The sequence below is a fragment of the Streptomyces sp. TBY4 genome (assembly GCF_024213195.1).
GTDB lineage: Bacteria > Actinomycetota > Actinomycetes > Streptomycetales > Streptomycetaceae > Streptomyces.
The window spans coordinates 57450-286569 of sequence record NZ_JANAVF010000004.1 but is presented as its reverse complement, the minus strand read 5'-3'; the positions used below and the strand labels follow the sequence as shown (position 1 = coordinate 286569).

The 229120-nt window shown below is 71.8% G+C and carries 201 protein-coding genes and 2 pseudogenes (2 of these 203 only partly in view); 90 read left to right on the top strand and 113 right to left on the bottom strand.

Annotated elements, in window-relative coordinates; all coding sequences use genetic code 11:
- The 5 genes from NLX94_RS11975 to NLX94_RS11955 all read right to left on the bottom strand — a co-directional run.
- A protein-coding gene (locus NLX94_RS11975) for a glycosyltransferase family 2 protein (RefSeq protein ID WP_254382646.1) crosses the window boundary here: on the bottom strand, positions 1 to 1143 show its 5' portion. Its footprint begins 42 nt before the window's first position; 1143 of the gene's 1185 nt are visible here — the first part of the coding sequence; it begins with the start codon at positions 1141 to 1143; the stop codon falls past the left edge of the window.
- A 6-nt stretch (positions 1144 to 1149) separates the two neighbouring features.
- The gene (locus NLX94_RS11970) at positions 1150 to 2883 is read right to left on the bottom strand and encodes an ArnT family glycosyltransferase (RefSeq protein ID WP_374683942.1); all 1734 of its coding nucleotides are present in this window, start codon (positions 2881 to 2883) and stop codon (positions 1150 to 1152) included.
- An 8-nt stretch (positions 2884 to 2891) separates the two neighbouring features.
- Positions 2892 to 4187, bottom strand: coding sequence for a glycosyltransferase (locus tag NLX94_RS11965; protein ID WP_254382645.1), 1296 nt, complete (start codon positions 4185 to 4187; stop codon positions 2892 to 2894).
- Between the two features lie 291 nt (positions 4188 to 4478).
- Positions 4479 to 6539, bottom strand: a complete 2061-nt coding sequence (locus NLX94_RS11960; protein ID WP_254382644.1) for a thioredoxin domain-containing protein — start codon at positions 6537 to 6539, stop codon at positions 4479 to 4481.
- A gap of 68 nt (positions 6540 to 6607) precedes the next feature.
- Positions 6608 to 7843: an ATP-grasp domain-containing protein gene (locus NLX94_RS11955; RefSeq protein WP_254382643.1), complete on the bottom strand. Its 1236-nt coding sequence runs from the start codon at positions 7841 to 7843 to the stop codon at positions 6608 to 6610.
- Positions 7844 to 8157: 314 nt separating this feature from the next.
- Here NLX94_RS11955 and NLX94_RS11950 point away from each other — a divergent pair, with 314 nt between their 5' ends.
- The 9 genes from NLX94_RS11950 to NLX94_RS11910 all read left to right on the top strand — a co-directional run bounded on the left by NLX94_RS11950 (position 8158) and on the right by NLX94_RS11910 (position 18898).
- Positions 8158 to 9516 carry a hypothetical protein gene (locus NLX94_RS11950; protein WP_254382642.1) on the top strand — a complete coding sequence of 453 codons (1359 nt, stop codon included), beginning with the start codon at positions 8158 to 8160 and terminating at the stop codon, positions 9514 to 9516.
- Between the two features lie 364 nt (positions 9517 to 9880).
- Positions 9881 to 11032 carry an acyl-CoA dehydrogenase family protein gene (locus NLX94_RS11945; protein WP_254382641.1) on the top strand — a complete coding sequence of 384 codons (1152 nt, stop codon included), beginning with the start codon at positions 9881 to 9883 and terminating at the stop codon, positions 11030 to 11032.
- A 76-nt stretch (positions 11033 to 11108) separates the two neighbouring features.
- Positions 11109 to 12449, top strand: a complete 1341-nt coding sequence (locus NLX94_RS11940; RefSeq protein ID WP_254382640.1) for a lysine N(6)-hydroxylase/L-ornithine N(5)-oxygenase family protein — start codon at positions 11109 to 11111, stop codon at positions 12447 to 12449.
- Positions 12437 to 13504: an FAD-dependent oxidoreductase gene (locus NLX94_RS11935; protein WP_254382639.1), complete on the top strand. Its 1068-nt coding sequence runs from the start codon at positions 12437 to 12439 to the stop codon at positions 13502 to 13504. The genes NLX94_RS11940 and NLX94_RS11935 overlap by 13 nt, the downstream gene beginning before the upstream one ends.
- Entirely contained in the window at positions 13501 to 15486 is a 1986-nt protein-coding gene (locus NLX94_RS11930) for a class I tRNA ligase family protein (protein ID WP_254382638.1), read from the top strand. The genes NLX94_RS11935 and NLX94_RS11930 overlap by 4 nt, the downstream gene beginning before the upstream one ends.
- The gene (locus NLX94_RS11925) at positions 15483 to 17000 is read left to right on the top strand and encodes an AMP-binding protein (RefSeq protein ID WP_254382637.1); all 1518 of its coding nucleotides are present in this window, start codon (positions 15483 to 15485) and stop codon (positions 16998 to 17000) included. The genes NLX94_RS11930 and NLX94_RS11925 overlap by 4 nt, the downstream gene beginning before the upstream one ends.
- A complete protein-coding gene (locus NLX94_RS11920; RefSeq protein ID WP_254382636.1) occupies positions 16990 to 17253 on the top strand; it encodes an acyl carrier protein in 264 nt (87 codons plus the stop codon). Before NLX94_RS11925 ends, NLX94_RS11920 begins: the two co-directional genes overlap by 11 nt.
- A 5-nt stretch (positions 17254 to 17258) precedes the next feature.
- A complete protein-coding gene (locus NLX94_RS11915; RefSeq protein ID WP_374683936.1) occupies positions 17259 to 17876 on the top strand; it encodes a GNAT family N-acetyltransferase in 618 nt (205 codons plus the stop codon).
- On the top strand, positions 17873 to 18898 hold the full coding sequence (locus NLX94_RS11910) for a C45 family peptidase (protein WP_254382634.1): 1026 nt from the start codon (positions 17873 to 17875) through the stop codon (positions 18896 to 18898). The genes NLX94_RS11915 and NLX94_RS11910 overlap by 4 nt, the downstream gene beginning before the upstream one ends.
- A gap of 114 nt (positions 18899 to 19012) precedes the next feature.
- Here the strand turns inward: NLX94_RS11910 and NLX94_RS11900 are convergent, their stop codons facing one another.
- The 13 genes from NLX94_RS11900 to NLX94_RS11840 form a co-directional block, all read right to left on the bottom strand.
- Complete coding sequence (locus tag NLX94_RS11900; protein WP_308402414.1) at positions 19013 to 21523, bottom strand: amino acid adenylation domain-containing protein; 2511 nt, start codon at positions 21521 to 21523, stop codon at positions 19013 to 19015.
- A complete protein-coding gene (locus NLX94_RS11895; protein WP_254382633.1) occupies positions 21520 to 22260 on the bottom strand; it encodes a hypothetical protein in 741 nt (246 codons plus the stop codon). Before NLX94_RS11895 ends, NLX94_RS11900 begins: the two co-directional genes overlap by 4 nt.
- Positions 22253 to 22990: a thioesterase II family protein gene (locus tag NLX94_RS11890; protein WP_254382632.1), complete on the bottom strand. Its 738-nt coding sequence runs from the start codon at positions 22988 to 22990 to the stop codon at positions 22253 to 22255. Before NLX94_RS11890 ends, NLX94_RS11895 begins: the two co-directional genes overlap by 8 nt.
- Entirely contained in the window at positions 22987 to 24228 is a 1242-nt protein-coding gene (locus tag NLX94_RS11885) for a cytochrome P450 (RefSeq protein ID WP_254382631.1), read from the bottom strand. Before NLX94_RS11885 ends, NLX94_RS11890 begins: the two co-directional genes overlap by 4 nt.
- Positions 24225 to 25982: a non-ribosomal peptide synthetase gene (locus NLX94_RS11880; RefSeq protein WP_254382630.1), complete on the bottom strand. Its 1758-nt coding sequence runs from the start codon at positions 25980 to 25982 to the stop codon at positions 24225 to 24227. The genes NLX94_RS11885 and NLX94_RS11880 overlap by 4 nt, the downstream gene beginning before the upstream one ends.
- Position 25983: 1 nt before the next feature.
- Complete coding sequence (locus NLX94_RS11875; RefSeq protein WP_254382629.1) at positions 25984 to 26190, bottom strand: MbtH family NRPS accessory protein; 207 nt, start codon at positions 26188 to 26190, stop codon at positions 25984 to 25986.
- Positions 26191 to 26255: 65 nt separating this feature from the next.
- Positions 26256 to 27515 carry an ATP-grasp domain-containing protein gene (locus tag NLX94_RS11870; RefSeq protein WP_254382628.1) on the bottom strand — a complete coding sequence of 420 codons (1260 nt, stop codon included), beginning with the start codon at positions 27513 to 27515 and terminating at the stop codon, positions 26256 to 26258.
- Positions 27516 to 27520: 5 nt separating this feature from the next.
- On the bottom strand, positions 27521 to 28816 hold the full coding sequence (locus tag NLX94_RS11865) for an MFS transporter (RefSeq protein ID WP_254382627.1): 1296 nt from the start codon (positions 28814 to 28816) through the stop codon (positions 27521 to 27523).
- A gap of 62 nt (positions 28817 to 28878) precedes the next feature.
- Positions 28879 to 33705, bottom strand: coding sequence for a non-ribosomal peptide synthetase (locus tag NLX94_RS11860; RefSeq protein ID WP_254382626.1), 4827 nt, complete (start codon positions 33703 to 33705; stop codon positions 28879 to 28881).
- 91 nt (positions 33706 to 33796) lie between these two features.
- Complete coding sequence (locus tag NLX94_RS11855) at positions 33797 to 34993, bottom strand: cytochrome P450 (protein WP_254382625.1); 1197 nt, start codon at positions 34991 to 34993, stop codon at positions 33797 to 33799.
- A gap of 83 nt (positions 34994 to 35076) precedes the next feature.
- Complete coding sequence (locus tag NLX94_RS11850) at positions 35077 to 35763, bottom strand: TenA family transcriptional regulator (protein ID WP_254382624.1); 687 nt, start codon at positions 35761 to 35763, stop codon at positions 35077 to 35079.
- Between the two features lie 200 nt (positions 35764 to 35963).
- Entirely contained in the window at positions 35964 to 36737 is a 774-nt protein-coding gene (locus NLX94_RS11845) for an SDR family oxidoreductase (protein ID WP_254382623.1), read from the bottom strand.
- 28 nt (positions 36738 to 36765) lie between these two features.
- Positions 36766 to 38004 (bottom strand): MFS transporter, encoded by a 1239-nt coding sequence (locus NLX94_RS11840; RefSeq protein ID WP_254382905.1) that lies wholly within the window; start codon positions 38002 to 38004, stop codon positions 36766 to 36768.
- A gap of 237 nt (positions 38005 to 38241) precedes the next feature.
- Here NLX94_RS11840 and NLX94_RS11835 point away from each other — a divergent pair, with 237 nt between their 5' ends.
- The 3 genes from NLX94_RS11835 to NLX94_RS11825 are packed head-to-tail and all read left to right on the top strand — an operon-like array spanning position 38242 to position 40425.
- A complete protein-coding gene (locus NLX94_RS11835; RefSeq protein ID WP_254382622.1) occupies positions 38242 to 39186 on the top strand; it encodes an alpha/beta hydrolase in 945 nt (314 codons plus the stop codon).
- A 1-nt stretch (position 39187) separates the two neighbouring features.
- Positions 39188 to 40120, top strand: coding sequence for a ketoacyl-ACP synthase III family protein (locus tag NLX94_RS11830; RefSeq protein WP_254382621.1), 933 nt, complete (start codon positions 39188 to 39190; stop codon positions 40118 to 40120).
- Positions 40121 to 40161: 41 nt separating this feature from the next.
- Positions 40162 to 40425 carry a phosphopantetheine-binding protein gene (locus NLX94_RS11825; protein WP_254382620.1) on the top strand — a complete coding sequence of 88 codons (264 nt, stop codon included), beginning with the start codon at positions 40162 to 40164 and terminating at the stop codon, positions 40423 to 40425.
- A 150-nt stretch (positions 40426 to 40575) separates the two neighbouring features.
- Here NLX94_RS11825 and NLX94_RS11820 read toward each other — a convergent pair whose 3' ends face one another.
- The 6 genes from NLX94_RS11820 to NLX94_RS11795 form a co-directional block, all read right to left on the bottom strand.
- The gene (locus tag NLX94_RS11820; RefSeq protein WP_254382619.1) at positions 40576 to 41634 is read right to left on the bottom strand and encodes an aminotransferase class I/II-fold pyridoxal phosphate-dependent enzyme; all 1059 of its coding nucleotides are present in this window, start codon (positions 41632 to 41634) and stop codon (positions 40576 to 40578) included.
- Positions 41635 to 41690: 56 nt separating this feature from the next.
- On the bottom strand, positions 41691 to 42860 hold the full coding sequence (locus NLX94_RS11815) for a homoserine O-acetyltransferase (protein WP_254382618.1): 1170 nt from the start codon (positions 42858 to 42860) through the stop codon (positions 41691 to 41693).
- A gap of 20 nt (positions 42861 to 42880) precedes the next feature.
- Positions 42881 to 43609: a gamma-glutamyl-gamma-aminobutyrate hydrolase family protein gene (locus NLX94_RS11810; protein WP_254382617.1), complete on the bottom strand. Its 729-nt coding sequence runs from the start codon at positions 43607 to 43609 to the stop codon at positions 42881 to 42883.
- Positions 43606 to 44916: an O-acetylhomoserine aminocarboxypropyltransferase/cysteine synthase family protein gene (locus tag NLX94_RS11805; protein WP_254382616.1), complete on the bottom strand. Its 1311-nt coding sequence runs from the start codon at positions 44914 to 44916 to the stop codon at positions 43606 to 43608. Before NLX94_RS11805 ends, NLX94_RS11810 begins: the two co-directional genes overlap by 4 nt.
- A gap of 7 nt (positions 44917 to 44923) precedes the next feature.
- Positions 44924 to 45883: a fatty acid desaturase family protein gene (locus NLX94_RS11800; protein ID WP_254382615.1), complete on the bottom strand. Its 960-nt coding sequence runs from the start codon at positions 45881 to 45883 to the stop codon at positions 44924 to 44926.
- A 287-nt stretch (positions 45884 to 46170) separates the two neighbouring features.
- On the bottom strand, positions 46171 to 47373 hold the full coding sequence (locus NLX94_RS11795) for an ATP-grasp domain-containing protein (protein ID WP_254382614.1): 1203 nt from the start codon (positions 47371 to 47373) through the stop codon (positions 46171 to 46173).
- Between the two features lie 320 nt (positions 47374 to 47693).
- Between NLX94_RS11795 and argC the strand changes: the two genes are divergently transcribed.
- From argC to NLX94_RS11770, 5 genes are read left to right on the top strand one after another with little or no spacing between them, the layout of a single operon-like run.
- Positions 47694 to 48728, top strand: coding sequence for an N-acetyl-gamma-glutamyl-phosphate reductase (gene argC, locus NLX94_RS11790; protein WP_254382613.1), 1035 nt, complete (start codon positions 47694 to 47696; stop codon positions 48726 to 48728).
- Between the two features lie 29 nt (positions 48729 to 48757).
- Entirely contained in the window at positions 48758 to 49630 is an 873-nt protein-coding gene (locus NLX94_RS11785) for a [LysW]-aminoadipate kinase (protein WP_254382612.1), read from the top strand.
- Positions 49627 to 50190: an adenylyl-sulfate kinase gene (gene cysC / locus NLX94_RS11780; RefSeq protein WP_254382611.1), complete on the top strand. Its 564-nt coding sequence runs from the start codon at positions 49627 to 49629 to the stop codon at positions 50188 to 50190. The genes NLX94_RS11785 and cysC overlap by 4 nt, the downstream gene beginning before the upstream one ends.
- Positions 50187 to 51137, top strand: coding sequence for a sulfate adenylyltransferase subunit CysD (gene cysD, locus NLX94_RS11775; protein ID WP_254382610.1), 951 nt, complete (start codon positions 50187 to 50189; stop codon positions 51135 to 51137). The genes cysC and cysD overlap by 4 nt, the downstream gene beginning before the upstream one ends.
- Positions 51138 to 51139: 2 nt before the next feature.
- Positions 51140 to 52441: a sulfate adenylyltransferase subunit 1 gene (locus NLX94_RS11770; RefSeq protein WP_254382609.1), complete on the top strand. Its 1302-nt coding sequence runs from the start codon at positions 51140 to 51142 to the stop codon at positions 52439 to 52441.
- Between the two features lie 113 nt (positions 52442 to 52554).
- On the opposite strand, the gene NLX94_RS11765 is transcribed toward NLX94_RS11770, so the two are convergent.
- The 8 genes from NLX94_RS11765 to NLX94_RS11730 form a co-directional block, all read right to left on the bottom strand.
- Complete coding sequence (locus tag NLX94_RS11765; protein ID WP_254382608.1) at positions 52555 to 53952, bottom strand: glutamine synthetase family protein; 1398 nt, start codon at positions 53950 to 53952, stop codon at positions 52555 to 52557.
- Between the two features lie 210 nt (positions 53953 to 54162).
- Positions 54163 to 54348 (bottom strand): lysine biosynthesis protein LysW, encoded by a 186-nt coding sequence (locus NLX94_RS11760; protein WP_254382607.1) that lies wholly within the window; start codon positions 54346 to 54348, stop codon positions 54163 to 54165.
- Positions 54345 to 55313, bottom strand: coding sequence for a transketolase family protein (locus NLX94_RS11755; protein ID WP_254382606.1), 969 nt, complete (start codon positions 55311 to 55313; stop codon positions 54345 to 54347). The genes NLX94_RS11760 and NLX94_RS11755 overlap by 4 nt, the downstream gene beginning before the upstream one ends.
- Positions 55310 to 56152, bottom strand: coding sequence for a transketolase (locus NLX94_RS11750; protein WP_254382605.1), 843 nt, complete (start codon positions 56150 to 56152; stop codon positions 55310 to 55312). The genes NLX94_RS11755 and NLX94_RS11750 overlap by 4 nt, the downstream gene beginning before the upstream one ends.
- On the bottom strand, positions 56149 to 57444 hold the full coding sequence (locus tag NLX94_RS11745) for a DegT/DnrJ/EryC1/StrS aminotransferase family protein (protein WP_254382604.1): 1296 nt from the start codon (positions 57442 to 57444) through the stop codon (positions 56149 to 56151). The genes NLX94_RS11750 and NLX94_RS11745 overlap by 4 nt, the downstream gene beginning before the upstream one ends.
- 43 nt (positions 57445 to 57487) lie before the next feature.
- Entirely contained in the window at positions 57488 to 58525 is a 1038-nt protein-coding gene (locus NLX94_RS11740; protein WP_254382603.1) for a BtrH N-terminal domain-containing protein, read from the bottom strand.
- A 1-nt stretch (position 58526) separates the two neighbouring features.
- A complete protein-coding gene (locus tag NLX94_RS11735) occupies positions 58527 to 58937 on the bottom strand; it encodes a hypothetical protein (RefSeq protein ID WP_254382602.1) in 411 nt (136 codons plus the stop codon).
- 341 nt (positions 58938 to 59278) lie between these two features.
- Complete coding sequence (locus tag NLX94_RS11730) at positions 59279 to 60010, bottom strand: sulfotransferase family protein (protein WP_254382601.1); 732 nt, start codon at positions 60008 to 60010, stop codon at positions 59279 to 59281.
- 271 nt (positions 60011 to 60281) lie between these two features.
- Between NLX94_RS11730 and lysX the strand changes: the two genes are divergently transcribed.
- Genes lysX through NLX94_RS11705 form a run of 5 tightly spaced genes read left to right on the top strand, consistent with a single transcriptional unit; the run spans position 60282 to position 68573 of the window.
- Complete coding sequence (lysX, locus tag NLX94_RS11725; RefSeq protein ID WP_254382600.1) at positions 60282 to 61154, top strand: lysine biosynthesis protein LysX; 873 nt, start codon at positions 60282 to 60284, stop codon at positions 61152 to 61154.
- 2 nt (positions 61155 to 61156) lie between these two features.
- Positions 61157 to 62317: a M20/M25/M40 family metallo-hydrolase gene (locus tag NLX94_RS11720; protein WP_254382599.1), complete on the top strand. Its 1161-nt coding sequence runs from the start codon at positions 61157 to 61159 to the stop codon at positions 62315 to 62317.
- Positions 62318 to 62322: 5 nt separating this feature from the next.
- The gene (locus NLX94_RS11715; protein ID WP_254382904.1) at positions 62323 to 66369 is read left to right on the top strand and encodes an amino acid adenylation domain-containing protein; all 4047 of its coding nucleotides are present in this window, start codon (positions 62323 to 62325) and stop codon (positions 66367 to 66369) included.
- Positions 66370 to 66379: 10 nt separating this feature from the next.
- Positions 66380 to 67531 carry an acyl-CoA dehydrogenase family protein gene (locus tag NLX94_RS11710; RefSeq protein WP_254382598.1) on the top strand — a complete coding sequence of 384 codons (1152 nt, stop codon included), beginning with the start codon at positions 66380 to 66382 and terminating at the stop codon, positions 67529 to 67531.
- Between the two features lies 1 nt (position 67532).
- On the top strand, positions 67533 to 68573 hold the full coding sequence (locus NLX94_RS11705; protein ID WP_254382597.1) for an acyl-CoA dehydrogenase family protein: 1041 nt from the start codon (positions 67533 to 67535) through the stop codon (positions 68571 to 68573).
- A 39-nt stretch (positions 68574 to 68612) separates the two neighbouring features.
- On the opposite strand, the gene NLX94_RS11700 is transcribed toward NLX94_RS11705, so the two are convergent.
- From NLX94_RS11700 to NLX94_RS11690, 3 genes are all read right to left on the bottom strand, one after another.
- Positions 68613 to 69326: a response regulator transcription factor gene (locus tag NLX94_RS11700; protein WP_254382596.1), complete on the bottom strand. Its 714-nt coding sequence runs from the start codon at positions 69324 to 69326 to the stop codon at positions 68613 to 68615.
- 459 nt (positions 69327 to 69785) lie between these two features.
- On the bottom strand, positions 69786 to 72803 hold the full coding sequence (locus tag NLX94_RS11695; protein ID WP_254382595.1) for an AfsR/SARP family transcriptional regulator: 3018 nt from the start codon (positions 72801 to 72803) through the stop codon (positions 69786 to 69788).
- A 151-nt stretch (positions 72804 to 72954) separates the two neighbouring features.
- The gene (locus tag NLX94_RS11690) at positions 72955 to 73923 is read right to left on the bottom strand and encodes a phosphoribosylglycinamide synthetase (RefSeq protein WP_254382594.1); all 969 of its coding nucleotides are present in this window, start codon (positions 73921 to 73923) and stop codon (positions 72955 to 72957) included.
- A 284-nt stretch (positions 73924 to 74207) separates the two neighbouring features.
- Between NLX94_RS11690 and NLX94_RS11685 the strand changes: the two genes are divergently transcribed.
- Positions 74208 to 74756: a DUF1062 domain-containing protein gene (locus NLX94_RS11685; protein WP_254382593.1), complete on the top strand. Its 549-nt coding sequence runs from the start codon at positions 74208 to 74210 to the stop codon at positions 74754 to 74756.
- Positions 74757 to 74780: 24 nt separating this feature from the next.
- Here the strand turns inward: NLX94_RS11685 and NLX94_RS11680 are convergent, their stop codons facing one another.
- Positions 74781 to 75530 (bottom strand): DUF4344 domain-containing metallopeptidase, encoded by a 750-nt coding sequence (locus NLX94_RS11680; RefSeq protein WP_254382592.1) that lies wholly within the window; start codon positions 75528 to 75530, stop codon positions 74781 to 74783.
- A gap of 124 nt (positions 75531 to 75654) precedes the next feature.
- On the opposite strand from NLX94_RS11680, the gene NLX94_RS11675 reads away from it, so the two are divergent.
- Positions 75655 to 78999: a tetratricopeptide repeat protein gene (locus tag NLX94_RS11675; protein ID WP_254382591.1), complete on the top strand. Its 3345-nt coding sequence runs from the start codon at positions 75655 to 75657 to the stop codon at positions 78997 to 78999.
- A 94-nt stretch (positions 79000 to 79093) separates the two neighbouring features.
- Here NLX94_RS11675 and NLX94_RS11670 read toward each other — a convergent pair whose 3' ends face one another.
- Positions 79094 to 79312, bottom strand: a complete 219-nt coding sequence (locus NLX94_RS11670; protein WP_254382590.1) for a hypothetical protein — start codon at positions 79310 to 79312, stop codon at positions 79094 to 79096.
- Between the two features lie 2 nt (positions 79313 to 79314).
- Complete coding sequence (mca, locus tag NLX94_RS11665; protein ID WP_254382589.1) at positions 79315 to 80196, bottom strand: mycothiol conjugate amidase Mca; 882 nt, start codon at positions 80194 to 80196, stop codon at positions 79315 to 79317.
- A 121-nt stretch (positions 80197 to 80317) separates the two neighbouring features.
- Between mca and NLX94_RS11660 the strand changes: the two genes are divergently transcribed.
- Positions 80318 to 80731 carry a DUF4307 domain-containing protein gene (locus tag NLX94_RS11660; RefSeq protein WP_254382588.1) on the top strand — a complete coding sequence of 138 codons (414 nt, stop codon included), beginning with the start codon at positions 80318 to 80320 and terminating at the stop codon, positions 80729 to 80731.
- 16 nt (positions 80732 to 80747) lie between these two features.
- Here the strand turns inward: NLX94_RS11660 and NLX94_RS11655 are convergent, their stop codons facing one another.
- The gene (locus NLX94_RS11655) at positions 80748 to 81143 is read right to left on the bottom strand and encodes a PPOX class F420-dependent oxidoreductase (RefSeq protein ID WP_254382587.1); all 396 of its coding nucleotides are present in this window, start codon (positions 81141 to 81143) and stop codon (positions 80748 to 80750) included.
- Between the two features lie 225 nt (positions 81144 to 81368).
- Here NLX94_RS11655 and greA point away from each other — a divergent pair, with 225 nt between their 5' ends.
- Positions 81369 to 81866 (top strand): transcription elongation factor GreA, encoded by a 498-nt coding sequence (greA, locus tag NLX94_RS11650; protein WP_254382586.1) that lies wholly within the window; start codon positions 81369 to 81371, stop codon positions 81864 to 81866.
- A 73-nt stretch (positions 81867 to 81939) separates the two neighbouring features.
- Here the strand turns inward: greA and NLX94_RS11645 are convergent, their stop codons facing one another.
- The 3 genes from NLX94_RS11645 to ilvA all read right to left on the bottom strand — a co-directional run bounded on the left by NLX94_RS11645 (position 81940) and on the right by ilvA (position 85262).
- On the bottom strand, positions 81940 to 82797 hold the full coding sequence (locus NLX94_RS11645; protein ID WP_254382585.1) for an ABC transporter permease: 858 nt from the start codon (positions 82795 to 82797) through the stop codon (positions 81940 to 81942).
- Positions 82794 to 83825, bottom strand: a complete 1032-nt coding sequence (locus NLX94_RS11640) for an ATP-binding cassette domain-containing protein (RefSeq protein ID WP_254382584.1) — start codon at positions 83823 to 83825, stop codon at positions 82794 to 82796. The genes NLX94_RS11645 and NLX94_RS11640 overlap by 4 nt, the downstream gene beginning before the upstream one ends.
- A 204-nt stretch (positions 83826 to 84029) precedes the next feature.
- A complete protein-coding gene (gene ilvA, locus NLX94_RS11635; RefSeq protein ID WP_254382583.1) occupies positions 84030 to 85262 on the bottom strand; it encodes a threonine ammonia-lyase in 1233 nt (410 codons plus the stop codon).
- Positions 85263 to 85514: 252 nt separating this feature from the next.
- Between ilvA and NLX94_RS11630 the strand changes: the two genes are divergently transcribed.
- From NLX94_RS11630 to NLX94_RS11620, 3 genes are all read left to right on the top strand, one after another.
- A complete protein-coding gene (locus tag NLX94_RS11630; RefSeq protein WP_243340624.1) occupies positions 85515 to 86048 on the top strand; it encodes a MarR family winged helix-turn-helix transcriptional regulator in 534 nt (177 codons plus the stop codon).
- 89 nt (positions 86049 to 86137) lie between these two features.
- Positions 86138 to 86659, top strand: coding sequence for a sigma factor-like helix-turn-helix DNA-binding protein (locus NLX94_RS11625; RefSeq protein ID WP_254382582.1), 522 nt, complete (start codon positions 86138 to 86140; stop codon positions 86657 to 86659).
- Positions 86656 to 86898: a hypothetical protein gene (locus NLX94_RS11620; RefSeq protein ID WP_254382581.1), complete on the top strand. Its 243-nt coding sequence runs from the start codon at positions 86656 to 86658 to the stop codon at positions 86896 to 86898. Before NLX94_RS11625 ends, NLX94_RS11620 begins: the two co-directional genes overlap by 4 nt.
- 31 nt (positions 86899 to 86929) lie before the next feature.
- Here the strand turns inward: NLX94_RS11620 and NLX94_RS11615 are convergent, their stop codons facing one another.
- A complete protein-coding gene (locus tag NLX94_RS11615; protein WP_254382580.1) occupies positions 86930 to 88087 on the bottom strand; it encodes a cystathionine gamma-synthase in 1158 nt (385 codons plus the stop codon).
- A gap of 105 nt (positions 88088 to 88192) precedes the next feature.
- Here NLX94_RS11615 and NLX94_RS11610 point away from each other — a divergent pair, with 105 nt between their 5' ends.
- From NLX94_RS11610 to NLX94_RS11595, 5 genes are all read left to right on the top strand, one after another.
- A complete protein-coding gene (locus NLX94_RS11610; RefSeq protein ID WP_254382579.1) occupies positions 88193 to 89299 on the top strand; it encodes a hypothetical protein in 1107 nt (368 codons plus the stop codon).
- A 3-nt stretch (positions 89300 to 89302) separates the two neighbouring features.
- Positions 89303 to 89833, top strand: a complete 531-nt coding sequence (locus NLX94_RS39600) for an Imm50 family immunity protein (RefSeq protein WP_374683941.1) — start codon at positions 89303 to 89305, stop codon at positions 89831 to 89833.
- Positions 89820 to 90218, top strand: coding sequence for an Imm50 family immunity protein (locus NLX94_RS11605; RefSeq protein ID WP_254382578.1), 399 nt, complete (start codon positions 89820 to 89822; stop codon positions 90216 to 90218). Before NLX94_RS39600 ends, NLX94_RS11605 begins: the two co-directional genes overlap by 14 nt.
- 75 nt (positions 90219 to 90293) lie before the next feature.
- Positions 90294 to 90962 carry a peptide-methionine (S)-S-oxide reductase MsrA gene (gene msrA / locus NLX94_RS11600; protein ID WP_254382577.1) on the top strand — a complete coding sequence of 223 codons (669 nt, stop codon included), beginning with the start codon at positions 90294 to 90296 and terminating at the stop codon, positions 90960 to 90962.
- Positions 90959 to 91582 carry a hypothetical protein gene (locus NLX94_RS11595; protein WP_254382576.1) on the top strand — a complete coding sequence of 208 codons (624 nt, stop codon included), beginning with the start codon at positions 90959 to 90961 and terminating at the stop codon, positions 91580 to 91582. Before msrA ends, NLX94_RS11595 begins: the two co-directional genes overlap by 4 nt.
- A 25-nt stretch (positions 91583 to 91607) precedes the next feature.
- Here NLX94_RS11595 and NLX94_RS11590 read toward each other — a convergent pair whose 3' ends face one another.
- Positions 91608 to 93782, bottom strand: coding sequence for a sulfatase-like hydrolase/transferase (locus NLX94_RS11590; RefSeq protein WP_254382575.1), 2175 nt, complete (start codon positions 93780 to 93782; stop codon positions 91608 to 91610).
- A 136-nt stretch (positions 93783 to 93918) separates the two neighbouring features.
- Positions 93919 to 94965 (bottom strand): NAD(P)-dependent alcohol dehydrogenase, encoded by a 1047-nt coding sequence (locus NLX94_RS11585; RefSeq protein WP_254382574.1) that lies wholly within the window; start codon positions 94963 to 94965, stop codon positions 93919 to 93921.
- 184 nt (positions 94966 to 95149) lie between these two features.
- Here NLX94_RS11585 and NLX94_RS11580 point away from each other — a divergent pair, with 184 nt between their 5' ends.
- Positions 95150 to 96046 carry a helix-turn-helix transcriptional regulator gene (locus tag NLX94_RS11580; RefSeq protein WP_254382573.1) on the top strand — a complete coding sequence of 299 codons (897 nt, stop codon included), beginning with the start codon at positions 95150 to 95152 and terminating at the stop codon, positions 96044 to 96046.
- A gap of 6 nt (positions 96047 to 96052) precedes the next feature.
- On the opposite strand, the gene NLX94_RS11575 is transcribed toward NLX94_RS11580, so the two are convergent.
- From NLX94_RS11575 to NLX94_RS11555, 5 genes are all read right to left on the bottom strand, one after another.
- The gene (locus NLX94_RS11575) at positions 96053 to 97003 is read right to left on the bottom strand and encodes a GNAT family N-acetyltransferase (protein ID WP_254382572.1); all 951 of its coding nucleotides are present in this window, start codon (positions 97001 to 97003) and stop codon (positions 96053 to 96055) included.
- A 76-nt stretch (positions 97004 to 97079) separates the two neighbouring features.
- Positions 97080 to 97757, bottom strand: a complete 678-nt coding sequence (locus NLX94_RS11570) for an ABC transporter ATP-binding protein (protein ID WP_254382571.1) — start codon at positions 97755 to 97757, stop codon at positions 97080 to 97082.
- 123 nt (positions 97758 to 97880) lie between these two features.
- Positions 97881 to 99377, bottom strand: coding sequence for an ABC transporter permease (locus NLX94_RS11565; RefSeq protein ID WP_254382570.1), 1497 nt, complete (start codon positions 99375 to 99377; stop codon positions 97881 to 97883).
- 181 nt (positions 99378 to 99558) lie between these two features.
- On the bottom strand, positions 99559 to 100839 hold the full coding sequence (locus NLX94_RS11560) for an Ig-like domain-containing protein (protein ID WP_254382569.1): 1281 nt from the start codon (positions 100837 to 100839) through the stop codon (positions 99559 to 99561).
- Between the two features lie 115 nt (positions 100840 to 100954).
- Positions 100955 to 101239 carry a hypothetical protein gene (locus tag NLX94_RS11555; protein ID WP_254382568.1) on the bottom strand — a complete coding sequence of 95 codons (285 nt, stop codon included), beginning with the start codon at positions 101237 to 101239 and terminating at the stop codon, positions 100955 to 100957.
- Positions 101240 to 101403: 164 nt separating this feature from the next.
- Here NLX94_RS11555 and NLX94_RS11550 point away from each other — a divergent pair, with 164 nt between their 5' ends.
- On the top strand, positions 101404 to 101706 hold the full coding sequence (locus NLX94_RS11550) for a hypothetical protein (RefSeq protein ID WP_254382567.1): 303 nt from the start codon (positions 101404 to 101406) through the stop codon (positions 101704 to 101706).
- Between the two features lie 76 nt (positions 101707 to 101782).
- Here the strand turns inward: NLX94_RS11550 and hutH are convergent, their stop codons facing one another.
- The 3 genes from hutH to NLX94_RS11535 form a co-directional block, all read right to left on the bottom strand.
- Positions 101783 to 103324: a histidine ammonia-lyase gene (gene hutH, locus NLX94_RS11545; RefSeq protein ID WP_254382903.1), complete on the bottom strand. Its 1542-nt coding sequence runs from the start codon at positions 103322 to 103324 to the stop codon at positions 101783 to 101785.
- 782 nt (positions 103325 to 104106) lie between these two features.
- Positions 104107 to 105225 carry a sensor domain-containing diguanylate cyclase gene (locus NLX94_RS11540; RefSeq protein WP_254382566.1) on the bottom strand — a complete coding sequence of 373 codons (1119 nt, stop codon included), beginning with the start codon at positions 105223 to 105225 and terminating at the stop codon, positions 104107 to 104109.
- Between the two features lie 111 nt (positions 105226 to 105336).
- Positions 105337 to 106137: an enoyl-CoA hydratase/isomerase family protein gene (locus NLX94_RS11535; RefSeq protein WP_254382565.1), complete on the bottom strand. Its 801-nt coding sequence runs from the start codon at positions 106135 to 106137 to the stop codon at positions 105337 to 105339.
- A gap of 152 nt (positions 106138 to 106289) precedes the next feature.
- Here NLX94_RS11535 and NLX94_RS11530 point away from each other — a divergent pair, with 152 nt between their 5' ends.
- Positions 106290 to 107546 (top strand): transposase, encoded by a 1257-nt coding sequence (locus tag NLX94_RS11530; protein ID WP_254382564.1) that lies wholly within the window; start codon positions 106290 to 106292, stop codon positions 107544 to 107546.
- On the opposite strand, the gene NLX94_RS11525 is transcribed toward NLX94_RS11530, so the two are convergent.
- Positions 107530 to 108714 carry an adenylate/guanylate cyclase domain-containing protein gene (locus NLX94_RS11525; RefSeq protein WP_254382563.1) on the bottom strand — a complete coding sequence of 395 codons (1185 nt, stop codon included), beginning with the start codon at positions 108712 to 108714 and terminating at the stop codon, positions 107530 to 107532. The two genes, NLX94_RS11530 and NLX94_RS11525, sit on opposite strands and share 17 nt — an antisense overlap.
- A 136-nt stretch (positions 108715 to 108850) precedes the next feature.
- The gene (locus NLX94_RS11520) at positions 108851 to 109714 is read right to left on the bottom strand and encodes a biotin--[acetyl-CoA-carboxylase] ligase (protein ID WP_254382562.1); all 864 of its coding nucleotides are present in this window, start codon (positions 109712 to 109714) and stop codon (positions 108851 to 108853) included.
- A gap of 88 nt (positions 109715 to 109802) precedes the next feature.
- Between NLX94_RS11520 and NLX94_RS11515 the strand changes: the two are divergent.
- The 5 genes and pseudogenes from NLX94_RS11515 to NLX94_RS11500 form a co-directional block, all read left to right on the top strand.
- Positions 109803 to 110638 (top strand): annotated as a pseudogene (locus NLX94_RS11515) (RNA-guided endonuclease InsQ/TnpB family protein); the annotation flags it as partial.
- A 162-nt stretch (positions 110639 to 110800) separates the two neighbouring features.
- Entirely contained in the window at positions 110801 to 112396 is a 1596-nt protein-coding gene (locus tag NLX94_RS11510; RefSeq protein ID WP_254382561.1) for an acyl-CoA carboxylase subunit beta, read from the top strand.
- Between the two features lie 22 nt (positions 112397 to 112418).
- Positions 112419 to 112628, top strand: a complete 210-nt coding sequence (locus tag NLX94_RS11505) for an acyl-CoA carboxylase epsilon subunit (protein ID WP_254382560.1) — start codon at positions 112419 to 112421, stop codon at positions 112626 to 112628.
- Between the two features lie 98 nt (positions 112629 to 112726).
- Entirely contained in the window at positions 112727 to 112861 is a 135-nt protein-coding gene (mmpB, locus tag NLX94_RS38900; RefSeq protein WP_302169215.1) for a morphogenic membrane protein MmpB, read from the top strand.
- Between the two features lie 48 nt (positions 112862 to 112909).
- Entirely contained in the window at positions 112910 to 113518 is a 609-nt protein-coding gene (locus NLX94_RS11500; protein WP_254382559.1) for a nucleoside triphosphate pyrophosphatase, read from the top strand.
- On the opposite strand, the gene NLX94_RS11495 is transcribed toward NLX94_RS11500, so the two are convergent.
- Positions 113499 to 114065, bottom strand: a complete 567-nt coding sequence (locus NLX94_RS11495; protein WP_254382558.1) for a hypothetical protein — start codon at positions 114063 to 114065, stop codon at positions 113499 to 113501. The genes NLX94_RS11500 and NLX94_RS11495 overlap by 20 nt on opposite strands.
- A 423-nt stretch (positions 114066 to 114488) precedes the next feature.
- Between NLX94_RS11495 and NLX94_RS11490 the strand changes: the two genes are divergently transcribed.
- A complete protein-coding gene (locus NLX94_RS11490; protein WP_254382557.1) occupies positions 114489 to 116243 on the top strand; it encodes a biotin carboxylase N-terminal domain-containing protein in 1755 nt (584 codons plus the stop codon).
- 100 nt (positions 116244 to 116343) lie between these two features.
- On the opposite strand, the gene NLX94_RS11485 is transcribed toward NLX94_RS11490, so the two are convergent.
- Together NLX94_RS11485 and NLX94_RS11480 are read right to left on the bottom strand one after the other, a co-directional pair.
- Entirely contained in the window at positions 116344 to 117300 is a 957-nt protein-coding gene (locus tag NLX94_RS11485; protein WP_308402413.1) for a DeoR/GlpR family DNA-binding transcription regulator, read from the bottom strand.
- Between the two features lie 175 nt (positions 117301 to 117475).
- The gene (locus tag NLX94_RS11480; RefSeq protein WP_254382556.1) at positions 117476 to 118915 is read right to left on the bottom strand and encodes an NAD(P)H-quinone dehydrogenase; all 1440 of its coding nucleotides are present in this window, start codon (positions 118913 to 118915) and stop codon (positions 117476 to 117478) included.
- Between the two features lie 198 nt (positions 118916 to 119113).
- Here NLX94_RS11480 and NLX94_RS11475 point away from each other — a divergent pair, with 198 nt between their 5' ends.
- The 3 genes from NLX94_RS11475 (at position 119114) to NLX94_RS11465 (ending at position 122262) form a co-directional block, all read left to right on the top strand.
- Positions 119114 to 119551: a gamma-glutamylcyclotransferase gene (locus NLX94_RS11475; RefSeq protein ID WP_254382555.1), complete on the top strand. Its 438-nt coding sequence runs from the start codon at positions 119114 to 119116 to the stop codon at positions 119549 to 119551.
- Between the two features lie 215 nt (positions 119552 to 119766).
- Entirely contained in the window at positions 119767 to 120573 is an 807-nt protein-coding gene (locus NLX94_RS11470) for a purine-nucleoside phosphorylase (protein WP_254382554.1), read from the top strand.
- 39 nt (positions 120574 to 120612) lie between these two features.
- Positions 120613 to 122262 carry a phospho-sugar mutase gene (locus NLX94_RS11465; protein ID WP_254382553.1) on the top strand — a complete coding sequence of 550 codons (1650 nt, stop codon included), beginning with the start codon at positions 120613 to 120615 and terminating at the stop codon, positions 122260 to 122262.
- 77 nt (positions 122263 to 122339) lie between these two features.
- Here NLX94_RS11465 and NLX94_RS11460 read toward each other — a convergent pair whose 3' ends face one another.
- From NLX94_RS11460 to afsQ1, 3 genes are read right to left on the bottom strand one after another with little or no spacing between them, the layout of a single operon-like run.
- A complete protein-coding gene (locus NLX94_RS11460; RefSeq protein ID WP_254382552.1) occupies positions 122340 to 122996 on the bottom strand; it encodes a hypothetical protein in 657 nt (218 codons plus the stop codon).
- Entirely contained in the window at positions 122980 to 124464 is a 1485-nt protein-coding gene (locus NLX94_RS11455; RefSeq protein WP_254382551.1) for a HAMP domain-containing sensor histidine kinase, read from the bottom strand. Before NLX94_RS11455 ends, NLX94_RS11460 begins: the two co-directional genes overlap by 17 nt.
- The gene (gene afsQ1 / locus NLX94_RS11450; RefSeq protein WP_254382550.1) at positions 124461 to 125138 is read right to left on the bottom strand and encodes a two-component system response regulator AfsQ1; all 678 of its coding nucleotides are present in this window, start codon (positions 125136 to 125138) and stop codon (positions 124461 to 124463) included. The genes NLX94_RS11455 and afsQ1 overlap by 4 nt, the downstream gene beginning before the upstream one ends.
- 189 nt (positions 125139 to 125327) lie before the next feature.
- On the opposite strand from afsQ1, the gene NLX94_RS11445 reads away from it, so the two are divergent.
- Positions 125328 to 126047: a SigE family RNA polymerase sigma factor gene (locus NLX94_RS11445; protein ID WP_254382549.1), complete on the top strand. Its 720-nt coding sequence runs from the start codon at positions 125328 to 125330 to the stop codon at positions 126045 to 126047.
- Positions 126048 to 126179: 132 nt separating this feature from the next.
- Here NLX94_RS11445 and NLX94_RS11440 read toward each other — a convergent pair whose 3' ends face one another.
- Complete coding sequence (locus tag NLX94_RS11440; protein WP_374683935.1) at positions 126180 to 126887, bottom strand: uridine kinase; 708 nt, start codon at positions 126885 to 126887, stop codon at positions 126180 to 126182.
- Positions 126888 to 126937: 50 nt separating this feature from the next.
- Here NLX94_RS11440 and NLX94_RS11435 point away from each other — a divergent pair, with 50 nt between their 5' ends.
- On the top strand, positions 126938 to 127288 hold the full coding sequence (locus NLX94_RS11435; RefSeq protein ID WP_254382548.1) for a hypothetical protein: 351 nt from the start codon (positions 126938 to 126940) through the stop codon (positions 127286 to 127288).
- 69 nt (positions 127289 to 127357) lie between these two features.
- On the opposite strand, the gene NLX94_RS11430 is transcribed toward NLX94_RS11435, so the two are convergent.
- Genes NLX94_RS11430 through deoC form a run of 3 tightly spaced genes read right to left on the bottom strand, consistent with a single transcriptional unit; the run spans position 127358 to position 130654 of the window.
- Positions 127358 to 128257, bottom strand: coding sequence for an aldehyde dehydrogenase family protein (locus tag NLX94_RS11430; protein ID WP_254382547.1), 900 nt, complete (start codon positions 128255 to 128257; stop codon positions 127358 to 127360).
- Positions 128250 to 129686: an aldehyde dehydrogenase family protein gene (locus NLX94_RS11425; RefSeq protein ID WP_254382546.1), complete on the bottom strand. Its 1437-nt coding sequence runs from the start codon at positions 129684 to 129686 to the stop codon at positions 128250 to 128252. Before NLX94_RS11425 ends, NLX94_RS11430 begins: the two co-directional genes overlap by 8 nt.
- A gap of 5 nt (positions 129687 to 129691) precedes the next feature.
- Positions 129692 to 130654, bottom strand: coding sequence for a deoxyribose-phosphate aldolase (gene deoC / locus NLX94_RS11420; RefSeq protein ID WP_254382900.1), 963 nt, complete (start codon positions 130652 to 130654; stop codon positions 129692 to 129694).
- 243 nt (positions 130655 to 130897) lie between these two features.
- Between deoC and NLX94_RS11415 the strand changes: the two genes are divergently transcribed.
- The 5 genes from NLX94_RS11415 (at position 130898) to NLX94_RS11395 (ending at position 134106) form a co-directional block, all read left to right on the top strand.
- Positions 130898 to 131872 carry a hypothetical protein gene (locus tag NLX94_RS11415; RefSeq protein ID WP_254382545.1) on the top strand — a complete coding sequence of 325 codons (975 nt, stop codon included), beginning with the start codon at positions 130898 to 130900 and terminating at the stop codon, positions 131870 to 131872.
- 84 nt (positions 131873 to 131956) lie between these two features.
- Positions 131957 to 132580: a class F sortase gene (locus NLX94_RS11410; protein WP_254382544.1), complete on the top strand. Its 624-nt coding sequence runs from the start codon at positions 131957 to 131959 to the stop codon at positions 132578 to 132580.
- A 25-nt stretch (positions 132581 to 132605) separates the two neighbouring features.
- Positions 132606 to 133223, top strand: coding sequence for a PH domain-containing protein (locus NLX94_RS11405; protein ID WP_254382543.1), 618 nt, complete (start codon positions 132606 to 132608; stop codon positions 133221 to 133223).
- A 110-nt stretch (positions 133224 to 133333) separates the two neighbouring features.
- The gene (locus tag NLX94_RS11400; protein ID WP_308402424.1) at positions 133334 to 133843 is read left to right on the top strand and encodes a VanZ family protein; all 510 of its coding nucleotides are present in this window, start codon (positions 133334 to 133336) and stop codon (positions 133841 to 133843) included.
- A 50-nt stretch (positions 133844 to 133893) separates the two neighbouring features.
- Positions 133894 to 134106, top strand: coding sequence for a PspC domain-containing protein (locus NLX94_RS11395; RefSeq protein WP_254382542.1), 213 nt, complete (start codon positions 133894 to 133896; stop codon positions 134104 to 134106).
- A gap of 61 nt (positions 134107 to 134167) precedes the next feature.
- Here NLX94_RS11395 and NLX94_RS11390 read toward each other — a convergent pair whose 3' ends face one another.
- The 3 genes from NLX94_RS11390 to NLX94_RS11380 form a co-directional block, all read right to left on the bottom strand.
- Positions 134168 to 134980 (bottom strand): hypothetical protein, encoded by an 813-nt coding sequence (locus NLX94_RS11390; protein WP_254382541.1) that lies wholly within the window; start codon positions 134978 to 134980, stop codon positions 134168 to 134170.
- A 155-nt stretch (positions 134981 to 135135) separates the two neighbouring features.
- Positions 135136 to 135408 carry a hypothetical protein gene (locus NLX94_RS11385; protein WP_254382540.1) on the bottom strand — a complete coding sequence of 91 codons (273 nt, stop codon included), beginning with the start codon at positions 135406 to 135408 and terminating at the stop codon, positions 135136 to 135138.
- 139 nt (positions 135409 to 135547) lie between these two features.
- Positions 135548 to 136696, bottom strand: coding sequence for an adenosine deaminase (locus NLX94_RS11380; protein WP_254382539.1), 1149 nt, complete (start codon positions 136694 to 136696; stop codon positions 135548 to 135550).
- 114 nt (positions 136697 to 136810) lie between these two features.
- On the opposite strand from NLX94_RS11380, the gene NLX94_RS11375 reads away from it, so the two are divergent.
- The gene (locus NLX94_RS11375) at positions 136811 to 137530 is read left to right on the top strand and encodes an alpha/beta hydrolase (RefSeq protein ID WP_254382538.1); all 720 of its coding nucleotides are present in this window, start codon (positions 136811 to 136813) and stop codon (positions 137528 to 137530) included.
- Between the two features lie 323 nt (positions 137531 to 137853).
- Positions 137854 to 139038 (top strand): helix-turn-helix transcriptional regulator, encoded by a 1185-nt coding sequence (locus NLX94_RS11370; RefSeq protein ID WP_254382537.1) that lies wholly within the window; start codon positions 137854 to 137856, stop codon positions 139036 to 139038.
- Here the strand turns inward: NLX94_RS11370 and NLX94_RS11365 are convergent.
- Positions 138974 to 139915 carry a LysR family transcriptional regulator gene (locus NLX94_RS11365; RefSeq protein ID WP_254382536.1) on the bottom strand — a complete coding sequence of 314 codons (942 nt, stop codon included), beginning with the start codon at positions 139913 to 139915 and terminating at the stop codon, positions 138974 to 138976. The two genes, NLX94_RS11370 and NLX94_RS11365, sit on opposite strands and share 65 nt — an antisense overlap.
- Before the next feature lie 99 nt (positions 139916 to 140014).
- Here NLX94_RS11365 and NLX94_RS11360 point away from each other — a divergent pair, with 99 nt between their 5' ends.
- From NLX94_RS11360 to NLX94_RS11350, 3 genes are all read left to right on the top strand, one after another.
- Complete coding sequence (locus tag NLX94_RS11360; protein WP_254382535.1) at positions 140015 to 141295, top strand: MFS transporter; 1281 nt, start codon at positions 140015 to 140017, stop codon at positions 141293 to 141295.
- Positions 141296 to 141345: 50 nt separating this feature from the next.
- Positions 141346 to 142545, top strand: a complete 1200-nt coding sequence (locus tag NLX94_RS11355) for a DUF402 domain-containing protein (RefSeq protein ID WP_254382534.1) — start codon at positions 141346 to 141348, stop codon at positions 142543 to 142545.
- 92 nt (positions 142546 to 142637) lie between these two features.
- Positions 142638 to 143639: a sigma-70 family RNA polymerase sigma factor gene (locus tag NLX94_RS11350; protein ID WP_254382533.1), complete on the top strand. Its 1002-nt coding sequence runs from the start codon at positions 142638 to 142640 to the stop codon at positions 143637 to 143639.
- Here the strand turns inward: NLX94_RS11350 and NLX94_RS11345 are convergent.
- Positions 143535 to 143870 (bottom strand): STAS domain-containing protein, encoded by a 336-nt coding sequence (locus tag NLX94_RS11345; RefSeq protein ID WP_254382532.1) that lies wholly within the window; start codon positions 143868 to 143870, stop codon positions 143535 to 143537. The genes NLX94_RS11350 and NLX94_RS11345 overlap by 105 nt on opposite strands.
- 56 nt (positions 143871 to 143926) lie before the next feature.
- On the opposite strand from NLX94_RS11345, the gene NLX94_RS11340 reads away from it, so the two are divergent.
- Positions 143927 to 144541, top strand: a complete 615-nt coding sequence (locus NLX94_RS11340) for a hypothetical protein (RefSeq protein WP_254382531.1) — start codon at positions 143927 to 143929, stop codon at positions 144539 to 144541.
- Between the two features lie 72 nt (positions 144542 to 144613).
- On the opposite strand, the gene NLX94_RS11335 is transcribed toward NLX94_RS11340, so the two are convergent.
- The 11 genes and pseudogenes from NLX94_RS11335 to NLX94_RS11285 all read right to left on the bottom strand — a co-directional run bounded on the left by NLX94_RS11335 (position 144614) and on the right by NLX94_RS11285 (position 157832).
- Positions 144614 to 145891, bottom strand: a complete 1278-nt coding sequence (locus NLX94_RS11335) for a thymidine phosphorylase (RefSeq protein WP_254382530.1) — start codon at positions 145889 to 145891, stop codon at positions 144614 to 144616.
- Positions 145892 to 145991: 100 nt separating this feature from the next.
- A complete protein-coding gene (locus tag NLX94_RS11330; protein ID WP_243333749.1) occupies positions 145992 to 146384 on the bottom strand; it encodes a cytidine deaminase in 393 nt (130 codons plus the stop codon).
- Positions 146381 to 147646, bottom strand: a complete 1266-nt coding sequence (locus tag NLX94_RS11325) for an ABC transporter permease (RefSeq protein WP_254382529.1) — start codon at positions 147644 to 147646, stop codon at positions 146381 to 146383. Before NLX94_RS11325 ends, NLX94_RS11330 begins: the two co-directional genes overlap by 4 nt.
- Complete coding sequence (locus tag NLX94_RS11320; RefSeq protein ID WP_254382528.1) at positions 147643 to 148758, bottom strand: ABC transporter permease; 1116 nt, start codon at positions 148756 to 148758, stop codon at positions 147643 to 147645. The genes NLX94_RS11325 and NLX94_RS11320 overlap by 4 nt, the downstream gene beginning before the upstream one ends.
- Complete coding sequence (locus NLX94_RS11315; RefSeq protein WP_254382898.1) at positions 148755 to 150398, bottom strand: ABC transporter ATP-binding protein; 1644 nt, start codon at positions 150396 to 150398, stop codon at positions 148755 to 148757. Before NLX94_RS11315 ends, NLX94_RS11320 begins: the two co-directional genes overlap by 4 nt.
- 266 nt (positions 150399 to 150664) lie before the next feature.
- Complete coding sequence (locus tag NLX94_RS11310) at positions 150665 to 151723, bottom strand: BMP family protein (RefSeq protein ID WP_254382527.1); 1059 nt, start codon at positions 151721 to 151723, stop codon at positions 150665 to 150667.
- 219 nt (positions 151724 to 151942) lie between these two features.
- Positions 151943 to 153220, bottom strand: coding sequence for an amidohydrolase (locus NLX94_RS11305; RefSeq protein WP_254382897.1), 1278 nt, complete (start codon positions 153218 to 153220; stop codon positions 151943 to 151945).
- Positions 153221 to 153369: 149 nt separating this feature from the next.
- Entirely contained in the window at positions 153370 to 154515 is a 1146-nt protein-coding gene (locus tag NLX94_RS11300) for a hypothetical protein (RefSeq protein ID WP_254382526.1), read from the bottom strand.
- 81 nt (positions 154516 to 154596) lie between these two features.
- Positions 154597 to 155505, bottom strand: coding sequence for an N-acetylneuraminate synthase family protein (locus NLX94_RS11295; protein WP_254382896.1), 909 nt, complete (start codon positions 155503 to 155505; stop codon positions 154597 to 154599).
- A 426-nt stretch (positions 155506 to 155931) separates the two neighbouring features.
- Positions 155932 to 156303 (bottom strand): annotated as a pseudogene (locus NLX94_RS11290) (cytidylyltransferase domain-containing protein); the annotation flags it as partial.
- Positions 156304 to 156440: 137 nt separating this feature from the next.
- Positions 156441 to 157832, bottom strand: coding sequence for a DUF6716 putative glycosyltransferase (locus NLX94_RS11285; RefSeq protein WP_254382525.1), 1392 nt, complete (start codon positions 157830 to 157832; stop codon positions 156441 to 156443).
- A gap of 176 nt (positions 157833 to 158008) precedes the next feature.
- Here NLX94_RS11285 and NLX94_RS11280 point away from each other — a divergent pair, with 176 nt between their 5' ends.
- Positions 158009 to 158983 carry a glycosyltransferase family 2 protein gene (locus tag NLX94_RS11280; protein WP_254382524.1) on the top strand — a complete coding sequence of 325 codons (975 nt, stop codon included), beginning with the start codon at positions 158009 to 158011 and terminating at the stop codon, positions 158981 to 158983.
- Positions 158980 to 160344: an alpha-2,8-polysialyltransferase family protein gene (locus NLX94_RS11275; RefSeq protein WP_254382523.1), complete on the top strand. Its 1365-nt coding sequence runs from the start codon at positions 158980 to 158982 to the stop codon at positions 160342 to 160344. The genes NLX94_RS11280 and NLX94_RS11275 overlap by 4 nt, the downstream gene beginning before the upstream one ends.
- A 4-nt stretch (positions 160345 to 160348) precedes the next feature.
- Here the strand turns inward: NLX94_RS11275 and leuE are convergent, their stop codons facing one another.
- Positions 160349 to 161023, bottom strand: coding sequence for a leucine efflux protein LeuE (gene leuE, locus NLX94_RS11270; protein WP_254382522.1), 675 nt, complete (start codon positions 161021 to 161023; stop codon positions 160349 to 160351).
- Positions 161024 to 161113: 90 nt separating this feature from the next.
- Entirely contained in the window at positions 161114 to 162697 is a 1584-nt protein-coding gene (locus NLX94_RS11265) for a methylmalonyl-CoA mutase (RefSeq protein WP_254382521.1), read from the bottom strand.
- Positions 162698 to 162865: 168 nt separating this feature from the next.
- Between NLX94_RS11265 and NLX94_RS11260 the strand changes: the two genes are divergently transcribed.
- Positions 162866 to 163744 carry a L,D-transpeptidase family protein gene (locus tag NLX94_RS11260; protein ID WP_254382520.1) on the top strand — a complete coding sequence of 293 codons (879 nt, stop codon included), beginning with the start codon at positions 162866 to 162868 and terminating at the stop codon, positions 163742 to 163744.
- A 260-nt stretch (positions 163745 to 164004) separates the two neighbouring features.
- On the opposite strand, the gene NLX94_RS11255 is transcribed toward NLX94_RS11260, so the two are convergent.
- A complete protein-coding gene (locus NLX94_RS11255) occupies positions 164005 to 165117 on the bottom strand; it encodes a hypothetical protein (protein ID WP_254382519.1) in 1113 nt (370 codons plus the stop codon).
- Positions 165117 to 165902 carry an RNA polymerase sigma factor gene (locus NLX94_RS11250; RefSeq protein WP_254382895.1) on the bottom strand — a complete coding sequence of 262 codons (786 nt, stop codon included), beginning with the start codon at positions 165900 to 165902 and terminating at the stop codon, positions 165117 to 165119. Before NLX94_RS11250 ends, NLX94_RS11255 begins: the two co-directional genes overlap by 1 nt.
- A gap of 386 nt (positions 165903 to 166288) precedes the next feature.
- On the opposite strand from NLX94_RS11250, the gene NLX94_RS11245 reads away from it, so the two are divergent.
- From NLX94_RS11245 to NLX94_RS11200, 10 genes are all read left to right on the top strand, one after another.
- Positions 166289 to 166909: a 2-oxo-4-hydroxy-4-carboxy-5-ureidoimidazoline decarboxylase gene (locus tag NLX94_RS11245; RefSeq protein WP_254382518.1), complete on the top strand. Its 621-nt coding sequence runs from the start codon at positions 166289 to 166291 to the stop codon at positions 166907 to 166909.
- Positions 166910 to 167061: 152 nt separating this feature from the next.
- Entirely contained in the window at positions 167062 to 167442 is a 381-nt protein-coding gene (gene sdhC / locus NLX94_RS11240) for a succinate dehydrogenase, cytochrome b556 subunit (protein WP_266880720.1), read from the top strand.
- Positions 167443 to 167447: 5 nt separating this feature from the next.
- Positions 167448 to 167930 carry a succinate dehydrogenase hydrophobic membrane anchor subunit gene (locus tag NLX94_RS11235; protein ID WP_254382517.1) on the top strand — a complete coding sequence of 161 codons (483 nt, stop codon included), beginning with the start codon at positions 167448 to 167450 and terminating at the stop codon, positions 167928 to 167930.
- 23 nt (positions 167931 to 167953) lie between these two features.
- On the top strand, positions 167954 to 169708 hold the full coding sequence (gene sdhA, locus NLX94_RS11230) for a succinate dehydrogenase flavoprotein subunit (RefSeq protein WP_254382516.1): 1755 nt from the start codon (positions 167954 to 167956) through the stop codon (positions 169706 to 169708).
- Entirely contained in the window at positions 169708 to 170475 is a 768-nt protein-coding gene (locus NLX94_RS11225) for a succinate dehydrogenase iron-sulfur subunit (RefSeq protein ID WP_254382515.1), read from the top strand. The genes sdhA and NLX94_RS11225 overlap by 1 nt, the downstream gene beginning before the upstream one ends.
- 244 nt (positions 170476 to 170719) lie before the next feature.
- Positions 170720 to 171301, top strand: coding sequence for a hypothetical protein (locus NLX94_RS11220; RefSeq protein WP_254382514.1), 582 nt, complete (start codon positions 170720 to 170722; stop codon positions 171299 to 171301).
- A 60-nt stretch (positions 171302 to 171361) separates the two neighbouring features.
- The gene (locus tag NLX94_RS11215; RefSeq protein WP_254382513.1) at positions 171362 to 172114 is read left to right on the top strand and encodes an alpha/beta fold hydrolase; all 753 of its coding nucleotides are present in this window, start codon (positions 171362 to 171364) and stop codon (positions 172112 to 172114) included.
- Between the two features lie 68 nt (positions 172115 to 172182).
- Positions 172183 to 172587: a hypothetical protein gene (locus NLX94_RS11210; protein WP_254382512.1), complete on the top strand. Its 405-nt coding sequence runs from the start codon at positions 172183 to 172185 to the stop codon at positions 172585 to 172587.
- Positions 172563 to 173012, top strand: coding sequence for a DCC1-like thiol-disulfide oxidoreductase family protein (locus NLX94_RS11205; RefSeq protein ID WP_254382511.1), 450 nt, complete (start codon positions 172563 to 172565; stop codon positions 173010 to 173012). The genes NLX94_RS11210 and NLX94_RS11205 overlap by 25 nt, the downstream gene beginning before the upstream one ends.
- A gap of 9 nt (positions 173013 to 173021) precedes the next feature.
- Entirely contained in the window at positions 173022 to 173774 is a 753-nt protein-coding gene (locus NLX94_RS11200; RefSeq protein ID WP_254382510.1) for a TetR family transcriptional regulator, read from the top strand.
- A 45-nt stretch (positions 173775 to 173819) separates the two neighbouring features.
- Here NLX94_RS11200 and NLX94_RS11195 read toward each other — a convergent pair whose 3' ends face one another.
- From NLX94_RS11195 to NLX94_RS11185, 3 genes are all read right to left on the bottom strand, one after another.
- Positions 173820 to 175376, bottom strand: coding sequence for an ABC transporter substrate-binding protein (locus NLX94_RS11195; protein ID WP_254382894.1), 1557 nt, complete (start codon positions 175374 to 175376; stop codon positions 173820 to 173822).
- A 131-nt stretch (positions 175377 to 175507) separates the two neighbouring features.
- Positions 175508 to 176986: a metallophosphoesterase gene (locus NLX94_RS11190; protein WP_254382509.1), complete on the bottom strand. Its 1479-nt coding sequence runs from the start codon at positions 176984 to 176986 to the stop codon at positions 175508 to 175510.
- On the bottom strand, positions 176983 to 177243 hold the full coding sequence (locus NLX94_RS11185) for an SCO4848 family membrane protein (protein WP_254382508.1): 261 nt from the start codon (positions 177241 to 177243) through the stop codon (positions 176983 to 176985). The genes NLX94_RS11190 and NLX94_RS11185 overlap by 4 nt, the downstream gene beginning before the upstream one ends.
- A gap of 121 nt (positions 177244 to 177364) precedes the next feature.
- Here NLX94_RS11185 and NLX94_RS11180 point away from each other — a divergent pair, with 121 nt between their 5' ends.
- Positions 177365 to 178615: a D-alanyl-D-alanine carboxypeptidase gene (locus NLX94_RS11180; RefSeq protein ID WP_308402412.1), complete on the top strand. Its 1251-nt coding sequence runs from the start codon at positions 177365 to 177367 to the stop codon at positions 178613 to 178615.
- Here the strand turns inward: NLX94_RS11180 and NLX94_RS11175 are convergent.
- The 4 genes from NLX94_RS11175 to glyA form a co-directional block, all read right to left on the bottom strand.
- A complete protein-coding gene (locus NLX94_RS11175) occupies positions 178563 to 179549 on the bottom strand; it encodes a YihY/virulence factor BrkB family protein (protein ID WP_254382506.1) in 987 nt (328 codons plus the stop codon). The two genes, NLX94_RS11180 and NLX94_RS11175, sit on opposite strands and share 53 nt — an antisense overlap.
- 145 nt (positions 179550 to 179694) lie before the next feature.
- Positions 179695 to 180318 (bottom strand): 2'-5' RNA ligase family protein, encoded by a 624-nt coding sequence (locus NLX94_RS11170; RefSeq protein WP_254382505.1) that lies wholly within the window; start codon positions 180316 to 180318, stop codon positions 179695 to 179697.
- A gap of 128 nt (positions 180319 to 180446) precedes the next feature.
- Entirely contained in the window at positions 180447 to 181460 is a 1014-nt protein-coding gene (trpS, locus tag NLX94_RS11165; protein ID WP_254382504.1) for a tryptophan--tRNA ligase, read from the bottom strand.
- A gap of 532 nt (positions 181461 to 181992) precedes the next feature.
- The gene (glyA, locus tag NLX94_RS11160; protein ID WP_254382503.1) at positions 181993 to 183276 is read right to left on the bottom strand and encodes a serine hydroxymethyltransferase; all 1284 of its coding nucleotides are present in this window, start codon (positions 183274 to 183276) and stop codon (positions 181993 to 181995) included.
- A 235-nt stretch (positions 183277 to 183511) separates the two neighbouring features.
- Here glyA and rocD point away from each other — a divergent pair, with 235 nt between their 5' ends.
- Positions 183512 to 184717 carry an ornithine--oxo-acid transaminase gene (rocD, locus tag NLX94_RS11155; protein WP_254382502.1) on the top strand — a complete coding sequence of 402 codons (1206 nt, stop codon included), beginning with the start codon at positions 183512 to 183514 and terminating at the stop codon, positions 184715 to 184717.
- Positions 184718 to 184732: 15 nt separating this feature from the next.
- On the opposite strand, the gene NLX94_RS11150 is transcribed toward rocD, so the two are convergent.
- Entirely contained in the window at positions 184733 to 185923 is a 1191-nt protein-coding gene (locus NLX94_RS11150) for a glutathionylspermidine synthase family protein (protein WP_254382501.1), read from the bottom strand.
- Between the two features lie 6 nt (positions 185924 to 185929).
- Positions 185930 to 186262, bottom strand: a complete 333-nt coding sequence (locus NLX94_RS11145; protein ID WP_254382500.1) for a hypothetical protein — start codon at positions 186260 to 186262, stop codon at positions 185930 to 185932.
- A 115-nt stretch (positions 186263 to 186377) separates the two neighbouring features.
- Here NLX94_RS11145 and NLX94_RS11140 point away from each other — a divergent pair, with 115 nt between their 5' ends.
- The gene (locus tag NLX94_RS11140) at positions 186378 to 187208 is read left to right on the top strand and encodes a hypothetical protein (RefSeq protein ID WP_254382893.1); all 831 of its coding nucleotides are present in this window, start codon (positions 186378 to 186380) and stop codon (positions 187206 to 187208) included.
- 115 nt (positions 187209 to 187323) lie between these two features.
- Here NLX94_RS11140 and NLX94_RS11135 read toward each other — a convergent pair whose 3' ends face one another.
- Positions 187324 to 188754 carry a PLP-dependent aminotransferase family protein gene (locus NLX94_RS11135; RefSeq protein WP_254382499.1) on the bottom strand — a complete coding sequence of 477 codons (1431 nt, stop codon included), beginning with the start codon at positions 188752 to 188754 and terminating at the stop codon, positions 187324 to 187326.
- A 47-nt stretch (positions 188755 to 188801) separates the two neighbouring features.
- Between NLX94_RS11135 and NLX94_RS11130 the strand changes: the two genes are divergently transcribed.
- On the top strand, positions 188802 to 189293 hold the full coding sequence (locus NLX94_RS11130) for a carboxymuconolactone decarboxylase family protein (protein ID WP_254382498.1): 492 nt from the start codon (positions 188802 to 188804) through the stop codon (positions 189291 to 189293).
- A 19-nt stretch (positions 189294 to 189312) separates the two neighbouring features.
- On the opposite strand, the gene NLX94_RS11125 is transcribed toward NLX94_RS11130, so the two are convergent.
- From NLX94_RS11125 to NLX94_RS11100, 6 genes are all read right to left on the bottom strand, one after another.
- Positions 189313 to 190035, bottom strand: coding sequence for a hypothetical protein (locus tag NLX94_RS11125; RefSeq protein WP_254382497.1), 723 nt, complete (start codon positions 190033 to 190035; stop codon positions 189313 to 189315).
- 834 nt (positions 190036 to 190869) lie between these two features.
- The gene (locus NLX94_RS11120) at positions 190870 to 191274 is read right to left on the bottom strand and encodes a hypothetical protein (RefSeq protein WP_254382496.1); all 405 of its coding nucleotides are present in this window, start codon (positions 191272 to 191274) and stop codon (positions 190870 to 190872) included.
- Entirely contained in the window at positions 191264 to 192958 is a 1695-nt protein-coding gene (locus NLX94_RS11115) for a hypothetical protein (protein ID WP_254382495.1), read from the bottom strand. Before NLX94_RS11115 ends, NLX94_RS11120 begins: the two co-directional genes overlap by 11 nt.
- Before the next feature lie 135 nt (positions 192959 to 193093).
- The gene (locus tag NLX94_RS11110; RefSeq protein WP_254382494.1) at positions 193094 to 194083 is read right to left on the bottom strand and encodes a malate dehydrogenase; all 990 of its coding nucleotides are present in this window, start codon (positions 194081 to 194083) and stop codon (positions 193094 to 193096) included.
- A gap of 199 nt (positions 194084 to 194282) precedes the next feature.
- Complete coding sequence (locus tag NLX94_RS39320; protein WP_254382493.1) at positions 194283 to 194834, bottom strand: DUF3017 domain-containing protein; 552 nt, start codon at positions 194832 to 194834, stop codon at positions 194283 to 194285.
- Complete coding sequence (locus NLX94_RS11100) at positions 194824 to 195687, bottom strand: bifunctional methylenetetrahydrofolate dehydrogenase/methenyltetrahydrofolate cyclohydrolase (RefSeq protein ID WP_254382492.1); 864 nt, start codon at positions 195685 to 195687, stop codon at positions 194824 to 194826. The genes NLX94_RS39320 and NLX94_RS11100 overlap by 11 nt, the downstream gene beginning before the upstream one ends.
- Before the next feature lie 314 nt (positions 195688 to 196001).
- Here NLX94_RS11100 and NLX94_RS11095 point away from each other — a divergent pair, with 314 nt between their 5' ends.
- Positions 196002 to 196637: a hypothetical protein gene (locus tag NLX94_RS11095; RefSeq protein WP_254382491.1), complete on the top strand. Its 636-nt coding sequence runs from the start codon at positions 196002 to 196004 to the stop codon at positions 196635 to 196637.
- A gap of 110 nt (positions 196638 to 196747) precedes the next feature.
- Here NLX94_RS11095 and purH read toward each other — a convergent pair whose 3' ends face one another.
- On the bottom strand, positions 196748 to 198328 hold the full coding sequence (gene purH, locus NLX94_RS11090) for a bifunctional phosphoribosylaminoimidazolecarboxamide formyltransferase/IMP cyclohydrolase (protein WP_254382490.1): 1581 nt from the start codon (positions 198326 to 198328) through the stop codon (positions 196748 to 196750).
- 32 nt (positions 198329 to 198360) lie between these two features.
- Positions 198361 to 198984, bottom strand: coding sequence for a phosphoribosylglycinamide formyltransferase (gene purN / locus NLX94_RS11085; protein WP_243333506.1), 624 nt, complete (start codon positions 198982 to 198984; stop codon positions 198361 to 198363).
- A 262-nt stretch (positions 198985 to 199246) separates the two neighbouring features.
- Between purN and NLX94_RS11080 the strand changes: the two genes are divergently transcribed.
- Entirely contained in the window at positions 199247 to 199963 is a 717-nt protein-coding gene (locus NLX94_RS11080) for a hypothetical protein (RefSeq protein WP_254382489.1), read from the top strand.
- Here the strand turns inward: NLX94_RS11080 and NLX94_RS11075 are convergent, their stop codons facing one another.
- Positions 199964 to 201634 (bottom strand): DUF6350 family protein, encoded by a 1671-nt coding sequence (locus NLX94_RS11075; RefSeq protein ID WP_254382488.1) that lies wholly within the window; start codon positions 201632 to 201634, stop codon positions 199964 to 199966.
- Positions 201635 to 201940: 306 nt separating this feature from the next.
- Here NLX94_RS11075 and NLX94_RS39595 point away from each other — a divergent pair, with 306 nt between their 5' ends.
- Positions 201941 to 204466 carry a helix-turn-helix domain-containing protein gene (locus NLX94_RS39595; RefSeq protein ID WP_374683934.1) on the top strand — a complete coding sequence of 842 codons (2526 nt, stop codon included), beginning with the start codon at positions 201941 to 201943 and terminating at the stop codon, positions 204464 to 204466.
- Positions 204467 to 204554: 88 nt separating this feature from the next.
- On the opposite strand, the gene sucD is transcribed toward NLX94_RS39595, so the two are convergent.
- The 5 genes from sucD to NLX94_RS11045 form a co-directional block, all read right to left on the bottom strand.
- Complete coding sequence (sucD, locus tag NLX94_RS11065) at positions 204555 to 205445, bottom strand: succinate--CoA ligase subunit alpha (RefSeq protein WP_254382487.1); 891 nt, start codon at positions 205443 to 205445, stop codon at positions 204555 to 204557.
- Positions 205446 to 205466: 21 nt separating this feature from the next.
- Positions 205467 to 206645, bottom strand: a complete 1179-nt coding sequence (sucC, locus tag NLX94_RS11060) for an ADP-forming succinate--CoA ligase subunit beta (RefSeq protein ID WP_254382486.1) — start codon at positions 206643 to 206645, stop codon at positions 205467 to 205469.
- 261 nt (positions 206646 to 206906) lie between these two features.
- Entirely contained in the window at positions 206907 to 208085 is a 1179-nt protein-coding gene (locus NLX94_RS11055) for a VWA domain-containing protein (RefSeq protein ID WP_254382485.1), read from the bottom strand.
- A 71-nt stretch (positions 208086 to 208156) separates the two neighbouring features.
- A complete protein-coding gene (locus NLX94_RS11050; RefSeq protein WP_254382484.1) occupies positions 208157 to 210466 on the bottom strand; it encodes a DUF5682 family protein in 2310 nt (769 codons plus the stop codon).
- On the bottom strand, positions 210463 to 211569 hold the full coding sequence (locus NLX94_RS11045; protein ID WP_254382483.1) for an AAA family ATPase: 1107 nt from the start codon (positions 211567 to 211569) through the stop codon (positions 210463 to 210465). Before NLX94_RS11045 ends, NLX94_RS11050 begins: the two co-directional genes overlap by 4 nt.
- 134 nt (positions 211570 to 211703) lie before the next feature.
- Between NLX94_RS11045 and NLX94_RS11040 the strand changes: the two genes are divergently transcribed.
- The gene (locus NLX94_RS11040) at positions 211704 to 213125 is read left to right on the top strand and encodes an SWIM zinc finger family protein (protein WP_254382482.1); all 1422 of its coding nucleotides are present in this window, start codon (positions 211704 to 211706) and stop codon (positions 213123 to 213125) included.
- A 195-nt stretch (positions 213126 to 213320) separates the two neighbouring features.
- Positions 213321 to 214907 (top strand): DUF5691 domain-containing protein, encoded by a 1587-nt coding sequence (locus tag NLX94_RS11035; RefSeq protein WP_374683933.1) that lies wholly within the window; start codon positions 213321 to 213323, stop codon positions 214905 to 214907.
- A gap of 432 nt (positions 214908 to 215339) precedes the next feature.
- Here NLX94_RS11035 and NLX94_RS11030 read toward each other — a convergent pair whose 3' ends face one another.
- Positions 215340 to 215747 (bottom strand): cobalamin B12-binding domain-containing protein, encoded by a 408-nt coding sequence (locus tag NLX94_RS11030; protein ID WP_243333486.1) that lies wholly within the window; start codon positions 215745 to 215747, stop codon positions 215340 to 215342.
- A gap of 182 nt (positions 215748 to 215929) precedes the next feature.
- Between NLX94_RS11030 and NLX94_RS11025 the strand changes: the two genes are divergently transcribed.
- Positions 215930 to 216697 carry a triacylglycerol lipase gene (locus tag NLX94_RS11025; protein ID WP_254382481.1) on the top strand — a complete coding sequence of 256 codons (768 nt, stop codon included), beginning with the start codon at positions 215930 to 215932 and terminating at the stop codon, positions 216695 to 216697.
- A 71-nt stretch (positions 216698 to 216768) separates the two neighbouring features.
- Positions 216769 to 218439 carry a M23 family metallopeptidase gene (locus NLX94_RS11020; RefSeq protein ID WP_254382480.1) on the top strand — a complete coding sequence of 557 codons (1671 nt, stop codon included), beginning with the start codon at positions 216769 to 216771 and terminating at the stop codon, positions 218437 to 218439.
- 98 nt (positions 218440 to 218537) lie between these two features.
- Here the strand turns inward: NLX94_RS11020 and pcrA are convergent, their stop codons facing one another.
- Positions 218538 to 221066 (bottom strand): DNA helicase PcrA, encoded by a 2529-nt coding sequence (gene pcrA, locus NLX94_RS11015; protein ID WP_254382479.1) that lies wholly within the window; start codon positions 221064 to 221066, stop codon positions 218538 to 218540.
- Positions 221067 to 221225: 159 nt separating this feature from the next.
- On the opposite strand from pcrA, the gene NLX94_RS11010 reads away from it, so the two are divergent.
- The 5 genes from NLX94_RS11010 (at position 221226) to NLX94_RS10990 (ending at position 225498) form a co-directional block, all read left to right on the top strand.
- Positions 221226 to 222290, top strand: a complete 1065-nt coding sequence (locus NLX94_RS11010) for a C40 family peptidase (RefSeq protein ID WP_254382478.1) — start codon at positions 221226 to 221228, stop codon at positions 222288 to 222290.
- A 332-nt stretch (positions 222291 to 222622) separates the two neighbouring features.
- Positions 222623 to 223147: a hypothetical protein gene (locus tag NLX94_RS11005; RefSeq protein ID WP_254382477.1), complete on the top strand. Its 525-nt coding sequence runs from the start codon at positions 222623 to 222625 to the stop codon at positions 223145 to 223147.
- Positions 223148 to 223255: 108 nt separating this feature from the next.
- Positions 223256 to 223912 (top strand): class F sortase, encoded by a 657-nt coding sequence (locus tag NLX94_RS11000; RefSeq protein ID WP_254382476.1) that lies wholly within the window; start codon positions 223256 to 223258, stop codon positions 223910 to 223912.
- 24 nt (positions 223913 to 223936) lie between these two features.
- Positions 223937 to 224290, top strand: a complete 354-nt coding sequence (locus tag NLX94_RS10995; RefSeq protein WP_254382475.1) for a hypothetical protein — start codon at positions 223937 to 223939, stop codon at positions 224288 to 224290.
- A gap of 140 nt (positions 224291 to 224430) precedes the next feature.
- Complete coding sequence (locus NLX94_RS10990; protein ID WP_254382474.1) at positions 224431 to 225498, top strand: C40 family peptidase; 1068 nt, start codon at positions 224431 to 224433, stop codon at positions 225496 to 225498.
- A gap of 41 nt (positions 225499 to 225539) precedes the next feature.
- Here NLX94_RS10990 and NLX94_RS10985 read toward each other — a convergent pair whose 3' ends face one another.
- Positions 225540 to 226235: a response regulator transcription factor gene (locus NLX94_RS10985; RefSeq protein WP_243333471.1), complete on the bottom strand. Its 696-nt coding sequence runs from the start codon at positions 226233 to 226235 to the stop codon at positions 225540 to 225542.
- Entirely contained in the window at positions 226232 to 227527 is a 1296-nt protein-coding gene (locus NLX94_RS10980; RefSeq protein ID WP_254382473.1) for an ATP-binding protein, read from the bottom strand. Before NLX94_RS10980 ends, NLX94_RS10985 begins: the two co-directional genes overlap by 4 nt.
- Before the next feature lie 131 nt (positions 227528 to 227658).
- Here NLX94_RS10980 and NLX94_RS10975 point away from each other — a divergent pair, with 131 nt between their 5' ends.
- Together NLX94_RS10975 and NLX94_RS10970 are read left to right on the top strand one after the other, a co-directional pair.
- Positions 227659 to 229047 carry a PspC domain-containing protein gene (locus NLX94_RS10975; RefSeq protein ID WP_254382472.1) on the top strand — a complete coding sequence of 463 codons (1389 nt, stop codon included), beginning with the start codon at positions 227659 to 227661 and terminating at the stop codon, positions 229045 to 229047.
- Positions 229034 to 229120 carry the 5' end (the start) of a hypothetical protein gene (locus NLX94_RS10970; protein ID WP_254382471.1) on the top strand. Its footprint extends 138 nt past the window's final position, so 87 of the gene's 225 nt are visible here — the first part of the coding sequence; it begins with the start codon at positions 229034 to 229036; its stop codon lies off the right edge, out of view. The genes NLX94_RS10975 and NLX94_RS10970 overlap by 14 nt, the downstream gene beginning before the upstream one ends.

The following is a 229120-nucleotide window of genomic DNA, read 5'->3' as shown; positions in this document are numbered from 1 at the left end:
GAGTGCCTCCGTCGCCGCGAAGCGCAGGACGAAGGTGGTGACCAGCGCGAGCGCGGTCGCGGACAGGACGCCGAAGCCCCAAGTGCCGACGAAGACCGCGATCAGCGGGATCCGCAGCAGCAGATCGGCGTTGGCCAGCAGCGTGAAGCGCCCGAGCCGGTCGGCCCAGTGGCGGTGGCGGCGCCGGTCGCGGAAGAGCAGGGTCTCGATGAGGAGGAAGTTCCACAGCACCCCGGCCTGGTTCGCCACCACCTCGGCGACCAGGTAGTTCATCCCGGTCTGCGTGAGCATCCACAGTGCGGCCAGGTTCGGCACGAAGCCGGAGAGCCCGACCAGCCCGAAGCCGATCATGCGGGCCAGCGGGGTCGAGGAGCGCAGCGAGGCGAGGTGGGTGAGGAAGCGCAGCCCTTCGCGGGCGGTGGACTTGGACTCCCCCGAGAAGCGGTCCTGGAAGACGAAGGGCACCTCGGCGACCCTGGCCGGCCGGCAGCGCACGGCCAGCTCCAGCAGGATCTTGTAGCCCAGGGGCTTCAGCGCCTCCTCGGTGACCGCCGAACGGCGCATCGCGAAGAACCCGCTCATCGGGTCGCTGATCCCGCGCAGGGCGCGCGGGAAGAGCCCCCTGGTCAGCCAGGTCGCCCCGCGCGACACCGCGATCCGGTAGCTCCCGGCGAGCCCGGCCCGGCTGCCCCCGGCGATGTAGCGGGAGGCCACGACCAGGTCGGCGCCGGTGCGCGCGCCCTCCCCGACGAGCTCGGGGACCAGGTGGGGCGGGTGCTGGAGGTCGGCGTCCATGACGACGATCCAGTCGGTGTCCGCCCGGCCGATCCCCTCCACGACGGCCCCGCCGAGCCCGCCGTCGGGGCTCTCGCGGTGCAGGACCTCCACCGGGAAGGCGCATTCCAGGGCGGCCTTCTCGATGACGGCCGGGGTGTCGTCCGTGGAGTCGTCGACGAACAGCACCGACACGGGCAGGTGCGCGGGCAGCGCGGCGGCCAGCCGGCCCAGCAGCTCGGTGATGTTCCCGGACTCGTTGAAGGTCGGGATGATGAGGGTGACGCTGCCGGGGGCCGGCGCCTCGGCGGCGGCCTCCGGGAGGTGCGGAGCGAGGGGGGCGTGCGGAGCCCACAGGTCTTCGCTCATGCCGGATCAACTCCCCTTGACGGTGGCGGCCGTGGGGTCGTTGCTGCCCGCCGTGTCCGTGCGCCGGATCTCGATGCGGTCCTCGCCCGTGCCGAAGACGGCGACGGCCGTCGAGTTCTCCAGGGCCGCCTTCACGTTCGGCAGCTGCACCGCGTCGCGCCGGACGGTGGGCGAGGAGACCACGTAGTCGATGTCCCGCCAGCCGCCCGGCAGGGTCTTGGTGACCGCCGGGTCCAGGTCGGCCTTGTAGAACCAGATGGCCCCGAGCCCCGGGTCGAACCCGTGGTGGACGGCGTCCAGCCACAGCGCGTCGTCGACCAGCACGCGGGTCGTGGCGGGATCGCTCACCTCGCGCCCGAGCCAGGCCGCGGCCTGCCGGTACGGGGCGTTCGCGTCGACGGTGAGGGCCGTGCGGTTGCCGTCGTACCAGCGCGGGAGGAGGTACACGGCGGCCGAGGCGGCCAGTACGCCGATCAGCGCCCACCGCCCGTAGGCCAGTGCGCGGCGCTCCCCCGGCGCTCGGCGGCGGCGCAGCACGGCGTGGGTGACGCTGGCCGCGCCCCCGGCGAGGACCAGCGCCAGGAACGGCAGCGCCTGGATCACGTACATCGCCGGCAGGTAGCCGGAGGGGCGCATGGCGACGAGGGCGAGGATGACCACGGCCAGCGCCGGGCCGGCGAGCGCCCGGGCCGTGACCGACCAGCGGAAGGTGACCAGGAGCAGGACCGCGCCGGCCAGGCCGCCGAGCGGCAGCACGGTGTCGTAGTACAGCCAGGACTCGAAGACCCCGTGCGAGCCGGAGCCGGGGTCGAGGATGAAGCCGGAGCCTTCCCGGCCCATCTGGTAGACGATGCCGCCGATGAGGGAGACGTGGCCGGAGCCGGGCAGCAGCTCGCCGTTGAGCAGTGCGTAGAGCGGGTACGTCACGCCGATGAGCACGCAGGCGGTGACGGCTCCGGTGACGGCGAACTTGCGGGTGTCGCGGTGGCTGTGGCGCCACATCGTCACCAGCAGCGCCGGGAGCACCACCAGCATCGTCTCCTTGGTGAGGACGGCGGTGGCGGCCGCCAGTCCGGAGGCGAAGTGGTGCCACAGGTGGCGGCTGGGGGACGCGGCGAGGCAGAAGGCCAGCAGCATCCACATGACGGCGATGTTGTCGAGGAAGATCTCCCGCTGGAGCACGACGGAGAGCGGGGAGAGCCCGAACAGGCCCATGGCGAGACCGGCCGCCCAGCGCGGCAGCCAGAGCCGGCGCGCGAGCACGTACAGCAGGACCGCGCTGGCGGCGGAGACCGCGAGCATCGAGAACCGCATCGGCGCGACGGTCATCGACTCGGGGACGAACAGGGACGGCAGGTAGGTGAGGCCCGCTATCTGGATCCAGCCGAGCGGGGGGTGGTCGTACCAGAAGGTGTAGTGCGCCAGCCCCTTGCCCTGCTGGACGGCCCAGGCCTGGGCGAGGTAGGTGCCCTCGTCGTCGCTGAGCGTCGGGAAGTTGGTGATGTTCCAGCCCTGGACGAGGAGGATCGCGAGCAGCAGCGTCCCGCACAGGATCAGGTCGGGGCGCGAGGAGCGGAACCGGACGAGCGGGCGGGCCGAGGACGGGCGGACCCCGAGGCCGCCGGTCCGCTGGCGCGGGATGAGGGCGGCCTCGGTGGTGGCGGTCGCAGCGGTGGCGGTGGCAGTGGCGGCGGGCTCGACCGCGGTCGAGCCGGACTGGGGATCAGTGGCCGTGGGCAGGGTGGCGGTCACCGGTGGCTGTCCTCTCGGGTGAGGGTCTTCGGGCTGCTCGGGGCACCGGACGACGAGGCGAGGTGGGCTCCCGTGTGACTGGTGAGCTCCCACTCGTTGCGCCCGCGCTGCTCGCGCCAGACCGCACGGATCGCGGCACCGGCCAGCATCACCTGGTAGAACGGGCCGCCGACGACGAGCTTGACGTAGTGCAGGAAACGCACCCGCAGCCCGTACTGGCGGCCGAAGTCGTGCAGGCCGACCACTTCGAAGACGAAGGTCGCGATCGCGGTGATCATCGGCAGGAAGGTGACGATCGCGACGCCGACGGGCACGTCGAGGAAGACCGCCACGGCGAAGTTCACCGGGATGATGACCCCGGAGGCCGCCTGCATGAACGGGGACATGAGCGTGTAGCGGGCCAGCAGGCGCTGGCCGCGGCCGGGCAGCTGCTGCCAGTCCTTCTTGCGGTACACCTGGAGGAATCCCTGGTTCCAGCGGGTGCGCTGCTTGAGCAGGCTGAGCAGGGAGCCCGGGGTCTCCTCGCGGGTCACCATGTCGGAGTCGTAGGCGACGACCACCTTCTTGCCGACGGAGGACAGCCGTACGCCCAGGTCGCAGTCCTCGGCGAGGCAGTTCGGGTCCCAGCCGCCGGCCTCGCGCAGCACCTCGGTGCGCACGAAGACGGTGTTGCCGCCGAGCGGGATGAAGCCCTTCTCGGCGTGCAGGTGCAGCCGGGAGCGGAACCAGAAGAAGTACTCCAGGCAGTTGCGCAGGCTGTACCAGCTGGAGTGGAAGTTGATGAGCTGGACCCCGCCCTGGACCACGTCGGCGTCGGTGACGCGGAAGGCGTGGTCCACGTGGGACAGCAGCTCGGGGTGGACCTGGTCCTCGGCGTCGAAGACCCCGACGATGTCGCCGCGGCAGTGCGGGAGGGCGGTGTTGAGGGCCTTCGGCTTGTTCTTGGCCTCGTGGTGGTCGGTGATGACGCGTACGAGACCGGGCGCACGGGCGGCGGCCCGCTCGGCCACCTCCGCGGTCCCGGGGTCGTCGTGGCCGACGATCACGATGATCTCGTAGTCGTGGTGGCTCGATTCCAGGAGCCGTTCGATGGTGTGCTCCAGGACCGCCTGTTCGTGGCGGGCCGGCAGCAGCAGGGAGAAGGCCAGCCGGCCGCCGCCGTCGGGGCGGTCGAAGCGGGTCGAGGCGAGCGTCTCGGGCGTCCGCCAGGCATGCATCTGCCACCAGAGCGTGAACGCCGCCATCCAGAAGAGCGCGAGCGAGACGACACAGATGAATACGGATATGAGCAAAGCGTCCCCCAAGACATGCCGCAACCCCAGGCGGCGATCCTTCCAACCCCCCGGGGACAGGCACGCGCGGCAGGCTCCCCAGCCCGCCGCCCTCGTCCCGTCCCCGATTCCCCCCCGTGCGCAACCCCCGGTGCGCTGTGCGCCGGCGCCCCCTGGCGCCGACGGTGACTGATCGGTGACTCCGAAGTCATGAGACTAGGCAGTGGAGATGACGCTTAGGCCCCTTCGAGATAAAAACCACGTTTCCGAAATGACATTGAGACAAGCGGAATTGACGCCACTCCGCCTCTTTCAGGGACGAACTGCCCCCAACTGCCCGGCCAGTTCGACCGGATCGGTCGTAGGCCGCGCGCAGACGAAATGTCGACAGACATACGCCGTCGGGAGGTCGCGCACGAGTGTGCGCTCGGCCAGAAGGGGGAACTCCGCGCCGCTGCCGTCCGCCGCCCCCGGCAGCCCCGTCGCCACGACCGCCCCGGGAGCCGTGCCCAGCAGCGCGACCCGGTGCAGCTCGGCCCGCGCCGGGTCCTCCGGATGGCCGACCACGGCCACCTCGCGCGGCCCGTCGACCAGCGCCTCCGCGACCGCCAGCCCGTGCCCGATGAAGCGCGGAGCGCGCGGCCCGAGCGCGTGCACCACGGCGAGCGCCCGCTCGGCCGCCGTACGGTGCGCCTGCGAGCCGGTGTGCGCGGCGTACGAGAGCAGGGCGCCGGCGGCGGCGGTCCAGCCGGAGGGGGCCGCCGTGTCGGTCGGGTCCTGCGGCCGCCTGATCAGCTGCTCCGCGTCGTGCGCGGTGTCGTAGAGCGAGCCGTCCTCGGCGGTGAACCGGTCCAGGATCAGGTCGACGAGGAACCCGGCGAATTCCAGCCAGACCCCTTCTCCCGTGACGGACCCCAGCGCGAGGAACCCCTCGGCGACGTCCCCGTAGTCCTCCAGCACCCCGGCGTTGGCCCCGACGTGCCCGTCCTTGCTGGTCCGCGCGAGCCGGGCCCTCCCGGCCGCCGCGTCGAAGTGGACCCTGACCAGCAGGTCGGCGGCCTCGGTCGCCCGCTCGACCAGGTCGGGCCGGTCGAAGAAGGCCCCGCACTCGGCGAGGGCCGCGATGGCCAGCCCGTTCCAGGCGGCGACGATCTTGTCGTCCCGGCCGGGTGCGGGGCGCGCCTGCCGCGCCGCGAGCAGCCGCTCCTTGATGCCGGCGAGCCGCTCCTCGTCGATGTCGGGCCCCTGAGCGGGCAGTTGGAGCACGGACATGCCGTGCTCGAAGGTCCCCTCCTCCGTCACCCCGAAGCAGGCGGCGGCCAGGTCCCCGTCCTCCTCGCCCAGCACCTCGCGCAACTGGGCCGGAGTCCAGGCGTAGTAGACCCCCTCGACGTGCTTGCCCGTCTGCGGGTCCTCGCTGTCGGCGTCCAGCGCGGAGGCGAAGCCGCCCTCGCGGGTGCGCAGTTCGCGGACCATGAAGTCGGCGGTCTCCAGGGCGACCCGGCGCGCGAGCTCGTCCCCGGTGGTGCGCCACAGGTGGGCGTAGACCCGGCACAGCAGTGCGTTGTCGTAGAGCATCTTCTCGAAGTGGGGCACGACCCACTCCCGGTCCACGGAGTACCGCGCGAACCCGCCGCCGAGCTGGTCGTAGATCCCGCCCCGGGCCATGGCCTCACAGGTGTCGGCGGCCATCTGCAGCGCCCCCTCGGCCCCGGTCCGGGCATGGTGGCGCAGCAGGAACTCCAGCACCATGGACGGCGGGAACTTCGGCGCACCGCCGAACCCGCCGCGCGTGGCGTCGTACTCCCGCACCAGCCCGAGCAGCGCCTGGGCCAGCTCCTCCGGACCGGGCGTACCGGCCTTCCCGTAGTCCAGCTGCCGTCCCGCGAGGTCCCGTACGATCCGCTGCGCGACCTCCGCGACCTCCTCGGGCCGTCCGACCCACGCGGTGCGCACGCCTTCGAGCACCTGCATGAAGGAGGGCATCCCGTGCCGGGGCTCGGGCGGGAAGTAGGTCCCGAAGTAGAAGGGCTCGGCGTCGCCGGTCAGGAACACGGTCATCGGCCACCCGCCCTGCCCGGTGGCGGCCTGCACGGCCTCCATGTAGACGGCGTCGATGTCGGGGCGCTCTTCGCGGTCCACCTTGATGTTGACGAAGTGCTCGTTCATGTACGCGGCGGACAGCTCGTCCTCGAAGGACTCGTGCGCCATGACGTGGCACCAGTGGCACGAGGAGTAGCCGACCGACAGCAGTACGGGTACGTTGCGCTGCTTCGCCTCGTCGAACGCCTCCTGCCCCCAGGGCCACCAATCCACCGGATTGTCGGCGTGCTGGAGCAGGTACGGTGACTGCGAGCTGGCCAGGCGATTCATGTCGGCATCGTCCCACGACGGGAACCGCCCGGCCCGCACCGCCCCCCGGGAGACCCGGGGGCGGCCCCTCAGGCCGACGGTTCGGGGTCGTAGAGGTGGTCCCGTTCGATCTCCCGCAGCCGCTCGTAGTCGGCGACGACCTGAGCCGGATCGTCGGACATGAGGAAGACGAACCCCGGCTGGGTGGCGATGTCGACCGTCCGGGAGATCGGCTTCCTTTCCGGATGCCTCATGACGGTGAAGACGTGGGACGGCAGTGCGCGAATGGCGGCCATCGCCTCGTGGGACGGAACGATGCCGTGCTCCCTCGGATTGATGAGGTGCACGAAGCGGTGGTGTTCCAGGATCCGGTACGCGGTGGTGGGCAGGCGGTCGAACTCGTCCGGCTTGGCCACGGACAGGGCGAGGAGCTCCACCTGGTTGGTGCCGTAGCAGCGCGTGTTGATGTCGAGGACCTGGCCACCGCCCATGCGCGCGGCGCTCTCGACGAGCACCGGTCCCCTGGAGGTCAGCATGACCTCGGTGTGACCGGCCGCGTTGTGCACCTCCAGAGCGTCCAGCACCTGGTGGGTGTAGCACTCCAGCTCCTTGGCGACCGGGTCGTCCGGCTGCAGGGGCTCGTTGTAGTCGTTGATGATGCGGCCGCCGGGGAGGCGCATCTTGAAGTACCGGCAGATCTCCACGGTGTGGTGCGCGCCGCCACGGCTGACGGTATTGACGAAGTACTCGTCCCCTGCCAGGAACTCCTGGGCGAGCACCGTGGTGTTGGGCATCCCGTGGCGATCGGTGCTGCTCATGATCTTCTCGTGGACGGCGCGGATCTGCTCCGGGGACGAACACGCCACGACGTTGTCCGTGCTGGAGCTGGCGACCGGCTTCACGATGACCGGATAGCCCACGGTCTCCTCGACCCAGGCGATCATCTCGTCGGCATCGTCCGAGACCATGCTGGCCGCGTGTGCCAGGCCGGCGTCGCGCAACGCCAGCACCATCTCGTACTTGTTGCGGCGGGCGGTCGGCCGGGTCATCCCGTTGCCGGGAGTGCCGAGTGCGGCGGAGAGCTGGTCGGCCAGTTCGACACCCGCCTCCTGGCCGGCGATCACATGGCCGACCTCGTGCTCGCGCAGTACGGACGCCATGGCCGCCACGTCACCGTCGTGGCGGAAGTCGTAGACGAAACCCTCGGGGTCGCGCGACAGGATGACGTCGGGGTTGGGCGACCGGACGTGCACGCACTCGATGTCGTACTGCTCCAGTACGGCCGGCAGGAGGCTCCCTGTCGAGTAGGCGTCGACAATCGCCACTCGTTTCGTTCGCGTACCGAGGCTCGTCGGCATCGTCCACCGCTTCCCTTCTGATGATCTCGACCGCTCGAAGACCGAGGCGTCAGTGACAATGCAACCTACGGACCCACCCGGACTCCGCGCGTCCGCGGCAGGCTCATCCCCGTGATCCGTCCGGATTACGCGAGGACGGATCAGGTATGCACGGGGATTACTCGACGCGTTGACCCGCCGTCCCCTCAACTACCTATCTGGCTGAGGTGATACGGAACCCTCCCGTGCCACTCTTGACGCCGATCTGGATGCACATCCGGTCCTGAGGGGAGTTACGGAAGATGCCACGCGAGCACGCACTCACCGAGCGATACCTGGAGCGGTTCGGTCGCGTCCTGCGCCCGGTCCAGGAGAGCGAATTCATTCGCCTGCTCACGGGTGGGAATCACGCCCTTCGTCCGGTGTTCCTCACCGGGGACGAGGTCCAGCAGCTGACCCGGGATCTGGAAGTGCTGCGCGGAGCGCTCTACAGCCTGCCGCACCGGCTCTTCGACGGCGACATCGCCTCCTTCGCCCGTGCGAACGGAATGGAGAAGTCGCAGATACGCGCCATCGAACGCTCGGCCGCCGCTGCGGCCGGCTCGCCGACCAGCATGGGGCGGGCGGACCTCTACCTGGACCGCTCCGGTTTCCGGGTCATGGAGTTCAACCTGGGCAGCACGGTCGGATTCGAGGGCGGCGAGGCGTGCCGCGGCCTTCTCGCGGACCCCGAGTTCAGCCGGTTCGTCGCCGAGGAAGAGCTCGGCTACATCGACACGGTGGCGGAGCAGATCCGCACCATCCGCCAGGAGACGGGTCTTGAGCCCGACGCCCGGCCCGTCGTCGCGCTGACCGAATGGCCCAGCAACTACGAGGAGATGGAGGGCTACTTCAACGTCCTCATCAACGTGTGGGCTGAGCGCGGCCTGGAGGCGTACCCGTGTCACGTCGCGCAGCTGGAGCGGCGCGACGGAAGGCTCTGGCTCGGGGAGCGCCCGGTCGACGTCGTCTACCGCCAGTTCATGATCGAGGACCTGCTCGACGAGGACACCGACGCGCTCCTCGAGCCCCTGCTCGGCGCACTGGAGGCGGGCGAGGTCCGCGTCTTCACCCCGATCGACTCGGAACTGTACGGGAGCAAAGCCGCGCTGGCGATGCTCTCCGACCGCAGGAACCGCCATCTGTTCTCGGACGAGGAACGGGACGTCATCGACCGGCTCCTGCCCTGGACCTCCTCGGTGACCTCGGAGAACATCGTCCTGGAGGACGGCACCGAAACCCCGCTGCTGGATTACGCGGTGGCCCGTCAGCAGGAACTGATCCTCAAGCCGATGCTGTTGCACGGCGGCCAGGGAGTCGTCCCCGGCTGGGCCTCGGAGGTCACCCCGGAGGAATGGCGGAAGCTGCTCCACGACGCCCTCGACGGCCCGTACGTGGTGCAGCGGCGCGTCCGCCCGGAACCCGAGCTCTTCCCCGATTCCGAGGGCGGACTGAACCCCTGGATCGTCAATTGGGGCGTTCTTCTGATGGCGTCCGGATACGGCGGACTTCTGACCCGCTGCGCCCCCGCGGACGGCGACATCACGGTGCTCAATCTCGACCGCGGAGTACTTCTCGGAACCGGATTCCACTCCGGTCCGGGTAAACACCGTGCGCAGTAACACCGGAGTTCCGTACCTGCCATGCGCCCTGGCGGATGAACTTCTCGCGGACGTACCCGGAGACGCAATGGCCGTAGCTTCCCTTTGACGCGACGGATTTCGACGCTGCAGACGGCCTATTCGGAAGGAGCCCGCCCCATGACCCGTGACGCCCTGGAGAACAGCCTGCCCATTCGGCGTTCCCCGTCACGACGTGGGGGGCCGTCGCAGGGCGGACTGAGCACGGCAGCCATGGCGGCAGGCATCGCACGGCTGCGGCTGCGCCGCCTCATCCGCCGGAGCCGGCCGAACCGATCGGCTTGATTCCCCCCTTCCGTCCCCTTTCCGCGCCGGTCGCCGCATTGACCATCCGAGTGAGGATCACGTGAGTCCTTCTGAAGTGTTCGACCCCGATGTCCTCACCCTGCCGCTGTACGACGACGCCCACCGCGCACTCGCCGACGAGATCGGGCAGTGGTGCGCGGACCGGGCCGAGGCGTGGGCGACGCTGGACACCACCGATCCGGCCGCCGTCGGACGGTCGCTGCTCACCGAGCTCGGCCGGGCGGGCTGGCTGCGCCACCTCGACCCGGACCAGCCCGACTCCGACCTGAGGTCCCTGTGCCTGAGGCGCCAAGCCCTCGCGTACCACGAGGACTTGGCCGACTTCGCGTACTCCATCCAGGAGCTCACCGCCGCCGCGATAGCCCGCCACGGCACGGAGGAGCAGCGTCGCCGCGAACTGCCGGGCCTGGCCGACGGCACCCGTGCGGGGGCCCTGGCCCTCTCCGAGCCCGGCGCGGGCTCCGACCTCGCCGCCGCGGTGCTCACGGCGACCCCCGACGGGGACGGGTTCGTCCTCAACGGGACCAAGAGCTGGATCGCGCAGGGCGACATCGCCGATGTGTGCGTCGTCCTCGCCCGCACGGGCGACGGCCCGGGACCGCTGGGCCTGACCACCTTCGTGGTGGACGGCAACGCCCCCGGCCTCAAGGCCGAGCCCATCGGGGCGATCGCGCCCCGCTCCTGGGCCGAACTGACCTTCACCGATGTCCGCGTGGGCCCCGAGGCCGTACTCGGCGAGCGCGGCCAGGGCCTCGTGGTCGCGCTCGACATCCTCGAACAGGCCCGCGCGACCGTGGCAGCCGCCGCGCTCGGCTTCGCCCGGCGCTCCTTCCGGCTCGCCCGCGACCATGCCCGTACCCGCAAGGCGTACGGCCGCCGGCTCGCCGATCTCCAGCTCGTCAGGTCCTCGCTCGCGCAGATGGACGTCAAGCTCTCGGCCGCCGCGCTGCTGACCGCCCGCGCCGCCTGGGCCACGGACCTCGGCCACGATCACGCCAAGCACTCCTCCACGGCGAAGCTCTACGCCACCGAGGCCGCGGGCGAGATCGTCGACAGCTCCGTCCAGATCTTCGGTGCCGCCGGGCTCGTCGCCGGCAGCCCGATGGAACGGCTCTACCGCCAGATCCGGTCCCTCCGGATCTACGAAGGGTCCTCCGAAGTCATCGAGATGACCATCGCCGACGCTCTGTGAAGCGCGGCCACCCATGGCGCCCCACCAAGGCGTCGCCAAACGGGCTCAACAGCCACCACCAGAGGAAGGACTTGACGTGGGACCTGTACCGAAGCCACTGACGGCGTCCCGTGCCGCCGAGCAGACCAGTCACCTCCGGATCGTCGGTATCGGCGCAGGACCAGCCAACCTGAGTCTGGCCGCGCTGCTGCACGGCGATTCGGAGCAGCCGAACCTCTTCTTCGACCGCAAGCCGAGCTTCACCTGGCACGACAACCAGCTGATCACCGGCGCGACCCTCCAGGTCTCCATCTTCAAGGACCTGGTGAGCCTCTCCGACCCGACCAACCGGTTCTCCTTCCTTTCGTACCTGCACGAGCAGGGCCGGATCTACCACTTCCTCAACGCCCAGTTCGCCGAGGTGCCGCGCACCGAGTTCCGCAACTACCTGGCCTGGGCGGCCGAGAAGAACGAGAACGTGGTCTTCTCCGAGAGCGTCGAACGGATCGACTTCGACGGCGTCTTCCGCGTGACCACCGATCGCCGCCAGGTCACCGCCGACAACATCGCCGTGGGCGTCGGCACCGTGCCGTGGGTGCCCGAGTTCGCCGAGCCGCACCTGGGCTCCGGCCACTTCCACGTCAGCCAGTACCTGCGCAACGCGGAGAACCTGGCGGGCAAGCGGGTCGCCGTGGTCGGCGGCGGGCAGTCCGGGGCCGAGGCCTTCCTCGACCTCATCTCGCGGCCCGATTCCCAGCGCCCGGCCTGGGTCTCCTGGGTCTCCAGGCGCCGCAACTACTTCCCGATCGACGACTCGACCTTCACCAACGACTTCTACATGCCGGAGTACTCCGAGTACTTCTACCGGCTGTCCGAGTCCAAGCGCGCCGAGCTCAACTCGGCCCACCTGCTGAGCTCGGACGGGATCTCCGAGTCGACCCTCCGGGCGATCTATCAGCAGCTGTACCGGCTCCAGTTCATCGAGCGGGACGAGCACCGCTTCGGGCTCCTGCCCAACCGGACCGTCGAGTCCGCGGACCGCACGGCCGCCGGGACCTTCGAGGTGACGCTGCGCCACAACGACGAGTCGGGGCAGAGCCAGTGCCTTCCGGTCGACGCGGTGGTGTGGGCGACCGGTTTCCGCCCCGCACCCAAGAAGTTCCTGGATCCCCTGATGGACCGCATCGAGTCCGAGAACGGCGAGGTCCGCGTCGACGAGGACTTCGCGATCTCCTGGGACGGCCCGCCGGACCGGAAGATCTTCGTGCAGAACGCGGTGCGCGGCCAGCGCGGCCTGCCCGATGTGAACCTGAGCCTGAACGCCTGGCGGGCCCAGCGCATCGCCAACCGGCTGCGCGGCGCCAGCTCCCCCGAACTGGCGATGTCGTTCATCGACTGGTCGGCCAAGAGCGGACGGGGCACGCAGTGGACCGCGTAGACCTCGCCGTCGTCGGCGGCGGGGTCATCGGCGCGCTCATCGCCCGCGAAGCGGTCGCGGCGTTCCCCGGGGCGACCGTCGCCGTCCTGGAACGCGGCCTGATCGGCCAGGGCGCCTCCCGCCGCTCGGCCGGCGTCCACTTCCCGCGCGGTGCGAGCGAACGCGTCCGGTCCATGTCCGAGCACTCCGAGCGGGTCTGGGAGCGCCTGGGCGCCGAACTCGGGCTGCCGATCCGTGCGCTGGACGCGACGGTCGTCGCGTCCAGCGACGCCGAGGCGCTCTCCGCCACGTACCTGCGACTCGGTGACGAGACCGCCCCGGCCGATCCGGACCGCGGCTGGGCGGCCCCGCCGGGCGCCCGGGCCTGGGAACTGGACGGGTGCCACTACGCCGACGTCCAGGCGGTCGCCGGGCGCGTGCTGGCCGAGCTGCGCGACCGGGTGACCGTCCTGGAGGGGTGCGAGGTCACGGAGCTCTCCTCCGACGGCGAGTACCACCGCCTCGTCCTCGGCCAGGGGCAGGAGCTGCTCGCCCGCCGGGTGGTCCTGGCCCCCGGTCCGTGGATCGCGCACCCCGCCTGGGCCGACCTGGTCGCTCCGCTCGGGCTGCGCGTCAAGAAGGTCGTCGCCGCCCATGTCGAATCGGCTCCCGGGCCCGGCGATCCGCTGACGATCTTCCACGACGAGGACGCCTTCCTGCTGCCGCTCCACGAGCGCGGCCACCACCTGTTCAGCTACACCTGCGACCGGTGGGACGTCGCCCCCGACGACGCCGGCCTGGGCCTGGAGCCGTCCGACCTCGACGACGCCCGGGCCGTCCTGGGCCGGTTCGCACCCGGCCTGGTGGCCCGGTGCACCTCGGGCCGGGTGTTCTGCGACGCGTACAGCCCCCACCGCGAACCCGTCGTCGCCGAGCTGCTCCCCGGCCTGGTCTTCGCCGGAGCCGCGAACGGCGCCGGCTACCGCCTGGCCCCGGCCATCGCCGCCGAGACCGTTGCCGCCCTGGATCTCACACCGACCGGGGCCCTCTCCCATCTCCTGCAGAGGCAGTCATGATCCTCAACCAGTACAGCGAATCCGAACTGTCCGATGCCTTCGGCATCGAGATGTCCTCGGTCGAGGGGCTCGGCGTCGGTGCCGGCTGGGGCCGTGTCGCTCCGGGTGCCACCTCGCGCACCGACCGGCACGACGAGACCGAGTTCTTCGTCATCGTCGCCGGTACGGGCGAACTGACCGTCGACGGCCGCACCTACCCGGCGCGCCCCGGCACCGTGGTGCTGTTCGAGCCGTTCGAGTCGCACATCATCGCCAACAACGGTGAGACGGACCTGGTCTTCTTCACCCAGTACTGGCGCGACTCGGCCCGCACCCGGGCCTCGGCGACCTCGCGCGTCCGCGCGAACCACACCGACCGTCCCCAGTTCGTCTTCTCCACCCCGCCGACCCCCAACGGCGACCTCCACCTCGGCCACCTCTCCGGTCCCTACCTCGGCGCCGACGTCTACGTCCGCTACCAGCGCCTCGCCGGCAACCAGGCCTGGCACCTGACCGGCAGCGACGACTACCAGAGCTACGTCACGGCCGTCGCCGCCCGCGAGGGCACCACGAACGCCGAGGTCGCCGCGCACTTCTCGGCCGAGATCGCCGCGACGCTCAAGGCGATGGACATCAGCGTCGACGAGTACTACACGACGAGCGTGGAAGAGGGCTACGAAGAGGGCCTGCAGCGCTTCTTCACCCGGCTCGTCGACTCCGGGAAGGTCACCCCCAAGGCCACGCCCGCCCTGCTCGACGCCGAAACCGGCGACTACCTCTACGAGGTCAACGTCGGTGGCACCTGCCCCGGTTGCTCGCACGGCGCGGGCGGCAACATCTGCGAGGAGTGCGGCGAGCCCAACCTCGTCGCCGACCTCGTCGACCCGAGCTCCCGCCTGAGCAGCTCCGCGCCGAAGACCGCCGAGGTCGAGCGCTGGACCCTGCCGCTGCACGAGTTCGCCGACGCGGTCGCCGCCCACCACAAGCTGGGCCGGGTCCCGGTCCGGCTGCGCGAACTGGCCGACCGGGTCTTCGCCCGCAAGACGCTCGACCTGCCGGTCTCGCACCCCTCCGACTGGGGCGTGCGCCCCGCCGAGGGCGACCTCGACGACCAGGTCATCTGGGTGTGGCCGGAGATGAGCCACGGCTTCCTGCACGGCATCGAGGAGCTCGGCGCCGGGATCGGGGAGCAGTGGTCGAAGGAGGCGCCTTCCAAGGACTGGAAGATCGTCCACTTCTTCGGGTACGACAACAGCTTCTACCACGCGATCCTCTACCCGGTCCTGTACGGGCTCGCCCACCCCGAGTGGAACCCGGACATCGACTACCACGTCAACGAGTTCTACCTGCTGGAGGGCCAGAAGTTCTCCACCAGCCGCAGGCACGCGATCTGGGGCAAGGAGATCCTCACGCCCGACAGCGTCGACGCGGTGCGCTACTACCTCTCCCGCACCCGTCCCGAGGGCGAGCGCACCGACTTCCGCCGCGCCGAGTTCGACCGCGCCCACGCGGACACCCTCGTCGGCGAGTGGCAGGACTGGCTCACCGGCCTCGGCGAGCGCGTCGAGAAGCACTTCGACGGTGTCGCCCCCGACGCGGGCACCTGGACGACCGAGCACACCGCGTTCCTGGCCCGCCTGTCGCTGCGGCTCGACGAGGTCACGGCCGCCCTCAACCCCGAGGGGTTCTCGCTGACGGATGCCGCGGCCGTACTCGACGGCATCGTCGGCGACGTCCGCACCTTCTCCCGCCGGCAGTCGGCCCTCGCGCACGACGGCCGCTGGAGCTCGGAGGCCCGTACCGCCCTCGTGCTCGAGCTGGCCGCTGCCCGCCTGCTCGCCACCGCTTCGGCGCCGCTGATGCCGCGCTTCTCGGCCAAGCTCGCCGCCGCCCTCGGCATCCCGGCGGTCGACAGCTGGCCCGACACGGCCGAGCTGGTCGAGCCCGGCAGCCGCTGCACCCTCGCGGGCACCCGCTTCTTCGACACCGGCGAACAGCGATGACCGCATCGATCATCAACCGCATCATCACCGAGCGGCCCGCGCACGAGGGCTCCCTCACCGTCACGGGACTCGGCCACCGCACCACCCTGCCGCTGGCCGAGTTCCACGACCGGGCCAGGGCCGTCGCCGCGGCGCTGGGCCGCCGGGGCATCGGCGCGGGCGACCGGATCGGCATCCTCTCGGCCAACCGGCTGGAATGGGTCCTGCTCGACGTCGCCGCGCTCATGCTCGGGGCACAGACCGCCGGGTTCGAGCCCGGCAAGTTCAGCCCCGACGCCGAGCTGATCGAGGGCTACGCCCTCGACGCCCTCTACACCGATGTCCGGCTGCCCGACGGCGCCCCGTCCCGGGTCCTGCCGATCGCGGACGTCACCGGCTACGCCGAGGAGGACGCCGGCGGGTTCGCGCCGGTGCAGTGGGCCGCGACCCAGTGCACGACCGTCAAGTTCACGTCCGGATCCACCGGTGTCCCCAAGGGACTCGAAGCCACCGCCGGCAGCATCGACTCCTCGCTGCACGCCGTCCAGAGCCTGTTCGAGCACAAGCCGGGCGACGACATCCTGACGTTCCTGCCGCTCTCGCTCCTCCAGCAGCGCTACTGGCTCTACTCGGCGCTGCACTGGGGCCACGACATCACGATCACGACGTACCAGTCCGTCTTCGCCGTGCTGCCGGACGTCCGTCCCACCGTCGTCATGGGCGTCCCCGCCTTCTTCGACACGGCCAAGCGGCACATCGAGGGCGTCGTCGCCGGCGGAGTCGACCCGGCCAAGGCCGCCGCCGAGCTCTTCGGCGACCGCATCCGCTACCTGTGGACGGGCTCGGCCCCCGCCGACCCGGCGACGCTCCGGTTCTACGAGGGGGCCGGCCTCCCGATCTTCGAGGGCTACGGCCTCAACGAGACCTGCATCACCACCAAGAACCACCCCGGCGCCCACCGCGAGGGCAGCGTCGGCCGGGCACTGCCCGGAAAAGAGATCATCATCGACGACGAGGGCGTGGTCTGCGTCCGCAGCGACCACCCGGTCAACACCAGGTACACGTACACCGCGTCGGGCGACAGCGAGTCCGTGTTCCGGCCGGGCGGCATCGTGCGCACCGGGGACCTCGGCCGCCTCGACGAGGACGGGTTCCTCTACATCCTCGGCCGCAGCGACGACGTCATCGTCCTCGACAACGCCAAGAAGATCATCGTCAGGCCCATCGAGACACGGTTCCGCGACACCGGCACCGTGACCGAATGCGTCATGTACTGCCCGAGCCCGGCCGGACTGGTCGCCGTCGTCTCGCCCCACCCGGGGCCGGTCGACACGGCCGCGATCGGCGAGGCCCTCGCCGCGGTCAACGCCGCATCGGAGCGCGACGAGCGGATCATCCGCGTGATCGTCGCCGACGAGCCGTTCACCGTCGAGGGCGGGCTCCTCACCTCGCAGTTCAAACCGATCCGCAAGCGCATCGCGGACCGCTACCGAGACCTGATCGACAACCCGAAGGAAGGAATCCATGCCCACTGACCTGGACACCCTGGCCCGCGAAAAGCTGTCCCTGGTGCTGCGCGACCACCCGGACCCGGCGGCCCTCGACCTCGACGAGGACCTCGTGGAGACGTACGGGATCACCTCGCTCAACAAGGTGCTGTTCCTGACCTCCCTGTGCAAGGCCGCCGAGGTCGGTCTCGGCAACTTCACCGAGGACGACCTCGCCGGGATGCGCACCCTCGGCAACGTCGTCGACGCCCTCCGCCCCCACGCTCCCCTGAAGGGATGAGTTCCTTGACCCACAACGCATGGAGCCAGCACGCCTCCGCGCTCCTCGAGAACGAGCACGTCGAACTCCACCCGATCTCGGAGGATGACCGTGGACCCCTGCGCAAGATCGCATTCGACGACCGGATCTGGAAGTACTTCGTTTCCCGTGTCGAGAGCGACGCTGATTTTGACCAGTTTTTTGACGCCATGCTCGCTGACCAGGCCAGCGGCAAGCGCGCGGTCTACATCATCGTCGACAAGAGCACAGGAGAGGTCGCCGGCAGCTCCAGCTACGGCAACCTGAGCGAGGCCGACGGGCGGCTGGAGATCGGCTGGTCCTGGCTCGGCGTCGACTTCCAGGGCAAGGGCATCAACCGCTGGGCCAAGTACCTGCTGCTCCAGCACGCCTTCGACGTCCTGGGCGCCGAGCGCGTCGAGTTCAAGACCGACGTCCTCAACCTCCAGGCCCGCGCCGGACTGCGCAAGGTCGGTGCGTACGAGGAAGGCGTCATGCGCAGCTTCAACCCGATGCCCGAGGGACGCAGGCGCGACGCGATCTACTACTCGGTGCTCCGCGCCGAATGGCCCTCGGTCGGGGAGCAGCTCAGCCGCGACGGCAGGGCGGTCAACCCGTGCGCGTGACCGACGCGCCGCTTCTGGAGCTGTCCGGCTCGCCGCACGCCCGTGGTCTCCTCCACGGGCGTGCGCTGGCCGGGCGGCTCCGCGGCTTTCTCGACGACTCCCTCGCCCGGCTCGGCCACCTCACGGACCGGGCGGCCGGCCTCGACGCGCTGCGGCCCGAGATCGAGGCCCACCGTGCGGTGATCGCCGAAGCGCTGCCGGACCTGGCCGCCGAGATCGACGGCCTCGCCGAGGGCGCCGGGATCGACCGCGACGCGGCCTGGCTGCTGCAACTGCGCCGCGAGCTGATCGGCTACAGCCGGGTCACCGCCGGGGACTGCACCACGTACGCCACCTCGGCCGGCGGCGCGCCCGTGCTGGCCCAGACGGTGGACCTGAACGGCAATCTCGACGACCAGGTCGCCGTGCTGTCGGTCTCCGGGCCGCGCCACCGCTCCCTGGTGCTCAGCTTCGCCGGCCTCCTCGGCTACCTCGGTGTCAACGACGCCGGGATCGCCGTGGGCATCAACCTCGTCCTCGGCGGCGACTGGCAGCCGGGCGTGCCGCCCTACCTGGCGATCCGGCACGTCCTCGACACCGCCGGCACCGTCGAGCAGGCCGTCGAGATCCTCCGGGAGCTGCCGCTGGCCAGTTCGCGGGCGTTCACGATCTGCGGCGTGGACCGGACCGTGTGCGTCGAGGCCACGGTCGCCGAGCGGCGCGTCCTCGAAGGCGAGGAGCTGGTCCACACGAACCACTTCCTGGACGCCGGGCTCGCCGAGCAGGACGAGATCAACATCTTCGCCAAGAACTCCTCCCGGCGGCGCCTCCAGACGGTCCTCGATGCGGGCATCCCGAAGGCCGGCGACACCGAGGGCCATCACCGGCTCCTCTCGACGCCGCCGATCCTGGTGCCGGACAACGGCGACATCCGGCGCGAGCGCACCGTCTCGGCCGTGATCCTGCGCCCGGACCTGGGGGAAATGCGGCTGTGGCCGGGCGACCCGTCCGCCGTGCCGGAGCAGGTGCATTCCCTGCACTAGCCCCGTGTTGCACTGGCCCCGCCGTTCCCGTTGTGGGCGTCCACCAGCAATCGTGCCTTCTGAGCCGGAGCGACCGGCTCAGAAGGCACTTTCCGTTCCCGCCCGGCAGGAGGTCTACCGCTCCCCCGCGGCGAGCGCGGCCGCCAGGACGGGCCCGATCTGGGACAACGCCTCCGGACGCATCATCCGGAGATGGGTGGTGGCGATCTCGTGGGTCGTGATGCGGCCGCCGATGTGCGGGCGCCAGGCCTCGGCCAGTGCATTCGGTCCGGCCGTGCACAGCAGCAGATCGCCGCCGAACCGGCCGGGGGTGAAGCGGTCGCGCAGCCGGCCGCTGTGCCCGAGGGTGGCGATGATCCGGGAGGTCATCTCCTCCGGCAGGCTGGCATCGCCGATCTCCTCCGCGAGTGCCTCGTCGAGCACGTCGTCGGCGAGCACGCTGCCGACGGGACCCTCCGCCTGCGTGCCCTCGGTCTCCGCGGGCACCGGCGACACGTCGAGAACGGCCAGCAACTCCACCTGCTGTCCTTCGCGCTCGAGTTGGACCGCGATCGCGTGGGCGACGAGCCCACCGAAGGACCAGCCGAGCAGTCGGTACGGTCCGCTCGGCTGCACCGTTCGGATGCGGCTCAGATACTCCGCCGCCAACTCCTCGATGGTGTCCGGCAGAACGGACCCGCCGCTCAATCCCGGTGCCTGCAGTCCGTACAGCGGGGTCTGCGGATCGAGGTGGTGCAGCAGACCGGCGTAGGACCAGCTCATCCCGCTGGACGGATGAATGCAGAACAACGGTGTCCGGCTGCCGCGCCCGCGCAGTTCGAGCAGTACGTCACGGGCGCCGCCCTCACTGGCATCACCCGCGACCAGCCGCGCGAGCCCGGCCGGTGTCGGTGCCTCGAACAGGGCGCTGACTCCCAGCTCCACCCCCAGCGCGGTCCGCACCCGGTTCACCAGGGCCGTCGCCATCAGCGAGTGCCCGCCGAGGTCGAAGAACCCGTCGTCCGGGCCGACTTCGCCGATGCCGAGCACATCGGCGAACAACGTGCACAGCACCGCCTCCGCCGGCGAGCGGGGACGGCCGGCCGACGCATCGAACACCGGTGCGGGAAGCGCCCGCCGGTCGACCTTGCCGGTGGGCGACAACGGGAACTCCGCGGAGACCATGACCACCGCCGGCACCATGTGGGCGGGCAGGTGCCGGGAGGCGAACTCCCGTGTGACCGCGCCCAGCTGCGCCGGATTCACCACCGAGCCGGCCGGCCCGTCCGGCGTGACGTGCCCGACCAGGCACTGCTCGCCCCGCCCGTTCGTTCCGGCGACGGCCACCGCGTTCGCCACACCGGGGCACCGGGCCAGCACCGACTCGACCTCACCGAGCTCGATCCGGTACCCCCGGATCTTCACCTGGTCGTCCATCCGCCCCGAGTACTCCAGACCCCAGCGCCCCCAGCGCACGAGGTCGCCGGTCCGGTACAGCCGCTCGCCGGCGGCGCCGAACGGATCCGGCACGAACCGGTCGGCCGTCAGTCCGCCCCGACCCCAGTAGCCCCATCCCACGCCCGCGCCACCCACGTACAACTCGCCCACCACACCGGGCGGTACCAGATTCATCCCTTCGTCCAGGACGTAGCAGCGGACGCCGGGGAGCGGCCGGCCGACCAGGCCGGTCGCGGCCGTCCGGTCGCGGTCGAGGGCGGCGTGGGTGACGTGCACCGTGGTCTCGGTGATGCCGTACATGTTCACCAGCTCGGGCTTGCCCGCACCGTGCCGCCCGTACCACTCCTCCAGCCTCGCCAGGTCGAGCGCCTCGCCGCCGAAGACCACGTAGCGCAGGGCCAGCCGGCCGGAGGTGAGCGCGTCCCCGGCATCGGCCCGCGCCAGTTCGTAGAACGCCGACGGGGTCTGGTTGAGGACGGTGACCCGCTGGTCGGCCAGCAGCCGCAGGAAGTCCGGTGCGGACCGGGCGGTGTCGACCGGCACCACCACCAGCGTGCCGCCGTGGAGGAGCGCACCCCACAGCTCCCAGACCGAGAAGTCGAACGCATAGGAGTGGAACAGCGTCCAGACGTCCTCCTGGCCGAAGTCGAAGAGGTCGCGGGCGGCTGCGAACAGCGCCATGACGTTGGCGTGCGCGACCACGACTCCCTTCGGCCGTCCCGTCGACCCGGAGGTGTAGATCATGTAGGCGGCGTCGCCGGGATCCCGCACGACCGACGGTGCGCCGTCAGGGGCGTCCGCCAGCCGGGCCGCCACGGCCGGATCGTCCAGCAGGAGTACGGGTTCCCCGGAGCGGAGGACCTCCGACGTGCCGACGACCACGACCGGGTCCGCGTCCTGCACCATCCACGCGACACGTTCCCCGGGATAGCCCGGATCCAGCGGCAGATAGGCCGCGCCGGTCTTCAGTACGGCGAGCAGCGCCACCAGCAGGTCCACGGACCTCGGCAGACAGACTCCGACGAAGGTGCCGGGGCGGGCGCCGGACCCGGCCAGCAGGTGGGCCAGGCGGTTCGCCCTGCTGTTCAGTTCCCGGTAGGACAGCGACCGTTCACCGCACACCACGGCGACGGCGTCCGGTCGTCGGCACGCCTGCTCCTCGAACAGGTCGATCAGGTTCGCGGTCACGAGGGGAGGCGCTCCTCTTGGCTCGGCGCCGGATCGGAAGAATCGCTGAGCCGGACCCAGGTGGCCTCAGCCCGGCCGAACTCGGTGCCGTCGGGACCGAACAGCGCACTGACCACCCGCGCGGTCCGTCCGACGGTCGCGATGTGCCGGGCCACGACGATCGCGGGCTCGCCGGACGGCGGGACCGCGTGGACGTGCGCGGACATCCTGCCGAGCACGTAGGGAGAGCCGCTCTGGTCGAGGGTCCAGCCGCCGGGGCAGTCCAGCACGGCCCACAGGGTGTCGAGGTCCGGGTCGCCGGGGGTCCAGGTGCACGCGACGACATCCGAAAGACCGTCCACGGGACCGGGAGTCAGGTGCAACGCGGCCGGGTCGGTCCTGGCGGTTCCGCACACCAGGCACTCCGGGAACGGGTGCACCGTCGCACCCCTGAAGAACGCGCTCGCCCGTTCCGCGGCGGCGAGGGTGACGAAGGGCGCCACCTCCGCCTGGTCCTGCCTCGCGGTGGAAACCGTCGCGACGAGCTCGTCCCCGTGCCAGATCAGTGCCCGCCTGTGATGCGCGCGGACGGCCAGCTCGGTGTCGAGCGGTGGGGGCGTGTGCAACTGCACGACCGCCCGCGGCCCGATCACGTCTTCGGCGATCCTGGCGAACATCCCGCAGGCGTAGCCTCCGTTCGCGCTGTCGGGCGGACCGTTGTGGGTCCGGGGGATCCGGCAGGTCAGCGTGTCAGTCATTCGAGGCCATCCTCTCGGCAAGTTGCGTCAGCAGCGCGGCCGGGGCGTCGAGGAAGGTGTGGTGCACGCCCGGCAGCACCACTCGGTGGACCTTCTCGGAGTACTGGTCCCACCCGCTCATGAGCTCGGGAGCGACCTCCTGGTCCGCCGACCAGCCGATCGTGGTGATCGAGGTGTCCAGCAGCACCGGCCCGGCCGGCCGGTAGGCCTTGTTGGCCTCCACATCCGCTCTCAGCACCTCCGTGACCAGGTCCAGGACGGAGTCGTCGAGCTCGCTGTCGCTCAGCGCGACCAGCTCCGCGCGAAGCTGTTCGTCGGACATCGTCAAGTAGCTGCCGTAGGGGCCCTCGTGGGGCGCGACCTGGGAGGAGCAGAACAGCTGCCGCGGCATCGGCAGCCCTTCGCGGTGCAGCACGGCGGCGATCTCGAACGCGATCAGCGCGGAACTGCAGTGCCCGAACAGTCCGAAGGGACGGTCCATGGCCGGCAGCAGCGCCTCGACCAGGTCCTTCGCGAGCTGCTCGTACGTCCCGAAGTGCGGCTCCCGCAGGCGGTTCTCCCGGCCGGGCAACTGCACCGGGCAGAGTCCGGTGTCGCCCGCGAGGTCCGGCCACCGGTTGAACATGGAGGCACCCGCGCCCGAGTAGGGCAGGCAGAAGATGCGCGTCGGAGTGTCCGGCAGCGGCCGGGGCAGCCACCTGCGCAGGGGAACAGCCGATCCGTTCGTCATGACCGTACTCCTCGGGCCGTCACCGGCAGACTGGTGTATCCCGCGATGAAGTTCGACCGCAGCCGCACGGGTTCGCCGACGACCTCGATGTCCTCGAAGCCGGTCAGCAGCTCGTGGAACAGGACCCGCAGCGCGACCCTCGCGACGGTGTGCCCGACGCAGTAGTGCGGGCCGACGCCGAAGGCGATGTGCTTGTTGGGGCGCCTGCGGATGTCGAAGGTGTCGGGCCGCGAGAACACGTCCTCGTCCCGGTTGGCCGAAGCCAGCCACGCGACGACCGCGTCGCCCGCGCGCACCGTGACGTCACGGATCTGCACGTCCCGCGTGGCGTAGCGCATGAAGTGCTGCGCGGGCGAGGACCAGCGCAGCGCTTCTTCCACACCGCTCACCAGCAGGTCCGGGTGCGCCGCCCAGTCGGCCAGCGCCTCGGTTCCGGCGAGCTCGAGCAGTGCGGCGCTCGGCGGCTGGGCGGTGGTCACGTTGGCACCGAGCAGCAGGCTGTAGCAGTTGGACACGATCTCACCCGGCGTGAGCCCCGCCCCGTCGACCTGCATGCCCAGCAGTACGCCGATCAGGTCGTCGCCGGGGGCGGCGCGCCGCTCCTCGACCACGTCCTGGAAGTAGGCGAACAGCTCGCGGTGTGCTCTGACGAGTGTCTTCTCCGGGCCGCCCGGGCCGACGTAGGCCGGGTCGTCCGGCGCGATGCACGCGGCCGTCAGCCGGGTCAGCTCGGGCCAGTCCGACCGGGGAAGCCCCATCCACGCACCGATGACCGCCATCGGCACGGCCGCCATGGCCGCAGCGAAGTCGAACACCCCGCCGTCCTTCATGGGGGCGAGCAGTTCCCGGATCAGGGACCGCATGCGCGGCAGGTCGCGCTCCACCTCCTTGACCGACAGGGCGCGCTGCAGCGGTTCCCGCTGCCTCGCGTGCCGGGGCGGGTCGGTGACCGCCATCTGCCGGCCGCCGGCCGGGTCGCCCTTGCCGAGGAGGGTGAGCAGCGATCCCTTCTCGGAGGTGAAGGTGGTGTGGTCGCGCAGAACGCGCTGTACGTCGTCGTACCGGGTCACGGACCAGAACCCGTCGTCGCCGACCGTCTGCCAGCTGACCGGCGCCTTTCGTCGCAGGGTGCGCCACACGGCGTGCACGTCCGTGGTGGCGAACGTGGCCGGCTCGAACAGGTCGATCCCCGGGCCGGCGTGCATCGGGCAGCGGCCCGCCTCTACGGCAACGGTCATCGCTGCGCTCCGCTCCGCATGGCGGTTTCCAGTTCCTCGCCGAGCTCGCCGAGGGTCGGCTGCAGGTAGAGGACGCGCGCCGCAATCGTGACGCCGAATTCCGCCCGCACCGCGCCGAGCAGTTCCGTGGCGTTCAGCGAATGGCCGCCGAGGTCGAAGAAGTCGTCGTCGGCGCCGATCGGCTCCACACCGAGCACGCCTTCCCACAGTGCGGCCAGGCGGTGCTCCACCTCGGTCCGCGGCGCTACGAAGTCGTTCGGCACATTGCGTGCCATCAGGTCCGGCACGGGCAGTGCGCCGCGGTCGATCTTCCCGTTGCCGGTCAACGGCAGGCTGTCCCGTACCAGGACGGCCCACGGGATCATCGGTGCCGGCAGGGTCGCACGCAGCTGTTCGCGCAGCTGCTCGCCCCAGTGCGGCGGTGGTGCGTCCTCCGGTACGACGTAGGCCACCAGCCGCTTCGTGCCGTCGGCGGCGGTCCGCACGATGACGGCGGTCCGGCTGACGCCCGGCAGGCGGTGCAGCGCGCTTTCGACCGCACCCGGCTCGACCCGGTGGCCGAGGATCTTGACCTGGTCGTCGACCCGGCCGAGGAACTCGCAGGCGCCGTCGGGCCGCAGCCTGACGAGGTCGCCGGTGCGGTACATCCTCGCCCCCGGCTCGGGCGAGAACGGGTCGGGAAGGAACCGGTCGGCCGTGGCTCCCGGCCGGCCGAGATATCCGTGGGCGAGCCCGGCTCCCGACACGTACAACTCCCCGCAGGCGCCTGCCTCGACCGGCTGCAGCTCGGAGTCGAGGACCGCTATCCGGGTGTCGTTGACGGGCGTGCCGATCGGAATCGTGTCGAGGCCGTCTGCGACGGCGGCGCCGGTCGTCCAGGTCGTGGTGAAGGTCGTGTTCTCGGTCGGACCGTAGCCGTTGGTGAACGTGATGCCCGGATGTGCGGCGAGCAGACGCCCGACCGGACCCGGCTGGATCACGTCTCCGCCCGCGACGAGGTGACGCACTCCGGCGAACGCGCCGATGTCGTGCGCGACCATGTCGTGGAACAGGCCGGCCGTCAGCCACAGCACGGTCACGCCGTGCTCGCGTACGGTCTGCGCCACCCCGTCCGTGGTCAGCCGGCCGGCCGGCGCCATCACGAGGTGGCTGCCGTGGGTCAGCGGTGTCCAGATCTCGAAGGTGGAGGCGTCGAACGCCAGGGGGGCCGCCTGGAGGAACGTGTCGCCTCCGCGTACGTCCATCCAGTTCATGTCCGTGACCAGTCGCAGCACCGCGCGGTGCGGGACCATCACGCCCTTCGGCCGCCCGGTCGAGCCGGACGTGAAGCTGACGTAGGCGAGGTCGGCGGCGGTGGTGCTCGCCGGAGCGCTGGAGGACCCGCCCGCGGCCGACGGCGAGAGCGTGGTGAACCGGCCGGGAACGCACGCGCGCAGCTCGTCGTCCGCCACGACGAACTCCACGCCGGCATCCGTCAGCAGGTCGCTGCGCCGCTGCGGCGGATCGTCGGGGTCGATCCCGGCGTAGGCGGCGCCGGCCCGCAGGATCGCCAGCAGCGCCGTGATCACCTCGGCGGACCGCCTCATCAGGACACCGACGACGTCGCCCGGCCGGACGCCGGCCTCCGTCAGGGCGTCCGACAGCCGGTCCGCCCGGCGAACGAGCTGGGCGTAGGTCAGGGTCTCGCCGTCGAAGGTGACCGCGGGAGCCGAAGGGTTCCGCAGGGCCTGCCGGACGACGCGTTCGTACAGCATGCTAATTCCCTTCCATTCGCCTGCGGACGCTCAGCGGCCTCATGTCGGTCCACACACGGTCGATGTGGTCCAGGCATTCCTGCCGGGGTCCACGGAATCCTTCGGCGGTCCATCCCGCCGGAACGTCCCGGCCCGCCAGGAGGATCGAGTACTGCTCCTCGCCGTTGAGGACGACGACGTATTCGACCTTTTCGTCAATGTCCACCATGATCGGCCTCCGCATTTCGTCGACAAAAGATGTTGGGTACCGGAAAGGGACTCCCGGAAAGGGACTCAGGCTGGGATCGCTACGGCAGTGCGCAGGGATATCGAGATCTGGTCCACGGCCGAGCGGGCGTTCTTCTCGGCGTCCGCAGGGCTCTCACCGGCGGCGATGACCGCTCCCACCCGGCTCCAGGAGGACTCCACACCGCCCAGCGTCTCTCCCACGCGGCGAACCAGCCTCACCTGCTGAATTCCGGGCAGGGCGGCGGCCTCTTCCACGCCGTCGATCGCAGCGATTTCTCCCGCATCGTGCGGCATGATGAATCGCACCGCCGCTCCGCCCCGGTCGACGGGTACCGGGTCTTCTCCGACTCCGCAGAGGAGGCTGAGCGCCTCCCGGAAAAGGTTGACATCGGAGGAGAGCCGAATGAGATCGGGGATCCAGTCGCCGGCCAGGCGGCCCGCGCACTCGATCAGTACCGGGCCCCGCTCGGTGACGATCCATTCCGCGTGGAGGAGACCGCCGGAGTATCCGGTCGCGTCGACGAGGTTCTGCATGAGACCGGGCAGCAGATCGACGCCCTGCGCGGCCGGGGCCGGGACCAGGTGCCCCAGCTCCACGGGATGGCGGCCCGGGTGCGTCCGCTTCAGGGTGACGTTGTGGAAGACGATCCGGCCGTCCCGGACCAGGGCTTCCGCGCTGTACTCCGTACCGCTCAGGCGCTCCTCCGCCAGGTAGCGCCACGTCATGGGACGGTTGGCGAGGTGCACGCCCTCCTCGACCTGCGTGCACTCCGCCCAGGCTGCACCCAGGTCGTCTCCTGCATCCAGGAGCAGCACGCCCAGGCTGGCCTGACGGTTCGCCGGCTTCAGGACGCACGGCCCGCCCTCGGCGAAGGCCGCGAGTTCGGCCGCGGACGAGACCTCCGCGAAACGCGGGTTGGGGATGCCCGCGGCACTGGTGGTCTCGCGCAGCAGCAGCTTGTCGCGCAGGGCCGCCGCCGCCCGCCGTCCCGCGCCGGGCAGCCCGAACCGCTCCGCCAGGTCGGCTGCGGCCTCGACCGAGTACTCCAGTGCCGGAAGCACGGCCTGGACCGGGGCCGTCTTCGCCACCTGGTCGGCCGCATCGCGGTACGCATCGGACTGGTGGTAGCTCGTGAGGACGACCTCCCGCACCACCGGGTGCGGAGGGAGGTCGGCCAGGCGCTTCCCCTCGTAGAGGTCGCGCTCTTCGAAGACCACCACGCTCCCGTCCGGCAGCCAGCCGTCGAGATGGTGCAGCCAGTCGTTGTTCCAGCCCACCATGATGATGACCGGTCGAGTGTCCACGGCGTTCATCCCTTGAGTCGATTGCGTGACGGGACCATGAGGATTCCGGTGACGATGAGGGCTCCGGCGGAAAGCGAGAGCCAGTAGAGGTCCCCGTGTCCGGCGGAGTACAGGATCAGGAAGAGACCGCCCCCGCAGAAGGCCCCCGTGGATTCCCCGAACGTGCAGAAGATCTGACGCAGGTTGAAGGCTTCGAGAGGAGAGTCGATGGGGAGTCCCGAGAACGCGGTGTTCACCATGGGTGCGAACAGGGTCTCGGCAGCCGAGAACACCAGAACACTCAGATACGCGGAGAGCAGCAGCGGCCACTGGCCGCTCAGCAGGAGCATGGCGAGGGCGAACAGGGCGGTACCGCTCCCCAGAATCGCAAGGGGTTTCACACCGCGCTTCATCAGCCGGCCGACGAGAGCGGACACCGGGACCTGAAGAACCACGACGGCCAGCGCGTTCGCGGTGAACAGGCCCGCCCGGAGCGGCGCGTTCTCGATTCCCTTGGCGACCAGAATGGCGAAGGCCGAGAAGAACTGTGCGTAGAGGAAGCTCCCCGCCGCGGCCATGAGCGCGGTGCGCAGTGCGTCCCGGTCCCTGAGTACGACGGCAAGGGTCGCCCGGCTCACCGGCCAGATGCCGGACTTCGGACGGGGCCGGAGGTCGCGCGGAACCGCCCACAGCACCAGCGTCGCAGCGGTTGCGTAGCATCCTGCGACCAGCAGGAACAGCGGCTTCCCCGCCCCGACCGCGTACAGCGCGGTCGCGATGAACGGCCCTGCGGCCGCGGCCACGTTGACGGCGATGTTCAGCGCGGAGAACATCTTGTTCCGCTCGATGTCCCCTGACGTGATCTCCGCGATCAGGGACCTCCCCAGCAGCCCGTGGACACTGAGACCGCCACCGGCGACCAGCAGGAGGAGGACGAGTGCACCGATGGAGTGCACGTACGGAATCCCGGCCATACCGGCGGCCGAAAGCAGCAGGCCTCCGGCCATGGCCGTCGCATAGCTGAATCTGGAGATCCATCGGGTGACCAGGAGGCACGAGATGCCCACGGCCGACGTGTAGGCGAAGAGGGCGGCTCCCACCGAGAAGCCGGAGTTGCCCGGCAGCTGATGGGAGATGACCGCAGCCAGGATCGGCAGGACGCTGAAGTACCCGATGTGGCAGAGCAGATAATCCGCCGACAGCAGCAGGCTCCACGCCCTGTGGTCGCCGGCGCGGTTCTTCTCGTTGTACGTCGGCCAGAACCGCACGGCCGGCGGCCGGACGGGCGGGACCGCTCCGTCGGGGACTTCTGTCTTGGCCATGGCACTCATTGCTTTCGGCGTGCTGAGGGACGGGGGGTCGGGTGCTGCCGGAACCAGGGATCTCAGACGGGCATCGCGCCGCTGAGCAGCGCTTCGCGCTCGCTGGGCAGCAGTACGTCGGCGGTGTCGAGCCGGGCCGCCGGATCGGCCACCGCGGCGCGCATCACCTGGACCAGGCGCCGGGTCAGCGCGATGACCGTCTCCTGGTCGAAGACGTCGGTGGCGAACTCGACCAGGCCGGCCATGCCTTGCGGACTGCCGTCGGCGCCGCGCCGTTCGGTGAACGAGAACGACAGGTCGAACTTGGCGGTCTGCACATCGACCGGCCGCCCGGCCGCGGCGACGCCGGGGAGGTCGAGAGCGGCCTCGCCCGCGCCCTGCAGCGTGAGCGTCACCTGGAAGAGCGGGTTGTGGCTCAAGGAGCGTGTCGGCTTGAGCGCCTCGACCAGCCGCTCGAACGGCACGTCCTGGTTGGCGTACGCGGCCAGGTTGGTCTCGCGCACCCGCGCCAGCAGTTCGGAGAACGTCGGATTGCCACTGGTGTCGGTGCGCAGGACGAGGGTGTTGATGAAGAAGCCCACCAGATCGTCGAGCGCGTCGTCATTGCGGCCGGCGATCGGGGCGCCGATCGGGATGTCGCCGCCCGCGCCGATCCGGGTGAGGAGGCCGGCCAGAGCCGTCTGCAGTGCCATGAACAGGCTGGCGCGTCCGGCGCCGGCGAAGCGCGCGAGACCGGCGTGCAGATCAGCGTCCAGTTCGAAGTGCACGGTCTCGCCCCGATGGCCGCGCACGGCCGGGCGCGGCCGGTCCAGCGGCAGCTCCAGTCGCTCGGGCAGGCCGGCCAGCTGCTCGGTCCAGTACTCCACCTCGGTCGTGACGGCCCCGCCGTCCGCGCCGAGGATCTCCTGCTGCCACAGCGTGTAGTCCGCGTACTGGACCGGCAACGGCGTCCACTCCGGTGCGGTGCCCCCGCGCCGGGCCGCGTAGGCGGTGGACAGGTCCCGCAGCAGCGGCCGCATCGACCAGTGGTCGGTGGCGATGTGGTGCAGGCAGATCAGCAGCACGTGCCGGTTCGGGCCGAGCCGGAAGAGCACCGCCCGCATCGGCGGCGCGCCCGCGAGATCGAACCGGCGCTCCACTTCGGACCTCATCGCGTCGGCGATCTCGGACTCCGAGGAGTCCACCGTGGTCAGGACGGGGCTCCCGGGGTCGAGGATGCGCTGCCACGGCTCGTCGCCGGACACCGGGAACGCGGTCCGCAGGCTTTCGTGCCTGGTCATCACGTCACCGAACGCCGCCCGCAGTGCGGCCACGTCCAGCTCACCGGTCAGCGAGAAGGCCGACGGGAGGTGGTACGCGGAACCATGGCCCGCCGAGGTCTCCAGCTGCTCGACGAACCACAGCCGGCGCTGTGCGAAGGACAGCGGCACCCGCTCCGGCCGCTGCATGACCCTGGCGGGCGGCCTGCTCAGCGCCAGGTCGTCGATGGCGTTGGCGATGCCTGCGACGGTCTGCCGTTCGAAGATCACTCGTACCGGCAGGTCCACGCCCATCACCGAACGCACCCGGCTCGCGAGCCTTGCGACCTGCAGCGAGTGGCCACCGAGCTCGAAGAAGTCGTCGTCGACCCCGACCTCGGCGATCTTCAGCACGTCGGCGACGAGCCGGCACAGCAGCTCTTCCTGAGGTGTGCGCGGGGCGCGGCCACTGACCGTCCACTGCGGTGCCGGCAGCGCCGCGACGTCCACCTTGCCGTTCACGTTCACCGGCATCCGGTCCAGCACGACGAACGACGCCGGGACCATGAATGCGGGGAGGGTGTCGGAGAGGTAGCGCCGCAACCGCGCCGGTACGAGCCGGGTGCCGTCCACCCCCACCACGTACGCCACCAGCCGGACGTCCCCCGGCACCGGCTCGACCGCGGTCACGACCGCACGGGCCACGTCGGAGTGCTTGAGCAGGGTCGCCTCGACCTCTCCCGGCTCGACCCGGTAACCCCGGATCTTGACCTGGTGGTCGGCCCGGCCGGCGAAGACCAGGGTGCCGTCGCCGGCCCACCTCGCCAGGTCGCCCGTGCGGTACATCCGCCCACCGTTGCCCGCGAACGGATCGGGTACGAACCGCTCCGCGGTCAGTCCCGGCCTGGCCAGGTAGCCGCGGGCGGTGCCCGCACCGGCGACGAAGATCTCGCCGACCACTCCCGGCGGGACCGGCCGGAACTCCTCGTCCAGCAGGTAGACCCGCTGGTTCCACACCGGACGGCCGATCGCAACGGCCGCGGAGGGCTCCCCGGCGGCCGCCTTCCCGGACAGGGCGAGCATGGTCACGGCGTGCGTCTCGGTCGGACCGTAGTAGTTGAGCAGCCTGCGCTCCACGGGACCGCTCAGCAGCGACCGCATGTCATCGCTCAGCATCAGGGCCGATCCTGCCTGCGCGACGTCGGTGAACGCGGGCAGTTCGAGGCCCTCGGCGACGGCGGCCGAGCAGATGCTGTCGATCATCAGGTTCGGCGCGATGACCATCGTCACCCGGTGCCGGTCCATCCAGTGCACGAGCCGTACCGGATCGGTGCGCACGTCCGGTGCGGGGATCGCGACCGTGCCGCCGCTGATCAGGGCGGGCAGGGTCTCCTCCAGGGAGACGTCGAACCCCACGCTCGCCAGCTGCGCGGTGACCCCGCCGGCGCTGCCCGTTTCGCGGTCCGCCTGCCAGCACACCATGTTGAGCAGACCGGCGGCCGGCATGACCACGCCCTTGGGAAGGCCGGTCGAGCCGGAGGTGTAGATCAGGTAGGCCGCGGCGGCGGGATCGCCGGTGCCGCGTTCGTCCCCGGTGAGCGGCGTCGCCGGGTGCCGCTCGATCCGCGCCGTGTCCTCGGCGGAGTCGAGGACCAGGGCGCCGGGCAGCCGGTGTGCGTGCTCGCGGTGGGTGACCACGACCACCGGCGCGGAGTCCTCGATCATGAAACCGAGCCGGTCGTCGGGGTAGTCCGGATCCATCGGCAGGTAGACCGCACCGGCCTTGACGGTGGCCAGCAGCGTGACCAGGAGGTCCACGGACCGGTCGAGCAGCACCGCGACGACGCGCTCCTCGCCCGCGCCACGGCTGATCAGCTCTCTGGCCAGCCGGTTGGCCCTGGCGTGCAGCTCCGCGTACGTGACGCCGGCCGAGTCGGTGACGGCGGCGATCGCCGAGGGCGTGCGCGCGGCCTGGTCCTCCAGCAACGTCACCAGGTCGGCGGCCGGGAGGTGCCGGGCGGAGTCGTTCCACTCGGTCAGCACCCGGTGCCTGCCGGCCGCGGACAGCAGTTCGCCCCGCGACACCGGCCGGTCCGGATCGGCGACGGCCTGTGCCAGCACCAGGCAGAACTGCTCGGCCATGGCCTCGACGGTGCCCCGGTCGTACAGGTCGGAGGAGAACTCGAGCACTCCGTCGATTCCGCACGGCGTGCCGTCGGCGGAGCGCCGTTCCTGGACCGAGAAGAACAGTTCGAACCGGGACACCCCGATGTCGACGGGGTCGAACCGGGAACCGACGCCGGGTGCGTCGAGCGCGGGGTCGACGTGCGTCTGCACCGCGAGCATCACCTGGAAGAGCGGGTTCAGGCCGAGCGAACGCACCGGGTTGAGCGCTTCGACCACCTGGTCGAACGGCACGTCCTGCGCGTCGAACGCAGCGAGATCGGTCGCCCGGACGCGCTCGACCAGCTCACGGAAGGTCGGCTCGCCGGACGTGTCGGTGCGCAGCACCAGCGTGTTGACGAAGAAGCCGATGAGGTCGTCGAGCGCCGCGTCGGTGCGCCCGGCGACAGGTGCACCGATCGGCAGGTCGGTGCCCGCGCCGAGCCTGGTCAGCAGAGCACCGAGGCCCGCGTGCAGGAGCATGAACAACGTCGCCTGGTGCTCCCGGCCGAGATCGGTGAGCCGCTGGTGCAGTTCCGCGTCGAGGTGGAAGGGCACGCGCCCACCGCGGTAGCTGGTGCCGGCCGCGGAACGGGGGCGGTCGGCGGGCAGGGCGATCTGCGCAGGAAGGTCTTCGAGCGCCGTCAGCCAGTAGCCCAGCTGCTTCGCCAGCATTCCGTCGGCGTCGTCATCGGCGAGTTCCCGCTGCCACTGGGCGTAGTCGGTGTACCGCACGGGCAGGTCCGGCCAGGTCGGAGCTGCACCGGCCAGCCGGGATCGGTAGGCGGCGGACAGGTCGTGCCGCAACGGCTCGAACGACCAGCCGTCGACCGCGACGTGGTGGAAGGTGAGCAGGAGCACGTGTTCCTGCGGGCCGAGGACGAACAGGCACGTCCGCAGGGGCACATCGACGGTCAGGTCGAAGCCCTCCGCCGCACTCCGCCGGACCGCCTCTGCCGCCTCGCCGGGCTCGACGTGGACCACCGGCATGACGGTTGCCGGGTCGGGAACCTCCAGGACCTTCTGCCGCGGCGTGCCCGACTCGGCCGGGAAGACCGTACGGAGCGGTTCGTGCCGGGAGATCACGTCGCGTACCGCGTGCCGGAGCGCGTCGTGGTCCAGCTCGCCCGACAGCCACAACGCCACCGGGATGTTGTAGCCGGAGCCGCCGCCGGCGACCTGGTTGAGGAAGCACAGCCGTTGCTGCTCGTACGACAACGGGACCTGCGCGGGCCGCTCCTGGCGTTCGACGGGCGGACGTGTGGTCCGGTACGAGTCGAGCTTGCCCGTCAGACCGGCCGGAGTCGGCGATCCGAAGAACTCCCGCGCGGTGACGTCAACCCCGAACGCGGAACGCAGTCGGCCGAGAACGCGGGAGGCCAGCAGCGACTGACCGCCCAGCTCGAAGAAGTCGTCGTCCGGACCCACCGCGGGCAGGCCGAGGATCTCGGCGAATATCGACCGGACGAGATCGGTCCTCGGGTCCATTCCCGATCGCTCCCGCGTGGAGTCGTGATACACGGACATTGACGCCCCCTGGTGCGACGCAGCGCAGGTCGATTGAGCCGGACAATTTCGATCACGCAGAGTGGAAGGCGAGCGGCAGGTACTCGAGGCTGTTGGTGACGTAGGACGGCGTGCGTCGCGGCTCACCCACCAGCTCGATCCTCGCCACGCTGCGCAGGGTTTCTTCGAGGAAGACCCCGATCAGGACCCTGGCCAGCGGTGCGCCGATGCAGAAATGGCGACCGCCGCCGAAGCTCACGTGCCGGTTGGGGTTCCGGTCCAGCCGGAGTTCCATCGGCCGGTCGAACACGTTCTCGTCCCGGTTGAGCGAGGACAGCCACACGCTCACCGCCTGGCCCGCCTTGATCTCGACGTCACCGACCGTCGTGTCGGTGACAGCGGTGCGCATGAGGTGGGTCACCGGCGACGTCCAGCGCACGAGCTCCTCGATGGCCGACTTGAGCGGAACGGCCCCGGAGCGCAGCGCTTCCAGCTGCTCCGGGTTGGCGAGCAGCGCGAGCAGCCCGCCGCTGAGCACCTGTCGCGTCGTCTCCCCGGCTGCCACGGCCAGGTTGTCGCAGGTCAGGATGATCTCGTCGTCCGTGATGTCCAGCCCGTCCGCCTGCGCGAGGACGAAGGCCGAGACCACGTCGTCGGTCGGTCGCGCCCTGCGCTCCTCGATCACGTCGGCGTAGTAGGCGAGGACCTCGAGGTGCGCCTGCTGCGCGGCCGTTCCGTCCAGGTCCACGATGTTGCCCACGGCCGCTTCGGCGTAGGCGGCGACCCGCTCCACGTCCTCACCCTCGACACCGAGCAGACCGGCGATGACCTGGAGCGGGTAGGGCGCCGCGACCTGGTTGACGAAGTCATGGGGGCCGGCGTCGATCACACCGCGCAGCAGGGACCGCGACACCTCTGCCGCCCTGGCCCGGAACCCGGCGGCCGCCTTGGGCGTGAAGAGCACGGCTGCCGCCTTGCGGAGCACATCGTGCCGCGGCGGGTCGGACAGCGTCATCATGACACCCGCACCGGGGTACGGATCGGAGAGGTTGGGCCGCAGGAACGTTCCCCTGGCCGAGCTGAACCTCTTCCAGTCGCTCAGTACGTCAAGGCCCTCGTCGTAGGTCGTGACCGCCCAGAACGGTTCGTGATCCGGTTCGTCGTGCCAGGAGACCGGACGCTCCCGGCGCAGTCGTGCCCAGGTGGCATGCGGATCGCCGTGGGAATAGAGATGGGGATCGGTCAACCCGGTTACGGCGGGGGCGGTCACGTGTCAACTCCTTCGCGTGGTGAGCGTCAGTCGCCTTCTTCGGCGGACACCGGACGAGGGCCGGTGCCCGCCGGAGTCGACCGTCAGGAAGGCGCGATCATCCCGGTCTCGATGGCGAGCCGGTCGAAGAACGCGGTCCAGTGGCGCCACATCTCCTCGGCGGACTCGACGACCTCCCATTCCTGCTCCGGGGTGAGACCCGAGAACAGGGCGTTGGTCGCCTGGTCGACGTGGTCGGGCTCCTGCGTGACATGGATGTCGACCCACGCGTTGCGCTCCGTGCCGGACTCCCGCGTGACCGCCTCGCCGATCGCCGAGACCATCAGCAGGTCCGTGACCTCGGTGGCGAAGATGCCGCCGAGCGCGGAGGCCCGCTCCGTCGAGCACTTCTCGTACCAGTCCACCAGCGCGGCGGTCTCCGCGAACATCGGGGAACCGGTCACCGCGCGGCGGTCGTAGCCCGCCTTCTCCATGCTGTCGGCGTAGATCACCTCGTGGGCGCCCTTGGCCGACCGCGCGCCGGCCTCCTGCGAAAGGATCCGGGTGATCGCGCTCTTGGACTCGATGTCGGGCAGGACGGAAATGCAGCGCGCGAGGAAGGTCGGGAAGTAGTGCAGCGGGTGCCACCACTGGCCGAGGAAGGTCTCGACGTGCTCGTGCGAAAGCTCGCGGTCGTGCACCTGCTTGAAGAACTCGTGGTCGACAAAGGCGCGGTGCACCTTGTTTCCGACGAGCCGATCGGATATCGATTCAACGATTTCTACAGTCATGGCTCCAGTATTGGAGAACCGGCCGAACGGAGACAGAACCAGCAGGTTTATCCGGTGCCATCACCACGATTACCCCGGCGGGGCGGCCGAGCAGGAGCCCTGAACGCAGAAAGTGCCCTCCGGCTGGACCGGCAGAACCCCTCGACGAGGTTCACCGGCCCAGCTCAGAAGGCACTTTCGCGTGTACGACCCGGTGCGGCTCAGCGCCCGATGAGGTGCTGCTGGTCCTGCGGCCGCAGGCGCAGGCTGTGCTGTCCGCCGTCCACGGCGAGCATCATGCCGACGGAGGCGCTCGACAGCGGGCTCGCCAGGTAGGCGATCGCGCCCGCCACCTCGTCGGCCGTCACCAGGCGGCCCGGCGCGAGGAACTTGATCAGCGACTCCCGGGCGGCCTCCGGGTCCGCCGTCCCCTGGAGCTGGTTCTCCACCCACGGGGTGTCCGCCGTACCGGGTGCGACGCAGTTGACGCGGATTCCCTCGCGGGAGTGGTCCGCCGCCATGGCCAGGGTCAGCGAGTAGACGGCGCCCTTGCTGGCCGAGTACAGCGTGCGCGTCTGGTGGCCGGCCCAGGCCACGATCGAGCACGTGTTGACGATCGAGGCGGCGGGCGAGCGGCGCAGGTGCGGCAGGGCGTACCGGGCGACCCTGACCATGCCGACCACGTTCACGTTCAGGACGTTCAGCCACTCCTCGGAGCTGTTCGTGGCGACATCTCCGACCGCCGGTATGCCGGCGTTGTTCACCACGATGTCGAGGCGGCCGAACCGCTCGACCACGGCCTCCACCGCCGCCTCGACCTGGGCGTCGTCGCCGACGTCGGCCTGGACGCCGAAGACGTCGTCCGGAAGGCCCTCCGTCTTGAGGTCGAGGACGGCGACCTTCGCGCCCCTGCTGGTCAGCAGTTTCGCCGTGGCCAGACCGATGCCCTGGGCACCGCCCGTGACGATCGCCACGAGTCCTTCGAAGTCACTCACCGGTTTTCTCCTGTCACATGTCGAACTATCAGGAATGCGCGACGGCCACCGCGTCGTCCGGGCGGCGCAGTCGCAGGCAGAGCTGGGCGCTCACCAGCCCGAGGACGCCGACCATGGCCCACAGGGCCCAGGGCGCGAACATGTACACGGCGCCGCCGATGATCGGTCCCGCGCCGGTGCCGATCGTGTACGCGGCGCCGTACAGCCCCTGGTAGCGCCCGACCATGCCGGGCGGGGTCAGACTCGCCAGATGGGCCTGGGCGATGGAGGAGAAGACCATCTCGCCGATCGTCCAGATCAGCACCGTCACCGCCAGCAGGCCCATGCCGGTCGTGAACCCGGTCAGGGACAGACCGACGCAGGTGAAGAGGTTGCCGACGGCCAGGACGTAGTGCGGCCGGTACTTGGAGACCACTCCGATGAGGGGCAGTTCGAAGAGCACGACCAGCACGCCGTTGAGCGCCATGAGGAGACCGAAATCGCGGGCGCTCATGCCCACGTCGGCGACGTGCAGGGGCAGGCCGACGGTGGTCTGGATGTAGACGAACATGGCGAACACGCTCATCAGCAGGAAGCGGACCAGGGTGGGGTCGCCGAGCGCCTGCCGGTACCCGACCTCCTTCTCCTTCTCCGTCTCCGCATCCGTCTCCTCGGCGTCGGTCTGCGCACCGGGCTTGTCCCGCAGCAGCACGGTCACGATCAGGCCGAACAGCAGCAGCGCCGCGGCCTCGCCGACGAAGAGCCCCGTGTAGGAGATGCTGGCGACCACGCCGCCGACGGCGCCGCCCAGGGCGACGCCGATGTTCTGGGCGAACCGCAGCACGCCGAAGGCGGCCAGCCGCTGATCAGCCGTCACGGAGTCGACGAGCACCGCGGCCATGGCCGGGCGGTGGATCTGCGACACCAGGCCGATGAGACCGACCAGCGCCACGATGAGCGCGATCGGACCGACGAACGGCACCAGCGCCGTCAGACCCGCGGTGGCCACGACGGACAGCAGGATGGCCGGGCGCCGGCCGATGGTGTCGGTGAGGTGGCCGCCGATGACGCTGCCGAGCACACTGCCCACGCCGGAAGCGCCGAGGACGAGTCCCGCGGCCGTCGAGGAGTGCCCGTCGCCGGCCAGATAGAGCACGATGAACGTGGGCAGGAAGCTGCCGGCGCTCAGGATCAGGCTGCCGAGACTGACGATCCAGACCCGGCGGGGCAGGCCGCGCAGCGTGTCACGGAGCCGCGGTTTGTCTATTTTCGCCCGGTCCGACTCCATGGTACTCACGCCGTGTCCCCTTTGTTCCGTGTGTCTTGCACCTTCTCGGGCCGAAAGGGAGGCTACGATGCCGCAGACTCCCCAGCGTCCGCGGCAAGTTCATTGAGCGGGACACATTACGCTGACCCCTCCCAGCCCGGCTCATCACCTGGGTTACCCCCCTGCGGTCCGGGTCCGTGCACTCTCGACGGTGGACCGGATTTTCTTTATGCAGTCCTGGGAGCTGAGGGATTTTTCATGCCACTTGACCCGCTCTACACGGGAATCAGGGACTATCGCGTCGCCACCGGATTCACGCCGCTGTACACCATGCCGGTGGAACAGGCCCGGGTGGCAGATCGGGATACCGAAGCCGAGATCTGGGATTGGGTAAAAGAACCCAAAGAGGTATTCGACTTCGACATCGACGGTCCGACGGGTCCGATGACCCTGCGGGCGTACCGCCCGCAGACCGAGAGCGCGGACGACGGCCCGCTCCCCGTGGTGGTGTACTTCTTCGGCGGCGGCTGGGTCGTCGGATCCCTGGACACCTGCGAGGCCATCTGCCGCGCGGTGGCCAGCCTGACCCCCTGCGTGGTCGTGTCCGTCGGCTACCGCCTCGCACCCGAGCACCCGTTCCCGGCCGCCATCGACGACTGCTACGCCGCCCTGGAGTGGGTGGGCGAGCACGCGTCCGAACTCGGCGCCGACCCCACCCGCATAGCCGTGGCCGGAGACAGCTCCGGCGGCAATCTCGCCGCGGTCATGGCCCTGATGGCCCGGGACAAGGGCGGGCCGAAGATCTCCGCCCAGGTGCTCGTCTACCCGCCGACGCGCAATGACGCCACGACGCAGTCCATGCGGGACCACGTCGATCCGATGTTCTTCAACGCGGAGTCGTCGGGCTGGTTCTGGGGGCACTACCTCGCCGATCCCGCCGACGGCGAATCGCCCTATGCCTCACCGGCCAAGGCGGCCGATCACAGCGGACTTCCGCCGGCCCTGCTCATGACCGCCGAGTACTGCCCGCTGTACGACGAGGGCGAGGAGTACGCGAAGACCCTTTCCGATGCGGGTGTGGACGTGGAGTTCCACCCGTACAAGGATCTGCCGCACGGCTTCCTCCAACTCTCGGCGGTGCTCGAGACGTCCAGGGACGCGATGCGTCTGATCGGCGACTTCCTGCACAGGCGGACGAGCTGACATGACGATGGCTGAAACCCCGCGCGTGGTACTGCGCGCGCCCAGGTACGTGCTCGGCGAGATCGCGACGGATCACTCCGAGATCAAGGGATTCACTGAATTCGTCGACGAGAAGCGGATGTTGCCCGATGCCACGATGTGGGGCTGGGGCACCGTGCACCGTACGGAGCTCGACACGGCCGAGCTCGCCGTACGGGCCGGCCGGCAGACCCTCGACGCCGCGGGCATCGCACCGGACGGGATCGACGCGCTCGTCCTGTGCTCCACCACGTTCCCCGGCGAGGTCGGGGCGCACGGTGACCTGATCTCGGCGGTCCTGCACGGCCTCGGACTCAGCGGCGTCCCGGTCACCGGGATCACCCTGAACCGGTGCGCGACCCTGCTCACCGGTCTGCAGACGGCTGCCACCATGGTCGCCGCGGGCCGGCACCGGACCGTGCTGGTGATCACCACCGACGCGGCGCCCGACGAGTCCGCGCGGCTGGCCGACTTCGCCCTGTTCAGCGACGGCGCGGCCGCCTGCCTGGTCTCGCAACCGGTGGACGGCGCTCCCGAGTCCTACGAGTGGGTCGCGGACGCGCATGCCCAGGACCCGGCCTCCATGCTCCGGGGCACCGAGATCAGCTCCGACCTGGCCAAGACGGCCAACCAGCGGCTCTTCGCCGAGGCCGGCATCGGCGTCGAGGAGATCGACGCCCTGCTGCACAACAACATCTTCCTGCCGATCGTGATGATGAAGGAGCTCCAGGCCGGGTTCCACCCGGCCCAGCTGGTCACCACCAACATCACCAGGGTCGGGCACTGCTTCGCCGCGGACCCGCTGATCAACCTCGTCGACCGGCAGTCGGCCGGCCATATCCGCCCGGGCGGGCTCTACCTGCTGGCGTCGAGCGTGTCAGGGCTGCGGATGTGCGTCCTGCTGCGGGCCGCATGAGCCGCCCCCGCCTCCAGTCACCCAACGAAGGAGTCACCGAAGTGCAGAAAAGTGTCGAGGCAGCGCCCACCACGCTGTCGTGGCTGCAGGACACCGTCCGGGCGGCGCTGCAGCTGTCCGAGTCCGAGGAGGTCGCCGCGCGGACCCTGCGCGAGCTCGCCGCCACCTCGCTGCAGACGGTCGGCGTGCAGTACCGCATCCTCCAGGAGACTTCGGTCCAGGTGGAGATGACCGAGCTGATCGGCGACAGGACCATCGCGGACCTCGCCCTGCTGATCGACGGACGCAGGCAGAGCGCCTCGTAACACGCGATTGCGCGTACGAAGGGCCGGGGGCACGAACGCCCCCGGCCCTTCGCGTGCCGAACGCCGGCCGGGTGACGGCCCGGCGCCGGCCGACAGCACGATGCCGCCCCCGCCGGAAGACGGGGGCGGCATGCTGCGGTCAGCCGGCGCTCACGCGTACGACAGCTGCGGGGTCATCGAGGCCTTGAGGTTCGCCAGCTCCGCGGAGGTGGGTGCCGTGATGCGCAGCCCGGAGATGCGCCCCGGCTGCTTGCCGTCGAAGGCCCGTACGGCCACCCCGTGGTCGAGGAAGAACTGGTGCGCCTCGATGGGGTCGTCGACGGCGATGAAGCGGTAGTGCACGGGGACGCCGCGCACCAGGCCGGGGAACCGGTCGCCGATGATCTCCTCCAGGAGGAGGGCGTTGGTCTGCAGCGCGGACCGGGTGCGGTCCTCCCAGTCGGTGTCGGCGAGGGCGGCGGTGGCCAGCGCCACATCGACGTAGGAGAGGGCCCAGTTGCGCTTGCGCTCGGACACCTTGGCGTGAATCTCCCGGTTCAGCGTCCACAGCGCGCCGGTGCGGGTGCCGGCGATGCCGAAGAACTTGTTCGGGGAGCGCAGCACGACCACGTTCTTCAAGCCGGTCTGCGTCATGGAGAGTTCGCGGTGCTCGGGCAGGAACTCGATGTACGCCTCGTCGACGATGAGGACCGAGTCCGGGTTGGCGCGGCAGATCTCCACCAGGTCGTCCCGGTGCAGGTAGAAGCCCAGCGGGTTGTTCGGGTTGGAGAGGAAGACGTAGGGGTGGTTCCGCATGCCTTCGGCCACCCGGTCCAGGCGCGACTGCGCCGTCTCCACGGTGCCCGACGGCGGGTCCAGATGCGTGGGGAACCAGCGGATGGTGTCGGTGTAGTCGGGCGTGACGACGGCGACCTGCTCCGTCGGCAGGATCTCGGCGAGGACGCGGATGAACTCGGTGATCCCGCGCCCCGGTATCAGGTGCTCCGGCGCCGTCCGCATGAAGTGCGCGTAGGCCTCGGTGAAGCGCTCCTCGGCTCCGTAGGGGTGCGCGAGGAGGTCCTCCGGCTTGATGGACCGCAGTGCGGCTGCCACGACGGGAGGCGGACCGTAGCGGTTCACGCAGGTCCCCAGGTCCAGGTACTCCCGGTCGTGGAGACCTCTCAGGTCCCCGCCCTGGGTGTTCACTGCGGTCGGTGCGTTCTCGATCAAGACATGTCCCTACAGACGTTGCGGATGAAGGTGTGAACTGCTCAGGGGGTGCGGCGTCACACGGCGGACGGCATGAGGACGGCTCTCAGCTCGTCCAGATAGCCGGGGACCTCGAGCAGAAAGGCGTCGTGACCGGCGCGCGACGTGGTGTCCCGGTAGTGGGTGACCTCCGTGAGCCCCGTGGCCTTCAGCTCGTCCAGGAGTTCCCCGGTGACGTCGCTGCCGAAGAGCCGGTCCGAGGCGAAACTGAACACGTGGACCGCGGGATCGGCGTCCGGAGACAGGACGTGCGGCCGGGAGAAGGCGTTGAACCGGTCCATCGCGCTCGTGAGGTGGAGATACGTGTTGGCGTCGAAGCGGTCCACGAACTTGCCGGCCTGGTGCTCGAGATAGCGCTCGATGGCATAGCGTCCGCGCGCCGGGCCGACGGGCTCGTGGCCGGTCTGGACCGCGCGCCCGAACTTGGCCTCCAGTGATTCGGGAGACATGTACGTGAGGTGGGCGACCATCCGCGCGATCCCCAGGCCCCGTCGGGGGCCCGTCCCGAAGAGGCCGTCCACGTAACGGCCGCCGTCGAAAGCCGGGTCGGAGCGGATCGCCGCCCGGCCGACCGCGTGGGCCGCCAGGCCGTCGGTGGTCAGCCGGGGCGCCGTGCCGATGAGTACGAAGCGGCTCGCGTCGCCGGGATGGCGCAGCAGCCACTCCAGCGTCTGCATGCCGCCCATCGAGCCGCCGACCACCGAGTGCAGGCGGCCGACTCCGAGGTGCCGGAGCAGCGCCCGGTGCACGGTGACCATGTCCGCGAGCGTGACCTCGGGGAAGTCCGCTCCGAGCGGGCGGCCGGTCACGCCCGGGGACAGCGGCCCCGTCGTGCCCGCGCAGCCGCCCAGCACGTTGGCGGACACGACGTGGAAGACGTCGGTGTCGATGGGCCGGCCCGGGCCGACCATGACGTCCCACCACCCCGGGATGTCGTCCGGATCGTGCCGCGCCGGGTGTGAGTCCCCGGTCAGGGCATGGCAGACGAACACCGTGTTGTCGTGGTGGGGCGACGGGGTCCCGTACTGCTCGTAGGCGACCTGGACGTGCGAAAGCGAACGGCCCGACTCCAGGATGAGCGGATGTTCCTGGGTGAAGAGGGTGGCAACCTCCAGATGACGGCTGAGAGGTGCGGGAAGGCCGGGGGTGATGACCCTGGGGTCTTCGGTGACGGGAAACGTTTTCAAGATTGTCAGTTCTCCAGAAGTCAGCGGCCCGCCGTGTGTTTCCGGACAGCCTCACCGAATGCGTGGAAGATCCTCCGCGACAGCGGGTCCGTGGTGGCGTACCACTCGGGATGCCACTGCACGGCGAAGCCGAAGGGGTGTCCGCCGTCGGCGACGGACACCGCCTCGATGACCCCGTCGGGGGCGACGGCTTCGGTCCGAAGCCCCGCCCCCAGACGGTCGATCGCCTGGCCGTGGAGGGAGTTCACCCGGGCCGAGCCGACGCGGTCGGTCAGCTCGTCCAGCGTTCCGCCCCCGGCGATCCGGATCTCGTGCGCGGGAAGGTACTGCTCGTCCCGCGGCAGCGAGAGGTCCTCGCGATGGGCACCCGACTCGATGACGCGCAGGGTGCCGCCATGGGCGACGTTCAGCTCCTGCAGCCCCCGGCAGATGCCGAGGAGGGGGAGACCGGCCTCGACGGCCGCCGGGATCAGCGCGAGCGCGAGCGCGTCGCGATCGGGATCGAACGGGCCGGGCCCGGCCGACGCCGCGTAGCGCTCGGGCGCGACGTTCGTCTCATGACCGCCGAGCACCAGTCCGTCGAACCGGCCAAGGTGGGCGGCGAAGGTGCGGCCGGCCCCCGGGATCAGGGCGACGTCGCACTCGGACACCTCCTCCAGCGCGGCGACGTAGGCATGGCGCACCGCGTCGTGCCGTACGTCGTCCCAGGTCTCGGCCGCGCATGCGAGGGCGACGAGCGGCCGGGTCATGCGCGGTCCAGCGCCTGACCGAGGTCGGCCAGCAGATCGTCGATGTGCTCGATGCCGACGGCGAGGCGGATGGATCCCTGGGTGACTCCGGCAGCGAGCTGCTCCTGCTCGGGAAGCTGCGCATGGGTGGTCGAGGCCGGGTGGGTGGCCAGCGAGCGGACGTCACCGACGTTCGTCGCGTGCGAGATGAGCCCGAGCGACTCGATGAACGTGCAGCCGGCCTCCCGTCCGCCCTTCAGCTCGAACTGGACGAGCGGGCCGCCGTTCGCACCGAAGTAGCGGGCGGCGAGCTCGGCCTGCTCGCCGGTGGCGAGACTGGGATGGCGCACCGCGCCGACCTTGGGGTGCTGCTCGAGGAAGCGTGCCACTGCGGCCGCGTTCTCCCCGTGGGCGCGCATCCGCAGGTGCAGCGTCTCCATGCCCTGGAGCAGCAGCCAGGCGTTGAACGGGCTGAGGCAGGGGCCCAGGTCGCGCATCAGGGTCTCGCGGGCCTTGAGCAGGTAGCTGCTCCGCCCGAGCGCAGTGTCCAGGCTCTTTCCGGTACGCGTCCACACCGCTCCGCCGTGCGCCGCGTCCGGCTGGGTCAGCAGCGGGTGGCGCTCCGCGTGGGCCTCCCAGTCGAAGCGTCCGGAGTCGAGGATGAGCCCGCCGAGGGTCGATCCGTGCCCGCCGATGTACTTGGTGGCGGAGTAGACCACGATGTGGGCACCGTGCTCCATCGGCCGGCACACGTACGGGACCATCGTGTTGTCGAGGATCAGCGGCACACCCGCCTGCTCCGCCAGCTCGGCGACGGCCTCGATGGGGAAGATGCTCAGCCGCGGGTTGGGCAGCGTCTCGCCGAAGTAGAGGCGGGTGCGCTCGTCCGTGGCGGCGGCGAAGTTCTTCGGGTCCGAGGGACTGACGAAGCGGGTCTCGATGCCCATCCGCTTGAGGGTGTTGGCCAGCAGGTTCCACGTGCCGCCGTACAGCTCGTTGGAGCTGACGATGTTGTCCCCGGCCTGGCACAGGTTCAGCACGGCGAGCGCGATCGCCGCCTGCCCGGAGGCCACGGCGAGACCGGCGGCGGCCCCCTCCACGGCGGCCATGCGCTCCTCGAGCACATCGCACGTGGGGTTGTTCAGGCGCGTGTAGGCATGTCCGTCCTGCTGGAGGTCGAAGATCCCGGCCGCGTCCGCCGTACTGGGCAGTTCGTACGCGGAGGTCTGGAAGATCGGCGTGACGATCGGCGGTGTGATGCCGAGCCGCCATTCGTATCCGCCGTGAATGGCCGCCGTCTCGGCGGTACGGAATGTCTTGGCTTTCATGACTCCCTCATGCTGCGACACCCTTGTCCTCCTTTTCCCTGACCATGGAGCGGACGATCGCGTTGATCGCGCTCGGCTGCCCCTGCGGACCGCGGTGCCACAGGCCGCCGAACTGGCCGTCGACCTCTGCGTACTTGGGGTCGCGCATGCGTATCTCGCGTGCCTGCGGCAGGTTGTAGAAGGGGGTACGCGGGTCGAGATGGTGCTCCAGGTGGAAGTGGTCGTTGTGGATCCCGGTGAGCAGCCGCTCCCACAGGCGGCTCTTGCGGTTGCGCGTCATGTAGAGGTCCACCGAGGAGTCCCGCACCAGGGGCGTGTGCTCCGACAGCTCGATGTACCAGCCCAGGATCTGGAAGCTCGTCAGGTACGGGACGACCCAGAAGAGCGCCAGCTCGAGGAGCCAGTCCCCCTGCCAGGCCGCACCGGTGACGGTCGCCCAGAACACCCAGAAGCCGAGCCCGTCGAGGATCCGCTTGCGCCGCTGCACGGGGTTGGCGGAGGCCGACGTCTTCTCCGCCCCGGTGAGGACCCGGTAGCGGTTCTGGATGAGATAACGGATGTAGGCCCACGTCTGGGAGCCGAGCAGCGGCATCAGCACGACCCGCCGGATGTACGACGGCGCCGTGTCCTGCCGATAGGCCCCCTGCTCGATGAAGAAGCGCAGGTCGGGGTCGAGCTCGGGGCTGCCGAGTCGGGGGTGGTGCGTGTAGACGTGCGACACCTTGTAGGCGTAGTGCTGCTGGAAGATCGGGTATGCGGTCAGCACGGTGCCGACGAACATCTGCAGCCGGCGGTTCGATATGCCGACCCCGTGCGCACAGTCGTGAAGGATCGTCGACAAACCGCGCTGCCTGGCACCGATGACGAGCGCTGCCAGGGGATAGAACCAATACGATCCGTACACGCACAGCAGGACACAGCCGGCCATCCACACCAGGTCCGCGAGCCATGCCAGCAGTGCGCGCACATTGTCAGGCTTGTTCAACGCCTTCAGATCGCGTTCCACATCTGCCGGAAATCGATACATGGTGTATCGCCGACCTGTGTACGCCCAGGTCGTTGTGTCGGTACTCACTCACCCTCCATGCCTCCACCTCGGTGGCGGTTCTTCCTCTTAGGATTTCGTCGATCTGCCGCGCCGATGGGACAATAGAGAGGTCCATCGGCCGCGCACGTCCGCGACAACCGACTTCGCGTTGACGTATCACGCTGACTCTTATCCGCTGCGGCTGCGGGTTTTGCTTACCTCGTCGTTCAACTCGCCTGCGGGGGCGTGATGCGGTATTCGATTCTGTTCTGTACGGTCTCCACGCGCTCACGCAGCTGAGTCACGGAATCGGCGACGACCGCGAAGCGGAGGAAGAAATTCTCCTGCTCCAGGTCGGTGATCCGGTAGCCATGGGTGATCTGTGCGCCGACGAACCCGGGCAGTTCGCGCAGATCATCTTCCGTGGTGTCCACCTCGACGGTGCCGAGCTCGTGGCCCTCCATGTCAATCCAGCCGATGACCGGCCGGTCCCGGAGGGGAATCGGACCGTCCACCGTGAATTCCCCCAGCGCCATGGAGACCAGCGCCCCGATCGGGTCGATCCCGCTGATCTCGCGGACCGATGCGGGGATCATGCCGCCGCCGGGGCGGGGGTTGATCTCGATGAGCTCCGTGCGGCCGTCCTCGGCGGCCCGGCCCTCGAAGTGCAGCCAGAACTGGTCGAGACCGAGGTCGGTGCAGAGCGCGGTGATCCTCTCGCACAGGACCCGCACGCCTTCGCGCACGTGATCCTGCTGAGGCGGATGGAACTCGAGTCCCGCGTCATGGTGCCGGACGTGGTCGTGCTCGGGCTTCTCGACCGCCAGGACCGGATGGAAACGGCCACCGACGACGGGGCCGTCCACGGAGAACTCGACTCCGGGCAGGTACTCCTCGACGATCAGCTCGGTGCCGGCCAGGCCTGCCTCGGCCAGGCGGTCCTGGTAGTCGAGGAGCTCCTGCGGACCGTCCACCCGGCTGACCAGCCGCGAGGCCCCGGAATCACGCGAGGGTTTGACGATGGCGGGGAAGAAGTCCACTGCCGCCGGGTCCTTCGAGAAGCGGATGCCGGACAGTCCCAGGGCCTGCATGCGCTCTCGGACCAGCACCTTGTCGAGCAGCACGGGGCGGTTTTCCTCGGCGCCCGCAATGCCGTAGTGCGCGGCCAGGCCCATCTGCCAGGAGGCCAGCGATTCGAGCATGTTGACGACGGCGACGGGGACAATGCCGCGCTCTTCGAGCCGGGTCGTGAGTACGGACAGGTCCTCGCCGAACCAGTCGAACACGACATGGTCATCGCATGTGTCGCGGTGACGGTTGTCGGGCAGTTCGGAGACCAGCACCGAACGCAGCCCACGGGCACGCAGCTGCTCGGCGATCAGGGCCACGCCGCCGAAATGCAGCTTGGAGAGGATGAGTACAGATTTCACGCCGCGACCCTCCAGGGTTTGGTGTTCGGCAGTGATGAGCGATCAATTGATGAAACAGGGCGGACCCTACGGTCCGTCTTTCAGGGTGACACGGGCCGGATTGCCGCCGAGTAATCGGGACGCGTAGCCACGCGGCCGGAATGTCATCCCAATGCGTCACCGGGAATGGCTTTGCCGCGGACGTGCGCAGGACGGATGGGTTCGTAGGTTGCCATTTCGATGCGGCGGAAGATTGCGCCGGTCAAAACAGGCATATGTGAGTGGACGGGAGAAAGTCGCATGGCCGTGGCCTTGAGCGAATTCGTGATCGGGGTGGAGTCGTGATACGGGTGGCGGTGGCCGGAGCGGCCGGCTATATCGGCGGGGAGCTGCTGCGGCTGCTGATCGGCCACCCCGAGGTCGAGCTGGTGGGCGCGGTGTCCTCGCGCTTCCCCGGCAAGCGCATCGACGGCGTGCATCCGAACCTGCGGGGCTCCACCGATCTGCTGTTCTGCTCCGCCGACGAGGTCGGGGAGTGCGACGCGGTCTTCCTGGCCCTGCCGCACCGGGCCGTGATGACCCAGATCGACTACTGGACCCAGCGGGCCGGGCTCGTCATCGACCTGACCGGTGACTTCCGCCTCGACGACGCGGAGACCTTCGAGCGCTACTACGGCGAGAAGCACCAGGCCCCGCACCTGCTGGACGCCTTCGTGCCCGGCCTGCCCGAACTGCACCGCGAGCGGCTGCGCAGCGCGAACCTGATCAGCGTGCCCGGCTGCATGGCCACGTCGGGCGTCCTGTCGCTCTACCCGCTCGTCGCGCACGGTCTGATCGACACCGCTGCGGGGGTCCAGATCGACGCCCGCACCGGCTCCAGCGGCTCCGGCTCCACCGCCGGCCCGGCGAACCTGCACGCCGAACGCAGCGGCGCGATGCGGGTGTTCGCTCCGACCAGCCACCGCCACGAGGCGGAGATCTCCCAGCACCTGGGAGGAGTGCCGGCGGCGATGACCGCCACCGGTGTCGAAGCCGTCCGCGGGGTCCAGACCATCGCCCGCGCCACCCTGCGCCCCGGCGTCGACAAGTCCGCCATCCGGCGGGCCTATCGCGAGCAGTACGCCGCGGAACCCTTCGTCCGCATCGTCGCCCACCAGCGCGGCATCTTCCGCTATCCCGACCCGAAGATCCTCCTGGGATCCAACTTCTGCGACGTCGGCTACGCCCTCGACGAGGACACCGGACGCCTGACCGCCATCGGCGCCCTCGACAACCTCGTCAAGGGCGGCGCGGGCAACGCCGTCCAGTGCCTCAACATCCGCATGGGCCGGCCCGAAACCCTCGGCCTGACCTTCCCCGGCCTCCACCCCCTCTAGCCCCTCCCGCCCACGCACACGGAGAGACCGTGACCACCACACCCCTCACCGTCGTCAAATGCGGCGGCAATCCCGCCGTGGACGCCGCGGGCATCTGCGCCGACATCGCCCGCCTCGTCCACGCGGGGCACTCCATCGTCCTGGTCCACGGAGGCTCCGGAGAGATCAGGCGGCTCGCCGGAGAACTCGGCGTCCCGCAGCGCACGCTCGTCGCCCCGGACAACGTCACCACGCGCTACACCGACCCGGCCACGCTCGAGGTGGTCGTCCTCGCGCTGACCGGCTCGGTCAAGCCCAAGCTGGTCGCGGAGCTCGCCCGCCACGACGTGCCCGCGGTCGGACTCAGCGGCATGGACGGCGGCATGCTCCGCGCCCGCCGCAAGTCCGTCGTCCGCTCCGTCGTCGACGGCCGCACCGTGATGATCCGCGACAACCACAGCGGCCGGCTCGAGAAGGTCCGGACCGAACTGCTCGACACGCTGCTGCGCATCGGCCATGTCCCGGTCGTCTCGCCGCCCGCCATCGACGAGAACAACCACCCGGTCAACGTCGACGCCGACCGGGTCGCGGCGGCGCTCGCCGTCGCGCTCGGCGCCGACCAGCTCCTGCTGCTCACCGGGGCACCCGGCGTACTCGCCGACCCCGAAGACCCCACCAGCCTGCAGGACACCCATCACATATCCCCGACCGGCCCGCCCGACCCGTCCGCCACCGGCGGCATGGCACTCAAGCTCATCGCCGCGCGCGAGGCACTCACCGGCGGAGTCGCCACCGTACGCATCGCGGACGGACGTACTCCCGACCCCGTCAGCCAGGCGCTCGCAGGAGCCGGCACCACGGTGCGCATCGCCCCTGCCGACGAGCCGGTCCACAGCTCCCGCGAAACGGAGATCCCCGCATGACCGAACCCAATGGCACACCAGCCGCGTGGCAGGGCGGCACGGTCTGGCTGACCGGACTGCCGAGCGCGGGCAAGACCACCATCGCGACGGGCCTCGCCGAGCGGCTGCGGGCCGAGGGACACCGAGTGCAGGTGCTCGACGGCGACGAGGTCCGTGCGGCGCTCTCGGCGGAGCTGGGCTTCTCGAAGGAGGACCGGGACACCAACGTGCGCCGGATCGGCTTCGTGGCCGGGCTGCTCGCCGCGCACGGTGTCACCGTGCTCGTACCGGTCATCGCTCCGTACGCGATGTCACGGGAGGCGGTGCGTGACCAGCACGCCGCACAGGGCATCCCCTATCTCGAGGTGCACGTGGCCACTCCGCTGGAGATCTGCGCGGACCGGGACGTGAAGAGCCTGTACGCCAAGCAGGCCGCGGGCGAGCTCAGCGGCCTCACCGGCGCGGACGACCCCTACGAGGCTCCGGTCAGCCCCCAGCTGCGCATCGAGACCCAGGACCAGACCGTCGAGGAGTCGGTCCGGCAGGTGCACGCGCTGCTCACCGAGCGAGGTCTGTCATGACCGTCGTCACCCCGGCCGTGTTCACCGGCCCGCAGCCCTCCCCCGCACCGGCTTCGCCCATGCCCCATCTCGAGGCCCTGGAAGCCGAGGCGGCACACATCTTCCGCGAGGTGGCGGGAGAGTTCGACCGGTCGACGCTGCTGTTCTCCGGCGGCAAGGACTCGATCGTCATGCTGCACGTGGCGCTCAAGGCGTTCGCCCCGGCGCCCCTGCCGTTCTCCCTGCTGCACGTGGACACCGGCCACAACTTCCCCGAGGTGATCGCCTACCGCGACCGCATCGTCGAGAAGCACGGCCTCCACCTCGAGGTGGCGTCCGTGCAGTCGTACATCGACGACGGAAGGCTCCGCGAGCGCCCCGACGGCACCCGCAATCCGCTGCAGACCGTACCGCTGCTCGACGCGGTCCGTGATGGCCGCTTCGGTGCGGTCTTCGGCGGCGGCCGGCGCGACGAGGAGAAGGCCCGCGCCAAGGAGCGGATCTTCAGCCTGCGGGACGAGTTCGGCGGCTGGGATCCGCGCCGGCAGCGGCCCGAGCTGTGGCAGCTGTACAACGGGCGCCACCAGCCGGGCGAGCACGTCCGGGTCTTCCCCCTGTCCAACTGGACCGAACTCGACGTCTGGCAGTACATCGAGCAGGAGAACATCGAACTGCCGGAGATCTACTTCGCGCACTGGCGCGAGGTGTTCCAGCGCGACGGCATGTGGCTGGCGCCCGGCGAGTGGGGCGGCCCCCGGGACGGCGAGTCCCTGACCGAGCGCCAGGTCCGGTACCGGACGGTCGGCGACATGTCCTGCACCGGCGCGGTCGACTCGTCGGCCTCGACGGTCGGCGCCGTGATCGCGGAGATCGCAGCGAGCCGGGTGACCGAGCGCGGTGCGAGCAGGGCCGACGACCGGATGTCCGAGGCCGCCATGGAGGACCGCAAGCGAGAAGGATACTTCTAGACATGTCAACGGGCGTCACTGAAAAGGCAGTTCAGAGCGGTGCGTCCGACCGGTTCCAGGGTGGCCTGCTGCGGCTGGCCACCTGTGGCTCGGTCGACGACGGCAAGTCCACCTTGGTCGGACGACTGCTGTACGACACCAAGTCCGTCCTCGCCGACCAGGCGGCGGCCATCGAGGAGGCTTCACGCAGGCGGGGCCAGGACGGGCCCGACCTGGCGCTGCTCACCGACGGCCTGCGGGCGGAACGGGAGCAGGGCATCACCATCGACGTGGCCTACCGCTACTTCGCGACGCCCAAGAGGCGGTTCATCCTCGCGGACACACCGGGCCACGTGCAGTTCACGCGCAACATGGTGACCGGGGCGTCCACCGCGGACCTGGCGGTGATCCTCGTGGACGCGCGCCACGGCGTGGTCGCCCAGACGATGAAGCACTGCGCGATCGCGGCCCTGCTCCGGGTCCCGCAGATCGTCCTGGCGGTCAACAAGATGGACGCCGTCGGCTACCAGGAGTCCGTCTTCGCCGAGATCGCGCAGGAGTTCGCCGAGCGGGCCCGCAAGCTGGGCATCGCCGACGTCACCTCCATCCCGATGTCGGCGCTGACCGGTGACAACGTGGTGGAGCCGTCGGCGCACATGGACTGGTACGGCGGCGACACGCTGCTGTCCCACCTGGAGAACGTGCCGCTCGGCACCGAACCGGCCGGCATGCCCGTGCGGCTCCCGGTCCAGTACGTGGTCCGCAACCCCTCGGGCGACCGGCAGTCGGTGGAGCGCTGGCTGACCGGGCAGGTCGCCTCCGGCGTGCTCGAGGTCGGCGACCCGGTGGTCGTGCAGCCGTCCGGGGTGACCTCCACGGTCGCCGGGCTCACCGTGCTCGGCCGCGAGACCGACACCGTGAGGGCACTCCAGTCGGTGGCGGTCCGGCTCGCCGACGACGTCGACATCTCCCGCGGCGACATGCTGACCGCGGGCCCCGCTCCGCAGACGGTTCGCCAGATCAGCGCCAAGGTCTGCAACTTGCACGACCGCCCGCTGGGCCCGCGACAGCGTGTGCTGCTCAAGCACACCACGAGGACGGTCCCCGCGATCGTGGAGCAGATCGACTACCGCCTGGACGTCACCGACGGCAGCCGGCTGCCCTGCGACGACGTCCTGTCCGTCAACGACATCGGCGGCGTGCGGATCCGTACCGCCGAACCGCTCGCCGTGGACGACTACCTGGAGAACCGGCGGACCGGCTCGTTCCTGCTCATCGACCCGCAGGACGGGTCGACGCTCGCCGCCGGGATGATCGGCGCCTGAACACCCTGTGGCCACGGCTTCGCCGTGGCCACAGTCATGTCCGGGAACGAAAATGGGGGGAACGCCGTCATTCGACGGCGTTCCCCCCACGTGCGTGCGCGTGCAACGCGTTCTCACATGCGTTCGAAGGAACGGAACCGCTCCCAGTCGGTGACCGCGCCGTCGAACGCGTCCAGTTCGACGCGCGCCATGTTCACGTAGTGCTCGACGACTTCGTCCCCGAAGGCCGCGCGGGCGATCTCGCTGCGTTCCCAGAGAACAGCGGCTTCGGCCAGCGTCGTGGGGACGCTCGGGACGCGACCGCCGTCGGCGGCGGCGTAGGCGTTGCCCTCGCAGGGTGCCGGCAGGGTCAGCTCGTTCTCGATGCCGTACAGGCCTGCGGCGATGAGGCCGGCCACGGCGAGGTGGGGGTTGACGTCCCCGCCGGGCACCCGGTTCTCCAGGCGCAGCGACGGGCCGCGGCCGACGACGCGCAGCGCGCACGTGCGGTTGTCGAAGCCCCAGGCGACGGCCGTGGGGGCGAAGGAGCCGGGCCGGAACCGCTTGTAGGAGTTGATGTTGGGCGCGTAGAGGAGCGTGAAATCGCGCAGGGCGGCCAGCTGCCCGGCGAGGAAGTGCTCCATCACCGGGGACATCCCGCCAGGACCGTCCCCGGCCATCACCGGGCGCCCCTCCTCGTCCGTCAGGGAGAGGTGGATGTGGCAGGAGTTGCCCTCACGCTCGTTGAACTTGGCCATGAAGGTGAGCGCCATGCCCTCCTGGGAGGCGATCTCCTTGGCGCCGGTCTTGTAGATGGCGTGCTGGTCGCAGGTGGTGAGCGCCTCGTCGTAGCGGAAGACGATCTCGTGCTGGCCGAGGTTGCACTCTCCCTTGGCGGACTCGACCGTGAGCCCGGCGCCCGCCATCTCGTTGCGGATGCGGGCGAGGAGGGGCTCGACGCGGCCGGTGCCGAGGATCGAGTAGTCGCTGTTGTACTGGTTGGACGGGGTGAGGTCGCGGTAGGCGCGCTTCCAGGCGTCCTCGTAGGTGTCGCGGAAGACGATGAACTCCAGCTCCGTGCCCACCTGCGCGGTCCACCTCTGCCCCTCCTTCGCCAGTCCGGCCTGGGCGAGGCGCTCGATCTGACGGCGCAGGATCTGGCGCGGCGCCTCGACGACCGGTGAGCCGTCGTTCCAGGCGAGGTCGGCGACGAGCAGCGCGGTGCCGGGCTGCCAGGGGACGCGGCGCAGCGTGGCGGTGTCGGGACGCATCGCGAAATCGCCGTATCCGCGCTCCCAGGAGGACATGGCGTAGCCGTCGACGGTGTTCATGTCGGCGTCCACCGCGAGCAGGTAGTTGCAGCCCTCGGTGCCGTGCTTCAGCACCTCGCCGAGGAAGAACGGTGCGGCGAACCGCTTGCCCTGCAGACGGCCCTGCATGTCGGGGAAGGCGAGGATGACCGTGTGGATCTCGCCGCTGTCCACGAGGCGGCGCAACTCCTCGACCTCGAGCGGGGGTGTTCGGTCAGCCACGGATGGCGCCTCCTTCGGTCAGGGTGTGCTTGAGATGTGGCCCAAGAGCGGCTTGGGGGTTCGTGTTCGGGGCTCCGCGGAAGCGGACCCGGTCCGCAGGCGCGGGCTCTGAGAGCCTGCCGCCGGCGGACCGGGTCCGTGGGAGTCGTCGCGTTCCGGAGTGCCGACCGCGCCGCCGTTCGACTTGCATGCCGGCGGGTCGCCTCGGGCCTACTCGCCCCAGTCCTCTTCGACCTCGGGGGCAAGGGCGAGCACCGTGGGGTTCAGCGCCACGATCTCCAGCTCGCTGCGGCAGCCCACGCACTCGAGGATCTCGTTGAGCCGCACCGACTCCCCGATCTGTACCTGCTCCTCGCATTCGGGACAGGCGTGCTCAGTGGTCATGGTCATGGTCATGCGATGTATTCCTTCCGATCGGTCCTACCGGAGCGGGCCTCCGTGTCGAGGGCGGTACGGACCGCCCTCACGACCCGCTCCGAGGTGAGGTCGTAATGTGCGACGAGGTGTTCCTGGTTGCCCACCTCGTCGACGAACTGGTCCGGCATCCCGAGCCTCAGCACCCGTGTGGGCGCCTCCTCCGCCAGCGTCTCGGCGACGGCGCCGCCGAGGCCGCCGCTGCGCCAGTGCTCTTCCAGCGTCACCACGAGCGAGGCGGGCCGCGCCGCGGCCACCAGCGTCTGCGTGTCGAACGGGCGCAGGGTGTGCATGTTCAGCACGGTGGCCTCGATGCCGTGTCCGGCGAGGACCTCCGCCGCCTCGATGCAGGCGAGCACCGGGTACGGGCCGCAGGCGACGAGCACCACGTCGCCGCCCTCCCGCAGCGTCTGCGCCTTTCCGATGACCGGAGGCGGGGCCTCGGGCAGGGCCGGGGTCGGCTTGCGGCCGAGCCGGACGTAGAGCGGTCCGGCCAGGTTCAGGCTCTGCTCGACGAACGCCTCCGTGGCGGCGGCGTCGGCGGGCACCACCACGGTCATGTTGGGCAGGACCCGCATCACGGCGAGGTCCTCCAGGGCCTGGTGGGTCGGACCGAGGTGGCCCGCGGCGAGACCGCCGTGGGTGCCCATGATGCGGACGGGCAGTTTGTTGTAGGCGATGTCGATCTTGATCGCTTCCAGCGCCCGGGACGTGGCGAAGGCCGCCATCGTGTTGACGAACGGAATCCGCCCGCACGCGGCCATCCCTGCCGCGATGCCCATCAGGTTGTGCTCGGCGATGCCGAGGTTGAGGTACTGGTCACCGGCCGTCGCGGCGTACTCGGCGTTGAAGAGACCGGTGTCGGAGTCCAGGCAGATCAGTTCGGGATGCCGCTGGAGCAGGGGAAGCAGGCTGTCCCGGTACGCCTCTCGGGTCGCGCGGCTCATCCGGTGGCCTCCATGGCTTGCAGTGCACGGGCCGCCCGCGCGTGATTGCGCGGCGACAGGGTCACGTAGTGACTGGCGCTGCGGCCGGCGAGGAACGGAAGGCCCTGGCCCTTGACCGTGCGGGCGATCAGCACGCTCGGTTTGCCCGGCTCCCACGGTGCGGCATTGAGGTGCTCCGCCAGTTCGTCCGGGTCATGGCCGTCCACGTCGCGGACCGCCCAGCCGAAACTGCGCCAGCGGTCGGCCAGCGGTTCCATCGGCGCGATCCCGTCCGTGGCACCGGTCAGCTGGAGTCCGTTGCGGTCCACCACCGCCACCAGCCGGTCGAGGCGCAGCGACGCGGCCGCGATGGCCGCCTCCCACACCGAGCCCTCCTGGAGCTCGCCGTCGCCGAGCAGGACGAAGGTGCGCGAGTCGCGGCCCGCGTACCGGGCGGCCAGCGCGAACCCGCAGCCCAGTGCGAGTCCGTGACCGAGCGAACCGGTCGGCAGCTCCACACCGGGCACCGCGCGGACCGGGTGGCCCATCAGCCTGCTGCCCGGGCGTCCGTATCCGGCGAGTTCCTCGACCGGGAAGAAGCCGTGTTCGGCAAGCGTCGCGTAGAGGCCGATGGCGGCGTGGCCCTTGCTGAGGAGGAAGCGGTCGCGATCCGGGTCGTCCGGCCGCTGCGGGTCCACCTTCAGCACCGAGGAGTACAGCGCGGCGAGGATGTCGGCGCTGGAGAACGCGCCGCCGAGGTGGCCGCCCTCGGGCCCCGCGCACATGTCGACGACATGGGCGCGGATGCGTGCGGCGACGGCCTGCAGGGTGTCCCGCTCCAGGACCTGGGCGACGGTCATGAGGCCGCCTTGGCGAGCGTGGCGACCATGTCCCGGTTCGCCCACACCTTTTCGAAGGCGTCCGCGTACAGGCCGAGCAGTTCGCCGGCGCCCGGGTGCAGGTGGCGCTTCTGGATGGTGAGCGAGTCGGCGATGACCTCACGGGTCACCTGGTAGTCCTCGCCTGCGGTCGTGCCGGGCGCGCCGGTCACGGACCACGGGTAGCCGGAGCCGAAGCCGACGCGGTCCACGAAGACCTTCTGGTCGGGCAGCGGCATCAGCTGGTACTGCGACAGCGGCACGCCCTCGGCGCGCAGCAGCCGTCGCAGCGCCGAGCGCAGCGCCTGGGGCCGTACGCCGTCGAGGCCGAAGGCGGCGGGGTCGAAGCGGAAGCGCAGGATGTGCCAGGCGTGGGTGGTGTCCGGCAGTGCGGTCGGCACCGTCAGGCCCGGCAGCTCGGCCAGGCGCGCGAGGAAGCCGGTGACGTTCTCCTGCCGGGCCCGCTCGTAGTCGTCGAACCGGTCGAGCTGCGCGATGGTGAACGCGGCCTGGAGGGCGTTCATCTTGTAGTTCCAGCCCAGGCCGTACGAGATGTAGTCGCGGTCCCGGCCGGCCACGATGTCCTCGCCGAACTGCCGTCCGCGGCGCATCTTCGCGGCCAGATCGGCGTCCTGGGTGACCAGGAGGCCGCCCTCGCCGCAGGTCGGTATGTTCTTGCTGACCTGGAGGCTGAAGGCGCCCGCGTCACCGATCGAGCCGACCGGCCGTCCGCGGTGCGTCGCGCCGGGAGCCTGCGCGGCGTCCTCGACGATCGCAAGGTTGTGCTTGCGGGCGATCGCGGTGAGGCGGTCCATGTCGGCGGGCGCGCCGTGCAGGTGCACGGGGATGATCGCCCTGGTCCGGGGAGTGATCCGGCGCTCGACGTCGTCCGGGTCGATGTTGAAGGTGACCGGGTCGATGTCGGCGAAGACCGGAACGGCCATCTGGTGCACGGGGGCGAGCCCGGTGGCGATGAAGCTGAACGCGGGCACGATCACCTCGTCACCGGGGCCGATGCCGAGCGCGGCCAGGGCGAGGGCCAGGGCCGCGGTGCCGTTGGACACCGCGACGCACGTCTCGTGGCCGAAGCGGCGGGCCCAGTACTCCTCGAGTTGGGACACCGCGTTCACGCCGTCGGTGTCCGACACCAGGCGGGGGCCGTCGAGTGCGTCGAGGACGGCCTTGCGGTCCTCGTCCTCGATCAGCGGCCACTGCACATGGCGCCGGTCCTTCGGCACGGACGCCGTACCGCCGAACGCTGCCAGCTTGCTCATCACTCTCCATTCCGCTCAGTCGCGGAGGTCGGTCCAGGTGGGGTCACAGCCGCGCCGCCGCCGCGCCAACGGCGTCGATCGCGCGTGCGTAGGCGCCGCGCAGCAGCGTGGCGTGGTGCGAGATGTCGGACGCTGCCTCGTGCGGTGCGTCGAGGCCGTGCGCGCCGGTGAACCGCAGTCCGGTCCACGCGTGGGCCACGGACTCGACCGCGCGGCCCGCCCCGGCGAGCACCGGGTCGTCCCAGTCGCGGCCGCAGCGGCGCAGCAGTTCGCCGTGGAGCGAGGCCTGCGCCTGCATGGCCCAGCCGAACGGGTACAGCTCGCGCAGTGCGCCCGCGTCCCCGGCCCGGCACCGCTCCGTCAGTTCCGCGGCGAACGCGTCGTACCCGGCGAGGCCGGTACGGGCGGAGGTCGCCGTGGTGAAGCCCTCGATGTTGGTGCGCAGGTACTCGCCCAGCAACTCCGGCGTCAGGGGCGCCGGTTGCGTGCCGAGACGGATGTCGAGGCAGCGCCGGCCGATCTTCGAGTCGCTGAAGAAGGCATCCTGCACGTCGGTGGGGTTGGCCGAGCCCCAGCTGCGCAGGAACTCCTTGATGGGGACGGCGCCACGGAAGGCGGGCGGCATCGCGTCCGAGACGTGGACCACGCCGCGCGTCTCGTCCAGACCGTAGATCACCACGAGGTGCGCGGCGTGCACGTCCCCGTAAGCGGGCCTGAACGGCAGGTGGAAATTGTCCACGGCGGCGATGACGAGCCGGTCCTCGGCCAGGTGCTCGCGCACCTCGCGCCAGACGTCGCCCTCGTCCGCGGGCTTCCACCAGCGGGCGCTCAGATCGTGATGCGGGGCAAGGGCGCGGCCCAGCTCCCCGTCGGCGCACGGGTAGTAGAACTCTTCGGACCTGACGTCGCCCGGCAGGTGCAGGAACTGCCAGCCCGCGCCGAGCACGGCCAGCGGGTCGGCGCCCTCGCGGGCCAGCACCGCACCGAAGGTGGACTGCAGGCAGCTGATGAGGTCGCGGTACCAGAGCTGGGGTTCGGGACCGGTGACCGTGTACGTACGTGCCGTCGTCTCGACGGTCATGTCAGGACTCCGTCCGCTGCAGGGTGAGGGCGAAGACGTGCACCGCAACGTTGCGGGGCAGCAGGATGCCGGTGAGGCCGGCGCGCCGGGTGACGGGGATCCGCTGCGCCCACATGACCGCGGGGATGCCGCGCTGCACGTGGTGCGGGTAGTGCATGACGAGGCTCTCGAAGGCCTTGACCTCGCCGAACCACGCCGGTGCCGCCCAGAAGTCGGAGACCCGGAGGGCTTCCGCGTCGACCGAGCCGTCGGCGAAGTTCAGCTCGACGGTGTCCTCGGTGCGGCGTTCGGACGCCGCCAGCACGTGGATCCAGTCGTAGTGGCCCTCGGGGACACGGATGAACTGCCCGGCGCAGCGGATGTTGTCCGGCCCCTCACAGACCGGGGGGAACTCAAAGGGAACACCGTCCACGTGGACGAGGCTTCCGCCCGCGGGCAGGTATTCGGCGGCAAAGGAGTTCCTCCACACATTGAATGCGCCCGCCTTGGTCTCCGTCGCCGCCGAAATGGCCGTGTTGTTGCGATGGCCGGAGATATCGACCGTGTCGCACAGTCCACTTCTGGCGGGGAGTACCGAGTTTTCCGTCAAGTGACCCACCTCATTACAGACCTCCTCAAGTCTCAACAGCCCGGGGCTGCCGAGGACCGGACGGTCAGTCCTTCTTTTCGCCCACGCCCTGAACGCTTTGAATTCTCGAAACGCCGCTCTGCGTACTCGCCGGACCGTCGGCCCGGCCGTCCCTGCCTGCAGGCTCACGGTCGCAGCGCGGCAGCACGCAGCTTCTCGTAGTACGGCATGTGGTGGTCGCGGTAGGCCCTCAGCACCGGGTTCGCCTCGACGATCTCGGCCGACCCGTCCGAACGGCGCGCGAAGCCGGCGGTCCGGCTGGTCGACTGGTGCCACTTGCTGGTCGACTGCCACTCCGAGCGCATGCCCGGCTCCCAGGTCAGCGCCTCCGGGACGAAGGGGATCCCCACCGCCTCGCAGTACGCGCGCACGGTCTCGACCGGGCGGTCGAGCAGATCGTCGGAGTCGATCACGACCGGCGTGGTCCCGGTGGCAGCCTGCACCGCGGCGAAGATCTCGTACAGCCAGGCGAAGCCGACCTCGTCACAGCCGAGGTCCGGGTTGAGCTTGTGGTGCGAGGCGATGGCCTCGGCCGGATCGCGGATGATGAACGTGTGGGTCGCGGCCGAGAGGAACTCCTCGTCGGCCAGGAGCGCCGGGTAGTGGAAGTCCGTCGTGTCCTTGAAGAACACCGGCTTGTCCGCAGCGATCGCACGCAGCGCCGCGAGCACGTCCTGCTCGCTGTGCGCGATCCGGTCGGCGACCTCCACCTCTCCGAAGTCGACCACCCGGGAGAGCGGTTCGTGCACAACGACGCGGTCGCCGCGCTCTGCCATCATCCGCGCGAACGCGGTGGACCGGCAGCGCGGCGCGCTCCACAGGGCGAGTACCGGGATCCGCTCCGGTGTGTGTCCCACGATTCCCCCATTTTCCTCGGTGTGCCGTGAACTCAGCGGTGTGCCGTGAACTCATTCGGCAGATATCGAAATCCGGACCAGCGTGACACAGCGCGGTCGGGCGCCGGGTAATCAGAGTTCGCAACCGTATTGGGGGAAAGTCAACGCGGTGCGTCCCCATGACTGAGCTTGGTTCGGACGCGCTCGACGCCGGTGTACTCGTAGTTTCCCTTCCACGCGGCAAGCACGATTGTGCCGTCCAGTCCATCAGTGGTTCACATGTGGAGGTCACGTGTCAGCGACGTCAGAGCGCCCAGGTGACCGCAAGGTCGCGGTGCTCGCCAGCCGGATCGGTGCGGACGAGAAGAGGCTGTTCGACGCGTTCGACCGGCGGGGCGTTCCCTTCGATCACGTCGACACGCGCGGCCAGTGGTTCGCGGCCGGTCGGCACGCCCTGCCCTGGGGTCTCGCGCTGAACCGCGAGATCGGTCAGTTCCGCGCGGCCTACGCGGCCCGCTGCCTCACCGCCGCGGGCGTCGAGGTGGTCAACAGCACCGAGGCGACCGAGGTGTGCGGCGACAAATGGCGCACCACTCTGGCCCTGGAGTCGGCCGGGGTGCCGACACCGCGCACCGCGCTCGGCCTCACTCCGCAGGCCGCGCTGGCCGCCCTGGACTCCATCGGCTACCCGGCCGTCATCAAACCGCTGGTCGGCTCGTGGGGCCGGCTGGTGGTTCCCCTGCACGACCGCGCCGGTGCGGAAAGCGTGCTCGAGTACGCCGGCGCACTGCCCGGACCCCAGTCGCACCTCGTGTACGTGCAGGAGCTGATCGAGAAGCCCGACCGGGACATCAGGGTGATCGTGGTCGGCGGTCAGGTGCTGGGCGCCGTGTACCGGACCGGCGAGTCCCTGCGCACCAATGTCGCACTCGGCGGGCAGACCCGGCCGTGCGAGGTGACCCCGGAGATCGACAAGCTCGCCCTCCAGGCGGCCGCCGCCGTCGGCACCGACATCGCCGGTGTCGACCTGATCGAGGACCGCGACGGCCGGCTGCTGGTCCTGGAGGTCAATCACCGGGTCGAGTTCTCCGGCTTCCAATCCGCACTCGGCGACCAGGTCAACGTCGCGGACCACATCATCGACCTTCTACTGGAACGAGCGTAACGATGAACTGGGCGTCCACCCTCCGGCCGCCGCAACGGCGCGGCCACCTCGGTTCCTCGAACAAGGTCACCGAGACCTACGCCGCCGGGCTGCTGCGCGGGATGCTGGAGATCCCCTCTCCGTCCTACCAGGAGCGCGGCCTGGCCGACTACTTGGTCGAAGAGATGAGGGAACTGGGTTTCCAGGCGCACATCGACGGCGTGGGCAATGTGATCGGCGTGATCGAGCGCGGTGACGGCCCGACCGTGATGCTGCTCGGACACACCGACACCGTCTCCGGCCAGATCCCGGTCCGCTCCGAGGACGGCCGGCTCTACGGCCGCGGCGCGGTGGACGCGAAGGGACCGCTCGCGACGATGATCTGCGCGGCGGCCGGCGCGGTGGACTTCCCCGGCCGGATCGTGGTGATCGGTGTCGTCGAGGAGGAGACCCCGCGCTCGCGCGGCGCGATGGCGATCCGGGCCACCCACGCCCGCCCGGACGCGCTGATCATCGGCGAACCGAGCGGCTGGTCGAGCGTGGTCCTCGGCTACAAGGGCAAGCTGGACCTGCGCTACACCGTCAAATGCGCCGCCACCCACCCGAGCAACCCGGTGCCGAAGGCATCCGAGCTGGCCGTCGCCTGCTGGGACACGCTGGTCGACCTGCTCGGACCGGACGCGAGCCACGGCGTGTTCGACCAGCCGGGCGCGACGCTGGTCCAGATCAACGGCGACCTGACCTCGGCGACCGCGGACCTCAGCATCCGCATCCCCCCGGGGTTCGACGTCGACGGGCTGCTGGGCAACCTGCGCGAGCGGCTGCCGGCCGGCACCGTCGAGGTGTTGAACTCGGTGGCGGCCTGCCGGGTGGGCCGCGCCGACCCGGTCGTGCGCGCGCTGGTGTCCGGCATCCGGCGCCTGCACGCCCAGCCGCGTCTCGCGGTGAAGACGGCCACCTCGGACATGAACACCCTCGCCGAGGTCTGGGACATCCCCATGGCGACCTACGGCCCGGGTGACAGCACCCTCGACCACGCCGACGACGAGCACATCGTGCTCTCGGACTACATGCGCGGCATCGACGTACTGACCATCGCGATCACGGAGTTGGCACACCTGCCCGCACGGTCGGACGACGACCCGGCGGCCGAGGCACCGGTACGCATCAGGAGCCTCAGGTGACCGACATGACCCAGCGGCTCGCCGCGCTGCCCCCGCAGCGCCGCGCGCGTTTCCTCGACGCCCTGCGCGAGCACGCGAAGGCCGTGGCGCGGCGCGGCCCGACCTCGCGCGGCACCACCGGTCCGACGCCGCTGTCGCACGCTCAGCACTCCCTGAGGTTCCTCGACCACCCGGTCCCCGGCACCCCGCTGTGCCTGCGCCTTCGGGGCGGGCTCGACGCGGACGCGCTGCGCGGGGCGCTGGCCTCGGTCGTGGCCCGGCACGAGGCACTGCGGACCGCGCTGGTCGAGCGCGAGGGCGCCACGATGCAGGTCGTCGCCACCGAGGTCCCCGTCGACCTGCCGCTGATCGAAGCGGAGGACATCGCGGCGGCGCGGAGCCTCCTCGGTCAACTGGCCGCCGAACCGTTCGACCTGAGCCGTACGCCCATGTGGCGCGCGGCACTGATCAGGGTGGAGCCGGACGATCACCTGTTCCTGCTCGACCTGCCCGCCGCCATCTGCGACACCCGCTCCCGCGACGTGCTCATGCGCGAACTCTCCGCGTTCTACGAGGCGTTGACCGACGGCAGCACACCGAACCTGCCCGACGTGCCGGTGCAGTACCCGGACTACGCCCAGTGGCAGCACGACCAGCTCGACGGCGCCCGCCTGGACGAGATCGGCGCGTACTGGCGCCAGAAGCTGGCCGGCGCCGAGGTCCTGGAGTTCCCGACCGACCGGCCGCGCGGCGAGACCCGCACCTTCGCGGGCGCCCGCGCCGGCTTCACCGTCGGGCGCGAGGCCCTGGAGCGGGCCGGGGAGCTGGCCCGGCAGGCGGACGTGAAGCCGTACGACGTCCTCGTCGCGGCGTTCTGCACGCTGCTGCACCGCTACTCGGGCCTCGACGACCTGGTGATCGGCTCGCCGGACGAGAACCGCCGCCACGACACCGTGTCCTCGGCGGTCGGGCGCTTCACCGATCTGCGGGTACTGCGCGCGGACCTCTCCGGTGACCCGACCTTCCGCGAGCTGGTCCAGCGGATCGCGCGCGCGTCCGCGGAGGCCGGCGACCACTCGGGCCTGCCCTTCGACAAGCTGGTCGAAGCGGTGGACCCGGTCGTCGACCCGTCGCGCTCCCCCGTCTTCCAGATCGCTTTCGGCACGGCAGACCCCGACAGCGCGGACACCACGGCCGCCCTGCGCGGCGTCCGCACCTCGTACGAGGAGATTCCCACCCGCACCGCAAGCCTGGACATGAGCTGGAGTCTGAGCCGGCCGGCGGAGCCCGGGACCGACGCGGTCCTCTCCATCGAGTTCAACACCGACCTGTTCGACGCCGAGAGCATCGCCCGGTTCGCCCGGCACTACGACGGGCTGCTGCACACCCTGACCGGCGCCCCGGACACCCGGCTGGCCGAGGCCGAGGTGCTGAGCCCCGCGGACCGGCTGTTCCTCGCCGAGGCCGCCATGGGCCCGGTGCGGCCCGTGCGCGAGTCCACCGTGGTCGCCGAGTTCGAGGCGCGCGCGTCGGAGGCCCCGGACGGCGTGGCCGTCGTCGTCTCCGGCGTCGAGACCAGCTACGCCGAGCTCAACGCCCGGGCGAACCGGCTCGCCGCCCTGCTGCGCGAGCACGGTGTGGAGCCGGGCGCGCGGGTCGGCCTGTGCCTGCGCAGGGATCTGGACCTGCCGACCGCGATCCTCGCGGTGCTCAAGACCGGCGCGGCCTACGTGCCGCTCGACCCGGCGCACCCCTCGGGGCGCGTCGCCGAGATCGCCGCCGACGCATCGCTGCGGGTGGTGCTCGCGCACCCCGAGGCCGACAAGGCCGTGAGCGAGGTCAGCGCGCCCGTCGTGACCCTGGACGAGGCCCGCGAGGAACTGGCGGCCCTGCCCGGCGACAACCCGCCGCTCGCGGCGGGACCGGACGACATCGCGTACGTCATCTACACCTCCGGCAGCACCGGCAAGCCCAAGGGCGTGCTCCTCGAGCACCGCGGAGTCGTCAACTTCATCGATTCCGCACGGGAGCTGTTCGAGCTGACTCCGGCCGACCGGGTGCTCGGGTTCGCCTCGTCGACCTTCGACGTCTCCGTCTTCGAGACGTTCTCGGCGCTGCTGACCGGGGCCCGCCTGTACCTCGCGACCGGCGAGGAACGGCTGTCGATCGAACGGCTCCAGGCGCTGATGGAGCAGGCCCGTATCACCGTCATCGACCTGCCCCCGACCGTGATGCCGCTGCTGACGCCGGAGAACTTCACCGACCTGCGGATCGCGTTCGTCGGCGGCGAGGCGTTCAGCGGTGAGCTGGTAAACCGGTGGAACCAGGGCCGGCGCCTCTTCAACGGCTACGGGCCGACCGAGTGCACCGTGACGATGATCGTCGAGGAGTGCGGCGGCACCTGGGGCGCGTCCCCGCCGATCGGCCTGCCCATGACCAACCACGTGGCACACGTCCTCGACGGCGAGCTGCGCCAGGTCCCCGTCGGCGTACCCGGTGAACTCGTCATCGGCGGCGCCGGGCTGGCGCGCGGCTACCTCAACCGCGACGAGCTGACCGCCGAGAAGTTCGTCCCCGACCCGTTCGGCACCGCACCCGGCGGCCGCCTCTACCGGACCGGCGACCTGGTGAAGCGGCTTCCCGACGGACGCCTCGTCTTCCTCGGCCGCATCGACCAGCAGGTCAAGATCCGCGGCCTGCGGATCGAGCTGGGCGAGGTGGAGTCGGCACTGACCGGCTTCGAAGGGATCGGTCCGGTCAGCGTCCAGGCGTGGAGCGACGACAACGGGGACAAGCACCTGGTCGGCTACCTGACCGGGGTCACCGAGCAGCAGGTGCCCGCCGTACGCGAGCACCTGGCCGCGCTCCTGCCCTCGTACATGATTCCGTCGTTCTTCGTCGCCCTCGACGAGCTGCCGCTGACCAGCAGCGGCAAGGTCGACTGGCGCAGGCTGCCCGCCCCCGACCTGAGCCGGGCGGGCGAGGGGTACAGCACCGAGTCGCTGACCGAGACCGAACGCAGACTGCTGCACGACGTGCTCACCCCGCTGCTGCGCGACGACCGGATCGGCGTGCACGACGACTTCTTCCTGGCGGGTGGCAACAGCCTCCAGGCCGTCCAGCTGATGTCGGCGATCAACCGCAGGTTCGGCGTGGAGATCGCGCTCGGCGACTTCTTCTCCTCCCCCACGGTCGCGCATCTGGCCGCCACCATCGACACCGTCCGCGCCGCGCGCCGCGACGGGTCCGGCGACCCGCTCGACGCGCTGTCGGGCGCATCCGGGCCGGAACCCGACAGGGCACCCGTGGTGATGCGCCAGGCGGGCCCGGCGCAGGTGATCCTGCTGCACCCCTCGGGCGGTGAGCTGTTCTGCTACATCCCGCTGTCGAGGGCGCTGCGCGGCGACATCGGCGTGACCGGCTTCGCCGCCGACCTGCGGGACACCGAGGTGCCCGCGCAGGAGGCGATGGCGGTCACCGCCGCACGGATCGCGCGCTCCCTGATCGAGACCGGCCTGCCCGCCTCGTGCTGCCTGGCCGGCTGGTCGTACGGGGGTGTGCTCGCCTTCGAGGTGGCCCGGCAGATCGAGGAGAAGACCGGGGAGCGCCCACCGGTGGTCCTGCTCGACGCCGCCTACGACGAGGACTCCGTGCTCCTGGACGAGGCGACGGTGCGGCAGCGGTTCGTGCACGACGTCGCACGGCTGACCGGACGCGAGGGCCCCGAGGTGGACGCGGTCCTCGAGGACCCGGCCGCAGGGGTGGCCGAGGTCCGGGAGAGCCTCGCCGGCCTCGGCGTGGAGCTGGAGCTCACCGACGCGGAGCTGGCCGCCCGGTTCGCGACGTTCCGGTCCTCCGCCCTGTCCATGCAGGCCTACAGCCCGCCGGCCCCGTACGGCGGACCGGTCACCGTGCTCGTCGCCTCCCCGCACATCGCCATGGAGGAGCAGTGGCGGGCGGTGTGCACGGGCCCCTTCCGGGCCGAGCGCGTACCCGGCGACCACTACACCCTGTTCACCCCGTCTGCGCTCGGCCGGGTCGTCGCGGCGATCGAAGAGACGCTCGCCCCCTGAGGAGACATACATGCGGTTCGCATTCACAGAGGATCAAGAGCGGTTCCGGGCGGATGTGCGGGGCGCCCTGCGCTCTGCGGAGGTACAGGCCGAGGCGGCCGCGGCCACCGGCGCGTACGGCGTCGAGCCGGACGCCCGCCCGCTCTACCGGCTGCTCGGCGAGCTGGGCCTGCTCGCCGTGCACTGGCCCGTCGAGTACGGCGGCCGGGGCCGCTCGCTGACCGATGCCGCGATCGTCGCCGAGGAGCTGGTGCGCGCAGGCATACCGGACACCTTCCACGTCAACACCGTGCAGATCGTGGGCCAGTTCCTGCTGATGGCCGGCAGCGATGAACAGAAGCGGCGGTACCTGCCCGCCATCGCCCGCGGCGAGAGCTTCGCATCGGTGCTCTACACGGAGCCCGACGCGGGCTCCGACCTGGGCGCGCTCCGGGCGGTGGCCGAGCCGGACGGGGACGGCTACCGGATCACCGGCACCAAGGTGTTCAGCCTCAAGACCCGGTTCGTCGACCTCGGCCTGTGCGCCGCCCGTACGACCCCGGGCGCGGGCAAGTACCAGGGCATCAGCCTGTTCCTGGTCGACATGCAGGCCCCCGGTGTGACGGTGTCGATGATCCCCGGTGTCGGCGACGAGCACTTCCACCGCGTGGATCTCGACGCGGTCGCGGTGCCGGGCACGAACCTCCTCGGTCCGCGAGACGAGGGCTGGCCGCTGCTCAACGAGGCGCTCGCCATCGAACGCACCGGCATGGACTACTACTTGAAGGCCGAGCGCTGGCTGGACGCCGCCCTCGAAGCCCTGGTCGACGGTGCTCCGGAGACCGTGCCCGATGACCGCCTGGAGCAGATCGGCCGCTGGCACGGCACCCTGACCGCCGACCACGTCCTCGCCTGGGAGGTCCTCACCGGGATCGCGGCGGACCGGGTCGATCAGGTCTCGACGGCCGTCGCCAAATATCACAGCAGCGAACTCGCCCAGTCCATCGCCGTCTGGGCCGCCGACATCCCCAGCCCCGAGCAGCGGGCGAACCGCACCGGTGCGGCCATGGTTCTGGAGTCCGCCTACCGGGAGGCGCCCGGGCTCACGCTCTCGGCGGGAACCTCCGAAGTGATGCTCCAGATCATGGCCGCCTCGCTCGATTCCACCGGACAGGAAGACTGACATGGACCTCACCCCGGACCCGCTCGCCGTCCAGCTGCGCAAGGCCCTGCGTACGGGACTTGCCGGACTGCCCGCCCGGATCGGGCTGCACGGCGCCCCGGTGACCGACGGCGCAGGCGGCCCGACCCGTGCGGTGCTCGACGCGCTGGAGGCGGCCGACTACGAACGCCCGGCCGGCGCCGACGGACTCGGCCTGGGGCTGAGCGCCGGGGTCCTGGTCAGCGAGGAGCTCGGCCGCGCGGCACGCGGCAACTCCTACCGGGCCGACGCCTTCGCCGCCGACCTGGGCGTCAGCGCGCCGGGCGCGGCCCTGGCCGGCTTCGAAGCCCTGCCCACCGGCAGCGGGATCACCGCGACCCCGCGCGCCGGCGGCTGGGAGCTGACCGGCACGGCCACCGTCGACGACGTGGGCGCCGGCGTGTTCCTGGTGGCCACCAGGATCGACGGCGATCCGGTGCTCGTCGCGGTGGAGCGCACAGCGGCCGGCGTCACCCCGCAGGACGGGTGCTGGCCACCGGTCGTCCGCTTCGAGGCCACACCGGCCACCACCGAAGACATCGTCGGCGCCCTGGACGACTCGCCCACCGGTCCGCTCGCGCGAGCACGGCTGCGGCAGGCCGCCTACCTGCTGGGCATCGCCGACGGGGCGCACCGCACGGCCGTGGAGTACGCCGGCTTCCGGCAGCAGTCCGGCACCAGGCTGCGCGACCTGCCTGCGGTGTCGTTCCCCTTGGCACGCGCGCTGGTGGCGCTGCGTACGACGAGGGCGGCGGTCCACCGGGGGGCCTGGCTGGTCGACTACGAGCCGGACGCCGTCGGCACTGCACCGCTCTCCGCACTGGCGATGGCCTCCGAGACCGCGCGTGACGTCGTGCGTCTGAGCATGCAGAGCTGCGGCGTGCGCGCGATGACCTCGGAACTGGGCCTGCACCGGTACTTCCGGCTGGCCGCGGCCGAGTCCGCCCGGTACGGAGATCCCGCCGCGCTCTGGCGGACGGTCGGCGCCGACCGCGTCGCATCGGCCCGGCGCGCCGCCGCCTGACCGGAGCTCCGAGCTGCGGCGGCAGACTCCGGCCGGGGGTCAGCTGGCACGCAGACCCCCCATCGCCAGCACCCTCTCGTCGCCGAGGGACTGGCCGTCCGAGTGGATCAGTCCGGTCCGGTAAGCCAGTGACACGAGCTCGGCCCGGTCGCGGACGCCGAGCTTGGTGCGCACGCGGTAGAGATGGGTCCTGACCGTGGCCTCGCCGATGATCAGTTCGCGGGCCACGTCCTCGGTGGACATGCCCTGGGCCACCATCCGCGTCACTTCCCGTTCCCGCGGGGTCAGTTCGGTCGCCTCCGGACACGCCTCGGCCTTCGGCGGCTCCGGCTGCGCACGGAACCAGGCGACCAGGCGCTGCGCGATGTTCGGCGCGAGCATGGTCTGGCCGGCGGCCGCCCCGTGGATCGCGGTGATCAGCTCCTGAGGACTCACGTCCTTGCCGAGCAGACAGCTCGCGCCGGCGTGCAGCACGTCGCTCACCGTCTCATCGGTGTCCGCCGCGGTGAACACGACGACGTTGGGCGACACGTCCTCCCGGGCGAGCCTGCGGATCATCTCGAGGCCGGAAATGGTCTGGAGGTTCAGATCCGTGACCACGACATCGGGACGCATGGTGCGCACCATCACGATGGCTTCCATGCCGTTGGGAGTCGTGCCGATCACGTCGATGTCCGGCACCGCGTCGAGGAGGGTCTTGAGCCCGTCGGCGAGTACGGGCAGCTGGTCACAGATGAGAACCCGAATGGTCATGGTGTTGCCCCTCGAAAAAGAGTGAGAGAGAAGCCCAGCTGTCATCAATGTCAGTACTCGTGCGGCCTTGTGGGCGCGACGAGCGTCTGCACGTGGGTGACGAGGACGGCGGGCACAGCCGGTGGGCCGCCAGCAGCCGCTACGGCCCATCCGCTCAGACGTTGCCGTGATCGTTCTCCGCCTTGCGCACGACCGGGTCCGTCGGGAGACCGGGGGCGGCAGCGTGGTACTCGACCGTCTGCGGAGCGTCAGTGCCGGCGGAAACGGCCAATCCACCCAGAAGCGCACCAACAGCAAGGGCGGAGGCTACGATGGCAGAGGTAAAACGCATGAGAAAACTCCTTTTGAAGGACACGCCGTTTCGGCTCCGCTGATCTTTGCAATCACTCTTCCCGGCCGGTTCCCCTCTGAGCACCCGCTCAGTCCCCCACGGGGGAACGCCCGAGGCACACGCCGGACTCACCGTGCGTTTTGAGGCACTTTCATGAGGTTGAAGAGGTTGTCCGCCGCTGAACGGTGCTGCCGTGCCAGCTGGAGATGACCCTGAGCCTCGGTGGTACGGGCCAGACCCCACAGCGCGCACGCCTCGTCGTAGCGCAGCTCCATGCGGCAGGCGATCTCGTGGGCCAGCCGCTGCTGAACCAGCGCGGTGTCCAGATCCCCCTGCGCGTACCGCACCCGCCCCGCCGAGAGGTGCACCGTGGCGCGGTTGATGTTGTCCGTGCTGCTCGTGGCCTTGGACAGCGCGTGGTCGACGCTCTCCGCCGCTTCGTCCAGCGCTCCCATGCGCACCAGCACATCGGCCCTGCGGGCGAGTACGAGCGGCAGCGCCGCGGGCATGCCGATCTGCTGACACCGTTCCAGCGCCGCGTCGGCCCGGGCGAGTGCGTCCTCGAAGCGGCCCAGGCCCTCGACCGCCTGGGAAAGATAGCTCAGGGCGGTCACGGAGAGCTGGATCTCCTCGATGGAGTCGAAGATGGCCACCGCCCGCTCCGCGGACTCCATCGCCTCCTCGAACCGCCCGAGCCGCACCTGTATCAGGCTCAGCATGCTGAGCGACGAGCCGTCGAGGCGGGTGAAACCGAGCTCCTGGGCGCGCCTGCTGACCTCTTGGTTCAGCCGCAGCGCCGACTCGAGCTCTCCCATGCTGCTGTACGCCTGCCCCAGCCGCGCCTGGCACTCCACCTCGCTGTACTCGTCCGCCATCTGCCGGGACAGCCCCATGGCTTCTTCCAGCAGACCGACCGCGTCGCGCAGCTGCCCGAGACGCCACTTGCCCATGGCCAGGTTCATCAGGTTCAGCCGGATCAACGTGCGGTCTCCGAGCTGCCGTGACGCGCTGACCCCCTTCTCCAGTGCCGCGTTGGCGCTGGAGTCGTAACCACGGATGCTGGAGTGGAAGCCCAGCTCCCGCGGCAGCCGCGCGGCATGCCACAGCAGTCCCCCGTCGTGCGCGACGTCCACTGCCGCCAGAAGGCTGGCACGGTGCTGGTCGAGCCACTGAAGCGCCTTCTCCTTGTGATCGAACTCGCGGTCCGCCCGCTCTTCTCCGTGGTCCTCGATGGGGCGCCGGCCGGGAAACACCATGTCGCACGCGTGTTCCGCCATGCGCAGGTAGTGGTCCAGGAGCCGCTGCATCGCCGCCCCGTCCCCCGGCTCCCGCTGCCCTTGCGCGATGCGCTGCACGAAGCTGCGCACGAGGTCGTGCAGCCCGTACACCCCCGGCTCCCTGGCTTCCAGCAGACGCGCGTCGACCAGTTCCTCCAGCGCGTCCTCGGCCGACAGGGCGTCCGTGTCCAGGAGCGCGGCGGCTTCGTGGATGTCCAGATAGCGCCCCGGGTGAAGACCCAGAAGCCGGAAGGCGGACTGCTGGTCGCGCGGCATGGACTGGTACGAGAGCAGCAGTGCGCCCGCAACCCCCCTGCCCTCGCTGGTGAGTTCGTCCAGACGCCGGTTGTGGTCCCGCAGCCGTTCGGCCAGTCGCTGCACGGTCCACTGAGGACGGTTCGCCAGTCGGGCGGTGGCGATCCTGAGCGCCAGCGGGAGTCCCCCGCACAGCCTCAGCAGTTCACGGGCCGCTTCCGGTTCCCTCTCGACGCGTTCGGCGCCGAGGGTGGCGCGCAGGAGCTGGTGGCTGTCCCCTTCCGGAAGGGCGCCCACGGAGAGCCACTCGACCCCGTCCAGTCCGGTCAGCCTCGGGCGGCTGGTGATCAGGACCAGGCTGTCGGAAGAGGTGGGGATCAGCGCACGCACCTGCTCGGAGGAGGCGGCGTTGTCCAGGATGAGCACCATGCGGCGGCCCCGCATGTAGGACTGCCATCGCGCGGCACGCCCCGCCGATACCGCGGACACCTCCTCGCTGGGGATGCTGGCGGCGGCGAGCAGGTCGCCCTGTGCGTGGAACGCACTGAGCGGCGTCTGTCCCGGTGTGAAGCCGTGCAGGTCGATGAAGAGGCTGCCGTCCGGATACTCCTCGCCCAGATGGTGGGCGGCGCGGACGGCCAGTGCCGTCTTGCCGCTCCCTCCCATGCCGTCGAGCGCCACGACCCTCGGCGCCCCTTCCGGAGCGCGCCTGGCCACATCGCAGACCCACTCCAGTTCGGAGCGGCGGCCCGAGAAGTCGGGCACGTCGAACGGTAGCGTGTGGGGGGCCTCGGTCACCCGGTGCGAGACACGTGCCACCGAGCGTTCCGAAGGGGCGAGCGAGGGGTCCTGACGCAGCATGCGCTCATGGAGTCCGGTCAGCTCCACGCTGGGGTCGATGCCCAGCTCGTCCGCGAGGCGATCGCGCACGCGGGTGAACTCGTCCAGGGCTGCGGCCTGTTGCCCGGAGAGGTAGAGGGCGAGCATCAGCCGGCTGCGCAGCGTCTCGCGCAGGGGGTACTCGTCCACGAGGGTCCGCAGCTCGCCCGTGACCTCGGCGGCCTCGCCCGCATCGATGCGCAGGTCGTAGAGCTGTTCGGCAGCCGTGAGCCGTCGCTCCTCCAAGGCCGTCGAGGCCGCGTCGATCACCTGGCCTCCGGAGCCGGCCAGCACCGGCCCCCGCCACAGCTCCAGCGCCTCGCGCAGCTGCGCCGTGGCGCGCTCCGTCTGCCCGGCGTCCAGTGATTCCCTGGCCTGTCGCATCAGCTGCTGGTGGCGGAGCAGATCGAGTTGCGCGGTCTTGACGACGGCGCGATAGCCGGGCCCGTCCGTTACGATGACCTCGGGGCCGCGGGGGATGCGACTGCGCAGCTTGGCCACCGTCTTGCGCACCTGATGCTCGGCACTGTCCGGCGCTTCCTCGCCCCAGCCGGCCATCACCAATCGGGAAACGGGCACCACGCGCCCGGCATCGAGGAGCAGGGTCACGAGGACGCGACGCTGCAGCGCCCCGTTGACAGATATCTGGGCGTCGCCGCTGCGTACTTCGAGGGATCCCAGGATGGCGAATTCCGGGTCAAGATTCGCATCGTCTTCACTGAGTATCGATGTCATCACCCATGCCCCCGCCCCCCGTCGGTCGCTGCCCCCCGCCAGACTAGACCATTGCAGCGCAGCATACAGGAGCGGCATATGCCGAGGTCAGGGCGCTTTTATGGCATTCGCCGCCCGGGTTCGGGACCCCTCTCCGAGGGGTTACCGGGGGTCACCGAGCTGCGGGACGGACGACGGCTACCAGATCGGTTCGCGCCATGGCGACGCGCTCGCGGGTGAGCTCCGGAGTGTCACCGTCGACGACCACATAGGCGCGCAGGGAGCGCGGGTCACCGATGGGGGCAACCCTGTCGCCGATGTCGTACGGAAAGCGGGCTCCGTGCACCCACGGGGTCACGGCGATGTCCTCCGTGCCGGTGCACGTCTCCAGATGCCCGTCGGGCAGAGCGAAGAAGCCGACTTCCGCATACCGGGAAGGGCTCGGCACGACCGGGACACTGCCCTGGAGGCCCGCGAAGACCGCCGCCTCCATGTCGAACCCGCACGCGATCTCGACGAGCAGGGGGATGCGGCCGCCACCCAGATGCGTCCGGCACGAGACGATCCGCGGCCCGTACGGCAGCAGCGCCACCTGTGTGTGAGCCGGACCGGACCGGTATCCGCTCGCCGTCAGCCGCTCCTCGACCACGGCCCCGATCGCCTTGTGCTCCTCGTCCGTCAGGGGTGCCGGATGGAGGTAGCCCGTCACGAAGAAGTGCGGTGAGCCCGTGGTGCGCTGAGCCGTGATCCCCACGATGTGATGGGTCCCGTCCACGGTCAGGCTCTCGACGCTCACCCGGGGCACCTCTGCGGGGACCCAGTCGTCCCCTTCGTACGACCGGAGCCGCTGGTACACCGCGGGAGGGTTCGGAGACAGGCCCAGCTTCCATGCCTCCCGGGCCACGGGCAGGACCGAGTCGCCGTGCCCGCAATGCAGCACGGCATCGATCCTGTGGAGCCGCGCAGTCCGCTCGATGGCATCCCGCAGTCCGGTCTCGTCGGCGAAGTCGGGGAGCAGCAGCTCCTCCGAGGCCTCTTGGACCCTCGGTGCGAAGTCGGCCTCGAGCTGCTTCGGATCCCACATCGACCAGATACGGAAACCCAGCTCGGTGCCCTTTCGCACGAGCTGATGACTGGGCATCACCAGAAGCAGTCTGGGCTGCGAACTTCTCGGGACGTGTGCACGCATACGCACCACTGTGCAGGGCGCCATTCCCGCCCTGCTCCCCTCCCCTTCCCCCCTCCGGGGCCGTAAACGAGGCGCGCAGCGTCTGCGACGGGACGTACACGTACCGCTTACCCGCGGTTGAGCTTGACGCGGATGCACGACGTGTCGACCCGTCCGTAGCGTCCTTCGTACTCACCGGTGCGCCGAGCACTGCGCTCTCTTTCATGGCGAACTCACACCGAAACAGGGGTATTTCCGTGCACGAAGACTGGGTAGTCAAGCCCGTACGTCTGCCGCTCATTCGCCGAAGCTGCCTGGACTGCTCGTCCGAGACCTTCCGGGCGAGCGGCAAATTCCGCGTCAATGCGAATCACAAGCTCCTCGACATCTGGCTTCTGGCGCTCTGCACCTCGTGCGGCACCACCACGAAGGTCAACATCCTCGAGCGGGCGCACGTGCGCTCGATCCGGCCCGAGATGCTGGACCGGGCGCACGCCAACGACCCCATGCTGGCGTTCGAGCTGCTCCAGGACGGCGTGGTACGCCGCCGCAACCACATCTCCCTCGACTGGGACGACGCCTGGCGGCTCGAAACCGGCGGATCGGAATATCCGGAGGACGAGGCCATCGACATCTCGGTGCGCTTCGAGGCGCAGATACCGGTCCGGCCCGTGCGGCTCATAGCGGACGGCTGCGGCCTTTCGCGGGGCGAGGTCGAGCGACTGATCGCGGACGGAAGGCTCGTCTCGGCAGTCCGCCTGGGCGGAAAACTCTCCAGCGACTTCACCTTCACGCTCAAGCGCTGAGCTCAGCGCTGCCCTTCAGGCCGGTCACGGCCGCAGGAGCGGAGCCAGGTCGCGGGTCCAGGTGTCGCGGGTGCGGGTCCAGGTGGCCTGACAGTCGGTGCGGGACGGGGACGCGAGGTCCTTGTGACGGCCGGGGGCCTTGCCGTAGACCGCGCAGCGGTGGGACTCCGCGCGGGCCGCGTCCGGGGCGTGTTCGTCCGTGGCGCCGGCGGCTCCGGAGTCCGCGGCGATCGCCCTGTCGTAGAGGCGGGCCGCGGTCAGGAGCGTCTCCTCGCCCTCCGGATGCCCGCGCAGCAGTGCGACCTGGGCGAAGCGGTCGGCAGTGTCCGCCTCGGCGCGGGGGCCCTCGTCAGGGAGGTCCAGCGCATCGATGAGGGCGTGGCCCGCCTCGTGGTAGAGGGTCACCCGGACCACCTCGGAGAGGTCCTCGTCACCGAGCAGTTCGCGCGGCTCGGCCAGGTCGTCGTAACAGACCTCGATGGTGCGGGTGTCCGGGTCGTAGCCCGTGCCTTCGCCGTGGCAGGACTTGGCGAAGACGGTGACCAGGTGGGGAAGGTCCACGTAGGCGTTGAGGTCGGCGAGGGTGAACTCGGCCAGTTGCCAGTTCTTCAGGAAGCGGGCATGGGCCTCGTCGGTCGCCGCCGGCTTCTCGTACCGCAGCCAGAACCCCTTTTCCGGTACTTCCTCCTGGGGCAGGAGGGCGCAGCCGGTCCCCGCGAGCAGCAGCGCCGCCATCGTCGCGCGCAGTCCCCAAGTCGCCCACCGTCTGTTCACCGGGCCACCATAAGCGACCGCTCTTGCGTCAACTCCCTCTGAACTAGCTCAGATTCCCTCGCGCTCACGACCGTCCCGAAGGACACTTGTGGCACGGTGCCGGAGCTCTCTGAGGGGGATGCCGATGCGGGACAGTCATCGCGTTGAGGCCGAGCGGCTGCTGGGGCGGGCCGTCGAGGAGGAGTCCCGGCGGGGAGCGGGCGGCGCGGCCGGCACTCCGGAGGCCCGGGCGGCGCTGCTGGCGCGCGGCAAGCAGGCCCTGGCCGCGCTCGCGGCGAGCGCGGCCACCGAGTACGAGGCGTACGCGGCTGCGCTGGACGAGGCGGCGGCCGGGGAGCAGTCGCTCGGCGAGGCCTTCCGGCGGGCGAACACCTCAACGGCCCTGCTGGTCACGGGAGTCGCGGCCGCCGCCGCGATCGTGGCCGACCTGGGCTTCGGCGTGGCGGTCGGCACCGCGCTGACCACCGGCGCCGTCGTGGGCGTGGCCGGGGCGACGGCGACCGTGGCCAAGGTGACGGCCCTGCACCTGCCCGCTGCGAACCGGCGGGCCGGGGAGCTGGGCCGCCCGGGCGGCGCGGAGCAGCTCAGGCTGCAGTGGCTGTCCGCGCTGGAGGTGCGCGGGATCCGCCCCTTCCTGGAACAGCAGCGCAAGGTGGCCCTGGCGCTGAACGCCCCGCCCAAGGTGAACGGGACCGGCGCCGCCGGCTCCGCCCTCCAGCTGCGCGGGGCCAATCGCAGCGCCGAGGCCCGCCGGCGGGCGATGCTGGAGCAGTCCTTCGGCCAGCTCCCTGCGCTGGAGGACGTGTTCGTGGGCCGGCGGGCCGAGCTGGCCCGGATCGCGCAGTGGGTGCACAGCGCCCGGGCGAGCACCGAGACCCGCCCGGTGGTCGTGGTGCTGCACGGGGAGCCCGGGGTGGGCCGCACCACGCTCGCCCTGCACGCCGCGCAGGCGCTGCGGGACCAGTTCAGGGGCGCCTGCGTGGTGGACCTGCGCGGCGGCGGCGCCGCTGCGTCCTCGGCGATTCCGCTGTCCACACGCGAGGCGCTGCTGCACCTCATGAACCGGCTCGGTGCGCCGCGCGAGCAGCTGCTGTTCCGCGAGGGCTCGTCGGCGGAGCAACAGGTGCGCAGGCTGGGCGAGTTGTACCACCAGCACGTGCAGGGCACCCCGGTGGCGGTGGTCCTGGACGACGCCGTGGACGCCGCGCAGGTACGGATGCTCGTGCCCGAGCGGTCCGAGAGCCTGGTCCTGGTCACGGCCCGGGAGCCGCTGGAGCTGCCCGCCGAGCTGGCGGCCTGGGTGTACCAGCTGCCGGTGGCCCGGCTCGCGGAGGAGGCCGGCGCGGAGCTGGTCCGGGCGGCAGCGGTCGGCCCGGCGGGATCCGGCACGGCGGGAGCCGCAGGAACCGCAGGAGCCGCAGGAGCCGCGGCGGCGACGGGCCCCGCCGGGACGGATCCGCCCGCGGGCGGGGCCGCGCCCGCAGCCCCGTACCCGGAGGAGGCCGTACGGGCGCTGCTCGCGCTCGGCGGCGGCCTGCCGCTGGCGCTGCGCGTGCTGGCCCCCCTCGGGGCCGCCGGGGCGCACCCGGAGCCGGAGCCCGGCCGCTCCCTGGACGCCGCCCTGGACCTGGCCTACGCGGCCCTGCCCGAGGAGCGGCGCCGGCTGCTGCGCCGGCTGACCCTGGCCGGCCGGGCCTCGCTCGGGGCGGCGGCCGCGGCGGCGCTGATCGACGCGGACCAGGTGGAAGCCGGGCGGCTGCTGCGCGAGCTGGCGCGCGCGGGGCTGCTGGACCACGTACGCGGGGACCGGTTCCGGATGCACGACGCGGTGCGCGTGTACGCGTCGGCGCGGCTCGCGCGGGACGAGGACCGGGCCGACTCCTCGGCGGCGCACGAGCGGCTGATCCGTACCTACGCGCAGCTCGCCGACTCGGTGATCCGGATGGTCGACGGGAAGATGTCCACCCGGGCGGGCGTCCTCTCCAAGGCGAGCACGGTCGGCGGGCACGGCTTCTCCTCCCTGGACGCGGCCCTGCGCTGGCTGGACGACGAGTCGAGCTTCATCACGGCGGCGCTGCGGCACTCCGAGGGCGTGGACCAGCAGGCCGTGCTCGACCTCCTGGGCGCGCTCTGCGACTTCTGCCTGCTGCGCGGCGACCTGTACCGGCTCGGCGAGATCAACGAGCTCACGCAGGCCGTCGACCAGGGGCTGCTGGTCCGCTCGGTGCAGTGGCGCACCGGCATCGCGGCCCGCCAGCTCGGTGAGCTGGACAAGTCCCGCACCACCCTGACCTCGCTGGTCGACCAGTTCAAGGAGGCCCGGCAGGAGGCGGGCGCGGGCATGGCGCTGGTCTCGCTCGGGATCACCCTGCACCACCAGGGCAACCTGCCGGAGGCCTCGGCCCGCATCCGCGAGGCCCTGGTGCTCCAGGCCCCGGACGAGCTGGCGGGCGACCGGGCCTGGGGCCTGCACGCCCTGGGCGCGGTGGAGCGCGACCGCGCGCACCTCGCGGAGGCGCTGCGACTGCTGCGCGAGTCGCTGGTCCTGCACCGCGAGAGCGAGAGCGTGCACGGCGAGGCCTGGGCGCACCTGCAGCTCGGGCAGGTGTACCTGCGCCTGGGCGAGGTGCCGCGCGCGGAGGCGGAGCTGCGCCTCGCGCTGGAGCTGTACGGTCGCACCCGCGACGACCGCGGCCAGGCCTGGGCGCTGACCCAGCTGGGCCGGGCCCGGGTGGTGGACGGGGATCCGGGGCCGGCGCTGGACCGGCTGCGGGACGCACTGGCCCGGCACCGGGAGGCGGAGGACGCGCGCGGCGAGGCGTGGACGCTGTACTACCTCGGGCAGGCGCTGGAGGAGGCCGGGGAGCGGGACCGGGCGGTACGGGAGCTGGAGCGGGCCCGCACGATGTTCTCCCGGATGCGGGACGTGTACGGGCTGGCGCACGCCCGCCACCACTCGGGCCGGGTCACGCGCGACCAGCGGGCGGCGCAGACGGGGAACCTGAAGAACTCCGGCTTCGCCCGCCAGCTGCTCGTGGACGCCCGGGCGGACTTCCGCCGCATCGGCCTGGCCCACGGGGAGGCCTGGACCTGCCTGGAGCTGGCGGTGGTGGACGCGGGCAACGGGCGGACCGCGCAGGCGCTGGACCTGTGCGAGGAGGCGGTGCGGCTGTTCATCTCCTACGGGGACCGGCGCGGGGAGGACTGGGCGCGCTTCCTGCGCTGCACCCTCCTGCCGTACGCGCTCCCGGCGGCCCCGGACGAGGCGCGCACGGAGCTGGCCCGCCTGGCGGCGGCCCCGCACCCGATGCGGGACGGCCGGCTGGAGGACTGCCTGGAGTCCTGGACGGTGATCCTGGCCCGCGGGGTGGACCCGGCGGAGGGCTGGCAGGCATGGCGCCTCTCCCTCGTACCGAACCTGCACTCGCGGGAGATCATGGGCGTCCCGGTGCCGCTGCCCCCGGTGTAGGCCGCGTGCGGCGCCCCCGGGCGCACGCGGGAAGCCGCCGCCCCGGCCGTGAACGGCGGGGCGGCGGTCACCGCGGGCGGACGGCGGACGGCCCCTACGGGGCGCGCGTGGCCTGCGCCGGGGCGGGCTCGGGGGCCTCCTTGAAGTCGACGCGGCCCATGTGGCGGCTCATCGACTTCATCAGGCCCCAGACTCCGAGGGCGAGGGCCGCGAACACGAGGAAGCCGAGGAGGCCCGGGGTCACCTTGTTCTTGTCGAAGGTGTCGGCGGCCAGCGGGAGGTACTGGGCGATTGCTGCCTGCGTAGCGCTCATAGCTACGCATTCTCCCGGATGCCCGCGAAGAGGTCGGACTCGGGGAGGGAAGTGGCCACGAGGGACTTCGCGAGCTCGTACTCCTCCGTCGGCCAGACCTCCTTCTGGATCTCCATCGGGACCCGGAACCAGCCGCCGTCGGGGTCGATCTGCGTGGCGTGGGCGATGAGCGCCTTGTCACGGATCTCGAAGAAGTCGGCGCAGGGCACGTGGGTGGTCAGGGTCCGCTCCTTGCGCTCGAACTCCTTCCACCGCTCCAGCCACTCGCCGTACGGGGATTCCAGGCCGCGGGCGAGCAGCGCCTCGTGCAGGGCGATGGTGCGCGGCTTGTTGAAGCCCTGGTTGTAGTAGAGCTTCTGCGGCTGGTACGCCGGGCCGAACTCGGCCTCGGGGTACTTCTCGGTGTCGGCCGCGTGATCGAAGGCCACCATCGTGATCTTGTGGGTCATGATGTGGTCGGGGTGCGGGTAGCCCCCGTTCTCGTCGTACGTGGTGACGGCCTGCGGCCGGAAGGCGCGGATCTTCTTCACCAGGCGGCCGGCCGCCTCGTCGACGTCGGCCAGGGCGAAGCAGCCCTCGGGCAGCGGCGGCAGCGGGTCGCCCTCGGGCAGCCCGGAGTCGACGTATCCCAGCCATTCCTGGTCGACGCCGAGGATCTCGCGCGCCTCGTCCATCTCCTTGGCGCGCACCTCGTGGATGTGCTCCTCGATGTACTTGTCGCCCTGGAGCTTGGGGTTGAGGATCGATCCGCGCTCACCGCCGGTGCAGGTCACCACCAGGACGGACACCCCCTCGGACACGTACTTGGCCATGGTGGCCGCGCCCTTGCTCGACTCGTCGTCGGGGTGGGCGTGGACGGCCATCAGTCGAAGCTGCTCGGTCAAGACAGGATCCTCTTTGAGTCGTCAGGGCGGGCGCTCCTATAGTGACCGAATCGGAGGGTGGAAAAATTCCGGGGGGTCACCCCGGGAACCCGCCTTTCGCCCACCTCGAAGGGAACGATCGATGAGCGCGGTGCGCGAAGAGCTGCCCGAGGGCCGCTACGGCCGGTCGGCGGACGAGCGTGCGGACCGCAGGCTCAAGGTCATCGGATCGGTCCTCGGGGTCGGCCTGCTGGGTGTGGTCGGCTGGATCGGCTGGGACTACGTCGCCGGTCAGAGCGTGAGCGCCGAGCTGATCAAGTACCAGATCGTCTCCGACTCCGCGGTCGAGGTGCACCTCGAAGTGCGCAAGGAGGCCTCGGTCACCGGGGTGTGCACGCTGAGCTCGCAGGACGAGACGCACGCCGAGGTGGGCCGCGCCGACTTCACCTTCGCGCAGAAGAGCGGGCGCGTGGACGAGATGGTCACCCTGAAGACCACCGGCCGCGCCACGATGATCGAAATCATCGGCTGCCGCCCGGCCGCTTCCGCGGGCTGACCGGACGGCGCGCCCCTCAGACCGAGAAGCCGGTGACCTTCACCGGCGTCACGCGGACGACCAGCCGCAGGATCTCGTCCGCCTCGGGCGGCGGGTCCTGCCCCAGGTACTTGTGCGACAGCTCCCGCGGCAGCCGCTTGTCCGGGTCCTCGACCAGCTCGGCCGTCCCCCGGATGTCCACCGAGTGGTACGGGTTCTGCGCGTCGTAGACCGTGAGGCTGATCCGGGGGTCCCGGGTGAGGTTGCGGGCCTTGAGCCGGCCCGCGGTGGTGCTGAAGACCACCGTGTCCGCCTCCCGGCCGATCCAGACCACGGAGGTCTGCGGCGCTCCGTCCGCGTTGAGCGTGGCCACGGTGGCGAAGTTGCGGCCGTCCAGCAGTTTGCGCGTCTCTTCGTCGAACTCGATCGACACGGTTCCACCCCTCGTCGTGTTGTCGGTGTCGCCAGCTGCGTCCTGGGCAACACGCCGGGTGGCGGAGGCGTTCCTTCCGGTGGGTCCGGTTCTTCCGGCTTCGTCACGCGGGCCCGACGCAGTTCACACGTCTGGTGTCCTCCCCCTTTTCTTCCCGAATTGTTAGGCTCGTGGTTTCGTCCGCCGCTGGCGGCTTTGTAGTCCCTGTACCGACGAGGAGCACCCGTGACCCAGACGAGCGAGAGCGTCACCTGGCTGACCCAGGCGGCGTACGACCAGCTGAAGGCCGAGCTGGAGTACCTCTCTGGTCCCGCACGGTCGGAGATCACGATCAAGATCGCGGCGGCCCGTGAGGAAGGCGACCTCCGTGAGAACGGCGGTTACCACGCGGCCAAGGAGGAGCAGGGCAAGCAGGAGCTGCGCATCCGCCAGCTCACGCAGCTGCTGGAGAAGGCCAAGGTCGGCACGGCTCCCGCCGCCGAGGGCGAGGTGGCCCCCGGCACCCTGGTCACGATCGCCTTCGACGGCGACGAGAGCGACACCATGGAGTTCCTGCTGGCCTCGCGCGAGTACGCGTCCTCGGACTTCGAGACCTACTCCCCGCAGTCCCCGCTGGGCTCCGGCGTGCTCGGCAAGAAGATCGGCGAGGACGCCCAGTACGAGCTGCCGAACGGCAAGCAGGCCTCGGTCAAGATCCTCGACGTCAAGCCCTTCACCGGCTGATCACCCCCTGTCTTTTCAGCGCGAAGCCCCGCCGGGCAGCAGCCCGGCGGGGCTTCGCGCATCCCGCGTCCGGTCAGGCCGTCGCCGAGCGGTACTTGCGCACCGCCAGCGTCCGGAAGACCACGATGATCAGCACCGACCAGAGGATCGACGCGATGACCGGGTGCTGCATCGGCCACGCCTCGGGGGTCGGGTAGCCCGGCGGGATGTTCCCGAAGAGCTCGCGGGCCGCCTGGACGGTGGCGCTGAAGGGGTTCCACTCCGCGATGTGCCGCAGGAACGTCGGCATGTTGTCGGAGGGGACGAAGGCGTTCGAGATGAACGTCAGCGGGAAGAGCCAGATCAGCCCGCCCGAGGTGGCGGCCTCCGGGGTGCGTACCGACAGGCCGATCAGGGCCCCGATCCAGGAGAACGCGTAGCCGAGCAGGAGCAGCAGGGCGAAGCCGCCCAGGACCTCGCCGATGTTGGTGTGGGTGCGCCAGCCGACGATCAGCGCGACGACGGCCAGGACGACGAGCGTGAGGGTGGTCTGGACGAGGTCGGCGAGGGTGCGGCCGGTCAGGACCGCGCCGCGGGCCATGGGCAGCGACCGGAAGCGGTCGATGAGGCCCTTGTGCATGTCGTCGGCGATGCCGGCGCCCGCTCCGGCGGTGGCGAAGGTGACGGTCTGGGCGAAGATGCCCGCCATCAGGAACTCGCGGTAGGCGGCGGGCGAGGTGTTGCCGCCCACGGCGATCGATCCGCCGAAGACGTAGCTGAACAGGACGACGAACATCACCGGCTGGATCACACCGAAGATGATCATCTCGGGGATCCGGGACATGCGGATCAGATTCCGCTTGGCCATGACCAGCGAGTCGCTGATCCCCTGGACGATGCCGCCGCGCGGGCGGGGAGCCGCCAGCTCCGGGGTCGTGGAGGTGAGGGTCACTTCGCCACCTCCTTGGGGTCCTTGCGACCGCCCTTCGACTTCGCGGACTTCGCGTCGGCGGGGGCCTCTCCGTTCTCCTCGGCGGCCAGTTCCGCCGCGTGGCCGGTCAGGGAGATGAACACGTCGTCCAAGGTCGGGCGGCGCAGGCCGATGTCGTCGATCTCGATGCCGCGCCCGTCGAGTTCGCGGATGACCTCGGCGAGGAGCTTCGCGCCGCCGGAGACCGGGACGGTCAGCTTGCGGGTGTGCTCCTCGACGGTGGCCCGGCCCTTGCCGAAGCCGGCGAGCACCTCGCCGGCGGTGGCTATGTGCTCGCGCTCGTGCACGACGACCTCGACGCGCTCGCCGCCCGTCTGGGCCTTGAGCTGGTCGGAGGTGCCGCGGGCGATGACCCTGCCGTGGTCGACCACGGCGATGTCGTGCGCGAGGTGGTCGGCCTCCTCCAGGTACTGCGTGGTGAGCAGCAGGGTGGTGCCGCCGGCGACGAGCTCCTGGATGATGGCCCACAGCGCCTGGCGGTTGCGCGGGTCGAGACCGGTGGTGGGCTCGTCCATGAACATCACGGGCGGGCTGACCACGAGGGCCGCGGCGAGGTCGAGCCGCCTGCGCATGCCGCCGGAGTACGTCTTGGCGGTGCGGTCGGCGGCGTCGCCGAGGTTGAAGCGCTCCAGCAGTTCGGCGGCCCGGGCCTTCGCCGCCTTGGCGCTCATCTGGTAGAGCTGGCCGACCATTTGGAGGTTCTCGCGGCCGGTGAGGTATTCGTCGACGGCGGCGAACTGGCCGGAGAGGCCGATCGATCGCCGGACTTCGTTGGGGTGCTTGAGGACGTCGATCCCGGCCACGACCGCCTTGCCGCTGTCGGGCTGGAGGAGGGTGGTCAGGACGCGGACGGTCGTGGTCTTGCCCGCACCGTTGGGGCCGAGCAGACCGAGGACCGTGCCCTCGGGTACATCGAGGTCAACGCCGTCCAGAGCCCTTACGTCGCCGAAGGTCTTGACCAGACCTTCGGCGTAGATGGCGCCTGGCATATGGGTACTCCCAGTGCAATTCGAACCGGTTGAATCGTGACATTCCTACGCGAATCCTATGGGCGCCGGACCGACCTCGCCCGGCCGAACGGGCGACACGGTATCGCGTCATATCGCGTATCGCCACCGGATCGGGGCAGGGGGCAGGGAGCACCGCGTCAGCTCATGACCTCGTACCGCGTCAGCTCACGACCTCGTACCGGGTCAGCTCATGACCTTGTACCCCGCGCCGTGCAGCGCCCGCGCGACTTCCGCGCAGTGCTTCGGCCCCTTCGTCTCCAGGTGCAGCTCCACCTCCACCTCCGTGAGCCCCAGCCGCGGGTCCGTCCGTACGTGGCTCACGTCCAACACGTTCGCATCCACCACTGACAACTCCCCCAGCAGACCGGCCAGCGCCCCCGGCCGGTCGGTCACCCGCAGCCGCAGCGACAGGTAGCGGCCGGCCGCCGCCATGCCGTGGCGCAGGATCCGCTGCAGCAGCAGCGGGTCGATGTTGCCTCCGGAGAGCACGGCCACCACGGGGCCGTCGCCGTACAGTTCGGGCTCGCTCAGCAGCGCGGCCACCGGGCTGCACCCGGCCGGCTCGACCACCAGCTTCGCCCGCTCCAGGCACAGCAGCAGGGCGCTGGAGAGCGCGTCCTCCGACACCGTACGGACGTCGTCGAGGAGCTCGCCAATGATTTTGAAGGGGACGTCGCCGGGCCTCCCCACCCTGATCCCGTCCGCCATCGTGTTCGGGTGCTCGATGGACACCGGGTGCCCGACCTTCAGCGAGGGCGGGTACGCGGCCGCGCCCGCCGCCTGGACCCCGATCACCCGCACGTCGGGGCGCAGCGCCTTCACCGCGACCGCCACCCCGGCGGCGAGCCCGCCGCCGCCGATGCCGACCAGGATCGTGCGCACCTCGGGGCACTGCTCCAGGATCTCCAGGCCGACCGTGCCCTGGCCCGCGATGATGTCGCGGTGGTCGAAGGGGTGGATGAAGACCGCGCCCGTACGGTCCGCGTACTCCTGGGCCGCGGCCAGCGTCTCGTCCACGACCTGCCCGTGCATCCGCACCTCGGCCCCGTAGTCCTGGGTCGCCGCCACCTTCGGCAGGGGCGCCCCGACCGGCATGAACACGGTCGAGCGGACCCCGAGGAGGGAGGAGGCCAGCGCCACGCCCTGGGCGTGGTTGCCGGCGCTGGCGGCGACGACCCCGGCGGCCCGCTGCTCGGGGCGCAGGCCCGCGATGCGCACGTACGCGCCGCGCAGCTTGAAGGAGCCGGTGCGCTGGAGGTTCTCGCACTTGAAGTGGACCGGGGAGCCGGTGAGCGAGGAGAGGTACCGGCTGCCCTCCATCGCGGTCACCCGGGAGACGCCGGAGAGCATCTTCTGGGCCCCCCGGACGTCGTCGAGGATGACCTGCGGGACGGGCTGCGGCACGCGGTAGTTCATACGGCCAGTCTCGCAGCCGGCCGGCCACGGGGTTCCGCCGTGCTGGGCGGGACGGGTGGTGAGGGAGGGGCGGGAGGGGCCAGGGAGGGGCGAGGGAGGACCGGGAGGGGCGAGATCTCGCCATCCGGGACGGCCCGAGCTCGCCGTTCCACCGCTGCCGTATCAGTTCTTGTACGGGGAGTACGAGCCGTCGCACGGCCGCGTACTCTGTCCCCCATCCTTGTCGGCCCCATGCGAAGAGAGCCCACGGCCATGCCCTCCACCCCGGCCAGTTCCGACCTGCCCGCGCCGGCCGGCGCGCCCGCCGAAGCCGGTCTCCTCGACGCGCTCCAGCACCAGGTGGCGGTTTTCGCCCGGCGCGCCGAGCAGACCCGCCTGGGCGGGGTCGGCCAGGCCCGCAACTCCATGGACCGGGCCGCGTACCTGCTCCTGAACCGGCTCGACCTGGAAGGCCCGATGGGCGTCAAGGCGCTCGCCGGCGGCATGGGCATCGACTCCTCCACCGTCACCCGCCAGGTCGCCCCGCTCGTCGACAGCGGACTGGTCAAGCGGACCTCGCACCCCGAGGACGGCCGGGCCGTGGTGCTCGCGCTGTCCCCGCGCGGGCTGGCGCGGCTGGAGGAGGTCCGCTCCTCGCGGCGCGAGCTGATGGCCCGGGTCACCGACGGCTGGGACGAGGAGGAGCGCGAGGCGTTCACCGGTCTGCTGACCCGTTTCAACGTCTCGCTGTCCGAGCTGATGTCGGCCGGCTCCGAGCCCGGCTCCGAGGCCGGACCCGCCTCCTGACGCCCGCCCGCTGACGCCCGCTTCCCGACACCCGCTTTCTGGCGCCGGACCCCTTCCGAGGCGCTCCCTCCGGCCGCACTATGTGCACTGTGGACCACGGGCCGGGCCCCTACGCCGAGTTCGAAGCCTTCGTCGCCGGAGCGGCGGGGCGGCTCCTGCGCGTCGCGATCCTGCTGACGGCGGAGCCGTCGGCCCCGTCCGGAGCCGACGCCACCACCGACGCCACCGCCGCGGCCGAAGCCCCCGCCGCGCGCGCACTGCTCGGCGGCGCGCTGGCCCGTACGTACGCGAACTGGCGCAGGCTGCGCGGGGACGACCCGTACGACCACACCCGCCAGGAGCTGTGCGCCGCCTTCGCCCGCACCGGCCGCCGCCACCACGGGGGCAGCGGGGTGCTGGGGCGGCTGAGCCCGCTGGAGCGGCTCGTCGTGGTGCTGCGGCTCTACGAAGGGGTCGCGGAGGAGGTCACGGCCGCGCAGCTGGGGCTGGCGCCCGAGCGCGTACGGGCCCTGTGCGACCGGGCCGTGACCGGGCTGCGCACCCGCCCCGGAGCCGCCCCCGGCCCCGGGCGGGAACAGGGGCCCGATGCCCGCCGCAAGGAGGCGGCATGAGTCCCGCCGATCCCCGGGAAGCCCAGGTCAGGCGGCTGCTGGAGGGCCCGTACCCGGCGGTGCCGCACGATCTCGCGGCGGGCGCGGCCGCGCGCGGCGACCGGCTGCTGCGACGCCGCAGGGCCGTGCGGCGGTTCGGCTGGAGCCTGCTGTGGGCGGTACTGGTGGGCTTCGTGGTGTGGGCCTCGCTGACCGGCGCCTGGTCCACACCGTCGAGCGAGGTCTCCCCGCCCTGGTAGCGGGACGGGGAGACCTGTCACTCTCTTGCTGCTAGCCCAGCGCCTGCGCCAGGTCGGCCAGCAGGTCGTCGGCGTTCTCGATGCCGACCGACAGGCGGACCAGGTCGCCCGGGACCTCCAGGGCCGAACCGGCCACCGAGGCGTGGGTCATGCGGCCCGGGTGCTCGATGAGGGACTCGACGCCGCCGAGGGACTCGCCCAGGGTGAAGATCTTGGTGCGGTCGCAGATCGCGACGGCCTCCTCCTCGCCTCCGGTGACGCGGAAGGAGATCATGCCGCCGAAGTTGCGCATCTGCTTGGCGGCGATCTCGTGGCCCGGGTGCTCGGGCAGGCCCGGGTAGAGCACCGTGTGGACCTTGGGGTGGCGGACCAGCATCTCGGCGATCTTGGCCGCGTTCTCCGCGTGCCGGTCCATGCGGACGGCGAGCGTCTTGATGCCGCGCAGCACCAGCCAGGAGTCGAAGGGGCCGGCCACCGCGCCCATGGCGTTCTGGTGGTAGGCCAGTTCCTCGCCCAGCGCCGCATCGGCGACGACGAGCGCGCCGCCGACCACGTCGGAGTGGCCGCCCATGTACTTGGTCAGGGAGTGCACGACCACGTCCGCGCCGAGCGCGAGGGGCTGCTGCAGGTAGGGGGAGGCGAAGGTGTTGTCCACGACCAGCTTGGCGCCGGCCGTCCGCGCGATGTCGGCGACGACGGCGATGTCCGTGATGCCGAGCAGCGGGTTGGAGGGGGTCTCGACCCAGATGACCTTGGTCTTCGGGGTGATCGCCGCGCGCACCGACGCCGGGTCGGAGGTGTCGGCGACCGACCACTCGACGCCCCAGCGGGAGACGACCTTCGCGAAGAGGCGGAAGGTGCCGCCGTACGCGTCGTTCGGGATGACCACGTGGTCGCCCGGGGAGAGCAGCGTGCGCAGCAGGCAGTCCTCGGCGGCGAGCCCGGACGCGAAGGCGAGGCCGCGCCGGCCGCCCTCCAGCGCCGCGAGGTTCTCCTCCAGCGCGGTACGGGTCGGGTTGCCGCTGCGGCTGTACTCGTAGCCGCCGCGCAGTCCGCCGACGCCGTCCTGCTTGTACGTGGACACCTGGTAGATCGGGGGCACGACCGCGCCGGTCAGCGGGTCCGCCGTATTGCCCGCGTGGATGGCGCGGGTCTCGAAGCTCTGGTGCTCGTGGCTGTCGTCGCTCATGGACCCGATGCTATGCCCCGTCCGCCCCTGCCGCGGCAGGCACCTCCGCCATCCTTTCCCTCCCCCTATTGGCCATGCGCGGGGTGGGTCTGGTTCGCTGGGGTTATGGAGATTCTGTGGTTCCTGTTCGCGATGGGTCTGCTCGTGGCCGCCCTCTCACCGATCCTGCGGCGCAGGCGCGGCGGACTGCAACTGGTGGCGCCCGGGAGCCCGGACGCGGCCGACCCCGCGGACTACGGATTCGCCCTCCAGGAGGAGCTCGACATCCGCATCCCGGGCCCCGACCCCGACCTGATGGACGCCCTCGACCACGTGCGGCGGACCGGGCAGTGGCAGGCCGCCTCCCAGCTGCTGGCCGGCACCCCCCGCGAGGGCGAGGTGCGCTGGCAGCGCGTGCAGGCCTTCGCCGGCTCGGCGGCGCTGGAGCTCTCCCAGGAGCCCGGGGCCGGGGCGCGCTGGCTGAAGGCCTGGCGGCTGGAGGCCCCGAAGGACGCGGGCGGTGCGCAGGTGCACGCCGAACTGCTGGCCCAGCAGATGTGGCGGCGCCCGGAGGGCATGAGCGAGTCCGATGTCCGGATCATCGCGGAGGAGGCCCGCGAGTCCTGCCACAAGGCCGCGCTGCTGGCCCCGGGCGACCCGATTCCGTACATCGTCGAGCTGTCCGTGGCCCGCATGCTGCACTACTCCGAGCCCGAGTACGACGCCCTGTGGGCGAAGATCATCGACCGGGCGCCCCAGCACATGGGCGCGCACCTGGCGGCACTGAACTACTGGTGCGAGAAGTGGCACGGCTCCCGGGAGAAGGCCGACGCCTTCACCCACCACGCGGCGGCCCGCGCCCCGCAGGGCTCCCTGCTGGCGGCGCTCCCCCTCTTCGCCCTGTACGAGCACGTCCCGGACGTCGTCCTGATCCGCAGCTTCCACCAGAGCGCCTCCGTGACCCGGGCGGTGGAGGGCGCGCTGTACGCGGTCCACCACGCGCGCCCCGACGACCCGATGCTGGCGCACGTACGCCACCTGCTCATCCTCTTCCTGGTCGGCGGCGAGCGCTGGGCCGAGGCCATGGACCAGATCCGCCACGTCGACGGCTACGTGGGCGCCCTCCCCTGGTCCGCCGACCCGGACCCGGCCGCCTCGTACGCGATCTACCGCGCCCTGGCGGTGGCCGGCTACGAGGCCAACGGCGGCTCCCCGGCGACCCTGCCGCACTGACGGCTGACGCGGAGCGCCACCATTCCCACAATTCCCGTCTGGTCGGACCTTCTGGTCGGCGCCGAGCGGCTGACCTCCCTCTACACCGGCCTCCCCCCGCTGGAAGGGCTGGTCCTCAGGTCCGTCCACCTGAGCCCCTACGGCCCCGACCTGAAACTGCGGGTCGAGCTGCCCCGCTACCCGGACCGGCCGCCTCCCGCCTGGGCGGAGGCGGGGTGCGACCGGCTGGAGGTCCAGCTGCACTTCCTGGCCGTCGGCGAGGACCTGCACCTGCGCGGGCTGCCGCGGCAGACCGTGGTCGACGTACGGCTCCGGTCGCTGGCGCGGCGACGCCTGCGGGTCCTGGTGCAGGGGGAGGGCTTCTCGCTCGGATGCTCGGCTTCGGACTCCCTCCTCGTGAGCCACCTCAACGCCTACCGGTCCGGCGGCGAAGACCCGTACCTCGCGCGACGCCACTTCGAGAGCCGTATCGACCAGCGGCTGCACACCGTGCTCCCCCCAGTGACGACGAGGCCGTTCTATGACCATCCCTGACTGGTCGGCCGGGCTCGCGGATCCGCACCCGGTCCGCGAGGTCCTCGGTTCACCGCCGCCGCCGCTGACCGACTACGGCCTGATCTCCGTGCACATCGACGAACGGGAGTCCTCGGTCACCCTCGCCTTCTTCGCGTTCGGAGTGCCCGCGGGCGCCGCCGCCCAGTGGGAGGCCAGGGGGCACAACGCGGTGGAGTTCTTCCTGAAGTGCACGGGTGTGGAGGACCTGGCGGTGGACGGCTGGAGCACCGGTCCCTTCACCTTCGCTTCGCTCACCGGCGGCTCGCACGTGGAAGTGCGCGGGGAAGGGAGCCGGCTGTCCTTCCGGGCCGCGCACATCGGGGCCGATGCCCCAGTGGGGCGGCTGGCCAGCCGGACCCCGTAGCCGGGCGGCCCCGGGGAATCCCGGGAATCCCCGGCCGCCGTGCGCCGTTACCGGTAGACCACAAGGAGGGAATCCATGTTCTCGTACCGCCGCACGCCCGAGCTGCCCACCCGCGAGGAAGCCCTGACCGGCCGCGCGGAGCCGCTCTTCGGACTGCCCGCCGTGCACACCGTGCTCGGCAACCCGCTCGCGGGCCCGTACCCGGCCCACCTGGAGGTCGCGGACTTCGGCCTGGGCTGTTTCTGGGGCGCCGAGCGCAAGTTCTGGCAGACCCCGGGGGTGTGGACCACCCTGGCCGGCTACCAGGGAGGCTTCACCGAGAACCCGACCTACGAGGAGGTCTGCTCGGGCGGCACCGGCCACACCGAGGTGGTCCGGGTCGTCTTCGACCCCTCCCTCGTCTCCTACGAGGCCCTGCTGAAGCTGTTCTGGGAGTCCCACGACCCCACCCAGGGCTTCCGCCAGGGCAACGACGTCGGCACCCAGTACCGCTCGGCGGTCTACACCCACTCCCCCGCCGCCCAGGCCACCGCCGAAGCCTCCCGCGAGGCCTACCAGCGCGTGCTGACCGGCTCCGGCTACGGCACGATCACCACGGCCGTCCTCCCGGCGTCGGAGCGCCCCTTCTGGCCCGCGGAGGCGTACCACCAGCAGTACCTGGACAAGAACCCCGGCGGCTACTGCGGCATCGGCGGCACGGGCGTCTCCTGCCCGATCGGCGTGGCCCAGGCCCCCGGGGAGTGAGCACCGCCCCGCTCCCCGACCCCGCGCACGCACCGCTCACCCGGCTCTGGCAGGCCCACCGGCCTGCCGGGCCGCTGCGCCCGCACGAGCTGAAGACGGTGTACGCCGACCGCTGGGTGCGCTTCCACAGCCTGCCGGAATCGAAGCGCTACGCGGGGGACGAGGCCGAGTACGCGATCCTCCTCGACCGCTACAACACGGTCCTCGACGAGCTCTTCGCGGGCGGCGAGGTGTACGTGGTGACCACCGAAGGGGCCTTCCTGAGCGAAGGCGCCGACCTGGCCGACGTTCCCGACCCGGCGGACCCCCGCACCGCCCTCCACCCGGAGGGCACCCTGTGGACCACCCTGGACGACACCGCCGACCCGGATCCGGTCTTCCACACCCGCTGGTACTTCTACGCCGACCGCCGCCCCTGGCGGCGCGGCTGCCTCGATCCGCTGCTGCGCGCCGTCGCGGACGACGCGCTGCCCGGCGTCTTCGTCACGGACGCCGGGCTCACCCGCATCCACCACCCGTACGACGGCGGCGCGGACGTCATCCTGGCCACCCCCGGGGAACGGGACCGCCTGCGCGACCGGCACTCCGCGTGGCTGTCCAAGCACCCGAAGGGGTACTGACCGGGGGGCTGGTGGGGTCCCGGCGTCAGACCACCGTCACCCGGGCCGAAGCCCACGAGGTGTGGTCGAAGGCGGAGTTCGCATTGGCGTCCTCGACCACCAGGTGGAGGAGGCGCACTCCGCGGACGTCCACGTCGAGCGCCGTCGGCCCGGAGGCGCCGGTCAGGATGCCCGTCGTGGCGAGGACCCGGCCGTCGCCGCGCACGGTCGCGCGGGTGGCTCCGGACGCCGACTGCTTCTTCGAGAAGTCGTCGATGCCGACCAGGGCCGTGAAGCGGTTGCCACGGCCGCCCAGGTGGTAGACGAGCTCGGAGGGGGCGTGGACGCCGAGGCCCTTCGCGTGGGTGACCCCGCCGAAGGCGATCGGGGTGCCGTCGCCCGCCGCCTGCTTGCCGTTGGAGCGGTCGATCTCGACCGGGCCCCAGCCGTTGGCCGCGGACACCCAGGGCAGGTCGCTGAGGTAGCTGTCCCGCACGGGCGGGGCGGGCAGCGGGGCGTACGGGGCCCGTGCGGTGAAGGCGGAGCCGCCCGCCGTGGCCGAGGCCGTGAGGGTGGCGGCGCCGGCCCCCGGCGGGGCGGTCAGGGTCCACACCGTCGTCAGGGCCTGCCCCGGGGCGAGGGAGGCGGCCGCGGCGGGGCCCGCCGGGGTCGCGGTCCAGCCCGCCGGGACGGCCAGTGAGACCCGGGCGTCGGCCCAGGGGCGGGCCGTGCCGTTGGCCAGGGTGGTGGTGAGCGTGCCGTCGGAGGGGGAGGCGGCCGCGGTCAGGCCCCAGGGGCGGCGGGTGTACACATCGGCCCACGAGGAGCGGAGCAGGGCCGTGAGGGAGGCCACCACCGCCGGGTTCGCGGCCGCCACGTCGTGCTGCTCGGCGAGGTCCGCCGTCAGGTCGTAGAGCTCGAACCGCCACTGCGCGTCCGGTACGCTCCGGTCCCGCGCCGGGGCGAACCGTACGGCCTTCCACCGGTCCTTGCGGACGGCCTCCGCGACCTGCTTCGCCCGGCCGCCGTCCTGCGCGTTGGCCCGGCTGGTGACGCCCTGCTCGTCCCGGTACCAGTACAGGTGGTCGTGGACCGGGGCGAGCGCCGGGGCGCCGTTCAGGACGGGGGCCGCCGACAGCCCGTCGATGTCGGAGGGGGCCGGGGCGCCGCCGGCCAGGTCGGCGAGGGTGGGCAGGAGGTCGTAGAGCGGGGTGGGGCGGGCGCTGGTGGTGCCGGGGGCGATCCGGCCCGGGGACCAGGCGACGAGGGGGACGCGGACGCCGCCCTCGTAGAGGTTGCGCTTGTAGCCGCGCAGCGGGCCGTTGGCGTCGAAGAGGTCCGGGTTCACCCCGCCCTCCTCGTGCGGGCCGTTGTCGGAGGCCACCAGGACCACCGTGCGCTCCGCGACGCCCCGCGCCCTCAGCCGGTCGACGACCGCGCCGACCTGGGCGTCGAGGAGGCTGATCTGCGCCGCGTGCGCCTTGTTCGCCTGGGTCCAGGGCCGGTCGGCGTAGGCGCTCGCGTCGGGGACCTCGCTCGGGGCGTGCGGGAGGTTCGGGGTGAGGAAGAGCAGGAAGGGGTCCGGGCCGGCGGCATGGGCGTCGATGAAGCCGAGGGCGCGCGCGGCGATCGCGTCGGGGGCGAAGGTGCCCGCCGGGACGGTCTCCTTGGCGTTGCCGTTCCAGAGGTACGCCGGGTAGTACTGGTGCGCGTGCCCGTGGTCGATGTACCCGTAGAACTCCTCGAAGCCGCGCGCGGTCGGGTGGCTCGGCTGGTTCCCGGCCTCCGGTCCGAAGCCCCACTTGCCGAAGAGGCCCGTACGGTACCCGCGGGCCCGGAGCACCTCCGCGAAGGTGGTGTCGCCCGCGCCCAGGCTGCCCTGGCCGCCGCTGGAGGGGTTGGCCCGGACGGCGGCGTGGCCGGTGTGCAGTCCGGTCAGCAGCGCGGCGCGGGAGGGCGCGCAGACGGCGGCCGCGGAGTAGGCGTCGGTGAACCGGAGCCCCTCCGCCGCCAGTCGGTCGATGCGCGGGGTGCTGATCAGCTTCTGGCCGTACGCGCCCAGGTCGCCGTAGCCCAGATCGTCGGCCAGGATCACCACGAGGTTCGGCGGCCCCTCCGCCCCGGCGGCTGCGGCCCGTGCGGGCTGGACGGCCTGCGGGAGGGCCGCGAGGCCGACGGCGGCGGCCGCGGAACCCGCGAGGAAGTGGCGGCGGCTGGGCATCTCGAACTCCCCTGTGACTGAAGGCTGATGGGAAGATCGTCCGCGCGGAGGGCCGCCGGGACCATGCACGGGGCATGAAAAGCATGTGACGGCGGCCCCGGGCGACGCGCGCTCCGGGGCCGCCGTCGGGCGACGATCAGATGGTCGAGGTGTCGATGACGAAGCGGTAGCGGACGTCGCCCGACTGGACGCGCTCGTAGGCCTCGTTGACCTCCTCGGCGCGGATCAGTTCGATCTCCGCGCCGAGCCCGTGCTCCGCGCAGAAGTCGAGCATCTCCTGCGTCTCGGCGATCCCGCCGATCATCGAGCCGGCCAGGGTCTTGCGGCCGCCGATGACGGAGAACAGGTTCAGCGAGACCGGCTCCTCCGGGGCGCCGACGTTCACCAGGGCGCCGTCCACCTTGAGCAGGCCCAGGTAGGCGTCGAAGCCGAGGGGCGCGGAGACGGTGGACACGATCAGGTCGAAGCGGCCGGCGAGCTGCTCGAAGGTGGCCCGGTCGCTGGTCGCGTAGAAGTGGTCGGCGCCCAGCTTGAGCCCGTCCTCCTGCTTGCGCAGGGTCTGCGAGAGGACGGTGACCTCGGCGCCGAGGGCGTGGGCGATCTTGACGCCCATGTGGCCGAGCCCGCCGAGGCCGACGATCGCGACCTGCTTGCCGGGGCCCGCGCCCCAGTGCTTGAGCGGGGAGTAGAGGGTGATGCCGGCGCACAGCAGCGGGGCGGCGACGTCGAGGGCGAGGCCGTCGGGGATGCGGACGGTGTAGTTCTCGTCGACGACGACGTGCGTGGAGTAGCCGCCGTAGGTGGGCTCGCCGTTCTTGTCGAGGGCGTTGTACGTGCCGGTCATGCCCTTGGCGCAGTACTGCTCCTGCCCGGCGAGGCACTGCTCGCACTCGCGGCAGGAGTCGACGAAGCAGCCGACGCCGACGCGGTCGCCGACCGCGAACTTGGTGACCCCGGAGCCGACTTCGGTGACGACACCGGCGATCTCGTGGCCCGGGACCATGGGGTAGATGCCCTCGCCCCAGCCGTCGGTGACCTGGTGGATGTCGGAGTGGCAGATGCCGGCGAACTTGATGTCGATGAGTACGTCGTGGGCGCCGACCGGACGGCGCGGGACGGTGATGCGCTCCAGCGGGGCCTTGGGCGCGGGAGCGGCGTAGGCGGCGACCTGGGTGACGGACACGGTGGGGCTCCTCTGAAGACTGCGGTGCTGACGTGGTTCAGACGGTGGTGCTGACGTGGCTCCAGCCTGCCTTTCCCCGCCCCGGACACCCATCCCCCTGTCCTGCCTAGGTCTGGCGAACCTACCCTTGGCGGGGTCAGGCTCAGACCTCCGGCCTGCGCGCCCGCGCCGCGATACTGGGGTAATGGACCACCTTGATCAGCGAGCCGAACTCGGCGAGTTCCTGCGCTCCCGGCGCGCCCGGCTGCGCCCCGAGGACGTGGGCCTGCCCGACTACGGGCGCCACCGCCGGGTCCCGGGCCTGCGCCGCGAGGAGCTGGCGCAGCTGGCCGGGGTCTCGGTGGCGTACTACACGCGGCTGGAGCAGGGCCACGGCCAGAACGTGTCGGCGGAGATCCTCGACGCCATCGCGCGGGCCCTGCGCCTGGACGGCACGGAGCGCGCGCACCTGAGCCACCTGGCCGGCCCCAAGCCCCGCAAGCGCCGCCAGACCCCGCGCCCCCAGCAGGTACGGCCGGAGCTGCGGACGCTGCTGGACGCGATGGAGGGCGTACCGGCGTACCTGGTCGGGCGGCGCCAGGACGTCATCGGGTGGAACCGGCTGGCGGCGGCGGTCTTCGGCGACTTCGGGGCGCTCCCGCCGCAGGAGCGCAACCTGGTGCGGCTGGTGTTCCTGGACCCGGCGACGGCCGAGCTGTACGCGGACTGGGAATGCCGGGCGTGCGAGGTGGTGAGCAACCTGCGCGTGTACGCCGGGCAGTTCCCGGACGACGAACGGCTGTCCGCGCTGGTCGGCGAACTGTCCGTCAAGAACGAGGAGTTCCGCCGGCTGTGGGCGGCCCACACGGTGGCCGACAACAAGATCCACGGCGTCAAGCGGCTGCGCCACCCGCTGGTCGGCGAGCTCAAGCTCTCCTTCGAGACCCTGGCCTTCCCGGACGACCCGACGCAGTTCCTGGTCACCTACCACGCCGCCCCGGACTCCCCCTCGGCCGACGCCCTCAGCCTCCTCGCCTCCTGGTCGGCCCCGTCCGCGGCCCCGGACCGGGCCCCTGGCCCCGTGGAGGAATCCGCACAGTAGGCCCGGCTAGAGCTTCAGCTGGAAGCACCCGATGCCGTGCTCGCGCCGGTAGCCCAGGGCCTCGTTGACCGTGCGCATCGGGATGTTGTCGTCGGCCGTCACGGTGGCGACGGTGCGCAGGTCCGGGTGGCGGACCTGCGCTTCCGCGAGCATGCGGAGCTTGACCGCGCGGCCGAGGCCGTGACCCCGGTGGGCGGGGACCACCACGGTGTCGTACTGGAGCGCGCGCGGGAGCGCCGGGTCGGGGAGGACCAGTTCCGTGTAGGCCGCCACCTCGCCGTCCGGGGTCACGGCGGCGACCGTGGTCAGCTCGCCTCCCCGGTCCAGGATCTTGCGGTGGGCCGCGTGCAGGCGCTCCGCCGTCCAGGTCTGGATCTTCTGCTCCAGGTCCCCCGTCGGCGCGTCCTCCATCGCCCCGTGGGCGACGGCCACCGCCGTCGCCCAGCCGTCGGGGACCAGCCCGGGCCAGCAGAGCAGCTCGTAGCCGGGCACGGACGCAGACGCCTCCGGTACCGCCTGCACGTCCAGCACGTACCAGGCCATCGACAGGGCGTTCTCGAAGCCCACGGCCTCGGCGAAGGCCTGGCCCGCGCCGCCGAGCTCCACCTCGGCGGCGACCGAGGTCCGGCCCTCCGCGAGCAGCTCCTCGCGGACCCGCTCCCACAGGGCCGTCCCCGTACCGCGCCGCCGCGCGTCCGGCCGTACCGTCAGCTCGTCCAGGAACGCGGTGTGGTCGTTGGTGCCGTCCGTGAAGAGGACCAGCCGGGCGACCCCGTCCTCCGTGGCCCACTGCACCGTGCGCCCCCGCGCCGACGGCACCCGCAGCTCCCCGGCGACCTCCGTCCGGGAGGGCGGCGGCAGGTGCGGCAGGTCGGCCGTCCGGGCGGAGGTCAGGACGGCCCACCAGTGATCGACCTCGAGGTCGGTCGGCGGCACGGAGAGCGGGTTGATCTTCATACTTCGGACCCTAATCCGGAACCCGGCCGTACGCTCAGCCGCCCCCGCCCAGCCGCTCCCGCCCAGCCGCTCCCGCTCAGGCGTTCTCCGTGACGGTCACCTTCCCCCGCCGGATCGTCGCCACCCGCGGGGCCCGCTTCGCGAGCGCGCTGTCGTGGGTGACCATGACGAAGGTCAGGCCGTGCTCCTTCCAGAGCCCTTCGAGCAGTTCCATGACCTCGTCGCGCATGGACTCGTCGAGGTTGCCGGTCGGCTCGTCGGCCAGCAGCACCTTCGGGCGCTTCACCAGCGCCCGGGCGATGGCCACGCGCTGCTGCTGCCCGCCGGACATCTCCCCAGGCAGGTGGCCCATCCGCTCGCCGAGACCCACGGAGTCCAGCGCCTCGGCGGCCCGGTCGCGCCGCTCGCGGGCCTTCAGCCCCAGCGGGACGAGGGCCGTCTCGACGTTCTCCTGTGCGGTGAGCGTGGGGATCAGGTTGAAGGACTGGAACACGAAGCCGATGTTCTCCGCCCGGAAGCGGGTGAGCCGGGATTCGGAGACGGTGGCGAGGTCGAGTCCGTCGAGGACGATCTGCCCCGCCGTCGGACGGTCCAGGGCGCCGAGCATCTGGAGCAGGGTGGACTTGCCGCCGCCGGTGGGGCCCTGGATGACGAGCCGGCCGCCGTCCTCGATGGTCAGGTCCACGCCGGCGAGCGCGTCGATGGATTCCTTGCCGCGCCGGTAGCGCTTGGTGACACCGGTGAGTTGGTACATCTCTGGTTCGTTCCCTCGGGTTGCGGGGCGGTGGGGCAATGGCACGGTCGGGCAGACGGCCCCTCGGAACGCACGAGCCGCACTTTCCTGCGTACGGCTGTACGAACCTGCGGCCGCGGGCGGCTATTCGACGCGACGCAGGGCGTCCGCCGGCCTCAGCCGTGAGGCGCGCCAGCCGCCGAAGCCGCCTGCGACGAGTCCGCCCGCGACGGCGAGCGCGACGGCCAGGCCGATGGTGGAGAGCGAGACGGGTGCGGTGAGCGCGATGTCGAGGGCCTTCCCGGCCCCCTGCTGCGCGGAGCGCATCATCCCGCCGCCCCCGCCGCCCGGGCCCTGGAGCCGGCCGGCGCCGCCGGCGAGCTGCGCGGTCAGCTGCGGGCTGATCGCGGTGATGGCGTAGGCGGCCGCGAGGCCGAGGCCGATGCCGAGCGCTCCGCCGATGAGGCCGTTGACCAGGGCCTCGCCGGCGACCTGGCCGGTGACGCGGCCGCTCTTCCAGCCGAGCGCCTTGAGCGTGCCGAACTCGCGGACCCGCCGGGACACGGCCGAGGAGGTCAGCAGACCGGCGACGAGGAAGGCGGCGAGGAGGACCGCGTACGAGAGCCAGGTGCCGACGGTGGAGGCGAGGGAGGCGGCGGTGGAGAGCGAACCGGAGACGGTGTCGGCCAGGTCGGCCGAGGTGGTGACGGTGGTGTCCGGGACGTTCTTCTGGATGGCCTGCTTGACGGATCCGATCGCCTGGGAGTCCTTCGCCTGGACGTAGACCGTGGTGATCTTGTCGGGGGTGCCGGCGAGGGTCTGGGCCTGCTTGAGCGGGACGTAGACATTGGCGGCCGCGTCGCCGCTGTCGGCGGTGGCGATCCCGATCACCTTGAACTTGGCGCCCTTGACGGTGACTTCGGAGTCGACGGCGAGCTTGTTCTTCGTGGCGTAGGCGCTGTCGACGACGGCGACGGCCGCGTCGGTCTCACCGGCCGCGAAGGTGCGGCCCGAGGTGATCTTGGAGGTGGTGAGCGGTCCGAGCTCGGGCCGGGTGACGTCCGCGCCGTAGACGGAGAAGGAGTTGACGTCGAAGTCGGCGCCGCCGCCCTCGACCGTACCGCCCGCGCCGCCGCCCGTACCGCCCGAACCGCCGCCGGTGGCGCCCGGCCCGGCGGCCGTGCCGCTGCCCGCCGCGCCCTCCGCGCGCCGGAACTCACCGCGCCGGAACTGGCCGTTGACCTTCATCACCTGGAGGCTGAGGCCGCCGACGGCCTGCGCGACGCCGTCCTGGCCGGACACCTTGTCCACGGTCGCGGCGTCGAGGGTCTGAAAGCCCTGCGGCATGACGAGGTCGCTGCTCTGCTCGGCCCCGGTGTCTCCCTCGCCCTTCGCATCGAACTGGAAACGCGGCCGGGCCGCGGTATCGCCCTCGGCCGGCGGGGTCTGGGCCTTGGTGACGGTCATGTCCGTGCCGAGGCCGTAGAGCGACTGGAGGACCTTGCCCTGGGCCTGCGTCATGCCCGCCGAGACGGAGGTGACGACGATGACGAGGGCGATGCCCAGCGCGAGTCCGGAGGCGACGACGAGCGCCGCCTTCCTGCGGCGGCGCAGTTCGCGCCGGAGGTAGGTGAAGAACATGCGGGCGAAGCTAGGCAGCACCGGTGACGGCCGGATAAGCCGTCCATAAGAGCCGGATGAGAACCCGAACTCACAGGTGGAGCACAGGAATCCGTGCCCGCATACGCAAACGGACGGCGGGGAGCCCCCTGGCCGGGGCTCCCCGCCGTCCGTCGCGGGGTTCAGCTGTCGTGCCGGAAGGTCAGACGGCCGAGCCCGCCTTCCAGTCCGCCCAGCTCATGTTCCAGCCGTTGAGGCCGTTGTCCGGCTTGATCGTCTTGTCCGGGGAGTTGACGACCGTGACGACGTCACCGATGAGGGAGTTGTCGTAGAACCAGGCCGCCGGCTGGTTCGGGTCGTTCGCGCCCTTGGCGTCGTTCAGGCCGACACAGCCGTGGCTGGTGTTGGCGTTGCCGAAGACCGAGTCCGCACCCCAGTAGTTGCCGTGGATGAAGGTGCCCGAGGTGGACAGGCGCATCGCGTGCGGCACGTCCTTGATGTCGTACTCGCCCTTGCCGTCGTCGTCCGTGAAGCCGACGGTGGCGCCGTTCATCCGGGTCTCCTTGAACTTCTCGGAGATCACCATCTGGCCGTTGTACGTCGGGTTCGCCGGGGCGCCCGCCGAGATCGGGATGGTCTTGAGGACCGCGCCGTCCCGGGTGACCGTCATCTTCTTGCTCTTCGCGTCGACCGTGGAGACCTGGCTCCGGCCGATCTTGAAGGTGACGGTCTTGCTCTGCACGCCCTGGATGCCCGGGCCGCCCGTGACCCCGTCCAGCGCCAGCTTCAGGGTGACGGTGGAACCCGCCTGCCAGTACTTCTCCGGGCGGAAGTCCAGCCGCTGCGTGCTGAACCAGTGGCCCACGACCTCCTGGCCGCTGCTGGAGGTGACGGTGATGCCCGCCTGGACGGCCTTCTTGTCCTTGATCTGCTTGTCGAAGGTGATCGAGACCGGCATGCCCACGCCGACGGTCTGGCCCTCGTCCGGGATGAAGGAGCCCACGAAGCTGTTCTGCGGGGAGACGGTGGTGAAGGAGGCGTTCTCGTGCGCCTCGCGGCCCGCCTCGTCCTTCGCGGTCGCCGACAGCGCGTACTTGGTCGAGCGCTTCAGCGCGCCGTCCGGCTTCCAGCTCTTGCCGTCGGCGGCTATCTTGCCCGCCACCGCCGCGCCCTCGGAGCTCTTCAGCTCGACCTTGGTGAGCGTGCCCTCGGTGACGGCGACGTTGGCCGCATCGTTCAGGCCGACGTTGGTGGCGCCGTCCTTGGGCGTGATGGCTATCTTGGCCTGGGAGGCGTCCTTGGCCGCGGCCGCGTCCACGTCCGCCTGGGACTTCGCCGATGCCTCCCCGCTGGCCTGCGGGGTCTTCTTCCCGCCGTCGTCGCCACCGCACCCCGCGAGCACCAGTACGCCGCCGAGTACGGCGGATATGGCCGCCAGGGACCTTCTCCGCCGCTTGCTGTCCGTCCTCACACGCCACTCCATCGTTGCCGGAACCCCGAATTCCCCGGGCAGGGGGCATGACCCCCTGCCTCGTCCTGACAACGCATTACACCCCGAGGTGCTGCCACATTCCGTTCGAATGTGGTCAACCCCACCGTCAGGCGTTGTCAGTCTCTTCGTCGAGGTCCCCATCTTCCTCGTCGAGGTCCCACTCCATCGACTCGGGGTCGTATTCCACGGGCTCGCTGCTCCAGGAGGCCTGCGCGAGCTCCACGCCGGGGATGTCCGCGACCAGGTCAGTGGGGTCCACCAGGTAGGCCAGGGCCTCCGACTCGTCCTCCCGGACGGCCGCCTCGGCGTGGCCGCGCTCCTCGTCCGGCATGAACTCGTCGGCCTTGATGTGCGCGAGGGCGGCTCCGGTGAGGGCGTCGACGTCCGGCACTTCAAGTACCAAATCAACCCGAAGGCGTACGTATCGTGAGGTCTCAGAAGGGTTCATACGACGGAGAGTAATCCCGCGACAGCCCCGGCTTTCCCACGACCCGCCCCTTTCCGTAGCATCACCGCACGGGGCCAATTCGCTGCTGCCACAAGGGGGATCGCACCGTGTCCGCACGTCGATCAACACTCACCGCTCTCGGAGCGACCAGCCTCCTCGCCATCCTGTGGTTCGTCCCCTCGGCCAACGCCACCGCGCCCGGGCACGCGAAGGCCGCCTCCGGCGCGCCCGCCGCCGCGAACACCCAGGTCCAGGGCGCCTCCGCGACCTCCTCCGAGGCCGCTCCCGCCCTCGCCCTCGCCGACACCGGCGGCGTGGACACCACGCCCTACCTCCTCGGCGGCACGCTCTGCCTGGGCGCCGGAGCCGGCTTCGTGGCCTTCTCGGTACGCCGCTCGCGCACGGCGTAGCGGGCCCGGGACACGCGAAGGGTGCGACCCCGGGGACATCCCCGGGGCCGCACCCTCGCTCTTTTCACTCTTCCCGTCAGGCGAGGGGGCCGGTGACGGTCTCGACGGCGTCGACGAGTCCACCCGAACGGACGAAGGCGTCCGCGGCGGCCAGGTCGGGCGCGAGGAAGCGGTCCGGCCCGGGACCCTCCACACCCGCCGCACGCGCCGCCTCGATGGCGGCCCGGCTGGCCGGCGCCGGGGTGAGCCCGTGGCGCAGCTCGATCGCGCGGGTGGCCGCGTACATCTCGATCGCGATGATGCGGGTGAGGTTGTCGACGGCGGTACGGAGCTTGCGCGCGGCCGACCAGCCCATCGAGACGTGGTCCTCCTGCATGGCGGAGGAGGGGATCGAGTCGGCGGAGGCGGGGACCGCGAGCCGCTTCATCTCGCTCACCAGGGCGGCCTGCGTGTACTGGGCGATCATGAGCCCGGAGTCCACGCCGGCGTCGTCCGCGAGGAACGGCGGCAGGCCGTGCGAGCGGTTCTTGTCGAGCAGCCGGTCGGTGCGCCGCTCGGCGATCGACCCGAGGTCGGCGGCCGCGATGGCGAGGAAGTCCAGGACGTACGCCACCGGGGCGCCGTGGAAGTTACCGTTGGACTCCACGCGCCCGTCGGGCAGCACCACCGGGTTGTCGACGGCGGCGGCCAGCTCCCTCGATGCCACGAGGGCGGCGTGCGCCATGGTGTCGCGGCCCGCGCCGGCGACCTGCGGGGCGCAGCGCACGGAGTAGGCGTCCTGGACGCGCGGCGCGGTCTCCTCCTGGTAGTGCCGGACCAGCCCGGAACCCTTCAGGACGGCGGCCATGTTCGCGGCGGAGGCACCCTGGCCGGGGTGCGGGCGGATGGCGTGCAGCTCGGGCTGGAGCACCTTCTCGGTGCCGAGCAGCGCCTCCAGCGTCAGCGCGGCGGTGATGTCGGCGGCCGTGTACAGCCGGCCGAGGTCGGCGAGGGCCATGACCAGCATGCCGAGCATGCCGTCGGTGCCGTTGAGGAGGGCGAGGCCCTCCTTCTCGCGGAGCTCGACGGGGGCGATCCCGGCCTCGGCGAGCAGCTCCCCGGCGGGGCGCACGGTGCCGTCGGGGCCTTCGGCGTCCCCTTCCCCCATCAGCGCGAGCGCGCAGTGGGACAGCGGCGCGAGGTCTCCGGAGCACCCCAGCGAGCCGTACTCGTGCACGACGGGGGTGATCCCGGCGTTGAGCAGGTCGGCCATCGTCTGCGCGACGGACGGGCGGACGCCGGTGTGCCCGGAGGCGACGGTCTTGAGCCGCAGGAACATCAGCGCCCGCACGACCTCGCGCTCGACGCGCGGGCCCATGCCGGCGGCGTGCGAGCGGACGATGTTGCGCTGGAGCTGGGCGCGCAGCTCGGGGCTGATGTGCCGGGAGGCGAGCGCCCCGAACCCGGTGGACACCCCGTAGACGGGCTCGGGCTTCGCGGCGAGCGCGTCCACGATCTCGCGGGCCCGCCCGAGCGCGGCGACGGCCTCGGCGGAAAGCTCGACGCGGGCGTTGCCGCGGGCGACGGCGATCACGTCTTCGGCGGTGGTCCCGGACGTTCCCACCACGACAGTGTGCATATCCATATTCAGCACCCTACGGACTGAATCCCTCCATGTCACCCCTCTCAATGCGCCGCTCGCACCACTCGGCCCTGGCGGGCCTCCCGGGCTTCGCGCCGCTGCGCCGAACTCCGTCCGGCGGTGGCCGGTCGGGGCCGACGCCACTGCCCGTCTGGTGCGGGGCTGGTGGGCGAGTGCGGCAGATTGGGCCCTGCGGGGCAAGGTCCCCTACCCGCCCTTCGCCCGTTCCCCGGGCTCCGCCCGGACCCTTGCCGGGTGCGGCGCCATTCCCGGGGGTCCGGGGCTTTTCAGCCGTCCGGCGCTCGCGGACCGGGGTCTGGGGCGGAGCCCCAGGTGGTCCGGGGCGGAGCCCCAGGTGGTCCGGGCGCAGCCCGGGTCCCCCTCCAGCCCGTCCGGCGCCCGAGGACCGGGATCCGGGCAGCGCCGAATCCAGCCCCGCCGGCGTTTGAGGCGCGGGGCCTGGGGCGGAGCCCCAGGGGGTCCGGGCGCAGCCCGGCACCCCCTCCAGCCCGTCCGGCGCCTGAGGACCGGGATCCGGGCAGAGCCCGGGGAACGGTGGAAGGGCGGGTAGGGGACTCCGCCCCGCAGGGCCGACCCACCCCGCCGCCAGAGCGGGGAAGCACCGCCCGTACGGGGCACCGACGCCCCATCGGACCACCGGCACCCGGGCACGGAGCGCCGGGAACCCGGGGCGGGCCACCGGGCCCGGAGCGGGGTGCCGGCGCCCGGCCGGGGTGCCGGGGGCTCGGCTGGCACGCCGGGGGCCCGGCCCCGCACCGTTAGGCCCGTCCCCGGAAGCGCCGCCGCTCCCCCGGCCCCCCGGGCTCCGCGTCGGCGAGCCGGACCACCGCCGTGTCCCGCCCCGCGACCACCGGCTTCGCCGACCGCGCCGCCTTCGCCTTGTACTGCGCCGCGTCCGCGAGCCGGAACAGCCGCCGGGAGGATTTCACCGGCCCGATCGGGTCCCCCGTGGAGGCGACCCCGCAGGCGACCCCTTCCCCCAGCTCCAGCTCGGCGGCCCGCAGGCACACCTCCTCGGTGACCCGTACCACCTCGTCCGCCGAAGGCCCCACGCTGACCAGGCAGAACTCGTCCCCGCCCAGCCGCGCCACCAGCGCACCCGGCAGCATCGCCCCGCACAGGCTGAGCACGGAGCCGAACCGTTCCAGCAGCCGGTCGCCCATCGCGTGGCCCAGGGTGTCGTTGACCTTCTTCAGGCCGTTCAGGTCGCAGACGACCAGACTCACCACCACGCCGGCCCCGCCGCGCCGGTGCTCCTCCAGCGCCTCGTCCAGCCGCATGTCCACGGCCCGCCGGTTGGCCAGCCCGGTCAGCGGGTCGGTGAAGGCGAGCCGCCGGGCCTCCTCCAGCCGGTCGCTCTGCGCCAGCCCGGCCGCGATCACCGCCGCGAGGACCTCCCCGAACTCCGCGTCGTCCTCGTCGAAGTCCGCCATACCCTCGTCCCGGGCCACGTACAGCTCGCCCCAGGCCCGCCCGCTCAGCACGATCGGGGCCACCACGCACGTACCGCGCCCGCGCCGCCGCAGCGCCTCGCCCCGGCGTCCCGGCCGGTCGCCGACCGCGCTGTCCACCCAGGCGTGCGGGCCGCCACCGCCGACCCAGCGCTCGTGCAGGAACTCGGTGATCTCGGGGAAATCGTGCACGGGGTACGACTCGTCCTCGGGGAACTCCTCCTCCCCGTCCCGGCGCTCCCCCTCGTTCACGAGCACCCGCAGGCGCCCCCGTTCCCGCTCCCACGCGGAGATCGCGGCGAACGAGCCGTCCATCGCCAGCCTCGCCCCGCGCGCGGCGGCCCGCACGCTGTCCCGCGGCGTGCACGCGGCAGCCATGGCCTGCGCGAGGCCCACAACGGCTCGAAGCCGCCCGTCAACACCCATCACCCCAGGTTAGGGAGTTTTGTCCGATTTAGTGACAATTGGCGCGACATTCAGTCGCACCAAGATCACAACGTGTCACGAAGGGGCCTACGGGGCGCAACCGGGGCACGCTCACACCCCCGGCCACTCCGGCTTCCGCTTCTCGTTGAACGCCGCCACACCCTCGGCCCGGTCCCCGGAGAAGGCCACCGTCCGCCACGCCGCGTCCTCGATCTCCAGCCCGGCCGCCAGGTCCATGCCGTGCCCGAGCCGCAGCGCCCGCTTGGCCGCCCGCAGCCCGACCGGGGAGTTCGCCGCCATCGCCGCCGCCATCGCGAGCGCGGCCTCGCGGTCCGTCCCCGCCGGCACCACCGAGTCCACCAGCCCGAGGTCCAGCGCCTCCGCCGCCTCCACCCGCCGCGCGGTGAAGATCAGCTCCGCGGCCCGCGCCGCCCCCACGCGCCGCGGCAGCAGCTGCGTACCGCCGCCGCCCGGGATCACCCCGACCGACACCTCGGGCAGCCCGACGACGGCCGTCTCGTCGGCCACGATGACATCGCACGCGAGCGCCAGCTCGAAGCCGCCGCCCAGTGCGAACCCGTGCACCGCCGCGATCACCGGCATCGGAAGCTCCAGCACTCCCCCGTACGCACCCCGCGTGGTCGGCCGCTGCCGCAGCAGTTCGGCGTCCGAGAACGAGTTCCGCTCCTTGAGGTCCGCCCCCACGCAGAACGCCCTCTCGGCGGCCGAGGAGAGCACGACCACCCGTACCGCCGGATCCGCCCCCAGCTCCGCACACGCGGCGACGATCCCCCGCGCCATCTCCGTGGACACGGCGTTCATCGCCTTGGGCCGATCCAGCACCAGCTCGGCGACGCGCCCGTCGCCTTCACGACGTACCACGGCGAACTCTCCGAAGCGCTGCTCCGACATCTCTACGACCCTCCAAGTTAACGACCGTTATCAACGGACTCTAGCGCGCGACGCAGTTCAAAAGGAGACCCCTGGCAAACCAATTCTCGACAGAAAGGGACCTTTGCGAACGTCGCACTAAAACTCACGATTCGATCCCTACAGTCACCGTTGTGCAGCTGCGCTACAACTACCGCCTGTACCCGGACTCCGCCCAGCGCCAGGCACTGGCCCAGGCGTTCGGGTGCGCGCGCGTGGTGTGGAACGACTGCCTGCGCGATCGCCGTCAGGCACGTGCGGCAGGGCTGCCGTACGTGACGTCGGCCGAGCTGTCGCGCAGGCGCATCACGGAGGCCAAGCGCACCGAGGCGCGCAGTTGGCTCGCCGATGTGTCGGCTGTCGTTCTCCAGCAATCCCTACGGGACCTCGACGCGGCCTTCAAGAACTTCTTCGACTCGGTCAAGGGGAAGCGCAAGGGCCCAAGGATCGACCCTCCTCGCTTCAAGTCGCGCAAGGACGCTCGACAGTCGATACGCCTCACCGCGAATGCGTTCGTGGTGCGCGGGAACGGCACCCTCTACCTGGCAAAGATCGGCAACGTCAGGATCCGATGGTCCCGGGCCCTGCCCGCACCTGCGACATCCCTCTCCGTGGTCATGGATGCCTGCGGCCGCTATTTCGCGAGCTTCGTAGTGGAAACCGGGCAGGAAATCCTGCCCAAGGGGGAGACCGAAGTCGGCCTTGACCTCGGTCTCACGACCTTCGCCGTCCTCTCGGACGGCACGAAGATCTCCTCGCCACGGTTCCTACGCCGAGCGGAGAAGAAGCTCAAGCGGCTCCAGCGGGAGGTTTCCCGCAAGGTCAAGGGGTCGAGGAACCGGGCCAAGGCCCGCATCAAGCTCGCCCGGCAGCACGCCCGGGTGGCCGACCAGCGCAAGGACTGGCACCACAAGGCATCCACGCAGATCATCCGCGACAACCAAGCGGTGTACGTGGAAGACCTCGCGGTGTCCGCCCTGGGCCGCACGAAGCTGGCTAAATCCATCCACGACGCGGGATGGGCCCAGTTCGTCGGGATGCTGGAGTACAAGGCGGTCCGGCACGGCCGCTACTTCGGGAAGATCGGCCGGTTCGAGCCGACCTCCCAGGTCTGCTCCGCCTGTGGCGTCAAGGACGGGCCCAAACCCCTCCACGTCCGCCTATGGACCTGTCAGGGGTGCGGCACCGTCCACGACCGCGACGAGAACGCAGCAAAGAACACCCTGGCCGCCGGACGGGCGGACAGGCTGAACGCCTCGCAGAGCGCGGAGAAGACCAGGACAGCCGTCCCGGCACCGCGCGATGAAGCAGGAAGCCTCCCAGGCGACCGACCGGCCGCGGCAGGATCCCCGGGCCCACCGGCCCGGGGGCACGTCAACCGGGGATCTTAGGGCTCCGCCGCGTCAGCGACCAGGGCTCCACGACGCCGAGGCCGCGGACCGGGCGCTGGAACATCGGCTGGAGCGCGAAGCGGTAGGTGCCGCCGCCCTCCTCGTTCTCGGCTTCCTTCTCCGAGACCGGCGCCGCGCCCGTGCGGCCCAGTTCCTCGGCCATCGCGCCGTCCACCAGGACCGCGTCCTTCGGCGCTATGGACGTGAGGCGCGAGGCCAGGTTCACCGTGGTGCCGAAGACGTCGCCCATCCGGGTCGTCACCGTCCCGAAGGCGATGCCCACGCGCAGCTCCGGCATCTGCGGATCGGCTTCCATCGTCTCGATCAGCCGCAGCGCGATCTCCGCCGCCGTCGCCGCGTCGTCGGCGCAGTACAGCACCTCGTCGCCCAGGGTCTTGATGAGCCGGCCGCCGTGCGCCGCCACCAGGTCCGCCGAGGTGGTCTCGAAGGACTCGACCAGCTCGCCGAGCTCCTCCTCCTCCAGCCGCCGCGTCAGGCGCGTGAAGCCCACCAGGTCGGCGAAGCCCACCGCGAGGCGCCGGTCGACCATCTCCTCGTCGTCCGCCACCTGCACGACCCGCCCGGTGGCGGCCGCGAGCTGGCGCCGCCACACGTAGACGAGGAACTCCTCCAGCTCCGGCAGCAGCAGCTCGACCAGCGGGTACGTGACCTCCGTACGGGTCATCCCCGGCTCCGGCGGCTCCGTCAGCCCCTCCAGGAAGGAGTCGATCTGCCATTCCGCGAGCCGCGCCGTGGTCTGCCCGGTCGACCGGGCCACCTGGACCGCCATCGGCTCGCTCAGCAGCCCGGCCTCGACGAGGCCGGCGAGCCGGCGCAGCGCCAGTACGTCGGCCTCCGTCAGGGCCCTGGCCTGGCCGATGTCCGCGAAGCCCATGGCCCGCCAGAAGCGGGAGGCGAGCTCCATCGAGACACCGGCGCTGCGGGCCGCCTGGAAGGGGGTGTACCGGCGCTCTGCGCCCAGGATCAGCTGCTCCAGGCGGATCGCGAGCGGGTCGGCCGTCGGCTGGGCCGTGTGGTCGACCTCGTGGTGGGGAGTGTGCTGCTCGCGCCCGATCGGGGTGGCGTGGACTCCCGAGCCGCCCGTCGTCGTTCCGGGGGCGGGCGTTCCGGGGGCGGGCGCGCTGGACCGAGGGTCGTCGACGGTCAAGGGCCGCCTCCTGTCCATTGCCGTGCGCACTGCCGAACCGGGTGATCGCCGGGAGCACCGGGATCGCCTAAACCATACGGCAGGTGTGCCGTAGCTCACTCCCCCGCTCCACCACCCGGAGCGCTCCCCCCGCGGGCTACCGCACGGAGCGCAGATGGACGACGTCCCCTGCCCCCACGGCCTCGTGCCGGTCCTCGGCCGTCCGTACGACGAGCCGTCCGTCGGTGTCCACCGCTTCGGCCGTCCCGGTGAGGGTGCGCCCGCCCGGCAGCTCGGCGCGCACGTGCTTGCCGAGGGTCGCGCAGCCCGCCGCGTACGTCTCCTGCAGGCCGCTGGCCGCCGGATCACCGCCGGCCGCGCGCCAGTCCCCGTACCACTGCTCCAGGGAGCGCAGGACGGCCTTGAGCAGCGGGTCCCGGTCGGTGACGGTGGCCTTGGCCAGCACCAGCGACCCGGCGGTGTCCACCGGCAGCTCGGCGTCGGTCAGCGTCACGTTGAGCCCGATGCCGAGGACGACCCCGTCGCCCACGCGCTCGGCGAGGATCCCGCCGGTCTTGCGCTCCTCCCCGTCCACGGTGACGAGCAGGTCGTTGGGCCACTTGAGACCGGTGTCCACCCCGGCGGCCCGCGAGAGCCCGGTGGCGGTGGCCACCCCGGCCAGCAGCGTCAGCCACCCCCACCGCTCCTGCGGCACGTCGGGCCCCGGCTTCAGGAGTACGGAGAAGAACAGCCCGGACCGCGCGGGCGCGACCCAGCTCCGGTCGAGCCTGCCCCGCCCGGCGGTCTGCTCCTCGGCGACGAGCACGGCCCCCTCGGGCAGGGTCGCGGCCCGGGCGGCGAGATCGCTGTTGGTGGACCCGGTGGAGCCCACCACCTCCAGCGAGGTCCACAGCCCCTCCCCGGTCACGAGGGCCCGCTGCAGCGCGGCGACGTTCAAGGGCGGCCGGTCCAGACTCGACCAACGGCCCGCGGAAGCACCTGCTGAAGCATCTGATGACATGATCGGATCCTTATGTCGCTACGTCGCCTTGTGTGACCCTCTGACCCGGGATTGCACACGGATCGTGATCGACCCTAGCGTCCGGGCCGTGGGGGATTCTCCGGTAAAGAGGGCGTTCAGGTTTCGTTTTTACCCTGATGACGCGCAGGCGACAGAGCTGTCGAAGACATTCGGGTGCGTGCGGAAGGTCTACAACCTCGCGCTGACCGCCCGCAATGACGCCTGGGTACACGGGGAACGCGTGAACTACGCCCGGACCTCGGCCCTCCCCATCGTCTGGTCGCGCCGCCTCCCCGAAGGCGTGGAGCCCAGCACGGTCACCGTGTCCCGGGACGCGGCCGGCCGCTGGTTCGTCTCCCTGCTCTGCGAGGACGTCCCTTCCCCCATGCCCGCCACCACCGCCGCGGTCGGGATCGATGCCGGCCTGACGACCCTGGTCACCCTCTCCACCGGGGAGAAGGTCTCCAACCCGAGGCACGAGCGCCGCGACCGGGAGCGACTGGCCCGCGCACAGCAGGCACTGTCCCGGAAGGAGAAGGGCAGCAGGAATCAAGCCAAGGCCCGCACCCGCGAACAACAAGCTCGCCCGGGCCATCTCGGACGCGGCCTGGCGCGAGCTGCGGAGGATGCTGGAGTACAAGTCGGCCTGGTACGGGCGCGAGCAGATCGTGGTGGATCGATGGTTCCCCAGTTCGAAGCTGTGCTCGGCCTGTGGTGACGTGGCCGCCGCCATGCCGCTGAAGGTGCGCACGTGGACCTGTGAGGGTTGCGGCGCCGTTCATGACCGGGACGGCAACGCCGCCGTCCATCTCTTCGCCGCCGGGTCGGCGGTATCCGCCTGTCGAGTGGACAGAAGACCTGCCGGGGGACCCTCCCGGCAGGCGGTCCGCGGTGAAGCAGGAAGCCCGCCCGCGAGGGTCGGGACGCAGGCCCCTAAGGGGGACGGCGAGGCCAAGCAAGCCAGATGAGGTGTGTCAAACGCCGCACCGCCGAGCGCCATGCCCGCCGATACGCTACGCACCAGTAGCTAGTAAGAACCAAGTAAGTCACCAGGCAGTTGACACCACGCAGGGAGCCGCGACCCCGATGTCACAACCGTCAGAGCCGATCGACATGCACACCACCGCGGGGAAGATCGCGGATCTGCAGCGCCGCGTCGAGGAAGCCACGCACGCCGGGTCCGGGCGGGCGGTGGAAAAGCAGCACGCCAAGGGGAAGCTGACGGCGCGTGAGCGGGTGGCCCTGCTGCTGGACGAGGGGTCCTTCGTCGAGCTGGACGAGTTCGCCCGGCACCGGTCGACGAACTTCGGGCTGGAGAAGACCCGTCCGTACGGCGACGGCGTCGTCACCGGCTACGGGACCGTCGACGGGCGGCCCGTCGCCCTGTTCTCGCAGGACTTCACCGTCTTCGGCGGGGCGCTGGGCGAGGTCTACGGCCAGAAGATCATGAAGGTGATGGACTTCGCGCTGAAGACCGGCTGCCCGCTGATCGGCATCAACGACTCCGGCGGCGCCCGCATCCAGGAGGGCGTCAGCGCGCTCGGCATGTACGGCGAGATCTTCCGCCGCAACGTCCACGCCTCCGGTGTGATCCCGCAGATCAGCCTGGTCGTCGGCCCGTGCGCCGGCGGCGCCGTGTACTCCCCGGCCATCACCGACTTCACGGTCATGGTCGACCAGACCTCGCACATGTTCATCACCGGCCCGGACGTCATCAAGACCGTCACCGGCGAGGACGTCGGCTTCGAGGAGCTGGGCGGGGCGCGCACGCACAACAGCACGTCCGGCGTCGCGCACCACATGGCGGGTGACGAGAAGGACGCCATCGAGTACGTGAAGTCGCTGCTGTCCTACCTCCCGTCGAACAACCTCTCCGAGCCCCCGGCCTTCCCCGAGGAGGCCGACACCGAGGTCTCCGAGACCGACCGCGAGCTCGACGTGCTGATCCCGGACAGCGCGAACCAGCCGTACGACATGCACAAGGTGATCGAGCACGTACTCGACGACGCGGAGTTCCTGGAGACCCAGTCGCTCTTCGCGCCGAACATCCTCACCGGTTTCGGCCGCGTCGAGGGCCACCCGGTCGGGGTCGTCGCCAACCAGCCGATGCAGTTCGCGGGCTGCCTGGACATCGACGCCTCCGAGAAGGCGGCCCGGTTCGTGCGGACCTGCGACGCCTTCAACATCCCGGTGCTGACCTTCGTCGACGTCCCGGGCTTCCTGCCGGGCACCGACCAGGAGTACAACGGAATCATCCGGCGCGGAGCCAAGCTCATCTACGCGTACGCCGAGGCCACCGTCCCCCTGATCACCGTCATCACCCGCAAGGCCTTCGGCGGCGCCTACGACGTGATGGGCTCCAAGCACCTGGGCGCCGACCTCAACCTCGCCTGGCCGACGGCGCAGATCGCCGTCATGGGCGCGCAGGGCGCGGTCAACATCCTGCACCGCCGCGCCATCGCCGAAGCGGAGGAGGCCGGTACCGCCGACGAGACCCGGGCGCGGCTCATCACCGAGTACGAGGACGCGCTGCTGAACCCGTACACGGCCGCCGAGCGCGGTTACATCGACGCGGTGACCATGCCGTCCGAGACCCGGGCGCACGTGGTGAAGGGGCTGCGGCAGCTGCGCACCAAGCGGGAGTCGCTGCCCCCGAAGAAGCACGGCAACATCCCCCTCTAACAGCCGGTACGAGGAGCTCGCAGTGGTGATCAAGGTCGTCAAGGGGAACCCGACCCCGGAGGAGCTGGCCGCCGCACTGGCGGTGGTCCGAGCGCGCGCGGCGGCCCTCGCGTCGGTGCCGCCGGGCGCGGAGCGGGTGACCGACGCGTGGGCGGCGCCGGGCCGGGTGGCCCGGCGGACCCTGCCGCGCCCCGGTCCGGGCGCGTGGGGGCGTACGTACTGGCCCGCTTAGGCCCGTACCGGCCCCCGGATGAAGTCGGCGTGAACCACCCGTGGCGCTTGAGTACCCGTACTCAGGCGCCACGCGTGTGCCCGGGCCAGGATCGGAGCATGCTCTGGTCAGACCCGAAGAACGAGCCGCCGAAGGACATGCGCGACGCCGCGGCGATGGTCCGGCGGATGACGGTGGTCGTCGTCATCGCGATGGTCGTCGTCGTGTACGTGCTGGGCGTGGGCGGTTTCTAGCCCCACGGGCCCTCCGGGGCCCGGCCCGGCGCCCCTACGATGGCGGGCATGACTGCTGCCCCCCGCCACGCCCTCGTCCTCGCCTCCGCTTCGCCCGCCCGGCTCAACCTGCTGCGGCAGGCCGGGCTCTCCCCGCACGTGATCGTGAGCGGGTTCGACGAGGACGCCCTCACCGCCGACTCCCCCGCCGAGCTGGCGCTCGCCCTGGCCGAGGCGAAGGCGGCCGTCGTGGCGGCCCTGGACGAGGCCGCGGGCGCCCTGGTGATCGGCTGCGACTCCGTGCTGGAGCTGGACGGCGAGGCGCTGGGCAAGCCGGCGGACGCCGATGAGGCCACGGCCCGCTGGAAGTCGATGCGCGGGCGCGCCGGGGTGCTGCGCACCGGGCACTGCGTGATCGACACGGCGAGCGGACGTCAGGTTTCGGCCACTGCCTCGACGACGGTCCGCTTCGGCGAGCCGTCGGACGCGGAGGTGGCGGCGTACGTGGCGAGCGGTGAACCGCTGCACGTGGCGGGGGCGTTCACCCTGGACGGGCTGTCGGCCCCGTTCATCGAGGGGATCGACGGGGATCACGGCAATGTGATCGGGATCTCCATGCCGCTGCTGCGCTCGCTGCTGGCCGAACTGGGCGTGTCCATCACGGACTTGTGGGCTTGACGTCCCCGAGCCTGCCGAAGTCCCCGAAGTCCGCGAGCGGGTGGCCCGGCGGCGTATCCCTGACCTCGGGGCGCCCGTCGGGGCCGCCCGGGCCCTCCGGGCCTCCGAAGCCGTCCAGGGGGCCGCTGGAGCCGTCTCCGGCCCCGCCCGCGCCCTTGGCCGCGTAGAGCGTCAGGCTCAGCACCAGCAGGCAGAGGATCAGCATCATCACCGCGAAGGCGCTCCAGCCCACGAGGCCGACGACGAGGGCGCCGAGCACTCCGTGGGTGATGGCTGCGCTGATCAGGAGCACGCGCGCGAAGGAGCCCGGGGCCCGGTCGCGGGCCGCGGCGAGGAGCAGGAACACCGCACAGGCGAGCAGGAACACGGCCATGCCGGCGCCCAGCCCGTAAGTTGCCTTGGACATGACATCCGGATCGGCGCCCGCGATGGACATCGACTGGTTCTCGGTGGTCCGGCCCAGGACGAGGTGGACGAAGCCGAGCACCGCCGCCTCCACGACGAGTACGACCGCGGTCGCTCCGGCCACGGATCTCCGCAGCACCATGCCACCCACGCCACCCACACCAGCCACGACGCCCCCACCCCGCATGCACAAGCCCGTTCGACGCCTGGAGGCTACTAACGGGTAAACCTCGGTACAAGGGGCCGGGGCCGCTTCGTTACGGTCGGGCTGCCGTGCGGCGACCCGCCGGTGCCGACAACACGCCCGGGCAAGGAATGCATGGGCCGTTCGTAGGGATTCGACAAAGAATCACCCTGGGCCGCTGACCCGGGGAACAGAGACCCCGGACACACGGCAGGGTTACTGTGCAGTCGGGGATCCCCCTGACATGGGGCGCCACAAGGGTTTTATCGACTCGGGGTCCACTCGGATCACAGTCCGTGTGGGCAAGGTCACCACCGGGGAAGGGTCGAAAGGCCGTGTGGGCTGTCCCTAAACTCAGCTTGTTTCAAGGAGGGAGCCATCGTGCGCAAGGTGCTCATCGCCAACCGTGGCGAAATCGCAGTCCGCGTTGCTCGGGCCTGCCGGGATGCCGGGATCGCGAGCGTAGCCGTCTACGCCGACCCGGACCGGGACGCTCTGCACGTCCGCGCGGCCGACGAAGCGTTCGCGTTGGGCGGTGACACCCCGGCCGCCAGCTACTTGGACATCTCCAAGATCCTGCAGGCCGCAGCCGACTCCGGTGCGGACGCCATCCATCCCGGATACGGCTTCCTCTCCGAGAACGCCGAATTCGCGCAGGCCGTCATCGACGCGGGCCTGATCTGGATCGGCCCGCCGCCGCAGGCCATCCGCGACCTGGGTGACAAGGTCGCCGCCCGCCACATCGCGCTGCGCGCCGGCGCGCCGCTGGTGGCCGGCACGCCCGACCCGGTCTCGGGCTCGGACGAGGTCGTCGCCTTCGCCAAGGAGCACGGCCTGCCCATCGCGATCAAGGCCGCCTTCGGCGGTGGCGGTCGCGGCCTGAAGGTCGCCCGCACCCTCGAAGAGGTGCCGGAGCTCTACGACTCCGCCGTCCGCGAGGCCGTCGCCGCCTTCGGCCGCGGCGAGTGCTTCGTCGAGCAGTACCTCGACAAGCCGCGGCACGTGGAGACCCAGTGCCTGGCCGACTCCCACGGCAACGTGGTCGTCGTCTCCACCCGTGACTGCTCGCTGCAGCGCCGCCACCAGAAGCTGGTGGAGGAGGCCCCGGCGCCGTTCCTGACGGAGGCCCAGAACGCCGAGCTGTACGCGGCGTCGAAGGCGATCCTGAAGGAAGCCGGCTACGTCGGCGCCGGCACCGTCGAGTTCCTGGTCTCCGCCGACGGCCTGATCTCCTTCCTGGAGGTCAACACCCGTCTCCAGGTCGAGCACCCGGTCACGGAAGAGGTCACCGGCCTCGACCTGGTCCGCGAGATGTTCCGCATCGCCGACGGCGAGGAGCTCGGCTACGGGGACCCGGTCCTGCGCGGCCACTCCTTCGAGTTCCGCATCAACGGCGAGGACCCGGGCCGCGGCTTCCTGCCGGCTCCGGGCACCGTCACCAAGTTCGACCCGCCCACCGGTCCGGGCGTCCGCCTCGACGCGGGCGTCGAGTCCGGCTCGGTCATCGGCCCGGCGTGGGACTCCCTGCTCGCCAAGCTCATCGTCACGGGTGCCACCCGCGAGCAGGCGCTGCAGCGCGCCGCCCGCGCGCTGGCGGAGTTCAACGTCGAGGGCATGGCCACGGCCATCCCGTTCCACCGCGCGGTCGTCGTCGACCCGGCCTTCACCTCCGACCCGTTCACGATCCACACCCGCTGGATCGAGACCGAGTTCGTCAACGAGATCCCGGCGTTCGCGGTTCCCGCGGCGGAGGACTCCGAGGACGAGCCGGGCCGCGAGACCGTGGTCGTCGAGGTCGGCGGCAAGCGGCTCGAGGTCTCCCTGCCGTCCTCGCTGGGCATGACCCTGGCCCGTACCGCGGCCGCGGGCGGCGCGAAGCCCAAGCGCCGCGCGGCCAAGAAGTCCGGCCCTGCCGCCTCCGGCGACACCCTGGCCTCGCCCATGCAGGGCACGATCGTGAAGGTCGCGGTCGAGGAGGGCCAGCAGGTCAACGAGGGCGACCTGATCGTCGTCCTCGAGGCCATGAAGATGGAACAGCCGCTGAACGCGCACCGTTCGGGCACGATCGTGGGCCTCGCGGCGGAGGTCGGAGCGTCGATCACCTCGGGCGCGGCGATCTGCGAAATCAAGGACTGACGTCCCCAACCGGGCGTCCGGGGCCCCGGCCCCGGACCCCGCTCCTCAAGCACCGGCGGGGCTGGATTCATCCAGCCCCGCCGGCGTTTGAGGCGATCTTTCAGCGGCGCCGCATGTCCGCGACCCGCGCCCGCTCCGCCTGCTGCTCGTGCAACGGCGGCGGTCCCGCGCTACGCAGCTGCGCCGTCGGGCCGCCCCGGCGCTGCACCGGCAAGGGTGACTCCCGGCGCGGGCGACGCCCGGCCATCCCCTCGCCAGAGGCGCCGCCGGAGGCGGATCCCCCGGCCACAGTGATCTGCACGCCCTGGTCCGCCAGCGCCTGCAACTCCGTACCGGCCCGGTCGTCGTGCGGCGGCGGCTCGTCCGTCACCAGTCGGGTGATCACATCGGTCGGCACGGTCTGGAACATGGTGTCCGTCCCGAGCTTCGTGTGGTCGGCCAGGACCACCACCTCCGCCGCGGCCTGCACCAGCGCCCGGTCCACGCTCGCGGAGAGCATGTTGGAGGTGGACAGCCCGCGCTCCGCGGTGAGACCGCTGCCGGAGAGGAAGGCCCGCGAGACCCGCAGCCCCTGGAGGGACTGCTCGGCACCGCTGCCGACCAGCGCGTAGTTGGAGCCGCGCAGGGTTCCGCCCGTCATCACCACCTCCACCCGGTTCGCATGGGCCAGCGCCTGTGCGACGAGCAGGGAATTGGTGACGACGGTGAGTCCCGGCACCCGTGCGAGCCGGCGGGCCAGCTCCTGGGTGGTGGTGCCGGCGCCGACGACCACGGCCTCGCCTTCTTCGACGAGTCCGGCCGCGACATCGGCGATGGCGGTCTTCTCCGCCGTCGCGAGATGGGACTTTTGCGGAAAGCCGGATTCACGCGTGAAACCGCCCGGCAGTACCGCACCGCCGTGCCGGCGGTCGAGGAGTCCTTCTGCCTCCAGTGCCCGCACGTCCCGCCGTACGGTCACTTCGGAGGTCTGGACGACGCGGGCGAGCTCCCGGAGCGATACCGCTCCGTTGGCCCGCACCATTTCGAGGATCAATTGGCGACGTTCTGCAGCGAACACGAAACTGACAGTAACCCGGGTGACCGTCTGCTTTCAGCTCCTTGCGCCGGAATTCCGAAGTTGTCCATACCGTGGGGCAGTTAGTGGTATACGCGGTCGGCCCGCCGCGCACCTGCTCCGCGACGGGCCGACCGTCCACTCCAAAACCCTTGCGCACCAGGGTCGTTATCGACGCCTATGCCTCGCCGGAGGCCTTGCGCGTGTGCAGCTGGCGGGCGACCTCGGCGATCGAACCGGACAGCGAGGGGTACACGGTGAACGCGTTTGCGATCTGCTCGACCGTCAGGTTGTTGTCCACGGCGATCGAGATCGGGTGGATGAGCTCGCTCGCGCGCGGGGAGACGACCACACCGCCCACGACGATCCCGGTGCCCGGACGGCAGAACAGCTTCACGAAGCCGTCCCGGATGCCCTGCATCTTGGCGCGGGGGTTGCGCAGCAGCGGGAGCTTCACGACCCGGGCGTCGATCTTGCCGGCGTCCACGTCGGCCTGGGTGTAGCCGACGGTGGCGATCTCGGGGTCGGTGAAGACGTTCGAGGAGACCGTCTTCAGGTTCAGCGGAGCCACCGCGTCGCCGAGGAAGTGGTACATCGCGATGCGCCCCTGCATGGCGGCCACCGAGGCCAGCGCGAAGATCCCGGTCACGTCGCCGGCCGCGTACACGCCGGGCGAGGAGGTCCGGGAGACCTTGTCGGTCCAGATGTGCCCGGACTCCTTGAGCTTGACCCCGGACTCCTCCAGGTTCATGTTCGCCGTGTTCGGGATCGCGCCGACCGCCATCAGGCAGTGCGTGCCGGTGATGACGCGGCCGTCGGAGAGGGTGACCTCGACCCGGTCGCCCACCCGCTTGGCGGACTCGGCGCGGGAGCGGCCGATGACGTTCATGCCGCGGCGCCGGAAGACGTCCTCCAGCACCGCGGCGGCGTCCGGGTCCTCGCCCGGGAGCACGCGGTCGCGGGAGGACACGAGGGTCACCCGCGAGCCGAGGGCCTGGTACGCGCCGGCGAACTCGGCGCCGGTCACGCCGGAGCCGACCACGATGAGCTCCTCCGGGAGCTCCTCCAGGTCGTAGACCTGGGTCCAGTTCAGGATCCGCTCGCCGTCGGGCATCGCGTCGGGGATCTCGCGGGGGTGACCGCCGGTCGCGATGAGCACCGCGTCGGCGGTGAGGATCGTCTCGGAGCCGTCGGCGGCGGTGACGATGACGTCCCGCGTGCCGTCGATGCCCTGCGGGCCGCCGAGCTTGGCGCGGCCCCGTACGACCCGGGCGCCGGCCCGGGTGACGGAGGCGGTGATGTCGTGGGACTGGGCGAGCGCCAGGCGCTTGACGCGCCGGTTCACCTTGCCGAGGTCCACGCCGACGACGCGCGCGGCCTGCTCGATGTGCGGGGTGTCGTCCGCGACGACGATGCCGAGCTCCTCGTACGACGAGTCGAAGGTCGTCATGACCTCGGCGGTCGCGATGAGAGTCTTGGAGGGCACGCAGTCGGTGAGCACCGACGCGCCGCCCAGACCGTCGCAGTCCACGACGGTCACCTCCGCGCCGAGCTGGGCCCCCACGAGGGCCGCCTCATACCCGCCGGGTCCGCCGCCGATGATCACGATCCGGGTCACGAAAACTCCGCCTCACGTCTACCCGGCCGGCTGCCGCCCCGGCCGGGGCTTCCGGGGGGTCTCCCCGGGGGATGCATTCCGTACGTCATTGTCCCGCACGCATCAAGGTGCTTCACGCCCGGTCCCACCATCCGGGACGCGGGCCGCACGGACGGCCGGGAGCGCAGCCGGGGCCGCCCCTCCCGTACCCTCGACCACATGTCGCTCTACGCCGCGTACGCCGGCAACCTCGACCCGCGGCTGATGACGCGCCGCGCTCCGCATTCGCCGCTGCGCGGCACGGGCTGGATCAACGACTGGCGGCTGACCTTCGGCGGCGAGCAGATGGGCTGGGAGGGCGCGCTGGCGACGATCGTCGAAGCGCCGCGCCACCAGGTCTTCGTCGCGCTGTACGACGTGGCCCCGCTCGACGAGGACTCCATGGACCGGTGGGAGGGCGTCGGGCTCGACATCTACCGCCGCCTGCGGGTGCGCGTGCACACCCTGGACGGCGAGGAGGCGGCCTGGGTGTACGTCCTCAACGGCTACGAGGGCGGCCTGCCCTCGGCCCGCTACCTGGGCGAACTCGCCGACGCCGCCGAATCCGCGGGCGCCCCGCACGACTACGTGATGGAACTCCGCAAGCGCCCCTGCTGAATCCGGCAGATCCGGCCCGCCGGCCAGATCCAGCCCCGCCGGCGTTCGAGGCGCGGGGGCCCGGGGGCAGAGCCCCCGGCAACGGCGCCGCAGGAGCCCACCGACCCCCGCCCACACCGCCCGGGACATTTGGTCGGAAACGACAAAGCAACGATCCGAATACCGTGAGCGGTGCCATCTACGCGCGTAGGCGAAGAGCGGCTACGCTCTTCCGCGTGAACGCATCTGTTACCGACCCCTTCGCCGCCGCCGACGCCGCCGCCGCCCGCCTGCGCGAGCTGACCGGCGCCGAGACCCACGACGTCGCCCTCGTGATGGGCTCCGGCTGGGCCCCCGCCGCAGAGGCGCTCGGCGCGCCCGAGGCCGAGTTCCCGGTCACCGAGCTGCCCGGCTTCCCGCCCCCCGCCGTCGAGGGCCACGGCGGCAAGATCCGCTCGTACAAGATCGGCGACAAGCGCGCGCTGCTCTTCCTCGGCCGGACCCACTACTACGAGGGCCGCGGCGTCGCCGCCGTCGCCCACGGCGTGCGCACGGCCGTCGCGGCCGGCTGCAAGACCGTCGTCCTGACCAACGGCTGCGGTGGCCTGCGCGAGGGCATGAAGCCCGGCCAGCCGGTCCTGATCAGCGACCACCTCAACCTCACGGCCACCTCGCCGATCGTCGGCGCCAACTTCGTGGACCTCACCGACCTGTACTCGCCGCGCCTGCGCGCGATGTGCAAGGACATCGACGAGACCCTCGAAGAGGGCGTCTACGTGCAGTTCCCCGGCCCGCACTACGAGACCCCGGCCGAGATCAACATGATCCGCGTCATGGGCGCCGACCTGGTCGGCATGTCCACCGTGCTGGAAGCCATCGCCGCCCGCGAGGCCGGCGCCGAGGTGCTCGGCATCTCCCTGGTCACCAACCTGGCGGCGGGCCTCTCCGGCGAGCCGCTGAACCACGAAGAGGTGCTCCAGGCCGGCCGCGACTCGGCCGCGCGCATGGGCAAGCTGCTGACCCAGGTCCTCGCCCGGATCTGATCGAGCGACCCGACCGACCGACGAGAGGTAGTGCAGGACGTGCAGGACGATCTGATCGCACGGGCGCAGGCCTGGCTGGCCGAGGACCCGGACCCGGAGACCGCGGACGAGCTCGCGAAGCTCATCGAGGCCGGTGACACGACCGAGCTCGCGGACCGCTTCTCCGGCATGCTGCAGTTCGGCACCGCCGGACTCCGCGGCGAGCTGGGCGCGGGCCCGATGCGGATGAACCGCAACGTGGTCATCCGCGCCGCGGCGGGCCTCGCGGCCTACCTCAAGGCCCAGGGCCACGCCGGCGGCCTGGTCGTCGTCGGCTACGACGCCCGCTACAAGTCGGCCGACTTCGCCCGCGACACCGCCGCGGTGATGACCGGTGCCGGGCTGCGCGCCGCCGTCCTGCCCCGGCCGCTGCCGACGCCCGTCCTCGCGTACGCCATAAGGCACCTGGGCGCCGTCGCCGGCGTCGAGGTGACCGCGAGCCACAACCCGCCCCGGGACAACGGCTACAAGGTCTACCTCGGCGACGGCTCCCAGATCGTCTCCCCGGCCGACGCGGAGATCGCCGCGCAGATCGACGCGATCGCCGCGCTGGCCGACGTACCGCGGGCCGAGGACGGCTGGCAGGACCTCGGCGACGAGGTCCTGGAGGCCTACCTGGCCCGTACGGACGCCGTCCTGACCCCCGGGTCCCCCCGGGGCGTGCGGACCGTCTACACGGCCATGCACGGCGTCGGCAAGGACGTGGTCCTGGCCGCCTTCGCCCGCGCCGGCTTCCCGGAACCGGTCCTCGTGGCCGAGCAGGCGGAGCCGGACCCGGCCTTCCCGACGGTGGCCTTCCCCAACCCGGAGGAGCCGGGCGCGATGGACCTGTCCTTCGCGACGGCCGCCCGGGTCAATCCCGACATCGTCATCGCCAACGACCCGGACGCCGACCGCTGCGCGGTGGCCGTCCCGGACGCCGCCTCGGCCTCCGGCTGGCGGATGCTGCGCGGCGACGAGGTCGGCGCGCTCCTCGCCGCCCACCTGGTGCACAAGGGCGCCACCGGCGTCTTCGCCGAGTCCATCGTCTCCTCCAGCCTGCTGGGCCGGATCGCGGAGGCCGCGGGCGTCGGCTACGAGGAGACCCTGACGGGCTTCAAGTGGATCTCCCGGGTCGAGGGCCTGCGCTACGGGTACGAGGAGGCGCTCGGCTACTGCGTGGACCCCGAGGGCGTCCGCGACAAGGACGGCGTCACGGCCGCCCTGCTCGTCGCCGAACTGGCCTCGGAGCTCAAGGAGCAGGGCCGGACCCTGACCGACCTGCTGGACGACCTGGCCATGGCCCACGGCCTGCACGCCACCGACCAGCTGTCGGTCCGCGTGGAGGACCTGTCGGTCATCGCCTCGGCGATGGCGGCGCTGCGCGCGGAGCCCCCGGCCTCGCTGGCGGGCCTGCGGGTCACCTCGGCGGAGGACCTGAACCGGGGCACGGCGACGCTCCCGCCCACGGACGGGCTGCGCTACTACCTGGAGGGCGACTACAAGGCCCGGGTGATCGTCCGCCCGTCCGGCACGGAGCCCAAGCTCAAGTGCTACCTGGAGGTCGTGGTCCCGGTGGCGGAGGCCTCGGACCTGCTCCCGGCCCGCGCCCGCGGCCAGGAGGTCCTGGACGCGATCAAGAAGGACCTCGCGGCGGCGGCCGGCATTTAGCGCCGCTCCGTACGACGTGGGCCCCCGAGCAGCAGCTCGGGGGCCCACGTCGTATCCGAGGTCTCCGGGCCTCCGCGTCAGGAAGCCGACGGACTCGGAGCCGGGCTCCCCGTCGGCCGCACCACGTCGCCCAGGGTCGGGACCGAATCCGGGCGGGAGCGGACGGCGGGCGTGCACTCCCAGGCCCGCGGCGGATCCTCGCCGGGACCGCCCAGCACCACCGGGCCGGCCCCCGCCGACACCGCGTCGCTCCCCGCGAGCGTGCACACCAGCTGCGACAGCGCCACCGGCGGCAGGTCCTCGGGCTTGCGGCTCAGCCGTACCGTGCCCGCCGGATCGCCCGGCCGCGGCGCCGAGGCCGTCAGCAGGGCCGGCACCTCCGTCGTGAAGCCGGCCTCCCGCTCCTGCGCCGAAGGCTCCCGCTGGAGCACCTCCAGCAGGGCCTGGGTGACCAGCACCGGCACGTCCCGCGCGGGCCGCTTCTCCGGCACCGGCACCACCCGCTGGACACCCACCAGCTGCGCCCCGCAGACCAGTTCCACCGTGGCCCGGATGCCCTGCACCCCGGCCGCCGAGGCCTCCGTGCCCGCCGGCGTCTTGCACGAGACGCGCGAGGGCGCCGGTCCCACGTCCACCGGCACGGTGGTCGCCCGGATCCCGCAGCCCGGCAGGAGGCCCAGGCAGAGCAGGCCCATGGCCGCCGCGGCGGCCGCCGCGCTACGCCTCGTCGTCACCGGCGATCACCTTTCCCACGTCCACCGGCAGCCGCAGCGTGAACAGCGCACCGCCCTCCGCCCCGTTCTCCGCGGTGATGTCGCCGCCGTGGATGTGCGCGTTCTCCATCGCGATGGAGAGGCCCAGCCCGCTGCCGTCGGACTTCGGCCGCGAGGCGCTCGCCTTGTAGAACCGGTCGAAGACGTGCGGCAGCACCTCCTCGGGGATGCCCGGCCCGTTGTCCCGTACGGCCACGACCAGCCAGTCCCCCTCCACGCGGACGGAGACCCGTACCGGCGAACCGCCGTGCTTGAGCGCGTTGCCGATCAGATTGGCCAGGATCACGTCGAGCCGCCGCGGGTCGAGCCGCGCCACGATCCCGCGCTCCGCGTCGAGTTCGACCGCGTCGAGCCAGGCGCGCGTGTCGATGCACGCCGTCACCTGGTCGGCGACGTCCACGTCGTCCAGGACCAGCCGCGCCGTTCCCGCGTCGAAGCGGGTGACCTCCATGAGGTTCTCCACGAGGTCGTTCAGCCGCCTGGTCTCGCTCACGACCAGACCCACCGCCGGTGCGATCATCGGATCGAGGAACTCGACCTCGTCCTCCAGCACCTCGGCGACCGCCGTCAACGCCGTGAGCGGCGTGCGCAGTTCGTGGGACATGTCCGCGACGAAACGCCTGCTGGACTCCTCCCGCGCGCTCATGTCGGCGACCTTCTTCTCCAGCGCCTCCGCCGTCTTGTTGAAGGTGTGCGCCAGGTCGGCGAGTTCGTCCGTCCCCGACACCTCCAGCCGGTGGTCCAGCTCCCCTTCGCCGAGCCGGCGCGCCGCGTCGCCGAGCCGCTGCACGGGCCGCAGCACCGTACGGGCCGCGGCCTGCGCGAGCAGCGCGGACCCGAGCAGCGCCAGCCCGGTGGCGATGGTCAGCGACCAGGCCAGGGCGTTGAGGTCGTCGCGCTCCTGGGCGAGGGACTTGTACATGTAGCCGGTCGGCCCGCCGCCCACGATCCGGGTGCCGCCGACCAGGTACGGGTTCCCGCCCGGCTTCGTCCGCTGCCAGTACACGTGGTAGGCGGCGTCGTTGGCGGAGGTGGTCTTCTGCCGGTCGTCGACGGCGTGCTGGAGCGACTTCGGCACGTCGGCCAGCGAGAAGGCGTCGGGACCGGCCGTACCGGACACCTTGCGGCCGTCCTTCTCGTCCACGAGCAGCACGCTGTAGCCGGGGCTGCTGCCCGCCATCGCCTCGGCGGTGTGCTGCAGCTCCTCCTGCGTCGGGTCGGCGGGCAGCGCCGCGGCCCGGTTCTGCATCTCCTGCCGGAAGTCGCCGAGGGCGGCGTCCTGGGTCCGGGTCAGGACGGCCTCGCGGTTGAGCCAGTACGCGATCCCGGACGCGGAGACGGCGGCCGTCAGCGCGACCAGTGCGAACACGACGAGGAGCCGCAGCCGCAGGCTGGTCCAGCGCCGGCCCGCGAACAGGGCTCGGATCACTGCGGGGAGTCCAGCCGGTAGCCGACGCCCCGCACGGTACGGATCAGGGTGGGCGACGAGGGCACTTCCTCGACCTTGGCGCGCAGCCGCTGCACGCAGGCGTCGACGAGGCGCGAGTCGCCGAGGTAGTCGTGCTCCCAGACCAGCCGCAGCAGCTGCTGGCGGGAGAGCGCCTGGCCGGGCCGGCGGCTGAGCTCCAGGAGCAGCCGCAGCTCGGTCGGGGTGAGCTGGAGGTCCTCACCGTTCTTGGTCACCGTCATGGCGGAGCGGTCGATGACCAGCGGCCCGAAGACGGCGGTGTCGGTGGACTCGCGCTCGCCGCGACGCAGCACGGCCCGGATGCGGGCGTCGAGCACCCGGCCCTGGACGGGCTTGACGACGTAGTCGTCGGCCCCCGACTCCAGGCCGACGACCACGTCGATGTCGTCGTTGCGCGCGGTGAGCAGGATGATCGGCAGCTGGTCGGTGCGGCGGATGCGCCGGCACACCTCGAAGCCGTCGATGCCGGGCAGCATGACGTCGAGCACGATCAGGTCGGGTCGCTGCTCGCGCAGCAGTTTCAGGCCGTCCTCGCCCGTCGCCGCGGTGGCCACACGGTGGCCCTGGCGTGACAGGGAGAGTTCGAGGGCCGTGCGGATGGCGTCGTCGTCCTCGATGAGCAACAGGAAAGGCACGGGCTCATTCTGTCCCATCGCCCCTCGGGACTTCGACTGCCCTGCGGCTCCAATCCGGGCACGACTCCGGGCACGGCCGCTCCCGGACGCCTGTGACAGGCCTGTGACAGTCGAAGGACACCCCGGTTATCTCGGGCGGGCAGTCTTCTTGGCAACGGACCAGACAGACTCCACGACGGGGGGCGCGAGATGAACACGCTGCACAGCACCAGCACCAGCGCGGTTGTCACGCGGCTGCACGATGTGAACCGCCGCACGGCAATCCGTACGGCGACGGCCCCTTCCCGGCGGCCGGCGCACGTGGTGGCCATCGACGCGAAGACCTACGAGCGCCCCTCCGTCCCCGCCCAGCGCACGGCCGGCTCCCCGGACGTCCCGGACTCCTCCAACGAGGCCGAGTTCACTGCGTACGTCCAGGAGCGGCGGGCCGCCCTCTACGCGACGGCCTTCCACCTGACCGGAGACCGCTACGAGGCCGAGGACCTGCTGCAGACCGCGCTGTTCTCCACGTACCGCGCCTGGGACCGCATCAGCGACAAGGCCGCCGTCGGCGGGTACCTGCGCCGCACGATGACCAACCTGCACATCAGCGCCTGGCGCCGCCGCAAGCTCAACGAGTACCCGACGGAAGAGCTGCCGGAGACGGCCTCGGACACCGACGCCATGGGCGGTACGGAGCTGCGCGCCGTGCTGTGGCAGGCGCTCACCCGCATCCCGGAGCCGCAGCGCACGATGCTGGTGCTCCGGTACTACGAGGGCCGCACGGACCCGGAGATCGCGGAGATCCTCGGCATCAGCGTCGGCACGGTGAAGTCGAGCATCTGGCGTTCGCTGCGGCGCATGCGCGAGGACGAGGCGCTGAGCTTCGGCCGCGACGAGTCGGAGTCCTTCGAGGACCTCGTCGCCTGAGAGACCAACTGAGAGACCAACGGCCGGGGGGCCGTCCTACGGGGGTGGGGCGGCGGCCATGGGGGGAAAGCGCGGGATCGGTCGGCCGGGGGTCCGACTGGTCCCGCGCTTTCATGTGCGCGCACTCGTCAACTAGGCCGCTGCGGTGCTCGGCGAGCGGTGGCGGCCCGCTGCCGCCGCCGCCAGGCGGCCCAGCGCCTCGTCACGGCCGCAGGCGTGCGCACCCAGCGCGGTGTGCCGGGCCACGATCCCCCGCTCGGCGCGCATCAGCCGCCAGCCGCGCCGCAGGAGCATCGGCACCGATTTGCGGCCCTCGCGCAGGTCACGGGCCAGGCGGCGGCGGAAGGTGGTGCTGGGCCGCCCGCGCAGGCAGATCGCGTCCGCCAGCAGCCCGAGTTCCTGGCACCGCCCCGCGACGTCCGCCGCGAAGATCCCCTCCGCTATGAACAGCGGGGTCCGGGAGATGTCCAGCGCCTCCGTACCGGTCCGGGAGGAGGTGGAGATGTCGTAGACGGGCACCTCGGTCCGCCCGGCCGCGCACAGCTCGGCGATCGCGGCCACGGCCGCCTCCGCGTCCCAGGAGAGCGGGGAGTCCCAGTCGATGTCGGCGCTGCCCTCGACGAACGGAAGGGTCGGGTCGTCGCCGTCCTTGTAGAAGTCGTCCAGGCGCAGCACGGGCAGCCCGGACCGGGCGGCCAGCGAGGACTTGCCGGAGCCCGAGGGTCCGGTCAGAAGGACGACACGCGTAGGCAAAGGAGAGGAACAGCTCACGGAACAACAGTGTGAACCATTACCTCCCGTAGGGGACCTGTCCAAAGGTCTGTTGGTATCGAGGATCACACCTCCACTACGCTGCGTGCGCACGCGACTACGACCCAGGCGGGATCTCCATGGCACGTCACGCAGCCCCTTCCGTACCGAACCGCATCCGCAGCGCGGGCCTGACCCTCTCGATGGCCGGTGCGGCCCTCGCGATGGCCGCCGGCGGGGCGCAGGCCGGTGAGCTCGACGTTCCGGCGGCGCTCGCCGGGGTCGCCGACCCGGTCTCGAACCTCAAGGTGAATCCGCTGGCCCACACCGGCGTGGACCCCCTCGACAACGGTGTGGCCACCAAGGTCGCGGATTTCCCGTCCGTCGGCACCGGGATGGTCACGGGGATCCTGACCCAGGGGCCCTCGGTCGGGGAGCTGCCCGAGGCCGCGGTCTCCTCGCTGCTCGGGCCGGTGCTCCCGAAGGGGTAGAGGCGGGCGGGTACGCGAAGGCCCCGGCAGCGCGGGGGACGCTGCCGGGGCCGGTCTTCGCGGGATCCTCTAGTACGAGGATCCGCCCGCGCCCAGCGACCCGGTCGGGTGCCAGACGGTCTTGGTCTCCAGGAAGGCCGTCATGCGGGCCGTGCCCGGGTCCGCGCTCCAGTCGTCCACAGGCTGTGGACGCAGGACGCGCTTGAGGTTGTCCGCGGCCGCGATCTCCAGCTCCTTGGCCAGCGCCTCGCCGGCGCCCGCCAGGTCGATCGCGTTGACGTCCTGGTGGGACGCCAGGTGCGGGCCCATCTCGGCGGCCTTGCCGGACAGGATGTTGACCACTCCGCCGGGCAGGTCGGAGGTGGCCAGCACCTCGCCGAGGGAGAGGGCGGGGAGCGGGGCCTTCTCCGAGGCAATGACGACGGCCGTGTTGCCGGTGGCGATCACCGGGGCGATCACGGAGACGAGGCCCAGGAAGGACGAGTCCTGCGGGGCGACGACGGTGACGACGCCCGTCGGCTCGGGGGTGGAGAGGTTGAAGAAGGGGCCCGCGACCGGGTTGGCCCCGCCCACGATCTGGCCGATCTTGTCGGTCCAGCCCGCGTACCAGACCCAGCGGTCGATCGCCGCGTCGACGACGGCGGCCGCCTTCGACTTGGACAGGCCCTCCGCCTCGCCGACCTCGCGGACGAACTGCTCGCGGCGGCCCTCCAGCATCTCGGCGACGCGGTAGAGGACCTGGCCGCGGTTGTACGCGGTGGCGCCCGACCAGCCGCCGAAGGCCTTGCGGGCGGCGACGACCGCGTCACGGGCGTCCTTGCGGGAGGACAGGGGGGCGTTGGCCAGCCACTTGCCCTTCGAGTCACTCACCTCGTACACCCGGCCGCTCTCGGAGCGGGGGAACTTGCCCCCGACGTACAGCTTGTAGGTCTTGAAGACGCTCAGACGCGCCGTCGACGAATCAGACATCGAGGTAGCCCTCCAGGCCGTGACGGCCGCCTTCGCGCCCGAAGCCCGACTCCTTGTAGCCGCCGAAGGGCGAGGTCGGGTCGAACTTGTTGAACGTGTTGGCCCACACCACACCCGCGCGGAGCTTGTTGGCCACCGCGAGGATGCGGCTGCCCTTCTCCGTCCAGACGCCGGCGGACAGGCCGTACTGGGTGTTGTTGGCCTTGGCGACGGCCTCGTCGGGCGTGCGGAAGGTCAGCACGGACAGCACCGGGCCGAAGATCTCGTCACGGGCCACCGTGTGCGACTGGGAGACGTTCGTGAAGAGCGTCGGGGCGAACCAGTAGCCGGAGGAGGGCAGTTCGCAGGGAGCGGACCAGCGCTCGGCGCCCTCCGCCTCGCCGGTGTCGGCGAGGGCGGTGATGCGGGCGAGCTGCTCGGCGGAGTTGATCGCACCGATGTCGGTGTTCTTGTCGAGCGGGTCGCCCAGGCGCAGCGTGGACAGGCGGCGCTTGAGCGAGTCGATCAGCTCGTCGTGGATCGACTCCTGGACCAGGAGGCGCGAGCCCGCGCAGCAGACCTGGCCCTGGTTGAAGAAGATGCCGCTGACGATGCCCTCGACGGCCTGGTCGATGGGGGCGTCGTCGAAGACGATGTTGGCGCCCTTGCCGCCCAGCTCCAGGGTGACCTTCTTGGAGGTGCCGGCGACCTGGCGCGCGATGGCCTTGCCGACGGCGGTGGAGCCGGTGAAGGCGACCTTGTTCACGTCCGGGTGCTCGACGAGGGCCGCGCCCGCGTCCCCGTACCCGGGGAGGATGTTGACGACGCCCTTGGGCAGGCCCGCCTGGCGGCAGATGTCCGCGAAGAAGAGCGCGGAGAGCGGGGTCGTCTGGGCCGGCTTGAGCACGACCGTGTTGCCGGTGGCGAGCGCCGGGGCGATCTTCCACGCGAGCATCATGAGCGGGAAGTTCCACGGGATGACCTGGCCGGCCACGCCGAGGGGGCGCGGGTTGGCGCCGTAGCCCGCGTGGTCGAGCTTGTCGGCCCAGCCCGCGTAGTAGAAGAAGTGCGCGGCGACGAGCGGGAGGTCCGCGTCGCGGGTCTCCCGGATCGGCTTGCCGTTGTCGAGGGTCTCCAGGACGGCCAGCTCGCGGCTGCGCTCCTGGATGATCCGGGCGATGCGGAAGAGGTACTTGGCGCGCTCGGAGCCGGGCAGCGCGGACCACTTCTCGAAGGCCTTGCGGGCGGCCTTGACGGCACGGTCCACGTCCGCGGCGCCGGCCTGGGCGATCTCGGAGAGGACCTCTTCGGAGGCCGGGGAGACGGTCTTGAAGACCTTGCCGTCCGCCGCGTCGGTGAACTCGCCGTCGATGAACAGCCCGTAGGAGGGGGCGATGTCGACGACGGAACGGGACTCGGGGGCGGGTGCGTACTCGAAAAGGGATGCCATGGTGATCAGTCCACCGTCACGTAGTCGGGACCGGAGTAACGGCCGGTGCTCAGCTTCTGGCGCTGCATCAGCAGGTCGTTGAGCAGGCTGGAGGCTCCGAAGCGGAACCAGTGGTTGGACAGCCAGTCCTCGCCCACGGTCTCGTTGACCAGGACCAGGAACTTGATCGCGTCCTTGGTGGTCCGGATGCCGCCGGCCGGCTTCACGCCGATCTGGATTCCAGTCTGCGCCCTGAAGTCGCGGACGGCTTCGAGCATGAGGAGGGTGTTCGCGGGCGTCGCGTTGACCCCGACCTTGCCGGTGGACGTCTTGATGAAGTCGGCCCCGGCCATCATGCCGATCCAGGAGGCGCGGCGGATGTTGTCGTACGTGGACAGCTCGCCGGTCTCGAAGATCACCTTGAGGCGGGCCGCGCTGCCGTCGGGGCGGAGGCAGGCCTCCTTGACGGAGCGGATCAGCTCGTAGGTGTCGAGGTAGCGGCCCGCGAGGAAGGCGCCACGGTCGATGACCATGTCGATCTCGTCGGCGCCGGCGGCCACGGCGTCGGCCGTGTCGGCGAGCTTGACGGGCAGGGCCGCGCGGCCGGCCGGGAAGGCGGTGGCGACGGAGGCGACCTTGACGTCGGCGCCGTTCAGGGCGGCCTTGGCAGTGGCCACCATGTCGGGGTACACGCAGACGGCGGCCGTCATGGGCGTGGTGCGGTCGGTCGGATCGGGGTTGGCCGCCTTGGCGGAGAGCGCCCGGACCTTGCCCGGGGTATCCGCGCCTTCCAGCGTCGTCAGGTCGATCATCGAGATGGCGAGGTCGATGGCGTACGCCTTGGCCGTCGTCTTGATCGAGCGGGTGCCGAGGGAGGCCGCGCGGGCCTCCAGGCCGACAGCGTCGACGCCGGGCAGCCCGTGCAGGAAGCGGCGCAGCGCACTGTCGGACGTCGTCACGTCAGCGAATGCGGTGAGGGTGGTGGGCATGGTCACCACATGAGCATATCTACGCGCGTAGCGACCTGTCACCCCCTCCCCCCGATTCATTCGGAATCGGACACCCCCGTTTGCTGTTACACGTCCATGACGGGGAGCGGATCGTTCACACGTACAAGATCCATAAATTCTTTCTCAGCAGCCCGCCACACCTGACCCGGTGAACAAGACCGACAGACTCAACGCGGCATGCGACTCTCCTCCACTTTCCTCACCCACGCTTCAGGAGTCGTTATGCGTACCGCCCTCCGCACCTCGATCGTCACCGCCGCCCTCGCCGGCGCGATGCTGGCGCCCGCCGCCGGTGCCGCCTTCGCGGCGACCGCCGCGCCCGCAGAGTCCGCCGCGCGGACCGCCGCGGCATCGACGTCCGGAACCGTCGGGGACAACAGCCGCTACGAGGGCAAGCCGGTCTACATCGGGGAGGGCCTGGTCGCGGTGCTGCGCAACAAGGCCGAGGGCCCCGAGGCCTGGATCCGCGAGGTCGGCACCCAGTGGAAGCCGGGCGACAACTACATGCTCCACCCGATAGCCGTGCTGAGCCGCAAGCAGACCACCGCTGCGGCGAACGGGCTGCACCTCCAACTCACCAAGGTGGACACGGCCGCCCCGGTGCTCGTCGTCACCAAGGAGGGCGGCGCGAGCAAGTCCTACCCGCTGCCGAAGGGCAGGGCCACCTCCCCGGCGGACTGCGTCTCCCCGGTCAAGACGGTGCGCCTCGGCGAGTTCATGACCGCAGACCTGACGATGTCCCCCAAGGGCCCGAAGGCCTTCGTGGTCAACCTGGAGGGCCTCCCCGACCCGCGGACCCTGGACCGCACGCACCCCAACGGCTCGGACCCGGACTCCCTGCGCATCGACAACCCGAGCGGCGCCAACCCGGTGCTCCGGTGGAAGTACGAGAGCGGCGACGCCGCCAAGACCGCCTCCTTCCCCGCGCTCCCCAAGGGCTGCAAGCTCGACTACAAGATCACCGGGGAGCAGGGCACGAAGCCGGCTCCGAAGCCGAAGCCGCAGCCTCAGACCCAGACGGGCACGCAGACCGTCGTCGTCCCCAAGGGCCCGGTGGCCGCGGGTGCCGAGCTGCCGGTCGAGACGGTCGCCGACACCGACAACACCGCCACGCTGGTGGCCGGCGCCGGCCTGATCGCGGTCTTCGGTGCGCTCGGCGCGAGCGTGGTCCTGCGCCGCCGCCGCGCCCAGGACTGACGCAGACCTCGCCCATGTCCCGACTCGCCTCCGGCGGGCCACCTCCCCGGTGGCCCGCCGCGGGCCGTTTCACCGGAGCCTTTGATGACCCGCCGCACCGCCCGGCCGCTGATCGCCGCCGCCCTCCTCGCCGCCGCGCTGACCGGATGCGGCGGCGGCGCCGCGCCCGCCCCGGCCGCGACCCCGGCCGCGGCCTCCGCGCCGCCCGCCGTCACTCCCACGTCCGCCCCGGCGGCCCCGGCGACGGCCGCCCCGAAGCCGGCCTCCGCGCCCGTACGCGTACGGATCCCGGCGGCCGGGGTCGACGCCTCGCCCCTGCTGGCGCTCGGCCTGGCCGCCGACGGCACCGTCGAGGTGCCCTCCGTGGCCGACGCGGAGAAGATCGGCTGGTACGACAAGGGCGTCACCCCGGGCGAGACCGGGCCCGCCGTGCTGATCGGCCACTTCGACACCGCCCGCGGCCCGGCCGTGCTCAGGGACGTCTCCAAGGTCCGCGTCGGCGACGAGGTGACCGTCTCCCGCGAGGACGGCAGCACCGCCGTCTTCCGCGTCCGGGAGCTGGAGCAGGTCGACAAGAAGCGGTTCCCGACCGACAAGGTCTACGGGGACACCGCCCGCCCCGAGCTGCGCGTGATCACCTGCGGCGGCGAGATCACCGACGGCCACCGGCCCGACAACATCATCCTGTATGCCGATCTCGTGGGGTGAGACGGCTTGAGGCAGAATCGGCCGCATGAGCAGCGATCAGCCCACCGAAGAGCCGGCGTACGACGACCGGGTCTACCGCTCCCCGATGGCCACCGTCACCGGGGTGGTGCTGCTGGCACTGCTCGCGTGGCTCTGCGGGGACGCCGTGGTGCGGGGCTCCGGCAACGTGCCGTGGATCGCCCTCGCCGTCGCGCTGGGCCTGGCCCCGGTCATCGTCGCGTTCACGGTCCGTCCGGCCGTCTTCGCCAACGACGACCGGCTTCGCGTGCGCAACCCCTTCCGGGTCATTGAGCTGCCCTGGGCCGCCGTGGACACCGTGCGGGCCCGGTTCTCCGCCGAGGTGCTCGCGGAGGGGGCGACGTACCAGCTGTGGTCGATCCCGGTCTCCCTGCGGGAGCGCAAGAAGGCCAACCGCGCCCAGACGGGCCGGCTGGGCCTGGGCAACGGCCAGCGCAAGACCCCGGAGGAGGAGGTCCGCCGCGCCTCCGCCGACAAGATCGTGGACGAGCTGCGGGAACTGCACGAGCGCGGGGCCTCGCGGAGCGGCGCCCAGGGCTCCGTGAAGGTCTCCTGGTCGTACGAGGTCATCGCCCCGGCGGTGGTCGGCGCCCTCATCCTGATTGTGCTGCTCGCCACGGGCTGACCGGCGGTTTCCCCGGAACCGCGGGCATCGGAACCCGCGTCTCCACTGGCGTGCACCGTCTCAAGGGCAAGCGTGTCAAGGGCAGCGGAAGCGCCGCCGTACAGCCGTGGATCCGGCTTCTCTCCGGGATCCTGCTGGCCGCCCACCTCCTCCTCGTCGGCTGGCTGATGCTGCGCCCGCTGGACGTGCCCTGGGCCGCGGCCGCCAACCTCACCCCGCTGGAGGGGATCCGTGCGGACCTCTCCTACGGGCCCCTGGAGGCGGCCCGCCGGATCGGCGGGGGGCTGGCGCTGCTGGCCCCGCTCGGGGTGCTGCTGCCGCTGATCAGCGGCCGTGTGGAGCTCTCGCCGCTGGCCACCTGGTCCTCGCTGGCCCGGACGGCCGCCGCGGGCGCGCTGGTCTCGGTCGGCGTCGAGATGCTCCAGATGGCGGTCCCGGGGCAGGTGGTCGATGTGGATTCGGTGCTGCTGAACACCCTCGGCGTGATGCTCGCGCACCTGGCCGTCATTCCGGCCCTGAGGTTCCGGCTGCGGCGTTCTCAGGGGGCGACCCCGAGAATTACCAGGGTCGGGCTCGGCCCCTGGACCGACGTTCTCTCCTCTGTCCAGCGGGAGTATTGAGGCATCGCGGGAAAAGGTCCCGCGGACCGCACGACGACAGAGGAGAGACCATGAGCGCCCTTGCCCGCCCCCGTGACGGACGATGGATCGGCGGAGTCTGTGCCGGTCTGGCGCGCCGCTTCGGAATATCCGCGAACACGATGCGGACCATTTTCGTCGTCTCGTGCCTGCTGCCCGGCCCGCAGTTCCTGCTGTACCTGGCGCTGTGGGTACTCCTGCCGAACGAGAAGTCGAGCACCGCCTCCGCCGCCACCGGCTGGTAACCGGCCGCCGGACCGCGCATTCGGCGATCCGGCTCCATTCGGCGATTCAGCGATCCGCGGTTCAGCGCGCGGCGCGGACCTTCTGCAGCTGCTTGTCCGTGACCTCGTGCGGGACCTGGGGGGCCTGGGGACCGCCCGTGACGTTCAGTGCCATCAGGCGCGCGACGGTGTCGCCCTGGCGTACGACGACCACGTGCACCTGGGCGGTGACGCCCTCCGCGGCGGCGGTCGTGGTCCAGCTGACGCTCTCGTCGCCGTCCGTCTTGTAGTCGGCCGCCTTCACCTCGCGGTACGTGCCGGTCTGCTTCTCGACGGTGGCGGTGAAGCCGGTGGGGCAGGCGGCCACGGCGGCCTTCAGCCGGGCGATCAGCGCCTTGGCGTCGGACTCGGCGTAGGAGCTGACGGAGGCGGAGACCGCCAGGCCCAGCTGCTTCTGGGAGCCGATGCCCCGGTTGACGGTCTCGCGCGCCGCCGGGTCGGGCTTGTCCCCCATGATGTCGGCGAGCGGCTGGCAGGCCTTGCGGTCCGCCTGCGGCTGGCCGTCGGGGGCGTTCGGGTTCTTGCCGTTCGCGGAGATCTGGTAGCCGGCCAGGTCGCCCTGTGTCAGGGCGGAGCGCTCCAGCCGTCCGGAGGCCTTCCCGGACCCGGCCGCGGCGCCCGTGGTGCCCGTACCGCCCGTCGCGCCGTCACCACCACCGCCGCCCGCGGAGCCGGGGGCTCCGGCCGAGCCCGCCGACGCGGACTGCCCGGGTGCGCTCGCGGAGCCCTTCGGGTCCGGTCCCTTGCCGGAGGCGGGGGTGTTCGTACTGCCGCAGCCCACCATCGCGGACAGCAGGGCGGGGAGCAGCACGGCCGTGGCCGTTCGTGCCTTCATGCGCATGATCGAAACCTCATACCCAGGTATGTGGCGGGCAGTTGGCGGTGATCCTGGCACATGCCGCGACGCGGCACACACCTCGTCGAAGAGGTGTGCGCCGCGTGGGCGTGCGTGCGAATCGCGTACGAATCCGGCAGGGGATCCGGAGGGGATCAGGCGCCGAGGCCGCTGGTGGGCAGGCCGCCGAGCAGGCCGGTCACCGAGCCGAGGGCGGCGGCCGGGTCGGTCGCGTCGGGGGCCTGCTGGCCGTCCTCGGCGGTCACGTGCTGCTGGCTGGTCGCGCCCTGGACGGCGCCCGTGACGGTACCCAGCGCGTCACCGAGACCGACGGCGGGGACGGCGGCCGAGGCGGTACCGGCGGCGACGGCGGCAAAGGCGGCACCGAGAGCGGCAACACCGAGGGTCTTGGCAGCTGACTGCTTCATGAAGAATCGTCCTTGCGACGGGGAAATGAGCGGCTCCGCAAACTAGTCACTTCAAACCCCCTCCCGCAAACATCATTAAATACGAGAAAGCGCCCGGGAATTGATCCTCCCGGGCGCTTTCGGTCCGTCAGGCTCTGGCCTAGGCCGAGACAGATCCGCTGGTGGAAGCGGTCTGACGGAACAGCCATTCCGACTTCAGCTCCGCATAACCGGGCTTGATCACGTCGTTGATCATGGCCAGTCGTTCATCGAAAGGAATGAACGCGGACTTCATCGCATTGACCGTGAACCACTGCATGTCCTCCAGCGAGTAGCCGAAGGTGTCGACCAGGTGCTCGAACTCGCGGCTCATGCTGGTACCGCTCATCAGCCGGTTGTCGGTGTTGACGGTCAGCCTGAAGTGCAGTTTCCGCAGGAGGCCGATCGGGTGGTCGGCATAGGAGGCCGCCGCGCCCGTCTGCAGGTTCGACGTCGGGCACATCTCCAGCGGGATCCGCTTGTCCCGGACGTACGAGGCCAGGCGGCCCAGCGTCACGGAGCCGTCCTCGGCCACCTCGATGTCATCGATGATCTTCACGCCGTGGCCGAGCCGGTCCGCGCCGCACCACTGCAGGGCCTGCCAGATCGACGGCAGGCCGAAGGCCTCGCCCGCGTGGATGGTGAAGTGGTTGTTCTCGCGCTTGAGGTACTCGAAGGCGTCGAGGTGGCGGGTGGGAGGGAACCCGGCCTCGGCGCCGGCGATGTCGAAGCCGACGACGCCCTTGTCGCGGTAGCGGTTGGCCAGTTCCGCGATCTCCAGCGCACGGGCCGCGTGCCGCATCGCGGTCAGCAGCGCGCCGACGCGGATCCGGTTGCCGTTGGTCCGCGCCCGGCGCTCGCCCTCGCGGAAGCCCTCGTTGACCGCCTCGACGACCTCTTCGAGGGTCAGGCCGGCTTCCAGGTGCTGCTCGGGCGCGTAGCGGATCTCGGCGTAGACCACGCCGTCCTCGGCGAGGTCCTGCGCACACTCGGAGGCCACCCGGAAGAGGGCCTCCTTCGTCTGCATGACGGCGCAGGTGTGCGCGAACGTCTCGAGGTAGCGCGGGAGGGAGCCGGAGTCCGCGGCCTCCCGGAACCAAGTGCCGAGCTTGTCGGCCTCGGTCTCGGGGAGGTTCTCGTAGCCGACCTTGTGCGCCAGCTCGATGATGGTCCCGGGCCGCAGTCCACCGTCGAGGTGATCGTGCAGGAGCACCTTCGGGGAGCGGCGGATCTGATCCGGGGTGGGCAGGTTGGGGGTCTCGCTCGTCATCTGGGCACTCTAGCTCCTACGCGCGTAGAGCGGTGAGACGGTGGAGGTCGCCGATATGTAACAGTGACCGCGCGGACGGGTGGCGTACACCTCGGCGTCTGAGACTGTTCCGTCATGGCACAGCATGCGCCGCCGGCGCGCGGGGCCCGCCTGGGGCGGGCGGCCGGCGCGACCGGCTCGGTCTCAACGGTCAGTGGTGTGGTGCTCCTTCTCCCCGGAGCGTCCAGATTGTCCCCCGGTCCGGTACGTCCGCTGGCCCGGGCCCTGGCCCGTGCGGGCGCGGCGGACGGGCTGGTCACGCACCAGGTCATCCATGGCGCGGGCACCCGCGAGGGGGACGCCGAATGGGCCGCGGACGAGGTGGTCCGGCGGTACGGTGACGTCCCGGTCTGCCTGGCCGGCTACGACGCGGGCGGCCGGGCGGCGCTCGCCGCGGCCGGCCACGAGGCCGTCAACTCCGTTCTGGCACTGGCCCCTTCGCTTCCCCCGCACTCCGCCACGGACACCCCCGAACCGGTGAAACAGCTTTCGGGGCGCCGGGTGTTGATCGTGCACGGCACCAACGACGCCCGCAGCGACCCGGAGTTGTCGTACCGGCTGGCGACCCGGGCGAAGAAGGCGAACCGCACGACGTGCCGCTTCGAAGTGCACTCCGACGGGCACCGGCTGCGCGAGCACCAGGACGAAGTCGTGGCCCTGTCCGTGGACTTCGTGCTGGGTTCCGTCTTCTCGGGGCCCTATTCGCGGCCGGTCACCGACGCGCTGGCGGCTCCCCCGCCGCTGGGCCTGCGGATGCCGCTGGCCTCCGGCTACGGCCGGTCCCTGCGCGGCTGAATGCGCCGCCCGGACGCGGCGGCGCCGGTGACGGTCGTGATGGTGGTGGTCGCGCGGGGCCGCCCGTGCCGGCCGCGCCGTCCCCTCCCGGTCGGATGACACGGGCGGGCCCGGCGCGACCACCTTGAGGCACGCACCCGCGCGAGGGCACGGTGCCAGGCCGGCGAAGCGCGGACTCAGGATGCCCGCGCCCTCCCCCGAGAACGCCGTGGTACCACTGTGCCGGTTAGGCCTATCCTCACGAAGATCAGAGGGCATCGTCTTGGTGCCTTGCGGGAACACGAGGGGTTTACGAATCGGTACAGGCCGGGACGAATATGTATATGCCATCGGATGAAACGGACCAACTGAGCGCGGTGGCCCGGCGTCTTTACGGCTACGCGGCCGAGCGGCACACCTTCTCCGAGGCGGAGGCCGGCGAGGCGCTCGGCGAGTGCGTCGCCGCCGCCCTCGCCGAACTCGCGGCGGCCCACCTGATCCAGCCCCGCTCCCGCCCGGCCGCCCCCGCCGGGGACGACGGCCGCCCCGGGGAGCCGGAGCGGGTGTGCTGGAGCGCCGTCTCCCCGCGGGCCGCGGCGGCCCGCACGCTGGCCCCGCTGGCGCTGCGGGTGCGCGAGACCCATGACGAGATGGACCGGCTGCGCGTCCGGCTGGAGGAGCTGCTCCCCGCGTACGAGGCGGGCACCGACCTGCGCGACCGGGGCGGGGCGAACTCCCTGGAGCTGGTCACCGACCCGGCCGCGCTGCAGGACCTGATCGGGGAGCTCGTCGCCTCGGCCGAGTCCGAGGTGCTGACCTGCCACCCGGGCGGCGGCCGCAGCACCGCGACCCTGGAGGGGGCGGTGGTCCGGGACGAGGCGATGCTGGCCCGGGGCGTGAAGATGCGCACCCTCTACCAGCACACCGCCCGCTACTCCCGCCCGACGGCCGCCTACGTGGAGCGGGTGACCGCGCTCGGCTCGCAGGTCCGTACCGTCGGCGACGGGCTGATGCGGATGATCCTCGTCGACCGGCACACCGGGCTGATGGAGGTGCAGGACGACATCAAGGCGGCGCTGGTGGTGCGCGAGCCCAACGTCGTCCACTTCATGGCACAGACCTTCGAGCGGTGCTGGGCGGAGGCCGAGCCCTTCAGCACCACCGTCGGCCCGGACCAGGCCCGTTCGATCTCCGACGAGCTGCGCCAGACGATCGTGCGGCTGCTGGCGGAGGGACTGGAGGACAAGGTCATCGCCCGGCGCCTCGGCATGTCGGAGCGGACCTGCCAGCGCCACATCGCGGAGGTCATGCGGGCCGTGGGGGCCAAGTCCCGTTTCCAGGCCGGGTTCCTGCTGTCCGCGACGGTGGCGGCGGCGTCCGCCGCTTCCGCAGCGGCGGCGGAAGCGGCGGAAGCGGCGGACGCCGAAACCGAAGCCGGAGCCGCGGCAGCCGGCCCCGCCCCGCTCACGCACCCTCCGGCTGGAGCTCCGGAATCAGCCGCCCCCGGCGCGACAGCAGGAACCGCTTGAACTCCGCGACCGGCGGAGTGTCCGGGTGTCCGTCGAGCCAGGCCACCCCGATCTCGCGGACCGCGCGCGGGGCGGTGACCGTCAGCTCGACGACCCCGGGCCGGGCCACCGCCGGCGGGGGCAGCAGCGCCACGCCCAGACCGGCGGCGACCAGCCCGCGCAGGGTCTCGGCCTCCTCCCCCTCGAAGGCGACCCGGGGCGTGAACCCGGCCTCCGCGCACAGGTCGTCGGTGATGCGGCGCAGCCCGTAGCCCGGCTCCAGGGTGACGAAGGTTTCCTCGGCGGCCTCCGCGAGGCGGATCCGCTTGCGGCCGGCGAGCCGGTGGTCGTCGGGGACCACCAGGCGCAGCCGCTGCTCGTCGAGCCGGCGGGCCACCAGGTCGGGGGCGTCGGGCAGCGGTGAGGTCAGGCAGAGGTCGAGCTCGCCGGCGCGCAGCTTCTCCAGCATGGCCTCCCCGTAGTTCTGGACGAGGGAGAACCGTACGCCGGGGTGGTCGGCGCGGAAGGCCCGGATCAGGCCGGGCACCGTCTCGGGGCCCAGGGTGTGCAGGAAGCCGAAGGCGACCTTGCCGAAGGACGGGTCGGCGTCCTGCTGCACGGAGCCGGCGGCGCGGGCGATCTCGGCGAGCGAGCGTTCCGCGGAGGCGAGGAAGGTGCGGCCGGCGGTGGTGAGCGCGACCGTACGGCCCTTGCGGGCGAACAGCGTGACGCCCAGGTCCTGTTCGAGGCGGACCATGGCCCGCGACAGGGTGGACTGCGGAACGCCCAGCTCCTGCGCGGCGCGGGTGACGTGCTCGTGCCGGGCGACGGCGGCGAAGTACACGAGGCGCGGGGCCAGCGCGTGTGTCACAGCCATGTCTTCTTCGTAACGACTCATGAATAGGCACCCATCTGACCTGCACTGATGCACGGATGGATTGATTATCGCGAATTCGTGCATTGGACGCATGAAAACAGGGGCTCTACGGTCGTACGCATGCCTCCCGCTCATACCGGGGCACCCGTCATCCCGGGCGCCTCCACCGCGTCGTTCCCCGCCTCCGCACCCGAGGCGCACGAGCCCGGCCGTCCCGGCTACCGCCGCCTCAGCCTGGCGCTCTTCGCCGCCGGACTGGCCACCTTCGCCCTCCTCTACTCCACCCAGGCGCTGCTGCCCGCGATCTCCGAGGGCTTCGGCGTGACGGCGGGTCAGGCCAGCTGGACGGTCTCCGCGGCCACCGGCGCGCTCGCCCTGTTCGTCCTGCCGCTCAGCGCGCTCTCGGAGCGCTTCGGCCGGACCCGGATGATGACCTGCTCGATGGTGATCGCGGTCGGCGTCGGCCTCCTCGTCCCCTTCGCGCCGAACCTGGAGTGGCTGATCGCGCTGCGCGCCGTCCAGGGCGCGGCGATCGCCGGCATCCCGGCCTCCGCGATGGCGTACCTGGCGGAAGAGGTGAAGCCGAAGGCGCTGGTCGCCGCGATCGGCCTGTTCGTGGCGGGCAACTCCATCGGCGGCATGAGCGGCCGCCTCGTCACGGGCTGGGCGGCGCAGGTCTGGGGCTGGCGCGGCGGACTGCTGACGGTCGGCCTGATGTCCCTGGCGTGCGCGGCGGCCTTCCTCGTCCTCCTCCCCCGGGCCCGGTTCTTCCGGGCGGCCTCGCTGAACCCGCGCGCGGTGGGGCGTACGGTCTCCGGGCACCTGCGCGATCCGCTGCTGCTGCGGCTGTACGGGATCGGCGCGCTGTTCATGACCGTCTTCGGCGCGGTCTACACGGTCATCGGCTACCGCCTCTCCGACGAGCCGTTCTCCCTCGGCCAGGGGCTCATCGGCTCGATCTTCCTGGTCTACCTGGTCGGTACGGTCTCCTCGGCGGCGGCCGGACAGCTGGTGGGCCGGCTGGGGCGGCGCGGTGCGCTGTACCTGGCGGTGACCACGACGGCGGTGGGGCTGTTCCTGTCCCTCGCGGACTCCCTCACCGCGATCCTGCTCGGCCTGGTCCTGATCACGGCCGGCTTCTTCGCGGGCCATGCGGTGGCCTCCGCGGCGGTGAGCCGTACGGCGAAGACGGGCCGCGCGCAGGCCTCCGCGCTCTACCAGTCGGCGTACTACGTCGGCTCCAGCGCCGGCGGCACGCTGGGCGCCCTCGCCTACCACTCGGCGGGCTGGGCGGCCACGGTCACCCTCGCGCTGCTCGCGGTCGCCGGGGTCGTCACCATCACCCTGTACGGGTCCCACGCGGCCCGTACGGCCCGGATCGCGGCGCTGGCGGCGCGCTGAGGGCTGTCGGACAAGAGGTCCGCAACCCGCGTCCGGCATGATCGCCGGTCATGTCCACAGTCAACGTGCACCTCATACTCGGCAGCACGACCAGCATGATCATCCCGGCCCGCGTGGTGGAGTCCGGCGACGGCGGCCTGCTGCTGTGGGTGGCCCCGGGCACCCCGCTCTGGCGCGCCACCATCCCGCCCGGTACCCACCTGCGGGACCTGCCCCCGGAGGGCTCGTACCCGCTGCGGGCCGACCGGTGGCGGCACGGGGGTGCGCTGATCCTGCAGCCGGCCGGGGCGGGGCACGCGGTGTGGTGGAGCTTCACGATCGGGCTGGAGTTCCGCAGCTGGTACGTCAACCTCGAATCCCGTGTCTGCACCCCGGACGGCGCGGACGTCCACGTGACCGACCAGGAGCTCGACATCACGGTGACCCCGGACCGCGCGTGGGAGTGGAAGGACGAGGAGTCCTTCGCCGCGAAGACGGGCCACCCGGTGTACTGGACGGCGGCCGGGGCCGCGGCCATCCGCGCGGAGGGCGTGCGCGTCACGCGGCTCATCGACGCGGCGGCCTACCCCTTCGACGGCACCTGGTGCGATTTCCGCCCCCCGGCGTCGTGGACGCTCCCGGAGCTCCCGGAGCTGCCCCTCGGTACGGTCGACGCCCCCTCGGGGGTGCTCCTGCTGGGCAAGGCCGGCCGGCTCGACCACCGGCCGGCCGGTGACCCGACCCGCTCGGAACGTGCCCTCGCGCTCGCCGCGACGGGTGGCGGCCACCTCCACGACGGCGGGCCCGCGGGATCCGAGCCGTGGGGCTACGAGGCCGTGGCCGTCCCGGCCGCCGGCGACCGCCCCCTGCCGGTCCGGGCCCGCACCGCCCCCTCCCCCTTCGACGGCAAGCCGGTGCTCTCGACCCTGGAGGTCTCCCTCGGCCTCCCCTGGGACCACACGACCCACGGCCCCGGCCCGATCCCCCTCGGCGACCTCCCGGTCGACCGCTGCGGCATGGTCCTGGGCGACGCGATGGCGCTGGACTCCTTCGAGGCCGCCGACCGCGACCGCGTCCGGCGGGCCGGAGCGGGCCACCCGCTGCGGGCCGGGGAGGTCGAGGTCGGGGGGAGCCGGGTCCTCGGGCTCGGCCGGGATCCCGGGGACCGATCCGAGCGGCACCAGGGCGGGCAGGTGTACCCGGTCACCCTGGAGGAGCGCGGGGGCGAGGCGGTGCTGCGGTGGACCGTCACGGCGGCCGGGGCTCCGTAGGTGAACGTTTCGCCGCCGCGTGCCGGGCTGCGGTTGTCAGAGGGGTCGGGTAGTTTCCGGAGTATCGGGAACTACCAGGGGGATCAAGGGACATGACCGAAGCCACCGACCTCGCGCCCGAGCTCGACGCCGCGCTCGACCGGTATCGCGTGGAGCTCACCGGGTACTGCTACCGGATGCTCGGCTCGGCCTTCGACGCCGAGGACGCGGTGCAGGACACGTACATCCGCGCCTGGCGGAGCTTCGAGAAGTTCGAGGGGCGGTCCTCGCTGCGGTCGTGGCTGTACCGGATCGCCACCAACGTCTGTCTGGACCTGCTCAACGCGGGGAACAAGCGGGCCCGGCCCATGGATCTGAGCGCCCCGCAGCACCAGGCGTCCGCCGTGCTCAACGAGCGGCCCGAGGTGACCTGGCTGGAGCCGGTGCCCGACGGGCGGGTGCTGCCGCAGACCGCCGATCCGGCGGAGATGGCGCTGGCCAAGGAGTCCGTACGGCTCGCGTTCGTCGCCGCGCTCCAGCACCTGCCGGCCAAGCAGCGGGCCGTACTGATCCTGCGCGAGGTGCTGGCCTGGAAGGCCGACGAGGTCGCGACCCTGCTGGACACCACCGTCGCGTCGGTCAACAGCGCCCTGCAGCGGGCCCGGGCGACCCTCGCCGCCACGCGCGTGCGCGAGAGCGAGGCGCTCGACCCGCTGGACGGCGACCAGGCGAAGCTGCTGGAGCAGTACCTCGCCGCCTTCGAGTCCTACGACATCTCCCGGCTGACCGCCCTGCTCCACGAGGACGCGGTGCTGTCGATGCCGCCGTACGACCTGTGGCTCCAGGGCCACGAGGACATCGCGGCCTGGCACCTGAACCAGGGCATCGGCTGCAAGGGCTCGCGGCTGCTCCCGACCACGGCGAACGGCATGCCGGCCTTCGGACAGTACCGGCCGCGGGAGGACGGGCAGCCGGGGTGGACCCCGTGGGCGCTCCAGGTCCTGGAGGTCTCAGACGGGAAGATCACCGGGCTCAACGCCTTCCTGGACACCGCCCGGTGGTTCCCGCTCTTCGGGCTCCCCGAGGAGCTCGACGAGTCCTACGAGGTGCAGTAGCGCGCGCAGCGGGGGCGCGGCCCCGATGACCCGGAAGGGGCGCCCGGCGGCGGTCAGCCGCAGCCGGGCCAGGGCCTCGACGGCGGCGAGGCCGGGCGCCGTGACGGCAGCCGCATCGCACACCACCGCCGTCGCCCCGGCTTCGTAGAGCAGGGCCAGGCGGGCGCGCAGCCGCGCGATGTCGTGTCCGGTCGGGCTGGGTCCGGGCAGTACGAGTCGTCTGATCGTCACGTGAGGGTGACTCCCCCACCTGCCGGAACTCATCGGAGCATGCGCAGAATGGCGCGATGAACCCCTCGGACAAGCCCGCGTACTGGGACCCGACGCCCACCGCCCGCCGACTCACCGCGTCGGGATCCCACCTGGAGCCCGGCATGTTCCAGGGGCGGTGGGAGGACCGGAACTGGCGCAACGTGCCCGGCCCGTTCTATGCCGGCGAAACCGATGAGATGGCCCTCGGGCGGATGGACGCCCCCCACCACATCTGTTACGACGACGACCACGGCGGCGGCTTCGGCGGCGTGTTCGTGTTCCGTCAGCCGACCGACGAGGACCAGGTCTTCGACCTGCTGTGCGGGGCCTCCCTGGACATGTGCGCGGGCTACAACCGTGACGGCGACGACCACTGGACCGTGGAGGCGGTCCGCGACTGGTGGGCGGACCGGGGCAGGGTCCGCGAATGGGCCGTGGCCATAGCCGCCGACTGGGGCGCCGACACCCACCCCCACTGGGGCTACAACAACGACCCGAAGTACCTCGGGCACTACCACGACGCCGCGCAGGGCCACCGGGACTTCATCGCGTACATCGACGACGGCCTGGAGGCCTACCTGCGCGGCTACCTGTACTGGCTGGAGCACCGGCGCGAGCCGGAGCACGGGGAGGCCCTGCCCGGCCTGTGACCCCTCGGCCCGCGAAAGGGCGTCGGCGCGGCTCCGGACGGGGAGCCGCGCCGACGGGATCGTGGTCCGGGACTACGCGATGCGGTCCAGCACGATCGGGGTGGCGGAGAAGGCCGTGCCCGCCGCCGCGATGTCGAAGGTGCCGTCCAGCGCCGCCAGGGCGTAGTCGAACTTCTCCGGGGTGTCCGTGTGCAGGGTCATCAGGGGCTGGCCCGCGACCACCGTGTCGCCCGGCTTCGCGTGCAGCTCGATGCCCGCGCCCGCCTGCACCGGGTCCTCCTTGCGCGCGCGGCCTGCGCCCAGGCGCCAGGCGCCGACGCCCACCCCGTACGCGTCCAGCCGGGTCAGCACGCCCGAGGAGGGGGCCGTGACCACCTGCTGCTCGCGGGCGACCGGGAGCGCCGCGTCCGGGTCGCCGCCCTGCGCCGCGATCATCCGGCGCCACACGTCCATCGCGGAGCCGTCGGCCAGCGCCTTCGCCGGGTCGGCGTCCTTGATGCCCGCGGCGTCCAGCATCTCCCGGGCCAGGGCCAGGGTCAGCTCGACCACGTCCGAGGGGCCGCCGCCGGCCAGGACCTCGACGGACTCGCGGATCTCCAGGGCGTTGCCGGCGGTGAGGCCGAGCGGGGTGGACATGTCGGTGAGGAGGGCGACGGTCTTGACGCCGGAGTCGGTGCCGAGGCCGACCATGGTGCGGGCCAGCTCGCGCGCGTCCTCGATGTTCTTCATGAAGGCGCCGGTGCCGACCTTCACGTCCAGGACGAGGGAGCCGGTGCCCTCGGCGATCTTCTTGGACATGATCGAGGAGGCGATGAGCGGGATCGCCTCGACGGTGCCGGTCACGTCGCGCAGCGCGTACAGCTTCTTGTCGGCCGGGGCGAGGCCGTCGCCGGCGGCGCAGATGACGGCGCCGGTGGTGTCCAGGACGTGCAGCATCTCCTCGTTGGAGAGCAGGGCGCGCCAGCCGGGGATGGACTCCAGCTTGTCCAGGGTGCCGCCGGTGTGGCCGAGGCCGCGGCCGGAGAGCTGCGGCACGGCCGCGCCGCAGGCGGCGACGAGCGGGGCCAGGGGCAGGGTGATCTTGTCGCCGACGCCGCCGGTGGAGTGCTTGTCGGCGGTCGGGCGGGAGAGGGAGTCGAAGTTCATCCGCTCGCCGCTGGCGATCATCGCGGCGGTCCAGCGGGCGATCTCGGTGCGGTTCATGCCGTTGAGCAGGATGGCCATCGCCAGCGCCGACATCTGCTCGTCGGCGACCACGCCGCGCGTGTACGCGTCGATGACCCAGTCGATCTGCTCGGGGCTCAGTTCACCGCGGTCGCGCTTGGTGCGGATGACGGAGATGACGTCCATGGAAGTGCTTCCTTCTACGCGCATAGAGACAGGAGAAGAGGGAGATGAGGGGAAAGGACGCGGCCCCCCGCCCGGCGGGGGCGGAGGGCCGTCGGCACGGCTATCTCAGATGGTCCGGCCCGAAGGCCTGCGGCAGCATCGCGGAGAGCGGCAGGACGCCTTCCGGCGTCTCCACCTGGAGCTCCGCGCCGCCGAACTCGAAGAGGAGCTGGCGGCAGCGGCCGCAGGGGACGAGGATCTCGCCCTTGCCGTCCACGCACGTGAAGTGCGTCAGACGGCCGCCGCCCGTGGCCTGGAGGGAGGAGACCAGCCCGCATTCGGCGCACAGGCCGAGCCCGTAGCTGGCGTTCTCGACGTTGCAGCCGACGACGGTGCGGCCGTCGTCCACCAGCGCCGCGACGCCGACCGGGAAGCCCGAGTACGGGGCGTACGCCCGGGACATGGCCTCCCGGGCGGCCTCGCGCAGGGCCTCCCAGTCGGGAGCGGCCGTCACTTGCCCTGACCCTTGCGGTACGGCATGCCGTCCGCCTTGGGCATCCGCAGGCGCTGCGCGGAGAGCGCGAGCACCAGCAGCGTGGTCAGGTACGGGGCGGCGTCCACGAACTGGCTGGGCACCTGGTCCGTGAGCGCGTACCAGAGGAACAGCAGCACGGCGAAGACCGCCGAGATGCCGGCCGGGACGTAGCGCTTCTTGTAGAGCTGCCAGGCGACGACCAGGACGAGCAGGATCGCGATGAGCAGCAGCATCGCGTGGACGTTCTCGGCGCCGCCGCGCAGCTTGAGGCTGTCGGTGAAGCCGAACAGGCCGGCGCCGAGCGCCATGCCGCCGGGCATCCAGTTGCCGAAGATCATCGCGGCGAGGCCGATGTAGCCGCGGCCGCCGGTCTGGCCCTCCTGGTAGATCGGGCTGGCCACGATCGACAGGAACGCGCCGCCCAGGCCCGCGAGGGAGCCCGAGACGATCACGGCGATGTACTTGTACTTGTAGACGTTGACGCCGAGCGATTCGGCGGCGATCGGGTTCTCGCCGCAGGAGCGCAGCCGCAGGCCGAAGGTGGTGCGCCACAGCACCCACCAGGTGCCGGGGATCAGCAGCAGGGCGACGACGGTCAGCAGGGACAGGCCGGTGACCAGGCCGCCCACGACGCCGGCGACGTCCGAGATGAAGAACCAGTGCTTGCCCTGGAGCGTCGCCATCCAGTCCGACAACCCCGGCACGGTGATCTCGTAGATCGGCTCGACGCGCGGGGACTGCTTGGAGGAGCCGCCCGGTGCCTCGGCGAACGTGAAGTTCGACAGGTACTGGGTGAAGCCCAGGGCCAGGATGTTGATGGCCACACCGGAGACGATGTGGTTCACGTTGAAGGTGACCGTGATGATCGCGTGCAGCAGGCCGCCGATGGCGCCGCCGATCAGGCCGGCGATCACGCCGGTCCACGGGCCCCACTGGTAGCCGGCCCAGGCACCGAACCAGGTGCCGAGGATCATCATGCCTTCGAGGCCGATGTTGACGACGCCCGCGCGCTCGGCCCACAGGCCGCCGAGGCCGGCGAGGCCGATCGGCACGGCCAGGGAGAGGGCTCCGGAGACCTGGCCGATGGAGGTCAGGTCGTCGGCGCCGCTGATCACGCGGACCAGCGAGACGAGTGCGAGGCCGCCCGCGATGATCAGCATGATCCACGGGAGGGTGAGCTTGGTGCGTCCGCCCTGCTTCTTGGGCGCGGCGCTGGTCGCGGAAACGGTGCTGGTGCTCACGCCGAGACCTCCTTCTCGGTCGTGATGGCGTGGCCTGCGGCCAGCTCCTCGCCGACCTTCTGCTGCTGGCGTCGGATCCCGTAACGGCGGACGAGCTCGTAGGAGACGACGACCGCGATCACGATCAGGCCCTTCATGATCGTGCCGATCTCCTTCGCGTATCCCTCCGTGTCGAGCGAGGCCGAGGCCTTGTCGATGAAGGCCATCAGGAACGCGGCGAAGAAGATGCCGACCGGGTGGTTGCGGCCGAGCAGCGCGATGGTGATGCCGGTGAAGCCGACACCGACCGGGAAGGAGAGGCTGTACGTGTGGCTCTCGCCCAGCAGCACCGGCATGCCGGCGAGGCCGGCGACGGCGCCGGAGATGAGCATCGAGGTGATGATCATCTTCTTGGCGTCCACACCGGAGGCCTGCGCGGCGGACTCGCTGGCGCCGGTGGCGCGCAGGTCGAAGCCGAAGCGGGTGCGGCCCAGCACGAACCAGTAGACGATGCCCAGCGCGAAGGCGAGGAAGGTGAAGCCGTAGATCTCCAGGCCGTCGCCGAGGGAGATCGCCGGGAACCAGCCCGACTTCGCGATCTCGCCGGTGGTCAGGTCGTTGGAGCCGGCCGGCTGGACGCCGAGGTTCTTCGGCAGGATCAGCCAGGCGATGAGGCTGGTGGCGATCGCGTTCAGCATGATCGTCGAGACGACCTCGCTGACTCCGCGCTTGGCCTTCAGGATGCCGGCGATGCCGGCCCAGAAGGCGCCGACCAGCATGGCGACGATCACGATCAGCAGGATGTGCAGGGGGCCGGGCAGCGAGACCGCCGCGCCGACGACCGCCGACAGCATCGCCGCGAGACGGTACTGGCCGTCGACGCCGATGTTGAAGAGGTTCATCCGGAAGCCGATGGCCACGGCCAGGGCCGCCAGGTAGTACGTACCGGCCTGGTTGACGATGAGGACCTGGACGTCCTCGTAGCTCGCGTTCTCCACCATGAGGCGCAGCGGTTCGATCGGGTCCACACCCGTCGCCGCCAGGACCACCATGGTCAGCAGGAAGGCGGTGACCAGCGCGAGCGCGGGCCCGGCGAAGCCGAGGAGCAGCCGGTCCTTGTCGAGTTTCTTCATCGGGCCTCGTCCTCCGGGGAGTCGGTACGGGCATCCGTGCCGGCGTCGGAGCGGTTGTCGGTGGCTTCGGTGGCTTCCAGGTGCCCGGAGGAGGCGCCCGTCATGGCGGTGCCGAGTTCCTCGGGGGTCACGGTCGCGGGGTCGGCGTCGGCGACCAGGCGGCCGCGGTAGATGACGCGCAGGGTGTCGGACAGGCCGATGAGCTCGTCCAGGTCGGCGGAGATCAGCAGGACCGCCAGGCCTTCGCGGCGGGCCTCGCGGATCGCGTCCCAGATCTGCGCCTGGGCGCCGACGTCCACACCGCGGGTGGGGTGGGCGGCGATGAGGAACTTCGGGTTGTGGCTCATCTCGCGGCCGACGATCAGCTTCTGCTGGTTGCCGCCGGAGAGCGAGGCCGCGGTGACCTCGATGCCGGGGGTGCGGACGTCGTACTCGCGCACGATCCGCTCGGTGTCCTTGCGGGCGGCCTTCGGGTCGAGGATGCCGCGCTTGGAGTTGGGGGCTTCGGTGACGTGGCCGAGGATGCGGTTCTCCCAGAGGGAGGACTCCAGCAGCAGGCCGTGCCGGTGGCGGTCCTCGGGGATGTAGCCGATGCCGCCCTCGCGGCGCTTGCGCACCGGGTACTTGGTGATGTCCTTGCCGTCGAGGGTGATGGCGCCCGCGTCGGGGGTCATCATGCCCATGAGGGCCTCGATCAGCTCGGTCTGGCCGTTGCCCTCGACGCCCGCGATGCCGAGGATCTCGCCCTTGTGGATCGTGAAGCTGATCCCGTCGAGCAGCAGGCGTCCGGCGGCCGGGGTCTCGCGGAGGTTGGCGTCCGGCAGGCCCGGGGTGCGGGCGGTGTCCTCCGTGAGGACGGGCGCACCGCCCTCGGCGACCGTCAGTCCCTGGACCTGGAGCATCGGGGTGGTGGTCACCGTCGACTCGCGGGTCTCCGGGGAGGGCAGCTCGGAGCCGACCATCAGCTCGGCGAGCTGCTTGGTCGTGGCGGTCCGCGGGTCGGCGGTGCCGACCGTGGTGCCGCGCCGGATGACGGTGATGTCGTCGGCGACCTTCAGGACCTCGCCCAGCTTGTGCGAGATGAAGATGACGGTCAGGCCCTCGGACTTGAGCTCGCGCAGGTTGTCGAACAGCGCGTCGACCTCCTGCGGCACGAGCACCGCGGTCGGCTCGTCGAGGATGAGGATCTTCGCACCGCGGTAGAGGACCTTGAGGATCTCCACGCGCTGGCGGTCGGCGACGCCGAGGTCCTCGACCAGGGCGTCGGGACGTACGCCGAGGCCGTACGCGTCCGAGATCTCCCTGATCTTCTTACGGGCCTTCGCGCCGATGCCGTAGAGCTTCTCGCCGCCGAGAACCACGTTCTCCAGGACGGTGAGGTTGTCGGCCAGCATGAAGTGCTGGTGCACCATGCCGATGCCGCGGGCGATGGCATCGCCGGGGCTGCTGAAGGAGACCTGCTCCCCGTCGATGGCGATGGTGCCCTCGTCCGGCTTCTGCATGCCGTAGAGGATCTTCATCAGCGTCGACTTGCCGGCGCCGTTCTCACCGATCAGGGCGTGGACCGTGCCCTTGCGGACGGTGATCGCGATGTCCTTGTTGGCGACGACGCCGGGGAAGCGCTTGGTGATGCCGTGCAGTTCTACGGCGGGGGGCGGGCTGGACGCGTTGATGACGCACTCTCCTTGGCGCGGAAGGAGCTGAAGGCAGGGCGGGGGACAGGGCGGGGGTGTGAAAGTATCGCGTCCACGATGCTTCTACGCGCGTAGCACTGTCGAAAGTGAAAACTTGCGGCCAACCGGCCACAAGATCACATGAAACCACGTGACACGAGCCGGGGCCCGGGAGCGATGGAGACCGCTGCCCGGACCCCGGGGATCACGCGTGACGCAGGTCGGACGGCACCTTACGGGGCGGTCTTGACCTCGATCTTCTTGGCGATGATGTCGGCCTTGGCCTTCTCGACCGCGGCGACGACGTCCGTCATCTCCTTGTACTTCGGGTTGGAGTCGGCCAGGCCGACGCCGTCCTTGTCGAGGCCGTAGCGGACCTCACCGGACTCGGGCTTGCCGTCCTGGACCGACTTGATCAGGTTGTAGACGGAGTCCGCGACGTCCTTGGTGACCGAGGTCAGGATGAAGTCCTTGTACTTCGCCAGACCGGCCTGGTTGTACTGGTCCGAGTCGACGCCGATGGACCACTTGCCCTTGGCGGAGGCGGCCTCGATGGCACCGGATCCGGCCAGACCGGCGGCCGAGTAGATCACGTCGGCGCCCTTGTCGAGCTGGCCCTCGGCCGCGGCCTTGCCCAGGTCGGGCTTGGCGAAGCCGTCGAAGTTCGGCGGCTGGGTCAGGTACTGGGTGAGCACCTTGGCGTTCGGGTTGGTGTCCTTGACGCCCTGGGCGAAGCCCGCCTCGAACTTCTTGATCAGCGGAACCTCGACACCGCCGATGAAGCCGACCGTGCCGGTCTTGGACGCCTTGGCGGCGGCGACGCCGGCCAGGTAGGAGCCCTGCTCCTCGTTGAAGACGAGGTTGGCGATGTTCTTCGCCTGCACCGAGGTGTCGTCAATGAGGCCGAACGTGGTGTCCGGGAACTTCTCGGCGACCTTCTTGATGGCCGGCGCGTACGCGAAGCCGACGCCGATGACCGGGTTGTTGCCCTTGCGGGCCAGCTCGGTGAGGCGCTGGACCTTGTCGGCCTCACCCTCGCCGTCGGTGGGCTCCGCCTCGGCGCCCTTGATCTTGAGGTCCGTCTCGGCCTTCGAGAGGCCCGCGTAGGCGGCGTCGTTGAACGACTGGTCGCCGCGGCCACCGATGTCGTACGCGATGGCGGCGGACTTCTCCGAAGAGGAGGAGGCGGACGAAGACGAGTCCGAGGACTTCTTACCGCCACAGGCGGTGGCCGAGAGGGCCAGCGCAGCGGACGCGATGCCCACGGTGGCGATCCTGGTGATCCGGCGCAAGGGGAGGCTCCTTCAAAACCTGACCGAAGCGCCACGACCGGCGCTGGTTTCGCCGAGATCGTAACGCGCGTAGATGTCAGTTAAAGGCCCGTTCATGAGTCGTTATCGGATCGTCGTGAACCAGACAGTGACCGATCAGTAACAGCCGACGCGCCCGACCCATGTGTACCAAGGGCTGGACGCGTCCGCCGGATCAATCACCGATGTTGTAAAGAACTCCTATCCGGCCGTCCCCGCCAGCCGGGCGCGTCGCCCTTCGAGCTGGTCGAGGGGACGCCCGTCGAGCAGGGCCGCGGCCGTGAAGAACTCCACGCCGACCCCGATCGCGGCCTCGTCCACGTCGAAATCACCCCGGTGCAGATCCCGCTTCGCGGTGTCCCCGGGCTTGCGCACGCCCAGGCGCGCCATGGCTCCGGGGACGTGCTCCAGGTACCAGGAGAAGTCCTCGCCGCCCAGGCTCTGCTCGGTGTCCTCGACCGAGTCGGCCCCGCGGCGGGCGCTCATCGCCTCCCGCAGCAGCTCGGTGACCACCGGATCGTTGACGACCGGGGGCACTCCGCGCACGTAGGTGATCTCCGACTTGGCCCGGTGCATCGAGGCGATCTCGTCGATGACCGCATGGATCTGGTCGGGGGCCTCGTGCCAGGAGTTCAGGTCGAGGCAGCGAACGGTTCCGGACAGCTCCGCGTGCATCGGGATGACGTTGCAGGCGTGTCCGGCCTCGATCCGGCCCCAGGTGACCGACATGCCCGAGCGGGCGTCCATCCGCTTGGTCAGCAGGGCCGGCAGGTCGAGGGCGAGCCGGGCGGCCGCCGTCACCAGGTCGGTGGTCAGGTGCGGACGGGCGGTGTGCCCGCCGGGGCCCTCGAGGGTGACCTCCAGCCGGTCGCAGGCCGAGGTGATCGGCCCGGTGCGCAGGCCGATCCGGCCGGCGTCGACCCGGGGGTCGCAGTGCAGGGCGATGATCCTGCCGACCCCGTCCAGCACCCCGGAGTCGATCGCCTCGGTGGCACCGCCCGGCAGCACCTCCTCGGCGGGCTGGAAGAGCAGCCGCACCGGCCGGGGCAGCTCGCCCCGGCGGTCGAGCTCCGCGAGGACGAGGCCGGCGCCCAGCACCACGGCGGTGTGCACGTCGTGGCCGCAGGCGTGGGCGCGGTCCGGGACGGTCGAGCGGTACGAGACGTGCGTCTTGGCATCCGGGATGGGCAGGGCGTCGATGTCCGCGCGCAGGGCCAGCATGGGACGTACCCCGTCCCAGGTGCCGACGTCACAGATGAGTCCGGTGCCCGACTTCAGCACCCTCGGGCGCAGGCCCGCTTTCTCCAGCCGGGCCTTGATCGCCGCCGTGGTGCGGAACTCCTGGTGTCCTAGCTCGGGATGCATGTGCAAGTCCCGGCGGAAGGCGATCAGTTCGGCACGCAGGTGGTCCGGAAGCTTGCCGGGCAGCTCGGGCCGGTCGGGCTTGCCGGGCAGGGCGGTCTGGGACTCGCGGGACATCAACTGGTTCACCCGTTTAAGGGTAGGCCCACCCATGGGCCAACTGACGGGAGATCACCAAAAGTTCATGCCGTTAGGGGAAAGAAACCCGGCCTCTGGACGCATGACCGGATGAAGGCGCGGGTAAACTCGCGCGCTCATTCATGCACTCATCCGGCCGCCGAAGCCGTCTGAGCAGGAAGTCTGTGCACATCACGGGCGGTGTCGGTGACTCCGGCGAGGAAACCGCGGGCCCGCTCCGAGGCAGCCGGGGTGAGCCAGCTCGGATCGACATCGCATACGGCCACGGTCACGCCGGTGCCGGTCAGCGCCAGGGGCAGGGTGTGGACGACCGTGGAGGGGAAGCTGACGATCGTCCGGCCGACCGGGCCGCGCCGGGCGATCAGCTCCAGCGGCAGGTCCGGACGTACGATCTCCAGCCCGGTCGCCTCGCTCAGCAGGCGCAGCTTCTCCGGGGCTTCCCGGCGGTGGGCGAAGTAGCGGGTGGCCCCGTGTTCCAGGGTCAGGGCGCGCACCGCCTCCAGGTAGCGGTCCGGGTCGACGACTCCGGTCTCCACCAGCGAGGTCCCGACCAGGTCGGTGCCCTTGGTCAGGCGGGGCGGGCCGAAGCGGGCCCGGGTCCACGCGAAGTCGTTGGGCCGGACGGTCATCCCGCCGTGCGCGGTGACCGGCATCGAGCTGAACACCTCGACGCGCCGGCGCCCGCCCGGGGCCGGGGTGAACCGCCGCCGGGCCGTCGCCGAGACCGGCGCGTACGCCAGCTCGCGCAGCCGGCCCGGAAGGCCTCCGCCGCCGACCCGGTGCCAGCGTACGAGGCGCTCGCCGCGGGCCGTCTGGGCGATGAACTCCATGGTCGCGGTGCCGTCGTCGACCACGACGAGCTCCTCGGCCCGGACCAGCGTGAGCAGGAGCTGCACGTAGCGGGAGAACGGATCCCCTATCACCACCCGCTCGGCCGCCCGTACCTCCCGGGCGAGCGCGGCGAAGGCCCTGACCGGCGCGAACCGGCCGCCGCGGGCCTCCTGCCAGCGCACCTCGTGCCCCTCGTCCCGGGCCAGCCCCGCCATCCGGCGCAGCTGCCCCCGGGACATGGGGTCGGTGGGCGGGAGCACCACGATCCGCAAGCCCCCGGCGGTGGAAGCGGGCATGGGCTGCGCTCCGGTCCCCCGGGCGGGCTGGCGCGGGACGGCCTCGAGCAGCCCGCTGCGCTGCGCGTACGCCCATTCCAGGACGTTGAGGAGCTGGACCGGGCTCTCTACGAAAGCCAGGGTGCGGTCAGGGTCTGAGGGGGTCACCAGGTACTCCTCGTCAGAGGGAGAAAGGAAACGACTCACGGTCCGTACGAGCCCGCCGCGCGCCGCCGTTACCGGGGGGGCTCACACGGTGGCGAGCTCTCCCTGGACGCGGCGGAGCTTCTTCATCGGGCCGAGCTCGGAGTCGTAGACCCGCTTGACGCCGTCGCCGAGCGCGGTCTCGATGGTGCGGATGTCGCGGACCAGGCGGGCCAGGCCGCCCGGCTCGACGGAGGCGGCCTGGTCGGAGCCCCACATCGCGCGGTCGAGGGTGATGTGGCGCTCGACGAAGGTGGCGCCGAGGGCGACGGCGGCCAGGGTGGTCTGCAGGCCCGTCTCGTGGCCGGAGTAGCCGATCGGGACGTTCGGGTACTCCTCCTGGAGGGTGTTGATCACCCGCAGGTTGAGCTCCTCGGCCTTGGCCGGGTAGGTCGAGGTGGCGTGGCAGAGCAGGATGTTGTCGCTGCCGAGCACCTCCACCGCGTGCCGGATCTGCCTCGGGGTGGACATGCCGGTGGAGAGGACGACGGTGCGGCCGGTGGCGCGCAGGGCGCGCAGCAGCTCGTCGTCGGTGAGCGAGGCGGAGGCCACCTTGTGGGCGGGGACGTCGAACTTCTCCAGGAAGGCGACGGCCTCGGTGTCCCACGGGGAGGCGAACCAGTCGATGCCGCGCTTGGCGCAGTGGTCGTCGATGGCGCGGTACTCGTCCTCGCCGAACTCCACGCGGTGGCGGTAGTCGATGTAGGTCATCCGGCCCCAGGGGGTGTCGCGCTCGATGTCCCACTGGTCGCGCGGGGTGCAGATCTCGGGGGTGCGCTTCTGGAACTTCACGGCGTCGCAGCCGGCTTCGGCGGCGGCGTCGACGAGGGCGAGGGCGTTGCCGAGGTCGCCGTTGTGGTTGATGCCGATCTCGCCGACCACGTAGACGGGCTGTCCGGGGCCCGCGGTACGGGAGCCGAAGGTACGGAGGCGGGGGGCGGGGGTGACCGTCATGGCAGGGCTGTCCTTCGGAGCGTGGGGTGTACGAGGAGGTGCGGGCACGGGGGCGGGCACCGGGGTGGTGAGTGGGGTGTGGACTGGGGCGGGGCCTGAGGTGTGGCCCGAGGCGGGGGCGAGTACGGGTACGAGGGCGCGGGCGCGGGCCAGGTCGTGGGGGTCGTCGATCTCCAGCACCCGCGCCGGGTCGGTGGCGACCGGGACGGTCCGCCCGAAGAAGCGGTGGCGGGCGGCGCGGAAGCCGGCGGCGTCCATGGCGTAGGCGGCGCCGGTCTCCAGGAGGTCCTCGGGGCGGTCCTGGCGGCGGGGGCGGTACGAGACGTCGTGGTTGACCCCGGTGCCGGAGCCGTCGGGGGTCCTGCGCCAGAGGAAGCCGTGGAAGGGGGCCGCGGTGAGCGCGGAGTCGGCGGCGCCCGAGGCGACGGCGGCGGCGACGGACTCCACGTCGGAGGCGGTGACGAAGGGGCTGGTGCACTGGACGAGGAGGACCACGTCGACGGTGACGGAATGCAGTTCCTCGAAGGAGTCGAGGGCGTGCAGCAGGGCGGCCTCGCTGGTGGCGGTGTCCCCGGAGATCCCGGCGGGCCTGCGCAGCACGACGGCCCCGGCCCCGCGGGCGGCTTCGCCGATGGCCTCGGAGTCGGTGGACACCAGGACGTCGGTGACGGTCGCGGCCCCCAGGCAGGCCCGGACGGCCCGGACCACGAGGGGCATCCCGCCGACGTCGGCCAGGTTCTTCCCGGGCACGCCCTTGGACCCCCCGCGTGCGGGGATCACGGCGAGCACCCTGGGCATCGCACGGCTGCCTGCGGCGCGGGTGGCGGGGGCGGGCAGGGCTGCGGCGGGCACGGTCGCTGGGCGCGTGGCTGCGGCGCGGGATGCGGCGGCGCGCGCGACGGCGGCGCGGGTCACGGCTCCGGCCGGGCGGGGGCTCACAGCTCCCCCAGGCGGCGGATCACCGGCGCGACGCGCTGGACGCCGTGCCGGTAGGCGCCCCGGGCGGCTTCGCGCAGGTGGGCGCGGAGCCGGCGGCGCAGCCGGGACCCCTCGGCTCCGGTGCGGGCGGCGCCGGGCAACGGGTGCCCGTCGGGGCCGAGGTGGTGCCGGGCGAGGATGCCGGGGAGGTAGCCCGGTGCGGTGTCCCGCGTGTAGTAGGGGGCCACGGCCGGGAGCCCGGCCCCGTCCAGCAGTTCGGTGAGGCGGGCCCGCGCGGCGGCGTAGGGGTCCTGCCCACCGGGGGCGCCGGCCGGTCCGGCGGCGGGGCTGCCGACGCCCTGGGCCGCCAGCCAGTCCGGATCGGGCTCCGGGAGCAGGCCCGCGTCGAGCTGGGTCCAGGAGGCCAGGCAGCCGGAGCCCAGGAAGTGGTGGTTGCCGAGGGTCTCGCGGACGCCGAGGTCGGTCAGGACGGCCGTCGGGATGCCCCGGTGGAGGGATTCCAGGGCGGCCGTGGAGGAGACGGTGACCAGCAGGTCCGTGGTGTCGAGGACCTCGCCCATGTTCCCGTACACCAGGCGGCAGTTGGAGGGGAGGCCGCCGGGGAGCTGCTCCGCGAGCCGCTGGTACGGGAGCTCCTCCAGGTGGGTGGTGTGCTCCCCCGGCCGGCTGCGCAGTTTGATCAGCACCTCGCGCCCTGGGTGCAGCCGGGCGTGCTCCGCGGCGCGCCGCAGCAGGTACGTACGGTCCGCGCGGGCGTCCGGCACGGACGGCTGGACCGCGAAGACCACCCGGTGGGCCGTGCTGCCCACCGGCTCGTACGTGTCCGCGTGGGCCGGTTCGAGGAAGGGGAGGGCGGTTTCCACGACGGCTCCGGCCTCGGCGCCGACCCCCTCGTAGACCGCGCGGAACCGCTCCGCGTCGTGGCGGGAGTTGGCGAGGACCAGGTCGGCCCCGTGGCGCAGCAGCAGGCCGTCGGCGAGCTTCTCGTAGACGACTCCGACGTACCCCGTGACGAACACCGGCCGTGCGCCCGGCTCCGGCCACAGGGCCCGGGCCCCGTGCAGGACGGCCTGGACGGCGCCGCCGACCAGGGCGAGGACGACGATGTCGTAGGCGTCGCGGGGCTCCCGATCCGGCGCCGACAGTGCCGCGAGGAACTCCGCGCAGGTGACTTCGGTGAGCCGGTCCGCCCGGACCCCGACCTCACCGAGCTGGCGCGCGGTGGGCGTGGCCCGGCCGCGGAGCAGATATCCGGTCAGGTGGACGGAGTCCGGTTCCGGGGAAAGGCGGCGCGCGGTGAGCGCTCCCCATTTCCAGCGGGTGTCGGAATCGGCGAGTACGGCCACACGGAGGGCGGCCGGATGGGCCGCGCGGTTGCTTGCTGGCACCCGGCAGAAGTTATTCCGGCTTTTCGGTGATCGGCCCAACGAACGCACAACAGCGGGTTAACAACCCGTCGACTCCGTGCGAAAGCCGCCGGGTTAACGTGCCTGCCGTGCGTCGTTCACATGGAATCCGCGTCCGGGCCACAGTGAATGACGAGCGGCGCTCTAATGTCTCGCGAGTGCTCAAGCTCTCTGTTGTCGTGCCGTTCTACAACGTGCAGACGTATGCGCCGGATGCCCTGAAAAGCCTCGAACTCAACGCCCGGGACGATTTCGAGTTCCTGCTCGTCGACGACCGCTCGACGGACGGGACGCCCGCGCTGCTGGAGCGGGCGGCCCGCGAGCTGCCCGGCGCCGTGCTCCTCAGACACGAGCGCAACGGCGGGCTGGCGACGGCGCGGAACACCGGTCTGGACGCGGCCCGCGGGGAGTACATCGCCTTCCTGGACGGGGACGACTGGCTGGCTCCGGGCCACCTGGCCCGCACCCTGGCCGCCATCGAGGGCCTGGGCTGCGATTTCGTCCGTACCGACCACGTCCAGTGCACGGGCAAGGCGCGCAGTGTCCAGCGCGTGCCCTACGGGCCGGACTCGGTGGTGGCCGATCCGCGCACCGCGATCCTGCCCGCCTCCCGCGCGACCTCGGTGGACTATCCGTACGCCTGGGCGGGGATGTACCACCGGCGGCTGCTGGACCGCGGGCTGCTGCACTTCACGGACGGTCTGCGGACGGCGGAGGACCGGCCGTGGATCTGGCGGCTGCACCGGGAGGCGGAGTCCTTCGCGCCGGTCGGTCTGCCCGGAATCTTCTACCGTCGCGGGGTTTCCACCTCGCTGACACAAATCGGCGACGAGCGTCAGCTCGATTTCATCCGGGCATTCGATCAGGTTCTGACCGAAACGGCCGCCGACCGGGAATCCGATCTCCTCCTCCCGAAGGCCGTCCGAACATATTGCGCGATTATCGCCCATCACATCGGGTCCATCGAAAGGTTTGAACCACCCGTGGCCAGAAAACTCCGCTCGATGAGCACGGCCGCGCTCGGCAGAATGCCCCAGCAGCTCCTGGACCGGACCCTGGACGCGATGGACTCCGACCGCGCGGCCCTGCTCCGCCGGCTGCGGACCCGGCGCACGGCGGCGGTGACGGCGTGAACGTCACCCAGATCTTCCTGGCCTCCACCCTCTACGGCACGGCCACCCTCGCCGCCGCCCTCGACGCGGAGCTCTTCCCGCCCGCCGGCCGCCGCATCCTGCTGACCAGCAACCACTCCGTCACCGCCGAGATCGCCCCCGGCCTGGCCGACGCGCCCGGCTTCGCCTCCCTGAGCGCCCGCTTCGACGAGGTCCTCGACTGGAACGCCGTCATCGCCCCGCAGCACCCCAGCACCTGGAGCCCGCGCGCCGACGACGTCCCGCTGTGGGAGCGCCAGTTGCGCTCCTCCTGGGGGCTGGGCACCGACCGCGTCGAGCTGATCGTGGAATCGCTCCAGGTGCCGCCCTCCCAGAGCCTGTGCCGGCTCTTCCCCGGGGCGGCCATAGAGGTCTACGCCGACGGGCTGATGAGCTACGGTCCCACCCGCTTCCGCCTCGACCCCGGGCTCGGGATGCGCGTACGGCGGGTGCTGCACCTGGACCTCGTACCGGGTCTGGAGCCGCTGCTGCTGACCGAGTTCGGCGTACGGGCCGAGGCGATCCCGGCCGCCGCCTTCCTCAAGGTCATCGGCGAGCTCGAAGCGGCGGTGGAGACCGCGGCCGTGGAGACCGCGGCCCTGGAGACTCCGGAGCGGACCGAGGCCCCCGCGCTGCTGCTGGGCCAGTACCTCTCCGCCCTCGACCTGGTGCCGGCCGCCGAGGAGGAGGAGCTGCACGGGGAGATGGTCCGGGGCGCGCACGCACTGGGCCACCGCGAGCTGGTGTTCAAACCGCATCCCAGCGCCCCCGCCGCGTACTCCCGCCGGGCGGAGGAGGAGGCCGAACGGCTCGGCGTCCGGCTCACCGTGCTGAGCACCCCGGTGCTCGCCGAGACCCTCTACGAGCGGCTGCGCCCGGCGCTGGTGGTCGGCTGCTTCTCCACGGGACTGCTGACCGCCGCCACCCTGTACGGGCTGCCGGTGGCCCGGACCGGCACGGGGGCCGTGCTCGCGCGGCTGTCCCCGTACCCGAACAGCAACCGGATCCCGCTCGTGCTGGTGGACGCCCTGCTGCCCGACCTCGCGGACACCGCGGCCGTACGCTCCTGGACCCCGCCGGGGCCCGAACGGGTCGCGGCCGAGCTGGCGGGCCTGCTCACGGCGGTGGGCTTCACCATGCAGCCCAGGATCCTCGCGGAGCACCGCGCGGAGGCCGAGCGCTGGCTGGGCGCGCACCTGACCGACGACACCTGGCGCTACTTCACCCGGCGCCGGCTGACCACCCTGGGCCTGCCGGGCGGCATCCCGGCGCAGCTGTCCTTCCTGCCCCGCAGCCGCGCCGCGCGCCGGCTGGCCCGGCTGCTGCGCAGGGCGGTGGGCTAGCGGGTCAGCTCACGGCGAGCTTCGCGGCGAAGCCCAGGAACAGCACGCCCGCCGCCGAGCTGGCCCCGGCGGCGAGCCGCTTGCGGCGGCGGAAGGCGGCCGCCAGGCGGTCCCCGCTGAAGATCAGCGTGGTCAGGTAGAGGAAGCTGGCGATCTGCATCAGGCCGCCCAGCAGCAGGAAGGACACCGCCGGGTAGGCGTAGGCGGGGTCCACGAACTGCACGAAGAAGGACATCAGGAAGAGGATGGCCTTCGGGTTGAACACGCTGATCAGCAGCGCCCGCCGGTAGGGCCGCTCGGTCTCGCCGGGCTTGACCCCGGCGGCGGCCACGGACGCCTCCGGGGCGTCTCCGCCCGCCCCGGCCCGCTCGCGGCGGGCACGCCACATGGTCCACGCGCCCCGCAGCATGCCGATGGCGAGCCAGGTCAGGTAGCCGGCGCCGAGCAGTTTGACGACGCCGAACACGATCGGGCTGGTCTGCAGCAGCGCCCCGGCGCCGAGCGCGGCCAGGGTCATGAGCAGGGCGTCCCCGGTGAACACGCCGGCGGCTGCCCGGTACCCCTGGCGGACCCCGCCGCGCGCGGCGACGGAGAGCACGTAGAGCGAGTTCGGCCCCGGCAGCAAAATGATCAGCACCAGGCCGGCGAGATACGTCGGAAGATCTGTGACACCCAGCATGTGCAGGAGTGTCCCATGAGGACACACCTGTCGCGCCAGTCGATTTCACGGATCGGGACGGAACCGGGACCCAACCGGAATCAGCCCTGGTCACCAGCCCGAATCAGCCGGCACGTACGTCCCCCACACCTCGCGCAGCGCCCCGCACACCTCCCCCACCGTGGCCCTCGCCCGCAGCGCCTCCCGCATCGGGTACAGCACGTTCTCCGTGCCCGCCGCCGCCTCCCGCAGCGCCGCCAGCGCCTCGTCCACGGCCGCCCCGTCGCGTCCCGCCCGCAGCGCGGCCAGGGAGGCCCGCTGGCGGTCCTCGATCGCCGGGTCCACCCGCAGCGGCTCGTACGGCTCCTCCTCGTCCAGCGCGAAGCGGTTGACCCCGACCACCACGCGCACGCCGCTCTCGGTCTCCCGGGCGATCCGGTAGGCGTTCCGCTCGATCTCCTCCTTCTGGAAGCCCGCCTCGATCGCGGCCACCGCCCCGCCCATCGCCTCCACCCGCGCCATCAGGTCGAGCGCCGCCGCCTCCACCTCGTCCGTCATCCGCTCCACCGCGTAGGACCCGGCGAAGGGGTCGACGGTGTGCGGCACGTCCGTCTCGTACGCCAGCACCTGCTGGGTCCGCAGCGCGAGGCGGGCCGCCTTCTCGGTGGGCAGCGCGATCGCCTCGTCGAAGGAGTTGGTGTGCAGCGACTGGGTGCCGCCCAGCACGGCGGCCAGGCCCTGCACGGCGACCCGTACGAGATTGAGCTCCGGCTGCTGGGCCGTCAGCTGCACCCCGGCGGTCTGGGTGTGGAAGCGCAGCATCTGCGACCTGGGGTCCCGGGCCCCGAACTCCTCGCGCATGACGCGGGCCCAGATCCGGCGGGCGGCGCGGAACTTGGCGACCTCCTCCAGGAGGGTGGTGCGGGCGACGAAGAAGAAGGACAGCCGGGGCGCGAAGGCGTCCACCTCCATCCCGGCGGCCAGCGCGGTCCGTACGTACGCGATCCCGTCGGCCAGCGTGAAGGCGATCTCCTGCGCGGGCGAGGCCCCGGCCTCGGCCATGTGGTAGCCGGAGACGGAGATGGTGTTCCACTTCGGGAGCTCGGCCGCGCAGTAGCGGAAGCTGTCGGCCGTCAACCTCAGGGAGGGGCCGGGCGGGAAGATGTAGGTACCCCGTGCGATGTATTCCTTCAGCACGTCGTTCTGGACCGTGCCGGTCAGCAGGGCGGGATCGATCCCCTGTTCCTCGGCGACCAGCTGGTAGAGCAGGAGCAGCGGCGCGGCCGGTGCGTTGATGGTCATCGAGGTGGACACCCGGTCGAGCGGGATCCCGTCGAAGAGCACCCGCATGTCCTCGGCGGAGTCGATGGCGACGCCCACCTTGCCGACCTCGCCGTGCGCGAGCGGGGCGTCGGAGTCGTGCCCCATCTGGGTGGGCAGGTCGAAGGCCACGGAGAGCCCTGCGGCGCCGCCCGCGATGAGCTGCCGGTAGCGGGCGTTGGACTCGGCGGCCGTGCCGAAACCGGCGTACTGGCGCATGGTCCAGGGCCGTCCGGTGTACATCGTCGGGTAGACGCCCCGGGTGTACGGGTACTCCCCCGGCTCCCCCAGTTCGGTCCCGGGATCCCAGCCGGCCAGGTCGCCCGGGCGGTAGACGGGCGCGATCGGGATCCCGCTCTCGGTGTGCCGCTCCATGGGATGCGCTCCTTCGTGGCTCCGAGGGGCCCGGGGCTGATAAAACGTCCCCGCAGCGGCCGCTCGGCGGCCGCTGGTCACAATGGCGCAACATCGCGGCCTTCCGTGCAACTGGCCACGCCCGTGAAGGCATCACCTAGATACACACGTAGAAATCGGGGGACTGCAATGCACCGCCAGAAGGTAATACTCCGCACGCTGGGACTGGCCACCGCCGTCGCGCTCGCCGCGACCGCCTGCGGGCCGCAGAACACGGAGTCCACGGGCTCCGGTTCTTCCGCGCCCGCATCGCCCACGGCGGTCGCCACTCCTGACGCCTCGCCGTCCACGGACGGGAAGCCGGGCGACGCCTCGCCGTCGGCGTCCCCGTCCCCGTCCGCGTCGCCTTCCGCCTCGGCCTCGCCCTCGCCGACCGTGAAGCAGATCATGGCCAACGGCGACGACAGCGAGCTGGTCCGCGAACTGCAGGCCCGGCTGCGCCAGCTCAAGCTGATGTCGGTCGCTCCGACCGGCTTCTACGGCTCGAAGACGACCGCCGCGGTGAAGTCCTTCCAGTCGAAGAACGGCCTGCAGGCCACCGGCGGGGTGGACGAGCCCACCTGGAAGAAGATCCAGAACGCCACCAAGAAGCCCACCGCCGACGAGCTGCGCCCGCCGACCGTCAACGAGCCGGACGCGCCGGACGCGCGCTGCATGACCGGCCGGGTGATGTGCATCAGCAAGGAGAGCCGCACCCTCTCCTGGATGATCGACGGCAAGGTCGTCACCACGCTGGACGTGCGCTTCGGCTCCGAGAACACCCCGACCCGCGAGGGCGAGTTCAAGGTGGAGTGGAAGGCCAAGGAGTGGACGTCGACGATCTACCACACGCCGATGCCGTACTCGATGTTCTTCAGCGGCGGCCAGGCCGTGCACTACTCGGCGGACTTCGCCGCCCGCGGCTACGCCGGCGCCTCGCACGGCTGCGTCAACGTCCGGGACAAGGCCAAGCTGGCGACGCTGTTCGACACGGTCAAGGTCGGCGACAAGGTCGTCGTCTACTGGTGATCCGCGGGCGGCCCGGAGGACGGGCGGCGGTCGGAGAGTGAGGGCGCGGGCGGGATCGGGGGAACGAATCCCGCCCGCGCCGGTTGCGCAGAGCCCAGGGGTACGGGGGGAACCCCGGCTCATGCGCGGCCGATGACCAGTCGGCTCATTAGGTACTGCGCCGCCGGTTCGAAAAGTGTTACAGGCGGGGCGCGAACTGTTTCAGGCCACCGTCCGATACCCGGTCCGGTGCCCCGTTCCGCCCCCGGGCGGGACCCTTCTCAGCGGCGCGCGCTCTGGCCGGAGTCCTGGCCCGCGCCCGGTCCGGAGTCCTGCCCCGTGCCTCGGCCCGGGTCCTGGTCCGCGCCCGAGGGCGCCGACGAGGTGGTTCCGGCCGGGGCCAGGTTCAGGGAGCGCGACGGGGTGGTGGGCGAGTCGCCGCGCGAGCCGCCGCCGGTGCCGCCACCGCCGCCGGTGGCCGCGTCGAGCACCACCTGGCAGTAGCGCGGGACCCGCAGCAGCCCCTTGGCGAGGCGCGCGAGCTTCTCCCGGCCGGCCTCGTCGATCTGTCCCGACCGGTAGTCCCGGCACAGCTCCACCGGTCCGCTGCGGCCCTCCCGGTCCCGTTCCGAACCACCGGTGGAGTCGGGCTTCGCCCCGTCGATGCCGCCCTGCAGGGACCGGTCCCGGCCGTCCTTGCCCCCGGCCGAGCCGCTCGCCGAGGGCTCCGTGCCGGTGGCGCCGGTCGTCCCGGTGGCGCCGCCGGGTTCCGTCGGCGTACGGCCTTCCGCGCCCGGGGTGCTGCCCGGGAGCGGGGTGCCGCTCTGGCTCTCGCCGCCGTACGGCGCGGTGGTGCGGGGCGGCGCGAGGGGTTTCGCCCGGCCGCCGTCCGCCAGGGTCTCCGCGGAGGCTCCGGCCGTCACCGAGACGGCCGGCAGCTCGTCGGCGGCGTTGCGGGTGCCGCGGTCCAGCAGTCCGGTGCCCGCAGCGGCGGCCAGGCCGCCCACGGCGACGCTGGCGACCGCGGCGGCGAGGGCGAAGCGGAGCGGGCGTCCGCGCCGGGGCGCGCGTCCGGCCGGGCCGGGCAGCGGGCCGAGCTCGACCACCGTGTCCGCGGAGCCGAACAGCTCGGTGTCCGGGGTCCGGGTCTGCGGTTCCGCCTGGAGCACGGAGCCGCGCGCACGGAACGCGGCCACCGCGGCGGCCTCTCCGCGCAGTTCCCCGGGCAGCCCGCCGGGAGCCGCGGGGGGCGGCTCGGCGAGTGCGTCGAGGGCGGCGCGCAGCCGCTCGGCCCGGACCCGGGCGGGGTACTCGGCGTCAGGTGCGGCCGGTTCTCCGCGCAGCAGTCTGTCCGCCGCGGTTCTGTCCAGCCACCTGTCGCGCTCGTCGGCCATCACATGTCCTTCTGCGTCCGCCAACGTGAATCCGTCACACCGGTTTGTTCTACGGCACCCGCGGCGCGGGCGCGCTGCGCGGGTACGGCGTCGAGGTCCCGTCCGCCCCCTGCGCCCCGTGCGCGACTTCCGTCATTATCGCCGAGGCCGCGCACCCGTCCGGAGCCGACGGCGACGGCGGAGCTCCCGGAGCCGATGCAGGAATCGGGGTCGGCCGGGTCGAAGGCCCCGTCGACGGCCCCGTCGAGCAGCTCGGCCAGCTTCTTCAGGCCCCGGTGCGCGGCGGTGCGTACCGCGCCGGGGCGCTTGCCCAGGGTCTCGGCCGCGCTCTTGGCGTCCAGGCCGACGACCACCCGCAGGACGACGGCCTCGGCCTGGTCCTGCGGGAGCTGGGCTATGAGTTCCATGGTGCGGCCGGTGGAGAGGGACTCCATGGCCTCGCCGGCGGTGTCGGACTCGGCGGCGTGGCCCGTCAGCTCGGTCTCGTCGCCGCCGACGGCGGGCCTGCGCCCGCGCATCCGTATGTGGTCGAGGGCCCGGTTGCGGGCGATGCGGGCGGCCCAGCCGCGGAAGCGGTCGGCATCGCCGGTGAAGGAGTCGAGGTCGCGGGCGATCTGCAGCCAGGCCTCGGAGGTGACGTCCTCGGCGTCGCCGTCCCCGACGAGCGTGCGGACGTATCCGAGCAGGCGCGGGTGCACGGCGCGGTACACAGAACGGAACGCGAGCTCGTCGCCGTCTTGTGCCGCGAGCACCGCGGTGGTCAGCTCCGCGTCGTCCCCCAGCAAAATCCCCAACCCGTTCACAGTCCCGTATGTGTGGCGCAAATCAGCACGTTACGGCTTTCAAGCACCTTCGTCCACGAGTTGTACAACGCGCAACCATCCCTGCGCGGAGCGAGGTGTGACACAAAACGCACCGAAGACGCTGACAGGGGTACGGGCTTGTCGCACGAGTCCGTGACGGATGGCGGCCGGGGCCTCTCCTGTGGGGGGTGGCGGCCTCGGTCGCCCTCCCCTTCTCCGCCGCCCTCCACGGCCATCATGCCCCGGTCCCCCGTAGGGCTCCCCGGCGGCCCCGCACCTGGCCCGACACGCGCTCCCGTCATCCTTTCGGCTCACTTCCGGGTGAAATCCCGGAATGGGTACGACACACCCGGCTCCGCGTCGATAGCGTGGCGGGACACCCGCGCCACGCCCCGAGGAGCCCCCCGCTGTCCAGCCACCTTCCGGCACAGGCCCGCGGAGGCTCCGACCCTTCCCGCACCGGCGCCTTCGGCGACACCGGGCTCGTACGGTTCAACGCCCTGTCCCCCGAAGCCGCGCACTCGGCCCTGCTGCACTGCTGCGGCAGCCGGCGCTGGGCCCACCGGGTGGCCGCCCACCGCCCCTACCCCGATTTCGGCGCGCTGCTCGCCGCCGCGGACGAGGCTTCGTACGACCTCTCCCAAGCGGACCTCTCCGAGGCCCTGGCCGGCGAGTTCCCGCCGGAGCTGGAGCACGGGGCCGCGTACGCCGCGCTCCTCGCGCTCGACGCGGCCCACGCGGAGTACGAACGGACCTTCGGGCACGCCTTCGTGATCTGCCTCGACGGGACCACTCCGGAGGAGCAGGCGGACCAGCTGCTGGCCGCGATCCGGCGGCGGATGGAGCTGGACGTGGACGAGGAGCGGGCCATCTCGGCGGACGAGCTCCGTCGCGTCGCGCAGGTCCGGCTCGCCGACCTGACACACTGGCTGACCTCGACGGATGGGGTATCTGCGGCCGAATTCGGGCTATTCGCCCCTGTGGGATAGTCCGTCCGTGCCTGTTTGATCACACCGATGGCCCTGGCGCAAGGGAACCGACAAAGCGTCGCTACGATGTCCGGGGCCGGAGGACCGTACCCGGCCGGGCCCGACCGACAAAGAAGCCGGCTGGCCCCCGCCCCGCTTCCGGAGGGTTTTCCGTGCCGGCTGGAACGTTGTACCGCGGCCGGGAAGGAATGTGGTCCTGGGTGGCTCATCGAGTCACCGGCGTCCTCATCTTCTTCTTCCTGTTCGTACACGTCCTCGACACCGCTCTCGTCCGCGTCTCCCCCGAGGCGTACGACGATGTCGTGGCTACCTACAAGACTCCGATCGTCGCGCTGCTGGAGTACGGCCTCGTCGCCGCAATCCTGTTCCACGCGCTCAACGGTCTCCGTGTCATCGCCGTGGACTTCTGGTCCAAGGGCCCCCGCTACCAGAAGCAGATGCTCTGGACCGTGGTGGGCATCTGGGTCGTGCTGATGGTCGGGGCCCTGTACCCCGTCCTCGGACACGCTTACCTCGAACTGTTCGGGAAGTGACACGCATGTCTTCTGACACTTCTTCCGCCCAGGCCATCGGTGACGTGGAGGGCGTTTCCCTCTACGACGTCGACAACCCGGCGCCGTACATCGAGGCCCCGCGCAAGCGCACCAGCAAGACGCCCCGCTCGACCCGCGGCAACTTCGAGATGGTCGCGTGGCTCTTCATGCGCCTCTCGGGCATCGTCCTGGTCGTCCTCGTCCTCGGCCACCTGCTGATCCAGCTCGTGCTGGACGGCGGGGTCTCGAAGATCGGCTTCGCCTTCGTGGCGGGCCGCTGGGCCTCCCCGTTCTGGCAGGGCTGGGACCTGCTGATGCTGTGGCTCGCGATGCTGCACGGCGCGAACGGTCTGCGTACCGTCATCAACGACTACGCGGAGCGCGCCAACACGCGTCTGTGGCTCAAGGGCCTGCTCTACACCGCCACGGTGTTCACCATTCTTCTGGGCACGCTGGTGATCTTCACCTTCGACCCGAACATCCGCTAGGCAACGGGGCTGAGGCGAAACCAATGAAGATCCACAAGTACGACACCGTCATCGTCGGCGCAGGTGGCGCGGGCATGCGCGCCGCCATCGAGTCGACGAAGCGCAGCCGCACCGCGGTGCTGACGAAGCTCTACCCCACCCGCTCCCACACGGGCGCCGCGCAGGGCGGCATGGCCGCCGCGCTCGCCAACGTGGAGGACGACAACTGGGAATGGCACACCTTCGACACGGTCAAGGGCGGTGACTACCTGGTCGACCAGGACGCCGCCGAGATCCTGGCGAAGGAGGCCATCGACGCGGTCCTCGACCTCGAGAAGATGGGCCTGCCGTTCAACCGCACCCCGGACGGCACCATCGACCAGCGCCGCTTCGGCGGGCACTCCCGCAACCACGGCGAGGCGCCGGTCCGCCGGTCCTGCTACGCCGCGGACCGCACCGGTCACATGATCCTCCAGACGCTGTACCAGAACTGCGTCAAGGAGGGCGTGGAGTTCTTCAACGAGTTCTACGTCCTGGACCAGCTCCTGGTCGAGGAGGACGGCGTCAAGAAGTCGGCCGGCGTGGTCGCGTACGAGCTCGCCACCGGCGAGATCCACGTGTTCCAGGCGAAGTCCGTCATCTACGCCTCCGGCGGCACCGGCAAGTTCTTCAAGGTGACCTCCAACGCGCACACCCTCACGGGTGACGGCCAGGCGGCCTGCTACCGCCGCGGCCTGCCGCTGGAGGACATGGAGTTCTTCCAGTTCCACCCGACGGGCATCTGGCGCATGGGCATCCTGCTGACGGAGGGCGCCCGCGGTGAGGGCGGCATCCTCCGCAACAAGGACGGCGAGCGCTTCATGGAGAAGTACGCGCCGGTCATGAAGGACCTCGCGTCCCGTGACGTCGTCTCGCGCTCCATCTACACCGAGATCCGCGAGGGCCGCGGCTGCGGTCCGGCCGGCGACCACGTGTACCTGGACCTGACGCACCTGCCGCCGGAGCAGCTCGACGCGAAGCTCCCGGACATCACCGAGTTCGCGCGCACCTACCTGGGCATCGAGCCGTACACGGACCCGATCCCGATCCAGCCCACCGCGCACTACGCCATGGGCGGCATCCCGACCAACGTCGAGGGTGAGGTCCTGGCGGACAACACCACCGTCGTCCCGGGCCTGTACGCGGCCGGCGAGGTCGCGTGCGTGTCGGTGCACGGCGCGAACCGCCTGGGCACCAACTCGCTGCTGGACATCAACGTCTTCGGCAAGCGCTCGGGCATCGCGGCGGCCGCGTACGCCCACGCCAACGACTACGTCGAGCTGCCCGAGAACCCGGCGCAGCAGGTCATCGACCTGGTCGAGCACCTGCGGGCCTCCACGGGCAACGAGCGGGTCGCCGACCTGCGCCTGGAGCTTCAGGAGACGATGGACGCCTGCGTGATGGTGTTCCGCACCGAGCAGACGATCAAGACCGCGGTCGAGAAGATCGCGGAGCTGCGCGCGCGCTACAAGAACGTGTCCGTCCAGGACAAGGGCAAGCGCTTCAACACGGACCTGCTGGAAGCCATCGAGCTGGGCAACCTGCTCGACCTGGCCGAGGTCATGGCCGTGTCCGCGCTGGCGCGCAAGGAGTCCCGCGGCGGTCACTACCGCGAGGACTACCCGAACCGCGACGACGTCAACTTCATGCGCCACACCATGGCGTACCGCGAGGTGGACGACAACGGCCAGGACTCGGTCCGCCTGGACTACAAGCCCGTCGTCGTCACCCGCTACCAGCCGATGGAGCGTAAGTACTGATGGCCACCCCGACCCTCAGCAAGACGGACCAGATGGAGGCGGCGGCCGCCGCTTCGCCGTTCATCACGGTCACCTTCCGGATCCGCCGGTTCAACCCGGAGATCTCGGAAGAGTCGACCTGGCAGGACTTCCAGGTCGAGATCGACCCGAAGGAGCGCGTGCTCGACGGTCTCCACAAGATCAAGTGGGACCTCGACGGCACGCTGACCTTCCGCCGCTCGTGCGCGCACGGCATCTGCGGCTCCGACGCGATGCGGATCAACGGCAAGAACAGGCTCGCCTGCAAGACGCTGATCAAGGACATCAACCCGGAGAAGCCGATCACGGTCGAGGCCATCAAGGGCCTGACGGTGATGAAGGACCTCGTCGTCGACATGGAGCCCTTCTTCCAGGCGTACCGGGACGTCATGCCGTTCCTGGTCACCAAGGGCAACGAGCCGACGCGCGAGCGCCTGCAGTCCGCCGAGGACCGCGAGCGCTTCGACGACACCACCAAGTGCATCCTGTGCGCCGCCTGCACCTCCTCGTGCCCGGTGTTCTGGAACGACGGCCAGTACTTCGGCCCGGCGGCGATCGTCAACGCGCACCGCTTCATCTTCGACTCGCGCGACGAGGCGGGCGAGCAGCGCCTGGAGATCCTGAACGACAAGGACGGCGTGTGGCGCTGCCGCACGACCTTCAACTGCACCGACGCGTGCCCGCGAGGCATCGAGGTCACGAAGGCGATCCAGGAAGTGAAGCGCGCCCTCATCACGCGCCGCTTCTGACCTTTTTGACGCGCCTCTCGCAGCGCTCGGCCCTTGCGGGCCTCCCGCGCTTCGGGGCGCTGCGGCGGACTCCGTCCGCCGGTCTCGGCTGAGGCCGGCGGGCACCGAAGGCCCCGCTCCCCCGGATCCTGTCCGGAGGGGCGGGGCCTTCGGCGTAGGGGCCGGGTCAACTCGCCTGGGGCGTGCGGGTCTTCGGTGGCGACCGCCCTACTGGGCCCTGCACGACTGTGGAATTATCGGCTTCATGAGCGAGCAGCAGCCCAACCCGTACACCACTCCGGGACAGCCGAACTACGGCTACCCGCCGCAGCCCGGGTACGGCTACCCGCCCCCGGGACCGGCCCAGCCGGGCTACGGCTACCCGCAGCCCCCCGCCTACCAGCCGACCATCGCCGGCGCGGGCATCCCCGCCCCGGCCGGCCCCACGACGCCCCCGATGGGGATCCCGGGTCCGCCGCCGCCTCCCATGGGCTACCCCGCCGGCGCGGCCGGGCTCGCCCTCGGCGACATCACCATCGCCGGGGACCAGATCATCACCCCGTCGGGCCAGATGCCGCTCAGGGGCGCGGTCTGGAACGCCACCGACTTCTCGCGGACGGAGGAGAAGATCCCGGCGCACGCGATCGTGCTGGCCGTCATCTTCTTCCTGTTCTGCCTGCTCGGCCTGTTCTTCCTCCTGATGAAGGAGCGCCGCACGACGGGCTACATCCAGATCACCGTGAACAGCGCCGGCCGCCACCACACCACGATGATCCCCGCGGTGGACCCCGGGACCTACATGTGGGTCATGAGCCAGATCAACCAGGCGCGCGCGCTGAGCATGTAGGCGCAGCCCCCCGGCGGAATCCGGTGGCGGGAGCCGGCTCCCGTGGCCGAGGATCCCCGGATGATCCTTTCTCATGATGTGGACGGTCCGGCCGACGCCCCGGCCGTCGTCCTGCTCCATTCCTCCGTGTGCGACCGGCGGATGTGGGAGCCGCAGTGGCGGCCGCTGCTCGACGCCGGGTTCCGGGTGGTCCGGCCGGACTTCCGGACCTGCGGGGACTCCCCCGCCGCCGAAGTCCCGTACAGCGACCACGGGGACGTACGGGAGCTGCTGGACCACCTCGGCATCCGGCGGGCCGCCTTCGTCGGGTCCTCCTACGGCGGGCGGGTCGCGCTGACGCTGGCCGCGCTGCGGCCGGAGCTGGTGAGCGCGCTGGCGCTGCTCTGCCCCGCCCGCCCCGCGCAGCGGCGCGGACCCGCACTGCTCGCCTTCAACGCCGCCGAAGCCGCCCTGCTGGACGCGGGCGACCTGGAGGGCGCGGCCGGGCTCAACGCCCGCCAGTGGCTCGGCCCGGAAGCCGACGGGGCCGCACACGCCCTCGTACGAGCCATGCAGCTCGGGAACTTCCGGGGCGCCGAGGGAGCCGACGGGGACCACGAGCTCCCCGAGCCCGCCTTCGAGCCCGCCGCCGTCACCGCCCGCGTCCTCGGCATCGCCGGCGCGCACGACATCCCCGAGTTCCGCGACGTCCCCGCCGAGCTGGCCTCCCTCGTACCCGGCGCCGTCCACGTCGAGTTGCCCTGGGCCGGGCATCTCCCTTCCCTGGAACGCCCCGAGGAGATCACCGGGTTGTTGCTGGAGTTCTTCGCTTGAACCTGTTCAAAAAGAGGTCTACAGTCAGTGCTGTCAGCAGTTGAACACGTTCAAGGGGGCTGAGGGCAATGGACCTCACCGTGGTCGCGTACGTCATCTACCTGCTCATCAGCATCGGACTCACCGTCTGGGTGGCCCGCACGCTCAGCCGCAACGGCCGCGTCTTCATCGGGGACGTCCTCCAGGGCAACGAGAAGCTCGCGGACGCCGTCAACCAGCTCCTGGTGGTCGGCTTCTACCTCGTCAACATCGGCTTCGTGACCCTCTACCTGCGCTCGGCCGAGGAGATCGTCGCGGCCCGCGGACTCTTCGAGGCGCTGTCGGTCAAGCTCGGAGTCGTGCTCCTGGTCCTCGGCGTCATGCACCTCGGCAACGTCTGGGTCCTGAACAAGATGCGCCGCCGGGGCATCATGGAGCGCCAGCAGACCCCGCCGGTCGCCCCCCAGGGGTGGACCATGCCCGCCGGGGCCTGATCGCCGTGGCCAGGACCGCGATCCGGCACCTGACGGTGCTCTACGACGCGAACTGCCCGCTCTGCGCGCACATCCGGAACTGGCTGCTCGGCCAGCGGTGGCTCGTACCGCTCCGGCTCATCCCCGCCGCGTCCTTCGAGGCGCAGCGGCGCTACCCGCGGCTCGACCACGCCTCGACGCTGAAGGAGATCACCGTCATCGGCGACTCCGGGCAGATCTGGACCGGGACCGACGCCTTCATCGTCTGCCTGTGGGCGCTGGCCGAGCACCGGCCGAAGGCCAACTGGCTGGCCACCCCGGCCGGCCGGCCCTTCGCCAGGGCGGCCATGTACACCGCCTCCACCTGGCGCGAGGCCGTACGGACCGGTTCCCCGGCGAACGACGGGGAACCGGCCTGTGACGACCAGTGTTCCGCGCCCCGATAGGCTCGTACCGTGACTGATCAGAAGGCTCCCAAGAGCGAGCAGACCCGCACGCTCATTCTCGAAACCGCGCTCCGTCTCTTCCAGGAGCGCGGCTTCGACAAGACGACGATGCGCGGGATCGCCAAGGAGGCCGGAGTATCGGTCGGCAACGCCTACTACTACTTCGAGTCCAAGGAACACCTGGTCCAGGGGTTCTACGACCGGATCGGCGCCGCCCACCTGGCGGCGGTCCGGCCGATCCTGGACAACGAGACCGATCTGCAGAAGCGGCTCGCGGGCGTCCTGACCAGCTGGCTGGACATCGCGGCGCCGTACCACGAGTTCGCCTCGCAGTTCTTCAAGAACGCGGCGGACCCGGAGAGCCCGCTCAGCCCGTTCTCCCCGGAGTCGGAGGCGGCCCGCGAGCAGGCGATCGACATGCACCGCGAGGTGCTGGCGGGGGCGAAGACCAAGGTGCCGGCCGAGCTGGCCGACGTACTGCCCGAGCTGATGTGGCTCTCGCAGATGGGCCTGGTCCTCTACTGGGTCTTCGACCGCTCCCCGGACAGCGAGAAGACCCGGCGGCTCGCCCAGCGCGGCGCGCAGCTGACGACGCGGGGCATCATCCTGGCCCGGTTCCGGGTGCTGCGGCCGCTGGTGCGGGAAGTGCACGAGCTGTTCACGGACTTCCTGCCGGGCATGGCCCAGACGGCCGTGTCCCGGCCGGGCCGCAAGCGGGCCTCCGACCCGGACGCGGGGCCGGAGGAGGGCCCGGAGGAGTAGAGCGGTCAGAGAGGGAAGGCCCGGAGCGGTTCCGGGCCCCCCGTCCTACAGCCAGCTGAGCTCCCACAGCCGCCACACGCCCGTGCCGTCCGAGAGGTACTGGGCGCCCGCGACGGCCTCGCGGGACATCACGTAGTCCTTCTTCTGCCAGATCGGCAGCATCGGGACCTGCTGCGCCACCAGCTTCTGCAGGGCGCGGAAGTCTTCGGCGGCGGCGCCGCGGTCCGAGAAGGACTGGGTGCGGGTGATGAGGGCGTCGACGGCCTGGTCGGAGAAGCCGTTGTTCATCGAGCTGTCGGCGCCGACGAGCGGGGCGAGGAAGTTGTCCGCGTCCGGGAAGTCGGCGATCCAGCCGATGGTGTAGGCATCGAACTCGCCCGCCGCGTAGGCCTTCTGGAAGTCGCTCCACTTCTCGACCGGCTTGACGGTGATCTGGAAGAGGCCGGTGGACTCCAGCTGCGCCTTCAGCTCCTCGGCCTCGGCGATGTTCGCGCCGCGCTCGTTGGAGCCGAGGGTGATCGCGACCGGGGTGGTGATCCCGGCGTCCTTCAGGAGCTTCTTCGCGGTGAGCCCGTTCGGCGAGGGCCAGGCGTCGAAGAACGGCGTGCTGTGGGCGGCGATGCCCGCCGGGACGAGCGAGTAGAGCGGGGTGACGGTGCCCTTGTAGACCTCGCTCGCGACCTTGGCCCGGTCCAGGACGGCGGCGACGGCCTGGCGGACGGCGGGCTGGGCCACCGGGGAGCCGGGGCGGAGGTTGAACACCATGCTGCGGGTCTCCGTACCGCCCGAGGCCTGGTACCGGGTGTCCTCCAGGCCCGGGTTCAGGGCGGCGAGGACCGCCGGGGGCATGTCGCGGTGGGCGACCTCGATCCCGCGGTCGGTCCAGGCGTGCTCCAGCTGCGCGGAGTCCTTGAAGTACTTCACGGTGACCGCGCTCTTGGAGACCTTGCCCTGGCCCTTGTACGAGCTGTTGGGCTTGAGCTCGGCGCTCGCGCCGGCCGTGTAGCCGGCGAGGGTGAAGGGGCCGGAACCGTCGACCTTCTCCTCCTCGCGCAGGGCCTTGGCCGGGTACTTCTCCTTGTCCACGATCGAGGCGGCGCCCGTCGCGATCTTGAACGGGAAGGTGGAGTCCCCGGCGGAGAGGGTGAAGGTGACGGTGCGGCCCTCGGCCTTGACCGACTCCAGGGTGTTGAACAGCGGCGCCGGGCCCTGGTCGGAGTTGATCGCCTTGATCCGGTCGAAGGAGTACTTGACGTCCTCGGCGGTGATCGCGCGGCCGGAGGAGAACTTCAGGTCGGCACGCAGCTCGCACTGATAGGTGGTGAGCTGGTCGCCGACGAAGTTGCAGGCCGAGGCCGCGTCGGGCACCGGGGTGTCGGCGCCGGGCTTGATGGTCAGCAGCGACTGGTAGACGTTGCTGAACAGCGCCCAGGAACCCGCGTCGTACGCGCCCGCCGGGTCGAGGGAGGAGACCACGTCGCTCGTGCCGACGCGGATCGGCTCGCCACCGCCGGCCACCTGGGGCAGCAACTGCCAGGTGGCGACGCCGGCGACGCCGAGGACCAGCCCGGCCGCGATGACTTTCGAGCGGACAGACCGCAACATCCTTGACTCCACCCCACGTGGGCGCACACCGAAGTGCGCGACCAGTTATCCGATTATCGGTCATCCCATCATGGAATTTCGGCCGCGGGAAGGCCGATTTGGGGCGTGGCGTTGGAGGTTAGGGCGGTTCAGGCCTGATATGAGGCGAGTTCGACGACTGTGATGTCCGACGGAGCTCCGACCCGCACCGGCGGCCCCCAGGCGCCCGCGCCGCGCGAGACGTACAGCTGGGTGTCCCCGTAGCGCTCCAGCCCGGCGACGGTCGGGTTGGCGAGCTCGGCGACGTACTCGCCGGGCCAGAGCTGCCCTCCGTGCGTGTGGCCGGACAGCTGGAGGTCCGCCCCGTACCGGACCGCCTCGTCGATGACCACCGGCTGGTGGGCGAGGAGTACGGCGCTGCGCGCGCGGTCCCGGTCGCCGAGGGCCGCCTGGAAGTCCGGGCCCTTGCCCTCGGCCTCGCCCGCGATGTCGTTGACCCCGGCGAGGTCGAAGTGCGGGAGCTCGCGGCGGGCGTTCTCCAGGGGGGTGAGGCCCAGCTCGCGGACGTGGTCCACCCACTGCTGGGCGCCGGAGAAGTACTCGTGGTTGCCGGTGACGAAGTACGAGCCGTGGCGCGCGCGGAGGCCGCGCAGCGGTTCGGCGGCGGGGCCGAGGTCCTCGACGTCGCCGTCGACCATGTCGCCCACGATGGCGATGAGGTCCGGCTGCGTGCGGTTGATCGTGTCGACGATCCGGGTGGTGTGGGCGCGGCCCAGGATCGGGCCGAGGTGGATGTCGCTGACGACGGCGATGCGGAAGCCGTGGGCCGCGCGGGGGAGCTTCGCCAGGGGGACCTGGACCCGCTTGACGCGGGGGCCGCGGAGGACTCCGTACGTGCCGTAGCCGACGGTGCCGGCCGTTGCGGCGGCGGCCGTGCCGGCGACGATGCGGGCGAAGCGTCTGCGGCTGACGCCGGACGGGGTGGGGGCCCCTGCCGGGGTGCCCCCCGCGGGGTTGACCCCTGCCGGGGTGGCCTCCGACTGCTCGGCCGCTGCCGGGTCGGTCGGGGCCTGCCCTGACGGGGCCTCGGGGGCGGCGGTGGCTGCGAGGGTGGCCTGCGGCGCTGTTCCCCTACCCGCCCCTTCCCGAAGCTGGGGCTCCGCCCCAGACCCCGCTCCGGCCGCGCCTTCGGCGGCCGGGTGGGGCTGCGCCCCCGGCCCCGCTGCGGCCGCGCCTTCGGCGGCCGGGTGGGGCTGCGCCCCCGGCCCCGCGGTGTCCGGGCCCGGGCCCGGGCCGTGCGTGGTCCTGTTCAACCGGCGGAGCCATACCGCTCTGATGGGTTCGGCCACCAGCATGGCCAGGGAGAGGTACATGAGGACGGCGAGCCACATGTAGCCCGGCCAGGCGACCGTGCGCTCCAGCCAGAAGGGGGCTCCCGCGCGGTGCGCGACGAGGGCGGTCACGGCCAGGAGCGGGAGCGCGAAGGCCAGGGCGGTGCCGACGCGGCGGATTCCGGAGCCGGCGGCGGCGGTGGTGTCGCGGACCAGGCGGATCCAGAGCCAGCGGTGCACCAGGACCAGGAGGGTCAGGACCAACAGGGCCACGACCGAGAAGATGAGGACCCTCACTTGCCCGCCTCCGTACGTGATTCGCGCCGCAGCGCCCGCACCCCGCGCAACCCGATCACTCCGACGGCCGTCCCCAGGAGAAAGGACGCCACTGCCAGGAGAAGGTGGACCCAGAAGTACCCGGTCGGGTCCCCCGCGTCGTCGAAGGCCAGACCGCTGCCGTCCTTCCACAGGTTCCGGACGAAAGACACCCAGATGAACCAGCTCCACACCCCGAAGGCGAGCAGGAACCAGGAAGCGGCGCGGCTGAGTTTCATGAGCTCAGTATCGGATTCGTCCCCAGGACGGACGCGCCGGGGTGGGCTGTCCCGGCGGTGGTTGTGGCAAGTTGGCCGGTCCGTGACGCTAAGCACACGATCGGGATGTACTTTCACCTGCGTGTCTGCCAAGAAGACCGCACTGACGGTCCTATCCGCCGCACTGCCCGCCCTGCTGGTGCCGGCGCTGCTGGTCTCGCCCGCGCACGCCGCGCCGAGCCCGCCGCCGCCCGCGGACGGGAAGGGGCAGCCCCCCAAGGCTCCCGCGCCGCCCGCCTCGATGTCCTCGATCGGCGGCGCGTCGCTCGGGCAGCCCGGTACACAGGTCAACCTGCTGCCCGGCGCGCCCGCCCTGCCCACGAGCCTGACGGGCCGTTCGTGGATCGTGGCCGACGCCGAGACCGGCGAGGTCCTCGCCGCGCACAACGCGCACTGGCGGCTCCCCCCGGCCTCGACCATGAAGATGCTCTTCGCCGACACCGTGCTGCCGAGTCTGCCCAAGGAGCAGGTCCACAAGGTCACCGACCAGGACCTGGACGGGGTCGGCTCCGGCTCCAGCCTGGTGGGCATCAAGGAGGACCTCGAATACACCGTCCACGACCTGTGGCTCGGGGTCTTTCTGAAGTCCGGGAACGATGCCGTGCATGTACTTTCGGCCATGAATGGCGGCATCGAGAAGACCGTCAAGGACATGCAGGCGCACGCCGAGGAGCTCCAGGCCCTGGACACGCACGTGGTGTCCCCGGACGGGTACGACGCTCCGGGCCAGGTCTCCAGCGCCTACGACCTCACCCTCATCGCCCGCTCCGGCCTGCAGAAGCAGGACTTCCGGGAGTACTGCGGCACGGCCGTCGCGAAGTTCCCCGGCAAGCAGGAACCCGGGAAGCCGCGCGAGAGCTTCGAGATCCAGAACTCCAACCGGCTGATGACCGGTGCCGGCGGGCTCTCCCCCTACAAGGGGATCGCCGGGGTGAAGAACGGCAACACCTCGATGGCCGGCGCCACCTTCACCGGCGCCGCCCAGCGCGGCGACAAGAAGCTGCTGGTCACCGTGATGAACCCGGACAGCCCGGGTGCCAACCCCGTGTACGAGCAGACCGCCGACCTCCTCGACTGGGGATTCGCGGCGAGCGGGAAGGTCAAGCCGGTGGGCGAGCTGGTGCCGCCGAAGAGCGCGGACACCACCTCCCACGGCTCTCCGGCCCAGTCCCACGAGAACAACCCGTCGGCGTCCGGTACGGACTCCGGCGGCGGGATCGGTACCGCCTTCGGCGTGGCGGGCGGGGTGCTGGCCGCGGTGGCCGGCGGGGCCTACGTGGTCAACCGGCGCTGGCCGCGGGGCCGCGGCCGCCGGGCTCGCGGCCAGGTGTAGCGGAGCCGGGGGCGGCGGGCTCCGGAGCGGCTCCGTGCTCCGGAGCGGCTCCGTGCTCCGGGTCCTCCACGCCGTCCCCGTCGGCATCGTCGCGGCTCGCGGTCCACGCCGCGCAGAACAGCAGCAGCTTCGCCGTGAGGTTGATCCAGATCAGCAGCGCGATCGGCACGCCGAAGGCCCCGTACATGCTCTTCGTGGCGACCTCCCGCATGTAGCCGCTGAGCAGCAGCTTCAGCAGTTCGAAGCCGGCCGCGCCGAGGAGGGCGGCCTCGATCAGGCGGCGGCGGGGCGGTTCGACGCCCGGGAGCAGGGTCAGTACGTAGAGCAGGATCAGGAAGGCGGCCAGCACTCCGACGAGGAAGGCCCCGCCCCGCAGCAGGCCGCCGCCCGCGCCCTGGTGCGGTACGCCGAGCCAGTCCCCGGCCTTGCCGACGGCGCTGGAGCCGAAGATCGAGGCGGCCGCCGAGCAGAGGCCGACGCCGCCGAGGCCGATGAGGACGAGCGCGTCCTTGCCCTTGCGGACGAAGGGGTTGCCCTCGTCCTCGTCGTCCTTCTCCCACACCGCCCGCAGGCAGTCGCGCATCGAGCCGATCCAGCCGATGCCGGTGAAGAGCAGGACGGCGGCGGCGATCAGGCCGACCGTGCTCGCGTTCGCGACGAGGGCGTTGATGTCGAGCTGCTCGGAGATCCCGGGGACCTGTTCGGCGAGGTTCTTCTGGAGCTTGTCGAGCTGGTCCTGGGTGAGCAGTCCGGCGCCGATCGCGGCGGCCACCGTGATCAGCGGGAAGAGGGCGAGGAAGCTGATGAAGGTGATGGCTGCGGCGAGCCGGCTCCAGTGCGCGCGGTCGAGCCGCTGGTACGAACGCCACAGGTGGGTCCGCATCAGCGCGGACACCAGCGGCCCGATCAGCGGGAGTTTCGTCAGCCAGTCCATACGGTCACCGTAAATGAGCTGCCGGAAATAGCCGGGATTGCCGCTTTCGGGGACTACGGTCGTCGATTGTGACTTTTCGCCCGACGGCTCGGCCGTTCCATGCCCTGGTCCTGCGAAGGATCGGTTTCCGGTTCCGGTTCCTGCGTCAGGAACGGCGTACGGTCGCCTCGCCCGCGGCGGCCGCCGCACTGCTGTCCGTCACCGAGCCGAGCTGCGCCGGCACGGCGCTCGCCCCACCGCCCGCCCCGCTGCCGAACGGATACTCCCGCAGCTTGCGCCAGACCCCGTCCGAGCCCTGCTCGTAGAGGGCGAACCCGGAGCAGACCCACTCCGCCGCGTAATCGGCGAGGGTGCTGAACGCCAGGTCCATCGCCTCCTCGGAGATCCCGTGGGCGACCGTGACGTGCGGGTGGTACGGGAAGGAGAGCTCCCGGCTGAGCGGCCCCTCGGGGTCGCGGACCTGGCCCTGCAGCCGGGTGCAGCCGGGCCCGCCCTCGACGACCTGGACGAAGACCACCGGCGAGAGCGGACGGAAGGTGCCCGTGCCGGCCAGCCGCATCACGAAGGAGCGGCCGGCGGCCGCGACCTCCGCCAGGTGGGCGCGGATCGCGGGCAGCCGCTCCGCGGCCACCTCCGTCGGCGGCACGAGCGTGACGTGCGTGGGAATGCCGTGCGCGGCGGCGTCCCCGAAGCCGGCGCGCAGCTCCTGAAGGCTGCTGCCGTACGGCTCCGGGACCGCGATCGAAACGCCGAGCGTTACGGTCCCCACGTAGCTCTCCTCCGCCTGTAGTCCTGTGCGTGGTCTGTGCTCCGCGTGTGCGTCGCACGAGTGCTGCCGCCCCAGTGTGGCGGCAGCACCCCCCAGATCGCCAGGGCCCTCTTTCTCTTCGGTGCCCGTCAGTGCTTCGCGGGGAGGAAACCGAGGTGGTCGTAGGCCTGCGCCAGGGTCTCGGCGGCGACCGCCCTGGCCTTCTCCGCGCCCTTGGCCAGCAGGGAATCCAGGGTCTCCGGATCGTCCAGGTACTCCTGGGTGCGCTGCTTGAAGGGTGTGACGAAATCGACCATCACGCCGGCCAGGTCGGTCTTGAGCGCGCCGTAGCCCTTGCCCTCGTACGCGGCCTCCAGCGCGGGGATCGACTCCCCCGTGAGGGTGGAGTAGATCGTGAGCAGGTTGCTGACGCCGGGCTTGTTCTCGGTGTCGAAGCGGACCACGGCCTCGGTGTCGGTGACCGCGCTCTTGATCTTCTTCTCGGTGGCCTTGGGCTCGTCGAGGAGGTTGATCAGGCCCTTGGGGGACGACGCCGACTTCGACATCTTGATCGCCGGGTCCTGGAGGTCGTAGATCTTCGCGACCTCCTTGACGATGTGCGCGGCGGGGAGGGTGAAGGTCTGGCCGAAGCGCTGGTTGAAGCGCTCGGCGAGGTCGCGGGTCAGCTCGATGTGCTGGCGCTGGTCCTCGCCGACGGGGACCGAGTTCGCCTGGTAGAGCAGGATGTCGGCGACCTGGAGGATCGGGTACGTGAACAGGCCGACGGTGGCGTTGTTGGCGCCGCTCTTCGCGGACTTGTCCTTGAACTGGGTCATCCGGCTGGCCTCGCCGAAACCGGTGATGCAGTTCATGACCCAGCCGAGCTGCGCGTGCTCGGGCACGTGGCTCTGGATGAAGAGCGTGCAGCGCTCGGGGTCGAGACCGGCGGCGAGGAGCTGCGCGGCGGACAGCCGGGTATTGGCGCGGAGATCCTTCGGATCCTGCGGCATGGTGATCGCGTGCAGGTCGACGACCATGTAGAAGGCGTCGTGCGTCTCCTGGAGGGCGACGTACTGCCGGATGGCTCCGAGGTAGTTCCCGAGGTGGAACGAACCGGAGGTGGGCTGGATGCCGGAGAGCGCGCGAGGACGATCAGAAGCCATGGCCCCATTCTCTCAGGTGCGGCACCGGGCTCGGCGCCGCCGCTGGCCGGAACCGGGCGGGTCCCCGCGGGGCCGCCCGGCCCCCGCCCGGGTACCCGGCGGTAGCGCCCCGTCCGGATCTTGCCTCGGCCGAGCGACCGCTTTCCCTCCTCCCGGCACCGACCGACCACCGCTGCGCGCAGCCGGGGTCAGCGCCGGGCGTGGGCGTGCCCGCGCGGCGCCGTTCCCGGGGGCCAGCCCCCGGACCCCCGCTCCTCAAACGCCGGAGGGGCTGGATCAACCCAGCCTCGCCGGCGTTTGAGGCGCGGGGTCTGGGGCGGAGCCCCAGGGGGGTCCGGGGCGGAGCCCCGGGGAACGGTGGAAGGGCGGGTAGGGGACAGCCCCCGCAGGGGCGAGCCGGTCCCCCGCTCCCGGGCAGGGGCAGCCCCGCCAGGGAGATGCCCCCGACCCCGGGCAGGGCGGCCCCGCCGGGGAGTAGCCTCCGGCCCGGGCGGGGCGGGCCCGCCGGGGAGCAGACTCCGACCCGGGCGGGTCAGGACTGCGGGAGGCCCGGGGCCGGGAAGGCGGACATGAGGGCGGCGACCTCCGCGCGAATCGCGCCGAGGGCGGCTTCGTCACCCTTGGCGGCCGCCGCAACGGCCCCCGCGATCCAGTCGGCGACCACCGGCATGTGGGAGACGGACAACCCCCGCGACGTCAGCGACGGCGTACCGATCCGGATGCCCGACGGGTCGAACGGCTTGCGCGGGTCGAACGGCACCGTGTTGTAGTTCACGACGATCCCCGCCCGGTCCAGCGCCTTCGCCGCGATCTTGCCGGACACCGACTTCCCCGTGAGGTCGATCAGGATCAGGTGGTTGTCCGTACCGCCCGAGACGAGGTCGAAGCCCCGCTCCAGCAGCGCCGCGGCCAGCGCCTTCGCGTTGGCGACCACCGCGTGCGCGTACGACACGAAGGAGGGCTGCGCCGCCTCGTGGAGGGCGACCGCGATGCCGGCCGTCGTCTGGTTGTGCGGGCCGCCCTGGAGGCCGGGGAAGACCGCCTTGTCGATGGCCTTCGCGTGCTCCTCGCGGCACATCAGCATCGCGCCGCGCGGACCGCGCAGGGTCTTGTGCGTGGTCGTCGAGATGACGTCCACGTGACCCGCCGGGGAGGGGTGCGCCCCGCCCGCGATCAGGCCGGCGATGTGCGCGACGTCGGCGACCAGGACCGAGCCCGCCTCCTTCGCGATCGAGGCGAAGGCCTCGAAGTCGATGGTGCGCGGGAGCGCCGTACCGCCGCAGAAGATCAGCTTGGGCCGCTCCGCGAGCGCGAGGTCCCGTACCGCGTCGTAGTCGATCAGGCCCGTCTCCGCCTGGACCCCGTACTGCACGCCCCGGAACCAGGAGCCCGTCGCCGAGACCCCCCAGCCGTGCGTGAGGTGCCCGCCCATCGGCAGCGCCATGCCCATCACGGTGTCGCCGGGCTTCGCGAAGGCCAGGTAGACGGCGAGGTTGGCGGGCGAGCCGGAGTACGGCTGCACGTTGGCGTGGTCGACGCCGAAGAGGCCCTTCGCCCGCTCGACGGCCAGCGCCTCGACGCGGTCGATGTTCTGCTGGCCCTCGTAGTAGCGGCGGCCCGGGTAGCCCTCGCTGTACTTGTTCTGCAGCACCGTGCCGGAGGCCTCCAGTACGGCCGCGGACACGTAGTTCTCGCTCGGGATGAGGCGGAGGGTCTCGGCCTGGAGGGTTTCCTCGGCGGCCACGAAGGACGCCAGCTCGGGGTCGGTCGCGAGCAGGGCGGGGTGGCGGTACGGGTGGTGGTGGTTCGCGCTCATGGCGGCTCCTCCGGGGTCGATGTCTGGTCTCGTCCCCGCGAGGCCCAGGCGAGCGGCCCTGAATGCGGTCGTGCGCGCGCGGTTCCCCCGGAGTTGGTTCTCCGTGCGCCAGTCGCCGTGCGTGTCCGACACCCTAGCGGGCGCGCCGCGAGAAAGGTTTCTCCGTCCGGTATTCGAGCGAGGATGGAAAGTGACGCCACCCTCGTCACCGGCTTGACGGACGATCGGAGACCCCGTGTCGACAACTGCTGATGCCATCCGCTCCGCCGACGCGCACAGCGCGCACAACTACCACCCCCTGCCCGTCGTCGTCGCCACCGCGGAGGGCGCGTGGATGACCGACGTGGAGGGCCGCCGCTACCTCGACATGCTCGCGGGCTACTCCGCCCTGAACTTCGGCCACGGCAACCGCCGGCTGCTCGACGCCGCCCGCGCCCAGCTGGAGCGGGTCACCCTCACCTCCCGCGCCTTCCACCACGACCGCTTCGCGGACTTCTGTACCGAGCTCGCGGCGCTGTGCGGCAAGGAAGCCGTCCTGCCCATGAACACCGGCGCGGAGGCCGTGGAGACGGCGGTGAAGACCGCCCGCAAGTGGGGGTACGAGGTCAAGGGCGTACCGGACGGCCACGCCAAGATCGTGGTGGCGGCCGACAACTTCCACGGCCGGACCACGACCATCGTGTCCTTCTCCACCGACCACGAGGCCCGCGACCACTTCGGCCCGTACACCCCCGGCTTCGAGATCGTCCCGTACGGGGACCTCACCGCCCTCGCCCACGCCGTCACCTCCAACACCGTCGCCGTGCTGCTGGAGCCGATCCAGGGCGAGGCCGGCGTGCTCGTGCCGCCCGCCGGATACCTGAAGGGCGTTCGGGAACTGACGCGCGAGCGGAACGTCCTGTTCATGGCCGACGAGATCCAGTCGGGCCTGGGCCGCACCGGCAGGACCTTCGCGTGCGAGCACGAGGGGGTCGTTCCCGACGTGTACATCCTCGGCAAGGCGCTCGGCGGCGGGGTCGTGCCCGTGTCGGCGGTGGTGGCCGACCTGGACGTGCTCGGCGTGTTCAGGCCGGGCGAGCACGGCTCCACCTTCGGCGGCAACCCGCTGGCCTGCGCCGTCGCCCTGGAGGTCGTCGCGATGCTGCGCACCGGCGAGTACCAGCGGCGCGCCACCGAGCTCGGCGACCACCTGCACCGGGAGCTGAACCTGCTGGTGGGCGGCGGCGCGGTGACCGCCGTACGGGGCCGCGGGCTGTGGGCGGGCGTGGACATCGACCCGGCGCGCGGCACCGGCCGGGAGATCTCCGAGAAGCTGATGGAGCTCGGGGTGCTGGTCAAGGACACCCACGGCTCGACCATCCGGATCGCGCCGCCGCTGGTGATCTCCAAGGAGGACCTGGACTGGGGGCTGGACCAGCTCAGGTCGGTCCTCGGCGCCTAGCCGTCATCGCAAGGCTCAGAGGATGACGTGGGGCAGGAAGCGGGCGTACTCGTCCGTGACCGGCCCCGCCGATTCGCGGATGCCGAGGCCCGCCGACTCGTCCTCCACGACCCACGCGCCGAGCACCACCCGGTTGCCGTCGAAGTCGGGCAGCGGGGCGAGGCCCTGGAAGACGTACGTCTCGTCCTGCTCCGGTACGAACGGCTCGCCGCCGACCGGGTGCAGGGTGACGCCCGCTCCCTCGCGGCCCAGCAGCGGCTTCGCCGCGAAGCCGGTGGTGGTGGCGAGTTCGCGCGGACCGTCCAGGTAGGCGGGCAGCAGGTTCGGGTGCTCCGGGAAGAGCTCCCACAGGACCGCCAGCAGCGCCTTGTTGGAGAGCAGCATCTTCCACAGCGGCTCGATCCAGGCGGTGGTGCCGGAGCCGCCGCCGTGGTCGTACGTGCCGAGGACCTGCGGGGCGAACTCGTCGGTGGCCAGCCACTCCCACGGGTAGAGCTTGAAGATCGCGCGGATGAAGCCGAGCTTCTCGTCCACGAACCGGCCGGACAAGGCGTCCCAGCCGATCCGCTCCACCGACAGCTCCCGCGTGTCGAGGCCGGCCTGCTCGGCGGTCTCCTGGAGGTAGGCGACCGTCATCAGGTCCTCGCCGAGCTCGTCGGTCTCGGAGTGCGCGAAGTGGACCGGGCCGGGCGGCAGCAGCTCCGCCTGACGGCGCCAGGCGTCGACGAGCCGCTCGTGGAGGGAGTTCCACTGGTCGGCGCCGGGGAAGCGCTCCTCCATCCAGAACCACTGCGGGCTGGCCGCCTCCACGAGGGAGGTGGGGGTGTCGGCGTTGTACTCCAGCAGCTTGGCGGGGCTGCCGGTGCCTTCGTAGCGCAGGTCGAAGCGGCCGTAGAGCGAGGGCTGTTCGGCGCGGCGCCGCCAGGACTCGGCGATCAGCGCGGCGAGCTTCGGGTCGGTGATGCCGAGGTCGGCGAAGCGGTCGTGGTCGACGATGTGCTGGGCCGCCGCCAGGCACATGGCGTGCAGCTCCTCGACGACGTTCTCCAGCGCCTCCACCTCGGGGAGGGTGAAGGAGTAGTACGCGCTCTCGTCCCAGTAGGGGCGCAGGGAGTCGTCGGGGTAGCGGGTCAGGGGGTAGATCAGCCCCTGCTCCTCGACGGTCTTCTGCCAGTCGGGGCGGGGCTCGATGGTGTGGCGCTCCATGCCTGATCAGCCGCCCGAGGAACTGCTGTGGCTGCCGCCGATGCCGCCGCGGGTGACGGCCGACTTGTCGAAGCTGCCGCCGCTGACCTTGTTCTTCGTGACGGTGCCGCCGTAGTAGTACGAGCCGCGGCCGCCGCTCTTGCACTCCTTGGTGTTCAGCTTCTCCAGGGTGGCGCGGTCCGCGCAGCGCTTGTCGGGCTCGTTGCTGCTTCCGCAGGCGACCAGGGCCGCGGCGAGCAGGCCCATGCCGCCGAGTGCGACGGTGCCGGAGCGCATGCGGCGCTTGGTGCGCGCGCTGTCGGTGCTACTGCTGGTGCTGCTGCTGGTGCTGCTGTCCATGGACTGTTCGCTCCCCCTGGGTGGCCGGCTGCGCACAGACTAGAACGGCCGCCCCGGCCGACGGAATCCGGCCGACGTGGGATCGGTGACCTAGAGTCGGTTCGTGCTGATTGGGATGGTTTGCGCGCTCGGTGCGGCGGTGTGCTTCGGCACGGCGTCGGTCCTGCAGGCGGTGGCCGCGCGGGCGGCGGAGCCGGGGACGGGCTCCGGGGTCGACGCCGCGCTCTTCCTGCGGGCGCTGCGCCAGTGGCGCTATCTCGCCGGGCTCGGGCTCGACGGGGTCGGCTTCGTCCTCCAGATCATCGCCCTGCGGCACATCCCGATCTACGCGGTGGGCGCGGCCCTCGCGGCCAGCCTCGCGGTGACCGCGGTGGTCGCGGCGCGGCTGCTGCGGGTGCGGCTGAGCCGGACGGAGTGGGGCGCGGTCGCGGTGGTCTGCGCGGGGCTGCTGATGCTCGGGCTCGCCTCCGGGGAGGAGGGCTCGGGCCGGGGCACGCTCGCACTGAAACTGGGGCTGCTGGCGGTGGCGGGGCTGATCCTCGTGGTCGGGGCCGTGGCGGGCCGGCTCCCGGACCGCAGCCGGGCCCTGACGCTGGGTCTGGCCGCCGGCACGGGCTTCGGAGTCGTGGAGGTGGCGGTCCGCCTCATCGACGACATCTCGCTCTCCGCCCTCTCCAACCCGGCGTTCTACGCCCTCCTCCTCGGCGGCGGCGCGGCGTTCCTCCTCCTCACCTCGGCGCTGGCGCGGGGCTCGGTGACGGTGGCGACGGCCGGGATGGTGCTGGGCGAAACGATCGGCCCGGCGGTGGTGGGCGTGGCCTGGCTCGGCGATCGCACCCGCGAGGGCCTGACCTGGCTGGCGATCACGGGCTTCGCGGTAGCCGTAGCCGGCTCCCTGGCCCTGGCCCGCTTCGGCGAACCCCCGGCGCAGCAACGGAGCCCCTGACCACGTGCGGGCCGACGCGGCCACATCCAGCCCGTCCGGCGCTTGAGGACCGGGGTCCGGGCAGCGCCCGGGGAACGGGGGAAGGGCGGGTAGGGGACGGCCCCGCAGGGTGCCTTCACGGGAGCGCAGCGATCAGGGCTGCCAGGGTCGGGGCCCAGGCGCTCTGGGTCGGGGTCCCGAAGCCCACGACCAGGGCCTCCCGCGAGGGCATCACCGCATCCGGATGCCGGAAGAACGACAGCGGCAGCAGCCCCAGATCCTGCCAGGCGGCCGCCCGCAGGGCCGCCCGCTCCCCGCCCGCCGGAAGGTCCAGCACCGCGTGCAGCCCGGCAGCGATGCCGGAGACCACCGCCCGCTCCCCCACGGCCGCCACCAGCTCGTCGCGCCGCCGCCGGTACCGCAGCCGCATCTCCCGCACGTGCCGGTCGTACGCCCCCGCCCGGATGAACTCGGCGAGCGTCAGCTGGTCCAGCGCGCCGGAGTTCCAGTCGGCCGGCCCCTTCACCGCGAGCACCTCGTCCATCAGCGGCCCCGGCACCACCATCCAGCCCATGCGCAGCCCCGGCGCCAGGGATTTCGACGCCGTGCCCAGGTAGACCACCCGGTCCGGGTCCAGACCCTGGAGCGCGCCCACCGGCTGGCGGTCGTAGCGGAACTCCCCGTCGTAGTCGTCCTCCAGGATCAGCCCGCCCGTGGACCGCGCCCAGTCCACCGCCGCCGCCCGCCGCCCGGGCGTCAGCGCGGCGCCCGTCGGGAACTGGTGCGCCGGCGTCAGCAGGACCGCCCCGACGCCCGGACCGGCGCCGGCCAGCCCGGTGGTGCGGGCCCCCTCCCCGTCCACCACCAGCGGCCGCGTCCGCAGCCCGGCGCCGGCCAGCAGGTCCCGGTGCACGTCCAGCCCGTACCCCTCCACCGCGATCTCCCGGATCCGGCGCGCCCGCAGCGTCCTCGCGAGCAGCAGCAGGCCCTGGCCGAAGCCCGCGCACAGCACGATGTGCTCCGGGTCCGCGTACACCCCGCGGGCCCGCGCCAGGTACCCGGCGAGCGCCTCGCGCAGCTCGACACGGCCGCGCGGGTCGGCGTACCCGAAGGCCTCGTTCGGGGCCCGGGTCAGCGCCCGCCGGGCCGCCGTCAGCCAGGCGGCGCGCGGGAAGCCGCCCAGGTCCGGGGAACCGGGCTTCAGGCTGTACGAGGTCTGCGCGCGCACGGGGCGCCGTACGGGTACGGCCGCCGCGGGCCGCCGCACCCCGGCCCCGGTCCCGGCCCCGGCCCCGATGCGGGCCCGCTCCGCGACCCGGGTCCCGGAGCCCCGGCGCGCGGTCAGCCAGCCTTCGGCGACGAGTTCGGCGTAGGCCTCGGCGACGGTGTTGCGGGCGATCCCGAGGTCCACCGCGAGCGACCGCGAGGACGGCAGCCGGGTCCCCGGGGCCAGCCGCCCGCTGCGCGCGGCCTCGCGCAGCGCTTCGGCCAGCCCGGCCCGGACACCGCGCCCCGGGACCGGTTCCAGATGCAGGTCGGCGCCGAAAGTGGCCCACGATTCCGTCATGGAGATGGACCATATCCGCGGGCCGCCCGGCTCCTAGGCTGGCTTCCATGAACCACACCGAGAAGGCACCCGAGCACACCCCCCGCATGCAGCTGGCGAAGCTCGCACCGGAGTTCTACCGGGCCGCGGTGGCCCTGGACGCGGCCGCCGCCAAGGGACTGGACCCGGCCCTGGTCGAGCTGGTCAAGCTGCGCGCCTCGCAGATCAACCACTGCGCCTTCTGCATCGACATGCACTCCAAGGACGCCCTCGCGGCGGGCGAGGACGTGGAGCGGCTGCTGCTGCTCGGCGCCTGGGAGGAGTCGCGGCACTTCTACACGGAGAAGGAGCTCGCCGCGATCGAACTGACGGAGGCGGTGACCGTCCTGACGGACGGTTTCGTGCCCGACGAGGTCTACGAGCGGGCCGCGCGGCACTTCGAGGAGAAGGAACTGGCCCAGGTGATCGCCCTGATCGCCGCGATCAACGTCTGGAACCGCATCGGCGTCACCACGCGCCTGACCCCGGGGCACTACACCCCGGGGATGTACAACAAGTAGGCGACCGGCCGCCCGCCCGTCAGCCGCCCGCGGGGCGGAAGGCGGCCAGGGCGGCCTTGTGGTGGGCCTGGGTGAGGGTCCACTCGCCCGCCGGGCCGGCCGTCAGGACGGCCCACTTCTTGCCGTCCTGCGCGACGAAGACCCGTTCCACGCCACGGCGCCGGCCGTGCGATTCCGCGCTGTCGTACTCGTAGACCAGCTCGCCGCCCTCGGGGGCGCCCTGGGCCGCGCCCACGCGGATCTCCTGGTAGCCGGTGGTCTGGGCGCGCAAGTAGGTGGAAGCCCCCTGGACCGCGGCGAGCGGGGTCAGTCCGGGCTCGCTCACCTGGAAGATCTGGACCAGGGCGGCGCGGTCGGGAGAGCGGTAGAAGACTCCCGTCGTGCCGTCCTCCCGGAGCCATCCGGAGGGCACGGCGATGGTGAAGCCCTTCGGGTCGCTCACCGTCTCGTGGGCGGTGTCGCTACCGCTCGGGCTGGGTGTGGCGGTGGGGCTGCCGGTGCCCGTCGGCGATGGGGAGCGGGTGGGCTCCTCCGTGGACTCGGGCGTGCCCACGGCGTCCCCGCCGGCTGGGGCGCTGGACGCGGGCGGCCCCGCCTGTGCCGGCGGCTGCTCGCCGGAATCCCGCGCCACGAACCACACCGTGGCCGCGCCGATCGCGAGCGCCGCCACGGCGACGGCCGCCGTGGTCGGCGTCAGCCACCGCCCGCCGGCCCGCGCGGGCCGGGGCGGGTCGGTGTGCACCGGCTGCGCGTGCGGATACGCGGGGTACGGGTAGGTGTACGTATCCTGCGCCCCCGCCGCCCCCGGCCCGTACCCGGGCACCGGACCCGCGGCCGGGGGGTACCCCGGCGCCGGAGCCGGGCCGGGGCCCGGGCCCGGACCCGCGGCCGGGGGGTACCCCGGCGCCGGAGCCGGGCCGGGGCCCGGGCCGTAGACCGGGGCAGCCGCAGGCGCCGCCCCGGAAAGCGGGTCGTAACCCGGAGCCGGAGCCGGGATCGGGGTCGCCTGCGGCGCCCCGGGAGCCGGGTAGTAACCCTGCGCGGACGCAGCCCCCGGCCCGGAAGCAGGCGCCGGCGGCGACCCGACGACCGGGCCGGAGCCCGGGGCCGGGGCCGGGGCTGCACCCGAGGCCGAGCCCTGTCCCGAGGTCGAACCCTGGCCCTGGCCCGAGGCCGGCGGCTGCGGCTCAGGGGCCGGATCGGAGCTGGGAGCCGGAGTCGCCGGTGGCGGCGCGAAGGCCGGGTCATAGCCCGGAGCCGGGGCTGAGCCCGCGGGCGAGCCCTGGCCTGGCCGCTGCTGCGGCTCAGGGGCCCCATCTGAGCTGGGAGCCGGAGTCGCCGGTGGTGGCCCGGAGGCCGGGTCGTAGCCCGGAGCCGGGACCGGAGCTGGAGCCGGGCCCTGACCCGGAGCCGGGTCCTGACCCTGAGCCGGGCCCTGACCCTGAGCCGGGCCCGGAGCCTGAGCCGGAGACGGGGTCGGGGGTGGTGTCTGGGGCCTGGGTGGGGTCGGGTTCGGGGTGGTGATCCAGCGTTGGGTTGTGGGGTCCCAGTGGGGGGTGTTCTGCGGGGGCACGGGTCAGGCTCCCAGGGTGGTCAGGAGGCCGGCCAGGGCGGTGGCGGCGCTGACCGACTCCACCAGCGGGGCCCAGCGTTCCAGGGCCCCACGGAGCCGGGGGGCCAGGCCGGGGCGGATGTCCGCGGCGCCCTCCAGGCCCTCCGCGACCCCGTCCAGTTCGGCGTCGAGCGCCGTCCTGTCCGCGCCGCGCGGCAGGCGTACGAGGGCCGCGCGGAGCTCCAGTACGGCGTCGAGGAGTTCCTGCGGACCGACGGTGTCCGCGGCCGCTCCCCCGTGGTGCACGGTGTTGGTGTGGTTGCTGCCGCCGATGCTGAACGCGCTGCCCGTGACCTCGCCGATGCGGACCGCGGGCTCCTGCCCGGCCGCGCCCGTACCCGTACCCGTACCGCCGTTTTCAGTTGCCACCGGTGCTCCCCTTGCCCTTGGTGCTGTTGGTGTTGTTGCTGCCGCCGATGCTGAACGCGCTGTGGTTCACCGACTGGATGAACACCCCGCCCTCGGCGACGTTGACCGCGCGCTGCGCGAACTCCTCGGTGTGCCAGCCCGCTTCGTGGAGCGCGAGGACGATGCCCCCGACGACTCGGTCCTGGATCGTCTTCAGGAAGCGGTCGAGGTCCATCAGGTGGAACAGCGAGCCGTTGTCCTCGGAGGCCAGCTCGCGCACCGAGACCCGCGGCCCCTCGGGCCGGGCCCCGCCGTGGCCGCCGGTGACGATCCGCCACCAGCTCGCCAGCCCGCGCCCCAGCGTGGTCGCGGAGGCCGCGAGGGAGCCGGGGGTGTTGCGCAGGGCCCAGACGGCCTTGCCCAGGGCGCTGTTGTTGCGGTAGCGCTGGGCGTCCGCGTCGGCGTTGTGGAAGTCGGTCCGGACGGGCAGCAGCACGTGCGGGGCGACCTCCAGCATCATCATCCCGCCCTGCGTGTGGACCCGTACGAAGACGGTGACGACGAGGTTCTCGTCCCAGCCGCCCACCCGCACGCGCAGGAAGTGCCGGCGGCGCTCGCCGCCCTCCTCGATGGCGGCGGCCCGCTGCTCGCCGAACTGCCCGTGCACGACCTGCGCGGTGTCCCGGTGCGGGAGCCCGCCCGCGGGCAGGAACACGCACTCGTCAAGGACCAGTTCGCGCAGCCGGTCGCCCACGGCGGCGGCCTGCTCCGGGGAACCGTGCGGGGAGGGCACCCGCAGGCGTTCCAGCAGCGGCACGATCCGCGCCAGGATGTGGGCGTTGGTGACCGGTACGGGCTTGCGGTCCGGGCCGAGGTCCTCGCGCGGGCGCAGTTCCACGGACAGCTGCCAGGGCCGGAAGGGATCACCCGCCCCGCAGAACGGGTCGTTGACGTCGTACATGATCATCGGCGCGTGCTGCTCGGCCCTGATGCGCTGGCGGACCCGCTGGAAGCGGGCCCCCTCGGTGGCCTCGGCTTGGTCGTTCGCGTGGTCGGCGTAGCGGCGCTCGGCGAGGTCGGTGGCGATGGTCCGGAAGACGTGGCCGCGCTGGAGGCCCACGACGGTGACCACTCCGGCGAAGACCACCGGAAGCCACCAGACGGCGCCGCCGGCGAGGCCCGCCTCCTCAGGGGCGAAGGGCATGAAGCCGCTGCCGTCCAGGAGGCTGAGCAGCGCGAACCCGCCGAATCCGAAGGCCAGCAGGACGAGGGCCAGCGCCCACCAGACGTAGATCCGCAGGATCACCGACAGCACGCGGAGCGCCGGGACGTTCCGGGCGCGCAGCCAGTCGGCGAGGCTCAGCAGCAGGAAGGGCAGGACGAATACGGCGAGGGCCCCGCCCGTGAGGAGGGAGCCGACGAACCAGGCCCCGAGGACCCCGGCGGCCCAGCCGAGCTCGGCGCGGCGGGCGCGCAGCGCGTGGGCGAGGACCCGGGAGGCGTCGTAGCCGTAGGAGGGGGCGACGATCCGTTCCTCGTGGACGTACAGCTCGTCGATGACCCGGTCGCGGTACCCGGCGTCGAGGTACGTGCCCGCACACAGGAAGCGGCCGGCCTCGCTGAGGGAGGGGTGCACCGGGGGGCGGCCCGCGGGGGGACCGGCCCAACTGCCGCCCGGCTGCTGGGGAATCGCATTCTCGGTCACCGACCGACCCTAGGGTTCCCCTCCATGCGGCGACAGAACGATTCACGCCAAACGCCCCGGCCAGGTTTGGCCGGGGCGTTGTGGTGTTCGTACCGCTCGTACGGGGGCCTGCGCGGCCCGGCCGTACGAAACCGATCAGATCAGGCCGAGCTCGCGCACCGCGTCGCGCTCCTCGACGAGCTCCGCCACGGACGCGTCGATGCGCGCACGGGAGAACTCGTTGATGTCCAGGCCCTGGACGATCTCGTAGCGGCCGTCCTTGGTGGTGACCGGGAAGGAGGAGATGATGCCCTCCGGGACGCCGTAGGAGCCGTCCGACGGGATGCCCATGGAGGTCCAGTCGCCCGCGGCCGTGCCGTTGACCCACGTGTGCACGTGGTCGATGGCAGCGTTGGCGGCCGAGGCGGCCGAGGACGCGCCACGGGCCTCGATGATCGCCGCGCCGCGCTTGGCGACGGTCGGGATGAACTCGTCCGACAGCCAGGTCTGGTCGTTGACCAGCTCGGCGGCGTTCTTGCCGGCGATCTCCGCGTGGAAGATGTCCGGGTACTGGGTCGCCGAGTGGTTGCCCCAGATGGTCAGGCGCTTGATGTCGGAGACGGCGGAGCCGGTCTTGGCGGCCAGCTGCGAGATCGCGCGGTTGTGGTCCAGGCGGGTCATCGCGGTGAAGCGCTCGGCCGGTACGTCCGGAGCGGCGGCCTGCGCGATGAGCGCGTTGGTGTTGGCCGGGTTGCCCACGACCAGGACCTTGATGTCGTCCGCGGCGTGCGCGTTGATCGCGGCGCCCTGCGGCTTGAAGATGCCGCCGTTGGCGGAGAGCAGGTCACCGCGCTCCATGCCCGCGGTGCGCGGACGGGCGCCGACCAGCAGCGCGACGTTGGCACCCTCGAAGCCCTTGTTCGGGTCGTCGAAGATGTCGATGCCGGCGAGCAGCGGGAAGGCGCAGTCGTCCAGCTCCATGGCGGTGCCCTGGGCGGCCTTCATGCCCTGGGGGATCTCCAGAAGACGGAGCTTGACCGGCACGTCCGCGCCGAGCAGGTGGCCGGAGGCGATGCGGAAGAGCAGCGCGTAGCCGATCTGGCCGGCGGCGCCGGTGACGGTGACATTCACGGGAGTGCGGGTCATGGCCTTCTCCGTTGGGCAGCTGGGGGTGGGGCGTCCTTGCCCCATGTGCTGGGAGGACGCCGCTCCGTGGCCCGGTAAATCTTGACGTGAAGAGACATCCGCGGTCAGGCTATCCGACCCTGGAACACCCCAATCCCCCGCCCCGTGTGGCGCGGGGCACACGGGGCGTCCCCGGGAGGTGGCCCGGGGCCCTGGAGGCTCAGCGGACCGTGAAGCGGACCGCGGTTTCCAGGAAGGGGATGTCGACCCAGGGCTTGGGCTCCATCACCAGCGCGAGCAGCGTGATCGCCACGCCCAGCAGGCCGTACGTGACCATGTCCGTGAAGCGGGAGCGCACCGCGAGCATGCCCACGGAGGGCAGCAGCCGGCGCATCACCGAGCCCGCGATCAGCGCGATGCCGATCAGCAGGCAGCCGCCGCGCGGATGGCCCATCGCGGTGAACAGCAGCCCGGCCGCCGTCGCGGCGAGGACGGCCAGCATCGGCCACTGCCGGGCCGGCGCCGGGGCGTCCCCGGGCGCGGCCCGGCCGCCGCCCTCGGGACGCGCGGTGTCACGGGTGACGGAGGGGAACCGGCGGGACCTTGCCCCTTCCGGCTCTGCGGCGTCCACGGGCGCCGGGGACCGCCCGCCGGCGTCGCCCTTCCCGGCCCAGCTCGGAACGGGGCGCGAGGCGGCGGAGGCCCCGGCCTCGGCAGGAGCGGGCCCGGGTCCGGGAGCGGCGCCGGGCTGCGGCTCCCGCTCAGCCGGCACGGGGAACCGCCCGCTCGGCGGCCTCGACCACGTTGACGAGCAGCTGCGCGCGCGTCATCGGGCCGACTCCGCCCGGGTTCGGGGAGATCCAGCCGGCCACGTCGGCGACCCCGGGGTGCACGTCCCCGACGATCTTGCCGTTCTCGTCGCGGCTGACGCCGACGTCGAGGACGGCCGCGCCGGGCTTCACGTCCTCCGGCTTCACCAGGTGCGGCACGCCGGCCGCCGCGACGACGATGTCCGCCTGGCGCAGCAGTCCGGAGAGGTCGCGGGTACCGGTGTGGCACAGGGTCACGGTGGCGTTCTCGGACTTGCGGGTGAGCAGCAGGCCGATGGACCGGCCGACGGTGATCCCGCGGCCGAGGACGACCACGTGCGCGCCGTTGATCTCGACGCCGTGGTGGCGCAGCAGCTGGACGATCCCGTACGGGGTGCACGGCAGCGGGCCCGGCTCGTTCAGGACCAGCCTGCCGAGCGACATCGGGTGCAGGCCGTCGGCGTCCTTCGCCGGGTCCATCAGCTCCAGGACGCGGTTGGTGTCGATGCCCTTGGGAAGCGGGAGTTGCACGATGTAGCCGGTGCACTCCGGGTTGGCGTTCAGCTCCCGCACGACCTCCTCGATGTCCTCCTGGGAGGCCGTCGCGGGCAGTTCGCGCTGGAGGGAGGCGATGCCGACCTCGGCGCAGTCCTTGTGCTTGCCGTTGACGTACCAGCGGCTGCCCGGGTCGTCGCCGACCAGCAGGGTGCCGAGGCCCGGGGTGATGCCCCGGGCCTTGAGCGCCGCCACGCGGGCGGTCAGTTCGGACTTGATCGCGGCTGCGGTGGCCTTGCCGTCGAGAATCTGGGCAGTCATGGACCCATCCTCCCGGATGGAGCGGCCGCGGATCCAGTCGCGGCCCCCCGCACGGCCCGACCGGCGCCGTTTCCGGCGACGCTGCCGCCGCGCTGCCGCCGCGCTGCCGCTTCGTCCCCGCCCCGTTCCGGGTTCGTTGCACTTGCACAACAAGTGCCCGGCCCGCGGCGTCCCGGCTGGACAAGCCCGGTCCGGCCCGACGACGATGCGGGGAAAGAGTGCCGCGGGCAGTGCCGGGGGGCGGGCCGCACGATTTGCAGTGACTCCTCCGCGCGTGCCGTGCGTCCCCGCACTTCCACGGAGGAACACCCCAGATGAGCTACGGCGACCCGAACAACCCCTACGCGCAGCAGCCGCAGGGCGGCCAGCCCGCCTACGGATACCCCCAGCAGGCCCCCCAGGGCATCCCGGCCCAGGGCGGCTACGCCTACCCGCAGCAGGCCTACCCGGGCGGCCCCGGCTACCCGGGCGCGCAGGTGCCGATGCCGGGCGGGGTCAAGGGGGCCCGGGTCATCCTCTGGATCCTCGGAATCCTCTCGGCCCTCGGCGGCGTGGCCGTCGCCCTCATCGGCGCCCTGTTCGCCTCCGAGTTCGACTCGGGCAGCTCCTCGTCGAGCGACGCGGCCACCGCCCTGAGCGTCTTCTTCGTCATCCTCGGCATCGGCCTGGTCGCCCTCTCCCTGTGGCCGATCCTGACCGCCGCCAAGCTGGGCAAGGGCCGCGGCGGCGTGCGGGTCTCCGGGATCATCTACGGCTCGATCCAGACCCTCTTCGCCGTCATCGGCCTGATCGGCAACATCATCACGCTCAGCAGCGCGCACGGTGCCGCGGCAGGTGCCACCGCGTTCTCGATGGTGCTCTCGCTGATCTCGCTCGGCCTCGGCCTGTGGATCGTCATCGGCCTGGCCAACTCCGCCGCGGGCGCGTACTTCGGCCGCCCCCGGTACTGACGCTCCGGCGCACCGCCCGCCCCCGGTCACGGCGAAGGCCGCCCCCCGCACTGCTGCGGTGGGCGGCCTTCGCCGTACACATGGCCCGGTCGGCTCAGAGGCCCGGTGGCTCAGTGGAAGAAGTGACGGGTCCCGGTGAGGTACATCGTCACGCCCGCCGCCTTCGCGGCCTCGATCACCAGCTCGTCGCGCATCGAACCGCCCGGCTGGACCACGGCCTTGATGCCGGCGGCCGTCAGGATCTCCAGCCCGTCCGGGAAGGGGAAGAAGGCGTCGGAGGCGGCGTACGAGCCCTGCGCGCGCTCGGCGCCCGCCCGCTCGACGGCCAGCTTCGCGGAGTCCACGCGGTTGACCTGGCCCATGCCGACGCCGACCGAGGCACCGTCCTTGGCGAGCAGGATCGCGTTGGACTTGACGGCCCGGCAGGCCTTCCAGGCGAAGGCGAGGTCGGCGAGCTCGTCGGCGGAGAGGGCATCGCCGGTGGCGAGGGTCCAGGTGGCCGGGTCGTCGCCCTCGGCCTGGACGAGGTCGCTCTGCTGGAGCAGCACGCCGCCCGAGACGGGCTTCAGCTCGGCCGCCTGCTGCGGGGCGTCCTCGACCTTCAGGACGCGGATGTTCTTCTTCTTCGCCAGGACCTCGACGGCGCCCGGCTCGAAGTCGGGGGCCACGATGACCTCGGTGAAGATCTCCGCGACCTGCTCGGCGAGCTCGACGCTCACCGGGCGGTTGACGGCGATGACCCCGCCGAAGGCGGAGGCCGTGTCGCAGGCGTGCGCCTTGCGGTGGGCCTCGGCGACGTCCTTGCCCACGGCGATGCCGCACGGGTTGGCGTGCTTGATGATCGCGACGCAGGGCTCTTCGTGGTCGTAGGCGGCGCGGCGGGCCGCGTCGGTGTCCACGTAGTTGTTGTAGGACATCTCCTTGCCGTGCAGCTGCTCGGCGTTGGCGAGCCCGCCCGGCTGCCCGTCCGTGTACAGCGCGGCCGCCTGGTGCGGGTTCTCGCCGTAGCGGAGGGTGGACTTGCGCTCCCAGGCGCCGGCCAGGAACTCGGGGAGCACGGCCTCCGGCTCGGGGGCGTAGGTGTTCGTGAACCAGGAGGCCACGGCCACGTCGTACGCGGCGGTGTGCTGGAAGGCCTCGGCCGCGAGCCGCTTGCGGGCGGTGAGGTCGAAGCCGCCGCCCTGGGCCGCGGCGATCACGGCGTCGTAGCGCGCCGGGCTGGTGACCACGGCCACCGAGGGGTGGTTCTTGGCGGCGGCGCGGACCATCGAGGGGCCGCCGATGTCGATCTGCTCCACGCACTCGTCCTCGGTGGCGCCCGACTGCACGGTCGCGAGGAAGGGGTAGAGGTTGACGATCACCAGGTCGAAGGGCTCGACGCCCAGCTCGGCGAGCTGGTTGCGGTGGTCCTCCAGGCGCAGGTCCGCCAGGATGCCGGCGTGCACGCGCGGGTGCAGGGTCTTGACCCGGCCGTCCAGGCACTCGGGGAAGCCGGTCAGCTCCTCGACCTTGGTGACGGGCACCCCGGCGGCGGCGATCTTCGAAGCGGTGGAGCCGGTCGAGACGAGCGCGACACCCGCCTCGTGCAGACCGCGGGCCAGCTCTTCCAGTCCCGTCTTGTCGTAGACGCTGATGAGCGCGCGCCGGATCGGGCGCTTCGACGCGGCGAGGTCCTCGCCCTCTGCGGTCACGGTCTCTACGGTCCCTGCGGCCTCTGCGGCGGTCACTGGATTGTTACCTTTCGTCCCTCGATGCGGTAGCCGTGCCGGGCCAGGCGCCCCACGACGTCGACGAGCAGCTCGCGCTCGACTTCCTTGATCCGCTCATGGAGAGCGGCTTCGTCCTCTTCGTCCCGGACCTCGACCACACCCTGGGCGATGATCGGACCGGTGTCCACGCCGGCGTCCACGAAGTGGACGGTGCAGCCGGTGACCTTCGCGCCGTAGGCGAGGGCGTCCCGTACGCCGTGGGCGCCGGGGAAGGCCGGGAGGAGGGCGGGGTGCGTGTTGACGAACCGGCCGCCGAAGCGGCCGATGAACTCCGGCCCGACGATCTTCATGAACCCCGCCGAGACCACGAGGTCCGGCGCGTGCGCGTCCGTGGCCTCCGTCAGGGCGGCGTCCCACTCCGCACGGCTCGCGTAGGCCTTGACCGGGCACACGAAGGTGGGGATCCCGGCCTTCTCGGCGCGCTCCAGGCCGGCGATGTTCTCGCGGTCGGCCCCCACGGCGACGACTTCGGCGCCGAAGCCCTCGGGTCCGCCGGGGTGGGCGTCGATGGCGTCGAGCAGGGCCTGGAGGTTGGTGCCGGATCCGGAGACCAGCACGACCAGGCGGGAGGCGGCCATGGGAGGCCCTTTCTCGTCGAGCGGGGGCGCCTCCCGGCGTGAACCGGGGGCGCGTCGTTCGTCTTGTGCGATCGCATGAAACTTCGGGCACCCGAGATACGGGGGACCCTACGAAGCCTCCGACCGCCTGCAACGATACCGGCACACCGGACGGCCCCCGAGGGACGGGGGGACGGGCGGGCGGTAGCGTCTGGCGTACACGCCGTAAACAGGCCTCGGACGTCCCAGCGGCGTCCACGACACAGGGGATGAAACACACCCGATGCCGGACCGCCCCCAGCCCGACCGCCCCACCGACGACAACCCCTTCGCGGCGCCCCCGGAAGGCCGGCCCGACCAGCTCTGGGAGCCGCGCGCCGGCAGTGACGGCCGCGACCAGCAGAACCCCGGGTCGGGGCCGGGCACGGGGCCCGGCACCCCCGGGACGGGACCGGCGCGCTGGGACCCGACGGACCCGATCCAGCGGCGGGCGCGGTACGCGCTGCTGGCCGGCATGTGGGGCTTCTTCTTCGGGGTCTTCGGCATCCCGTCGATGGGGCTGCTGCTGGGCGCGCTCGCCCTGTACTGGGGGATCAGCGCGCTGCGCGGGACCCCGGCGAAGCCTTCGGGCGACGGGGCGCAGGAAGCCTCGGGCGCCTCTGGTGCCTCGGGTTCCGCCGGCGCCACGGCTGCGGACGTGGGGACGGGAACGGGCCGGGGCGCCGGTACGGACACGGCTGCCGGAGCCGGCTCCGCGGCGGCCCAGGGCGGACTGTCGGCGCTGGGCGCAGCCGCCCGGCCCCAGCGGACGGCGGCGACGAGCGGCCTGGTGACCGCTTCGCTGGCGATCCTGCTGGCGCTGTCCTCGTACGCGGTGCAGCTCGCGTACAAGGACTTCTACGTCTGCAAGCAGGACGCCCTCACCAAGCCGGCCGAGCTGCAGTGCAACGACCTGTTGCCGGACAACTTCATCGGCAAGATGCTCGAAGTCCAGCGCTAGTCAGTCGATCCGGGCGGCCTCCGGCTCGGCGGGCTGCGCGGAGTCCACTTCCGCTTGCGTTGCCGCTTCCGTACTCGGCGGCGCCGGCGGCTTCCGGCGCGCCAGTACGCGGGCTCCGCTCACCGGCGGGACGAGCGGGGCCGCGGCCGGGGCCGGTGGTGTGCCGGTCGTCGCCGGCGGCGGCTGCGCGGGCAGCGCGGTGAGCGGGATCGGGGTCAGGTCCAGCTTGAGGCCGGGCATGACCAGCACGGGACGCTTCGGCGGTGTGGACACCGGCCGGGGGCCTTCCTCCGGAACCCGGGCCGGGGGCGGCCCGGCGCCCTCCGCCGGCGTGCCGGAGAAGTCCGGGATCAGCGTGCCCGCCGCACGGCGCAGGGCCGCCCAGCGCACCTCCCGTACGCCGCTGTCGTGCCAGCGGTCCCCGGAGTCCGCCCCGGCCGGGCCCTGCGCGGGCCGGTTCCGCCAGGCGTGCACGGCGACGGCCAGCGGGACCGCGAGCACCAGGGTCCAGCCCAGGGCCGCTCCGCCCGCCTGCCACCACACGGGGCCGAAGGCGGCCAGCTCCCGGGATCCGAGCGGCCCCGCCGAAGCCGCGGCGAGCGCCGCCGTCGCCAGGGCGCATACCAGGGAGCCCAGGGCCGCCGTGAGCGCGGTCTCCCCGTACGAGACCTCGCGCGCCCGGCGTACCGCGAACCAGCCCACCGCCAGCCCGGCCACCACCGGTACCGCGCCGACGGCCCAGGTCAGCGGCGTGCCGGGGCCCTGCACGGGGAGCCCCGCGAGGAGCGGGAAGCCCGGCAGCGCCGGCGAGCCGTCGAAGCCGAGCGGGGTCGCGGCGGCGCCGGTGCCCAGCGCGAAGCCGGGGCCGAGGGCGTAGCAGGCGCCCCACACGACGGCGTTCGGGATCAGCGCGAGGGCCAGCAGCAGCACCGCGAAGCGGCCCGACCAGTCCCCGGTCAGCGCCCCGAAGGAGCCCCGCACCTCCGCCCCGTGCCAGGCCAGCGAGGCCCCGGCCAGCAGGGCTCCGCCCGCGAGGAGCACCAGCACCCCGCCGGCGCCGGCCCGCAGCGCGAGGGCGTAGCGGGGCCGGGTGAGCCGGCCGGGCAGCTGTCCGAGCGGCCTCCCCCGGGACTCCCAGACCCCGCCCGCGGCGGCGAGGGCGGCGAAGACCGGAAGGTGCCGGGCCGCGCTGAGCGGGTCGGCGGGCATCGGCCCGGCCGCGGCGTACACGACGGCCAGGGCGCCGACCCCGAGGTAGCCGCAGAGCACGGCGCAGAACACCACGCCCGCGGGCAGCGGCTCCGCGCCCCGGTCCTCCTGCGCGGCGCTGCCCAGCCGGGCGGCGCGCCGGATGAGCAGCGCGGGCAGGGCCACCAGCAGCAGCGGGGTCAGGCCGACGGGGGCGGGCACCCCGGAGAGGGTTTCGTAGCGGACGAGGTCGGTGCCGTGGGCGAGCAGCCAGAGGCCCGCGGCGAGGTGCAGGGCGCCGCCGGGGCCGCTGTCGGGGTAGGGGGAGCTGATCCACAGCACGATGACGAGCACGGCGAGGAAGCCGAGCCCCAGCACCGCGGCGACGGCCCCGCCCACGACGCACGCGGCGGCCGCCGGCGACCGGCGGCGCCCTATGGCCGCTCTGGGGGGAAGGGGCGACGAGGGTCCGCGTTCGGTCACCGGTTGCCTCCCCGGATGCCCCGGGCTCCGGCCCGGAACGCAATGGGTCCCGCCATCGTCGGCGTGCGGCGCGGGAGTTCTCTTCGCATCTGTCGTGACCTGCGATTCCTGGCGTTGCCCGTGGGCGGGTCCGGGTCCGGCGCGTGACGGCGCCTCAGGAGGGCGGACCTCCATCGGGTCACCCGCCATGTCCATGGTGCCAACGACACGCGCTATGGGCGGGTAACAGGCGAATGCCCGTGGTGTCGCTCAATATACGTTTATGTACTTTTTCGCTCAGGGCGTCCGGGTCGCGGGGAGTGTGGCATGACACAAAGCGTCACGGAGCTGGGCCTCCCCACCCCGAAGGAACGCCGACGCCTGCGCGAAGCAGCCGATCTGACGCACGAAGAGGTCGCGGCGGCGGTGGGCGTCACCTCCAACACGGTCCGCTCCTGGGAGACCGGCCGCACCCACCCCCGGGGCCGCAAGCTGGAGGCCTACTCCAAGCTCCTGAACCGCCTGTCCGCGGACGCCCCCTCGGGGCCCACGTCCCGGACCGAGGGCTCGGGTTCCCAGACCGGCCCCGACCGGAACCCCTCGGCCACGGCGCACCCGGACCGGGCGGCCGGCAGCCCTGCGGCGGGTGCCGGGGGCGCGGGGGCGGGGGCCGGTACGGGTACGCCCGCGCGTGACGGCGCCGGGGGCGCGGGGGCGGGGGCAAGATCCGGCACGGGCACGCCCGCGCGCGACCGCACCGAGAGCGCCGGGGCCGGCTCCGCCACCGGCACGTTCGTGCGCGACCACGGTGAAGGCACGGGGTCCCGCTCCACCACCGGTACGCCGGCACACGATCGCGCCGACAACGCCGGGGCGGCGGCCGCCGGGACCGGTACGCCCGCACGGCAGACCCGGCCCGCCTGGGCCAACGGCACCGCGGTGACGCAGTCCGGCGCCTCCGCCGTCGGGACGTCCGGCGCCGGGGCGTCCGGCGCCGGGGCGTCCGCCGCCGGGGCGTCCGCCGCAACCGGCCCCGCCGGGGCCGACGCGGACGGGGCATCAGCTCCGGGCGGCGCGCCCGGCAGCCGACTCGGCAGCGCCGCAGAAGGCGCGGCGAACGACCCCGGGGCGGCAACCGACACCGCCCCCGCGGATGCGGACGCGGCGTCAGCCGCGGAGACCCCTGAGGGCCGGTTCGGGCTGCGCATGATGCGCGGACTCACCCGGCCCGTCGGCGCGCAGACCCGGCCCAAGGCCGCCGTCAAGCGCGCCTCGAAGCCCCCGGTCGGGATGCCCCGGCACGAGGCCAAGTCCCCGGTCAAGGCCGGAGCCGCCGCGGGCGGCGGGGGCGGCGGCCGCGCGGCCCTCCGCCCGAGCGGCCCCCTCCCGTCGGGCACGGGCACGGGTACGGGCGCTGGCGCTGGCAGCGGCACGGGTACGGGTACGGGCAGCGGCGCCGGCGCGGGCAAGGGCCCTGACACCGCCTCAGGCACCCGTCCCGACTCCGAGCCCCGCTCCAACAAGACCACCGCACCGAGCACCACCCCCGGCACCGGCAAGGGCGCCGGCAAGGGCCCTGACACCGGCACAGCCACCGGACCCGACTCCGGGCCCCGCTCCGGCAAGGCCGCCGCACCTGGAACCGCCCCCGGCACGGGCACGGGCACGGACAAGGGCCCTGGCACCGCCTCAGGCACCGACCCCGACTCCGAGCCCCGCTCCGGCAAGGCCACCGCACCGAGCACCACCCCCGGCACCGGCACCGGCACCGGCACGGACAAGCGTCCTGACATCGGCTCAGGAGCCGGACCCGACTCCGGGCCCCGCTCTGGCCAGGCCGCCGGGCCGGGCACCGCCCCGAGCACGGAAAGCCCCGCCGGGGCGGGCTCCGAAGCCGCCGCGCGGACCGGCACCGCGAAAGCCGGCCGGAAGGCTGCCCGGAAGGCCGCCGGGGACACGCCCGGGTCCGGCTCCCCGGGGGCCGGCGAGGACGCCCGCGCGGGGGCCCGTACCGCCCCCGCCGGGGACGATGCCCCGGCGGCCACGCCGGTGTCCGCCTTCGACGCCCTCTACGACCGCACCGCCCCGGCCCTGGCCCGCCAGGCCTACCTCCTCACCGGCCGCCGCGCCCTCGCCTGCGAGGCCGTGGAGCGCGCCTTCCAGCAGGCGTGGGAGCGCTGGCCCGAGGTCGCCACCGATCCCGATCCGGTCGGGTGGGTGCGCGCGGCCACGTACGAGTACGCGCTCTCCCCGTGGCACCGGTTCCGGCGCTCCCACCGGCACCCCGACAAGCCCCCGGCCGACCCCGCGGACCGCATCCTCCTGGACGCGATGCTCGATCTGCCCCCGGCCCACCGCCGCACCGTGCTGCTCTACGACGGCGTCGGGCTGGACCTCCCCGACACCGCCGCCGAGACCGAGGCGTCCACGCCGACCGCCGGCAGCCGCCTCCTGAACGCGCACGACGACCTCACCGACCGGCTCCCCGAACTGGACGGCGTAGCCCCCGCGAAGCAGTCCGCCGTGCTGCGCGAGCGGCTCGGCTCGCTGCGGCCGCCCGGCCGGCTGGAGCCGCGCGCGGCAGCCGCCGTACGGGTCGCCGGAGAGCACCGCACCCGGCTGTGGACGCGTGCGGTGGTCGGGGTGACGGCGGTCATCACCGCGGCGACGGCCTACACCTGGGTGACCGCTCCGACCGAGTACGAGCCTCCGCGCGCGCCCGGCACGAGCGTGTCGGGCGTCCCCCCGCACAGCGGTCCGCAGCAGCTCACAGACGAGGGCCGGCAGCTCCACGACAAGCTGCTGTCCGATCCCTCGGCCGGTCCCTCCCGGATCGCGCCGAGCCTCGAATAGCGGCCCGCCGGGCATCCCCCGCGTACGGAAACGGGCGTGGCCCGCACCCCTCACAGGGTGCGGGCCACGCCCGTTTGCCGAGCGCTGTCTACTGCGCGGCGTTCAGGATCTCGCGCGCCAGCTTCGCGGTCTCGGTCGGCGTCTTGCCGACCTTCACGCCCGCGGCCTCGAGGGCCTCCTTCTTGGCCTGTGCGGTGCCAGAAGAACCGGAGACGATGGCTCCGGCGTGACCCATGGTCTTGCCCTCGGGGGCGGTGAAGCCCGCGACGTAGCCGACGACCGGCTTGGTGACGTTCTTCGCGATGAAGTCCGCCGCACGCTCCTCGGCGTCGCCGCCGATCTCGCCGATCATGACGATCAGGTCGGTGTCGGGGTCCGCCTCGAACGCCTCGAGGGCGTCGATGTGCGTGGTGCCGATGACCGGGTCGCCACCGATGCCGACGGCGGAGGAGAAGCCGATGTCACGGAGCTCGTACATCATCTGGTAGGTCAGCGTGCCCGACTTGGACACGAGACCGATGCGGCCGGGCTTGGTGATGTCGCCCGGGATGATGCCGGCGTTGGACTGGCCGGGGGTGATCAGACCCGGGCAGTTCGGGCCGATGATGCGGGTCTTGTTGCCCTTGGCGGTCGCGTACGCCCAGAAGGCGGCGGAGTCGTGCACCGCGATGCCCTCGGTGATGACCACGGCGAGGGGGATCTCGGCGTCGATCGCCTCGACCACGGCGGCCTTGGCGAAGGCCGGCGGGACGAAGAGCACGGACACGTTGGCGCCCGTCGCCTTCATCGCCTCTTCGACGGTCCCGAAGACCGGGACCTCGGTGCCGTCGAAGTCGACGGTGGTGCCGGCCTTGCGCGGGTTCACGCCGCCGACGATGTTGGTGCCGTCAGCCAGCATCAGCTTGGTGTGCTTCATGCCCGTGGCACCGGTCATGCCCTGGACGATGACCTTGCTGTCCTTGTTGAGGAAGATAGCCATGTGAGTCTGTGACCTCTGCCCTTACTTCGCAGCCGCGAGCTCGGCGGCCTTGTCGGCCGCGCCGTCCATGGTGTCCACGCGCTGCACCAGCGGGTGGTTGGCGTCCGAGAGGATCTTGCGACCCAGCTCGGCGTTGTTGCCGTCGAGGCGGACGACGAGGGGCTTCTTGACCTCTTCGCCCTTGTCCGCGAGCAGCTGCAGCGCCTGGACGATGCCGTTGGCTACCTCGTCGCACGCGGTGATGCCACCGAAGACGTTGACGAAGACGGACTTGACGTCCGGGTCGCCGAGGATGATCTCGAGACCGTTGGCCATGACGGCGGCGGAGGCGCCACCGCCGATGTCCAGGAAGTTGGCCGGCTTCACGCCGCCGTGGTTCTCGCCGGCGTACGCGACGACGTCGAGGGTGCTCATGACGAGACCCGCGCCGTTGCCGATGATGCCGACCTCACCGTCGAGCTTGACGTAGTTGAGGTTCTTCGCCTTCGCAGCGGCCTCGAGCGGGTTCGCGGCAGCGTGGTCCACGAACTCCTCGTGGCCCGGCTGACGGAACTCGGCGTTCTCGTCGAGCGAGACCTTGCCGTCGAGGGCCAGGATGCGGCCGTCCTTGGTCTTGACCAGCGGGTTGACCTCGACGAGGAGCGCATCCTCGGCGACGAAGGTCTTCCACAGGGTCACCATCGCCTCGGCGACGCCCTCGGCCACGTCGGCCGGGAACTTCGCCAGGGCCACGATCTCGCGGGCCTTGGCGATGTCGACACCGTCGACCGCGTTGACCGGAACCTTCGCGAGGGCCTCGGGGGTCTTCTCCGCGACTTCCTCGATGTCCATGCCGCCCTGCACCGAGGCCATGGCCAGGAAGGTGCGGTTGGTGCGGTCGAGGAGGTACGAGACGTAGTACTCGGCCTCGATCTCCGGGGACAGCTCGGCGATCATCACCTTGTGGACCGTGTGGCCCTTGATGTCCATGCCGAGGATGTCCGTCGCACGGGCGACGGCCTCGTCCGCGTTGGCGGCCAGCTTGACGCCACCGGCCTTGCCGCGGCCTCCGACCTTCACCTGCGCCTTGACGACCGACTTGCCGCCCAGCCGCTCGGTGGCCTCGCGAGCCGCCTCAGGCGTGTCGATCACTTCACCGGCCAGCACCGGTACACCGTGCTTGGCGAAGAGGTCCCTCGCCTGGTACTCGAACAGGTCCACGCGCGTCCGTCCCTTGTCTTCAAAGATTCGCAGTGATTCGCGGTTGTCTGCTATCTGCGTGGGCGTGCCGCGGAGGGCAACGTGACGGCGCTGTCACAAGGAAGGCGCACACGGTGACCGTGGACGCGGCATGTCCGTCCCGCAGGTTATCCCCGTGGGACGTAGGTCCCTAAATCGCAGATCACACCTGAGCGGTGATACCTGTCACAGATCGCCTCACGGTTGAACTGCATCTTCGTGCGATCCACCGAGGACCGGACGTCACGGGACGGGCAGGGGACGCTTCTCCAGCGCCGCGGCCATCACCTCCGGAAACAGGTCGGGAGTGCAGGCGAACGCCGGGGCGCCCAGCGCTGCGAGGGCGGCCGCATGGTCCCGGTCGTAGGCGGGCGCGCCCTCGTCGGACAGCGCGAGCAGGGTTACGAACTCCACCCCCGCGGCCTTCATCGCCGCGACCCGCTTCAGCATCTCGTCGCGTATCCCGCCCTCATAGAGATCACTGATGAGGACGACGACGGTGTCGGCGGGCCGGGTGATCTTCGACTGGCAGTAGGCCAGCGCGCGGTTGATGTCCGTACCGCCACCGAGCTGGGTCCCGAAGAGCACGTCGACGGGATCGTCGAGCTGGTCGGTCAAATCCACCACGGCGGTGTCGAAGACCACCAGCCGGGTCGCGATCGAACGCATCGAGGCCAGCACCGCCCCGAAGACGGAGGCGTAGACGACGGAGGCCGCCATGGACCCCGACTGGTCGATGCACAGCACCACCTCCTTCTTCACCGCCCGACCGGCGCGGCCGTAGCCGACCAGCCGCTCGGGAACGACGGTCCGGTACTCCGGGAGGTAGTTCTTCAGGTTCGCCCGGATGGTCCGGTCCCAGTCGATGTCCGCGTGCCGCGGCCGGCTGATCCTGGCGGACCGGTCGAGCGCGCCGTTCAGCGTGGCCCGCGTCCGGCTGCCGAGCCGCTTCTCCAGTTCCTCCACCACCTTCCTGACGACGGCGCGGGCGGTCTCCCGGGTGGTCTCGGGCATGGCCTTGTTGAGGGAGAGCAGCGTGCCGACCAGGTGCACGTCCGGCTCCACCGCCTCCAGCATCTCGGGCTCCAGGAGCAGCGCGGCCAGCCCGAGCCGCTGGATCGCGTCCCGCTGCATGACCTGCACGACGGAGGCGGGAAAGTACGTCCGCACATCCCCGAGCCACCGCGCCACGTTGGGCGCGGACCCCCCGAGCCCGGCCGACCTCTCCCCCGCCCGCTTGCTGCCGCCGTCGGCCCCGTAGAGCGCCCCGAGCGCGGCATCCATCCCCGCATCGGCCCCGCTCAACGCCACCCCGGTCCCCTCCCCCTCTCCCCCGCCCAACACCATCCGCCACCGCCGCAACCGCTCTGCGCCGTCCGCTCCCGCACCAGCCATCTGCTTGCCTCCCGCTCTCGAAGCCATACCGACCACCCCGCGCGGCCCGATGCCGCTGCCCCGCTCGGGCGCGGCCCGGGGCCGGGCCCCGGCCCGGGTCAGGCCGGCGCCCCCGCCAACAGCAGCCGCACCAGCGGAACCACCGCATCCGCCCGGACGGGGTCCAGCTCCGGACCAAAGCCGCCCGGCGCAGCCGCCACCGCGGCCCCCGCCCCGCCCGGCCCCCGCCGCACCAGCTCCCCCAGCGCCCGCCGCACCCCCGCCTCGTACCCACCGAAGGTCCTCCGCAGGAGCGGCAGCACATCCACAAAGGCCCGCTCCGGCACCGACACCAGCCACCCGTCGATCAGCCCGAGCAGCCGCTCGTCGTGCACCAGCAGCGTCCCGCCGCCCGAGGCCCCGCCCGCGAACCCCTCGATCCAGCCCGCCGCGTCGGCCGGCGCGCTCGCCGGTGAAAGCGAGAGCCCCATCAGCCGCGCGGTCTCCCCGGGCTCCAGCCGCCCGTCGTCGAGCAGCAGCCGCGCCGCCCGTCCGCGGAGGAGCCCGGGGACGGTGTCCCGCCCGGCCAGCGTCCGCAGCACCGCCGACCACCGCTCCCGGAGCCCCTCCGCATCGAGCAGCCCGATCGCGCCGTGCACGCCGTCCACGTGCCCCCGCAGTTCCTCCGCCGCGTCGGCGTCCAGTCCCGCCGCGCAGGCGGGCGGCAGCGCCACGCATATCCGCTCGGCGAGCCCCGCCGCCACCGTCCCGAGCGCCGCCGCGTCGGTGCCGCGTACGTCCCCGTACCGCAGCGAACGGGCCAGCGCGGGCAGTGCCTCGGCCAGGCCCGCCACATCGGTGTCCAGTGCGGCCCGGTCGGCGAGGGCCCGCAGGACGGCCGGCAGGGCCTCGGAGAGCCCGGCCAGCAGGCACCGCTCGGCCAGGGCGGTGACTTCTCCCAGCTCCGCAGCAGCGGCCGCGTCGGCCTCGGCCTTGGCGGTGGCCGCCCCGGGGACGGTGGTCCCCCAGATGCCGGCCTCGGCGACCCGTACCGCGAGTTCCGGTTCCCAGCGCAGCCGCCAGGTCTCGCGGAAGGTGCCGGTGCTCCCTCGGGAGGCCGTCGGGAGCCCCCAGTCGATGCCGAGGAGCCTCAGCCGGTGCAGGAGCAGGGACTTGGCCGCGTCGGTGTCCTTGCGCAGGTCGAGCTCCAGCTCCCGGTCCTGGGCCTCGGGTCTGAGGCGCAGCGAGCGCTGCTGCCGGGTCAGGTCGCGCTGGAGCGGTACGACGGGCGCCGCATCGGGGACTTCGCCGAGCACGTCCCCCACGACGAGCCGGTCCTCGATCAGCGCGAGCGGTATGTCGGAGCCGTCGCACATCACGGCCCGGACGGCTTCCAGGGTTTCCGTCAGCCCGGGCACCGGCCGGCCCCGCATCGCGGCGAGGGTGTCGGCGAGCCGGACCGTTTCGATGACGTGGGCCGGGGACACGTGCCGGTCCTCGTCGCGGAGCAGGCCCGCGACCTTGGTCAGCCAGCGCTCGACCGGCCGGTCCGGGGCCGCGAAGAGGTGTGCGTACCAGCCGGGCGAGGTGATGCCCGCGCCGTAGCCTCCGGCCCGGGCGAGGCGCCGGTGGGTCCAGGGCACCCAGGTGGTCTCCACCTTGACCTTGGGCAGTCCGGCGAGGAGCGCCTTGTCCGCCGCCGCGGTGGTCCTCGCCCGCAGGGCCGGGACGTGCCAGGCCCCGCAGACCACCGCGTAGGCGTCGCCGAACTCCCGGCGCGCGGCCCGCATCCGCTGCCGCATGTACGCCTCGCGCACCAGGTCCCGGTGGTGGCCGCCGGCCCCGTACTCCTCGCGCAGGGCGCCCATGGCCTCCCCGAGCGCCTCGAACACGCCCAGCGGGTCGGCCGCCGGTCCGCACCCGCCTCGGTGCTCGACCACGTCCTCCCACCAGCGCTCGGGGTCCTCGTACCCGGCGGTCCCGGCGAGCACGGCCAGCGGGTCCAGCCGTACGGACCCGGGTCCGTGCCCCGCCCCCTCGCCGTCCGCCGCCTCCTCCCCGTCCTCCGGCACGGCCAGCGAGTGCGCGGCCGGGAGGTCGATGAACCGGACCGGCACCTCCCGCTCCTGCGCCCACCGGATGGCGGCCCATTCCGGGGAGAACCCGGCCAGCGGCCAGAACGCGGCCCGGCCGGGGTCGTCGGCCGCATGGGCCAGCAGGGCGACGGGCGGCCGCATCCCCGGGTCCGCGGCCAGCGGGAGCAGGGCGTCCCCCTCCGGCGGTCCCTCGATCAGCACCGCCGCCGGCAGCGCCGCGTCCAGGGCGGCCCGCACCGCGCGGGCCGAGCCGGGCCCGTGGTGCCGTACGCCCAGCAGCAGCGGACCCGCGGTGCCAGGGGTCCCGGTCCGCCGTGCCGTCCCCGGGCTCATGCCGTCACCTCCCGGCAGGCCCGGTAGAAGTCCTTCCAGCCGTCCCGCTCGCGGACCACGGCCTCCAGGTACTCCTGCCAGACGACCTGGTCGGCCGCCGGGTCCCGGACGACGGCCCCGAGGATCCCCGCGGCCACGTCCGAGGGGCGCAGGACGCCGTCCCCGAAGTGGGCGGCCAGGGCGAGGCCGCCCGTGACCACCGAGATGGCCTCGGCCGTGGACAGGGTGCTGCTGGGCGACTTGATCTTCGTACGCCCGTCGTCGGTGACTCCGCCGCGCAGCTCGCGGAAGACGGTGACCACGCGGCGGATCTCCTCCAGGCCCTCCGGGGCCGCGGGCAGGTCCAGGGCGCGGCCCATCTGGTCGACGCGGCGGGCGACGATGTCGACCTCGGCGTCGGCGGTGGCGGGCAGCGGCAGGACCACGGTGTTGAAGCGCCTGCGCAGTGCGCTGGAGAGCTCGTTGACCCCGCGGTCGCGGTCGTTGGCGGTGGCGATGAGGTTGAAGCCGCGGACGGCCTGCACCTCCTGGCCGAGCTCCGGTATCGGGAGCGTCTTCTCGGACAGGACGGTGATCAGGGTGTCCTGGACGTCCGCGGGGATCCGCGTGAGCTCCTCGACGCGGGCCGTCATGCCCTCGGCCATGGCCCGCATGACCGGGCTCGGTACGAGCGCTTCGCGGCTCGGTCCGTGGGCGAGGAGGCGGGCGTAGTTCCAGCCGTACCGGATGGCCTCCTCCGGGGTGCCGGCGGTGCCCTGGACGAGGAGGGTGGAGTCTCCGCTGACGGCCGCGGCCAGGTGCTCGGACACCCAGGTCTTGGCGGTGCCGGGCACGCCGAGGAGCAGCAGCGCGCGGTCGGTGGCGAGGGTGGTGACGGCGACTTCGACGATCCGGCGCGGGCCGACGTACTTGGGCGTGATGACGGTGCCGTCTTCGAGGGTGCCGCCCTGCAGGTACGTGGCCACGGCCCACGGGGAGAGTTTCCAGCGGGCCGGGCGGGGCCGGTCGTCGGCGGCCGCCAGGGCTTTCAGTTCGTGTGCGAAGGCGTCTTCGGCGTGCGGTCGCAGCGCCTCTGCGGTGGTCTCGTTCCCGGTCGTGGCCATGGTCCCCCTCCAATGCTCCGCAGCCGCTCCCGACTGCTGGAACCACGATGCACCCGACCACTGACAACAGCCCCCGGGAGATGTGTTGTTGCAGGTCAGGGCGATTGTCAGTGGGGGTCTCTACGGTGGAACACATGACTGAGCAGGGGGTCCGCTGGACAGCGGAACAGGTACTGGCTCTGGCTCCTGACGACGCCTCACGCAAGGCGGGGGCCAGACTCGGCGGTGCGGGGCCGTGGTCACAGACCGGAGGTTCCGCTTCCGGTGCGGTGTGGGGGTTGTGCAAGGGCAGCGGCAGCAAGCCGTACCGGACGGTCGTCGATCTGTCCGGGCCCGCCTACAAGTGCTCCTGCCCGAGCCGGAAGTTCCCGTGCAAGCACGCGCTGGGCCTGCTGCTGCTCCGGGCCGCGGAGGGGCTCGGCACCCCGGCCGGCACCCCGGCCGGCGATCAGGCCGAGGCTCCGGACTGGGCCGCCGAGTGGCTCACGGCGCGGGCGGAGAAGGCCGCACGGCCCGCCGCCGGGGGGCCCGGCCGGGCCGTGCCGGCCGACGCGGAGGCGGCCCGCAAGCGGGCCGAGCGGCGGGCGGCACGGATCAGCGCGGGCGTCACCGAGCTGGAACAGCGGCTGGCGGACCTGGTGCGCGACGGCCTCGCAGGTCAGGAGCGCGCGGGATACGCGGCCTGGGAGGAGACCGCCGCCCGGATGGTCGACGCCCAGGCTCCCGGACTGGCCGCACGGGTAAGGGAGTTGGGGACGATACCCAGTTGCGGCACCGGCTGGCCCGCCCGGATGCTGGAGGAGGCCGCGCTGCTGCACCTGCTGGACCGGGCCTGGCTGGGGGTTTCCGGACTGCCGGAGCCGCTGGCCGCGACGGTCCGCAGCCGTCTGGGACTGCAGCCCCGGACGGAGGGCGAGGCCGTACGGGACCGCTGGCTCGTGCTGGCCCAGTACGACACGGCGTCTCCGGACGGCCGTCTCATCACCCGCCGGACATGGCTGCGCGGGCTGACGGGCGGCCGGCCGGCCCTGGTCCTGGACTTCGGCCCGCCCGGGCGACCGCCGGGGCTGGCCCTGCCCGTCGGACTGGTGCTGGAGGCGGAAGCCCGCTTCCGGCCCGGCTCGGCGGGGCTGCGGGCGGATCTCGGGGAGGGGTTCGCCCCGCCCGCGCCGTGCCCGGCCGCGCCCACCGGCGTGAGCACGGGAGCGGCACTGGAGGCGTACGGCGCGGCACTGCGCGAGGACCCCTGGCTGGAGTCCTGGCCGGTGGTGCTCGGCCCGGTGGTGCCGATACCGGGAGGAGGACACGGAGGAAGACACGGGGGAAAGGGAGGACAAGAGGCCGCGGAGGCCTGGCAATTGGCGGACGCGGAGGGGACGTCCGCCCTGCCCGTGCCCCTGACCGGGGCCGGGAGCCGGCCCGGTTCCGGGCTGTGGCAGCTGGCCGCGCTCTCGGGCGGCGGCCCGCTGACGGTGTTCGGCGAATGCGGACACCGCGGATTCACCCCGCTGACGGCCTGGCAGCCGGACTCCTCGGAGCCGGTGGTGCTGGGCTGAGCGGGCGCAGGGGGAGAGCGGCGGCGCGGGGGCGCCGACGCATTCGGAACGAGTGAGCCGGGGGGCTTTCGTGGACGACAACCACGCCAGTTGAGGTCGCAGTCAGAGGCCGCAGTTCGATCGAGCTGCTCCGGTCCCGCGGAGGGGGCGGGACCGGAGCAGGGCACGGCACACGAAGGAAAGGGAGGGGATCCGGTGACCACGACGACGAACACAGCGCCGAACACGGCCACGGCCACGGCCCACGGGGACGGGAGCTGGGACGACCTCGTCGCCGCCGCGCTGCTGGGTACCGAGCGGCGCCGGGGCAGTCCCGAGGCCCTGCTCGGGGCAGCGGCCCTGCAGACGGTACGGCGCCGGGCCGGGCTGAGACCCGCCGAGGCGGGGCCCCGGCCCGAGCCCGCGCCGCGCGACCCGCGCCCGGAACCGCCGGAGCCGGCCCGGCGGCGGCTCGCGCAGCTGCTGGCCGGCCGGGCCGGTGCCGGCAGCGGCAGCGGGCGGCGGGGGGCCGCCCCGGACCTGACGGAGCTGCTGCCGCAGTGGCTGGCCGCCGCCGGCCGGCACGGCTACCGGGCCCCGGCCTCGCTCGTACCCGCGCTGCTGGACGTCGCGCGGGCCCGCACCGACCTCCGGCCGCAGGCGCTGGCCCTGGCCGGGCCGCGCGGACTGTGGCTCGCCCGGCTCAATCCGGACTGGCGGTTCGCACTGCGCGGGGGATCCGGGGGCGCCGGCGAACTGCCCGACGCGGAGGACTCCGTGGCGGTGGAACGGCTGTGGCAGGAGGGGCTGTTCGCGGAGCGGGTCGCGCTGCTCGGCCTCGTACGGGCCCACGAGGCGGCCGCCGGACCGCGGCTGCTGGAGACCACCTGGAGCACCGAGCGGGCCGAGGACCGGCTGATGTTCCTCGACTCCCTGCGGGTGGGGCTGTCCGCGGGCGACGAACCCTTCCTGGAAGCGGCGCTGGGCGACCGCAGCCGCAATGTCCGGGCGACCGCCGCCGAGCTGCTGTCGGCGCTGCCGACCTCGGCGCTGGCCGCACGGATGGCCGAGCGGGCGCTCGCCTGCGTCGGCCCTGAGGGGGTGACTCCGCCGGCCGAGTGCGACGCGGGGATGCTCCGCGACGGCGTGGTGAAACGGCCGCCGGCCGGTCGCGGGGAGCGGGCCTGGTGGCTGGGGCAGCTGGTGGAGTCCGCGCCGCTGTCGTGCTGGCGGGACCGGTTCGGGGGGCTCGGCCCGGCGGAGATCGTGGCCCTGCCGGTGGCCGAGGGCTGGGCGGAGGAACTGCACGCGGCCTGGTGCCGGGCCGCGGTCCGGCAGGGCGACCCCGCGTGGTCTCAGGCCCTGCTCGGCTCTGCGTCCGCGTCGCCCGCGGCGGGCCCGGCGACGGCGTCGCTGGCGGAGCGGGCGAAGCTCCTGTCCACCCTCGGGGAGGAGGAACGGGCGGCGTGGGTCGCGGAGTTCATACGAGCACACGGGCTGTCGGAGGCGTTCCAGCTGCTCGGGGTGTGCGTGGTGCCGTGGGCGGGGGCGCTGGGGGGAGCGGTGATCGAGGCGCTGGACTCCGCGCGGGAGGCGGGGGGCTACCCGTGGAGCTTCAGCGGGGTGATGGGGTTGGCGGAGCGGTGCCTTGATCCTGCGGAGGCGGGGCGGCTCGAGGTGCTGGTGGAGGAGCCGGTGGAGGAGGGAGGTGCGGCGGCGTACTGGTCGGAGGCCTTCCAGCGACTGCTCGCCACCCTGCGCCTGCGAGCAGCCTTGCACGCAGAACTGACCCCACCGCCCTGACAGCCGGCGCGCCGGGGGGCGCAGCCCTGCGGGGCAAAGTCCCCGACCCACCCTTCCACCGTTCCCAGGGCCCCACCCTGACCCGGTCCTCAAACGCCGGACGGGCTGGGAGGGGCTACCGGGCCCCGCCCGAACCCCCTGGGGCTCCGCCCCAGACCCCGGTCCTCAAACGCCGGACGGCTGGATGCCCCAGCCCCACCGACGTTCACGCGCAGGCCGAGGCCGGCCCGGATCCAGCTCCTCCGGCGTTTGAGGAGCTGGTCCGGGCGGCGCCCGGAAGGGCACAGCGCAGCGGCGGCCGCGCGGGCAGGCGGACCTCAGGGCACGCCCAGCCCCGCCGGCGTTTGAGGCGCAGGGGTGCGGGGGCCGGGCCGCGGTAGCGGTGCCCGCGCGCGGCGGAGCGGCCGGAGGTGCCCTCGGCCCCGGTACGGGCTACGCCGGCTGGCGGACGTGGGCGCGGACCCAGTCGACGATGGCCGTGGTGGTCGCGCCCGGGGTGAAGATCTCGGCCACGCCCTTCTCCTTCAGCGGAGCGATGTCCGCCTCCGGGATGATGCCGCCACCGAACACCTTGATGTCCTCCGCGTCGCGCTCCGCAAGGAGCTCCAGCACGCGCGCGAACAGCGTGTTGTGCGCGCCCGACAGGATCGAGAGACCGATCGCGTCGGCGTCCTCCTGGATCGCCGTGTCGACGATCTGTTCGGGGGTCTGGTGGAGGCCGGTGTAGATCACCTCCATGCCCGCGTCCCGCAGGGCCCGCGCGATCACCTTGGCGCCTCGGTCGTGGCCGTCGAGGCCCGGCTTGGCCACCACCACACGGATCGGACCGGTCACACCCATCGCACTGCCTCCCGAGTGAACGAACGTTAAGTACAGCATCGCGCACACCCCCGTTTCGCGGTCAACCGGGAGGGGGAAATCACACGTGGGATGGCGTTCCACCGCTCCGCGCCGACAGCCGCACGGCACGGGGCGGTCGTTCGCCCCGGTCCCGATCAAGAAGAGGACCTGGGGGGCGGTCCATGGGGATGAGCTTGTCCGGGGCCGCGCTGCGGGCCGGCGTACTGGAAGCGTTCGTGCTCGGCGGGCACCTCCTGCTGTATCCCACCGGGGTACTGCAGGAGCCGGAGCGACCCGCCACCGCCGCCGGCCATGCGCGGCCGCCGGTGGTGCTGCTGCACGGGTTCACCGACAACCGCTCCGTCTTCGTCCTGCTGCGCCGCGCCCTCGGGGCCGGCGGCCTGCGGCAGGTGGAGGCGTACAACTACTCCCCCTTCACCCGCGACCTGCGCGTCACGGCCCGGCATCTCGCCCGCCGCGTCGAGGAGCTGTGCGAGCGCACGGGGCAGGACCGGGTGGACCTGGTGGGGCACAGCCTCGGCGGACTGGTCGGGCGGTACTACGTCCAGCGCCTCGGCGGTGACGCGCGCGTCCGCACGCTCGTCACGCTCGGCACCCCGCATTCCGGCACCCGCGTGGCGCCCTTCATGGACGCGCACCCCCTGGTCCGGCAGATGCGTCCGGGTTCCGAGGTGCTCAAGGAGCTGCACGCCCCCGCGCCCGGCTGCCGGACCCGGTGCGTGGCGTTCTGGAGCGAGTTCGACGAGCTGATGGACCCGACCGGGACGGCCCGTATCGACCACCCGGACCTGCTCGTGGAGAACGTGCAGGTCACCGGCATCGGGCATCTCGCCCTGCCCGTGCACCCCGCCGTCATCGCGGCGGTCCGGCGGGCGCTCGACGGACCCCGGCCCGCCCTCCCGCACCCCGGTGCCTCTTCCGTCGCCTGACGGACAGCCAGTCGAACATCTTTCGAACTCAAGGCCAAGGGTGGGTCTACAGCCGACCGAAAGGCGGCCGAATGCCCGGTTCCGCCGAGCACAAAAGCCGCCGAAGATTGTCGTTGCGTGTAACCGCCGGGTACAGTCACGCCACTGCTCTCCTCCGAGGACCCCACATTCCTCGGCCACCCAGGCCCCCCGCTGCCGAGGCGAAAGAGAAGTTGGTGAACGACCGCCCCTCGTCGGGCCAGTACCCCGATTTCGGGTACGACGGCCTTTCCACCACCACTTTCGCTGGCGATTCAGCGTTCACGCCCTATGAAACACAGGGCCAGGGCTACAACTACGGCGCCGTCTACGGTTCCTACGACACCGGCTCGTACGACACCACCGCGTGGAGCGCCCCCCAGAACGGCTACGCCCAGCAGCCCGTCGACGGATACACCGGCTTCGAGAACCACGACGGCTATCTGTCGACCGTCCCCACCCAGGGCGGCGTCTCCCTGGACTACCAGTCCACCGCCTTCGGTTACGAGACCTCCGCCGAGCAGACCGGCCACTGGTCGGTCCCCGGCTACGGGACCGAGACCGGCACCTACGACGCCACCGCCTGGAACACGGCCTCCGAGCAGACCTACGGATACGCCGGGTACGAGCAGCAGCAGCCCGCCGCCGAGCCGGCGCAGGAGCAGTACGCCTACGGGTACGAGGCCTACGCCCCGCCCTCGGCCGAGGGCGGGGCCGGGGCCGGGGCCTCCTACACCGAGACCGCCGTCTTCGAGTTCGTCCCCGCCGGGGACGAGGCCGACGCCGGGGACGAGGCCGACGGCACGTACGCCGACGAGGCCTACGCGGACGTCCAAGTGCACGACCTCCCCACCCAGGCCATGCCCGTCACCCCGGCCGCGCCCGCCGAGCCGCGCCCCTCGCGGCGCGCCGGTTCCAAGTCCGGTGCCAAGCCCGGTTCGAAGACCGTCGCCAAGGCTGGTCGCGCCAAGGCCGGCGCCAACACCAGCCGTCGCAGCCCGGCCAAGCGGTCCGCGCTGCTGACCGTGGCCGTTCCCTCGGCCTGCGTGATGGGCGTCGCCGGTGTGGCGGCCGCCTCCGTGGGCGGGCTCACCGGTGCGGACAAGCAGTCCGAGGACACCACCACCCTGGCCGCGCCCGACCCGGCCTCCATCAAGCCGGTCGCCGCGAACAGCAAGCTCGACACCCAGCTCACCGCGCTCAGCGCCGACGCCGGCGACTTCGCGGACCGTGCGAGCCGCACCCAGGAACGCATCGACCTGCGCCTGCGCCAGGACGAGGAGAAGAAGCGGAAGGCGGAGGAGGCCGCGGCCAAGGAAGCGGCCCGCCCCAAGTTCGCCCTCCCCGTCGCCCGGCACGGCCTCAGCGCCGGCTACGGCCAGGCGGGCGTCAACTGGATGTCCGTGCACACCGGCATCGACTTCCCGGTCGGCTACGGGACTTCGGTCATGGCCGCCACCGACGGCACCGTGCGCAGCCAGTTCAACAGCGCCTACGGCAACATGGTGATACTCACCGCGCCCGACGGTACCGAGACCTGGTACTGCCACCTCAGCAGCGCCAAGATCCGGTCCGGCAAGGTCAAGGCCGGCGACGTGATCGCGTACTCCGGCGACACCGGCAATTCCACCGGCCCGCACCTCCACTTCGAGGTGAGGCCGGGTGGCGGCTCCCCGGTCGACCCCGCGGCATGGCTGCGCTCCAAGGGCCTGAACCCGAACTAGATCCGGGCAACACAGGCACCAGGCACCGAACACTCAGCACCAAGCGTCCGGCCCGCCCCCTCGGGGCGGGCCGTCGTGCGTCCCTGGGCCGGGCCGCTCTAGAGCTTCTGGACCGGTGCGTAGCGCAGCAGGAGCCGCTTGGGCTTCTCGTCGCCGAAGTCGATGGTGGCCTGCGCGTCCGCGCCGGCTCCCCTGACCTCCATGACGGTGCCCAGCCCGAACTGGTCGTGCGTGACCCGGTCCCCGACCACCAGCGTGATGACCGGCTTGTCGGCGGCCCGCCGCGTCGCGAACCCCGAGGGGCCCGACTTCGTACGCGACGAGGACAGGAAGGCCTCGGGCGAGGTGCCGAAGGATGCCTTCGATCCGCCGCCGCCCGTGCCCGAGGACCCGTACCCCGAGCCGCGCACCGGGCCCGCGGGCTTCTGCGCCGCGCCCGTCCGCTTCCACTGCAGGTACTCGGCCGGGATCTCCTCCAGGAACCGCGACGGCGGGTTGTAGGAGGGGGTGCCCCAGGCGCTGCGCATGCTCGACCGCGTCAGGTACAGGCGCTCGCGCGCCCGCGTGATGCCGACGTAGGCGAGGCGGCGCTCCTCCTCCAGTTCCTTGGTCTGGCCGAGCGCGCGCATGTGCGGGAAGACCCCGTCCTCCATGCCGGTCAGGAAGACCACCGGGAACTCGAGGCCCTTGGCGGTGTGCAGGGTCATGAGGGTGATGACGCCGTTGCCGTCGGTGTCCTCGTCCGGGATCTGGTCGGAGTCGGCGACCAGGGCGACCTGCTCCAGGAACTCGGAGAGGGTGCCGGGGCCGACCGGCGGGGCGCCGTTCTCGGCGGCCTCGGCCGCCGCCGCTTCCCTCGCCTGCTCGAATTCGAGCGCCACGGCCGCGAGTTCCTGGAGGTTCTCGATGCGCGTCTCGTCCTGCGGGTCGGTCGAGGCCTGGAGCTCGGCGAGGTAGCCCGTGCGCTCCAGGACCGCTTCCAGGACCACCGCCGGGCCGGCGCCCGAGTCGACGATGGTGCGGAGCTCCTCCATCAGCACGTTGAAGCGCTTGACGGCGTTGGTCGAGCGGGCGGCCATGCCGAAGGCCTCGTCGACCCGGCGCAGCGCCTGCGGGAAGGTGATCTTCTCGCGCATCGCGAGCGCGTCGATCATCGCCTCAGCGCGCTCGCCGATGCCGCGCTTGGGCACGTTCAGGATCCGGCGGAGCGGGACGTTGTCCTCGGGATTCGACAGGACGCGCAGGTACGCGAGGACGTCCCTGACCTCCTTGCGCTCGTAGAAGCGCACGCCGCCGACGACCTTGTAGGGCAGTCCGACGCGGATGAAGATCTCCTCGAACACGCGGGACTGCGCGTTGGTCCGGTAGAAGATCGCGACGTCGCCGGCCTTCGCGTCGCCCGCGTCCGTCAGCCGGTCGATCTCGTCGGCGATGAACTGGGCCTCGTCGTGCTCGGTGTCCGCGACGTAGCCGGTGATCACGGCGCCGCTGCCGGCCTCGGTCCACAGGTTCTTCGCGCGGCGGTTCTCGTTGCGCTCGATGACCGCGTTGGCGGCGGACAGGATCGTCTGGGTGGAGCGGTAGTTCTGCTCCAGCAGGATCGTGGTCGCGTCCGCGTAGTCCTCCTCGAACTGGAGGATGTTGCGGATGGTCGCGCCGCGGAAGGCGTAGATCGACTGGTCGGCGTCACCCACGACGCACAGCTCGGCGGGCGGCAGGTCCGGGTAGCCGGTGCCGACCAGCTCGCGCACGAGCGTGTACTGGGCGTGGTTGGTGTCCTGGTACTCGTCGACCAGCACGTGCCGGAAGCGGCGCCGGTAGTGCTCCGCGACCTCCGGGAAGGCCTGGAGGAGGTGGACCGTGGTCATGATGATGTCGTCGAAGTCGAGGGCGTTGGCCTCGCGCAGCCGCCCCTGGTACATCGCGTACGCCTGGGCGAGGGTCTTCTCGAAACCGTCGGCGGCCTGCCCGGCGAAGGCGTCCTCGTCGATGAGCTCGTTCTTCAGGTTCGAGATCTTGGCGCTGAACGCCTTCGGCGGGAACTTCTTCGGGTCCAGGTCCAGGTCGCGGCAGACGAGTGCCATCAGGCGCTTCGAGTCGGCCGCGTCGTAGATCGAGAAGGAGGAGGTGAAACCGAGCCGCTTGGACTCGCGGCGCAGGATGCGCACGCACGCACTGTGGAAGGTGGAGACCCACATGGCGTTGGCGCGCGGGCCGACCAGGCCCTCGACGCGCTCCTTCATCTCACCGGCGGCCTTGTTGGTGAAGGTGATCGCGAGGATCTGGCCGGGGTGGACGCCGCGGGCGCCCAGCAGGTGGCCGATGCGGTGCGTCAGCACGCGCGTCTTGCCGGATCCGGCGCCGGCCACGATGAGCAGCGGCGAGCCCGCGTGCACCACGGCGGCGGCCTGCTGCTCGTTCAGCCCGTCCAGGAGCGCCGCCGGATCGATGACGGGCCGCGGGGCGCCGTCCCGGTAGTAGGCGTCCCCACTCATGGGCACGTCGAACCGGCCCCCGAAGAGGTCGTCCGCGCCCGCCTCGGGGGCGGCGTGGTCCTCGGGCGGCGGGGGGACCTCTTCGGAGGGGGAGAGGTCGGCCAGGAAGCTGTCGTCAAAGAGGCTGCTCATCGCCTTCCGAGTCTAGGGGGCGGGACCGACAGCCGGTCCCGCCCCCGGAAAATCGCGGTCCCGACCGGCGGCATATGCCCTGCGGACCGCTCCCGACCCCTTCCGAGGGACTCCCTCCGGCGCTAGCGTGCTCCGCCAACCGGAAGGAGGTGCCGGCCCGTGTACACGTACGGATTCCCCTCGTCCCATCCCTCCCCCCACCACCGCAAGCCGCGCACCCGAAGACATCCGCACGCCCCCACCGCGGTCGTCACGACCGCGGCCCTCTCCTCCTTAGGCCTGCTCCTCCCCCACCAGGCCGCGGCGGCGCCGGCGCCCCGCCCCTCGGTGGAGGAGGTACGGACCCGCGTGGACGAACTGCACCGGCAGGCGGGCACGGCCACCCAGGCCTACGACGCGGCGGCCGGGCGGACCGCGGAGCAGCGGGCCCTGCTGTCGGCGCTCATGGACCAGGTGGCGGCCACCACCCAGAAGCTGAACGAGGCCCGGCGGCTGCTCGGCAGCTACGCCGCCGACCGGTACCGCGGCTCCGCCGGCCTCGGCGGGACCGCGACCCTGCTGCTCAGCGACGATCCGCAGGCCTTCTTCGCCCAGACCCACCTGCTGAACCGGCTCGGCGGCCGCGAGGACGCACTGCTCACCCAGTACACGCGGGCCCGGGCGGAGACGGCCGGCAAACGCCGGGAGGCGGCCGTGGTGGTCTCCGAGCTGGAGCAGGCACAGGAGGAGCTGCGCGGGCGCAAGCAGGAGGTGCAGACCCGCCTCGCGGAGGCGAACGCCCTGCTCGCGCGGCTCACCGCGCCGGAACGGGCGCAGGCCCTGGCCCCCCGGACCCCGGCCGCCCCGGGGACGCGGCCCGCGGACGGCCCCGCGTCGGCGGCCGGGGCCAGGGCGGTGGCCTTCGCCCGGGCCCAGCTGGGCAAACCGTACGTCTGGGGCGCGACCGGCCCGCGCTCGTACGACTGCTCCGGCCTGACCCAGGCGGCCTGGCGGGCCGCGGGGATCGCGCTGCCGCGCACCACCTGGGACCAGGTGAAGGCGGCTCCGCGGATCGCGACGAGCGCGCTGCGCCCGGGGGACCTGGTCTTCTTCTATGCGGACATCAGCCACGTGGGGATCTACATCGGCGGCGGCCGCATGATCCACGCACCGAGGCCGGGCACCTCCGTCCGCGAGGACTCCGTCTTCTACCAGCCGATCTACGGGAGCGTCCGGCCGGGGTGAGCGCGCCGGCAGCCGGGCCCCGGCCCGCCGCAGCCGCCTCGTACCGGCCTTCGGCGGCCACGGATCCGTCCATCGGCGTCCGTTGGCCGCCTCGTCGGCGTGTCCGTCACTCAGCGCCACCACGCGGCCGGCCTGCCCGGCGTGCCGCTCACCGTCTGTATCAGAGGAGTTGGCGCGGCGCCCCCCAACTCACTCCCACCGTTGGTCCGTTCGTGCCGTTCGATTCGCAGGTTCCGCCAACCGGACCTAGCGTCTAGCACATCGAGGAGCATTTCCTGCCTTTTGCGGACAAATTGTTCGCGGCTGCGCCTCGGGGACCCGGAGGATTCACCATGCGTTCCATACGTGTCGCGTCCGTAGCCCTGCTGTCCACCGCCGCCGTCGCGCTCGCCGCGCCGATCGCCTCGGCCAATGACGGCGGGACCACGCCCAACGTCACGTCCTTCGGCTTCACCGTCTCCCCCACCACCGTCGCCCCGGGCGGCACCGTCACGCTGAACGCCACCAACTGCCAGGAACCGCTGGTGAAGGTCTCCTCCGGCGTCTTCGACTCGGTCGAACTCAACGAGGGCAAGTCCGCAACCGCCACGGTGGACGCGGACGCCAAGGCGGGTGCCCAGTACGAGGTCACCTTCGACTGCAAGGGCGAGAAGGGCACGACCACCCTCACGGTCGCGGGCCACTCGACCGGTACCGGCACCGGTACGACCACTCCGTCCAAGGGCGTCAAGGCCGGCCTCGGCGGCGGCGCCGCCGGGCTGAACGGCACCGAGATCGCAGTCGGTTCCGCGCTGCTGGCCGGTGCGCTCGGCGGCAGCGTGTTCCTGATGCGCCGCCGGGCGGGCGACAACGCCTGACCGCCGTCCCCCTGACCGCCGGGCCCGTCCGACCTGCCCCTGGCGACCGGACGGGCCCGGTCCAGTACCGCCCGCCGAATCTCCGGCACCACCGAAGGAGCACGCGCCATGCCCCGCCCCCAGGAGCGTACGAAGCCTCGCGGCGGCTGGGGCGTCGTCGCCGTGGTCGCCCTCAGCGGCACGTTCCTCCTCACCAACGGGCTCGACCTCAACGGCGGTCCGCCGCAGCCCGCGCAGGCCTCCGTGCTGGTCAGCGACCCTGTCCACGACGAGGCCGCCCGCCGCCTCCCGCCGGCCCCGCAGCCGCTGAAGGCCTCGCCGCCGACCCGGATCCGGATTCCGGCCGTACGGGTCGACGCCCCCGTCACCCGGGTCGGACTCGACGCCGAGGGCTGGGTGGACGCCCCGCCGCCGGAGGACCGGAACCTGGCCGGCTGGTACGAAGGCTCCGCCGCCCCGGGGGCCCAGGGCACGGCGGTGATCGACGGTCACGTGGACAACAAGGAGGGACCGGCCGTCTTCTACACGCTCGGCTCGCTCAAGCAGGGGCAGCACATCGAGGTGGACCGGCAGGACGGCCGTACCGCCGTGTTCACGGTGTACGGCATCGAGGTCGTCGGCAAGAACGATTTTCCGGCGGCGCGGGTCTACGGCCCCAAGGGCTCCCCCGAGCTCCGCGTGATCACCTGCGGCGGCGGCTTCTCGAAGAAGGAGGGCTACGACGGCAACGTGGTCGTCTTCGCCCGCCTGACGGAGATCCGCTGATGACCACCGCCTAGGCTCGTCGCCATGAACGTACTCATCAATGTCTTCCTCGGCCTGCACATCATCGGGATCGCCTCGCTCCTCGGTGGGTTCCTGACCCAGATGAAGGCGATGAGCGCCGGCACCGCCCGCTTCGTGCCCGCGATGCTGCACGGTGCGTTGACCATGCTCGTCACCGGCGTCCTGCTCGTCGGTTTCCGCGAGATGGACGGCGGAACCGTGAACAACATCAAGATCGGCGTGAAGCTCGCGATCCTCTTCGCGATCCTGGCGATCGTGTACGTCAAGCGCGACGAGGAGCGGGTGGAGAAGGCACTGTTCGGCGCGGTCGGCGGACTGACGATGGTCAATATCTTCATCGCCGTTCTCTGGCGCTGACACCGGAAGGCCATCGAGCGCCACTCCCCCGCCCAGGTCCGGTCACGTGCGGACACTTTCGATCATCTCGTCATCTCCCCGTTACCTTCGGGTCTAGCGTCCTCCCCCAAGCACCGTCGGAGGAAGGACGTGAGGCCCTCGTGGCCAGTCATCGAAAGCCCAGGCAGCGCCCGCTCACCGGCGGCACGGCACGGAGCACCGCACGCACCACCGCCGCCACCCTCGCCCTCGCGGGCGCTGCCACCGCCACCGCGTTCGAAGGCACCTCCCACGCCGATCCGCAGCCGACGCCCTCACAGGTCAAGGCGGAGATGGACCGGCTCTACGAGGAGGCCGGGGCCGCGACGGACCGGTACAACGGGGCGAAGGAGAAGGCCGACGAGGCGCAGCGCGCGCTCGACGGGCTGCGGGACGAGACCGCCCGCAAGACCGACCGGCTCAACACGGCCCGCAGCGCGCTCGGTTCGCTGGCCGCGACCCAGTACCGCAGCGGCACCCTGGGCGCCGCCGTACAGCTGGCGATGTCCGACGATCCGCAGGAATACCTGGACCGGGCCGCCCTCATCACCCGTGCCGGGAACCGGAACGCGGCCGACATCTCGGCGGTGCGGCGGGGGCTCGACGAGGTCGGGAAGCTCAAGGAGCAGGCCGCCGGGCGGCTCGCCGAACTGCGGGCCCGGCAGGGCGAACTCGCGGGCCACAAGGCCGAGATCGAGGAGAAGCTGACCGCGGCGCAGCGGCTGCTCGCGAAGCTGACGGCCGAGGAGCGGGCGGCCTACGAGGCCCGCTCGGCCGGTCCCGCCCCGAGCGCCCCCGCACCGGCCGGCCCCGCCGCCCAGGCTCCGCCGCCCGCCGACGGCTCCCGCGCGGCCCGCGCGGTGGCGTTCGCGCACGGGGCGATCGGCAAGCCGTACGTGTGGGGCGCGACCGGCCCCGGTTCGTACGACTGCTCCGGTCTGACCCAGGCGGCCTGGCGTGCGGCCGGGGTGTCGCTGCCGCGCACCACCTACACGCAGATCAACGCGGGGCGGCGGGTCTCCCGCGATGCGCTGGCCCCCGGCGACCTGGTGTTCTTCTACTCCGGCGTCACGCACGTCGGCCTGTACATCGGCAACGGCCAGATGATCCACGCCCCGCGCCCCGGTTCCACGGTGCGCGTCGCGCCGGTGGACTCGATGCCCTGGGCCGGCGCCTCGCGACCCGCCTGACCGGGGTCGGGGCGGGGCGGGGCGGATCGGCCGGCGTCGGATCAGATCAGGCGGCGGGCCGTCGCCCAGCGGGTCAGCTCGTGGCGGTTGGAGAGCTGGAGCTTGCGCAGCACCGCCGAGACGTGGGATTCCACCGTCTTGACCGAGATGAACAGCTGCTTGGCGATCTCCTTGTACGCGTACCCGCGGGCGATCAGCCGCAGCACCTCGCGCTCGCGCTGGGTGAGGCGGTCCAGGTCCTCGTCGACCGGCGGGGCGTCGGTCGAGGCGAAGGCGTCGAGCACGAAGCCGGCCAGCCGCGGCGAGAACACCGCGTCCCCGTCCTGGACGCGGAAGACCGAGTCCACCAGGTCGGTGCCGGTGATCGTCTTGGTGACGTAGCCGCGGGCGCCGCCACGGATGACCCCGATGACGTCCTCGGCGGCGTCCGACACCGACAGGGCCAGGAACCGTACCGGGTCCTCGACGGCGCCCATCAGCGGGGCGCAGCGGCGCAGCACCTCGACGCCACCGCCACCGGGCAGGTGCACGTCGAGGAGCACCACCTCGGGGCGGGTGGCGGTGATGACGGTGACGGCCTGGTCCACGTCGGCGGCCTCGCCGACGACCTCGACCCCGGTCCGCTCGGTCTCGCCGATCTCGGCCTGCACCCCGGTGCGGAACATCCGGTGGTCGTCTACGAGCACCACCCGGACCCTCCTGGTCACGCCGCCGGTGCTCGCGCTGTCCTCGGTCATGCTGCCTTCGCCGCCCTCTCCATCTCCAGCTCGACTTCCGTGCCGCCGTCCGGTGCGGACCGCAGTCGCGCGGTCCCGCCGTTGCGCTGCATCCGGCCGATGATCGATTCTCGTACGCCCATGCGGTCGTCCGGTACCGCGTCCATGTCGAAGCCGGGTCCGCGGTCGCGTACGGACACGAACACCGTCTGGCCCTCGACCTCCGCGTACACCTGGACGGGGCCGCCGTCGCCACCGTACTTGGCGGCATTGACCATCGCCTCGCGCGCGGCCTGCATCTGTGCGGCCAGCTTCTCGTCGAGGGGGCAGTCCCCGACGACGACCACCTCGATCTGGACCCCGTGGTGGTCCTCCACCTCGGCGGCCGTCCGCTTGACGGCCTCGGCCAGCGTCGTCGGCTCCTCGCCCTCGTCCTTGCCGGTGCCCTCGGGCTTGTACAGCCAGTTGCGCAGCTCCCGCTCCTGGGCGCGGGCGAGGCGGCGCACCTCTCCGGCGTCCTCGGCGTTGCGCTGGATCAGGGTGAGGGTGTGCAGCACGGAGTCGTGGACGTGGGCGGCGACCTCGGCGCGCTCCTGGGCGCGGATGCGCATCAGGCGCTCCTCGGAGAGGTCCTGGGTCATCCGGATCAGCCAGGGTCCGGCCAGGAGGGCGACGCCGACGAGGACGGCGAGGGTGGCGGTCAGTACGTTGCCCAGCTGGGCCGCGGAGCCGCGGACCACGATGAAGACGGTGAGGCCCACGCCGACCAGGGCGACGCCCGCGAGCGCGCGGGCGGCCTGCAGGAGCCTGGCGTGCCGGCCGGCGGCGGCGTTCCAGTGGGCGCGGCGGGCGTTGTCGGCCTGGCGCCAGACGAGGACCACGCCGGCTCCGACGAGCAGGGTCGGCCACACGTACCGTCCGGAGCTGCCGCCGACCTGGACCTGGGAGATGAAGATGCCCGCGCCGACGCACAGCGCGATCAGCGCGATGATCTGGCCCCGCTCGGGCTTGCGCAGCCGCCGGGTGCCGTCGGGGAGGGTGTCGAAGTAGGAGCGGTGACCGCTGCGGCCGCCGACGCCGAGCGGTACGAAGACCCAGAACGCGGCGTAGAGCAGCACGCCGAGGCCGTCGCCCCACATGAACAGGCCGAGGAAGGCGAGCCGGACCCAGACGACGGGCAGGCCCAGGTGCCCGGCGAGCCCGCGCGCGACTCCGCCGAGCATCCGGCCGTCGGCGCTGCGGTACAGCTTGCGCTGCGGCGTCTCGTCGGAGTCCGGTGCGTACGGCGTGCGGGGAGCGGCTGCTACGGGCATGTCACCGATGGTCACACGCTCGCGGCGCCCGTGGCATCAGGGCAGCCCCCCAGTTCTCTCGGGGGGATATCAGGGTTGCGCCAGGGTAGATCCGGATGCCCACGGCGACGGCGGACCGTCACCATGTACGCATGACCGAAGTACACGATCCCCCGTCGCCGGACGCAGGAGCCGGCTCGCGTGGGGCCGGCGCGGGCGCCGGCTCCGCTTCGCCGCTCGCCGAGCGCCCTCCCCTGCGCCGCGGCAAGCGCGACAAGGTGCTTGCGGGCGTGTGCGGCGGTCTGGGCCGGTACTTCGATCTCGACCCGGTGATATTCCGGATCGTGCTCGGTGTCCTCGCCGTCACCGGCGGCGTCGGTCTGATCTTCTACGGCTTCGCGTGGCTGCTGCTGCCCCAGGAGGGCGAGGAGGACAGCGAGGCGAAGAAGCTGCTGACCGGCCGGGTCGAGGGCTCGACGCTGGCCGCGGTCTTCGCCGCGCTGGTGGGCTGCGCCCTGTTCCTGTCGATGCTGGACAACAGCGGGCTGGCGGTCTTCTCCGTCCTGGCCGTGCTGGCGCTGGGCGGCGCGGCGTACTGGTCGCAGCGGCGGCGCGGCGGGGCCGGCGCGGCTGCCGAGGAGAAGGCCGCGTCGGGCACCGAGTTCGTGTATCCGGCGGCCACCCGCACCGGGCACCGCACCGCGCACAGTCCGGCGCCGCCCGAGACCCAGGCGCCGCCCGCGCCCGGTGGCCCGTCCTGGTGGCGGGATCCGCTGGTCAAGGACGGGACCACGGGGCCGGTCGGCTCGACCGGGTACCTGTGGGGCCCCGAAGACCCGGCCGACGCCGTCCCCGGCGGCGGCCAGGCCACGGCTCCGCCTTCCGGGGAGCACGTCCCGAGGGACTCCCGTGGCGGCATCGGCGGCCGGGTGTTCGTGCTGGCCGCGCTGGCCGGGAGCACGGCCACCGCCGCGGTCTGGGAAGGCAGCACCCTGAGCCACGCCCTGCAGGTCGGCTTCGCCGCCGGCCTCGTCGTCTTCGGCCTCGGGCTCGTGGTGAGTTCGGTCAGGGGCCGCACCGGCTTCGGCACCGTGCTGTTCTCGGTGATCACGGCCGTTCTGCTGGCCGCATCGGTCGCCCTGCCCAAGGACATCAGTACCGACTGGCGCGTCGTGGACTGGCATCCGACGGCGGTGGCCGAGGTGGCGCCGGTCTACGAGGCGGGCACCGGGCTCGCCACCCTGGACCTCAGCCACGTGGACGTGCCCAAGGGCACCACCGTGCCCGTCCGCGCCTCGATCGAGGCGGGCAGGCTGCGGGTGATCCTCCCGAGGGAGGTCACCGCGGAGACGGTGGCGACGGTCAGGCTGGGCGACATCCAGATGCCCGGCGACACCGGCGAGGACGTCCGTATACGCAACCGCACCGAAACCCGGCAGGCAACCCTGCCCCCCGCCTCGGGCACCAAGGCCGGCGGCACGATCGCATTGCACCTGAGTGCGGGTGTGGGACAGGTGGAGGTGGCCCGTGCGGCGTCATGAGTTCCAGCCGGGACGGCTGATCGCGGGACTGGTCCTGACGGCGGCCGGGGTGCTCTATCTCCTGGGCGCGGCG

What these genes read in the sequence shown, in the direction of transcription:
- NLX94_RS11960 (WP_254382644.1), bottom strand. Translation starts at nt 6,539, where the DNA reads ATGAATCGCCTGGCCAGCTCGCAGTCACCGTACCTGCTCCAGCACGCC.
- NLX94_RS11950 (WP_254382642.1), top strand. Translation starts at nt 8,158, where the DNA reads ATGCCACGCGAGCACGCACTCACCGAGCGATACCTGGAGCGGTTCGGT.
- NLX94_RS11930 (WP_254382638.1), top strand. Translation starts at nt 13,501, where the DNA reads ATGATCCTCAACCAGTACAGCGAATCCGAACTGTCCGATGCCTTCGGC.
- NLX94_RS11925 (WP_254382637.1), top strand. Translation starts at nt 15,483, where the DNA reads ATGACCGCATCGATCATCAACCGCATCATCACCGAGCGGCCCGCGCAC.
- NLX94_RS11920 (WP_254382636.1), top strand. Translation starts at nt 16,990, where the DNA reads ATGCCCACTGACCTGGACACCCTGGCCCGCGAAAAGCTGTCCCTGGTG.
- NLX94_RS11895 (WP_254382633.1), bottom strand. Translation starts at nt 22,260, where the DNA reads ATGACTGACACGCTGACCTGCCGGATCCCCCGGACCCACAACGGTCCG.
- NLX94_RS11890 (WP_254382632.1), bottom strand. Translation starts at nt 22,990, where the DNA reads ATGACGAACGGATCGGCTGTTCCCCTGCGCAGGTGGCTGCCCCGGCCG.
- NLX94_RS11885 (WP_254382631.1), bottom strand. Translation starts at nt 24,228, where the DNA reads ATGACCGTTGCCGTAGAGGCGGGCCGCTGCCCGATGCACGCCGGCCCG.
- NLX94_RS11880 (WP_254382630.1), bottom strand. Translation starts at nt 25,982, where the DNA reads ATGCTGTACGAACGCGTCGTCCGGCAGGCCCTGCGGAACCCTTCGGCT.
- NLX94_RS11875 (WP_254382629.1), bottom strand. Translation starts at nt 26,190, where the DNA reads ATGGTGGACATTGACGAAAAGGTCGAATACGTCGTCGTCCTCAACGGC.
- NLX94_RS11865 (WP_254382627.1), bottom strand. Translation starts at nt 28,816, where the DNA reads ATGGCCAAGACAGAAGTCCCCGACGGAGCGGTCCCGCCCGTCCGGCCG.
- NLX94_RS11860 (WP_254382626.1), bottom strand. Translation starts at nt 33,705, where the DNA reads ATGGACCCGAGGACCGATCTCGTCCGGTCGATATTCGCCGAGATCCTC.
- NLX94_RS11850 (WP_254382624.1), bottom strand. Translation starts at nt 35,763, where the DNA reads ATGACTGTAGAAATCGTTGAATCGATATCCGATCGGCTCGTCGGAAAC.
- NLX94_RS11840 (WP_254382905.1), bottom strand. Translation starts at nt 38,004, where the DNA reads ATGGAGTCGGACCGGGCGAAAATAGACAAACCGCGGCTCCGTGACACG.
- NLX94_RS11835 (WP_254382622.1), top strand. Translation starts at nt 38,242, where the DNA reads ATGCCACTTGACCCGCTCTACACGGGAATCAGGGACTATCGCGTCGCC.
- NLX94_RS11830 (WP_254382621.1), top strand. Translation starts at nt 39,188, where the DNA reads ATGACGATGGCTGAAACCCCGCGCGTGGTACTGCGCGCGCCCAGGTAC.
- NLX94_RS11810 (WP_254382617.1), bottom strand. Translation starts at nt 43,609, where the DNA reads ATGACCCGGCCGCTCGTCGCCCTCGCATGCGCGGCCGAGACCTGGGAC.
- NLX94_RS11805 (WP_254382616.1), bottom strand. Translation starts at nt 44,916, where the DNA reads ATGAAAGCCAAGACATTCCGTACCGCCGAGACGGCGGCCATTCACGGC.
- cysC (WP_254382611.1), top strand. Translation starts at nt 49,627, where the DNA reads ATGACCGAACCCAATGGCACACCAGCCGCGTGGCAGGGCGGCACGGTC.
- cysD (WP_254382610.1), top strand. Translation starts at nt 50,187, where the DNA reads ATGACCGTCGTCACCCCGGCCGTGTTCACCGGCCCGCAGCCCTCCCCC.
- NLX94_RS11770 (WP_254382609.1), top strand. Translation starts at nt 51,140, where the DNA reads ATGTCAACGGGCGTCACTGAAAAGGCAGTTCAGAGCGGTGCGTCCGAC.
- NLX94_RS11760 (WP_254382607.1), bottom strand. Translation starts at nt 54,348, where the DNA reads ATGACCATGACCATGACCACTGAGCACGCCTGTCCCGAATGCGAGGAG.
- NLX94_RS11755 (WP_254382606.1), bottom strand. Translation starts at nt 55,313, where the DNA reads ATGAGCCGCGCGACCCGAGAGGCGTACCGGGACAGCCTGCTTCCCCTG.
- NLX94_RS11750 (WP_254382605.1), bottom strand. Translation starts at nt 56,152, where the DNA reads ATGACCGTCGCCCAGGTCCTGGAGCGGGACACCCTGCAGGCCGTCGCC.
- NLX94_RS11745 (WP_254382604.1), bottom strand. Translation starts at nt 57,444, where the DNA reads ATGAGCAAGCTGGCAGCGTTCGGCGGTACGGCGTCCGTGCCGAAGGAC.
- NLX94_RS11740 (WP_254382603.1), bottom strand. Translation starts at nt 58,525, where the DNA reads ATGACCGTCGAGACGACGGCACGTACGTACACGGTCACCGGTCCCGAA.
- NLX94_RS11720 (WP_254382599.1), top strand. Translation starts at nt 61,157, where the DNA reads ATGAACTGGGCGTCCACCCTCCGGCCGCCGCAACGGCGCGGCCACCTC.
- NLX94_RS11715 (WP_254382904.1), top strand. Translation starts at nt 62,323, where the DNA reads ATGACCCAGCGGCTCGCCGCGCTGCCCCCGCAGCGCCGCGCGCGTTTC.
- NLX94_RS11710 (WP_254382598.1), top strand. Translation starts at nt 66,380, where the DNA reads ATGCGGTTCGCATTCACAGAGGATCAAGAGCGGTTCCGGGCGGATGTG.
- NLX94_RS11705 (WP_254382597.1), top strand. Translation starts at nt 67,533, where the DNA reads ATGGACCTCACCCCGGACCCGCTCGCCGTCCAGCTGCGCAAGGCCCTG.
- NLX94_RS11700 (WP_254382596.1), bottom strand. Translation starts at nt 69,326, where the DNA reads ATGACCATTCGGGTTCTCATCTGTGACCAGCTGCCCGTACTCGCCGAC.
- NLX94_RS11695 (WP_254382595.1), bottom strand. Translation starts at nt 72,803, where the DNA reads ATGACATCGATACTCAGTGAAGACGATGCGAATCTTGACCCGGAATTC.
- NLX94_RS11690 (WP_254382594.1), bottom strand. Translation starts at nt 73,923, where the DNA reads ATGCCCAGTCATCAGCTCGTGCGAAAGGGCACCGAGCTGGGTTTCCGT.
- NLX94_RS11675 (WP_254382591.1), top strand. Translation starts at nt 75,655, where the DNA reads ATGCGGGACAGTCATCGCGTTGAGGCCGAGCGGCTGCTGGGGCGGGCC.
- NLX94_RS11670 (WP_254382590.1), bottom strand. Translation starts at nt 79,312, where the DNA reads ATGAGCGCTACGCAGGCAGCAATCGCCCAGTACCTCCCGCTGGCCGCC.
- NLX94_RS11660 (WP_254382588.1), top strand. Translation starts at nt 80,318, where the DNA reads ATGAGCGCGGTGCGCGAAGAGCTGCCCGAGGGCCGCTACGGCCGGTCG.
- NLX94_RS11640 (WP_254382584.1), bottom strand. Translation starts at nt 83,825, where the DNA reads ATGCCAGGCGCCATCTACGCCGAAGGTCTGGTCAAGACCTTCGGCGAC.
- ilvA (WP_254382583.1), bottom strand. Translation starts at nt 85,262, where the DNA reads ATGAACTACCGCGTGCCGCAGCCCGTCCCGCAGGTCATCCTCGACGAC.
- NLX94_RS11630 (WP_243340624.1), top strand. Translation starts at nt 85,515, where the DNA reads ATGCCCTCCACCCCGGCCAGTTCCGACCTGCCCGCGCCGGCCGGCGCG.
- NLX94_RS11620 (WP_254382581.1), top strand. Translation starts at nt 86,656, where the DNA reads ATGAGTCCCGCCGATCCCCGGGAAGCCCAGGTCAGGCGGCTGCTGGAG.
- NLX94_RS11615 (WP_254382580.1), bottom strand. Translation starts at nt 88,087, where the DNA reads ATGAGCGACGACAGCCACGAGCACCAGAGCTTCGAGACCCGCGCCATC.
- NLX94_RS11610 (WP_254382579.1), top strand. Translation starts at nt 88,193, where the DNA reads ATGGAGATTCTGTGGTTCCTGTTCGCGATGGGTCTGCTCGTGGCCGCC.
- NLX94_RS11605 (WP_254382578.1), top strand. Translation starts at nt 89,820, where the DNA reads ATGACCATCCCTGACTGGTCGGCCGGGCTCGCGGATCCGCACCCGGTC.
- msrA (WP_254382577.1), top strand. Translation starts at nt 90,294, where the DNA reads ATGTTCTCGTACCGCCGCACGCCCGAGCTGCCCACCCGCGAGGAAGCC.
- NLX94_RS11590 (WP_254382575.1), bottom strand. Translation starts at nt 93,782, where the DNA reads ATGCCCAGCCGCCGCCACTTCCTCGCGGGTTCCGCGGCCGCCGCCGTC.
- NLX94_RS11580 (WP_254382573.1), top strand. Translation starts at nt 95,150, where the DNA reads ATGGACCACCTTGATCAGCGAGCCGAACTCGGCGAGTTCCTGCGCTCC.
- NLX94_RS11575 (WP_254382572.1), bottom strand. Translation starts at nt 97,003, where the DNA reads ATGAAGATCAACCCGCTCTCCGTGCCGCCGACCGACCTCGAGGTCGAT.
- NLX94_RS11570 (WP_254382571.1), bottom strand. Translation starts at nt 97,757, where the DNA reads ATGTACCAACTCACCGGTGTCACCAAGCGCTACCGGCGCGGCAAGGAA.
- NLX94_RS11565 (WP_254382570.1), bottom strand. Translation starts at nt 99,377, where the DNA reads ATGTTCTTCACCTACCTCCGGCGCGAACTGCGCCGCCGCAGGAAGGCG.
- NLX94_RS11560 (WP_254382569.1), bottom strand. Translation starts at nt 100,839, where the DNA reads ATGGAGTGGCGTGTGAGGACGGACAGCAAGCGGCGGAGAAGGTCCCTG.
- hutH (WP_254382903.1), bottom strand. Translation starts at nt 103,324, where the DNA reads ATGCACACTGTCGTGGTGGGAACGTCCGGGACCACCGCCGAAGACGTG.
- NLX94_RS11540 (WP_254382566.1), bottom strand. Translation starts at nt 105,225, where the DNA reads ATGGGTGTTGACGGGCGGCTTCGAGCCGTTGTGGGCCTCGCGCAGGCC.
- NLX94_RS11535 (WP_254382565.1), bottom strand. Translation starts at nt 106,137, where the DNA reads ATGTCGGAGCAGCGCTTCGGAGAGTTCGCCGTGGTACGTCGTGAAGGC.
- NLX94_RS11520 (WP_254382562.1), bottom strand. Translation starts at nt 109,714, where the DNA reads ATGTCATCAGATGCTTCAGCAGGTGCTTCCGCGGGCCGTTGGTCGAGT.
- NLX94_RS11510 (WP_254382561.1), top strand. Translation starts at nt 110,801, where the DNA reads ATGTCACAACCGTCAGAGCCGATCGACATGCACACCACCGCGGGGAAG.
- mmpB (WP_302169215.1), top strand. Translation starts at nt 112,727, where the DNA reads ATGCTCTGGTCAGACCCGAAGAACGAGCCGCCGAAGGACATGCGCGAC.
- NLX94_RS11500 (WP_254382559.1), top strand. Translation starts at nt 112,910, where the DNA reads ATGACTGCTGCCCCCCGCCACGCCCTCGTCCTCGCCTCCGCTTCGCCC.
- NLX94_RS11495 (WP_254382558.1), bottom strand. Translation starts at nt 114,065, where the DNA reads ATGGTGCTGCGGAGATCCGTGGCCGGAGCGACCGCGGTCGTACTCGTC.
- NLX94_RS11475 (WP_254382555.1), top strand. Translation starts at nt 119,114, where the DNA reads ATGTCGCTCTACGCCGCGTACGCCGGCAACCTCGACCCGCGGCTGATG.
- NLX94_RS11445 (WP_254382549.1), top strand. Translation starts at nt 125,328, where the DNA reads ATGAACACGCTGCACAGCACCAGCACCAGCGCGGTTGTCACGCGGCTG.
- NLX94_RS11435 (WP_254382548.1), top strand. Translation starts at nt 126,938, where the DNA reads ATGGCACGTCACGCAGCCCCTTCCGTACCGAACCGCATCCGCAGCGCG.
- NLX94_RS11430 (WP_254382547.1), bottom strand. Translation starts at nt 128,257, where the DNA reads ATGTCTGATTCGTCGACGGCGCGTCTGAGCGTCTTCAAGACCTACAAG.
- NLX94_RS11425 (WP_254382546.1), bottom strand. Translation starts at nt 129,686, where the DNA reads ATGGCATCCCTTTTCGAGTACGCACCCGCCCCCGAGTCCCGTTCCGTC.
- deoC (WP_254382900.1), bottom strand. Translation starts at nt 130,654, where the DNA reads ATGCCCACCACCCTCACCGCATTCGCTGACGTGACGACGTCCGACAGT.
- NLX94_RS11415 (WP_254382545.1), top strand. Translation starts at nt 130,898, where the DNA reads ATGCGTACCGCCCTCCGCACCTCGATCGTCACCGCCGCCCTCGCCGGC.
- NLX94_RS11410 (WP_254382544.1), top strand. Translation starts at nt 131,957, where the DNA reads ATGACCCGCCGCACCGCCCGGCCGCTGATCGCCGCCGCCCTCCTCGCC.
- NLX94_RS11405 (WP_254382543.1), top strand. Translation starts at nt 132,606, where the DNA reads ATGAGCAGCGATCAGCCCACCGAAGAGCCGGCGTACGACGACCGGGTC.
- NLX94_RS11395 (WP_254382542.1), top strand. Translation starts at nt 133,894, where the DNA reads ATGAGCGCCCTTGCCCGCCCCCGTGACGGACGATGGATCGGCGGAGTC.
- NLX94_RS11390 (WP_254382541.1), bottom strand. Translation starts at nt 134,980, where the DNA reads ATGAAGGCACGAACGGCCACGGCCGTGCTGCTCCCCGCCCTGCTGTCC.
- NLX94_RS11385 (WP_254382540.1), bottom strand. Translation starts at nt 135,408, where the DNA reads ATGAAGCAGTCAGCTGCCAAGACCCTCGGTGTTGCCGCTCTCGGTGCC.
- NLX94_RS11380 (WP_254382539.1), bottom strand. Translation starts at nt 136,696, where the DNA reads ATGACGAGCGAGACCCCCAACCTGCCCACCCCGGATCAGATCCGCCGC.
- NLX94_RS11375 (WP_254382538.1), top strand. Translation starts at nt 136,811, where the DNA reads ATGGCACAGCATGCGCCGCCGGCGCGCGGGGCCCGCCTGGGGCGGGCG.
- NLX94_RS11370 (WP_254382537.1), top strand. Translation starts at nt 137,854, where the DNA reads ATGCCATCGGATGAAACGGACCAACTGAGCGCGGTGGCCCGGCGTCTT.
- NLX94_RS11365 (WP_254382536.1), bottom strand. Translation starts at nt 139,915, where the DNA reads ATGAGTCGTTACGAAGAAGACATGGCTGTGACACACGCGCTGGCCCCG.
- NLX94_RS11360 (WP_254382535.1), top strand. Translation starts at nt 140,015, where the DNA reads ATGCCTCCCGCTCATACCGGGGCACCCGTCATCCCGGGCGCCTCCACC.
- NLX94_RS11355 (WP_254382534.1), top strand. Translation starts at nt 141,346, where the DNA reads ATGTCCACAGTCAACGTGCACCTCATACTCGGCAGCACGACCAGCATG.
- NLX94_RS11350 (WP_254382533.1), top strand. Translation starts at nt 142,638, where the DNA reads ATGACCGAAGCCACCGACCTCGCGCCCGAGCTCGACGCCGCGCTCGAC.
- NLX94_RS11340 (WP_254382531.1), top strand. Translation starts at nt 143,927, where the DNA reads ATGAACCCCTCGGACAAGCCCGCGTACTGGGACCCGACGCCCACCGCC.
- NLX94_RS11335 (WP_254382530.1), bottom strand. Translation starts at nt 145,891, where the DNA reads ATGGACGTCATCTCCGTCATCCGCACCAAGCGCGACCGCGGTGAACTG.
- NLX94_RS11320 (WP_254382528.1), bottom strand. Translation starts at nt 148,758, where the DNA reads ATGAAGAAACTCGACAAGGACCGGCTGCTCCTCGGCTTCGCCGGGCCC.
- NLX94_RS11305 (WP_254382897.1), bottom strand. Translation starts at nt 153,220, where the DNA reads ATGTCCCGCGAGTCCCAGACCGCCCTGCCCGGCAAGCCCGACCGGCCC.
- NLX94_RS11295 (WP_254382896.1), bottom strand. Translation starts at nt 155,505, where the DNA reads ATGACGGTCACCCCCGCCCCCCGCCTCCGTACCTTCGGCTCCCGTACC.
- leuE (WP_254382522.1), bottom strand. Translation starts at nt 161,023, where the DNA reads ATGCTGGGTGTCACAGATCTTCCGACGTATCTCGCCGGCCTGGTGCTG.
- NLX94_RS11265 (WP_254382521.1), bottom strand. Translation starts at nt 162,697, where the DNA reads ATGGAGCGGCACACCGAGAGCGGGATCCCGATCGCGCCCGTCTACCGC.
- NLX94_RS11260 (WP_254382520.1), top strand. Translation starts at nt 162,866, where the DNA reads ATGCACCGCCAGAAGGTAATACTCCGCACGCTGGGACTGGCCACCGCC.
- NLX94_RS11255 (WP_254382519.1), bottom strand. Translation starts at nt 165,117, where the DNA reads ATGGCCGACGAGCGCGACAGGTGGCTGGACAGAACCGCGGCGGACAGA.
- NLX94_RS11235 (WP_254382517.1), top strand. Translation starts at nt 167,448, where the DNA reads ATGTCTTCTGACACTTCTTCCGCCCAGGCCATCGGTGACGTGGAGGGC.
- sdhA (WP_254382516.1), top strand. Translation starts at nt 167,954, where the DNA reads ATGAAGATCCACAAGTACGACACCGTCATCGTCGGCGCAGGTGGCGCG.
- NLX94_RS11225 (WP_254382515.1), top strand. Translation starts at nt 169,708, where the DNA reads ATGGCCACCCCGACCCTCAGCAAGACGGACCAGATGGAGGCGGCGGCC.
- NLX94_RS11220 (WP_254382514.1), top strand. Translation starts at nt 170,720, where the DNA reads ATGAGCGAGCAGCAGCCCAACCCGTACACCACTCCGGGACAGCCGAAC.
- NLX94_RS11215 (WP_254382513.1), top strand. Translation starts at nt 171,362, where the DNA reads ATGATCCTTTCTCATGATGTGGACGGTCCGGCCGACGCCCCGGCCGTC.
- NLX94_RS11210 (WP_254382512.1), top strand. Translation starts at nt 172,183, where the DNA reads ATGGACCTCACCGTGGTCGCGTACGTCATCTACCTGCTCATCAGCATC.
- NLX94_RS11185 (WP_254382508.1), bottom strand. Translation starts at nt 177,243, where the DNA reads ATGAAACTCAGCCGCGCCGCTTCCTGGTTCCTGCTCGCCTTCGGGGTG.
- NLX94_RS11175 (WP_254382506.1), bottom strand. Translation starts at nt 179,549, where the DNA reads ATGGACTGGCTGACGAAACTCCCGCTGATCGGGCCGCTGGTGTCCGCG.
- trpS (WP_254382504.1), bottom strand. Translation starts at nt 181,460, where the DNA reads ATGGCTTCTGATCGTCCTCGCGCGCTCTCCGGCATCCAGCCCACCTCC.
- glyA (WP_254382503.1), bottom strand. Translation starts at nt 183,276, where the DNA reads ATGAGCGCGAACCACCACCACCCGTACCGCCACCCCGCCCTGCTCGCG.
- NLX94_RS11150 (WP_254382501.1), bottom strand. Translation starts at nt 185,923, where the DNA reads ATGGAGCGCCACACCATCGAGCCCCGCCCCGACTGGCAGAAGACCGTC.
- NLX94_RS11145 (WP_254382500.1), bottom strand. Translation starts at nt 186,262, where the DNA reads ATGGACAGCAGCACCAGCAGCAGCACCAGCAGTAGCACCGACAGCGCG.
- NLX94_RS11140 (WP_254382893.1), top strand. Translation starts at nt 186,378, where the DNA reads ATGGTTTGCGCGCTCGGTGCGGCGGTGTGCTTCGGCACGGCGTCGGTC.
- NLX94_RS11135 (WP_254382499.1), bottom strand. Translation starts at nt 188,754, where the DNA reads ATGACGGAATCGTGGGCCACTTTCGGCGCCGACCTGCATCTGGAACCG.
- NLX94_RS11130 (WP_254382498.1), top strand. Translation starts at nt 188,802, where the DNA reads ATGAACCACACCGAGAAGGCACCCGAGCACACCCCCCGCATGCAGCTG.
- NLX94_RS11110 (WP_254382494.1), bottom strand. Translation starts at nt 194,083, where the DNA reads ATGACCCGCACTCCCGTGAATGTCACCGTCACCGGCGCCGCCGGCCAG.
- NLX94_RS11100 (WP_254382492.1), bottom strand. Translation starts at nt 195,687, where the DNA reads ATGACTGCCCAGATTCTCGACGGCAAGGCCACCGCAGCCGCGATCAAG.
- NLX94_RS11095 (WP_254382491.1), top strand. Translation starts at nt 196,002, where the DNA reads ATGAGCTACGGCGACCCGAACAACCCCTACGCGCAGCAGCCGCAGGGC.
- purN (WP_243333506.1), bottom strand. Translation starts at nt 198,984, where the DNA reads ATGGCCGCCTCCCGCCTGGTCGTGCTGGTCTCCGGATCCGGCACCAAC.
- NLX94_RS11080 (WP_254382489.1), top strand. Translation starts at nt 199,247, where the DNA reads ATGCCGGACCGCCCCCAGCCCGACCGCCCCACCGACGACAACCCCTTC.
- NLX94_RS39595 (WP_374683934.1), top strand. Translation starts at nt 201,941, where the DNA reads ATGACACAAAGCGTCACGGAGCTGGGCCTCCCCACCCCGAAGGAACGC.
- sucD (WP_254382487.1), bottom strand. Translation starts at nt 205,445, where the DNA reads ATGGCTATCTTCCTCAACAAGGACAGCAAGGTCATCGTCCAGGGCATG.
- NLX94_RS11055 (WP_254382485.1), bottom strand. Translation starts at nt 208,085, where the DNA reads ATGGCTTCGAGAGCGGGAGGCAAGCAGATGGCTGGTGCGGGAGCGGAC.
- NLX94_RS11050 (WP_254382484.1), bottom strand. Translation starts at nt 210,466, where the DNA reads ATGAGCCCGGGGACGGCACGGCGGACCGGGACCCCTGGCACCGCGGGT.
- NLX94_RS11045 (WP_254382483.1), bottom strand. Translation starts at nt 211,569, where the DNA reads ATGGCCACGACCGGGAACGAGACCACCGCAGAGGCGCTGCGACCGCAC.
- NLX94_RS11040 (WP_254382482.1), top strand. Translation starts at nt 211,704, where the DNA reads ATGACTGAGCAGGGGGTCCGCTGGACAGCGGAACAGGTACTGGCTCTG.
- NLX94_RS11030 (WP_243333486.1), bottom strand. Translation starts at nt 215,747, where the DNA reads ATGGGTGTGACCGGTCCGATCCGTGTGGTGGTGGCCAAGCCGGGCCTC.
- NLX94_RS11025 (WP_254382481.1), top strand. Translation starts at nt 215,930, where the DNA reads ATGGGGATGAGCTTGTCCGGGGCCGCGCTGCGGGCCGGCGTACTGGAA.
- NLX94_RS11020 (WP_254382480.1), top strand. Translation starts at nt 216,769, where the DNA reads ATGCCCGGTTCCGCCGAGCACAAAAGCCGCCGAAGATTGTCGTTGCGT.
- pcrA (WP_254382479.1), bottom strand. Translation starts at nt 221,066, where the DNA reads ATGAGCAGCCTCTTTGACGACAGCTTCCTGGCCGACCTCTCCCCCTCC.
- NLX94_RS11005 (WP_254382477.1), top strand. Translation starts at nt 222,623, where the DNA reads ATGCGTTCCATACGTGTCGCGTCCGTAGCCCTGCTGTCCACCGCCGCC.
- NLX94_RS11000 (WP_254382476.1), top strand. Translation starts at nt 223,256, where the DNA reads ATGCCCCGCCCCCAGGAGCGTACGAAGCCTCGCGGCGGCTGGGGCGTC.
- NLX94_RS10995 (WP_254382475.1), top strand. Translation starts at nt 223,937, where the DNA reads ATGAACGTACTCATCAATGTCTTCCTCGGCCTGCACATCATCGGGATC.
- NLX94_RS10985 (WP_243333471.1), bottom strand. Translation starts at nt 226,235, where the DNA reads ATGACCGAGGACAGCGCGAGCACCGGCGGCGTGACCAGGAGGGTCCGG.
- NLX94_RS10980 (WP_254382473.1), bottom strand. Translation starts at nt 227,527, where the DNA reads ATGCCCGTAGCAGCCGCTCCCCGCACGCCGTACGCACCGGACTCCGAC.
- NLX94_RS10975 (WP_254382472.1), top strand. Translation starts at nt 227,659, where the DNA reads ATGACCGAAGTACACGATCCCCCGTCGCCGGACGCAGGAGCCGGCTCG.